Annotated in this window: 148 protein-coding genes, 3 pseudogenes and 2 riboswitches; of the genes and pseudogenes, 70 read left to right on the forward strand and 81 right to left on the reverse strand. The window is 67.4% G+C overall.

The genetic code is table 11. The features are described from left to right. Window positions 1–2,477: Ig-like domain-containing protein (locus N536_RS43385; protein WP_029116616.1), on the forward strand; the 2,477-nt coding region annotated here is incomplete at its 5' end. A 520-nt stretch (window positions 2,478–2,997) separates the two neighbouring features. Continuing rightward, on the forward strand, window positions 2,998–4,857 hold the full coding sequence (locus tag N536_RS0127910; RefSeq protein ID WP_155948770.1) for a glycoside hydrolase family 2 protein: 1,860 nt from the start codon (window positions 2,998–3,000) through the stop codon (window positions 4,855–4,857). Here the strand turns inward: N536_RS0127910 and N536_RS39725 are convergent. Genes N536_RS39725 through N536_RS0127925 form a run of 3 tightly spaced genes read right to left on the reverse strand, consistent with a single transcriptional unit; the run spans window position 4,820 to window position 8,960 of the window. Further along, window positions 4,820–5,746: a pseudouridine synthase gene (locus N536_RS39725; RefSeq protein ID WP_051574826.1), complete on the reverse strand. Its 927-nt coding sequence runs from the start codon at window positions 5,744–5,746 to the stop codon at window positions 4,820–4,822. The genes N536_RS0127910 and N536_RS39725 overlap by 38 nt on opposite strands. Further along, window positions 5,743–7,488 carry a glycerol-3-phosphate dehydrogenase/oxidase gene (locus N536_RS0127920; protein ID WP_029116618.1) on the reverse strand — a complete coding sequence of 582 codons (1,746 nt, stop codon included), beginning with the start codon at window positions 7,486–7,488 and terminating at the stop codon, window positions 5,743–5,745. The genes N536_RS39725 and N536_RS0127920 overlap by 4 nt, the downstream gene beginning before the upstream one ends. Before the next feature lie 56 nt (window positions 7,489–7,544). Beyond that, complete coding sequence (locus N536_RS0127925) at window positions 7,545–8,960, reverse strand: NAD(P)H-quinone dehydrogenase (RefSeq protein WP_029116619.1); 1,416 nt, start codon at window positions 8,958–8,960, stop codon at window positions 7,545–7,547. Between the two features lie 106 nt (window positions 8,961–9,066). On the opposite strand from N536_RS0127925, the gene N536_RS0127930 reads away from it, so the two are divergent. Then, the gene (locus tag N536_RS0127930) at window positions 9,067–9,540 is read left to right on the forward strand and encodes a gamma-glutamylcyclotransferase (RefSeq protein ID WP_029116620.1); all 474 of its coding nucleotides are present in this window, start codon (window positions 9,067–9,069) and stop codon (window positions 9,538–9,540) included. A gap of 74 nt (window positions 9,541–9,614) precedes the next feature. Here N536_RS0127930 and N536_RS0127935 read toward each other — a convergent pair whose 3' ends face one another. After that, window positions 9,615–10,784, reverse strand: coding sequence for an amidohydrolase (locus tag N536_RS0127935; protein ID WP_029116621.1), 1,170 nt, complete (start codon window positions 10,782–10,784; stop codon window positions 9,615–9,617). Beyond that, window positions 10,781–11,956 carry a M20 family metallopeptidase gene (locus N536_RS0127940; protein ID WP_029116622.1) on the reverse strand — a complete coding sequence of 392 codons (1,176 nt, stop codon included), beginning with the start codon at window positions 11,954–11,956 and terminating at the stop codon, window positions 10,781–10,783. Before N536_RS0127940 ends, N536_RS0127935 begins: the two co-directional genes overlap by 4 nt. A 56-nt stretch (window positions 11,957–12,012) precedes the next feature. Here N536_RS0127940 and N536_RS0127945 point away from each other — a divergent pair, with 56 nt between their 5' ends. Beyond that, window positions 12,013–12,807 carry a purine-nucleoside phosphorylase gene (locus tag N536_RS0127945; protein ID WP_029116623.1) on the forward strand — a complete coding sequence of 265 codons (795 nt, stop codon included), beginning with the start codon at window positions 12,013–12,015 and terminating at the stop codon, window positions 12,805–12,807. Here N536_RS0127945 and N536_RS0127950 read toward each other — a convergent pair. After that, entirely contained in the window at window positions 12,753–13,853 is a 1,101-nt protein-coding gene (locus N536_RS0127950; protein WP_029116624.1) for an AbrB family transcriptional regulator, read from the reverse strand. The genes N536_RS0127945 and N536_RS0127950 overlap by 55 nt on opposite strands. 76 nt (window positions 13,854–13,929) lie before the next feature. On the opposite strand from N536_RS0127950, the gene N536_RS0127955 reads away from it, so the two are divergent. After that, on the forward strand, window positions 13,930–14,382 hold the full coding sequence (locus N536_RS0127955) for a MarR family winged helix-turn-helix transcriptional regulator (protein ID WP_029116625.1): 453 nt from the start codon (window positions 13,930–13,932) through the stop codon (window positions 14,380–14,382). After that, window positions 14,379–15,893, forward strand: a complete 1,515-nt coding sequence (locus tag N536_RS0127960; RefSeq protein ID WP_036437897.1) for a phospho-sugar mutase — start codon at window positions 14,379–14,381, stop codon at window positions 15,891–15,893. The genes N536_RS0127955 and N536_RS0127960 overlap by 4 nt, the downstream gene beginning before the upstream one ends. Here the strand turns inward: N536_RS0127960 and upp are convergent. Further along, complete coding sequence (upp, locus tag N536_RS0127965; RefSeq protein WP_029116627.1) at window positions 15,875–16,498, reverse strand: uracil phosphoribosyltransferase; 624 nt, start codon at window positions 16,496–16,498, stop codon at window positions 15,875–15,877. The two genes, N536_RS0127960 and upp, sit on opposite strands and share 19 nt — an antisense overlap. Before the next feature lie 50 nt (window positions 16,499–16,548). Here upp and N536_RS0127970 point away from each other — a divergent pair, with 50 nt between their 5' ends. Continuing rightward, entirely contained in the window at window positions 16,549–16,851 is a 303-nt protein-coding gene (locus N536_RS0127970) for a type VII secretion target (protein WP_029116628.1), read from the forward strand. A gap of 2 nt (window positions 16,852–16,853) precedes the next feature. After that, window positions 16,854–17,972 (forward strand): C40 family peptidase, encoded by a 1,119-nt coding sequence (locus tag N536_RS0127975; protein ID WP_029116629.1) that lies wholly within the window; start codon window positions 16,854–16,856, stop codon window positions 17,970–17,972. A gap of 7 nt (window positions 17,973–17,979) precedes the next feature. On the opposite strand, the gene N536_RS0127980 is transcribed toward N536_RS0127975, so the two are convergent. From N536_RS0127980 to N536_RS0128005, 6 genes and pseudogenes are all read right to left on the reverse strand, one after another. Continuing rightward, window positions 17,980–18,285 (reverse strand): FHA domain-containing protein, encoded by a 306-nt coding sequence (locus tag N536_RS0127980; RefSeq protein WP_029116630.1) that lies wholly within the window; start codon window positions 18,283–18,285, stop codon window positions 17,980–17,982. Window positions 18,286–18,338: 53 nt separating this feature from the next. Next, window positions 18,339–18,751, reverse strand: a pseudogene (locus tag N536_RS41825) (protein kinase); the annotation flags it as partial. Window positions 18,752–18,787: 36 nt separating this feature from the next. After that, complete coding sequence (gene tnpB / locus N536_RS0127990; protein WP_029116632.1) at window positions 18,788–20,440, reverse strand: IS607 family element RNA-guided endonuclease TnpB; 1,653 nt, start codon at window positions 20,438–20,440, stop codon at window positions 18,788–18,790. Then, window positions 20,440–21,026, reverse strand: a pseudogene (locus tag N536_RS39730) (IS607 family transposase). Before N536_RS39730 ends, tnpB begins: the two are co-directional and overlap by 1 nt. Beyond that, window positions 21,023–21,553, reverse strand: coding sequence for a hypothetical protein (locus N536_RS0128000; protein WP_029116633.1), 531 nt, complete (start codon window positions 21,551–21,553; stop codon window positions 21,023–21,025). The pseudogene N536_RS39730 and the gene N536_RS0128000 overlap by 4 nt, the downstream one beginning before the upstream one ends. 64 nt (window positions 21,554–21,617) lie before the next feature. Continuing rightward, window positions 21,618–22,661 carry an alcohol dehydrogenase catalytic domain-containing protein gene (locus tag N536_RS0128005; RefSeq protein ID WP_029116634.1) on the reverse strand — a complete coding sequence of 348 codons (1,044 nt, stop codon included), beginning with the start codon at window positions 22,659–22,661 and terminating at the stop codon, window positions 21,618–21,620. Between the two features lie 105 nt (window positions 22,662–22,766). On the opposite strand from N536_RS0128005, the gene N536_RS0128010 reads away from it, so the two are divergent. Next, window positions 22,767–24,035, forward strand: coding sequence for a hypothetical protein (locus tag N536_RS0128010; RefSeq protein ID WP_029116635.1), 1,269 nt, complete (start codon window positions 22,767–22,769; stop codon window positions 24,033–24,035). Between the two features lie 157 nt (window positions 24,036–24,192). After that, a pseudogene (locus tag N536_RS43640) lies at window positions 24,193–24,474 on the forward strand (alpha/beta fold hydrolase); the annotation flags it as partial. Here N536_RS43640 and N536_RS43645 read toward each other — a convergent pair. The 4 genes from N536_RS43645 to N536_RS0128030 form a co-directional block, all read right to left on the reverse strand. Continuing rightward, window positions 24,426–24,791 (reverse strand): hypothetical protein, encoded by a 366-nt coding sequence (locus N536_RS43645; protein WP_369798482.1) that lies wholly within the window; start codon window positions 24,789–24,791, stop codon window positions 24,426–24,428. The pseudogene N536_RS43640 and the gene N536_RS43645 overlap by 49 nt on opposite strands. 112 nt (window positions 24,792–24,903) lie before the next feature. Beyond that, window positions 24,904–26,004 carry an adenosine deaminase gene (locus tag N536_RS0128020; RefSeq protein WP_029116637.1) on the reverse strand — a complete coding sequence of 367 codons (1,101 nt, stop codon included), beginning with the start codon at window positions 26,002–26,004 and terminating at the stop codon, window positions 24,904–24,906. After that, entirely contained in the window at window positions 26,005–27,303 is a 1,299-nt protein-coding gene (locus N536_RS0128025; protein ID WP_029116638.1) for a thymidine phosphorylase, read from the reverse strand. Next, window positions 27,300–27,716, reverse strand: a complete 417-nt coding sequence (locus N536_RS0128030; protein WP_029116639.1) for a cytidine deaminase — start codon at window positions 27,714–27,716, stop codon at window positions 27,300–27,302. Before N536_RS0128030 ends, N536_RS0128025 begins: the two co-directional genes overlap by 4 nt. A gap of 235 nt (window positions 27,717–27,951) precedes the next feature. On the opposite strand from N536_RS0128030, the gene sdhC reads away from it, so the two are divergent. From sdhC to N536_RS0128050, 4 genes are read left to right on the forward strand one after another with little or no spacing between them, the layout of a single operon-like run. Continuing rightward, window positions 27,952–28,380: a succinate dehydrogenase, cytochrome b556 subunit gene (gene sdhC / locus N536_RS0128035; RefSeq protein ID WP_081809426.1), complete on the forward strand. Its 429-nt coding sequence runs from the start codon at window positions 27,952–27,954 to the stop codon at window positions 28,378–28,380. A 47-nt stretch (window positions 28,381–28,427) separates the two neighbouring features. Then, window positions 28,428–28,859 carry a succinate dehydrogenase hydrophobic membrane anchor subunit gene (locus N536_RS0128040; protein ID WP_029116641.1) on the forward strand — a complete coding sequence of 144 codons (432 nt, stop codon included), beginning with the start codon at window positions 28,428–28,430 and terminating at the stop codon, window positions 28,857–28,859. 10 nt (window positions 28,860–28,869) lie between these two features. Continuing rightward, window positions 28,870–30,663, forward strand: a complete 1,794-nt coding sequence (gene sdhA, locus N536_RS0128045) for a succinate dehydrogenase flavoprotein subunit (protein ID WP_029116642.1) — start codon at window positions 28,870–28,872, stop codon at window positions 30,661–30,663. A gap of 1 nt (window position 30,664) precedes the next feature. Then, window positions 30,665–31,435, forward strand: a complete 771-nt coding sequence (locus N536_RS0128050; protein WP_029116643.1) for a succinate dehydrogenase iron-sulfur subunit — start codon at window positions 30,665–30,667, stop codon at window positions 31,433–31,435. Between the two features lie 76 nt (window positions 31,436–31,511). On the opposite strand, the gene N536_RS0128055 is transcribed toward N536_RS0128050, so the two are convergent. Together N536_RS0128055 and N536_RS0128060 are read right to left on the reverse strand one after the other, a co-directional pair. Then, on the reverse strand, window positions 31,512–32,369 hold the full coding sequence (locus tag N536_RS0128055) for a hypothetical protein (protein ID WP_029116644.1): 858 nt from the start codon (window positions 32,367–32,369) through the stop codon (window positions 31,512–31,514). A 110-nt stretch (window positions 32,370–32,479) separates the two neighbouring features. Continuing rightward, window positions 32,480–33,814: an NAD-dependent succinate-semialdehyde dehydrogenase gene (locus N536_RS0128060; RefSeq protein ID WP_029116645.1), complete on the reverse strand. Its 1,335-nt coding sequence runs from the start codon at window positions 33,812–33,814 to the stop codon at window positions 32,480–32,482. Window positions 33,815–33,884: 70 nt separating this feature from the next. On the opposite strand from N536_RS0128060, the gene N536_RS0128065 reads away from it, so the two are divergent. Beyond that, window positions 33,885–34,493 carry a carboxymuconolactone decarboxylase family protein gene (locus N536_RS0128065; RefSeq protein WP_036437904.1) on the forward strand — a complete coding sequence of 203 codons (609 nt, stop codon included), beginning with the start codon at window positions 33,885–33,887 and terminating at the stop codon, window positions 34,491–34,493. On the opposite strand, the gene N536_RS0128070 is transcribed toward N536_RS0128065, so the two are convergent. Further along, window positions 34,453–35,376: a sigma-70 family RNA polymerase sigma factor gene (locus tag N536_RS0128070; RefSeq protein ID WP_029116647.1), complete on the reverse strand. Its 924-nt coding sequence runs from the start codon at window positions 35,374–35,376 to the stop codon at window positions 34,453–34,455. The genes N536_RS0128065 and N536_RS0128070 overlap by 41 nt on opposite strands. A 140-nt stretch (window positions 35,377–35,516) precedes the next feature. Between N536_RS0128070 and N536_RS0128075 the strand changes: the two genes are divergently transcribed. Then, entirely contained in the window at window positions 35,517–37,238 is a 1,722-nt protein-coding gene (locus N536_RS0128075; RefSeq protein WP_029116648.1) for an APC family permease, read from the forward strand. A 3-nt stretch (window positions 37,239–37,241) separates the two neighbouring features. On the opposite strand, the gene N536_RS0128080 is transcribed toward N536_RS0128075, so the two are convergent. From N536_RS0128080 to N536_RS0128150, 15 genes are all read right to left on the reverse strand, one after another. After that, window positions 37,242–38,645, reverse strand: coding sequence for an L-serine ammonia-lyase (locus N536_RS0128080; RefSeq protein ID WP_051574827.1), 1,404 nt, complete (start codon window positions 38,643–38,645; stop codon window positions 37,242–37,244). Between the two features lie 51 nt (window positions 38,646–38,696). After that, window positions 38,697–38,807: riboswitch (glycine riboswitch) on the reverse strand. Between the two features lie 194 nt (window positions 38,808–39,001). After that, window positions 39,002–39,778: an IclR family transcriptional regulator gene (locus tag N536_RS0128085; RefSeq protein WP_029116650.1), complete on the reverse strand. Its 777-nt coding sequence runs from the start codon at window positions 39,776–39,778 to the stop codon at window positions 39,002–39,004. After that, a complete protein-coding gene (locus tag N536_RS0128090; RefSeq protein WP_029116651.1) occupies window positions 39,775–41,622 on the reverse strand; it encodes a putative nucleotidyltransferase substrate binding domain-containing protein in 1,848 nt (615 codons plus the stop codon). The genes N536_RS0128085 and N536_RS0128090 overlap by 4 nt, the downstream gene beginning before the upstream one ends. A 7-nt stretch (window positions 41,623–41,629) precedes the next feature. Then, window positions 41,630–43,195, reverse strand: coding sequence for a GMC family oxidoreductase (locus N536_RS0128095; protein ID WP_036437906.1), 1,566 nt, complete (start codon window positions 43,193–43,195; stop codon window positions 41,630–41,632). Further along, window positions 43,192–44,718, reverse strand: a complete 1,527-nt coding sequence (locus N536_RS0128100) for an APC family permease (RefSeq protein WP_029116653.1) — start codon at window positions 44,716–44,718, stop codon at window positions 43,192–43,194. Before N536_RS0128100 ends, N536_RS0128095 begins: the two co-directional genes overlap by 4 nt. Window positions 44,719–44,773: 55 nt before the next feature. Beyond that, on the reverse strand, window positions 44,774–46,252 hold the full coding sequence (locus N536_RS0128105; RefSeq protein ID WP_029116654.1) for an aldehyde dehydrogenase family protein: 1,479 nt from the start codon (window positions 46,250–46,252) through the stop codon (window positions 44,774–44,776). After that, on the reverse strand, window positions 46,242–47,438 hold the full coding sequence (locus tag N536_RS0128110; protein WP_029116655.1) for an aromatic ring-hydroxylating dioxygenase subunit alpha: 1,197 nt from the start codon (window positions 47,436–47,438) through the stop codon (window positions 46,242–46,244). The genes N536_RS0128105 and N536_RS0128110 overlap by 11 nt, the downstream gene beginning before the upstream one ends. Window positions 47,439–47,461: 23 nt before the next feature. Continuing rightward, a complete protein-coding gene (gene solA / locus N536_RS0128115) occupies window positions 47,462–48,601 on the reverse strand; it encodes an N-methyl-L-tryptophan oxidase (RefSeq protein ID WP_029116656.1) in 1,140 nt (379 codons plus the stop codon). Window positions 48,602–48,608: 7 nt separating this feature from the next. Beyond that, a complete protein-coding gene (locus tag N536_RS0128120; RefSeq protein WP_051574828.1) occupies window positions 48,609–51,083 on the reverse strand; it encodes an FAD-dependent oxidoreductase in 2,475 nt (824 codons plus the stop codon). 147 nt (window positions 51,084–51,230) lie between these two features. Continuing rightward, entirely contained in the window at window positions 51,231–52,838 is a 1,608-nt protein-coding gene (locus N536_RS0128125) for a gamma-glutamyltransferase family protein (protein WP_231514663.1), read from the reverse strand. A gap of 17 nt (window positions 52,839–52,855) precedes the next feature. After that, window positions 52,856–53,638 (reverse strand): amino acid ABC transporter ATP-binding protein, encoded by a 783-nt coding sequence (locus N536_RS0128130; RefSeq protein WP_029116659.1) that lies wholly within the window; start codon window positions 53,636–53,638, stop codon window positions 52,856–52,858. A 17-nt stretch (window positions 53,639–53,655) separates the two neighbouring features. Then, entirely contained in the window at window positions 53,656–54,477 is an 822-nt protein-coding gene (locus tag N536_RS0128135) for an amino acid ABC transporter permease (RefSeq protein ID WP_029116660.1), read from the reverse strand. Window positions 54,478–54,486: 9 nt separating this feature from the next. After that, the gene (locus tag N536_RS0128140) at window positions 54,487–55,338 is read right to left on the reverse strand and encodes an ABC transporter substrate-binding protein (protein ID WP_036437908.1); all 852 of its coding nucleotides are present in this window, start codon (window positions 55,336–55,338) and stop codon (window positions 54,487–54,489) included. Between the two features lie 171 nt (window positions 55,339–55,509). Further along, entirely contained in the window at window positions 55,510–56,187 is a 678-nt protein-coding gene (locus tag N536_RS0128145) for a TetR/AcrR family transcriptional regulator (protein WP_029116662.1), read from the reverse strand. A gap of 44 nt (window positions 56,188–56,231) precedes the next feature. Then, the gene (locus tag N536_RS0128150) at window positions 56,232–57,743 is read right to left on the reverse strand and encodes a gamma-aminobutyraldehyde dehydrogenase (protein ID WP_029116663.1); all 1,512 of its coding nucleotides are present in this window, start codon (window positions 57,741–57,743) and stop codon (window positions 56,232–56,234) included. A 122-nt stretch (window positions 57,744–57,865) separates the two neighbouring features. Between N536_RS0128150 and N536_RS0128155 the strand changes: the two genes are divergently transcribed. The 4 genes from N536_RS0128155 to N536_RS0128170 all read left to right on the forward strand — a co-directional run bounded on the left by N536_RS0128155 (window position 57,866) and on the right by N536_RS0128170 (window position 62,170). Next, the gene (locus tag N536_RS0128155; RefSeq protein ID WP_029116664.1) at window positions 57,866–58,387 is read left to right on the forward strand and encodes an Lrp/AsnC family transcriptional regulator; all 522 of its coding nucleotides are present in this window, start codon (window positions 57,866–57,868) and stop codon (window positions 58,385–58,387) included. Continuing rightward, window positions 58,384–59,769: an aspartate aminotransferase family protein gene (locus N536_RS0128160; protein ID WP_029116665.1), complete on the forward strand. Its 1,386-nt coding sequence runs from the start codon at window positions 58,384–58,386 to the stop codon at window positions 59,767–59,769. Before N536_RS0128155 ends, N536_RS0128160 begins: the two co-directional genes overlap by 4 nt. Window positions 59,770–59,790: 21 nt before the next feature. Then, entirely contained in the window at window positions 59,791–60,807 is a 1,017-nt protein-coding gene (locus N536_RS0128165; protein ID WP_036437916.1) for an SMP-30/gluconolactonase/LRE family protein, read from the forward strand. A gap of 94 nt (window positions 60,808–60,901) precedes the next feature. Further along, window positions 60,902–62,170 carry a D-alanyl-D-alanine carboxypeptidase family protein gene (locus N536_RS0128170; protein ID WP_369798480.1) on the forward strand — a complete coding sequence of 423 codons (1,269 nt, stop codon included), beginning with the start codon at window positions 60,902–60,904 and terminating at the stop codon, window positions 62,168–62,170. 9 nt (window positions 62,171–62,179) lie between these two features. Here N536_RS0128170 and N536_RS0128175 read toward each other — a convergent pair whose 3' ends face one another. Further along, window positions 62,180–63,775, reverse strand: a complete 1,596-nt coding sequence (locus N536_RS0128175; RefSeq protein ID WP_029116668.1) for an NAD(P)/FAD-dependent oxidoreductase — start codon at window positions 63,773–63,775, stop codon at window positions 62,180–62,182. Between the two features lie 87 nt (window positions 63,776–63,862). Between N536_RS0128175 and N536_RS0128180 the strand changes: the two genes are divergently transcribed. Beyond that, window positions 63,863–64,381 (forward strand): helix-turn-helix domain-containing protein, encoded by a 519-nt coding sequence (locus tag N536_RS0128180; RefSeq protein WP_029116669.1) that lies wholly within the window; start codon window positions 63,863–63,865, stop codon window positions 64,379–64,381. Here N536_RS0128180 and yhjD read toward each other — a convergent pair. From yhjD to N536_RS0128200, 4 genes are read right to left on the reverse strand one after another with little or no spacing between them, the layout of a single operon-like run. Continuing rightward, window positions 64,378–65,418: an inner membrane protein YhjD gene (gene yhjD / locus N536_RS0128185; RefSeq protein WP_029116670.1), complete on the reverse strand. Its 1,041-nt coding sequence runs from the start codon at window positions 65,416–65,418 to the stop codon at window positions 64,378–64,380. The genes N536_RS0128180 and yhjD overlap by 4 nt on opposite strands. Before the next feature lie 17 nt (window positions 65,419–65,435). Then, window positions 65,436–66,452 (reverse strand): tryptophan--tRNA ligase, encoded by a 1,017-nt coding sequence (gene trpS / locus N536_RS0128190; RefSeq protein WP_029116671.1) that lies wholly within the window; start codon window positions 66,450–66,452, stop codon window positions 65,436–65,438. 15 nt (window positions 66,453–66,467) lie between these two features. Next, on the reverse strand, window positions 66,468–67,280 hold the full coding sequence (locus N536_RS0128195; RefSeq protein ID WP_029116672.1) for an exodeoxyribonuclease III: 813 nt from the start codon (window positions 67,278–67,280) through the stop codon (window positions 66,468–66,470). 11 nt (window positions 67,281–67,291) lie between these two features. Then, a complete protein-coding gene (locus N536_RS0128200; protein ID WP_029116673.1) occupies window positions 67,292–68,419 on the reverse strand; it encodes a Rieske 2Fe-2S domain-containing protein in 1,128 nt (375 codons plus the stop codon). Between the two features lie 82 nt (window positions 68,420–68,501). Here N536_RS0128200 and N536_RS39735 point away from each other — a divergent pair, with 82 nt between their 5' ends. Continuing rightward, complete coding sequence (locus N536_RS39735) at window positions 68,502–69,092, forward strand: TetR/AcrR family transcriptional regulator (RefSeq protein ID WP_231514664.1); 591 nt, start codon at window positions 68,502–68,504, stop codon at window positions 69,090–69,092. A 76-nt stretch (window positions 69,093–69,168) separates the two neighbouring features. Next, window positions 69,169–69,618 (forward strand): hypothetical protein, encoded by a 450-nt coding sequence (locus N536_RS0128210; RefSeq protein ID WP_029116674.1) that lies wholly within the window; start codon window positions 69,169–69,171, stop codon window positions 69,616–69,618. A 12-nt stretch (window positions 69,619–69,630) separates the two neighbouring features. Here the strand turns inward: N536_RS0128210 and N536_RS0128215 are convergent, their stop codons facing one another. Together N536_RS0128215 and N536_RS0128220 are read right to left on the reverse strand one after the other, a co-directional pair. Beyond that, complete coding sequence (locus tag N536_RS0128215) at window positions 69,631–70,662, reverse strand: alcohol dehydrogenase catalytic domain-containing protein (RefSeq protein ID WP_029116675.1); 1,032 nt, start codon at window positions 70,660–70,662, stop codon at window positions 69,631–69,633. Between the two features lie 92 nt (window positions 70,663–70,754). After that, window positions 70,755–72,755 carry a PD40 domain-containing protein gene (locus tag N536_RS0128220; protein WP_029116676.1) on the reverse strand — a complete coding sequence of 667 codons (2,001 nt, stop codon included), beginning with the start codon at window positions 72,753–72,755 and terminating at the stop codon, window positions 70,755–70,757. Between N536_RS0128220 and N536_RS43160 the strand changes: the two genes are divergently transcribed. The 3 genes from N536_RS43160 to N536_RS0128235 all read left to right on the forward strand — a co-directional run bounded on the left by N536_RS43160 (window position 72,724) and on the right by N536_RS0128235 (window position 75,731). Next, entirely contained in the window at window positions 72,724–73,464 is a 741-nt protein-coding gene (locus N536_RS43160) for a hypothetical protein (protein WP_231514665.1), read from the forward strand. The genes N536_RS0128220 and N536_RS43160 overlap by 32 nt on opposite strands. A gap of 187 nt (window positions 73,465–73,651) precedes the next feature. Next, window positions 73,652–74,815 carry an ROK family transcriptional regulator gene (locus tag N536_RS0128230; protein WP_029116678.1) on the forward strand — a complete coding sequence of 388 codons (1,164 nt, stop codon included), beginning with the start codon at window positions 73,652–73,654 and terminating at the stop codon, window positions 74,813–74,815. Window positions 74,816–74,879: 64 nt separating this feature from the next. Then, entirely contained in the window at window positions 74,880–75,731 is an 852-nt protein-coding gene (locus N536_RS0128235; RefSeq protein ID WP_036437922.1) for an alpha/beta fold hydrolase, read from the forward strand. A 3-nt stretch (window positions 75,732–75,734) separates the two neighbouring features. Here the strand turns inward: N536_RS0128235 and N536_RS0128240 are convergent, their stop codons facing one another. Then, window positions 75,735–77,972: an NADP-dependent isocitrate dehydrogenase gene (locus tag N536_RS0128240; RefSeq protein ID WP_029116680.1), complete on the reverse strand. Its 2,238-nt coding sequence runs from the start codon at window positions 77,970–77,972 to the stop codon at window positions 75,735–75,737. A gap of 213 nt (window positions 77,973–78,185) precedes the next feature. Next, window positions 78,186–78,307: riboswitch (SAM riboswitch) on the forward strand. A 150-nt stretch (window positions 78,308–78,457) separates the two neighbouring features. On the opposite strand from N536_RS0128240, the gene N536_RS39740 reads away from it, so the two are divergent. Genes N536_RS39740 through N536_RS0128255 form a run of 3 tightly spaced genes read left to right on the forward strand, consistent with a single transcriptional unit; the run spans window position 78,458 to window position 81,676 of the window. Beyond that, on the forward strand, window positions 78,458–79,801 hold the full coding sequence (locus tag N536_RS39740; protein WP_051574829.1) for a bifunctional o-acetylhomoserine/o-acetylserine sulfhydrylase: 1,344 nt from the start codon (window positions 78,458–78,460) through the stop codon (window positions 79,799–79,801). Between the two features lie 10 nt (window positions 79,802–79,811). Then, complete coding sequence (locus tag N536_RS0128250) at window positions 79,812–80,942, forward strand: homoserine O-acetyltransferase (RefSeq protein WP_029116681.1); 1,131 nt, start codon at window positions 79,812–79,814, stop codon at window positions 80,940–80,942. Window positions 80,943–80,950: 8 nt separating this feature from the next. Next, window positions 80,951–81,676, forward strand: a complete 726-nt coding sequence (locus tag N536_RS0128255) for a class I SAM-dependent methyltransferase (RefSeq protein WP_029116682.1) — start codon at window positions 80,951–80,953, stop codon at window positions 81,674–81,676. Here the strand turns inward: N536_RS0128255 and N536_RS0128260 are convergent. From N536_RS0128260 to N536_RS0128275, 4 genes are all read right to left on the reverse strand, one after another. Further along, window positions 81,673–83,196: an FAD-dependent monooxygenase gene (locus N536_RS0128260; protein WP_029116683.1), complete on the reverse strand. Its 1,524-nt coding sequence runs from the start codon at window positions 83,194–83,196 to the stop codon at window positions 81,673–81,675. The two genes, N536_RS0128255 and N536_RS0128260, sit on opposite strands and share 4 nt — an antisense overlap. Window positions 83,197–83,201: 5 nt before the next feature. Further along, window positions 83,202–83,810 (reverse strand): TetR family transcriptional regulator, encoded by a 609-nt coding sequence (locus N536_RS0128265; RefSeq protein WP_029116684.1) that lies wholly within the window; start codon window positions 83,808–83,810, stop codon window positions 83,202–83,204. Window positions 83,811–83,951: 141 nt separating this feature from the next. Next, a complete protein-coding gene (locus N536_RS0128270; protein ID WP_029116685.1) occupies window positions 83,952–84,245 on the reverse strand; it encodes a DUF3017 domain-containing protein in 294 nt (97 codons plus the stop codon). Further along, entirely contained in the window at window positions 84,242–85,096 is an 855-nt protein-coding gene (locus N536_RS0128275) for a bifunctional methylenetetrahydrofolate dehydrogenase/methenyltetrahydrofolate cyclohydrolase (protein WP_197040255.1), read from the reverse strand. Before N536_RS0128275 ends, N536_RS0128270 begins: the two co-directional genes overlap by 4 nt. A gap of 27 nt (window positions 85,097–85,123) precedes the next feature. Between N536_RS0128275 and N536_RS0128280 the strand changes: the two genes are divergently transcribed. Then, a complete protein-coding gene (locus N536_RS0128280) occupies window positions 85,124–86,320 on the forward strand; it encodes an NADH:flavin oxidoreductase (RefSeq protein WP_029116687.1) in 1,197 nt (398 codons plus the stop codon). On the opposite strand, the gene N536_RS39745 is transcribed toward N536_RS0128280, so the two are convergent. Then, a complete protein-coding gene (locus N536_RS39745) occupies window positions 86,317–86,820 on the reverse strand; it encodes a hypothetical protein (RefSeq protein ID WP_051574830.1) in 504 nt (167 codons plus the stop codon). The genes N536_RS0128280 and N536_RS39745 overlap by 4 nt on opposite strands. A gap of 291 nt (window positions 86,821–87,111) precedes the next feature. On the opposite strand from N536_RS39745, the gene N536_RS0128290 reads away from it, so the two are divergent. The 11 genes from N536_RS0128290 to N536_RS0128340 all read left to right on the forward strand — a co-directional run bounded on the left by N536_RS0128290 (window position 87,112) and on the right by N536_RS0128340 (window position 102,075). Further along, the gene (locus N536_RS0128290; protein ID WP_029116688.1) at window positions 87,112–89,727 is read left to right on the forward strand and encodes an FHA domain-containing protein; all 2,616 of its coding nucleotides are present in this window, start codon (window positions 87,112–87,114) and stop codon (window positions 89,725–89,727) included. 112 nt (window positions 89,728–89,839) lie between these two features. Further along, window positions 89,840–90,655 carry a PaaX family transcriptional regulator C-terminal domain-containing protein gene (locus N536_RS0128295; protein WP_029116689.1) on the forward strand — a complete coding sequence of 272 codons (816 nt, stop codon included), beginning with the start codon at window positions 89,840–89,842 and terminating at the stop codon, window positions 90,653–90,655. An 88-nt stretch (window positions 90,656–90,743) separates the two neighbouring features. Next, window positions 90,744–92,396, forward strand: coding sequence for an FAD-dependent monooxygenase (locus N536_RS39750; RefSeq protein WP_231514666.1), 1,653 nt, complete (start codon window positions 90,744–90,746; stop codon window positions 92,394–92,396). Further along, the gene (locus N536_RS0128305; protein WP_029116690.1) at window positions 92,393–94,432 is read left to right on the forward strand and encodes an acetate--CoA ligase family protein; all 2,040 of its coding nucleotides are present in this window, start codon (window positions 92,393–92,395) and stop codon (window positions 94,430–94,432) included. Before N536_RS39750 ends, N536_RS0128305 begins: the two co-directional genes overlap by 4 nt. Next, window positions 94,429–96,096, forward strand: a complete 1,668-nt coding sequence (locus tag N536_RS0128310) for a (2,3-dihydroxybenzoyl)adenylate synthase (RefSeq protein WP_029116691.1) — start codon at window positions 94,429–94,431, stop codon at window positions 96,094–96,096. The genes N536_RS0128305 and N536_RS0128310 overlap by 4 nt, the downstream gene beginning before the upstream one ends. Then, window positions 96,093–97,160, forward strand: coding sequence for a cupin domain-containing protein (locus tag N536_RS0128315; protein WP_029116692.1), 1,068 nt, complete (start codon window positions 96,093–96,095; stop codon window positions 97,158–97,160). The genes N536_RS0128310 and N536_RS0128315 overlap by 4 nt, the downstream gene beginning before the upstream one ends. Then, on the forward strand, window positions 97,160–97,978 hold the full coding sequence (locus tag N536_RS0128320) for a fumarylacetoacetate hydrolase family protein (RefSeq protein WP_029116693.1): 819 nt from the start codon (window positions 97,160–97,162) through the stop codon (window positions 97,976–97,978). Before N536_RS0128315 ends, N536_RS0128320 begins: the two co-directional genes overlap by 1 nt. A gap of 10 nt (window positions 97,979–97,988) precedes the next feature. Further along, window positions 97,989–98,705 (forward strand): maleylpyruvate isomerase family mycothiol-dependent enzyme, encoded by a 717-nt coding sequence (locus N536_RS0128325; RefSeq protein WP_029116694.1) that lies wholly within the window; start codon window positions 97,989–97,991, stop codon window positions 98,703–98,705. A 25-nt stretch (window positions 98,706–98,730) separates the two neighbouring features. Next, entirely contained in the window at window positions 98,731–99,546 is an 816-nt protein-coding gene (locus N536_RS0128330) for an alpha/beta fold hydrolase (protein ID WP_029116695.1), read from the forward strand. Window positions 99,547–99,666: 120 nt separating this feature from the next. Continuing rightward, window positions 99,667–101,250 carry a metal transporter gene (locus N536_RS39755; RefSeq protein ID WP_155948769.1) on the forward strand — a complete coding sequence of 528 codons (1,584 nt, stop codon included), beginning with the start codon at window positions 99,667–99,669 and terminating at the stop codon, window positions 101,248–101,250. A gap of 18 nt (window positions 101,251–101,268) precedes the next feature. After that, on the forward strand, window positions 101,269–102,075 hold the full coding sequence (locus N536_RS0128340) for an SDR family NAD(P)-dependent oxidoreductase (RefSeq protein ID WP_029116696.1): 807 nt from the start codon (window positions 101,269–101,271) through the stop codon (window positions 102,073–102,075). A gap of 88 nt (window positions 102,076–102,163) precedes the next feature. Here the strand turns inward: N536_RS0128340 and N536_RS0128345 are convergent, their stop codons facing one another. After that, window positions 102,164–102,550: a nitroreductase family deazaflavin-dependent oxidoreductase gene (locus tag N536_RS0128345; protein WP_029116697.1), complete on the reverse strand. Its 387-nt coding sequence runs from the start codon at window positions 102,548–102,550 to the stop codon at window positions 102,164–102,166. An 85-nt stretch (window positions 102,551–102,635) separates the two neighbouring features. On the opposite strand from N536_RS0128345, the gene N536_RS0128350 reads away from it, so the two are divergent. After that, window positions 102,636–103,214, forward strand: a complete 579-nt coding sequence (locus N536_RS0128350; RefSeq protein ID WP_029116698.1) for a TetR family transcriptional regulator — start codon at window positions 102,636–102,638, stop codon at window positions 103,212–103,214. A gap of 8 nt (window positions 103,215–103,222) precedes the next feature. Here the strand turns inward: N536_RS0128350 and N536_RS0128355 are convergent, their stop codons facing one another. Genes N536_RS0128355 through N536_RS0128375 form a run of 5 tightly spaced genes read right to left on the reverse strand, consistent with a single transcriptional unit; the run spans window position 103,223 to window position 108,022 of the window. Beyond that, window positions 103,223–103,786: a pentapeptide repeat-containing protein gene (locus N536_RS0128355; RefSeq protein ID WP_029116699.1), complete on the reverse strand. Its 564-nt coding sequence runs from the start codon at window positions 103,784–103,786 to the stop codon at window positions 103,223–103,225. A gap of 3 nt (window positions 103,787–103,789) precedes the next feature. Continuing rightward, the gene (locus N536_RS0128360) at window positions 103,790–104,401 is read right to left on the reverse strand and encodes an ATP/GTP-binding protein (protein WP_029116700.1); all 612 of its coding nucleotides are present in this window, start codon (window positions 104,399–104,401) and stop codon (window positions 103,790–103,792) included. Then, on the reverse strand, window positions 104,382–104,780 hold the full coding sequence (locus tag N536_RS0128365; protein WP_029116701.1) for a DUF742 domain-containing protein: 399 nt from the start codon (window positions 104,778–104,780) through the stop codon (window positions 104,382–104,384). The genes N536_RS0128360 and N536_RS0128365 overlap by 20 nt, the downstream gene beginning before the upstream one ends. Before the next feature lie 18 nt (window positions 104,781–104,798). Further along, complete coding sequence (locus N536_RS0128370; RefSeq protein ID WP_029116702.1) at window positions 104,799–105,206, reverse strand: roadblock/LC7 domain-containing protein; 408 nt, start codon at window positions 105,204–105,206, stop codon at window positions 104,799–104,801. Continuing rightward, window positions 105,203–108,022: an ATP-binding protein gene (locus N536_RS0128375; RefSeq protein ID WP_029116703.1), complete on the reverse strand. Its 2,820-nt coding sequence runs from the start codon at window positions 108,020–108,022 to the stop codon at window positions 105,203–105,205. Before N536_RS0128375 ends, N536_RS0128370 begins: the two co-directional genes overlap by 4 nt. 305 nt (window positions 108,023–108,327) lie before the next feature. On the opposite strand from N536_RS0128375, the gene N536_RS42685 reads away from it, so the two are divergent. Together N536_RS42685 and N536_RS0128385 are read left to right on the forward strand one after the other, a co-directional pair. Beyond that, the gene (locus N536_RS42685) at window positions 108,328–108,486 is read left to right on the forward strand and encodes a hypothetical protein (protein WP_197040257.1); all 159 of its coding nucleotides are present in this window, start codon (window positions 108,328–108,330) and stop codon (window positions 108,484–108,486) included. 54 nt (window positions 108,487–108,540) lie between these two features. After that, window positions 108,541–109,005 carry a tRNA (cytidine(34)-2'-O)-methyltransferase gene (locus tag N536_RS0128385; RefSeq protein WP_029116704.1) on the forward strand — a complete coding sequence of 155 codons (465 nt, stop codon included), beginning with the start codon at window positions 108,541–108,543 and terminating at the stop codon, window positions 109,003–109,005. A gap of 1 nt (window position 109,006) precedes the next feature. Here the strand turns inward: N536_RS0128385 and N536_RS0128390 are convergent, their stop codons facing one another. Then, the gene (locus N536_RS0128390) at window positions 109,007–109,648 is read right to left on the reverse strand and encodes a nitroreductase family protein (RefSeq protein WP_029116705.1); all 642 of its coding nucleotides are present in this window, start codon (window positions 109,646–109,648) and stop codon (window positions 109,007–109,009) included. Window positions 109,649–109,671: 23 nt separating this feature from the next. Here N536_RS0128390 and N536_RS0128395 point away from each other — a divergent pair, with 23 nt between their 5' ends. After that, window positions 109,672–110,085: a TIGR03667 family PPOX class F420-dependent oxidoreductase gene (locus tag N536_RS0128395; protein WP_029116706.1), complete on the forward strand. Its 414-nt coding sequence runs from the start codon at window positions 109,672–109,674 to the stop codon at window positions 110,083–110,085. Window positions 110,086–110,088: 3 nt separating this feature from the next. Here N536_RS0128395 and N536_RS0128400 read toward each other — a convergent pair whose 3' ends face one another. Then, complete coding sequence (locus N536_RS0128400; RefSeq protein WP_029116707.1) at window positions 110,089–110,817, reverse strand: SDR family NAD(P)-dependent oxidoreductase; 729 nt, start codon at window positions 110,815–110,817, stop codon at window positions 110,089–110,091. Window positions 110,818–110,917: 100 nt separating this feature from the next. Here N536_RS0128400 and N536_RS0128405 point away from each other — a divergent pair, with 100 nt between their 5' ends. Further along, window positions 110,918–111,289 (forward strand): helix-turn-helix domain-containing protein, encoded by a 372-nt coding sequence (locus tag N536_RS0128405; protein ID WP_197040258.1) that lies wholly within the window; start codon window positions 110,918–110,920, stop codon window positions 111,287–111,289. A gap of 77 nt (window positions 111,290–111,366) precedes the next feature. Here the strand turns inward: N536_RS0128405 and N536_RS0128410 are convergent, their stop codons facing one another. The 7 genes from N536_RS0128410 to N536_RS0128440 all read right to left on the reverse strand — a co-directional run bounded on the left by N536_RS0128410 (window position 111,367) and on the right by N536_RS0128440 (window position 118,212). Next, entirely contained in the window at window positions 111,367–111,609 is a 243-nt protein-coding gene (locus tag N536_RS0128410; RefSeq protein WP_029116709.1) for a hypothetical protein, read from the reverse strand. Between the two features lie 6 nt (window positions 111,610–111,615). Then, the gene (locus N536_RS0128415; RefSeq protein WP_051574833.1) at window positions 111,616–112,434 is read right to left on the reverse strand and encodes an SDR family NAD(P)-dependent oxidoreductase; all 819 of its coding nucleotides are present in this window, start codon (window positions 112,432–112,434) and stop codon (window positions 111,616–111,618) included. Between the two features lie 257 nt (window positions 112,435–112,691). Continuing rightward, a complete protein-coding gene (locus N536_RS0128420) occupies window positions 112,692–113,492 on the reverse strand; it encodes a TIM barrel protein (protein WP_029116711.1) in 801 nt (266 codons plus the stop codon). A 25-nt stretch (window positions 113,493–113,517) separates the two neighbouring features. After that, window positions 113,518–114,291, reverse strand: a complete 774-nt coding sequence (locus tag N536_RS0128425) for an N-acyl homoserine lactonase family protein (RefSeq protein WP_029116712.1) — start codon at window positions 114,289–114,291, stop codon at window positions 113,518–113,520. Then, complete coding sequence (locus tag N536_RS0128430; RefSeq protein WP_029116713.1) at window positions 114,288–115,619, reverse strand: bile acid:sodium symporter family protein; 1,332 nt, start codon at window positions 115,617–115,619, stop codon at window positions 114,288–114,290. Before N536_RS0128430 ends, N536_RS0128425 begins: the two co-directional genes overlap by 4 nt. Before the next feature lie 29 nt (window positions 115,620–115,648). Further along, window positions 115,649–117,112, reverse strand: a complete 1,464-nt coding sequence (locus N536_RS0128435; protein ID WP_051574835.1) for a gluconate:H+ symporter — start codon at window positions 117,110–117,112, stop codon at window positions 115,649–115,651. Continuing rightward, window positions 117,109–118,212: an isocitrate/isopropylmalate dehydrogenase family protein gene (locus N536_RS0128440; protein ID WP_029116715.1), complete on the reverse strand. Its 1,104-nt coding sequence runs from the start codon at window positions 118,210–118,212 to the stop codon at window positions 117,109–117,111. Before N536_RS0128440 ends, N536_RS0128435 begins: the two co-directional genes overlap by 4 nt. 265 nt (window positions 118,213–118,477) lie before the next feature. On the opposite strand from N536_RS0128440, the gene N536_RS0128445 reads away from it, so the two are divergent. From N536_RS0128445 to dmpG, 5 genes are read left to right on the forward strand one after another with little or no spacing between them, the layout of a single operon-like run. Then, a complete protein-coding gene (locus N536_RS0128445; protein ID WP_029116716.1) occupies window positions 118,478–119,287 on the forward strand; it encodes an IclR family transcriptional regulator in 810 nt (269 codons plus the stop codon). Continuing rightward, window positions 119,284–120,996 carry an IlvD/Edd family dehydratase gene (locus N536_RS0128450; RefSeq protein WP_029116717.1) on the forward strand — a complete coding sequence of 571 codons (1,713 nt, stop codon included), beginning with the start codon at window positions 119,284–119,286 and terminating at the stop codon, window positions 120,994–120,996. Before N536_RS0128445 ends, N536_RS0128450 begins: the two co-directional genes overlap by 4 nt. Further along, complete coding sequence (locus N536_RS0128455) at window positions 120,983–121,726, forward strand: SDR family oxidoreductase (protein ID WP_029116718.1); 744 nt, start codon at window positions 120,983–120,985, stop codon at window positions 121,724–121,726. Before N536_RS0128450 ends, N536_RS0128455 begins: the two co-directional genes overlap by 14 nt. Window positions 121,727–121,756: 30 nt before the next feature. After that, window positions 121,757–122,698: an acetaldehyde dehydrogenase (acetylating) gene (locus N536_RS0128460; protein ID WP_029116719.1), complete on the forward strand. Its 942-nt coding sequence runs from the start codon at window positions 121,757–121,759 to the stop codon at window positions 122,696–122,698. Next, window positions 122,698–123,705, forward strand: coding sequence for a 4-hydroxy-2-oxovalerate aldolase (dmpG, locus tag N536_RS0128465; RefSeq protein WP_029116720.1), 1,008 nt, complete (start codon window positions 122,698–122,700; stop codon window positions 123,703–123,705). The genes N536_RS0128460 and dmpG overlap by 1 nt, the downstream gene beginning before the upstream one ends. A gap of 26 nt (window positions 123,706–123,731) precedes the next feature. On the opposite strand, the gene N536_RS0128470 is transcribed toward dmpG, so the two are convergent. After that, the gene (locus N536_RS0128470) at window positions 123,732–127,055 is read right to left on the reverse strand and encodes an error-prone DNA polymerase (protein ID WP_029116721.1); all 3,324 of its coding nucleotides are present in this window, start codon (window positions 127,053–127,055) and stop codon (window positions 123,732–123,734) included. Window positions 127,056–127,160: 105 nt separating this feature from the next. Here N536_RS0128470 and N536_RS0128475 point away from each other — a divergent pair, with 105 nt between their 5' ends. The 3 genes from N536_RS0128475 to N536_RS0128485 are packed head-to-tail and all read left to right on the forward strand — an operon-like array spanning window position 127,161 to window position 130,390. After that, window positions 127,161–127,874 (forward strand): DUF899 family protein, encoded by a 714-nt coding sequence (locus N536_RS0128475; RefSeq protein WP_029116722.1) that lies wholly within the window; start codon window positions 127,161–127,163, stop codon window positions 127,872–127,874. Then, window positions 127,871–128,344, forward strand: a complete 474-nt coding sequence (locus N536_RS0128480) for an SRPBCC family protein (RefSeq protein WP_029116723.1) — start codon at window positions 127,871–127,873, stop codon at window positions 128,342–128,344. Before N536_RS0128475 ends, N536_RS0128480 begins: the two co-directional genes overlap by 4 nt. 57 nt (window positions 128,345–128,401) lie before the next feature. Further along, window positions 128,402–130,390, forward strand: coding sequence for an erythromycin esterase family protein (locus N536_RS0128485; RefSeq protein WP_029116724.1), 1,989 nt, complete (start codon window positions 128,402–128,404; stop codon window positions 130,388–130,390). Between the two features lie 13 nt (window positions 130,391–130,403). Here N536_RS0128485 and N536_RS0128490 read toward each other — a convergent pair whose 3' ends face one another. Then, the gene (locus tag N536_RS0128490; protein WP_029116725.1) at window positions 130,404–131,273 is read right to left on the reverse strand and encodes a MaoC family dehydratase; all 870 of its coding nucleotides are present in this window, start codon (window positions 131,271–131,273) and stop codon (window positions 130,404–130,406) included. Window positions 131,274–131,404: 131 nt separating this feature from the next. Between N536_RS0128490 and N536_RS0128495 the strand changes: the two genes are divergently transcribed. Both N536_RS0128495 and N536_RS0128500 read left to right on the forward strand, forming a co-directional pair. Then, complete coding sequence (locus N536_RS0128495) at window positions 131,405–133,435, forward strand: SDR family oxidoreductase (protein ID WP_029116726.1); 2,031 nt, start codon at window positions 131,405–131,407, stop codon at window positions 133,433–133,435. Between the two features lie 66 nt (window positions 133,436–133,501). Further along, a complete protein-coding gene (locus tag N536_RS0128500; RefSeq protein ID WP_029116727.1) occupies window positions 133,502–134,533 on the forward strand; it encodes a nucleoside hydrolase in 1,032 nt (343 codons plus the stop codon). A gap of 89 nt (window positions 134,534–134,622) precedes the next feature. Here the strand turns inward: N536_RS0128500 and N536_RS0128505 are convergent, their stop codons facing one another. The 4 genes from N536_RS0128505 to N536_RS0128520 are packed head-to-tail and all read right to left on the reverse strand — an operon-like array spanning window position 134,623 to window position 137,870. After that, complete coding sequence (locus tag N536_RS0128505) at window positions 134,623–135,045, reverse strand: organic hydroperoxide resistance protein (RefSeq protein ID WP_029116728.1); 423 nt, start codon at window positions 135,043–135,045, stop codon at window positions 134,623–134,625. After that, window positions 135,042–135,488, reverse strand: coding sequence for a MarR family winged helix-turn-helix transcriptional regulator (locus N536_RS0128510; RefSeq protein ID WP_029116729.1), 447 nt, complete (start codon window positions 135,486–135,488; stop codon window positions 135,042–135,044). The genes N536_RS0128505 and N536_RS0128510 overlap by 4 nt, the downstream gene beginning before the upstream one ends. A 47-nt stretch (window positions 135,489–135,535) precedes the next feature. Beyond that, window positions 135,536–137,161: a DNA polymerase Y family protein gene (locus N536_RS0128515; protein ID WP_029116730.1), complete on the reverse strand. Its 1,626-nt coding sequence runs from the start codon at window positions 137,159–137,161 to the stop codon at window positions 135,536–135,538. Between the two features lies 1 nt (window position 137,162). Next, window positions 137,163–137,870, reverse strand: coding sequence for a hypothetical protein (locus N536_RS0128520; protein WP_029116731.1), 708 nt, complete (start codon window positions 137,868–137,870; stop codon window positions 137,163–137,165). A gap of 323 nt (window positions 137,871–138,193) precedes the next feature. Between N536_RS0128520 and N536_RS0128525 the strand changes: the two genes are divergently transcribed. From N536_RS0128525 to N536_RS0128565, 9 genes are all read left to right on the forward strand, one after another. After that, on the forward strand, window positions 138,194–138,460 hold the full coding sequence (locus tag N536_RS0128525; protein ID WP_029116732.1) for a hypothetical protein: 267 nt from the start codon (window positions 138,194–138,196) through the stop codon (window positions 138,458–138,460). 91 nt (window positions 138,461–138,551) lie between these two features. After that, a complete protein-coding gene (locus N536_RS0128530; protein WP_081809430.1) occupies window positions 138,552–140,189 on the forward strand; it encodes a protease pro-enzyme activation domain-containing protein in 1,638 nt (545 codons plus the stop codon). Next, window positions 140,186–141,403 carry a hypothetical protein gene (locus tag N536_RS0128535; protein WP_029116734.1) on the forward strand — a complete coding sequence of 406 codons (1,218 nt, stop codon included), beginning with the start codon at window positions 140,186–140,188 and terminating at the stop codon, window positions 141,401–141,403. Before N536_RS0128530 ends, N536_RS0128535 begins: the two co-directional genes overlap by 4 nt. Next, window positions 141,400–142,119: a hypothetical protein gene (locus N536_RS0128540; RefSeq protein ID WP_029116735.1), complete on the forward strand. Its 720-nt coding sequence runs from the start codon at window positions 141,400–141,402 to the stop codon at window positions 142,117–142,119. Before N536_RS0128535 ends, N536_RS0128540 begins: the two co-directional genes overlap by 4 nt. Window positions 142,120–142,230: 111 nt before the next feature. Next, window positions 142,231–143,265, forward strand: coding sequence for an alpha/beta hydrolase (locus N536_RS0128545; RefSeq protein ID WP_036437934.1), 1,035 nt, complete (start codon window positions 142,231–142,233; stop codon window positions 143,263–143,265). Next, on the forward strand, window positions 143,262–144,104 hold the full coding sequence (locus N536_RS0128550) for an SDR family NAD(P)-dependent oxidoreductase (protein ID WP_029116737.1): 843 nt from the start codon (window positions 143,262–143,264) through the stop codon (window positions 144,102–144,104). The genes N536_RS0128545 and N536_RS0128550 overlap by 4 nt, the downstream gene beginning before the upstream one ends. A gap of 8 nt (window positions 144,105–144,112) precedes the next feature. After that, window positions 144,113–145,033, forward strand: coding sequence for a hypothetical protein (locus tag N536_RS0128555; protein ID WP_029116738.1), 921 nt, complete (start codon window positions 144,113–144,115; stop codon window positions 145,031–145,033). Window position 145,034: 1 nt separating this feature from the next. Continuing rightward, a complete protein-coding gene (locus N536_RS0128560) occupies window positions 145,035–146,543 on the forward strand; it encodes an NAD(P)/FAD-dependent oxidoreductase (protein ID WP_036437937.1) in 1,509 nt (502 codons plus the stop codon). Between the two features lies 1 nt (window position 146,544). After that, entirely contained in the window at window positions 146,545–147,453 is a 909-nt protein-coding gene (locus N536_RS0128565) for a MerR family transcriptional regulator (RefSeq protein ID WP_029116740.1), read from the forward strand. A gap of 12 nt (window positions 147,454–147,465) precedes the next feature. Here the strand turns inward: N536_RS0128565 and guaA are convergent, their stop codons facing one another. From guaA to guaB, 4 genes are all read right to left on the reverse strand, one after another. Continuing rightward, window positions 147,466–149,037 carry a glutamine-hydrolyzing GMP synthase gene (gene guaA / locus N536_RS0128570; RefSeq protein WP_029116741.1) on the reverse strand — a complete coding sequence of 524 codons (1,572 nt, stop codon included), beginning with the start codon at window positions 149,035–149,037 and terminating at the stop codon, window positions 147,466–147,468. 46 nt (window positions 149,038–149,083) lie between these two features. After that, complete coding sequence (locus N536_RS0128575) at window positions 149,084–150,820, reverse strand: GMC oxidoreductase (protein ID WP_029116742.1); 1,737 nt, start codon at window positions 150,818–150,820, stop codon at window positions 149,084–149,086. 70 nt (window positions 150,821–150,890) lie between these two features. Beyond that, entirely contained in the window at window positions 150,891–152,018 is a 1,128-nt protein-coding gene (locus tag N536_RS0128580; RefSeq protein ID WP_029116743.1) for a GuaB3 family IMP dehydrogenase-related protein, read from the reverse strand. Between the two features lie 27 nt (window positions 152,019–152,045). Beyond that, window positions 152,046–153,587 carry an IMP dehydrogenase gene (guaB, locus tag N536_RS0128585; RefSeq protein ID WP_029116744.1) on the reverse strand — a complete coding sequence of 514 codons (1,542 nt, stop codon included), beginning with the start codon at window positions 153,585–153,587 and terminating at the stop codon, window positions 152,046–152,048. Between the two features lie 142 nt (window positions 153,588–153,729). Between guaB and N536_RS0128590 the strand changes: the two genes are divergently transcribed. After that, window positions 153,730–154,134 carry a DUF5319 domain-containing protein gene (locus N536_RS0128590; RefSeq protein WP_029116745.1) on the forward strand — a complete coding sequence of 135 codons (405 nt, stop codon included), beginning with the start codon at window positions 153,730–153,732 and terminating at the stop codon, window positions 154,132–154,134. Window positions 154,135–154,148: 14 nt separating this feature from the next. Here N536_RS0128590 and N536_RS0128595 read toward each other — a convergent pair whose 3' ends face one another. The 3 genes from N536_RS0128595 to N536_RS0128605 all read right to left on the reverse strand — a co-directional run bounded on the left by N536_RS0128595 (window position 154,149) and on the right by N536_RS0128605 (window position 156,841). Continuing rightward, window positions 154,149–155,402, reverse strand: a complete 1,254-nt coding sequence (locus N536_RS0128595; RefSeq protein WP_029116746.1) for an anti-sigma-D factor RsdA — start codon at window positions 155,400–155,402, stop codon at window positions 154,149–154,151. Beyond that, complete coding sequence (locus N536_RS0128600; RefSeq protein ID WP_029116747.1) at window positions 155,395–155,973, reverse strand: sigma-70 family RNA polymerase sigma factor; 579 nt, start codon at window positions 155,971–155,973, stop codon at window positions 155,395–155,397. The genes N536_RS0128595 and N536_RS0128600 overlap by 8 nt, the downstream gene beginning before the upstream one ends. A gap of 88 nt (window positions 155,974–156,061) precedes the next feature. Beyond that, entirely contained in the window at window positions 156,062–156,841 is a 780-nt protein-coding gene (locus N536_RS0128605) for a tetratricopeptide repeat protein (protein ID WP_029116748.1), read from the reverse strand. A 443-nt stretch (window positions 156,842–157,284) separates the two neighbouring features. Here N536_RS0128605 and N536_RS0128610 point away from each other — a divergent pair, with 443 nt between their 5' ends. Continuing rightward, a complete protein-coding gene (locus tag N536_RS0128610) occupies window positions 157,285–157,575 on the forward strand; it encodes a WhiB family transcriptional regulator (protein WP_029116749.1) in 291 nt (96 codons plus the stop codon). 21 nt (window positions 157,576–157,596) lie between these two features. Here the strand turns inward: N536_RS0128610 and N536_RS39765 are convergent, their stop codons facing one another. Together N536_RS39765 and N536_RS0128620 are read right to left on the reverse strand one after the other, a co-directional pair. Beyond that, on the reverse strand, window positions 157,597–158,373 hold the full coding sequence (locus N536_RS39765; RefSeq protein ID WP_051574836.1) for a DUF4349 domain-containing protein: 777 nt from the start codon (window positions 158,371–158,373) through the stop codon (window positions 157,597–157,599). Window positions 158,374–158,526: 153 nt separating this feature from the next. Further along, the gene (locus N536_RS0128620) at window positions 158,527–159,471 is read right to left on the reverse strand and encodes an LLM class F420-dependent oxidoreductase (protein ID WP_029116750.1); all 945 of its coding nucleotides are present in this window, start codon (window positions 159,469–159,471) and stop codon (window positions 158,527–158,529) included. 75 nt (window positions 159,472–159,546) lie between these two features. Between N536_RS0128620 and N536_RS0128625 the strand changes: the two genes are divergently transcribed. Further along, window positions 159,547–159,981: an OsmC family protein gene (locus N536_RS0128625; RefSeq protein ID WP_029116751.1), complete on the forward strand. Its 435-nt coding sequence runs from the start codon at window positions 159,547–159,549 to the stop codon at window positions 159,979–159,981. A 27-nt stretch (window positions 159,982–160,008) separates the two neighbouring features. On the opposite strand, the gene N536_RS39770 is transcribed toward N536_RS0128625, so the two are convergent. Then, window positions 160,009–161,448, reverse strand: coding sequence for a threonine/serine exporter ThrE family protein (locus tag N536_RS39770; RefSeq protein ID WP_081809428.1), 1,440 nt, complete (start codon window positions 161,446–161,448; stop codon window positions 160,009–160,011). A 354-nt stretch (window positions 161,449–161,802) separates the two neighbouring features. Here N536_RS39770 and N536_RS0128635 point away from each other — a divergent pair, with 354 nt between their 5' ends. After that, on the forward strand, window positions 161,803–163,425 hold the full coding sequence (locus N536_RS0128635; RefSeq protein WP_029116752.1) for a hypothetical protein: 1,623 nt from the start codon (window positions 161,803–161,805) through the stop codon (window positions 163,423–163,425). A 62-nt stretch (window positions 163,426–163,487) separates the two neighbouring features. On the opposite strand, the gene groL is transcribed toward N536_RS0128635, so the two are convergent. Continuing rightward, a complete protein-coding gene (gene groL, locus N536_RS0128640) occupies window positions 163,488–165,107 on the reverse strand; it encodes a chaperonin GroEL (protein ID WP_029116753.1) in 1,620 nt (539 codons plus the stop codon). Window positions 165,108–165,187: 80 nt separating this feature from the next. Further along, window positions 165,188–165,490, reverse strand: a complete 303-nt coding sequence (gene groES / locus N536_RS0128645) for a co-chaperone GroES (RefSeq protein ID WP_029116754.1) — start codon at window positions 165,488–165,490, stop codon at window positions 165,188–165,190. Window positions 165,491–166,106: 616 nt separating this feature from the next. Here groES and N536_RS43165 point away from each other — a divergent pair. Beyond that, window positions 166,107–166,299, forward strand: a 193-nt coding sequence (locus N536_RS43165) for a helix-turn-helix domain-containing protein (protein ID WP_369798481.1), incomplete at its 3' end; no start/stop codon positions are given.

Genomic DNA, 166,299 nt, shown 5'->3' on the forward strand with positions numbered 1-166,299 from the left:
TCGAAGGATCCACCCTCACTGCAAGTCTGGTCACCGGACCGAGCCACGGCGCACTGGTCCTCAACGCCAACGGCTCCTTCACCTACACCCCGACCGCCAACTACAACGGCCCCGACAGCTTCACCTACACCGCCACCGACGGCACCGCCACCAGCCCAGCCGCCACGGTGACGATCACCATCACCGCGGTCAATGACGCCCCCGTGGCGGTCGATGACACCGGCTACACCGTCGCCGAAGACGGCACCCTCTCAGTCAGCGCAGGCGCCGGAGTCCTCGCCAACGACACCGACATTGAGAACAACGCGCTGACAGCCGCGCTCGTCACCGGACCCGCCCACGGCGCACTGGTTCTCAACACCGACGGATCCTTCACCTACACCCCAGTCGCCGACTACAACGGGTCAGACTCGTTCACCTACACCGCATCGGACGGCACGGCCACCAGCGCGGCCGCCACCGTCACCATCACCATCACCGCGGTCAACGACACCCCCGTCGCGATCGACGACACCTTCACCACCAACGAAGACACCCAACTGGCCGGCAACGTCCTCACCAACGACACCGACATCGAAGGATCCACCCTCACTGCAAGTCTCGTCACCGGACCGAGCCACGGCGCACTGGTTCTCAACCCCAACGGCTCCTTCACCTACACACCCACCGCCAACTACAACGGCCCCGACTCCTTCACCTACACCGCCACCGACGGCACCGCCACCAGCCCAGCCGCCACGGTGACGATCACCATCACCGCGGTCAACGACACCCCCACCGCCGTCGACGACTCCTTCACCACCAACGAGGACACCGTCCTCACCGGCAACGTCCTCACCAACGACACCGACATCGACGGCACGAGCCTGACCGCGAGCGTGGTCACCGGCCCGAGCCACGGCGCACTGACGCTCAACCCCAACGGATCCTTCACCTACACCCCGACCACCAACTACAACGGGTCAGACTCCTTCACCTACACCGCATCGGACGGCAGCCTCACCAGTGCGGCGGCCACCGTTACCATCACCATCACCGCGGTCAACGACACCCCCACCGCCGTCGACGATGGCTTCACCACCAACGAAGACACCCCACTCACCGGCAACGTCCTCACAAACGACACCGACATCGAAAACACCTCGCTGACAGTCACACTCGCGACCGGCCCCTCCCACGGCGCACTGGTTCTCAACACCGACGGCTCGTTCACCTACACCCCCGTCGCCAACTACAACGGCCCCGACTCCTTCACCTACACCGCCACCGACGGCACCGCCACCAGCCCAGCCGCCACGGTGTCGATCACCATCACCGCCGTCAACGACACCCCCACCGCAGTCAACGACTCCTTCACCACCAATGAGGACACCCAACTCACCGGCAACGTCATCACCAACGACACCGACGTCGAAAACACCTCACTTACAGCGACACTCGCAACCGGGCCGAGCCACGGGACACTCACCCTCAACCCCAACGGATCCTTCACCTACACCCCCGCCGCCAACTACAACGGCGCCGACTCGTTCACCTACACCGCCTCCGACGGCAGCTCCACCAGCAATGTCGCCACGGTGTCGATCAACATCGCCGCCGTCAATGACACCCCCGTCGCCACGAGCGACTCCTTCACCACCAACGAAGACACCCAACTCACCGGCAACGTCCTCACAAACGACACCGACGTCGAGGGCACGAGCCTGACCGCAAGCGTGGTCACCGGCCCCACGCACGGCGCCCTGACCCTGAACCCCAACGGCTCGTTCACATACACCCCCACCGCCAATTACAACGGCACCGATACCTTCACCTACACCGCCACCGACGGGTCACTCACCAGCACTGCGGCCACCGTCACGATCACCGTCACATCGGTCAACGACGTACCGGCCGCCACGAACGACGCCTACACCACCAACGAAGACACCGTCCTCAACGGCAACGTCCTGACCAACGACACCGACGTCGACGCGACCCCGCTCGCCGCGACGCTAGTCACGGGCCCCGCTCACGGCGCCCTGACGCTCAACGCCGACGGGACTTTCACCTACACTCCCACCGCCAACTACAACGGCGCCGACACCTTCACCTACACCGCGACCGACGGCACCGCCACGAGCAACGTCGCCACGGTGTCGATCACCATCGCCGCCGTCAATGACGCCCCCGTGGGCACCGCGGACACCTTCACTGCAAGTGTCCCCGCCAGTCTTGGACTCCGGCGTGCCGTGCCGACGGGATCGAACGTGCTGACCAACGACACGGACGTGGAGGGCAACACGTTGACGGCGGTTCTGGTGTCGGGCCCAACCAAGGCCAGTTCCTTCTCGCTGAATGCGGATGGGACCTTCAGCTACACCTCAATACTGCTGGCCAACATCCTGGTAGGTACCGACAGTTTCACCTACTACGTGACGGACGGCACGAACCGAAGCGCCGACACCACAGTCGCGATCATTATTCCTCTCCTCTAACGCGTCGAATCGAATCGCACGATTTGCTCCGCGGGGGAGCATCACACGGCTGAGCACCAGGAACCTCGCGGATACGGCTGGATCGCATAGCCGATCCCCGGTTGGGTTGGCATTGCTCCCGGCATCCCCATCTGCCAATCGTTGTTATGAACGACACAGCGAAAACTACTGGCCGAAAATGGTTTCGGGAATGAGTGGCGATCTTGATTGACGCTAGGCTACATTTGCCGTCGGCAACCGCATCTTCCCGATTCGTTTGGCGTGCTTTCCTCCAGAACTCCGGGAATTCTCCGTCGCGAACCAGTTCGCGGCGTTTGCTGCGCGAAAATGACGTGCAGGGTCAGGTCTGTGCGCGCGTTGCATGTCGATCTTGTTCGTGTTTCACACCTTGGGGGTAAAAGTCGTGCCCACTGGCCGCCAGCCATCGTTTCGCCGCGAAGTCCGGCCGACACGATCGGGATTGAGTTCGGCGGGCATCCGCCGTCTGGCGGCCGTCATCCTCGCGTTGTTGGGTGTCATCATGACCGGAAACGCGCCAGCCAACGCGGTCGTGATGTGGCATCGCAAGGCGCCACCCTTGTCCACGCCATGGACCAACTTGGTGGGCCCAGACAATGCGCTGCCCGACTACCCGCGCCCGCAGATGGCACGGAACAGTTGGCTGAACCTCAACGGCGTATGGAGTTACACGGGGAGATCCGCGCAGGCCGCCTTGGTGACGCCTCCCCCCGCAGCCGCGTACCGCGAGCAGATTCTGGTCCCCTACCCCACGGAGTCGGCACTGTCCGGCATCCAGCGCCACGACGACCAAATGTGGTACCGCAAGGTCTTCAAGCTGCCGACCAACTGGCGTGGGCAGCACGTGCTGCTGCACTTCGGCGCTGTCGACCAGATTGCCACCGTCTGGGTGAACAACAAGCAGGTGGCGTACCACGAAGGCGGGTTCACGGAGTTCAGCGCGGACGTCACCAGCGCGCTGCGGCCCGGATCGCTGCAGGAGCTGACCGTCCGGGTGGAGGACCGCAACGAGGCCAACCCGTTCCCCGTCGGCAAGCAGCGCAACGGGCCGAAGGGACTGTTCTACACCGGATCGTCGGGTATCTGGCAGACGGTGTGGATGGAACCGGTGCGCGCCGCCCACATCGAGAAGCTCGACATCACCCCCGACCTGACCGGTTTCACCGTCACGCCGAGAGTGTCGGGAACGACCCGGCAGCGCGCCGAGGTCGTCGTCTCCACGCCGGGCGGTGAGGAGGTGGCGCGCACCATCGGCCCGGCGGGTAAGACGCTGCGTGTCCGCGTGCCGAATCCGCACCTGTGGACTCCGGACGACCCGTATCTCTACGACCTCAAGGTTCGGTTGCTCAGCCCAGTCTCGAAGGTCGTCGACGAGGTTTCCAGCTATGCCGGGTTGCGCACCATCGGCGTCGTCAACGACGAAAAGGGTAGGGCGCGCATCGCGTTGAACGGCCGCATCACCTTCCTGCACGGCCCCCTGGACCAAGGCTTCTGGCCGGACGGCATCTTCACCGCTCCCACCGACGAGGCGTTGAAGTTCGACCTCGAGCGGACCAAGGCGTTGGGAATGAACTTCGTCCGCAAGCACGCCAAGGTGGAACCCGCGCGGTGGTATTACTGGGCGGACAAGCTCGGGCTGATGGTGTGGCAGGACATGCCCTCGCTCGACGTATCGCTCGACATCCCCGTCGGCCCCGCCCCGGATCCCGTTCCCGCAGCGAAGAAGAACTTCGAGCGAGAGTTGTCCGCGATGGTGGACCAGCTGCGCAGCGTCACCTCGATCGTCGGGTGGGTGGTGTTCAACGAGGGCTGGGGCGAGTTCGATACGGCCAGGGTCACCAATGCCGTGAAGGCGCAAGACCCTACGCGGATGGTCAACGCGAACAGCGGAGTGAACTGCTGCAAATCGCGCCCCGACAGCATGGCCGGCGACATCTACGACGACCACACCTACGTCGGCCCCGGCCGACCCGTGCCGCTAGATGATCCCGACGACAGGAAGAAGGCGCCCGACCAGCATGCCGTCGTGGTCGACCGTCGGGTGCGGGTGGACGGCGAGTACGGCGGCCTCGGGCTGGTGCTCGACAAGAACCGATGGCCAGGACCACCGCAGGCCTATGAAATGACCGACGCCCAGGGACGGCTGACGGAGCGCTACGCAGAGGTCAGCCGCGACTTGGAGAAAGCCGTCCGGGAAGGCGGTTTGTCCGCCGCGATCTACACCCAGACAACCGATGTCGAGAACGAGGTCAACGGATTCCTGAGCTACGACCGCTGGGTGGTCAAGATGTCGCTACCGGTCGTGGCCGAACGAAATCGCGCGGTCATCGCCGCCGGAACGGACCCGACCGACCGTCGGTGACGGCGGCTCGTCGGCCCTCCGGCAGCAACGCCCGCTGGCTGACGAATTCGCGACGCCGACCGGTGACCGGATCCTCGAAGTCGAGGCTGTAGGCCAGCAGTTGCAGGGGCGTCGAGAAGTCGTCGGCTGCCACGTCGAGTACAACCGGATACAGACTGTCGCCGACGATGGGAACCCCCAACGAGTTCATGTGCACGCGCAGTTGATGCGTCCGGCCCGTCCTCGGCGTCAGGCGATACAGCCCGTCACCGAGGTGCTCGACGAGTGTCTCCGCGTTCGGTTCGCCGGGTTCCTCGAACGCCTGTAGTCGACTGCGCTCCTTGATGATCCGACTGCGCAGCACCGACGGCAACGCACGGTTCGGCTCGCCAGCCGCCCGTGCCAGATACGTCTTGCGCACCAGCCCGCGCGCGAACAGCGTTTGATATGGGCCCCGCATTTCGCGCCGGGTGGTGAACACCAGCACGCCCGCCGTCAGCCGGTCCAACCGGTGGGCGGGCGAAAGCTCCGGCAACTCCAATGAGCGCCGAAGCTTCACCAAAGCGGTCTGCGCGACGTGACCACCCCTCGGCATCGTGGCCAGGAAGTGCGGCTTGTCCACCACGACCAGGTCGTCGTCGCGGTACAGAATCGGGATGTCGAACGGGACGACGACCTCGTCGGGCAGGTCGCGGTAGAGGTACACGCTCGCGCCGGCGGGCAAGACGGTCCTATCGGTGACTATCGTGCCGTCGGCGCAGACCACCTCCCCGGCAAGGACTTTCACCGCAGCTTGCTCACCGAAGCGGGCGCTCAGCTCCTCGAGCACCGACCCACCACGCAGCCGCACCCGCGCCGGTCCCAGCCCGTCGCGGGGCGGCAACGGCGCGGGACGCGCGGCACGCCTCAATTCAACGGCACCGGCTCGAGGATCTCGGCCCGCGCCTCGGGGGCCGCCGCACGCAACGCATCGGCCGACTCGTCGTCGGGCTGCGTCTGCGACAACACTTCAGCCTCCACGCGGGCGGCATACGTCGCGACCTCGCGGTCGACGTCCTCGGCGCTCCAACCCAGCACCGGCGCAACGACTTCTGCGACCTCACGCGCGCAATCCACGCCACGGTGCGGATACTCGATCCCAATCCGCATCCGCCTGGTCAGGATGTCCTCGAGATGCAGCGCGCCCTCGGCGACCACGGCGTACCACGCCTCGACCTTGAGGTAGACGGGCGCTTCGGTGATGGGCATCAACAGGTCAGGACGACCCTCGGCCATCGCGAGCACCTCACCGATCAGCGAGCCGTACCGATCCAGCAGGTGACGCACCCGATAGGGATGCAGCTGGTAGTGCGCGCCAACGTGTTCGGTCTGGTTGATCAGCGCGAAGTAACCGTCGGCTCCCATCAGCGGCACCTTCTCGGTGATCGTCGGCGCCACCCTGGCCGGGACGTACTCGGCGGCCGCGTCGATGGCGTCGGCGGCCATCACGCGGTAGGTGGTGTACTTGCCGCCCGCGATCGCGACCAGCCCGGGCGACGGAACCGCGACGGCGTGCTCGCGGGAGAGCTTCGACGTCTCGTCGCTCTCCCCGGCCAGCAGCGGACGCAGCCCGGCGTACACGCCATCGATGTCGTCGTGACTCAGCGGAGTGGCCAGCACGGTGTTGACGGTCTCGAGGATGTAGTCGATGTCGGCCTTGGTGGCCGCCGGATGGGCGAGGTCCAGGTTCCAGTCGGTGTCGGTGGTGCCGATGATCCAGTGCGTCCCCCACGGGATGACGAAGAGCACCGACTTCTCGGTGCGCAGGATGATCGCCACTTCACTGACGATGCGGTCGCGAGGCACGACGATGTGCACGCCCTTGGAGGCGCGGACACGGAACCGGCCCCGCTGCTTCGACAGCGCCTGGATCTCGTCGGTCCACACCCCGGTCGCGTTGACGACGACGTGCCCGCGCACGTCGGTGACTTCGCCGTTCTCGGAGTCGCGCGCGCGCACCCCGACCACCCGGTCACCTTCGCGCAGCAGCGACACCACCTGCGTCGACGACCGCACCACGGCTCCGTAGTGCGCCGCGGTGCGGGCGACGGTCATGGTGTGGCGGGCGTCGTCGACCACGGTGTCGTAATAGCGGATGCCGCCTATCAGCGAGCTGCGCTTGAGCCCGGGCGCCAGCCGCAGCGCACCCGCCTTGAACAGGTGCTTCTGCGCCGGGACTGATTTGGCGCCGCCAAGCTGGTCGTAGAGGAAGATGCCTGCCGCCACGTACGGCCGCTCCCACCAGCGCTTCGTCAGCGGGAAGAGGAATGGCAACGGCTTGACCAGGTGCGGCGCCAGCGTCGTCAGGGAGAGCTCGCGCTCGTGCAGGGCCTCACGCACTAGACCGAACTCCAGCTGCTCGAGGTAGCGCAGGCCGCCGTGAAACATCTTCGAACTGCGGCTCGACGTGCCGGAGGCGAAGTCGCGGGCCTCGACGAGTGCCACCTTCAGGCCGCGCGTCGCGGCGTCAAGCGCGGCACCTGCGCCGACCACCCCGCCGCCGATGACGACGACGTCGAACTGCTCGCCGCCGAGGCGGTCCCAAGCAGCCGCACGTTGCTGCGGGCCCAGGAAGGTCTGCCCGTTACCCGGAGCGGGGATCGGGTCACTCACGCCGGGCTCCTCGTGTTACTCGTCGGTAGGCATTGCCACTTGAGAGCCTACGTGGGTCAGTCCAGATCGTCGTGCGCCATCAACCGGCGGGCCGCCTCCACGATCGAACCCGACAGCGACGGATACACCGACAGGGTCTGGGCCAGGTCGGTCACCGAGATCCGATTCTGGACGGCCAGCGCGATCGGCAGGATCAGCTCCGACGCGATCGGGGCGACCACCACGCCGCCGATCACGACGCCGGTCGCGGGTCGGCAGAAGATCTTGACGAAGCCGCGGCGCAGCAGCGACATCTTTGCGCGCGCGTTGGTGGTCAGTGGCAGCATGATCGTCCTGGCGGGCACCGTGCCGTCGTCGATCGCGGTCTGCGGCACCCCGACGGCGGCGATCTCGGGTCGGGTGAACACCGCGGCGGCGACGGTGCGCAGCCGGATCGGCGCAACACCTTCTCCCAGAGCGTGATACATCGCGATGCGGCCCTGCATGGCGGCCACCGACGCCAGCGGCAGCAGGCCGGTGCAGTCCCCCGCCGCGTAGATGCCGGACGCCGAGGTGCGCGACACCCTGTCCACGGTCAGGTAGTTGCCTGCTCCGAGTTCGATGCCGACCCGCTCGAGTCCGAGTCCGCCCGTGTTGGGTACGGAGCCGACCGTCATCAGCGCATGGCTGCCCTCGACGGTGCGACCGTCGGCGATCGACACCTTGACCCCGTCCGCGGTGCGGGTCACCGAATCGGCGCGGGCGTTCTTGACGAGCCTCACACCGCGTTCGGCGAACGTTTCCTCGAGCACGGCGGCGGCGTCGCTGTCCTCGTGGGGCAGGATCTGGTCGCGGCTGGCCACCACCGTGACCTGCACGCCGAGCTCGGTGTAGGCGTTGCAGAACTCCGCGCCCGTCACACCCGATCCCACGATGACGAGGTGTTCGGGCAGTTCGGTGAGGTCGTAGAGCTGGCGCCAGTTCAGGATGCGCTCGCCATCGGGCTTGGCGTTGGGCAGTACGCGCGGGCTGGCGCCGGTGGCGATCAGCACGACGTCGGCCTTGAGCACGCCGACCTTGCCATCGACCGTGGTGACCTTGACCCGGTGATGCGCCATGCCCGGCGTGTCGTCGACCAGCTCACCGCGGCCGTGCACCACGCTGACGCCCTGGTTGAGCAGTTGCGCCCCGATGTCGGCCGACTGAGAGCGGGCCAGCGTCTTCACCCGGTTGTGGATCTGAGGCAGCGAGATCTTCGCGTCCTCGACGGCGATGTCGAAACCCAGCCCATCGGCGCGGCGCAGCTCGGTGCGTACGCCCGTCGACGCGATGAACGTCTTGGACGGCACACAGTCCCACAGCACGCACGCGCCACCGATGCCGTCTGAGTCGATGACGGTGATCTGCGCGACGTCCGGGCCGCGGCCGGCAGCCACCAATGCGGCTTCATATCCGGCAGGCCCGCCTCCGATGATCGCGATACGGGTAACCACGGGTCCCATCCAACCCCATGCCGCTGCGCTCCCGCCCGCCGAGCCAACCCGTGTCGCCGCGCTCCCGGTATCCGGTTCCGGCCGGCTAAGCCTTAGGCTTGCCCCCGTGCCGCTCTACGCCGCTTACGGATCGAACATGCATCCGGAGCAGATGCTGCAGCGTGCACCCCATTCCCCGATGGCAGGAACGGGCTGGTTGCACGGCTGGCGGCTGACCTTCGGCGGCGAAGACCTCAGCTGGGAAGGCGCGCTGGCCACCCTCGTCGAAGATCCACTCTCCAAGGTGTTCGTCGTGCTCTACGACATGACCAAGGAGGACGAGGCGAACCTCGACCGCTGGGAGGGTTCAGAGCTCGGCTTCCACAAGAAGATCCGCTGCCGGGTGTACCCGGTGTCGTCGGACACCAGTCGGGAGCCCGTGCTGGCGTGGCTCTACGTCCTCGACGCGTGGGAGGGCGGCATACCCTCTGCGCGCTACCTCGGCGTCATGGCCGAGGCCGCCGAGATTGCCGGCGCCCCAGCGGAGTACGTGCTCGACCTGCGCAACCGCCCTGCCGGCAACGTCGGCCCAGGCACCTAGCTCCCTCCCTCGCGTCGACACTGCGCACAGGGCGGAAAAGTGCGAGTGCCCGTAGCCCTCACCGCAGTGTCGAGCTAGAGAAGCGCCGACTGCTCCACGATGTTGGTCATCACGCGGACACCCACCGCGAGCGCCCGCTCGTCGAGGTCGAACGTGGGCTGATGCAGATCCAACTGCGGGCCGCGGCCCGACCAGACGCCGAGGCGGGCCATCGCACCGGGCACCTCCTCCAGATACCAGGAGAAGTCCTCGCCGCCGCCCGACTGCCGGGTGTCGGTCAGCGCATCGGGGCCGACGGCCTCGATGGCGTGGGTGAGGATGCGCGTCGAGATCTGCTCGTTGACCACCGGCGGCACGCCGCGGCGGTACTGCACGCTGTACTCGACGTTCAGCGGTGCCAACAACGACGAAACGATCTCGCGGACAAGCAGTTCCATCGCAACCCAGGCCTCGCGGCTGGCCGTGCGGATGGTGCCGGCCAGCGTGCCGGACTGCGGAATGGCGTTCGCGGCCACGCCGGCGTTCACCGCGCCCCACACCATCACTGTGCTGTCGCGCGGGTCGACGCGCCGCGACAGCACGCCGGGCACCGACGTGATGAGCGTGCCGAGCGCGTAGACGAGGTCACCGGTGAGGTGCGGTCGCGACGTGTGCCCGCCCGGGGAGTGCAACGTGATCTCGACCTGATCGGCCGCCGAGGTGATCGGGCCCGCCGTCACCGCGACCCTGCCGACCTCCAGCCGCGGATCGCAGTGCAGCGCGAAGATGCGCGACACGCCGTTGAGCGCGCCCGCCGCGATGGCGTCGATGGCGCCACCCGGCATCAATTCCTCGGCAGGCTGGAAGACCAGTCGCACGCCCACCGGCAATTCGGGCACGGAGGCCAGCGCGAGCGCCGCCCCCAACAACACCGCGGTGTGCCCGTCGTGGCCGCAGGCGTGCGCGACGCCCGGCACCAAAGACGTGTACGGCGCCCCGGTCCGCTCCGCCATCGGCAGCGCATCCATGTCCGCGCGCAGCGCCACCCGAGGCCCCGCCTCCGGGCCGAAATCACAGGTCAGTCCGGTACCGCCAGGCAACACCTTCGGGTTCAGGCCCGCGTCGGCCAGGTGCGAGGCGACGAACTGCGTCGTCGCGAACTCCTGGCGGCCGAGCTCGGGGTTGGCGTGGATGTGTCGCCGCCACCCCACCAGGTCGTCGTGGTGGGCGGCCAGCCACGCGTCGGTGTACTGAGACAAGTTCATCGCGCCGCCTGACGTCGCAGCACCCGGTCACGCTCGGTGGGCGTCTCGGCAAGGGCGACGACCGTGCGGGCCAACATCACGGCCCCCTCGACCACGGCCTGATCGGCACTCGGCCCGGCAGCGGCCGCCGCGAACGCCGGCTGGTGGATCGAGGCGCCTCCGGCGTCGATGCCGACGATCGGATGGATGCCCGGCATCGCTTGTGTGACATTGCCCATGTCGGTGCTGCCCAACGGCAGGACGGCCTCCACCTCGACGGCGACCGGCGTGCGGCCCAGGCGGACCATCTCCGCCCGGAAGACGTCGGCCAACCATTGGTCAGGAGCCAACTCGAGATACGAGGGCTCGGTTTCGGATACCTGATACTCGCAGCCGGTGGCCACCGCGCCGGCCAGGAAGCAGTCCCCCATCCTGCCCTCCAGCTCCTGCAACGAGCCGCCGTCGTTGGCACGCATCGTGTAGTGCATCTCGGCGTGTCCGGGGATGACGTTGGTGGCCTGTCCCCCGTCGGTGACGATGCCGTGCACCATCTGGCCCGGCGCCAACTGCTGGCGCAACAATCCGATCGACACCTGGGCGACGGTGATCGCATCGGCGGCGTTCAGACCCAGGTACGGAGCGACGGCCGCGTGCGCTTCCCGGCCCACGTAACCGACTGCAACCTGCGACAGCGCCAACGACCGTGCACGGGCGATGTCGAGCGGCCCTGGGTGCAGCATGACCGTCGCTGCGATGTCGTCGAACGTGCCCGCCTGCAGCATCAGCACCTTGCCGCCGCCTGCCTCCTCGGCGGGCGTGCCGAGCAGTACAACCGTCAGGTCGAGCTCGTCGGCCACCTCGGCCAACGCCAACGCCGTCCCGACCGCGGATGCCGCGATGATGTTGTGGCCGCAGGCGTGGCCGATTTCGGGCAGCGCGTCGTACTCGGCGCAGATCCCGACCACCAGCGAGCCGCTGCCGAAGTCGGCGCGGAACGCCGTGTCCAGTCCCCCGGGCGCGGCGGTGATCTCGAACCCGCGCTCCGCGACCAGGGCCTGCACCTTGGCGCAGCTGCGATGTTCGGCGAAAGCCAGTTCGGGCTCGGCGTGAATCGAGTGCGACAGCTCGACCAGATCACCACGGCGTCGCTGAACTGCGTCCTCGACGGTCGTCGACGCGATGGCGGTGGGCATCGGAGAAGTATCTCACCGCGCGGCGAAGCGCATCGCGACAGATAAGCTCGCGCACTGTGACGAGCCCAGCTGCGGTGGCACGAGAGGCGGCCGCGGCCATCCGCGACCGCACCGGGATCGACGAGCACGACGTCGCCGTGGTCCTCGGATCGGGGTGGGCCCCTGCCGTCGACCGGCTCGGCGAACCCCTGGCCGTGGTGCCCATGGCCGACATCCCCGGGTTCACCCCACCGACCGCTGCTGGCCATGGTGGCCAGTTGTTGTCGCTGCGGGTCGGCGACGCGCGGGTGCTGGTTCTGTTGGGCCGCATCCACGCCTACGAGGGCCACGACCTGCGTCACGTCGTCCATCCCGTGCGTGCCGCCTGCGCCGCGGGTGCCCGCACCGTCGTGTTGACCAACGCCGCGGGCGGTCTGCGGGACGAGTACGCGGTGGGTCAGCCGGTGCTGATCAGCGACCACCTCAACCTGACCGCGCGCTCACCGCTCGTCGGTGCCGAATTCGTCGATCTCGTCGACGCCTACTCCCCGCGCTTGCGCGCCCTGGCGCGTGAAGTCGATCCGACCCTGGCCGAGGGCGTCTACGCCGGACTGCCCGGGCCACACTACGAAACGCCCGCCGAGATCCGGATGCTGCGCACGCTTGGCGCCGACCTGGTGGGCATGTCCACGGTGCACGAGACGATCGCGGCGCGGGCGGCGGGAGCCGACGTGCTGGGCGTCTCGCTGGTCACGAATCTGGCTGCGGGCATGACTGGACAGCCGCTCAGCCATGCCGAGGTGCTCGAGGCGGGACGTCAGTCGGCGACGCGGATGGGTTCCCTGCTGGCCGAGGTGCTGGCCCGCTTGTAGCCGAACCGGTTGGTGAGTGCGACGAGGCCGCGGGCCATCAACGGGGCAGCGAACAGCATCAGCAGTACCCGCATGACCTGCGCGGCAATGATGAACGCGACGTTGGAACCGGTCTCGACGGCCGTGGCCAGCACCGCGTAGACGCCGCCGGGACTGGTGGACAGATAGCCCTCGAGTGGGCTGATCCCGGCCACGTGGGCCAGCACGACGCCGAGACCCGCGCAGGCGACGTTGAGGAACACGATCAGTGCCAGTGCGGCGGGCAGCGCGCGTCCGACGGCGCGGATGGATTGCCGGGTGAACGCGACCCCGGCCTGCCAACCGATCACGGCGTAACCGACCTGCACCAGCACCTGCGGCACGGACAGCCCGAACGACATCCCGGTGAGCTGGAGCGCGATGGTCAGCGCCATCGGACCCAACAGACCGGCACCCGGCAGCCGGACGAGCCGGCCCGCCGTCACGCCGACCAGCACGATGCCGATGAGCATTCCGACGCTGAGATACCAAGGCGCCGCGTCGGATTCGACGGGCGGTGCCGAGAGGCCAACCATCTCGGGGCGGTAGACGAGGGCGACGACGACGGGCATCGAGGCGGTGATCAGCCCGACACGGAGATATTGCACGACGGCGACCACGCGGTCGTCGCCGCCGAGCTCGCGCGCGATCGCGACCAGACCCGAGGCACCGCCCGCGACCAGCGCGAGCGACCCCGTCAGCGGGGTGACGTCGCGGTGCAAGCCGAGCAGCGCACCGGCGATGATGCTCAACACCAGCGTGGCGACCGCGACCCCGACCACGATGAGCCAGTCCGAACCAAGCGCCGACAGCGCGTCGCGGTGCACCATCGTGCCGATGTAGACGCCGAGTACGCCCTGCGCGGCGATGCCGGCCTTGCGCGGGATCTTGGCCGGGGCGTACGAGAGCAGGGCGAGGGCGATCCCGACGATCAGTGCCGCGAACAGGGCCGCCGACGGCACACCGACGATGGTCAGCGGCACGGTGACGGCGACCGTGATCCCCACCAGCAGTGCCCATCGCAGCATGAAGACAAGTATGCCCTTGCCAATTCAAGATCTCAAACTGATGTCCATCACAGGAATACCAAGGTATAACTTGGTAATGCGTGTGAACATCGACAGCGCCCGCGCCACTGAACTGCGCGAATCCATGATGGCCCTCACCCGTCAGATGCGCCGCCACCGGCCGGATACCGGATTGACGCTGAGCCAATTGGAGGTGCTCGGCGAAGTCAGTCGCAGCCGTGTCACCACGCCGGCGGAATTGGCAGGCAGGCTGCACGTCCGCGTGCAGTCGCTCACCGACAGCATCAACGAGCTGGAGGCCCGTGACTTGGTGTCCCGACGGCCCGACCCCGGCGACCGGCGCAGGCAATTGATCGAGGTCACGGCCGACGGTTCCGCGCTGCTGGAGTCCGACCGCGCCGTCCGGGACGCGTGGCTGGACGCGGCGATGCGCCAGACCCTGACCGAGCTGGAGTTCGACCTGCTGATGTTGGTCGCGCCCGTGCTCCGAAAGGTCGCCGACGCCGACACCCGCACAATGAACCCATGACGGAAGCGCCCCTGACGTTCGGCACTGCGGGGCTGCGGGGCCCGATGCGCGACGGTCCGGGCGGCATGAACGTCGAGACGGTGTCGAGGGCGTCGTGGGCGCTGGCCAAGGTCCTCAAGGACCGTTGCATGGCCGGCTCGACCGTGGTGGTCGGCCGCGACGCCCGGCACCAGTCCGACGAGTTCGCGCTGGCCGCCGCCGAAGTGCTTGCGGCCGAAGGCTTCTCGGTCGTCCTGCTGCCCGACCCGGCACCGACACCCGTCGTGGCGTTCACCGCGCGACGGATGCGCGCCGCCGCGGGCGTACAGATCACGGCGTCGCACAACCCGCCGACGGACAACGGCTACAAGGTCTACCTGGACGGCGGGATGCAGATCGTGTCGCCGACCGACCGCGACATCGAATCGGCCATGGCGAGCGCCCCCACCGACATCGCCCGTACGGAGGTGACGCCGACGGACACCGACGTCATCCACGACTACATGCGGCGTGCCGCGACGGTGCGGCGGACGACGGGCGACGTTCGGGTGGCGCTCACGCCGATGCACGGCGTCGGCGGCGAGGTCGCGGTGCGCGTCCTGCGCGATGCCGGCATCACCGACGTGCACCCGGTCGAGGAACAATTCGCACCGGACCCCGACTTCCCCACCGTCGCGTTTCCCAACCCGGAGGAGCCCGGAGCGGCCGATCTGTTGCTCGCCCTGGCCGCCGAGGTCGACGCGGACGTCGCGATCGCCCTCGACCCCGACGCCGACCGGTGCGCGGTGGGGGTGCCTACGGCGACCGGCTGGCGAATGCTTTCGGGTGATGAAACCGGTTGGCTGCTAGGCGATTACCTGCTGTCCCAGACCGATCGTGGTGAGGTCATGGCGGCCAGCGTGGTGGCCAGCACCGTGGTGTCGTCGCGGATGTTGGCGGCGATAGCGGCGAGCCACGGCGCCCAGCACGTCGAGACGCTCACCGGGTTCAAGTGGCTCGCCCGCGCGGACGTCGGCTTGCCCGGCACCACGCTGATCTACGCCTACGAGGAGGCCATCGGACACTGCGTCGATCCCGCCGCCGTGCGCGACAAGGACGGCATCACCGCGGCACTGCTGGCGTGCGACCTCGTCGCGGCCCTGCGCCGCGAGGGCCGCACGCTGCTCGACGCACTCGACGACCTGGCGCGCCTACACGGCGTGCACGCGACGGCCGCCGTGTCTGTGCCCGCCGACGCCACGGTGATGGGCTCGCTGAGGGCCGCGCCGCCGGCCCAGTTGGGTGGCGAACGCGTCGAGGTCACCGACCTGTTGGACCACAGGGACCAACAGCGCACCGACGCGCTGATCTACACCGGCGAGACGGTGCGGGTCGCGATCCGGCCGTCGGGAACCGAGCCGAAAGTGAAGGCCTACTTCGAGATTCGGCTGCCACCCGACGACGGCGTCGAAGCCGGACGCGCCGCAGCGCGCCGTCAGCTCGACGAGGTACGCGCCGACGTGGTCGGGCTGCTTCAGCGCGGCCCGAACTGACGGTCGCCGGCGTCGCCAAGGCCCGGCACGATGTAGGCGATGTCGTTGAGCCCGTCGTCGATCGCCGCGGTGTAGAGCCGTAGATCGGGCGCCGTCTCCTCCAGCGCGGCAATGCCTTCCGGAGCGCACACCACGCAGACGGCGGTGATGTCGACGGCGCCGCGGGTCTGCAGCAGACCGATGGTGTGCGCCATCGAGCCGCCGGTGGCCAGCATCGGATCGAGCACCATCACCGGCTGCGTGCTCAGGTCGTCCGGCAGGGACTCCAAATACGGTGTGGGCTGGTGCGTTTCCTCGTCGCGGGCTACGCCGACGAAGCCGACCTTGGCTTCGGGGATCAGCACGTGCGCCCGGTCGACCATCCCGAGGCCGGCGCGCAGCACCGGAACCAACAGCGGCGGATTGGCCAGCCGCGATCCGACGGTGTCGGCCATCGGTGTGCGAATCGGCACTTCAGCGGTGGGGGCGTCGCGGGTGGCCTCGTAGACCAGCATCAGCGTCAGATCGCACAGCGCGGCCCGGAACGCCGCGTTGTCGGTGCGCTCGTCGCGCAGGGTGGTCAGCCGCGCGGCGGCCAGGGGGTGATCGACAACGCGGACGTCCATGGGGTCGAACCCTAATGGAACCGGGACGCCTTCACCGGCGTCATAAGGTCGTGCTCGCCGACATCGCCGCGATCCGCGCCCTCGCCGCCGCCCACTCCGGTCACGCCGCCGACCTCGACGCCGTCGCCGCCACGCTGCGGTCGGCCGTGGGCCCGTCATGCGCGGCGGCGTTCGGTCCCATCGGCGCGCGATTCGTCGCGGCGCTGGCGGAAGCGGTCGCCCGCGACGCGGCCGCCGCCGCACGACTCGGCGAGCGTATGACCGTCGCTGACCACACCGCCGCGGCCGCGGCCGTCGCATACGACAACGCCGACGGCCGCGCAGGCCGGTCGATCACGACCGTCGGGGTGTGACGGTGCCCAGTTCGCTCGTCTCGGTGCTGGCAGCGCCCATCCGCGAACTGCAGGCCCTGGTCGGACCGGGCTGGGCCGGGTCCACGGATGGCGACCCCGCCGTCGTCTTCGCCGGAGTCCGCGACGCGCTGGCCGACGTATCCGCCAACGGCCGACGGGCCTGGGATCAGGCAGGCGCCGAATGGACGGGCGCGGGCGCCGACGCTGCGGCCGAGTTCTCGCACGCGACGGTCGCCGCCGTCGACGCCTTGGCACTGCGCGCCGACCACATGGGCGCAGCGACGGCACGGGCGGCCGATGCGGTGGCACGGGCCCGGCAGCAGCTCCACGCCATCGTCGAGGAGTTCGAGGCCCGCGCCGAGGCGTTGGAGGGCGACCTCGAGTCGCCCGGCATGGCGGCCCGACTCATCGAGGAAGCCCGCCGGGCGTTGGACGAGGCGATCGCCGTCGTCGACGAGCTGCGTGCGGAGTTGGACGCTCAAGCGGTCGAGGTGACCGCGGGTCCGCCGTCGGCGCCATCAGCGTCGCCCGCGCCGACCATCCCCGCCGCTGCTGTGCCGAGTTGGTCGGGCGGGTCGGGTTCGGGGGCATCGAGCCAGGGCCCGGGTCTCGGCAACTCCGTTCTCGGGTCGTCCGGCCTGGGTTCGTCGGGGCTGGGGTCGACCGACTTCGACCGGGGCGACGGTGGCGCTGCCAGGCCGTCGGCCGACCCCGGCGTGTTCGGCAGCGGTGAGGAGGTGACACTGCCCGACGGCAGCACCGCGACGGCGCCGAATGCCGTTGCCGCCAGCGCTGTTCGGCATGCCTTGACCCAGCTCGGCGTGCCGTACGTATGGGGTGGCACCACCCCAGGTGTCGGCCTGGATTGCAGCGGCCTCACCCAGTGGGCGTACGGCGAAGCGGGCCTTGACCTTCCGCGGTTGGCTCAGGAGCAGGACGTCGGCGCCGCAGTCGGCCGCGGGTCAGTGCGTCCTGGCGACCTGGCCGTGTGGGACGGCCACGTCGCGATGGTCGTCGGCGACGGGTTGATGATCGAGGCGGGCGACCCGGTGAAGCTCTCCCCCATCCGCACCACCAACGCCGGGGAGGGATTCCAGGGGTTCTGGCGCCCGACGGCGTGAGGCGCCATCAGTCCGATGCCTCGATCTCGAAGACGAACTCGAGATGACCGATGCGCATCCGGTCACCGTCGCCGAGCACGACGCTGCCCCGGATGCGATGCCCTTGCACGTAAACGCCGTTGGCAGAGCGCAAATCGGTGATGACGAAACTGGCGCCCGTGTCGCTGACGACGGCGTGGTGGCGGCTGACCTCGGCGTCGTCAAGCACGACGTCGTTGTCCGGCAGCCGGCCGATTCGAGTGGCCGCCCCGACCAACGGGTGAACGTCTCCCGACGGTGCACGAAGGCGCGCCATGGCCGGCCGGCCGGTCATCGTCGTCCGCCGATCGAGGGTGTTGGCGGCGACGGAGGCCGTGGTGAGTGCGGCTCCGGCTTGACATCACGATGCGTCAGGCCGGCGGCATGGGCCACATCGAGTGCAGCGGCGACCTGACCGATGATGTTCACCGCCCGGGACGGTTCGAGCGGGCCCTTGGCGATCAGCTCGTAGAGCGTGTGCCCGTGCACCAAGCGGATGTCGATATCGAGCCCGCCGTCGGTCTCACCCGAATCGTGAATGGGTATGACGTGTGGTTCTTGCAGAGCGGCCGCCGCTTGGGACTCACGCTGGAACCGCTGCCGAAACGTGGCATCGTTGGAGATCGCGTCGCGAGGATCTTCAGCGCGACGGTTCGGTTCTTGTCGGTGTCGTAGGCCTCGTACACCTCACCCATCCCGCCCTTGCCGAGCAGGCTGACCAAGTTGTACTTGCCGAACGCCATGCCGACGCGCGACTCCACGGCCAACCGTTGCCGTTGAGTGTGTTTGAGTTGCACTCATGCGGCGTCCCCTTGCGGGGTTGGGGTTGTGGCCTCTCCGCGTCCGGCCCCGGATGAGAGGGGTCTTACGGATGCTCCGCCGGCGCCGGATGACCCGGCGTCCGCGCCATGGCCTGTACCAACCGTGGTGGTTGGCCCGGGTACCGATGGGGCCGTGGTCCCGACTGGACCACGACTGGCAGTATCCGGCCAGTCACGGAGATTCAATGCAGCGTTACGGTCGCGGTCGACGACCTCGCCCGTTACCGGGCAGAGCAGGTGTTTGTCGATGCGGCCTGTGCCTTTCAGGCGGCATTCGGTGCCGTCTGTGTGGCGGCAACCGTGGTGGATTTGGCTGGATGGGAACCAGCGATCCGCCACGGTCAGGGTGCTGCCATACCGCAGGGTCTTGTAGGCCAGTTGCGGCCTGATCAAGCCCATCGCGGCATCGGACACGGCGCGCCGGAAAGCTCGACGCCCCATGCCCTGTTTCATCGCAGCCACGTCGAGATCTTCGATCACGACATGGCCATACGTACCCGCCAACTCGGTGCTGAGCTGATGGGCGGCTTCCCGCCGCAGATGTACGCACCGGCGGTCGAGCCGGGTCAGCTTGGCTTTCGCTGCCCGGTGACCGCGCGATCCGGGGATACGGCGGGAAAGTTCACGACCAGCCCGCCGCCGGGCGGCAAGTGTCGCCTTAAGCGGGACCGGATTCTCATACTCGACAACCGTTTCGGCGCCCGTGACACTGTCGCGGGTCGCCACGGTCGCTAGCGTGCGCACGCCGAGATCCACCCCGGCGCGCACCGTCGGCTGGGCGACGACCCGCTCGGTGGTGGGGCTGCGCAGCGCGTAACCGACGGACACGTAGAGCCGTCCCCACTGCTGCGAGAGTGTCACGTTCAGGATGTGGGCACGCCCCGACGCGACATGGCGTTGCAGCCGGCGCGTGTTCTCCTTGGCCCGTAATGCTCCAATCACCGGCACGGTGATCGTGCGACGGTCATCCTCCACGCGCATCGTGCCGGTGGTGAACCGCACCCGGCCGGGATCGCGGCGCGCCGAGGTGAACCGCGGGAAACCCACCCGGCGTCCCTGCCGTTTCCCGTTCCTGCTGGCACTCCAGTTGCTCAACGCCGCGGCCAGATCGGCCAAACCCGCGGAGTAGCACTCCTTGGAATTGGTGGCCCACCAGGGCGCCACCTCTTCCTTGGCCCGATTCCACGCCTTGCGCAGCGAGCCCAGATCCCAGCCCACCGACTCGTGCTCGGGGTCCACCGATCGTGCGTCGAGGTCGGCTTTCACCTGGGCCAGTCCCCAGTTGAACGCCTTGCGTCGAGCACCGAAATGCGACCGCACCAACGCTGCTCGATCCTCATCACAGGGCCATTGCACCTCGAACTTCGCCGCGGTCACCCCCCACCCGGTGGGCAGCTTCACACCGGGCAATCCGGTGGCGGCGTAACTGCCGGCGTCCCCGTCGTACAGCTCGAACAGCACCGACACCGACTCCACCCCCGCCCGATGGTGCTCGAAATCCGCCCCCACATCCACATACCGCGACACCGTGTGGCTGCCATCGCGTTTCGGCTTCCCCGGCAACTGCACCCCACCAGTGAGCGCAACCACCTTCTCCGCTTGGCTGCGGGTACGCATTCCGACAATCATCAGACCACCGCCCCCGGTTCGACCTTGGTGACGGTGACCGTACGCATGGCCCGGTTGCGGGCACCACGACGTCCACACAACCGACCGCACATCGACGTCAACACCTCGACCATGTCGCTCACCACATCATCAGTCGCCTCACCCGCGTCGGCGACCACGATCCGGCGGCCCTGCGCTGACAACGCCGCCCCCAGGTACTCCACCCCCAAGCGCGCCAACCGGTCGCGATCCTCGACAACGACCACCATCGCATCACGGTCCGACAAGAATGCGCGCCAGCATGGGCCGCTAGCCGTTCAGACCGGAACCAACCTCGCGTACCGCCTGGTTCACCCGAAGATCACGCTCAGTAGCCCATGCGGTCAGCCCGACGACCTGCCGATCCAGATCCGAGTGCTGACCATGACCCGACAACGCGCGCATAAACCACCCCTCCGACCGCTGCAGCCGATGGCGAGCCGGTCGTCTCAACCAGGATCAACCGGGCCCACCCGCTCCGCGGGAACCGGCAACGTCCCTCACGAAACCAGCGATACGCGGTATGCCGATTCACCCCAACCGACGCGGCACAATCCGCCTGATTCACGCCACCAACCAAAACACACTCAACACGCAACAGCTCAGATCCCCAGCAGCATCATGGGCCGACGATGCCTGGCCGACACCGGCGACGGCATCGCGGATCATCGACACGACGAGGACCAGGTACCAGAGCGTGCCTGCCACCGCGGTGCCGACGTGCAGCCCACCGAAGTGGTAGTACTTGCCGAGCGCCCACCGCACCCGCAGCGGCCAGGCCGTCGGCGCGCGGGTCACCAACCACGCCAGGGCATTGAGGACGTAGGGCTGCCGAAACATCACGGCGGCAGCGAGATTCGCCTGCGCGGTCAACGCGATGACGTCGAGGTCGGCACCGTCCACCGTCCACCAGCGCGCACTGGTGACGCCGTACACCGCCCATCCGAGGTTGACCGTCATCGCCAGCACGACGAGCCGGTTGTAATGCATCAGGCGCGGGTGCTTGAGGATGCGGCGTGGGAACGGCAGGTGCGGCGCGGTACCCCGGTCCACGACGGTCCCGACGTCCGGCATGGCGAGTTCCGCGGTGGTCACCCGATGAGACTCCGGGAACCGGCTTGGAGGATTTTCAAATAAATCTTGGAACCGCCGCCGACGGTTAGGGCAGCCGCGGGTCGATCAGGGTGACGCCCACGGGAGAGGCGGTGTCGACCGCCGGGAGGAGGCGTGCCCCTTCGGCCAGTCCGACGACGCGCTCCACCAGCGCCTGCGGGCGCAACGTGCCGGCTTCGACCAGTGCCAGCATGTCGGGATAGTCCACGCTGGCCATGCCATGACTGCCGAGAACGTCCAGTTCCCAGGCGATCACGCGGTCCATCGGCACCGCGGGGTGGCCGTCGGCGCTGGGCAGCAGCCCCACCTGCACGTGGCGTCCGCGCCGCCGCAGACTGTGGATGGCCTCCGCACAGGTGGCCGGCGTACCGACCGCGTCGACCGCGACGTGGCTACCTCCATCGGTGAGCTCGTGCACCTGGGCAGGGACGTCACGCCCATCAGCGAGCAGCGTCTGTTCCGCACCCAGATCGCGCGCCAGGGCCAGCGCCGCAGGCGTGCGGTCGACGGCGACCACCCTGGCCCCTGCGGCCACGGCGACCTGTACCGCGCTGAGCCCCACACCGCCAACCCCGAAGACCGTCACCCACTCAGCGGGCCTGACACCGGCCCGCGCGTGCAGCGCACGGTAAGCGGTGGCGAACCGACAGCCCAGCCCCGCCGCCGCCGCATCGGAGACGACGTCGGCCACCGCGACCAGGTTGGTGTCGGCGGCGTGCAGCGCCACGTACTCGGCGAAGGAACCCCAGTGGGTGAAACCGGGCTGGGTCTGGTCGGGGCAGACCTGTGCCTGACCGTCCCGACACCACTGGCACCGACCGCAGCCGCACACGAAGGGGGTGGTCACCCGATCGCCGACCTTCCAGCGTCGGACGTCGGTGCCCACCGCGGCGATGACGCCGACGAGTTCGTGGCCGGGGACGTGCGGCAGTGCTACCCCGTCGTCGTGGCCCGCCCACGCATGCCAGTCACTGCGACAGAGACCGGTGGCGTGCACTTCGACGACCACGCCGCCCGACGATGGCACCGGATCGGCGACCGTGCCGACGTCCACCGGACCGCCGAACTCCTCGAACACCGCGGCGCGCATGGAGCCATCGTCGCGCACGTCACCGCCGCGTCATGCTCCGCAGTCGGCGTCGGCCATCGCCAACCACCCTCGGACTCGCCAGACTGCGTCGTTAGGCTGTGCCGCATGGCAGCTGAAATCGTGCCCGTCCGGCTTGGTCTGACCAAGGGCGACCTGTACACCCTGTGGGCACCGTCGTGGCGTGACGAGGAGGACGAGTGGCAGGCGTTCCTCGGCAAGGACGAGGACCTCTACGCCTTCGAATCGGTGGCCGACCTGGTGGCGTTCATCCGCACGAACAAGGACAACGACCTCGCCGACCACCCCGGCTGGGCCGCGCTGACCGCAGGGTCCGCGCACCTCTGCGATCCGGCCGAGGACCAGCGCCACGACCTGATCGGGGTGCCCGACGTCGTCGCCGAGAAGCCCACCGAGGAGTCGGTGCGGTCGCTGCTTGGCAGCTTGACCATCGTCCAGGCGATCGGTTCGGTGTGCGACCTGATGGCGGTGTCCAAGTTCTTCAACGGCCACCCCATCCTTGGGTCGGTGGGCGGCGGCATCGAGGCCTTCGAGGGGCGTGCCGGCCGTAAGCGCTGGAGCGAGATCGAGGCCGTCATCGGACGCAGCTGGGACGGTGTCATCGACGCCATCGACGCCATCATCGCCACCCCCGACGTCGACGCAGGCGCGTCACAGAAGGCCGCCGACGAACTCGCCGACCCCGCGCCCGAGCCGGAAGTCGAGGACGCAGCCCCCGAGGACGAGGTCGTCATCGAGGACGAGGTGGACACCGACGAGGAGGTCGCCGCGCTCGCCGCCGTGGCCAAGAGTCAGGTGCTCGGCAGCCACGAAGACTTCTGGGGTCAGGTCGGTATCGACCCGGTCCGCATCATGACCAGCGGCGGCACCTATTACACGCTGCGGTGCTACTTGGACGATCAGCCGATCTTCCTGGGCCGCAACGGCCGCATCAGCGTGTTCGGCTCCGAGCGGGCGCTCGCGCGCTACCTGGCGGACGAGCACGAGAGCGACCTGTCGGACCTGTCGACCTTCGACGACATCCGCACGGCCGCCACTGACGGCTCGCTGCGCATCAAGGTCACCGACGACAACGTCTACGTGTTGAGCGAGCTGTCCGACGACATCGCCGACGGACCCGACGCCGTCGACAGCGAGCAGCTCGAATTGGCGGTCGAACTGCTGCGCGACGTCAGCGACTACGCCGAGGACACCACGGTCGACGAGGCGCTAGACGCCGACCAGCCGCTCGGCAGGTTCGTCGCGCACGTGCTCGATCCGGGCACGGTCGCCAAGCCGCCCGCGCCGTACGCCAAGGCCGCCGCGCAGTTCGATGCGCTGGCCAACTTCGTGGAGTCGCGGCTCCGTACCGAGTAGGGCCTGCAATCCGCGATTACTTCTCGCCGCGGCGGTGGTCTGACTCCACATGACCATGCAAACGCCTCTGCAGACCCACACCGTCGACGTCCCGGGCGCACGCCTCTACTACGAGGTCCGCGGCGCCGGCCCCGTGGTGTTCCTCGTCGGCTCACCGATGGCGTCGGCGGACTTCGCGCCGCTGGCCCACGCACTGGCCGGTGATCACACCGTCGTCACCTTCGATCCGCGCGGACTTGCCGCCAGCACGATCGACGACCCGACCCAGGACTCCACGCCGGAGCTGCGCGCCGACGACGTCGCCGCGATCCTCGATGCCGTCAGCGCCGAGTCGGCCGACGTGTTCGGCTCGAGCGGCGGTGCGGTCACCGGCCTGGCGCTGGTGAGCCGTCACCCGGGCCGGGTGCGCACGCTCGTCGCGCACGAGCCGCCGCTGCTGGACCTCCTGCCCGACGCCGAGCGGCACCGCGCCGCCACCGAGGACATCATCGAGACGTTCCATCGCGACGGGCCGGGTGCCGCGTGGGGGAAGTTCATGTCCCACGCGGGATTCGACATGACCGACCCCGCGATGGCGCCGCCGCCCGGTCCCGAGCCCAGCCCGGAGGAGCAGGCCAAGCAGCTCGCCGACATGACGCGCTTCTTCGACCACGAGCTGCGCCCGACTACCCGGTACCGGCCCGACGTCGCGGCGCTGGTGCAGAGCCGCACCCGGGTCGTCATCGGCATCGGCGCGGAGTCAGGTCGCCTGGTCACCCACGGCACGTCCACCACGCTGTGCGAGCTGCTCGGGATCTCCCCCGTCGAGTTCCCCGGCGATCACGCGGGGCTCCCGGCGCCTTCGCCGACCGGCTACGCGAGGTGCTGGCTAGCCGATGAGTACCGCGTAGCGCGGCTTGATCACTTCGTCGATGATCGCCAGGCGTTCGTCGAACGGGATGAACGCCGACTTCATCGCGTTGATGGTGAAGCGTTCGAGGTCACTCCAGCCGTAGCCGAATGCCTCGACCAGCCGCAGCATCTCCTGGCTCATCGTGGTGTCGCTCATCAGCCGGTTGTCGGTGTTGACGGTGACGCGGAAGCGCAGCCGGGCCAGCCGGTCGAACGGATGCTCGGCGATGCTGGCCGCCGCGCCGGTTTGCACGTTGCTGCTGGGGCACAGCTCGAGCGGAATCCGCTTGTCCCGCAACAGTGATGCCAACCGGCCCAGTTTCACGGTGCCGTCGGGTCCTTCGGTGATGTCGTCGACGATCCGCACGCCGTGGCCGAGCCGGTCGGCTCCGCAGAACGCGATGGCCTCGTGGATCGACGGAAGACCGAACGCCTCGCCGGCGTGAATCGTGAAGCGCGCGTTGTTGCCTCGCATGTACTCGAAGGCGTCGAGGTGGCGAGTGGGCGGATAACCGGCCTCGGCGCCCGCGATGTCGAAGCCCACCACGCCCTTGTCACGGAACCGGACGGCGAGCTCGGCGATCTCCCTTGACCGGGCGGCGTGCCGCATCGCGGTCACCAGACACCGGACCACGATGGGGCGGCCCGCACTGCCCGCCGCCTTCTCCCCGTCGGCGAACCCGGCCAGCACCGCGTCGACCACCGCGTCGAGCGACAGCCCCCGGTCGATGTGCAGCTCGGGGGCGAACCGGACCTCCGCGTACACCACTGAATCGGCCGCCAGATCCTCCGCGCATTCGAAGGCCACGCGGTGCAACGCCTCTGGCGTCTGCATGACGCCGACCGTGTGCGCGAACGGCTCCAGGTAGCGCACCAGCGACCCGCTGTGCGCCGCGGTTCGGAAGAACGTCGCCAGCTCCTCGACGTCGGTGGCGGGCAGACCGTCGTATCCGGTCTCGTCGGCCAACTCGATGACGGTGCCGGGACGCAGCCCGCCGTCGAGGTGGTCGTGCAACAGCGCCTTGGGCGCGCGTTGGATCGATTTCAGGGTCAGCGGTGTCGGTCCAGCAGCGGTCATTTAGGTGATCCGATCGATGATCAGGGGACGCTCCCGGGGAGCAGTGTCGCCGACGCTCCAGCCTCCGTCGAGTTCGGCGATGGCGCCGCCGAGCCGTTCGGGGGTGTCGGTGTACAGCGTGAAGAGCGGCTGGCCCGCGACGACGGGCTCGCCCGGCCTGCGGTGGACGAGCACGCCCGCACCGAACTGCACCTGCCCGCCCGGCGTCGAGCGGCCCGCTCCGAGTCGCCACACCGCCAGACCCACCGCCATCGCGTCGATGTCGCCCATCGTGCCACCACGCGGTGCGGTGATGGTCTCGGAATGTGCACCGATTGGCAACGGAGCGGACAGATCGCCACCCTGAGCGGTCACCAGGTCGCGGAACCGGTCCATCGCCGTACCGTCGGCCAGGGTGTCGGCAGGGTCGACCGCGTCGATGCCCGCCGCGTCGAGCATTTCGCGGGCCAGCGCGAGCGTCAGCGCCACCACGTCGGCGGGACCGCCACCGGCCAGCACCTCCAGCGACTCGGCGACCTCGACGGCGTTGCCGACGGCGCACCCCAGTGGCCGATCCATGTCGGTGAGCAGCGCGCGGGTGGCGACGCCGTGCGCCGTACCCAACTCGACCATCGTGCGGGCCAACTCCCGCGACTCCGCTTCCGTCTTGAGGAAGGCACCGCGGCCCACCTTGGTATCCAGGACGAGCGCGTCGGCGCCCTCGGCGAGCTTCTTGCTCATCACCGAACTGGCGATCAGCGGCAGCGACTCGGTGGTGGCCGTGACGTCGCGCAGCGCATAGATCTTGCGATCGGCCGGCGCGAGGTCGCCCGCGGCGAAGATGGCCGCGCCGACGTCTCGAAGCTGTTCGCGGATGCGGTGTTTGGACAGCTCGGCGGTGAACCCGGCGATCGCCTCCAGCTTGTCCAGCGTGCCGCCGGTGTGGCCGAGCCCGCGGCCGGCGGCCTGCGGCACCGCGGCGCCGCACGCCATCACGACGGGCACCAGCGGGATGGTGATCTTGTCGCCCACTCCACCGGTGGAATGCTTGTCCACCAACGCGAGTGGCTTCCCGTCGCGCCGGATGTCGCTGAAGTCGAACCGCTCACCGGAGCCGACCATGGCCGCCGTCCAGCGCGCGATCTCACCGGGTGTCATGCCGCGCAGGAAGATTGCCATCAACAGCGCAGACATCTGCTCGTCATGCACCCGGCCGTGGGTATAGCCGTCGATCACCCAGTCGATCGCGGCGTCCGAAAGCACGCCGCCGTCGCGCTTGGTCCTGATGACGGTCGGCGCGTCGAATGTGAACTGGGTCACGGTGTTTCCTCGCGCTCGAGCCGGGCCAGGTCGTCGGGCCCGAAGGCGTCGGGCAAGAGCTCGGACAGCGCACGCGGGCCGGCCGGGTGGTCAATCAACATGTCCGGCCCACCGTGCTCGAGCAGCACCTGGCGGCACCGGCCGCACGGCATGAGGAGCGCGCCGGCGGCGTCAACGCACGACAGCGCGACGAGCCGTCCCCCTCCGCCGGAGTGCAGGGCGCACACCACAGCACATTCGGCACAGAGACCTAGGCCATATGAGACATTCTCCACATTGCAGCCGACCACGATTCGATGATCGTCGGTCAGCGCGGCCGCTCCGACCGAGAATCGCGAGTACGGCGCGTACGCCCGGGACATAACCTCGATTGCGTTGTCCCGCAATGACTTCCAATCAACTTCAATGCTCATGTCAGCTTCGCGCCTGGCATTCTGAATGCATTCCGAAGCCTCCGTTTCGCGCCGCGAATTCCTAGGTAGGCAACCCTAACTTCTGCGCTGGGAGGGTGGCCGACGCAACCACGCTAGTTCTTTCCGCAGGACAATTGGGTTTAGAGTCGCCCCGAGGTTTGGGCAAGGTTGGGCAACGCAAATGCGGTCCCCGCCCGCTGCCCCAAGCATCCACCGATGGCGTTGGAGGTCGGAGATGAGTACAGCAACAGCCGCGGATTCCGCCATACCGGCGCCGCGATCGTCACGGCCGCGGCGCCGCACCCTGTATCGCGGCGACCCGGGCATGTGGTCGTGGGTCCTGCACCGGATCACCGGCGCCACGATCTTCTTCTTCCTGTTCGTGCACGTGCTCGACACCGCGCTGGTGCGGGTGAGCCCCGAGGCCTACAACGAGGTCATCGACACCTACAAGACGCCGATTGTCGGCCTCATGGAGGCGGGCCTGGTGGTGGCGGTGCTCTATCACGCCCTCAACGGCATCCGGATCATCCTGATCGACTTCTGGGAGCACGGGCCGAAGTATCAGCGCCTGATGCTGTGGGTGGTCCTGGCGGTTTGGATCGCGGTGTTCATCGTCGCGCTCGGCGTCATCGGCATGCACATGGCGGAGCAGTTCCTGTGAGCCCCGCGGCGGAAAACCCATACGACCACGTCAGCGAGCGGGGCGGCATCGCGCCCGTCCTGCAGCGCAGCCACGACCGGCCCGCAGGCCTGGACAACCCGCGCTCGCCACGGCGTCGCAGCGGCATGCCGAACTTCGAGAAGTACACCTGGCTGTTCATGCGGTTCTCCGGCATCGTGCTGGTCTTCCTCGCACTCGGCCATCTCTTCATCATGCTGATGTGGGACAACGGGGTGTACCGGATCGACTTCAACTACGTCGCGCAGCGCTGGTCGTCGCCGTTCTGGCAGACCTGGGACCTGCTGCTGTTGTGGCTGGCCCAGCTGCACGGCGGCAACGGCATGCGCACGATCATCGGCGACTACGCCCGCAAGGACTCCACCAAGTTTTGGCTGAACACGCTGCTCGCGTTGTCGATGGTGTTCACTCTGGTGCTTGGCACCTACGTACTGCTGACGTTCGACGCGAACATCTCTTGAGGGGCCTCAAATGATTACCGAACACCGCTACGACGTCGTCATCGTCGGCGCAGGCGGCGCAGGAATGCGCGCCGCCGTCGAGGCCGGACCCCGCGCGCGTACCGCAGTGCTGACCAAGTTGTACCCGACGCGCAGCCACACCGGCGCCGCGCAGGGCGGCATGTGCGCCGCGCTGGCCAACGTCGAAGAGGACAACTGGGAGTGGCACACCTTCGACACCGTCAAGGGCGGCGACTACCTCGCCGACCAGGACGCCGTCGAGATCATGTGCCGGGAGGCCATCGACGCGGTCTACGACCTGGAGAAGATGGGGATGCCGTTCAACCGCACCCCCGAAGGTCGGATCGACCAGCGCCGCTTCGGCGGACACACCCGCGACCACGGCAAGGCCCCGGTGCGCCGGGCCTGCTACGCCGCCGACCGCACCGGTCACATGATCCTGCAGACGCTGTACCAAAACTGCGTCAAGCACGACGTCGAGTTCTTCAACGAGTTCTACGCCCTCGACCTGGTGCTGTCCGACACCCCGGGCGGGCCCGTCGCCACCGGCATCGTCGCCTACGAGCTGGCCACCGGCGACATCCACGTCTTCCACGCCAAGGCCATCGTGTTCGCCACGGGCGGCTCGGGCCGGATGTACAAGACGACCTCCAACGCGCACACCCTGACCGGCGACGGCCTCGGCATCGTGTTCCGCAAGGGACTTCCGTTGGAGGACATGGAATTCCACCAGTTCCACCCGACGGGCCTTGCCGGACTCGGCATCCTGATCTCGGAGGCGGTGCGCGGTGAGGGCGGCCGGCTGCTGAACGCCGACGGTGAGCGGTTCATGGAGCGCTACGCGCCGACGATCGTCGACCTGGCGCCCCGCGACATCGTCGCGCGGTCGATGGTGCTCGAGGTGCTCGAGGGCCGCGGCGCCGGACCGAACAAGGACTACGTCTACATCGACGTCCGACACCTCGGCGCCGACGTGCTCGAGGCCAAGCTGCCCGACATCACCGAGTTCGCCCGCACCTACCTTGGCGTCGACCCCGTCACCGAACTGGTCCCGGTGTATCCGACGTGTCACTACGTGATGGGCGGGATCCCCACGACGGTGAACGGGCAGGTGTTGCGCGACAACAACTCCATCGTCCCCGGGCTGTATGCGGCGGGCGAATGCGCATGCGTGTCGGTGCACGGCTCCAACCGGTTGGGCACCAACTCGCTGCTGGACATCAACGTGTTCGGCCGTCGCGCAGGCATCGCCGCGGCGAATTACGCACTGGGGCATGACTTCGTCGACATGCCGGAGCGCCCCGCGTCGATGGTGACCAACTGGGTCGGCGACATCCTCTCCGAGCACGGCAACGAGCGCGTCGCCGACATCCGCGGCGCGCTGCAGCAGTCGATGGACAACAACGCCGCCGTGTTCCGCACCGAGGAGACGCTCAAGCAGGCGTTGACCGACATCCACGCCCTCAAGGAGCGCTACGCCCGGATCACCGTGCACGACAAGGGAAAGCGCTACAACAGCGACCTGCTGGAGGCCATCGAGCTGGGCTTCCTGCTCGAGCTGGCGGAGGTCACCGTCGTCGGCGCGCTGAACCGCAAGGAGTCCCGTGGCGGCCACGCCCGCGAGGACTACCCCAACCGCGACGACACCAACTACATGCGCCACACCATGGCCTACAAGGTCCTGGAGGGCGAGGGCGCAGCGACTGGCGAGTCGGCCGGGGCGACGAATCTGCTCTCCGACATCCGGCTGGACTACAAGCCCGTGGTCCAGACCCGTTACGAGCCGATGGAACGGAAGTACTGATATGAGTGCACCTGTCATCGACAAGCAAGACACGCCACCGGTGCCCGACGGCGCGGTGATGGTCACGCTGAAGATCGCCCGGTTCAACCCCGAGGACCCGGATTCGGCTGGCTTCCAGAGCTTTCGGGTGCCGTGCCTGCCCACCGACCGGCTGCTCAATCTGCTGCACTACGTGAAGTGGTACCTCGACGGCACGCTGACCTTCCGGCGGTCCTGCGCGCACGGGGTGTGCGGTTCGGATGCCATGCGCATCAACGGCGTGAACCGGCTGGCGTGCAAGGTGCTGATGCGCGACATGCTGCCGAAGAAGCCCGGCAAGCCGCTGACCATGACCATCGAGCCGATCCGCGGCCTGCCCGTCGAGAAGGACCTCCTCGTCGACATGGAGCCGTTCTTCGACGCGTACCGGGCGGTCAAGCCGTTCCTCGTCACCAGTGGCAATGAGCCTACGCGCGAACGCATTCAGAGCCAGACCGACCGCGCCCGCTACGACGACACCACCAAGTGCATCCTGTGCGCGTGCTGCACGACGAGCTGCCCCGTGTTCTGGAACGAGGGCAGCTACTTCGGGCCGGCCGCGATCGTCAACGCCCACCGGTTCATCTTCGACAGCCGCGACGAGGCCGCCGCCGAGCGGCTGGACATCCTCAACGAGGTCGACGGAGTGTGGCGCTGCCGCACCACCTTCAACTGCACGGAGTCCTGCCCGCGCGGCATCCAGGTGACCAAGGCGATCCAGGAGGTCAAGCGGGCACTGATGTTCGCCCGCTAGTCCCCCGGTTCGCGCCGAACGTGCGCGAAAGTGCGAGTTTTCGGCCGAAACTCGCACACCCGCGCACGTTCGTTCGTCAGTACGGCGCGCCCGCGTCTTGCAGAGTCGTCCTGGTGCGGCGGATGACGGTGGCTTGCCGATGGTTCAGGAGATCGGCACCCACCCGAACGATGCGCCATCCGAGCTCCTGATAGGCCACGCCCTGTTCGATGTCGCGCCTGCGCTGTTCCGGATCGGTCCAGTGCTGGATCCCGTCGTACTGAACGCCGACCTTCCAGTCCTCCCAACCCATGTCGATGCGACCCACGAAGCATCCGTACTCGTCGAACACCTCGATCTGCGTTTGGTCGGGGCGCATCCCGGCCGATGTCAGCAGCAGACGCAGTCGAGTCTCTTGCGGTGACTCCGCACCGGTGTCGGCAAGTTCGAGCACCTGGCGTAGCTGCGCGACGCCGCGTGCACCCCGGTGGCGGTCGATGAGTGCTTGTACGTCAACGAGTTTCACATCCGTCGCCTGCAGCAGCGCATCCGTTCGAATGACGGCGGAGGTCAGGCCACGACGCCGGCCCAGGTCGAACACCGTCCGCGCGGGCGTCGTCGCTCGGATGTCGCCTACCTGACAGATTTCGTCATCGGCGAGTACATCGCTGTGCACGACGATGCCGGGGGCGCCGCGGCGGCTTGGCTGATTGAGTTCGGCAGGCAGGTGGGGGTCAATCCATCGCGATCCGTGCAATGCTGCCGCTGACAATCCGGCCACCGTGGCCCGACGACCCGACGACAGCCAGGCCGCCACTGCCTTGTCGACGGGCGTGAGCTTCGTTCCGACTGGGACGTAGACGTTGCGGTGTAGCGCGGTATAGCGAGTCCGCAGCCGGTATCGGTTGACGCTGCCTGCCGCCAACGCTTCGGTGCCCAAGAATGGTTGCGCCACGGTGGTATCGACGCAGCGGGCGCTCCGCCGGTTCCACGGCGATCGAACGTGCGCGAAAGTGCGAGTTTTCGGCAAAAAGTCGCACACCCGCGCACGTTCGGCGGCAAGGGTCAGCCCTTGCGGATCAGTTTCTTGTTGACGAACTCGTCGATGCCGAAACGCCCGAGTTCACGCCCGAACCCGGACCGCTTGACCCCGCCGAACGGCAACTCGACCCCGTCGGCGCCGACGAGGTTGACGAACACCATCCCGGCCTCGAGCTGGTCGGCCACCCGGCTGGCCTGCTCGTCGTCGGTGGTGAACACGTATGAACCCAAGCCGAACGGGGTGTCGTTGGCCAGCTCTACGGCCTCCTGCTCGGAGTCGACCTTGTAGACGGTGGCGACCGGACCGAACAGTTCCTCGCGGTAGTCAGATGCCACGCCGGTCAGCACGCCGGGCGGGAAGTACGCGCCGTTGCGCTCCCCCTCCGACGTCAGCGTCGCCCCACCGGCCACGGCCCGGTCAACCTGCTCGGCGAGCCGTTGCGCCGCGGCCGCCGATGACAGCGGCGTCAGGCCATCCGCCTGCTGCAGCACCTTGGTGGTGAACTTGTCGAGGAACTCGTCGTACACCTCGGAGGCGACGATGAAGCGCTTGGCGGCATTGCACGCCTGGCCGGTGTTCTCGAACCGGCCTGCGACGGCCGCGTCCACCGTCGCGTCCAGATCGTCGGTCGACAGCACGATGAAGGGGTCGGAGCCGCCCAGCTCGAGCACGACCTTCTTCAGGTTGCGCCCGGCGATCTCGGCGACGGCCGCACCCGCGCGCTCCGAGCCCGTCAGCGACACTCCCTGCACCCGCGGATCGGCGATGATGTCGGCGACCTGTTCGTTGGTGGCGTACACGTTCACGTAGGCGCCCGCCGGGTAGCCTGCGTCGTCGAAGATCTGCTGAATCGCCTCGGCGGATTCGGGGCATTGCGGGGCGTGCTTGAGCACGATGGTGTTGCCCAGCGTCAGGTTTGGTCCGGCGAACCGCGCCACCTGGTAGTACGGGTAGTTCCACGGCATGATGCCCAGCAGCACGCCGACCGGCCCTCGCCGGATCAGCGCCGAGCCCTCCCCGTCCAGCAGCGTGATCGGCTCGTCGGCCAGGAACGCCTCGGCGTTGTCGGCGTAGAACTCGTAGATCGCGGCACTGAATTCGACCTCGCCGGTGGCCTGGTCCAGAGGCTTGCCCATCTCGCGCACGATGATCTCGGCGAGCTTGTCGCGACGTTCGACGTGCAGGGCGGCGACCTTGCGGATCAACTCCACGCGCTGCGCCAGCGGAGACTGCTTCGACCAGTCCCGGTACGCGGCGGCCGCCGCGGCCACGGCCTGCTCGATGTCGGCGTCAGTCGCTGTCGGATACTCGCGGACCACGTCGCCGGTAGCGGGGTCGACCACTGCGTACAGAGTCATGAATCGTCCTTCTCTCGAGCCGTCGGTTGAGATGCTGTCACACATTCGGGGGCTGTCTCGTCCAATGGATATGACCACTACACGAATCCCCGTCCTGTCCCCCGAGAAGGCACCGCTGCTGACGCGGCTGATGTACCGGTACGCCAAGCGCCGGTTCGGCGAGGTGCCCGTGCCGTTCGCGGTGTACGCCCAGAACCGAGGCCTGCTGGTGGCCAACGCCGTGCACGAGACGATGCTGCAGCGCGGTTCGACGAAGCTGCCCGCCAACGTCCGTGAGCTCGCGGTGTACTGGACCGCGCGCACCGTCGGCTGTTCCTGGTGCGTCGACTTCGGGGCCATGCTGCAGCGCCTCGAAGGTCTGGACATCGAGCGTCTCAAGGACATCGACGCGTACGCCACGTCGCCGGCGTACACCGACGACGAGCGCGCCGCGATCGCCTACGCAGACGCCATGACCACCGACCCGCACAACGTCACCGACGAGCAGGTCGCCGATCTGCGCCGGCGTTTCGGCGACGCGGGCGTGATGGAGCTGACCTATCAGGTCGGGGTCGAGAACATGCGGGCCCGGATGAACACCGCCCTTGGCATCACCGAGCAGGGCTTCAGCTCCGGCGACGCGTGCCAGATTCCGTGGGCTACTCAGGATTCGGGTCCTGCCGAATCGGCGAACCGCTGAACTTGTCCGGGTTCGCGACATCCCAGATGGCACAGACCCTTCCATCGCGGACGGTCAGCGCCTGGATGTGCGGCTGCATCGCGGGCCACTCGTCGGTGGCGTCCAGTCCCGTGGTGAACAGGCCGAGTTCACCGTTGACGAGGGCGAACTCGCCGGCTTCGAAGAACCGCGGCCCGTAACGCTTCGCCAACCCGAAGATGAACCGGGCGACCTTGTCGGATCCGTGGATGACGCGGGCTGCGGTGGGCGCCTTGCGGTTCGAGTCACCGGTGAACGTCACGTCGGGATGCAGGAGGGCGACGACGGCGGCCATGTCGCCGGCCGCCATCGCCGCCATCAGTCTGCCGACCACCTCGTCGTGCGACGCGTCGCGGCCGGGCGGCTCCGCATCAGCGACCGTGCGTCGCGCCCGCGACGCGAGCTGGCGGGCCGCCGCCGGGGTGACGCCGAGGACGTCGGCGATCTCGGCGAACGGCACCGCGAAGCCGTCGTGCAGCACGAAGGCCACTCGCTGGTCGGGGTTGAGCCGCTCGAGCACCACCATCGCGGCGAACCGGGCATCCTCTCCTGCGACCACGGCGGCGAGTGGGTCTGAGCCGTCGAGCGGCGTCACGACGGGCTCGGGCAGCCACTCGCCGTAGTACGCCTCGCGGCGGTGCGCCGCCGAGCGCAGCCGGTCCAGTCCGATGCGGCTCACCACCGTCGTCAGCCATGCCCGCGGATCGGCGATGTCGTCACGATCGTGTCCCAGCCCGTGCCAGCGCAGCCAGGCGTCCTGCACCGCATCCTCGGCATCGGCGAACGTGCCGGTCAGCCGGTACGCCACCGCGAGGAGATGCGAACGATGCCGTTCGAATTCATCGGTCCGCTGCGCGGTGGTCACTCGACCAGCCTAGTGGGGCGCACATTTGCATCGAACAGCACCGTCAACTCGGCCATTCAGGACGGATTTCGTCGTTGTCGCGCGCTTTGGCCACTGAAACCGTATTCTCCAACGGTTCAGCACGGCGATCAGGGAGATACATGAGCATGAATGAGGCCGCAGCCGGCCCCGATGGCACCGGCACCGTCGAGAGCAAGGGACTCAAGGGCGGCGCCCTCGGACTGGTGTCGAGCATCGTCGTCGGCATGGCGTCCACCGCGCCGGCCTACAGCCTCGCCGCGACACTCGGCTTGATCATCGCCAGCGGCGGCGCGCTGCTCTCCGGCGTGAAAGCACCTGCCATCGTGTTGATCTCGTTCATTCCGATGTATCTGATCGCGGTCGCCTACCAGGAACTGAACAAGGCCGAACCCGACTGCGGCACCACCTTCACGTGGGCGTCGCGCGCATTCGGACCGGTCATCGGTTGGCTTGGCGGCTGGGGCATCATCGCCGCCGACGTCATCGTGATGGCCAACCTGGCACAGATCGCCGGCGCGTACTCGTTCACGTTCGTCGGCGACCTCGGCTGGCATTCGGCGGCCGAGCTGGCCAACAGCACGCTCTGGTCGACGGTCGCAGGCGTCATCTGGATCGCGGTGATGACCTACATCTGTTATCGCGGCATCGAGGTGTCAGCGCGACTGCAGTACGGGCTACTGTCCATCGAAGTCGTGGTGCTGATCGTGCTGTCGATCGTCGCGCTGTTCAAGGTCTACACCCACAGCGCGGAGGACTATTCGCTGCTGCCGTCGCTGTCGTGGTTCTGGCCCGGCGGCCTGGACTTCGGCACCGTCATCGCGCCCGCGGTGCTCACGACGATCTTCATCTACTGGGGTTGGGACACCGCGGTCGCGTGCAACGAGGAGTCGGACGATCCTGGCCGCACCCCCGGCCGGGCGGCGGTCATCTCGACCTTCCTGCTGCTCGCCACCTACGCCTTGGTCAGCGTCGCCGCCGTCGCGTTCGCCGGCGTGGGAACCGAAGGGATCGGGCTCGGCAATCCGGAGAACTCGGCCGACGTGTTCGCCGCCATCGGACCGGACTTGTTCGGCGACAGCATCATTGGACACATCGGCATGCTGCTGCTCTCGGCGTCCATATTGACCTCGGCATCGGCGTCGACCCAGACCACGATTCTGCCGACCGCGCGGACCACGCTGTCGATGGGCGTCTACAAGGCGCTGCCGGAGTCGTTCGCCAAGATCCACCGGCGGTATCTGACGCCGACCACCTCGACGATCGCGATGGGCGTGGTGTCCGCGGCGTTCTACGTGCTGTTCACCGTCATCAGCACGAACCTGCTGACCGCGCTGATCGGCTCGGTCGGGTTGATGATCGCGTTCTACTATGGGCTGACCGGCTTCGCGTGCGTCTGGTACTACCGAAAGACGCTGACCGCCAACACCCGTGACTTCGTGATGCGTGGCGCGGTTCCCCTGTTGGGCGGCATCATCCTGCTCGTCGTGTTCGTCTACGGCCTGCTGCAATATGCCAAGCCGGACTGGCTGACCGACGACGACGGCAACAACGTCACGATTCTCGGCATCGGCGCCGTCGCGGTCGTCGGCATCGGCGCGCTCATCCTCGGACTCATCCTGATGGTGGTCTGGCGGATGACGGCGCCGGGCTTCTTCAAGGGCGTCACGCTGCCACGGCGTGCGGATCTGCTTCTCGAGCCGGCGATGGCGTCGACTGCCCACTTCGGTCTGCCGGACTCCGGCGACATGCCGACGGTGATCTCGCAGGACCTGTCGAACCTGCCGACGGGCGAGACGGCGATCGATCCGGCGACGGGCGAGGAGTTCAGCAAGGAGCGCTGACGGTCAGCACTCCACGACGTTGACGGCGAGCCCGCCGCGCGAGGTCTCCTTGTACTTGTCCATCATGTCGGCACCGGTGTCGCGCATGGTCCTGATCGCGGTGTCCAGGCTGACGTGGTGTTGACCGTCGCCGCGAATCGCCATGCGCGCCGCCGTGATTGCCTTGACGGCGCCTACCGCGTTGCGTTCGATGCACGGGATCTGCACCAACCCACCGACCGGATCACAGGTGAGCCCGAGGTTGTGTTCGATGCCGATCTCGGCGGCGTTCTCCACCTGCTCGGGAGTTCCGCCGAGGACCTCGGCCAGTCCGGCGGCGGCCATCGCGCAGGCCGAACCGACCTCGCCCTGACAGCCGACCTCTGCACCGGAGATCGAGGCGTTGGCCTTGAAGAGGAGGCCGACGGCTCCGGCGGCTAGCAGGAACGTGACGACGTCGTCGTCGGACGAGGGTTCGACGAAACGTCGGTAGTAGTGCAGCACGGCCGGGATGATGCCTGCGGCGCCGTTCGTGGGCGCGGTGACGACGCGCCCGCCCGAGGCGTTCTGCTCGTTGACGGCTAGCGCGTACATGCTGACCCACTCCATCGCGCGCAGCGGGTCGTGGTCGTCGGCATCGGCTTCCAGGCGCGCGCGCAGCGCTGCGGCCCTGCGCCGCACCTTGAGCGCGCCGGGCAAGACGCCGACTTGCCGAGTCCCCTGCTCGACGCAGTCCTGCATCACCGCCCAGACCCGCAGCAGTCCGGCACGGATCTGCGCTTCGGTGCGCCACGTCATTTCGTTCGCGAGCATCAGATCGCTGATGCGCAAACCGGTTTCGGTCGTCTGGGCCAGCAGTTGGTCCATCGTGAGATACGGATGCGGAACCTCCGATCGCGGTCCGGCCGCCGCGGGCACACGCGCCTCGTCCTCGTCGACGACGGCACCGCCGCCGACGGAATAGTATTCCCGCCGCAAAACCGGTGTGGCGTCGTCGCGCAACGCTGTGAACACCATGCCGTTGCTGTGGAACGGAAGCCGCTTCATCCGGTGCAGCACGACGTGTTCGGCGACGGAGAACGAGATCGACCGCACGCCGCCCAGACACAGGCGGCCCTCTTGCGCGATGGCAGCCGTCCGTCGCAGGAGGGACTCGGGCTCGACGGTTTCGGGATCGGCACCCTCGAGGCCGAGAACCAGCGCGGGAACGGTTCCGTGTCCTTCACCGGTCGCGCCCAAGGAGCCGAACAGCTCGACGCGCACCCCGCTGGTCTGCTCGAGCAGTCCGTCTTGGACCAGCCGAGCCACGAACGCGTTCGCCGCGCGCATCGGACCAACGGTGTGCGAGCTGGACGGCCCGATGCCGATCTTGAAGAGGTCGAAGACGCTACCGGGACTGCGAACGGGGTGGATGGTGGATCGGGTCATGGCCGGAGCCTTCCGTCGGCTGCGTGGGCGCAGCACGATATCGCGTGTGGCTCCTCCCACTCTGTTTGTCGGCCTGAGAGATTCGCGTGACCAGTTGGACCGGCCACCCTTGCCCCGTCGGCGAGCGCACGTTCGGCTGCGCTTCTTTCCAGAGTTGCCTGAACGTAGCGGTACTGGGCCTGAGAGATTCCCGGGAGGACATTGCTCCTTCGGCTCTCCGTCCACCACGATGAGCGATGGTCGGAGATCTCCCGCTACGCGTAACGGCCGATCTGCAGTTGTGCAATGCGCAACGAGCGCGCATTACGCAACCATTGTCCTCGCAGGCTGGAGCACTGTCAACCGCTGAACCGCAATCAGCCCAAAAAGCCTAGGCGCGTGCTGATCTCACGCGCGGCCACGATGGTCAGCCGGGCCACGTCACCGAACGCGGAGGGTTCCATCCGATACGACGGCCCCGAAACGCTGAGTGCCGAAACGATTCCGCCCGTGTTGTCGCGGACGGGCGCCGACACCGCGTTGAGGCCGATCTCCAGCTCTTCGTTGACCGCGGCCCAGCCGATCTGCCGCACAGTCGTGAGCTCGGCTTCCAACGCGGTCAAGTCGACGAGGGTGTTGGGCGTGAACGACTCGAGGCGATCACCAAACCGTGAGTGCACTTCGGCCGCAGGGAGTTCCGACAGCAACACCTTGCCGCTCGAGGTGGCGTGCGCCGGGCAGCTCTGACCCACCCAGGTGCGCAGGGCGACCCCCGCCGTGCCGATCGCCTCGACGACGTTGATGATCCGATCACCGTCGAGGATCGCCAGATTGGTCGTCTCGCCCGTCTCCCGGGCGAGCGCGTCGCAGGTGCTCTGGCCCTGGCGCGTCAAATCCATGGGCGCACTTGTCGATCCGGCCAGCCGCACGATCGAGAACCCCAACCGGTACTTGCCGCGTTCGGAGAGTTGTTCGACGTAGCCGCGGGACTCCAGCACGGCGATCAGCCGCGACACGGTGGACTTGTGCACGCCCAGTTCCGCGGCGATCTCAGTGACTCCGGCCGCCCCGAGCTTCGCCAGGATCTCCATCACCAGCAATGCGCGGTCGACTGACTGGACCGCGGCGACGCCGCGCCCGTTCTCCTCGCTCACGACACTGCACCGGCCTTCATCGCGGCCATCTGCCGCACTCGGCGCTGCACGGCGGCGATTTCCCGCACACCGTCGTTGAGCAGGCTGCGGTTCAGTGGCGACAGTTCCGACATCGTGACGATGTCCCCTGGACTGCACCCCGCGGCGATCTGATCGATTTGATGGGCCATGCGCAGGCCCTGCAACAACCCGAACACCTCGCTCAGGGTCTTCGAGTCCGATTGGGACAGAATGCCGTTGCCCGCGGCCGCCTCGAGCCTCGCGGGCGTCGACGCCGAGACCACGCCTACGGTGAGCCCGCCCCAGCGCGCGAGGTTGACGATGGGCGTCAGCGCGTGACTCTTCAGGTCGAACGTGCCCCCGCGCCTGGCCACCACGTCGCGCAACGACCGCGTCCGCACCTTGCCCGCCAAGGCGTCGAGAAGCTGCAGCCGTAACGCATTCGGATGATCGACCGGCATGCAACGGTAGGCGGACGGAACCGTGTGCAGCGATGGCTCACCCCACACCACCCGGCCGTCGAGGAGTAACGACGACATGATGAGGCCACGCGCCTTCATCGGGTCGTCGAGCCAGCCGGCGGCGGCGCGCGCCCAATCGGTACTGGACCGGGCGAACAATGGCTTGGACGCCAACGCGCCGTTGGTGTCGGACGGCAGGCCACAGGCGTCGAGAGTGGCGTGTACCCGCGCGGCGATCTGAAGGAAGCGCCCCTTCTCGGGCGACATCTCATCGGCCCACGACAACGCGCTGTCCACATCCGAGGACGGCATCGCTTCGCGGCGCGCGACGCTACCCAGCGTCAGCCATGCGAACTGCGGGCGCGACGTACTCTCCCGATCGGTCAGTTCGAGCTCCAAGGCACGCCGCACGACGCTGTCGATGACGACGGACAGAATGCCGCTGCAGCCAGACGCGTCGGTGCCGCTGCGGTACAGGTCGACGGTCAGGTCGGCGATGCCCGCCGCTGCCGACTGCAGCTCAGCGGCGTTGGCCGCCAGTGCAATCGAGCGTCGAAGGAGGAAGCTCTGCCGCGTCGAGGTGGCCACCAGGTCGGCCTCCTCGAGCACGCCGATGACCTCACCACGTTGGGTGCGCACCGGCATGTGCCGCAGGCCCTTCTCCAACATGTCGATCAACACGGTCGCTGCGATGCGGTCGGCGGTGACCCAGCGCGCGGGCACACTCATCACCTGACCGATGGGCGCGTCGACGCCGACGCCGGCCGCGACCACCCGGGTGCGCAGGTCACGGTCGGTGAAGATCCCCAGTTCGCCGTCGGGCATCGGAATCAGCACGTAGGAACTGCGGTGCTCGGTCATGTGCCGCACCGCGTCGCGGATCGTGGTGTCGGCCGTGGTGAAGACCGGCTCGGCATGCACAAGATCCCCGACAGGGCGCAACGACGGTCGCTGTGCGGCAACGCGATTGCCGGAGATCGTCTTCCACGCCGACGACGCCAGGAACGAAAGGCCCGCCGGCTTGGCGAATTCGGCGCGCACCAGATCGCCCGGCAACCGCACGACGGTGCTCGGTTCCGTGGCCCGAGCGACGAACTGTACGGTGCCGCCCGTCAGCAACGGGAAGAACCCGAAGAGCCCACCGGGCGGCACGGTATCGAACGGTTCGTCGCCGTCCGACCCCGCGACCAGCAGCACGACCTGTCCGCTGCACAGCAGCCAGATCTCGCCCGGTTCCTGCGCGGAGTAGTCCACGATCACCGCGCCGGCTTCATACCGATGAATCGACGACGCAGTTGCCAGACCGGCGAGGGCGTCGGGGGCCATCGAGTTGAAGGGAGCGTGATCCCCGAGGAAGGACGCGAGGTCCTCCTGGGTCAGCATCGGAACGTCATGCGCCCCGGATGAGGTCCGCACACTTCTCCGCCATCGCCATCACCGTGATGTTCGGGTTGACCGCAGGCAGCTTGGGCATTGCCGACGCATCGACGACGCGCAACCTGCCGACACCCTTGACCCGCAGTTCGGGGTCGAGCACGGCCATCGGATCGTCCACCGCGCCCATCCTAGCGGTACCCGCAGGGTGGTAAACGGTGTTGTGACACCGATGGAAGTAGTCGATGAGATCTGCGTCGCTGGTCGCCTCGGGACCCGGTGCGAGCTCACGGGCGATCCAGCCGCGCAGCGGGTCTTGTTCGGCGATCTTGCGCGCCAGCTTGATTCCCGCCAGCATCACCCGCTCGTCGTGCCCGTCCGGATCGGTGAAGTACCGCGGATCGACCCGCGCGCGGTCCCGGAAGTCGCGTGACCGCAGCCGGACGGTGCCCCGCGAGCGTCCCTGCGTGACGTTGGGCGTCAGGCAGAAGCCGTTGTCGGTCGTGGGATACCCCCACCGCAGCGTGTTCATGTCGAACGGCACGCTGCCGTAGTGCATCATCAGGTCGGGCTGGTCCAGACCGTCCTCCGTCATGGTGAACAGGCCGATCTCCCACCACTGGCTCGACGTGCTGACCATCGGTTGCGCGGCCTCCCAGAACACCAGCCCCTCGACATGGTCGTCGAGGTTCGATCCGACCCCTGGCGAGTCGACGCGAACCGGTATCCCGAACTCCTGCAAGTGATCTGCGGGACCGATCCCGGATAGCATCAACAGCTTCGGAGTGTCGATCGCGCCAGCGGTAACCACCACCTCCCGGCGCGCGGACACCGTGTCGTACCCGGTCAGGTCGGGTCGTTGGTACCGCACGCCGGTCGCATTGCCCGCGTCGTCGATCAGAATCTCGCTGACCCAGCAGTCGGTCCGCACCTCGAGGTTGGCGCGCTGCCCCAGGATCGGATGCAGATAGGCGTGCGAGGTCGACATGCGGGTGCCGTCCTCGCCGGCGTTGATCTGGAACCAGCCGGCGCCGTTGCGCACGGTTTCCCCGCGGTTGAACGCCACGGTGGGCAGCCCCGCCTTCGCCGCGGCCTCCAGCACCGCGCGTCCGCACGGATCGTTCGGCGGCACGTCCCGCAGCCGGACGGGTCCGTCGTGGCCGTGCTCCTCTCCCGGGGCGTCGTTGCGCTCCAGACGAGTGACGTAGGGCAGCACGCCCTTTGCGCCCCACCCGGTGGCTCCCATGGCCTCCCACTCGTCCAGACCCTCGGCAGGCGGCCAGAACGCGATGCACGAGTTGTGCGAGGAGCACCCGCCGAGGACCTTGGCGCGTGCATGGCGCAGGAAGCTGTTGCCCTTCTCCTGCGGCTCCACCGGGTAGTCCCAGTCGTAGCCGGAGTCGAGGAGGTGCATCCACTGCGCCAGCTCCAGGATGTTGCGGTCACCCACGTCCGACGGCCCGGCCTCCACCAGACACACCGAGACGGACGGGTCCTCGCTGAGCCGGGCGGCGAGCACGCATCCCGCCGTGCCGCCACCCGCGATGACGTAGTCGAATGCGTTGTCCGACACGGGATTCATTCCGCTTTGGTCGCGGCGTGCGATGCCAGCGTGCCGATGTGGTGGCGGCCCTTCACGCCGTACCAGATCAGACCGAACCCGAGGATCACGCCGATATAGATGAACGCGCCCCAGGCGTTGTACCAGCCCTCGCCGTACACGGCCTCCCGCGGCCAGGCGAGGTTCAGCGCCATGCCGACACCCCAGACCACCGCGACGATGTTGACCAGCATCCCCCACCTGCCCATGGTGAAGTAGCCGCCCTCCTTGAGATCCTTTGGCGGCCACTCGCCTTGGAAGCGCTTCTTCAGCATCGGGCCAGTCACCATGAGGTAGGCGAGGTAGATCATGATGATCGCGATTGAGGTCAGCACGGTGAAGATCTTCGGCTGGCCCACGTTGATCACCAGGATCAGGAGAGCTATTCCACCGATGACGATCGCCGGAATGATCGGAGTCTGGGTCTTGGGATTCACCTTGGCGAGCTTCTCGCCGAACGGCAGCGCGTTGTCACGTGCCATGGCGAACATCAGCCGGATCGCCGCAGTGTGCACCGCGAGCGAGCACACCGTGACCGCGATGACGATGCAGACGATGAACACCTTGCCCAGGGGGCCCCACATGACCTGCTCGACGATGTACTGCAGACCGCCGCTGCTCTCGCCGATCGCGGGGTCCTCCAGGTTGGGTGCCGACAGCACGGCGAAGACCAGGATGGCGCCACCGATGACGAAGGAGGCCAGAATGGCCCGCAGGATGGCCTTCGGTGCGGTGCGTCTCGGCTCGACGGTCTCCTCGCCGAGTGAGCTGGCGGTGTCGAAGCCATACATCACGTAACCCGACGCCAATGAGGCGATCAAGAACGCTCCCAGGTAGCCGCCGCTCTCCCCCGCGCCGTAGCCGTTGGTGGAGAAGAACACCGAGGGCCCGCGAGTCGTGCTGGCGGCCAAGATGATTGCGATCAGGACTGCCGCGATGAGCTCGATGAACACGCCCGCACTGTTGATCATCGCCATCAGGCGCACGCCGAGCGCGTTGACCACGGTCGTGAACACGATCATGATCGCCCCGAGGACGACGGCGTTCAGCGCGAAGCTCTGGGGGGTGCTGCCGTCGCCGACCATTTGGAAGCCGCTCCATAGGCGGGGCAGGTTCAGCTGCAGTGCCAGCACCACCGCGGACAGCGTGACGATCGACGCGGTCAGCATGAGCCAGCCCGACGACCACCCGACGATCCTGCTGCCCAGCTTCTTGGACCAGTTGTAGACCGCGCCGGCGACCGGATACTTCGCCGCCAGCTCCATGAAGCACAGCGCTACGGCCATCTGGCCCACGAAGACCAGCGGCCAGGACCACAGGTACCCCGGTCCGGCGGTACCGAACCCGAAGTAGAACAGCTGAAAGGTTCCGGTCAGGATCGAGATGTAGCTGACGCCCGCCGCGAAGCTCGCGAACTTGCCGATGCTGCGGTCGAGTGATTCCTTGTAACCGAAATCGTCCATGCCGCTGTCGGCACTCTGTTTCCCTGCTTCTTCAACGACCATTACGTCGTCCTCTTTTCGATTGTGGGGTGCCGCGGCAGGCTATTCGCCAGCCAGATCAACCTTTGAACCAGCCGGCGGGTTTCGGTGCGGTGTTATGCCAGATATGTTTGATCTCTTGGTATTCCGCGAGCCCCGTGGGGCCGAGCTCCCGGCCGTTACCAGACTTCCCGAATCCGCCCCACTCCGCGGCTGCGGTGTAGTAGCCAAAGTCGTTCAGCCACACCGTGCCGTGCCGCAACGCGCGCACCACACGTTCGCCCCGCGCCGAGTCGGACGTACGAACGCCCGCCGCGAGACCATATTCCGTGTCATTGCCGAGGCTGATGGCCTCGGCTTCGTCAGTGAATCTCTCCACCGTGAGAATCGGTCCGAAGGTTTCCTCTTGGACGATCCGCATCGACCGGTCGCACCGGTCGAAGATTGTCGGCAGGTAGTAGCTGCCGTTCTGCAACGCCGGGTCGGTGGGCCGCGATCCGCCGGTGAGCAACTTCGCGCCCTCCGAAATGGCATCGGCGACATGCGCTTCCACCTTGGCGCGATGCTGCTCGGAGACCAGCGGGCCGGTCTCGGTGCTGGGATCCATGCCGTCGCCGACGCGGATCCGCTCCGCCCGGTTCACCAGCTCCGCGACGAACTCGTCGGCGATGGACTCCTCGACGATCAGCCGCGTACCCGCCGAACACACCTGGCCGGAGTGCAGGAACACCCCGGTCAGCACCTGGTCGACCGAGCTGTCCCACTCGGCGTCGGCGAACACGATGTGCGGGTTCTTCCCACCGAGCTCCACCGCGACCTTCGTCACGTGCTCGGCACCGACCTTGGCGATGGTCCGCCCGGTGGCCAGCCCGCCGGTGAAGGAGATGAAGTCGACGTCCGGGTTGTCGGTCAAGGCGGCGCCGAGAACCGCGCCGCTGCCCTGGACCAGATTCACCACTCCGGCAGGGACGCCCGCCTCCTCGAGCAGGTGGACGAAGGCAATGGTCGAGAGCGGCGTGACCTCGCTGGGTTTGGCCACCATCGTGCAGCCGGCGCCCAATGCGGGCGCGATCTTCCACGACATCTGCAGCAGTGGGTAGTTCCACGGTGCGATCAGCACGCAAACGCCGATCGGTTCGCGCACCACCCGACTGATCACCGCGGGGTCGCCGACGTCGACCAGTCGGTCTGCCTCGGTCCCCACCAGTCGCGCGTAGTAGCGGAACACCGACGTCACGTCGTCGATGTCGATTCGGCTCTCCACGAGGGTCTTGCCGGTGTCCCGTGTCTCCAGCAGTGCCAGAGTCTCCTTGTCGCGCACCAGGAGATCCGCGATGCGATCGAGCAGCGCGGCGCGCTCACTCACCGCAGTCGCGGGCCAGGCGCCGTCGTCGAAGGCATCCCGCGCGGCGGTGACCGCCGCGGCGGCGTCCTCGGGGGTGGCTTCGTCGACGACCGCGGCGACGCTGCCGTCGGCGGGGTTGATGATCTGCCTCGTCCCGCCGTCGGACGCATAGCGCCAGCCGCCCCCGATGAAGAGGTCTGGTTCACCGTTCATGCGATGTCACCTCGGTTCCGCCGACACGGGACACTACCCACTGATGGAACTCCGCAATGTGGTGTTCGGCAGGAACGAGCACACCGCCCTTGCGATAGGCCCGTGACGACATCGCCGGCTGCGTTCGCTCGCAGGCCTCGAAGTCCTGCTGATTCACCCGGTGAAACAGCTCCACCGAATGCTCGACGTCGCGCCCCTCGGCCACCACGTCGGGTGCGTAGAGCCAGTCGCATTCGACGATCGTGCGGTCGGGCGCCATCGGGTACATCCGGTGGAAGATGATGTGGTCGGGCACCAGGTTGATGAAGACGGTCGGCCGCACGGTGATGGCGTAGTACTTCTCGTCCTGCTCGGGCGCCAACCCCGGCAGCGTGTCGAACCCCGCTGAGCCGTCGACCGTGAACCCGTCGACGCTCTCTCCGAATGCGGCGCCGTGACCGACGAAGTACTGCACCGCGAGCCCACTGGCGAACTCCGGCAGCACCCGGGTGAGTTCGGGGTGAATCGTCGCGCAGTGATAGCACTCCATGAAGTTCTCGACGATCAGCTTCCAGTTCGCCGCGACGTCGTAGACCACCCGCCTGCCGACCTCGAGTTCGTCGATGCGGTAGCGGTCGATGGCCGTCGGGTCGCCGAGTCGGGCGGTGACCGCCCCGATCACGTCCTCCTCGAACGATGGCGGCGTGTCGGCCACGCACACCCATGCGTAGCCGAGCCATTCGCGCAGCGCGACGGGAACCAGCCCGTATTCGGTGCGGTCGATGCCGTTTCCTGCGCTGTCCTTCAAGCTGCCGAGGTTTGGTGCGGCGACGAGTCTGCCGTCCAGGCCGTAGGTCCAGGCGTGATAGGGGCAGCGCAGATTCCGGCGCACTTCGCCGGCCGGCTCGGTGCACAGCTGGGCACCGCGGTGCCTGCAGATGTTGAGGAAGGCGCGCAGCACGTTGTCGCGCCCGCGAATCACCAGCACGCTCTCGCGCCCCACCTGGATGCGCTTGAACGAGCCCGGGTTCGGGACGTCACCGCTGCGGACCGCGCAGAACCACATGTTCTCCAGGATGTGTTCCTGCTCCTCGGTGAAGACGTCGGTGCTGCAATAGTATTCGCCGCCGAGGGTGGGCATCAGCGAGCTGGCGACGCTCACGGCGGGGGCCGGGGCCGGAAGGTCTGTGGGCACGGGAAGGTCCATCGGTGCCGGAAAGTCGGTCGCGGTCATGAAGTCACCAACCTCTGCGGGTCGAATAGGCCGATGGGGTGTGCGGTGGTCCCCGAGGTCGCGAGGTCGGCGAGGATCTCGCCGACCACAGGCACGAATTTGAAGCCGTGGCCCGAAAAGCCGCATGCCACGGTCACGTTGGCGTATCCCGGGTGTCGCGTGATGACGAAGTGCTCGTCGGCGGTGTTCGAGTACATGCACGTGGCCGAGTGCACGCACTCTCCGGAGAGTGCGGGAAGCAGCTCCGTCACCCGGTCCCGCATGGCATCGATCTCATCCGCGTGCACGACCCGGTCGATCGTGTCCGGCGTGCACACCTGGCCCTTGCGGAAGAACGCGACCTTGACGCCGCCGGCGGGTCCGTCGATCGCCGGGAACCCGTAGATCTGCATGCCGCGGTCGTTCTCGTTGATGAAGATCGGCTGCCCCTCGAACGGCTTGGTCCCGCCGACGGGGTCGAGCCAGTACAGCACCTGCCGCTCCACCGTGATCGGAATGCCCAAGGCGGCCAACAACTCCGGCGCCCAGGCGCCCGGGCAGATCACCACCTGCCCGGCGGTGTAGGTGCCGGCTCCCGTCGTGACCGACACACCGGTCGCGGACTCCGACCAGTCCAACACCTCCTCACCGAAGCGCAGGGTCGCTCCGGCACGGGCGGCGAGGTCGAGGTGCGCGGCCACCGTCATCTCGGGGCGGGCGAACCCGGCCTTGGGCTCGTACAGCCCGATGTCGTCGGGTTGAGGGGTGAAGTTTGGGAACCGGGTGCGGATCTCGCCGGAGTCGAGCACCTCGTGCGGAAGCGACCATTCCCTGCTCGCCCGCAGGCTGCCCGCGACGGTGAGGCAGTCGGGCGGACCGAGGAACAGGCCACCGGTGATCCGGTACACCTCCTGCCCCGAATCGCGGGCCAGTTCCTCCCAGAGTTCGTACGCGCGCAACAACAGCGGCACGTAGGCCGGGTCCTCGAAGTAGGACTGTCGGATGATTCGGGATCCGCCGTGGCTGGACCCCTTGTCGTGTGCCGGGGTGAACTTCTCCAGCCCGAGCACGCGTTGCCCCCTGCTGGCGAGGTGGTAGGCCGCGGCGCTGCCCATGCCGCCAAGGCCGATGACGATGACGTCGTAACTCTCAGCCATGCCGCCGCTACCTTCTGATCCGTGACATCTCGGGGTCCACGACGGGCTCGGTGTGCACGGTGGCGGCAAAGGTGGTCGTCAAGTAGTCGACCGCGACCTGGGCACCTGGCTCGAGATCGGCAGGCAGCCAGGCGTAGGCGATGCTGCGACCGATGGTCGCAGAGTAGCCCGCGCTGGTGACGTACCCGACGGTCGCGCCGCCCACGCTCACCGGTTCCTTGCCGAGCACGACGGCGTCCGGATCGTCGAACACGATGCTGCGCAGCGTCTTCGTCGGCGGTTGCGCCTCGGCCAACGCACGCTTACCGACGAAGTCGTCCTTCGCCGGCCGTACCGCGAAGTCGACCCCAGCGGCGGCGGGGGTGTGCTCGGTGGTCATGTCGGAACCCCACGCGCGGTAGCCCTTCTCCAGCCGCAGGCTGTTGAAGGCGATCTGTCCTGCGGCGATCGCCTGGTGAGGGCGTCCCGCCTCCCACAGCAGATCCCACAGTGCCGCACCGCATTCGGCCGTGGTGTAGATCTCCCAGCCCAGCTCACCGACGTACGAGACGCGCATCATGGTGACCGGGATCGACCCGAGGTGCGTCTGCAGCGCGCGGAAGTACTTGAACGACTCGTTGGACAGGTCGTCACGGCACAGCGGCTGCACCAGCGATCGTGCCTCCGGTCCCCACACGCCGACGCAGCACGTGCCGCCGGTGATGTCGCGCACCGTGACGCTGCCGTCGGCGGGCAGCTGCCTGCTCAGCCAGTCGAAGTCCATGGGTCCGTTCGCGCCGACCTGGAAGAGCTCGGGTGTCAGCCGCGCGACCGTGAGATCGCTTCGGATGCCGCCGGTTTCGTCGAGCAGCAGGGTGTAGGTCACCGAGCCGACGCTCTTGGCGACGTTGTTGGTGGTCAGGCGTTGGAGGAAGTCCAGCGCGCCAGGGCCTGCAACCTCGTAGCGCGTCAGCGGCGTCATGTCGTAGAGCGCCACGTGCTCACGGGTCCAGCGCGCCTCGGCGACCGAGATCGGCGAGTAGAACCGTGCGGACCACTCGTCGCGTTGCGGCACCTGCAGCCCCTGGTCACGCAACGTCTCCAACAGCCCGGCGTTGGCCTCGTACCATGCCGGGCGTTCCCAGCACCGGACCTCGAAGAAGAACGCGCCGAGCTCGCGCTCGCGCTGATGAAACGGGCTGACCCGCAGATTGCGCGGCGCATCCCGGTACTGGTGTGGGTGGACGATGTCGTACACCTCCACGAACGCCTGCGCACTGGTGCGGCTGACGAAATCCGGGCTGAGCGCGGCCTTTTCGAACCGGTACAGATCGCATTCGTGCACGTCGGTTCGCGGCGCACCGTCGACGATCCACTCGGCCATCGCCTTGGCGACGCCTGCCGAGTGGGTGACCCATACCGCCTCGGCTACCCAGAAGCCGCTCAGCTCGCGATGCTCCCCCATGATGGAGAAGCCATCGGGCGTGAACGAGAAGATCCCGTTGAAGCCCTCCTCGACCTTGGCGTCGCCGAGCACCGGCAACAGAGCGGCGCTCGCCGCCCACGCGGGTGCGAAGTCGTCGTCGGTGAAGGGCAGCATCGACGGCATGGCCTCGTCGGCCGAATCCTCCAGCAGGGTGGCCATTTCGACCGGCATGGGGCGATGCCCGTAGTAGCCGATGCCCAACCGGTCGCCGTGTTGCCGGTAGTACAGATCCTCGTCCTGGTGGCGCAGGATGGGCAGCCGCGCCCCGTCACTGCCGTCGTCGATCGGCGGTAACCCGGGCACCTGCCCCGTCTTGGCGTACTGATGTGCCATCGGTACCAAGGGAACCGTCAGACCGACTCGCGCGCCCAGCTCGGCACCCCAGAAGCCCGCAGCGGACACCACGACGTCGGCGTCGAACACGTCACCTGCGACAGTGCGCACCCCGGTGACCCTGCCGCCCTGCTGCAGCACCTCGGCGACGTCCTGATGGCCGAGGAACCGCGCTCCGGCCGCCGTCGCGCGCTGGGCCTGCGCTTCGACCGCGCGGACGGCCAATGCCAAACCATCTGCGGGAGTGTGGAATCCACCGAGAACGCGGTCGCGATCAAGCAGCGGGTGCAGCGCCAGGCACTCCTCGGAGTCGAGCAGCTGCCCCTCGATACCCCACGACCGTGCCCATCCGGCCTTGCGATGCAGGTCCGTCCAGCGCTGCGGGGTGGTCGCGACCTCGAGTCCGCCGACCGCATTGAAGGCGTCCAGCGCAGAGAACTTCTCGACGGTGTAGCGGGCGAACTCGGTCATGGTCTTCGACGGGTTCGTCTGGAACACCAGCCCCGGTGCGTGTGACGTCGAGCCGCCGGTCGAGAAGAGCGGGCCGCGGTCCAGGACGGTCACGTCGCTGCACCCGCGCTGGGTGAGTTCGTCGGCAAGGGACGCGCCCACCACACCGGCACCGATGATGACGACCTTCGGCTGACGCACGTGGGCCTCCCCTTGGTGCGCATGGCGCAACATGTACCGTAATAAGCAACTTAATCGTGAGGCGCGCGCCCTGGTCTGTCAACCCAGGCGGCGAAGTTATTTCTGCACGAAAGCGCCCGCCGAACACCAGCCCGTGTGCGAAGGCCCTCGAAGGTCTCGCACCCGAGCTCGTGCTCGGCGTTAGGAGCCCGTCAGTCGCGGGTAGTGCGCGACGATCGCCGCGCCGTCTGACCGTGGGTCCGAGGCAGCCGTCATCGACCCGTCGGCACCCACGAACACCACGTTGGCCTGCCCGAGTGTCTCGGTGTGCGCCGCGACGCTGGTCACCATCAAGCCGGCGCGGCCGATCGAGTCCACGGCCGCCGGCTGTACATCGGCCTCGACGGTCACCGAATCGGTTGTGTTGCCGTCCGCCTGGAGGCCGACGATCGCGCGCGGAGCGCTGACCGCAGCCTGTGCCGTCGCCCCTTCGACAGCGCGCAGTAACACCTGCGCCAGGATCTGCGGTTGGCCCTGCCCGCCCATCGTCGCCAACACGTGGCGTGGGGCGCCTTGATACATCGTCATGGCAGGCATCAGGGTGTGGGCGGGCCGCTTGCGCGGCGCAATGACGTTCGGCGAGGCCGCGTCCAGACTGAAACTGGTCCCGCGATTGTGGAACAGGATCCCGGTCTGCGGGTCGATCAGTCCCGAGCCGAAGGCGTGGTACACGCTCTGAATGAGCGACACCGCATACCCTTCGCCGTCATGGGCGGCGACGCCGACCGTGTCACCGTGCGGCACCAGCGACAGGCCTGCGGCCGCCCCACCCACGTCGCCAACCTCGTCGAGATCGTCATTCACCAGGGCGGCCACGTCGACCGCAGTATGCCGCGGGTCGGCCAGGAACTCCGCGCGTAACGCATTGCCGCGGTGGAAGACTCGTAGCAGCGCACCAAGCCCGAGCCCCGTCGGGTCGTCGATGCCGAGTTCCTCGACGGCGCGTAGCGCCCGCAGTAGCAGGAAGCCGTGCGTGTTCGGCGGGCTGGTCAGTACGGTGAGGTCACGGAACGTCACCGAGATCGGCTCGACCACCTCGGGCTGGAATGCCGCGAAGTCCTCAGCCGTCAACGATGATCCACGCGAGCGGAGGAAGTCGACGGAACGTTCGGCGAGTTCACCGGCGTAGAAGTCATCCGGCCCGGCCTGCCGGAGCTTCGCGAACGTATCCGCCAGCGCGGGCTGGGCGAAAGGGTCCCCCTCGCGAAGGGGCACACCCCCCGGGCGGAACACCCGGTCGAAGTCTTCGGTGCCGACGAGGTCGGAGTTTTCCGTGTCCGCGATGTGGGTGGCCAGGGACCTCGCCACCGGCGCGCCTTCTCTGGCAGTGCACTCCGCGGCATGCAGGGTGTAGTCCCAGGAAAGGCGGGCGCCCATGCGGCGCAAGCCTTCCCAGCCGCGAACGCCGCCGGGCACCGTCACCGCATCCGCACCGCGAGCCGGTAACCGGCCACCGTGCCGTGCTCGCAGGGCATGCGGGTCGACGGCAGCGCCGGCCCACCCGGATGCGTTGAGACACCGTACGGTTCCGTCCGGTGTGGTGACGAGCGCGATGAGATCACCGCCGAGGGCGACGTTGTGCGGATAGACGACGGTCAGTACCGCGGCGGCGGCGATGGCGGCATCGATGGCATTGCCGCCGTCGCGGTAGGCACGCATCCCTGCCTCGGTTGCCAGCGCGTGCGGGGTGGCCAGCGCCCCGGTGGACGACGTCGGCTCTGAGTGGTTGAACGCTGAGTGGTTGAACAAGATACGAAGGCTCCCGATCAGCTGATGGTGGACAGAAACGCCCTGGTGCGGTCGTGTTGCGGGGCGCTGAACAACTTGTCGGGCGCAGCGTCCTCGATGATCCGGCCCGCGTCCATGACGACGATGCGATCGGCGACGTCACGGGCGAACCGCATCTCGTGGGTGACGACGATCATCGTCATGTGATCGGACGCTAGCTCCCGCATCACCGCGAGAACCTCACCGACCATCTCAACATCCAGGGCGCTGGTCGGCTCGTCGAACAGCATCACCTTGGGGCGCATGGCCAACGCCCGCGCGATCGCGACTCGTTGTTGTTGCCCACCCGACAGCTGACTCGGCCGGGAGTCGGCCTTGTCCGCCAGACCCACGCGCTCCAACAGGACCAGAGCATCCTGGCGTGCCTTGTCCTTCTGCGTCCCCAGCACCCGCACTGGTCCGTTCCACACGTTCTCGGCTGCCGTCATGTGCGGGAACAAGTTGAAATGCTGGAAGACGAAGCCGATTTCGCGCCGCCGCCGCGCAAGCTCCGTGGTGCCAACCCGTTTCGTACCGGTGAGGTCGCGATGCCCGATAGGCACGCCGTCGACAAGGATCGAACCACCGTCGACCTGCTCGAGGTGGTTCAACGACCGCAGCAGGGTGGTCTTGCCTGCCCCGGACGGGCCGATCAGCACGACGACCTGTCCCCGCATGACGTCGAGGCTGACGTCGTCGAGGACCTTGCGACCGCCGAGCGTGCAGGACACCCCGCGAACCGAAACGATGGGCGCCGAGGACGAATCCGCGGTGACACTCATGGCCGACTCCTTCACGTTCACGATGCTGTCACCCCTGGCGCCGGGGCGAGCGAAGCGACGGGAGATGTTTGAAGGGCCGGCGTAGCGCGGCGGGCGCCGAGGAGCCGCTGGGTGATCGGGATCCGTTGCTCGATGCCGAGCTGGCGCGTCAACCGGCTCTCGATGTAGGCCTGGATGAACGTCCAGATCGTGGTCAGCGCGAGGTAGTAGATCGCGGCGACGATGAAGATCTCGAAGGTGTGGAAGGTGTACGAGCTGATCGACTGGGTGACCAGGAACATCTCGCTGACCCCGATGACGGACAGCACCGATGTCGTCTTCATCATGCCGTTGAAGGAGTTGCCGAGCGGGGGAACCATGACGCGCAATGCCTGCGGCATGATGATCCACCGCATCACCTTGCCCGGCTTCATGCCGATCGCCGCCGCCGCTTCGAACTGGCCCTTCGGTACGGAATCCAGTCCGGCACGTATGATTTCGGCGATGTAGGCGCTCTCGTTGATCATCAGCCCGAGGATCGCGGCTTGCACCGCGGCCTTCATCGACATGCCGAGCAGTGAGAGGTCGTGGAACTGGTAGAGGCCAACGGCGGCGAGGCCGGTGTAGATGATCACCAGTTGCACCAACAGCGGTGTCCCGCGGATCACCCAGATGTACACGCCGGCAGCCCAACGCAGCGGACCGAACCGGGAGCGCCGCATGAGCGCGACCACCAGACCCGCGACGATGGCCAGCACCATCGCCACCACCGAGATCACGATGGTCAGCACGAGTCCGTCCAGGAACGGCTCACTCGGCGTGAAGAGGGCCTTCCAGAAGAACTGCCAATCGAAGTCCATGACGGTCGATCACTTCTGGATGCTGAGGTCGGTCTGACCCCACTCGGCGATGATCTTCGCGTAGGTACCGTTGCCCTCTACCTCGGCCAGCGCCTGCGCAATTGCGTTGTGCAGCTCCGTGTTTCCCTTCAGCGTGGCCGCGCCGATCTTGATGGTGCCGAACGGCTGCCCGGCCATCTGGATCTTGGCGCCCGTCTTGGTGGCGTAGTAACCCAGCGTCTCAGCGGTGTCGAGGTAGGCATCGACCTGACCGTTCTGGACCTGCTGAATCGACACGTCGGCATGGCTGTTTCGAGTGATGTCGACAGCCTGTTTGCCTGCCGCCGTGCACTTGTCGGACTGCTCCTGCGACAGCGACTCGGCCGTCGTAGCGACCGCGACGATCACCTTCTTGCCGCACAGGGTGTCGTCCATCCCGGTGATGTCGGCCGGCTTCTCCTTCGACACCGCGATGCCGGTGCCCGAGTACACGTAGGGCACGAAGTCGACGACCTTTTCGCGCTCGGGCTTGATGTACAGCTGGGCCATGATGACGTCGCACTGCTTGGCCTGCAGTGTCGGGATGACCGCAGAGAAGGCGGACTCGACGAAGTCGGGTTTGAGCCCGAGTTGCCCGGCGATGGCCTTGCCGAGGTCGACCTCGCTGCCCACCAGGGCACCGGTCTCGTCGTGGTAGACGTTTGGTGGTGTCCCGTCGTTGGGCGCACAGATCTTGAGCGTTCCCGCTTGCAGGATCGCCGGTGGGGCGACCTTCGCAGGTCCGGTGGAGGCGGGCGTCGCGTCATCGGGTGACGACGAGCAGCCGGACAGGGCGAGGGCGATGACGCTCGCGACGACGCCTGCGATGGCGGTCTTGTTCACGGTTCCTCCATGAGTCAGTTGACTGTCGATCCGGGCGCATCGTCGGCGCGCGCCACTTGCCTATCGGACGATAGGCGTCTATCGGTCGATAGGCATCTTTTCGGCGAAAGTCGTCGGCCTTCGCGCTGGTGCCACGCGCACAGAAAGGCTTGCGATAAGCGAAACCGCAGGTCAGAGGACCGCGGCGGTCGTGATCTCCTCGAGGCGGTTCGACGTGACCGCACGTACCCGATCCAGGGTCGCTGGTTCGACGAGCAGCGCCCGCAAGACGAAGTCGGCGGCCTGCAACGGCCGGTCCTCCCGGATTCGGCCGCTCGGTCCGCCCTGCTCGCGGAGCGTCTCGAACAGCACGCCGTTCACCGCGCGCTGGATGAAACTCGGTTCGAAGTCCACGAACTCGCTCGCCTCCCGACCGCCGGAGACCAGGCGCTCGATCAACTCGTGGAACAGCGCGATGCCCTCGCGCTCGGCGGCGAACTCATCCAAGCCGAGCACCGCGTCCTGGTAGAGGCCGCGCGCGTCGAAGGGCTGGACCAGGTACTCACGCACGTCGCACGCGATGGTCAGATGCAGCTTCTCGGCCCACGTCGAGTCCTCGTCGAGGCGACGGAAGATGCGGTCGATGGACGGGCCGAGATCGAGTTCGATCAACGTCCGAAAGATGACGTGCTTGGCATCGAAGTGATGAAACAGCGACGGCTGCCTGATCTGCACGGCCTCGGCGATGTCACGGGTGGAGGTGCCGAAATACCCACGCTGGGCGAACAACTCCGACGCCGCCAGCAGAATCCGGCCGCGCGTCGAGGTCCAGTCGACGACCGCCGGTTCCCAGCCATGCCCGTACTTCACCGCTCGATTGTGTCACCGAGCCCACGGGCCACCCCGGATGCCGCCTACCGCTTGGTGAAAATCGTACGGTGCCAGGCCTTGTCGGCCACGCCAGTGATGTCGCTCATCACGTGCTTGATGGTGAGGTACTCCTCGAACGAGTAGTCACTCATGTCCTTGCCGAACCCCGAGGCGCCGACGCCGCCGTGCGGCATCTCGCTGATGATCGGGATGTGGTCGTTGATCCACACGCAGCCGGCCTTGATCTCGCGGGACGCCCGCTGGGCCCGGTACACGTCCCGCGTCCAGGCCGACGCCGCCAGCCCGTACTCCGTGTCGTTGGCCTGCCGGATCGCGTCGTCGTCATCGGTGAATGGCCGGGCCACGAGCACCGGCCCGAAGACCTCGTCGCGGTAGATCTCGGAGGTCTCGCCCACGTCGGCGATCAGCGTCGGGCGGTAGAACGAGCCCGGCAGGTCCGGGATCGTCCCGCCGGTCGCGATGCGTCCGCCCTGATCGGGGGCGCGGCTGACCATGGCGGCCACCTTGTCGCGGTGTGCCATCGTGATCAGCGGCCCCAGGTCGGTGTCCGGGTCGTGCGGATCACCGACGACGATGCCGCTCATCACCTCGGCCACTCCCGCGACGAAGTCGTCGTACAGGTCGCGCGCGACGATTGCCCTGGTCGCGGCCGTGCAGTCCTGCCCGGTGTTGATCAGCGACGCGGCGACCGCGCCCTGGATCGCGGCGTCCAGATCCGCGTCGTCGAACACCACGAACGGTGCCTTGCCACCGAGTTCCAGCTGGGTGCGGTGGCCGTGCACGGCAGCCGCCGCCATCACCCGGCGACCCACCGCCGTCGATCCGGTGAAGGTGACGACGTCGACGTCGCGGTGGCCCGCGAGTGCGGTCCCGACGTCGGCGCCCGCCCCCGTCACGACATTGAGCACACCGTCGGGCAGCCCCGCCGCACTCGCCAGCCGGGCCAGCGCGAGGGTGGTGAGCGGCGTGATCTCGGCGGGCTTGATGACGACGGCACAGCCGGCGGCCAACGCAGGAAGCACCTTCCAGACCGCCATCTGCAGCGGGTAGTTCCACGGGGTGATGGTGGCGACGACGCCGACGGCTTCGCGTCGGATGCTCGAGGTGTGATCGCCGGAATACTCGGCGCTGGCCTTACCTTCGAGATGTCGTGCCGCACCGGCGAAGAAGTCGATGTTGTCGATGCTGCCCGGCACGTCGAATTCCCGTGCCAGTCGCACCGGCTTGCCGGTCTGGCTGACCTCCTCGGCCACCAGGTCCTCGGCATGCTCGCGGGCCAGCTCGGCGAGTTTGGCCAGCACCGCCGACCGCTCGCCGGGCGTTGCGGAGGCCCAAGCCGGCAACGCCGCGCGTGCCGAGGCCACGGCGGCGTCGACGTCGGAGACGGTGGCCAGCGCGTACTGCGCGACCACGCCCGCGTTCGCCGGATTGACGATCTGGAACCCGTGTCCGTCGCCCGCCACCGCGCTGCCGTCGATCCAATTGGCTGCCACACTTGCGGGAGCGGCGACGCCCCGAGAATCGGCCAAAGTCATGGCTCAACGCTAGCCGACCCGGTCACGACGGGCTACGCATTACCCCGGTGGAAGCGGTCCTCGACGCGTGATTTCATCGGGATGGTTGCCTGATTCGACGGATTCCGTGCACAATCATGTCCATGGTCAAGCCGGAAGGGTCGCCCGGCATCCAAGCCGTCTCGTTGCGAATCAACCAGTCCCGGCCCGGTGCCGCCTATCAACTCGATGAACTCTCCAAGGCGATCATCGACAAGTTGCAGCAGGACGGCCGGCGATCGTATGCGGGCATCGGGAAGGCGGTCGGCCTGTCCGAGGCCGCCGTACGCCAGCGCGTCCAGCGCATGGTCGACGCAGGCGTCATGCAAATCGTGGCCGTCACCGATCCCATGCAACTGGGCTTCGCGCGTCAAGCCATGATCGGCATCCGCTGCACCGGCGACACCACCAAGGTCGCCGACAAGTTGGCCGCCATCGAATCCGTCGACTACGTCGTACTCACCGCAGGGTCGTTCGACGCCATCGTCGAGGTGGTCTGCGAGGACGACGGGGACCTCCTCGACCTGCTCAACACGAAGATTCGCGCCGTACCGGGAGTGATATCCACCGAAACCTTGGTTTACCTGAAACTTGTCAAACAGCAATACAATTGGGGCACTAGATGACAACAACTGATATGCGTCAAGAAGTTTCGACCGATCTGGGCGCGAAGGCCAGCCGCCACCTGTGGGGGCACTTCGCCCGTCACGGCGAGGGCATCACCCCGCCGATCATCACCCGCGGCGAAGGTGTGATGATCTGGGATGACAAGGGCCGCAGCTACATCGACGGGCTGTCGGGCCTGTTCGTGGTCCAGGTCGGGCACGGCCGCAAGGAACTCGCCGAAGCCGCTGCCAAGCAGGCCGAAACGCTGTCGTTCTTCCCGCTGTGGTCCTACGCCACGCCGCCGGCGATCGAGCTCGCCGAACGCATCGCCGGTTACGCGCCGGGCGACCTCAACCGGGTCTTCTTCACCACGGGCGGCGGCGAGGCCGTCGAGAGCGCATGGAAGCTGGCCAAGAACTTCTTCAAGCTGACCGGCAAACCCGGTAAGCACAAGGTGATTTCGCGTGCCATCGCCTACCACGGCACCCCGCAGGGCGCCCTGGCCATCACCGGCCTGCCCGCATTCAAGGAGCAGTTCGAGCCGCTCACCCCGGGCGGCTTCCGCGCCCCCAACACGAACTTCTACCGCGCACCCGAGCTCTACTCGCACGACCCCAAGGCGTTCGGCCGCTACTGCGCCGACCGCATCGCCGAGGCCATCGAGTTCGAAGGCCCCGACACCGTGTGCGCGGTGTTCCTGGAGCCGGTGCAAAACGCAGGCGGTTGCTTCCCGCCGCCGCCCGGGTACTTCGAGCGGGTCCGCGAGATCTGCGACGAGTACGACGTGCTGCTGGTCTCCGACGAGGTGATCTGCGCCTACGGTCGCATCGGCTCGATGTTCGCCTGCGATGACTTCGGCTACGTGCCCGACATCATCACCTGCGCCAAGGGCCTGACCTCGGGCTACTCCCCGATCGGCGCGATGATCGCCAGCGACCGCCTGTTCGAGCCGTTCAACGACGGCAAGACCACCTTCGCCCACGGCTACACGTTCGGCGGGCACCCGGTGTCGTCGGCGGTGGCGTTGGCCAACCTCGACATCTTCGAACGCGAAGGTCTCAACGACCACGTCAAGGAGCTGGCGCCGGCGTTCCGGGCGACCCTGGAGAAGCTGTACGACCTGCCGATCGTCGGCGACGTGCGCGGTGAGGGCTTCTTCTACGGCATCGAATTGGTCAAGGACAAGGTCACCAAGGAGACGTTCAACGACGAGGAATCCGAGCGGCTGCTGCGCGGTTTCCTTACGCCCGCGATCTACGAGGCCGGGTTGTACTGCCGCGCCGACGATCGTGGCGACCCAGTCGTGCAGCTCGCGCCGCCGCTGATCAGTGGCCAGAAGGAGTTCGACGCGATCTACGAGATCCTGCACGGCGTGTTGAGCGAAGCAGGCCGACGCCTCTGACTCCCGCGCTAACGTCGACCGGTGGCGCCGACGACGAATCGTAAGCCCCCGATCGATCCGGTGCGGTGGCAACCGCCGCAGGTCGACCCGTTGCCGGACTTCCCGGCCGCCGAGATCACGGTCGTGCCCTTACCCGGCGACGGTCCCGAAGACGTCGTCGTCGACGGCGACGGTCAGATCTGGGCGGGCCTGACCGACGGCCGGATCGTGCGGATCTCACCCAACGGCGGGGAACCGGCGGTGGTCGCCAAGACGGACGGCCGCCCGCTCGGGCTGACGGTGGCTCGCGACGGGCGGCTGTTGATCTGCACCAGCCCTGGCGGCTTGCTGGCGCTGGACGCGTCGAGCGGCAGGCTCGAAACGCTCGTCGAGGACGTGGACGGCCGACGGCTGCAGTTCTGCTCGAACGTCGTCGAAATGCCGGACGGCACGATCTTCTTCACCGAGTCGACGAGTGCCTTCACCTACGCGCACTTCAAGGGAGCGGTGCTGGAGGCGCGTCCCCGCGGCACCCTGTTCCGTCGCGATCCCGACGGCACGGTGTTGACCGTCGTGCCGGGGTTGTACTTCGCCAACGGAGTCACACCGACGGCGGACGGGTCGGCGCTGGTATTCGCAGAAACGATGGGCCGACGGCTGTCGAAGTACTGGCTCACCGGCGACCAAGCGGGCGCGGTGACGCCGTTGGTGAGCAATCTGCCCGGGCATCCCGACAACATGTCGACGGGCGCCGACGGCCGTATCTGGGTGGCGATGGTCTCTCCAGTCAACGCCGCCGCCGAATGGCTGGCGCCGCGCTGGCCCGCCTTGCGCAAGCTCCTGTGGAAGATGCCGGAACGACTGCTTCCCCAGATCAAGCCCGAGGTCTGGGCGGTGGCGTTCGATCCCGACGACGGAACACCCGTCGCAGGGTTGCGCACCACTCACCCGGCGTTCGGTTCGGTGACCGGCCTCGTCGAGGCCGACGGCAAACTGTGGCTGGGCACCATCGCGTTTCCGGCCGTCGGGTGTGCGGAGCTGTCAGCGCTCGGTCTGTAGCCCAGCCCGGCAAGTCACGTAGATAACTCCAACCACACCAGTCACAGCGTGGCTCCCCCGAATCAGGCTGCCGATCCCCTAATCTGCGCACACGATGGCGAACTCACGGATGTTCCGCACGCGCGCGTTGTGCCAGGTGGCGGCGCTCGCGATGCTCGCTGGGCCACTGCTCGTCGGCATGCCGACGGCAAGTGCCGAACCCGACGCCGCCCCGGACGCGAACGCCTGCCCGTACCGCGTCGCGACGCCGCCTGCGGTCGACTCGTCCGAGGTTCCGACAGCCGGCGATCCGCCCGCCCCGCTACCGGTCCCGGCTACCCCGCTCGGCGGCGACGCCCTGTCCGGCTGCGGCGCCATCACCGCGCCAGGCACACCACCACTGCCCGACGACGTGTCGGCGGAGGCGTGGTTGGTCGCCGACCTCGACACCGGTGAGGTCATCGCCGCGAAGGACCCACACGGCAGGCACCGCCCCGCCAGCATCATCAAGGTCCTGGTCGCCATGCAGTCGATCAACGAACTGCCGATCAACAAGCGCGTCGTCGGTACGAACGAGGACGCGGGTGCGGAAGGCACCAGGGTGGGCGTCGACCCCGGCGGCCTCTACACGGTCAACGACTTGCTCCACGGCCTGCTCATGCATTCGGGCAACGACGCCGCGCACGCCCTGGCCGTTCAGCTCGGCGGCATGGACGTCGCGCTCGGCAAGATCAACGACCTCGCGGTCAAGCTCGGCGGCCGCGACACCCGCGCGGCCACGCCGTCGGGCCTGGACGGTCCCGGCATGAGCACCTCCGCCTACGACATCGGGCTGTTCTACCGCTACGCCTGGCAGAACGCCATCTTCACCGACATCGTGGCGACGCAAAAGTACGACTTCCCCGGCGCCCCAGCCCGTCCCGACGTGCCGGGCGACGAGGAACACCCGGGCTACGAACTGGAGAACGACAACCAACTGCTCTACAACTACCCCGGCGCGATGGGCGGAAAGACCGGCTACACCGACGACGCAGGCCAGACCTTCGTCGGTGCGGCCAACCGCGACGGACGCCGCCTGGTGGCGGTGCTGCTGCGCGGCACCCGCCAGCCGATCGCCCCGTGGGAGCAGGCGGCGCATCTGCTCGACTACGGGTTCGCGACCGCGCCGGGTACCAAGGTCGGCACGTTGGTCGAGCCCGATCCTGCGCTCCGTCCGAACCAAACCGATCCGGCCGCCAACCCCGCGGCCGCCCAGGCCGTCGCGGCCTCGCTTCCGCCTGCCGACGCGACGCCGGTCAGGGTGGGCGTGGGCGTCGTCGGCGCCGTGGTGGTGTTCGGCTTGATCATGGGCGCGCGCTCGCTGAACCGTCGCCCCGAGGCGTAATCGCCGACGTCAGTTGTCGGTTGACAGGTCCCCGAAGACGTCTCGGCCCAGCACGGCCGAGGCTGCGACGGCGCCGCCCATGATGGCGCCGCTGACGCCGGCGGCGGCGACGTCCTGGCCGGACAGATACAGGCTCGGAACGTGGGTGTGAGAACTCAACCCCTGCAGCGCGAATCGACTCGGGCTGTGCGCCAGTGACATGAAGTCGCCGTACTGCCTGCCGAGGAAGTGGTTGAAGCTCAACGGCGTCGCGAGCTCGACGTGGTCGATCCGGCCGTCCAGCTGCGGGCAGAAGCGCAGGACCTGTCCCAGCAGTTCGTCGGTCAGCCGGCGTTTGAGTTCCTCGTACTCGGCGCCGCGGCGCATCCACGCGCTGTCTGCGTACGGCGCGAAGAGCTCCCAGCTCGTCAGGCCGCCGATGTCGATGGTGGCCCGCCCGGGATGGCGGTCCGCCCACGACGGATCCTTGGCCGACGGGAACGACAGGAAGTACAGCGGCATCGGGGTGTGCTGCGGATCGGCCTCGAACGCGGCGATCTCGGCGTCGATGTCCGGCCCGCTGTGCGCCCAGACGTTGGTTCCGTCCAGCCCCAATTCGGCGTCGGTGGCGCGGATTCCGATGTTGAGAATGACCCACGGCAGCGAGGATCCGACCGATCGGACCGCATCGACCAGTCCCGCGTCCACGGCCTGCGCGGGCACCAACTTCGTCAACGTGTTGACAGCGCCGGCGTCGCTGATCACCACCGGAGCGCGGAACTCGCGACCGTCGCGCATCGTCACGCCGCACGCCTTGCCGTCGTCGTCCAGCAGGACCGACGCCACTTCGGCGGCGACCAGCACCGCACCCGCAGCGCCAACGATCACGTCCGCGGTCGTCTCGGCGAGGCGGCCCGATCCGCCGACGGGGAAGCTGGCGCCGTCGACGTAGTGCCGAATGAGCATGGCGTGCATGGCGAATGATGCCTTGCCCGGCGACAGGCAGTAGTCGCCGAAGTGACCGCACAGTACGGCCTTCAGCTCCGTGTTGGCGGTGAGGTCGTCGAGCACCTCGGAGACCGTGCGATCCGAAACGGTGCGAAAGGGCTCACACATGTCGCGGTAGAGCGAGTCCGCCAGATCGTGCGGAACGGCCCGGTGGGCGAAGAAGCTGCGAGCCGTGCGGTTGCCCGCGAAGACGAGCTCGACGTAGCGGTCGATCGCGGCGGCCTCTCCGGGAAAGTACTCCTTCATCCGGGTCTTGAATGCGTCTGCGCCGGAGGGATATTCGTAGGAGCGGTCAGCGATGACGATGCGGTTGTAGACGTCGGGCATGCGCTCCCACTCGAGCTTGCCGCCGCTGATGTAGTCGAAGATGCGGCGCAGCGTGCTGGTGGGCCGGTGTACCTCGCCCATGTAGTGCAGCCCGGCGTCCCATTCGTATCCGGCCCTGCGGAACGTCTGCGTCGCTCCCCCGGCCGTCGTGTGCCGCTCCAGGACGAGGACCCGCTGCCCGGCCCGCGCGAGAAAGGCCGCCGCGGTCATGCCGCCGATCCCGGACCCGACGACGATCGCATCCCACGAATCGGCGACGCTGCTGCGGTGATAGCTCTCTCCGGTGGTCACTGGCTCGCCTCCACGGCTGACTTCGGTTATCAGAAGTCAGCCTAATGCGCGGATAGAGTTGGCACAAACAACGAGGTTGGAGACGACGTGAGCCATTCCGCCGAAGCCGCCCAGACCGGCAAGGGCGCCCGCTGGGACCGCGACGCGTGGGATCTGGAACCCGACTCGATCGTTCTCGCGCTCGAAGCGCTGCAACCCCGCACCAGTGGCGCGATCATCCGCGAGGCCTTCTACGGCACCCGCCGATTCGACGACTTCCTGCGGCACTGCGGCGTCAGCCCGAGCGTGCTCTCGACGCGCCTGCGCGCGATGGTGTCCGACGGCCTTCTGGAGAAGGTGCCCTACCAGGCGCCCGGTGCCCGCGCTCGTGACGAATACCGGCTGACCGACAAGGGCCGCAGTCTCGCACCGATACTCATCGCGCTCAATGACTTTGCCGACCGCTGGCTGCTGGATGCCGGCGAGTCAACCGTCTCCTTGCGCCACCGCCAGTGTGGTGAGCCGGTCCACGCGACCGTGACGTGTGAAGCCGGCCATCAGATCTCGACCGCCGCCGACGTCGTCGCCTCGCCCGGCCCCGCGGCCCGGCCGGCCGACCCGCGCTAGCGTTTCCGCAGTCGCGAAAGCCCGAGTGCGCCAACGGCACCCACCGCGGCGGCAGCGAGCGCGCCACCGGCGCCCAGCCCTTCGCGGACCTGGACCCGGGTGGTGATTTGTGCGGGATCGGGCGGGCTCACCGGTGCGTCCACGAGATTGTCCGGCGCCGTCGCGGCCCACGCCGTCGAGAACAGGATCAACCGCGCGGTGATGTAGGCGAACACCATCAGACCCAGTACCGGGCCGAACGTCGCCCCCGCCGGTCCGTGCAACACCGACTTCAGATAGATCGACGCCACCTGTTTGAAGATCTCGAACGCCACGGCGGCCAACAGGCCCGCGCGCATCGAGCTGCGTAGCGTGACCGACTCACGGGGCAGCCGAGCGATGATCCAGGTGAACAGCAGCCACGAGATCAGCACCGACACCAACAGCGACGCCACTCGCAGTGCCACACCGACGCCCGGAACGTCCTGCAGCCCAACCGATTGCAGCACATGCCGCATCAGATCCGAACTACCAAGAGCCGTCAGGGCGATGGTGACGACGATCGCGGCGAACAGTCCGACGATGGCAAGCAGATCGGACAACTTCGTGCGAAGAAAGCCCGGTGGATCGTGGCGCAGCAGGCCCCACATCTGCGTCAGCGCCTCACGCAGGTTGGCCATCCAGCCCAACCCGGCCCACGCAGCGGTGGCCAAACCGATGATGCCGACCGAGGTCCGTGACTCGATCGCCGAGTCCATCAAGTCGACGAGTTGGTTACCCAAGTCGCCCGACACCGCTCCCTTGATCCGCCCCTGCAGCTCGGCCAGCAACTCCGGCTGGCTCGCCAGGATGAAGCCGCCGACCGCGAAGGCGACCATGATCAGCGGGAACAACGCGAAGATCGTGAAGTACGTGATGCCCGCGGCGTAGAAGTCGCCCTTGCTGTCCTTGTACCGCTCCTGGGCCGCCATGACGTGGTCGAACCACCCGAACCGGGCCCGCAGCCGGTCCATGACACCCGGCTTGCTTGGGCTTTCCGGCTCCGCCGGAGATGTCATGTCCGGCCTCCCAACCGTTACCCGCGTGGCGCCAAGAACCCTAGCCGGTCATATACCCGCTGCAAGGTCTGCGCAGACACCTCGTTGGCCCGCCGCGCACCCGCTGCGAGTACTGACTCCAGTTCGGCGGGGTCGGCCAGCATCTCGTCCACCCGGGCCTTGATCGGCGTGACGAACTCCACGACGGCCTCGGCGGTCTCGGTCTTCAAGTCGCCGTAGCCGCGCCCGGCGTAACCCTCGACCAACTTGTCGACGTCGGTCCCGGTGACGGCGGCCTGAATGGTCAACAGGTTGGACACGCCGGGCTTGGCCTCGGGGTCGAAGCGGATCTCGCGCTCGCTGTCGGTGACGGCGGAGCGGATCTTCTTGGCCGTCACCTTGGGGTCGTCGAGCAGGCTGATCAGGCCGGCATCGGTGGCGGCGGACTTGCTCATCTTCGCCGACGGGTCCTGCAGGTCGTAGATCTTCGCGGTCGCCTTGGGGATCATCGGTTCGGGTACGACGAAGGTGTCGGCGAAGCGGGAGTTGAATCGCTGCGCGACGTCGCGGGCCAGTTCGAGGTGCTGGCGCTGATCCTCGCCGACGGGGACGAGGTCGGTGTCGTAGAGCAGCACGTCGGCCGCCATCAAGACGGGATAGGTGAACAGGCCCACCGTCGTCGCGTCGGCGCCCTGCTTCTGCGACTTGTCCTTGAACTGCGTCATCCGCGAAGCCTGCCCGAACCCGGTGAAACAGCCGAGCACCCAAGCCAATTCGGAATGCGACGGGACGTGGCTCTGCACGAAGACGGTGCTGCGGGCCGGGTCGATGCCCAGCGCAAGGTACTGCGCGGCGGTCACCAGCGTGCGACGCCTCAGCGTCTGCGGTTCCTGCTGGACGGTGATCGCGTGCAGGTCGACGACGCAGAAGTAGGCGTCGTAGTCGTCCTGCATCCCCACCCAGTGCTTGACGGCACCCAACGCGTTGCCGAGGTGCAGGGAGTCAGACGTGGGCTGCACGCCGGAGAAGACGACGCGCTTATCTGTGGTGCTCATGATGGCTCAATACTTTCACGCCGGGCCAAGGCCATATTCGACGGTCACCGGCGCGTGGTCGGACCAGCGCAGTGCGTAAGCGTCGGCCCGTTCCACCCGCGCATTGACCGCGCACGGCGCAAGCGCGGCGCTGGCGAGCTGGTAGTCGATCCGCCAGCCGGCGTCGTTGTCGAACGCCTTGCCGCGCCACGACCACCAGCTGTAGGGGCCGGCGACGCCGGGATGCAGGACGCGCACGACGTCGACCCAGCCCGTCGCCAGCAGGTCGGTCAGCCACTGGCGTTCACTCGGCAGGAAGCCCGACTTCTTCCGGTTGGCCTTCCATGCCTTGATGTCGGCCTCGGTGTGCGCGATGTTCCAGTCGCCACACACCACCGCACCGCGCGACGACGCGTTCAGCACCGCCATCCGGGCCGCGACGGCGGCCATGAACCTCTCCTTCTCCAGTTGCCGGTCGGTGTCGGCCTCGCCGGTCGGGAAGTACACGCTGGCCACCGTCAGGTCACCGGTGTCGACTTCGAGATAGCGTCCGTGCGAGGCGAACTCGTCGGCGTCGGGCCCGATCCGGACGCGGGTGATCGGGTGCCGGCTCAGCACGGCGACCCCGTTGCGGCCCTTCAGGTGCGGGTCGGCCGACGCCAGGTGCCAACCGTCGGCCAGCGCCGGCGTCAGCGCGTCGGCCAGCTGTTCGTCGTCGGCCCGCGTCTCCTGTAGGCAGACGACGTCCGCCGTCGTCTCCTTCAGCCAGGCCAGCAGCCCGAGATTCTCGGTCGACCTCTGCTTGACCGCTGCGCGGATTCCGTTGACGTTGATGGTGCTGACGATCACGGAGCAAGACCCTAGTGGCGGGCGAGGTTCTCCTCGACTTCGCGCTGCCACACCACGTTCGCGTGGGTGGTGTCCACCTCGAGTTCGAACCGGTTCACCATGTCGTCGGTGACGTCGGCGACGTCGACGTAGAACTGCTCGTACCACCGGCGGTGCTGGTAGACGGCGCCGTCCTCCTCGGTGAGCAGGGGGTTGTCGATGCGTGTCTTGTGTTTCCAGACCTCGACGTCGTCGAGGAAGCCCTCGCCGAAGTTCTTGCTCAGCGTCGCGGCCAGCTTGGCGGACTTGTCCGAGGGAAGGCCAGGGATGTTCTGGACCGCGACACCCCACTGCAGGACGAAGGAGTCGTGGCTGACCGGGTAGTGGCAGTTGATCAGCACGACCTCCAACGTCATGTCGGGCGCGACGTCGTTGTGCAGCCAGTTGATCATGTAGGCGGGCCCGAAGTATGTGGCCTCCGACCGCAGATTGGTTCCCTCCCACAGCTGTTCGTAGTTGGCGGTGGTGTCGGGGCGCGCCTTGGACTGCATGAACTGACTGGCCGTATGGCCCTCGATGACGTTCTTGAAGTACGTCGGGTACGCGTGGTGGATGTAGAAGAAGTGCGCCATGTCGACGTTGTTGTCGACGATCTCGCGGCAGTGGCTGCCCTCGATCAGCACCGATTCCCAGGTCCATGGCGACCAGGCGCCTGCGTCCATGCCCTCGATCCGGGGCGGAGTCAGTTCCGGCGGCGGCGTGCTGCCCTCCGGGTCGTGCCACACCAGCAGTTGGCCGTTGAGTTCCTGGCACGGCCAGCGCCGGGTGCGCGCGAGACGCGGCGTCCGTCGGGCATAGGGAACCTCGACGCAGCGGCCCGTCGAGCCCTGCCAGCGCCAGTCGTGGAACGGGCACGCCACGGTGTCGCCCTTGATCGTCCCCATCGACAGGTCACCGCCCATGTGGCGGCAGTACCCGTCGAGGACGTTGATCTGGCCGTCCGGACCGGCGAACACCACCAGTTTGGTGCCGAACGCGGTAATCCCGTGCGGCGCCCCGTCGCGGAAGGGCTCGGCCAGTCCGAGGCAGTGCCAGCCCCTCGCGAAGCGCGTCATGGGGATACCCGCATCGATTTCGCGGACCTGTTCAGCAGCAGTCATCGGGACGTCCTTCTCGAAGCGGGCGATACCCGAGTTAAGCACATTCGCTTAATCAGCGGAACCGAACTCTATGCTGCTCTTCGTGGACCGTGGTTCCCGATCGAAGGACGCGCTGCTCGACGCCGCCGAGCGGCTGATCGCCGAGCGCGGGTTCGACGTGCCGCTGCGCGACATCGCGCACGCCGCGGGCCAGCGCAACAACTCCGCGGTGAACTACCACTTCCGCACAAGGCAGGACCTGCTCGACGCCGTCGTGGCGCGCAGGCTTCTGCCGATGGAACGCGAGCGGGAGCGGATGCTGACCGACCTCGACCACCACCGCGCCACGGACGTCCACGCGCTCATGCGCATCCTGGTTCTGCCGCTGGTAAACCTCGAGAGCACGCACTACGCCCGTTTCCTACAGGTGGTCGCGCCCCGACTGCGGACGGAGCCGATGGATTCGGCCGAGACGGCGTGGCCCCGCGTACTGGACGCGTTGTCGCACGCGGTGCCCTTCGCCGATCGCCGAGCCCGGCACCGTCGGGTCTCCGCGGTCGCCACCGCGATGTTCGCCCTGGTGGCCGAACACGAGCGGGCCGCAGAGGCGGGCGGCGCCGGAGATGACGATGCCGAGGAGATCGTGCACATGCTGGCCGCCATGCTGACCGCACCGAGCCCGCGCCTCGTCTGACGAACCGCTCGCACAGCGGTGACGGCCATGCATGGCCTAGGTTGTGCACAGCGACGTCGGCAGCGGAGGTACATCGATGACCCACCCATTCGTTCCGCCCGATTTCGTGGTTCCCCGCGAATTGCGCAGCGCCGACTTCGTTCTCGAACCGTTGGGCCCGCAACACAACTCATCCGACCATGCGGCGTGGATGTCGAGCATTCCGCATCTGCAGGCCACGCCTGGGTTCACGGACTATGACTGGCCGCCGGACGAGGGTCTGCCGTCGGAGGAGAATCTGGCCGACATGGTCCGGCACGCCGATGAATTCGAGCAACGGGTCGCGTTCGCCTATACCGTGCTGCAACCCGGTACCGACGAGGTGATCGGTTGCGTCTACCTCAACCCAGGCGAGGCTCCTGGCAGCGTCGACGTCCGTTCCTGGGTGCGAGCCGACGTCGCCGATCTCGACGGCACGCTGCGGCAGTCCGTCCGCGCCTGGCTGGCCGAAGCGTGGCCGTTCGATGCGGTCGCGTACGCGGGCTGAACTGGCCTTCCCTTACCCAGCCGGATCGAGGATCACCTTCACGCATTCCGGGCTGCGCGCGGCGACCGCGGCGTAGGCCTCGGCGGCAGCCGACAACGGGAACCGGTGGGTGAAGATGCCGTCGGTGCGCAGCGTCCCTTCGGCCACCAACGGCACCAGGTCCGTCCAGGTCTGCTGAATGGGTGCGATCGTCATCCGCAGCGTCAGGCTGCGCATCAGTGCCATCAAGATCGGCAGCGGATACGGGTTGAGGTCGTGCACCCCGAGGACGGATACGGTGCCGTCCGCGCGCACGCTGCCGAGTGCGTCGTCGAGGGTGGCGTTCAGGGCCACCGCGTCGATCACGCTGTCGGCCCCGCGGCCGTCGGTGTGTTCGAGCACCGCGGCTACCGTCGGCCCCTCCAGTGCGACGGCCCCGGATTCGACGGCAAGGGCGCGGCGACCCGCGACCGGATCGGCGGCGAGCACGGTGCCTGCGCCAAGGGCGAACGCTGCCCGCACCGCGCACAGCCCGACCGCGCCGAGGCCGATGACCACGACGGTGCCTCCGGGCGGGATGTCGGCCTTCTTCGCGCCGATCCACCCCGTGGACAGGTTGTCGGTGAGCAGCAGCGCCGCCTCGTCGTCCACGCCGTCCGGGATGCGCAGCAGTTGGAAGTCGGCGGCGGGCACCGCGACCGCCGTGGCCTGACCGGCGCCAAGCACGCCCGAACCGAATACCTGCATGCCGTTCACGCACCGCGCCGGGTTGCCCGTCGCGCAGCCGTCGCACCGCCCGCATCCGGTGACCGACGCCGCGAGCACCCGGTCGCCGACCCGGACACTGGACACCTCGGGGCCGAGTTCGACTACCGTGCCAATGAATTCGTGACCGACGGCGACACCGTCCCCGACCGGCAGGTCGCCGTCGTAGAAGTGCAGATCCGATCCGCAGATCGCGGCGGACTCGACCGCGACGACCGCCCCGTCGAGGCCCGGCGGCACCGGGTCGGGCGCCTCACGAACCTCGACGGAGCCTGGACCGGTGATGACGACGTTGTGCATCTGGTTCCTCGCATGCCGGGTCGTCGCTCGTCGACGACGCCGTCAGGGTACGGCGCGCCGCTCGCGTCCCAACGCGCCTCCCCTGCTACCGACTAAGCGTCGGCCCGAGTTTCGGCGAGCCTGTTCGGATCCAGGAGCACCAGCAAGTCTCCGTCGAGGCTTGACCTGATCATCGAACCGGGGTTTTCCGGGGTGTTCGTCCCCGCGGTCGTCGGGGTGATCTTTCGCGTGAGCTTGTTGATGGTGACGTCGCCCCTCAGGTAACCGGTTTGGGCTCCCGAGACGGTGATGTCGGCGTAATAGCGGATGGTGTTCTGGCTCGCGGTGGTGCTCGTCGATTCCGTGCCGTTCAGGATCAATCCGTCCACGTTGACGTAATCGACGTAGGTGACGGTGCGCAGCGTTGCCGCCGCATTCGTCGGATCGGGCACCTCGGTGATCGTCGCGGTGCCGCCTCCGGCGCCGGCATGGGTTCCGACCGGAGGCAGCGCGAGCGTGGTGGGAACGGACTCGCTCAGCGTCGGGGCCCACGTCGGATCTGGAGTCACCAGATCACCCTGGACGGTCCCGACGCTGGTCGTGTACTGCAGGTTGGCGACGACCAGCCGCGACACCCCCGGATCCGGGGAACCGAGCGGCGCGGCCTGCGCCTCCCAGAACGCGACCGAGGTGCCGTCGGTATTCCAACTGGCCATGCTTCGGGCGTTGTAGTTGTCGCCTTCGTCCTCGGGCGTGCTGGGGTCGTCGGCGACGAACAGCGGAATTCCGTTCTCGCCCTTGAGCTCGTCCTCTACCGCGATCAACCATTCCTGGTTCGAGACGTTCGTGGCATTCGTTCCCGCAAAGGCCTCGTAGACGGCGCCCTGGATCTGTGCCGGCAGGAACGGCGGCCGCACGATCCTCGTCATCGGCGTCAGCGCGTCGAACGTGCGGGTACTTCCGACCGCGATCCACCCGAGGTTGGGTGACATGTCGACGTCCTCCTCGTAGTCGAGGTTGGTGGTCAGCCGGGTCACCTTCCCGGTGGCCAGGTCGACCACGACGTCATCGACGTTGCCCATCTCGTATTGCCCGCCGGTGATGATCACGCCCTTGCCGTCGGGGGTCCATTGCTTGGCCTCACCGACGGGGAAGACCACCCGCGCGTCGTCGATGTGATATTCGGCTGCACCAGTGACCGCATTGGTGGCTCGGACGAGCTTGCCCACGACCGGCACCGCCGTGAAGTTGCCGGTCTGGCCCAGCTGAATCTGGCTGAACACCACGTACTTCCCGTCGGGCGAGATCCTCATCTCGCGTTGCGGGTCCAAGGCGCGGGCAGCCGACGGCGGCGTGATGACCGGGACCAACTGATTTGTGGTGGGTTCGTAGACGACGTACGAGTTCGGGGCGGTCGCAACCTGGATCATGAGCCGGCCGTCGGGACCGGGCGCCACCCTGGTCAGGTTGGCGGTGATGTTCGGCGAGAGGCCGCAGGTGACGCATCGGAGGTCGGTGCCGTCGACGTTGACCTGATGGATCTCGGTCCGGGTGCCGCCGGGGGGTGTGACGGCGAAGTAGAGGGACTTTCCATCAGCGCTGAAGCGCGGAGTGTTCGGGTTGACGTAGCCGGAGGGCAGGTCCACGATCATCCGCTGGACGGTGGGGTTGAGCACCGTGAGCCCGAAGCTGGCCTGTTCGCCGCGCGGGCTGAACAGACTCAGTACGTTGAACTTGCCGTCGGTGACGGACACCGTGAACGAATCGAGCTGCGCCGCAGTGTAGTTGATGTCATTCGGCGTGTAGGTGAAGTTGCCGGTCGCCTGGTCGATCGTCAACGTGCCGTGCTGCGGTCCTTGCGTGACGGTGTAGGTCAGCTGGTCGCCCTCGGAGTCGCTCGCACCCAGATTGCCGGTGACGGTCTGCCCGGTCTGCACCGTGGTGGTCGGGTTGTAGTTGATCGTCGGGGCTTGGTTGAACACGTTGCGCCGCACCCACGCCAGCACCGCCCACACCACCGGGGTCAACGGCTCCGGCGTGTTGGGTGCCGGCGCGAGGAACGGATTGAGCAGATTGGTGACGATGCCGTTGAGGAAGCCGAGTGGGCCGGACAAGGCGACCTGGGGCGTCGGCGGCGCGGCCTCCGTGACCGCCGGGGTGGTGAGTGCACTGCTTGCGGCGTTGGCGCTCAACGTATTCGCCGCTGGCACTGCGTTCGACTCGGTGGGCGTCGCGGATGGTTTCACGACGGCCTCCACGACTGCCACCGAGGCGGCGGGCGTCGACGAGGTGCTGCCCGGCGTCGTCGCCGCCGCGTTCACGACGGCGGAGTGTTCGGAGTTCGATTCGGTCCTTGCGGGGGTCGACGTTGTCAGCTCGGCCTCCGGCGGAGTGGTCGGCGCAGTGGGCTCGGTCGTCTCGACCGGGACGGACGGTTCGCTCGGCGATGCCGGAACCTCGACGCCGCCAGTGGTTTCGGGCTCGGTGGTGCTGCTGTGCGCTCCGCCGCTGCTGCTCACGGTGACACCGGTGCCCACCTGGGTGGTCGATGACGTCGCGCCGGTGGTCCCGGTGGCGCCGGTGGTCGTGGTGGAAGTGCCGCCGCTCGGCGTTGACCCTGCGGCGGTCGACGTCGACTCGGTCTTGGTGGGCTCGCTGGACGACGTGGCGGTTCCCGTGGCCGACGTGGTGGACGTGGCCGTCGCCGCGGAATCGGTCGAGGACTCAGCGGACGGGGCACCGGTTTCAGCTGAGGCGACTCCCAGTCCGTATCCGGTTGATACGGCCGCCACCAGCCAGATCGCCACCGCGAGCCCTCCGTAACCGCCGAGCTGGGCTGCGCTCTTCATCGCTCGTGGGGCTGACTCCGGGCGGTTGCTCAACATGGCGGGTCCATTTCGTTAGCGAAGCTGTGATTTAGTTCACGTCTCGAATTTAATAACAGACTATTCTCTACCTCGTCAAGGAGGTCGCACTGATCGAGTCGAAGCCGGCGACGCAGGGAACGCAGATGCTTCGCCTGCTGCATCGCCAGCGCGTGGTCCACCTGTTGCGCACCGCTGGCCCGATGTCGAGGGCGGACGTGGCCGACGAGCTTGGGCTGGCCCGTTCGTCGGTGACCGCCATCGTCAAGGACCTACTCAGCAATGGCACGCTGATCGAACTGCCGACGCCTCCCAATGGTTCAGCCGGTCGCGGACGGCCCCGAATCTTGCTGGACTGCAACCCCGACGCCCAACGCGTGCTGGGGATTCAGATCGGCGCCAAGCGAGCCCGTGTAGCCGTCGCCGGCGCTACCGGCGACCTCCTTCAGCAGGGCGAAACTTCCACTCTCGGAAGAACTCCCGCGTCCGTCATCCGCTCGATCGCGCGGGTCGCCAAGCAACTGATCGAAAGCTCTGGCGGTGCCGTCGCCGCAGCAGGCGTATGCATCCCCGGCTACGTTGACCCATCGACTGGAACGGTCATGCGATCTGAGTTACCGGGATGGTCGAATGTTCCTCTCGGGGAATCCCTTTCGGACATGCTCGGCATCCCGGTAGCGGTGCGTGACCTGACCCAAGCCACCACGCTGGCCGAGGCCATCGCCGGCGACGGCCGCGGGACGCGCTCCGCGGTCGTCCTCGACTACGGCGGAAGCGTCGGCATCGGGCTGATCATCGACGGGCGTCCGCACTACGGCGCCAACGGATTTGCCGGGGCCATCGGCCACGTCCCCGTGCAGAACGGCTCCAACCTCTGCCTGTGCGGCCGCACCGGCTGCCTGGAAGCACACATGTCGATCAACGCCATGCAGCAGGTCGCCCCCGAGACCACCGGCATACCGCTCGACGACATCGACCTCGACGCCGTCGCCCGAAAGGTCCGGCAGAACCCAAAATCGCAAGAGCTCATCCGCGCGGTGATCGATCAGATCGCCCACGTCGCCATCCTCATCGAAGGATTCGTCGACCCGGAAGTTCTCATCATCGCGGGCCTCGTCGTCGAGTTCGGCGAAATGGTCGACGCTCTCGAAGCCCGCATCGAGGAACTCAGACCGCCGGAGAGACGGGGGCGGACCAGGACGGTGCGGTCACGACTGACCCGCGACTACTACTACGGCGCATCCGTACTGGTCGCGCTCCAACACCTCGACCCCGACATCGCAGGCATGACGATCAAGCCGGTTCGCTGAATCCGTCGTCCAGCGACGGCTCAAGCTTGCGGTACCGGCGGTATCACCTTTAGTGTCGGTCCCCGTGACACCCCAACAACGTGCACCGATCCACGTCGGCGCCCCCGGTGGCGAGCCCATCGTGCTGCTGCACCCGTTCCTGTGCTCGCAGAACGTGTGGCGGACGGTAGCCGACCAGCTGGCCGATACCGGTCGCTACGAGGTGTTCGCCCCGACCATGGCCGGTCACAACGGCGGACCCCGGACCAACACGTGGTTGCTGGACATCGGCACACTGGTCGATCACGTCGAACGTCAAATGGACGAACTCGGCTGGCAGACCGCCCACGTGGTGGGCAACTCGCTCGGCGGCTGGGCGGCCTTCGAGCTGGAGCGCCGCGGCCGCGCCCGCAGCCTGACCGCGATCGCCCCCGCCGGCGGCTGGACCCGGTATTCGCCGACGAAGTTCGAGACCATCGCCAAGTTCCTGCTCGGCGCACCGGCGCTGTTGGCCGCGCGTCTGGTCGGCCCCGGAATCGTCGATCTGCCCTTCGCACGACGGCTGGCAACTCTGCCCGTCAGCGGACCCGCCGACGGACCCAGCCATCCCGACCTGCTCGCCCTCGTCGACGACGCGACGCACTGCCCGGCGTACTTCCAGCTGCTGATCAGGACGCTGCTGCTGCCCGGGCTCGTGGAAATGGCCAACGGCTCGGCGCCCACTCAGCTGGTGCTGTGCGAGAAGGACCGGGTGTTCCCCACTCCTCGGGGCAACCGGTACTTCACCACGAACCTGCCGCAAGGCTCGGAGGTGATCCGACTCGACGGCGTCGGCCACATCCCGATGCTGGAGGCGCCGGGCCGCGTCACCGAACTGATCGCCGACTTCGTCGACCAGCACACCGAACCGCAGCGGATCGCGCCGTCCGCAGGCTGAGTGTCAGCCGCGTGCGGCCTCCAGCGCAGCGTTGAACGTCTTGCTTGGCCGCATCACCGCCGTGGTCTTCTCGGGATCCGGGTAGTAGTAACCGCCGATGTCCACCGGATTGCCTTGTGCCTCATTGAGTTCGGCGACGATGGCGTCTTCGTTCTCGGTCAGCTCCTTGGCCAGCGCGGCGAAGTGTTCGGCGAGCTCCTTGTCCTCGGTCTGCTCGGCGAGTTCCTGCGCCCAGTACATGGCGAGGTAGAACTGGCTGCCACGGTTGTCGAGTTCACCGGTCTTGCGCGACGGGTTCTTGTTGTTGTCCAACAGCTTTCCGGTCGCAGCGTCGAGCGTCTTGGCGAGGATCTTGGCCCGCTCGTTGCCTTCCTTGGTACCCAGGTCCTCCAGGCTGACCGCCAAGGCCAGGAATTCGCCGAGCGAATCCCAGCGCAGGTGATTCTCCTCGACCAGTTGGCTGACGTGCTTGGGCGCCGAACCGCCTGCGCCGGTCTCGTACAACCCACCTCCGGCCATCAACGGCACGATGGAGAGCATCTTCGCGCTGGTGCCCAGCTCGAGGATCGGGAACAGGTCGGTGAGGTAGTCGCGCAGGATGTTTCCGGTCGCGGCGATGGTGTCCTCACCACGGATCACGCGCTCGATCGTGTACCGCATGGCCCACACCTGCGGCATGATCTGGATCGTCAGCCCCTCGGTGTCGAGTTCGGCGAGGTAGGCCTTGACCTTCTTGCGCAACTCCGCCTCGTGCGGTCGCTCGGTATCGAGCCAGAACACCACCGGCATACCGGATTCGCGGGACCGGGTGACGGCGAGCTTCACCCAATCGCGGATCGGCGCATCCTTGACGACGGGCATCCGCCAGATGTCGCCGGCCTCGACGTTCTGCGTCAGCAGGACCTCACCGGAGTCGATGTCCACGATGTTGGCGACGCCGTCCTCGGGGATCTCGAAGGTCTTGTCGTGGGAGCCGTACTCTTCGGCCTGCTGCGCCATGAGACCGACGTTGGGGACGGTGCCCATGGTGGTCGGGTCGAACTGGCCGTGGGTCTTGCAGAAGTTGATGATCTCCTGATAGATGCGGGAGAACGTCGACTCGGGATTGACCGCCTTGGTGTCCTTGGTCCGGCCGTCTGCGCCGTACATCTTGCCGCCCAGCCGGATCATCGCGGGCATCGAGGCGTCCACGATCACGTCACTCGGCGAGTGGAAGTTCGAGATGCCCTTCGCCGAATCCACCATCGCCAGCTCCGGACGGTGCTCGTGGCAGGCGTGCAGGTCGCGGATGATCTCCTCGTGCTGCGACGCAGGCAATGACTCGATCTTGGCGTAGAGATCGGACAGCCCGTTGTTGACGTTCACGCCCAGCTCGTCGAACAGCTTCTGGTGCTTGGCGAACGCGTCCTTGTAGAAGACCTTCACCGCGTGGCCGAAGACGATGGGGTGGCTGACCTTCATCATCGTCGCCTTGACGTGCAGGGAGAACATCACGCCGGTTTCGTACGCGTCCTGCATCTCTTCTTCGTAGAAGTCGCACAGGGCCTTCTTGCTCATGAACATGCTGTCGATGACGTCGCCGTCGTCCAGCGACACCTCGGGCTTGAGCACGAGCGTCTCGCCACTCTTGGTCTCCAGCACCATCTTGACCTTGCGGGCCCGGTCCAGCGTCAGCGACTTCTCGCCGTGATAGAAGTCGCCCTTCTTCATGGTGGCCACGTGGGTGCGGGAGGCCTGCGACCACGGGCTCATGCTGTGCGGGTGCTTGCGCGCGTACTCCTTGACTGCCTTGGGTGCGCGACGGTCCGAGTTTCCTTCCCGCAGTACCGGGTTCACCGCGCTGCCGAGGCACTTGCCGTAGCGCGCCTTGATTTCCTTCTCCTCGTCGGTCTTCGGCTCACCGGGGTAGTCCGGCAGGTCGTAGCCCTTGGCCTTCAGTTCCTTGATGGCCGCCAGGAGCTGCGGCACCGAGGCGCTGATGTTCGGCAGCTTGATGATGTTGGTTTCGGGCTTCTGGGTCAGAGCGCCCAGCTCGGCCAGGTTGTCCGGCACCCGCTGCTCTTCGGTGAGGTAGTCGTCGAATTCGGCGAGGATGCGTGCCGCGACGGAGATGTCGGTGGTCTTGACGTCGATGCCTGCGGCATCGGCGAAGGTGCGTAGCACCGGCAGAAAGCCGTACGTCGCAAGCAGCGGCGCCTCGTCGGTCAGCGTGTAGATGATGGTTGGCTGCTGGGCACCCATGGTCACTCTCCCGGCGTCAGGGTCGGTCAGAAATCAAAGAAGGTCAGCGACGAAGCCTTGGCGGCCATCGGTATCGCGTCGGATACGACGCTACCCGTGAGGGCCGGAGCCCGAAACGCTCCCCTCGGTCGGCACTTCTGGTCACGCGCGGTGGCCGGTGGCCGGCGGAAAGCGGCTGGCAACCAGTCGGCGGGGTGAGATACGATTCGTTTCGGTCATGAGTGCCAGCGTCAAGCCCCGGCTCGCTGGCCGGCAACCCTCCAACCGCGGTGGGGTGCCCCGGGTGATTGACCAGGTTGAGCAGCAGTAAGTCGGCTGCGCGGCAAGCGCGGGTCCGTTGGACGGGCCCCCCGAGAGACAGGGAAACCTGATGCGGAGGCCCACCATGTGTCGTTTTCCGTGACTCTTAGCGTCCGCCCGTCGTGCCTCCACGACGCCCGGGCGCGCTTTCCGGTACCCGAACGATCCATCAGGAGACACACCCCATGAGCACCCCCGACACCGAGAGCGACCCGTCAGCCAACTGGGCCTTCGAGACCAAGCAGGTCCACGCCGGCCAGACGCCGGACATCGCGACCAACGCCCGCGCGCTGCCGATCTATCAGACTACGTCGTACACCTTCAACAGCACCGACCATGCTGCCGCGCTGTTCGGCCTCGCGGAGCCCGGCAACATCTACACCCGGATCATGAACCCGACGCAGGACGTCGTCGAGCAGCGGATCGCCGCACTGGAGGGCGGCGTCGCGGCGCTGTTCCTGGCGTCCGGCCAGGCCGCCGAGACCTTCTCGATCCTCAACCTGGCCGCGGTGGGTGACCACATCGTGTCCAGCCCGCGCCTGTACGGCGGCACGTACAACCTGTTCCACTACTCGCTGCCCAAGCTCGGCATCGAGGTCAGCTTCGTCGAGGATCCCGACGACCTGGACTCGTGGCGGGCGGCGGTGCGGCCGAACACCAAGGCGTTCTTCGCCGAGACCATCTCCAATCCACAGATCGACGTCCTCGACATCCCCGGCGTCTCGGCCGTGGCACACGACAACGGTGTGCCGCTGATCGTGGACAACACCATCGCCACGCCCTACCTGATCCAGCCGATCGCGCACGGCGCCGACATCGTCGTGCACTCGGCCACCAAGTACCTCGGCGGGCACGGCTCGGCGATCGCGGGCGTGATCGTCGATGCGGGCACGTTCGACTGGACCAACGGCAAGTTCCCCGGCTTCACCACTCCCGACCCGAGCTATCACGGCGTGGTGTTCGCCGAGCTCGGCCCGCCCGCCTTCGCGCTCAAGGCGCGGGTGCAACTGCTGCGCGACCTCGGCTCGGCCGCCGCGCCGTTCAACGCGTTCCTCATCGCCCAGGGCCTCGAGACGCTGAGCCTGCGCGTCGAGCGGCACGTCGCAAACGCGCAGCGGGTCGCCGAGTTCCTGTCCGGTCACGAGGACGTGGTGTCGGTCAACTACGCAGGCCTGCCGACGTCGCCGTGGTACGAGCTGGGCCGCAAGCTGGCCCCCAAGGGCACCGGCGCGGTGTTGGCGTTCGAGCTGGCGGGTGGCATCGAGGCGGGCAAGGCATTCGTCAACGCGCTCACCCTGCACAGCCACGTCGCCAACATCGGCGACGTGCGCTCCCTGGTGATCCACCCGGCGTCGACCACGCATGCGCAGCTGTCCCCCGCCGAGCAGCTGGCGACGGGCGTCACCCCCGGCCTGGTCCGGCTGGCGGTCGGCATCGAGGGCATCGACGACATCCTCGCCGACCTCGAGCGGGGCTTCGCCGCGGCCAAGCCGTTCTCGGGAGTGCCGCAGACCGCGGCCACGGTGTGAGGGTCCCGACATGACGATTTCAGAAGTGCCCGCCGTGCGGGATGCGGTGCTGCCCGCCGAGGGTGAGGTCGGCATCGTCGACATCGGCCGGCTGACGCTCGAGAACGGCACCGTCCTCGAGGACGTGTCGATCGCGGTTCAGCGGTGGGGTGAGCTGTCGCCGAACCGCGACAACGTCGTGATGGTGCTGCACGCGCTGACCGGCGACTCGCACATCACCGGACCGGCTGGGCCGGGTCACCCGACGCCGGGATGGTGGGACGGCGTCGCCGGGCCCGGCGCGCCGATCGACACCGACCGGTGGTGCGCCATCGCCACCAACGTCTTGGGCGGATGCCGCGGCTCGACCGGTCCGAGTTCGCCCGCGCCTGACGGAAAGGCTTGGGGCTCAAGGTTCCCGGCGATCACCGTGCGAGATCAGGTCGAGGCCGACATCGCGGCGCTGGCGGCGCTGGGCGTCACGCAGGTCGCCGCCGTCGTGGGCGGATCGATGGGTGGCGCACGCGCGCTGGAGTGGATGGTCGGTCACCCCGAAACCGTGCGGGCGGCCCTGGTGCTCGCGGTTGGTGCCCGTGCGACCGCCGACCAGATCGGTACGCAGAGTTCGCAGGTGTCGGCCATCAAGGCCGACCCGGACTGGCAGGGCGGTGACTACTACGGCTCCGAGCGCGAGCCCTACGTCGGCATGGAGATCGCCCGCCGGTTCGCGCACCTGACCTACCGCGGCGAGAAGGAGCTGGACGACCGGTTCGGCAACGACGCGCAAGAGGGCGAAAACCCCACGGACGGTGGCCGTTACGCCGTGCAGAGCTACCTCGAACATCAAGGCGGGAAGCTGGCGGCACGGTTCGACCCGGGCACCTACGTCGCGTTGACCGATGCACTCAGCAGCCACGACGTCGGCCGCGGGCGCGGCGGGATACGGGCAGCCCTTGCCGGTTGCACCGTGCCCACGGTGGTCGGGGGCATCACCTCCGACCGGCTCTACCCGCTGCGGCTGCAGGCCGAACTGGCCGAATTGCTACCCGGCTGTACCGGGCTCAACGTCGTCGACTCGGACTTCGGCCACGACGGATTCCTGGTCGAAACCGAGGCGGTCGGCGTCCTCATCCGGAAGACCCTGGAGTTGGCGTCACGGTGACATCGGATCTGTCGAGACAGCGGCGCTCGCTGTCGTTCGGTGAGGAAGCCGCGGCGTACGAACGTGGCAGGCCGTCGTACCCGCCAGAGGCCATCGACTGGCTGCTGTCCTGCGGTGCGCGCGACGTGCTCGACCTCGGCGCGGGTACCGGCAAGCTGACCATCCGCCTCGTCGAGCGCGGGCTCGACGTCGTGGCGGTGGATCCGATTCCCGAGATGCTCGAACTGCTCAGCGCCTCGTTGCCCGACGTACCCGCGCTCCTCGGAACCGCCGAGGAAATCCCGTTGCCGGACAACAGCGTTGACTCCGTGCTGGTGGCACAGGCCTGGCACTGGTTCGATCCCGTGCGCGCCGTCAAGGAGGTGGCTCGGGTACTTCGGCCGGGCGGTCGGCTCGGGCTGGTGTGGAATACCCGCGACGAGCGGATGGGCTGGGTCAAGGATCTCGGCCGCATCGTCGGGCACGAGAACGATCCGTTCAACCAGGAGGTGACGCTGCCCGAGCCGTTCTCGGCCGTCGAACGTCATCAGGTGGAGTGGACGAGTTACCTGACCCCGCAGGCACTCATCGACCTGGTCGCCTCGCGCAGCTACTGCATCACCTCACCGACCGAGGTGCGCACCCGCACGCTGGATCAGGTGCGCGAGCTGCTGGCCACCCACCCGGCGCTGGTGAACACCACCGGCCTGGCGCTGCCGTACGTGACGGTGGCCATCCGGGCGACGCTCGCCTAGGCGGGTGACCCGAACCACCGCTGCAGCGCCGCGCGCAGCCGTTGCACATCGGCGGCTTCGCACGTGTCCGCGGCCCAGGCGACATAGCCGTCGGGGCGAATGAGCATCCCGGCGAACGGCTGGTCCGCGATGGTTCCGTTGACCACTTCGATGCGGTCGGCCCAGTCCGCGCCCGTCGGTGCGAGCGCTCCCCCGGCCAGGTCGAGCAGCACGGGTCTCGCTTCGTGCAAGAGTTCGGCGACGCGACGGCCGTCGTCCAATGTCAGATCGGGAACCATCAGTCCGGAGAGCCGGTGTCCGTCACCCATCTCGTAGCGGACGTCGGAGCCTGCCAGCAGGTGCGCCATGTGCTCGGCGACGGCCGGTACCTGCAGTAGCTCGGTGAAAAGTTCTCGCAGCGCGGCGATCTCGGGTCCGGGACCGAACAGGGCGGTCTGCGACATCGAGTGCATCATCACGCGCTGGCCGACCAGATAACGCTCGCTCTGATAGGTGTCCAGCAGATCATCGGGTGCCCAACCGTTGACGGTGGCGGCCAGTTTCCAGCCGAGGTTCATCGCATCCTGCAGGCCCAGGTTCAGGCCCGGCCCGCCCATCGCGCAGTGCACGTGCGCGGAATCGCCCGCCAGGAAGATGTTCCCAGCGCGATAGCGGTCGGCTTGCCTGCTGTTCTGCCCGGCGATGCGGCGCAAGGCGTGCGGCCCGTCGCCGACGGGCGGCTCGATGGGCAGGTCGACGCCGAGTACCCGGCGGGCACTGACGCGCAACTCGTCGAGGCTCATCGGCTCGGACTCGTCCGCGGTCTGGTCGAACTCGATGGTGCCAACCATCTGGCGATCGCGCTCGAACGGGGCATAGATGAGCCCACCTCGGTCGAGTCGGTTGTGGCCGAACGGCAGTGGACCCACACCCGGCACGTCGAGAGCGCCATCGGCGGTGAGCATTTCGTCGGGCACGCGGACGTGGGCGATGCGGGCCACGGTGTTCGACGTGTGGCCGGGAAATCCGATGCCCGCAAGCTTCCGCACGATGCTGCGTCCGCCGTCGGCGCCGACGAGGAACTTGGATTCGAGCGAGTACGTCTCGTCCGGGGTCGAGATGCTCACTTTCACACCGTCAGAATGGGATTCGACGCCGATCAGCTCGTGGCCCCACCGGACGTCGACGCCGAGTTCGCGCGCCCGCTCGTCGAGGTGCCTGACGAGCTGAGGCTGACCCAGCATCAGCGCATACATCGGATTGTCCGGCATACCGGACAACGGAACCGACATGCCGCTGAACATCCACTGGTACACGGGCTGCGGCGGAACCTCTGAGCCGGTGAACCGCCGATACAGGCCGCGCATGTCCAGCAGCCGAACCACCTGCCCGACGAGGCCGTTGGCCTTGGGCTCGTCGCTCGGCGCCGGCAGTCGCTCCAGCACCACGGGACGCACCCCGGCCAGTGCGAGTTCGCACGCCACCATCAGGCCGTTGGGACCGGCACCTGAGATGACAACGGATACCTGGTTTTCCGACATCGACATCACCTTTCGGGTAATCCGGCCGCCACAGCGGCATAGCCGCGACGGAGGAGTTCGGTATACGCAACGGGTGGATCGGCATGGGCATACGTCTCCATCACCGTCTCACCGACCGCCCGGACGACCGCGGTCACCAAGCGCGGGTACATGTCCCGAACGGGGTCCATTCCCGTGCGCTGCGCGATCGCCTCGACCCAGTCGGAGAAGAGGTCCTTCGTCAGCGTGGCACGCAGATCCTTGGCGGACAGCAGATCGCGGATGACAACCAGCTCGTCGTGGGTGGGCCGAATGTCCATGGCGCCCTCGGCTTCCAGCGGCGCGAGCATTGCCTCCGTGATCGCCGTCCAGAGCGGTTCGTCTGCGGGCCGCTCACGGAAGGCCGCCAGGCTCTGGCGGGTTCGATCGATCTGCCGAAAGGCGACCGCCTCGTACTTGCCGGTGAAGTAGTTGTTGAACGTCCGCAGTGATACGCCGGCCCTGTTGGCGATGTCTTCGCGAGTGACGTTCTCCAAGCCCCGCTCCAAGGCGAGCGCCAAGGCTGCGTCGCTGAGCGCCCATCGGGTACCGAGTTTCTTGCGCTCGCGCAGTCCGAGTTGCATGTCTCCGGTCATGTCGGCCAGCGTAGAGAATTATTGCCCGATGGGCAAGTTTGCCTTCTAGGCAAGTTTGTCGAGAGTGCAGCTGTTCGCGAAAAATCGCCGAAATTTCGCACATATCTTCACATTCGAGGCGCGCGCCTCGACGGGAGCGCGCTAGCTGGTGCCCAAGGGGTCGATGGTCCACGCGATGAAGAACATCGCCGCGCTGACGGTTGCGGTGGTGATGAAGTCGACGGCCCTGCTACGCACGACGAGCAGCCCGGCCCGATCCTCGGACAGGGTCAGCCGCATCGCCGCCGCGACACCGACGCCGATCGCCAGCACCAGTGCACCGCGGCGCCAGTAGCCCGCCACCACCAGCCCGAATGCCGCAAGCAGGAACAGGCCCACCGTCAGGATCGGCCACTGCCCCGCGAACACCTTTCGCGCGAATTCCCTTGGCGTCAAACTAACTTCGCCTCATCGAGCTCGACGACGTTGGTCAGCAGGAACGCCCGCGTCAACGGCCCGACACCGCCCGGGTTCGGCGACACGTGACCCGCGACGTCCCAGACCCCGGGATGCACGTCGCCGACCAGCTTGCCCGCATCGTCGCGGCTCACCCCGACGTCCACCACCGCGGCGCCCGGCTTGACCATCTCCGCCGTCACCATGTGCGGCATGCCCGCCGCGGCAATGATGATGTCGGCCTCGCGGGCCAGCTCCGGGAGATGCCGGGTTGCGGTGTGGCACAACGTGACCGTCGCGTTCTCGGAGCGCCGGGTGAGCAGCAGCCCCAGCGGCCGGCCGACCGTCACGCCGCGGCCGATCACCACGACGTGCGCGCCGGCGATCTCGACCTCGAACCGCCGCAGCAGGTGCACGATGCCGCGCGGGGTACACGGCAGTGGCGCCGGCTCGTTGAGCACCAACCGGCCGAGGTTGGTCGGGTGCAGGCCGTCGGCGTCCTTGGCCGGGTCGATGCGTTCCAGCGAGGCGTTCTCGTCGAGGTGCTTCGGCAGCGGCAACTGGACGATGTAGCCGGTGCACTCCGGGTTGGCGTTCAGTTCGTCGATGGTCTCGTCGAGCGTCGCCTGGCTGATGTCGGCCGGCAGATCGCGGCGCAGCGACGTGATGCCCACCTTCGCGCAGTCGGCGTGCTTGCCCCGTACGTAGGCCTGCGATCCGGGGTCGTCACCGACCAGGATCGTGCCGAGCCCCGGCGTGCGGCCCGCGGCCGTCAGAGCCGCAACCCGTTCCTTGAGGTCGACGAAGATCTCGTCGCGCGTGGCCTTGCCGTCCAAAGTGATCGCTCCCACGCCAGACATTGTGGCAGGCTCTGATGAATGAACACTCAGCCCAATGTGTTCACCGATGTCTTCAGCCCAGCCAAGCTCGGCCCGGTGACCCTGCGCAACCGCATCATCAAGGCCGCGACGTTCGAGGCGTCCACCCCGGATGCCCTGGTCACCGACGACCTGATCACCTACCACCGGCTGCCCGCCACGGGTGGCATCGGCATGACGACGGTGGCCTACTGCGCGGTGTCACCCGGCGGACGCACAGACGGCTGGCAGCTCTGGATGCGGCCCGAGGCGGTTCCCGGGCTGCGGCGCCTGACCGATGCCATCCACGCCGAGGGCGCCGCGATCAGCGCCCAGATCGGCCACGCGGGACCCGTCGCCAATTCCCGGACGAACAAGGCCAAGGCGTACGCGCCGGTGCGCTTCTTCAATCCGCTGTCCATGCGGTTCGCCAAGAAGGCGTCCGCCGGCGACATCGACGACATCACTGCGGCACACGCCAACGCCGCCCGACTGGCGATCGAATCCGGCTTCGACGCCGTGGAAATCCATCTCGGCCACAACTATCTGGCCAGCTCGTTCCTCAGCCCACTGATCAACCGCCGGACCGACGAATTCGGTGGCTCGCTCGCCAATCGTGCCAAGGTGGCGCGCGGTCTGGTGCGGGCAGTCCGTGACGCCGTCGGTGATCGGATCGCGGTGACCGCGAAGCTCAACATGTCCGACGGCGTCCGCGGCGGCATCTCACTCGACGAGTCGCTGCAGACCGCCAGGTGGCTGGAGGAGGACGGCGGCCTCGACGCCCTCGAGCTCACGGCGGGCAGTTCGCTGCTCAACCCGCTGTATCTGTTTCGCGGTGATGCGCCGATCAAGGAGTTCGCCGGCGCCTTCAAACCTCCACTGCGCTGGGGTATCCGGATGACCGGCAAGAAGTTCCTGCGCGAGTACCCCTACCGCGAGGCGTATCTGATGGACCAGGCCAAGCAGTTCCGGGCCGAACTCAAGATGCCGCTGATTCTGTTGGGCGGCATCACCAATCGCGAGACCATGGACCTCGCGATGGCCGAGGGGTTCGACTTCGTGGCGATGGGCCGCGCCTTGCTTGCCGAGCCGGACCTGATCAACCGCATCAAGGACGACGGCGCCGTGCGCTCGGCGTGCACGCACTGCAACAAGTGCATGGCCACCATCTACAGCCACACCCACTGCGTCGTCACGGGCTCGCCGAGCTGGTCCTAACGGAAGTGCTCGACGGGCATCCGCTGTGACACCGGAGCCACGGCGGGCAGGCGGTAGTCCTTGAACTCCAGCATCGCCTCGTCGCGCAGGATCCGAATCCCCGACGTCAGCAGGAGCTTGCGCTCCGACACCGTGTAGAAGACCTCCTCGGTGCGCGCGCCGAAGCAGCCGTTGGCCAGTGCGGTCGCGGGCAACCGTTGCAGCGCCTGGTCGGCCAGCCGAACGCCGCGGTATTCGTAGCGTCCGCGGCCGTCGGCGCAGATGGCGATCAACGACTTCGTGGTGCGGCCGACGACGACGGCCGTCTGCTGGGGATCGCACCGGGCCGCCGAGTTCACGAAGCCACGGGTGTCGACACCGGCGGGAGGCTGGGCGGCCGCGGAGGGCAAAGCAGTGCCCGTAGCCACGGCGGCACACGCGGCGCTGCCGGTGAGCAGCGCCGCAACCATTGCGCGCAGCGCCGCGCGGAGTCGATCCGCCCGCGGGTTCATCGTCGCCATGCCGTTTACGAGACCATGTCTTGCCTGAATATCGATGGATCTCAGCCGTACCAAGACCGAATCGTTAGGCGCCCGATATCAACGCCCGCGCGCAATCTTCCACGATCCATTCGGCGAATTCCGGAATTCTTTGCCCCGCAACGAGGTGCCGACGGACGACGGCATAGGACCAGCCCTAGGTCGTGGCAGGTGCAGCAGATCACCGACACGGCACGCTGGGGTGTCTCGTCCGCTGATTGACGGCGTGGACTGCCGTCAATCGCGGCGTCGGTACCGATAGAGTTGCAACCGATGACTCGACCAGCCCCACCCGCGCTGACCGTTCGGTACGACGGGTCGTCACGGACCTTCGCAGCAGGCAACGACGTAGTGATAGGTCGTGATCTGCGCGCCGATCTCCGCGTGGCCCATCCCCTGATCTCCCGCGCGCACGTGATCCTGCGCTTCGACCAGGGCCGCTGGACGGCCATCGACAACGGCAGCCTCAACGGCATGTTCGTCAACGGCCACCGGGTCCCGCTGGTGGACATCACGGACGGACTGAACGTCAACATCGGCAATCCCGACGGTCCGCGGCTGGCCTTCGACGTCGGCCACCACCAGGGCTCGGTGGGGACGCCACCACAGACCACCTCGGTCCCCGTGGCCGCCAACCGCCCGAGCAACTCCTGGCCCACCCAGCCGCCGCCCGCACGGCCGGCCATGCCGCCGCCCGGCGCGTCGCGCTCGCAACCGACGTATCCGCAGGCCCAACAGCCGCGTTACCCGAGCGGTCCGCAGTCGGCGTACCCGAGTGCGCCACCGTCGTACCCGAGCGGGCCGTCCTCGTACCCCAGTGCGCCACAGAGCTACCCGCCCGCTGCGCCGCCGGAGAGCTACACGCCTCCGACCGCGATGGGGCCGACCGCACAGCCCCGCCAGGCGGAGGGCAACCTCGCCACCAGCATGCTCAAGATCTTGCGACCGGGCAGGGCGCCGGACGTCCCGGCGGGCGGGATCAAGATCGGCCGCGCGACCGACAACGACATCGTCATCCCGGACGTGCTGGCCTCCCGCCACCACGCCACCTTGGTGCCGACGCCCGCCGGTACCGAGATCCAGGACCACCGCAGCATCAACGGCACGTTCGTCAACGGTGCGCGGGTCGATTCCGCGATGCTGCGCGACGGCGACGTGGTGACCATCGGCAACGTCGACCTCGTGTTCGCGGGCGGAACGCTTTCCCGCCGCACCGAAACCGAAGCCGCCACTCGCACCGGCGGTCTCGACGTCCACGGCGTCACGTGGACCATCGAGGGCAACAAGACGCTGCTCGACAACATCTCGCTCACTGCGCGGCCCGGCACCCTGACGGCCGTCATCGGCCCCTCGGGCGCGGGCAAGTCGACGTTCGCCCGGCTGGTCGCGGGCTACACCCACCCGACCACCGGCACGGTGACCTTCGAGGGCCACAACATCCACGCCGAGTACGCCTCCCTGCGATCCCGCATCGGCATGGTCCCGCAGGACGACGTGGTGCACGGGCAGCTGACCGTGAACCAGGCGCTGATGTACGCCGCCGAACTGCGCCTGCCGCCCGACACCACGAAGGCCGACCGCGCCCAGGTGGTGGCTCAGGTGCTCGAAGAGCTCGAGATGACCAAGCACGCGGAGACCCGCGTCGACAAGCTGTCCGGCGGGCAGCGCAAGCGCGCGTCGGTCGCCCTCGAGTTGCTGACCGGCCCGTCACTGCTGATCCTCGACGAACCGACCTCCGGCCTGGACCCCGCACTGGACCGCCAGGTCATGACGATGCTGCGCCAGCTCGCCGACGCGGGCCGCGTGGTCCTGGTGGTGACCCACTCGCTGACCTACCTCGACGTCTGCGATCAGGTGCTGCTGCTCGCCCCCGGCGGCAAGACGGCTTTCGCCGGACCGCCCAGCCAGATCGGTCCCCAACTGGGCACCACCAACTGGGCCGACATCTTCAGCGCGGTCGCCGGGGATCCCGAGGCCGCCGCCAGGAAGTTCCTCGAGCGCCACGGTCCGCCGCCGCCGCAGCCGCCCGCCGATCAACCCGCCGATCTGGGCAGTCCGACGCGGACCAGCATCGTGCGGCAGTTCTCGACGATCGCGCGACGCCAGATCCGGCTCGTCGTGTCGGACCGCGCGTACTTCATCTTCCTGGCGTTGCTGCCGTTCATCATGGGCACGCTGTCGCTGTCCGTGCCGGGCAAGGTCGGGTTCGGCGTGCCCGATCCGTTCGGCGACGCCCCCAATGAGCCGGGCCAGATCCTGGTGCTGCTGAACGTCGGTGCGATCTTCATGGGCACCGCGCTGACCATCCGCGACCTCATCAGTGAGCGGGCCATCTTCAAGCGCGAGCAGGCGGTCGGGTTGTCGACGACCGCCTACCTGCTGGCGAAGGTGTGCGTGTACTCGGTGTTCGCGATCGTGCAGGCCGGAATCGTCACGGCCATCACGATCATGGGCAAGGGCGCCCCGACGCAGGGCGCGAACGTCCTCGGCAACCCGTCACTGGAACTCTTCGCGAGCATGGCCGCCACGACGGTCTGCGCGGCGATGGTCGGGCTCGCGCTCTCGGCACTGGCGAAGTCCAACGAGCAGATCATGCCGCTGCTGGTGATCGCGATCATGTCGCAGTTGGTGTTCCAGGGCGGCATGATCCCGGTGACCGGCCGGATCGGGCTCGACCAGATGGCGTGGTTCACCCCGGCTCGGTGGGGCTTCGCCGCTTCGGCGTCGACGGTGGACCTGACCAAGATCGTGCCCGGCCCTCTGACGCCGAAGGACTCGCACTGGAAGCACACGTCGGGCACCTGGCTGTTCGACATGGGGATGCTCGTCGTCCTGTCACTCGGCTATCTGACGTTCGTGCGGTTCAAGATTCGACTCAAGGGCGGCTGAGCGCTCGGTGCCGTTGCAGCCGTAGCCGGCCCGGTAATCGACCGTCCTGTGACATAGTCGACTCGGAAGCGACGGCTTCTGATACACGAGCTGCATTGAGAGGACGGGCGTCATGCGGCCACGCTCGATCGTCTTCGACCTGTACGGCGAGTACTTCCGGTACCGCGGAGGGGCGGCCAAACTCGGCGTCCTGACCGAACTGCTCGGCGTCTTCGGCGTGGAACCCGCCACGGTCCGCGTCGTGATGACGCGGCTGCGCCGGGAGGGCTGGTTCGACTCGGAACGGTCGGGCCGCGAGGTCACCTACGTACTGAACGACAAGAGCTGGCGCCTCCTCGACGACGGTCGGGCGCGCATCTTCGAACGCCATCAGGACACGTGGGATCGCACCTGGACCCAAGCACTCGTGGAGGAACAGACCAGCAGTCGCGAACAGCGTCAGCGCATCGAAAAGGCCTTGACCTGGTGGGGATTCGGCCACGGCGGTGGCAACAGCTGGTTCTCCCCGCACGACCATCGCAAGAACGTGTCGGAGTCCCTGGAAGGTGACGACGAGCTGCAGGTGATCTTCCTGCGCAGTACGTCGGCGGCCATCACCACCGACCGCATGCTCGCCCGACGCTGCTGGGATCTGCGCGGCCTCGGCGAGGACTACCAGGCGTTCATCGAGGAGTACCAGCCCAGGCTGGCCGGCTTCCGACGCGGGCTGTCCGGGCCGGAGGCGCTCGTCGAGCGGACGGCGCTCATTCAGAAGTACCGGCACTACCCGTTCCGCGATCCCGACCTTCCCGAGGAGTTGCTCCCCGCCGGCTGGCGGGGTCAGGTAGCGCACCAGACGTTCCTCGAATGTCACGAGACCTTGCGGGCAGCCGCCGAGGAATTGATCGAAGCGGTCACCACCGGATCGAGTGCCCGCAACGTCGTGTGACATTTTGATTGACTTTTCGGCTACTGCTGTTACATGATGAGGTCACCAGCCGCCGAGGATTCGGTGGCACAGCCATTGGGGGCCGACCTTGACGCCAACTCTGCGGATCGCCTGCATCGGTGGCGGCCCCGGCGGACTCTTCACCGCGATCGCGCTGTCCCGGACCTTGCCCGGATGCAGGGTCGACGTCTTCGAACGCAACTCGGAGTCCGACGTGTTCGGCTTCGGCGTGGTCTTCTCCGACACCACCTTGGACAACGTCGACGCCATTGATCCGGTGTTGCGCGAAACCCTGACGGACCACGGCCGGCGGTGGGACACCATCGCGGTCCACAGCAATGGCGTGACCGTCGCGGCAGGCGGCAACGGGATGTCCGCCGTGCACCGACGCGTCCTGCTCCAGTCGCTGCGTCGCCGGGCGACGGAACTCGGCGCCCACCTGGTCTACGACTCCCCCGTGACGGTCGACGAGTTGGACGGCATCGGCTATGACCTCATCGTGGCCGCCGACGGTACCAATTCGACTGTGCGCCAACAGTTCATCGGCGACCTCGGCCACACGGCGGACGAAGCCAGGGTGAAGTTCATCTGGTTCGGCACCACGCATCAGTTCGACGGGCTGACGTTCCTGCACGAGCGCAACGAGCACGGGAACTTCGCCGTGCACGGCTACCCGATCGGGTCGGGATTGAGCACCTTCATCGTCGAGACCGACGAACCCACCTGGCGTCGCGCGGGGCTCGACCGGTTCGACGTCACACAGCCGGCAGGCCCGTCGGACCTCGCCACGCAGCGCTACCTCGAGGACCTCTTCGGTCATCCGTTGGTTGCCAACAACTCTCGATGGGCGAACTTCCGGACCCGGCGCACCCGTCACTGGCACACCGTATCGGCGCAGGGCACCCCGGTTGCGCTGTTGGGCGACGCCGTCCATACCGCGCATTTCTCGGTCGGCTCCGGAACCAAGATGGCGATGGAAGATGCCGCCGCACTGGCGCAGTCGATGGCCGAGCGGCCTGCCGACATTCCCGCCGCGCTGGACCGGTTCGAACAGATTCGGCGCCCGCAGGTCGCCAAGGTGCAGAACTCGGCGATGCCCAGCCTGTCGTGGTGGGACCACTTCGGCGAGTATCAACGCTCGCTTGCGCCATGGCAGTTCGGGTTTCACTTCTTCAGCCGCGCCATCTCTGCCGAGAAGATCCGTCAGCGCGATCCCGGCTTCGTCGCCGACAGCGAACGCGCCTGGCGGGATCTGCACGGCGCCGGACCGCTGGAGACGCCACTGACCGTCGGCGGGCGCATCCTCGACCGGCGCTTGCTCGCGGTCGAGACTTCGACGCCGGAGGCGGTGAGCCTCGGCGACGGTTGCACGTCGCTGCGCGCGACGGCCGACGACACGGGCGACGCCGTGTTGGTCACCGCCCCCGACACCGTGGGAACCGCCCTCGACGAGGCGACGACGACCGCACTCGACGACATATGCGCACGCCGGCCGGCAGCGGTCGTGATCCGCGGCGGCAGCGAGTTGACGCGAGTGCTGTGCTCCGAACACGTCCGCTTGGCCTCGGGAATCCCGACGATCGTCGTCGACCAACACGCCTCGGTACGCGCCCGACGGGCGGTCGACGAAATCGACAACGCCGCAACGCTGATCCTGTCGGGCCGCGCCGACGCCGTCACCTACGAGCCCGAACCGGCCGTCGTGGAACGCGAACTCAGCCACGTCGAGGCGACCCGATGACGCTCGGCAGGCTCTTCGACCCGACCTCGATCGCCGTCGTGGGCGCATCGACCACACCCGGCAAGCTGGGTGCGGTGATGTTCGACGCCGTCCGGCGCGGCAGCGACAGCGGGTTGACGGTGGTCGGGATCAATCCGAAGCCCGCCGCTCACAGCGCATTTCACGAATCGCTCACCGCGGCCACCCATGCCCGCGGCGGAGCCTTCGACTTGGCCGTGTTGTGCGTGCCCGCCGCCACGACGCCAGCGGCGCTCCAGGAGGCGGCACTCTGTGGTGTCGGCGCCGCCGTCATCTGCTCGGGCGGATTCGCGGAAGCCGGCGTCGACGGCACCGCGCTGCAACGGCAACTCAGCGACATCGTCACGACGACGGGCATCCGCCTGCTCGGGCCGAACACGTCCGGGTTCTTCCGGCCCGCCGGCGCCACCGTCTCCTTCGTCCCCACCGTCGACCAGATCGTCGCCGGGCCGGTGGCCGTCGTCGCGGCCAGCGGCGGAATGAATCACGCCCTGTCGTTCCTGTTGTCCGAAGCCGGCGTCGGCGTCGGGCTCGGCGTTGGTCTCGGCAACTGCGTGGACGTCCGCACACCCGACGTGCTCGATTACCTGCACGACGACCCCGAAATCACTGCCATCGCACTGCACGTCGAATCGGTCGACGACGGCGCGGCCCTGTTGGCATCCGTCCGCCGGGTCAGCGCCGACAAGCCGATCGTCGCCATCGTGGTGGGACGCAGTGACGTGTCGGCATTCTCGGCGTCGCACACCGGCGCCCTCGCCACGTCCTGGCGCACCACCCGCGCGCTGCTGAAGGAGGCCGGCGCGGTCGTCGTCGACTCGGAGCAGCAACTCGTCGACGCGCTCGCGGTGCTGAGCCGCACCCGCCTGCCTGCCTGCGCCCACCCGGGCATCGGCGTCGTCACCGCCCAGGCCGGACCGGGCCTCATGGTGCTCGACCAACTGCAGGCAGGGCCAGTGCGGGTGCCGGCTCTCACCGCGCAGACGCAGATCGCCCTCTCGGAGTTGTTGCCGCCGATGACGTTTCAGGCCAACCCGGTCGACACCGGCCGTCCGGCGGACAGTTTCGCCGACGTGCTCGTGACCACGGCCGACGACCCGGAGATCGACGCATTGGCGGTGTACGCGCTCGCCGAGCCCGACGTCGTCGACCTGGCCGACACCATCGCCCGGTCCGGGCTGCACCATCGGATGCCCATCGTCGTCGGCACCGGCGGACCCGCCGGCGTGGTCGCCAAGACACGCAACCTCGCCGCCGACATCGGGGTGCCGGTGCTGGACTCCCCCACCGCCCTGGCCAACGGGATCCGGGCACTGGCGGAGGACGCCAGGGCTCGACACCTCAACGCGGCAGCCACCAAACGTCGCGTCGGAACCGGCCACGCCGTCGAATTGCCCGCCGACGAAGCGCGCGCCAAGGACATCCTCGATGCCCTTGGCGTCGCGACGCCTCCGCGGCGGGCGTGCGGTGATCGGAAGGCTGCCCACCGAGCCCTCGACGAGCTGCGCCTGCCCGTGGCGGTCAAGATCCTCGACGCCGGCGTGCTGCACAAGACGGAGATCGGCGGGGTACACCTGGGCGTCGGCTCCCACGAGCAGCTCGACCGCGCCCTCGACGCACTCGACGCCATCCCCGCGCCGGCATACCTGCTCGAGAGCATGGCCGACGTCGGTGTCGACATGTTCCTCGGCGCCCGCCGCGACCCGGTGTTCGGTCCGATCGTCCTCGCCGGCCTTGGCGGCACCGCCGCGGAGGCCATCGGCGACGTCACGATCCGCAGCACCCGTGTCACCGAGGAAGCCGCCGCCGCGATGCTGGACGACCTGCAGTGCGCGGCCATGCTCGACGGCTGGCGCGGCGGCCCGCGGATATACCGCGCGGAATTCGCCCGCATCGTCATCGCGCTCGCGACGTTCATCGACGAGCACGCCGAAGTCAGTGACATCGAGATCAACCCGTTGCGCCTCACCGCCGCCGGGTTGATCGCGCTCGACGCCGTAATCGTGGAGGGGCCATGACGACTCGCACGCCCATCGCCATCGACGGCGTGGTGCCCTGGCCCGACGACGTCGCCGCGCACTATCGCAAGGCCGGGTATTGGCACGGCAGATCCCTCGCATCCTTCCTCGCCGAGCAGGTCGAGCGCAGGCCGCTCGACGAGGCTGTCGTCGACGGCGCAACCCGTCTGACGTACCGCGACTTGTGGGACCGTTCGGCCTCGTGCGGCCAGGCGCTGCTCGACTTCGGCATCCGACCCGGCGACCGGATCGTGGTGCAGCTGCCGAACTGCTGGGAATTCGTCGCACTTTCGTTGGGCTGCTTCCGCACCGGGATCATTCCGGTCATGGCACTGCCTGCTCATGGACGGCACGAGATCACCCATCTCGCGGCACAGTCGGAGGCGACGGCCCTGGTAGTCCAAGAGGATCAGCGCGAATGCGCTCAGCAGGTCGCCGCTGAAGTACCCACCGTGCGAGCCGTTTTGGTGCACGGCGCACTGTCAGAGGGCAGCACCGAAAATGCGCCGGAGTACCGGCTCGGCGCGGCCGTCGCCGTGACACCGCGATTCCTTCCCGCGCAGTTCGAGCCGGCAGGTACCGACGTGGTGTGCATGCTGCTGTCCGGCGGCACCACCGGCGTTCCCAAGTTGATCGTGCGCACCAACGACGACTACGTCTGCAACATCCTGATGTGCAACGAGATTGCGGAATTCGGCTGCGACACCGTCTATTTGGCCGTCCTCCCGGTCAGCCACAACTTCGCACTGGCGTGTCCGGGCATCCTTGGAGCGTTGTTCGCAGGCGGTCGGGTGGTCATACTGCCGTCGCCGGCCCCGGAACGGGCGCTGAACACGATCGACGCCGAACGGGTCACCGTGACCGCCGTGGTTCCCGCAGTGGCGCAACGCTGGATCGAACACCAGCGGGACCATGGGACGCTGAAGAAGAACGGCCTGCGCGTGCTGCAGGTCGGCGGCGCCCGCATGCCCGACGAACTCGCCGCCCGAGTCGAGCCGGTGTTGGGCGCACGTCTGCAGCAGGTCTTCGGCATGGCCGAGGGACTCATCAACATGACCCGCCTGGACGACGACCTCGAAGTCGTGCTGACCACCCAGGGCCGACCGGTCTGTGACGCCGACGAGATCGACATCGTCGACGAAGACGGCCAAGCCTTGCCCGACGGCACGGCGGGCGCCCTCCTCACCCGCGGCCCGTACACACCACGCGGCTACTTCCGCGCGCCCGACCACAACGCCCGCGCGTTCACCGCAGACGGGTGGTACGCCAGCGGCGACGTCGTGCTGCGCCGCCCCGACGGCAATCTCGTGGTGGAGGGTCGCGACAAGGACATGATCAACCGTGGCGGCGAGAAGATCTCGGCCGAAGAAGTGGAGAACTTCGCCTACCAGCTCGACGCGGTCGACCTTGCCGCCGCGGTGGCCATGCCGGATCCGGTGCTTGGCGAGCGCGTATGTCTCTACGTCACCCTCGCCCACGGCGAGCCGATCACGCTCACCGATGTCACCGACCTGATGAACGCCGCAGGCGTCGCGCGGTTCAAGCTTCCCGAGCGGTTGGTCGTCGTCGAGCAGATTCCCACCACCAAGGTCGGCAAGCTCGACAAGAAGGCGCTCCGCGAGGACATCCGCAAGCGCCTCGCCGAGGAGGGCCTCCCATCATGACCGCGCGCGTGGACGATGACCAATTGGACCGGCTCTACACCGATTTCGACCGCGAACACCTGCTGCCGTTGTGGACTCAGCGCGCCGATCTGATGCCGACCGCTCCGGTGTCGAAGGCCGTGCCGTTCGTGTGGAAATGGGCGACGCTGTATCCGCTTGCGCAACGCGCCGGTGACCTCGTCCCGGTCGGCCGGGGCGGCGAGCGGCGCGCGATCGCACTGGCCAACCCTGGTCTCGGCGGCCTTCCATACGCGACGCCCACGTTGTGGGCGGCCATCCAGTACCTCGGGCCGAAGGAGACGGCGCCCGAACACCGGCACTCCCAGAACGCCTTCCGGTTCGTCGTCGAAGGCGACGGGGTCTGGACCGTCGTGAACGGTGACCCGGTGGCCATGCGTCGCGGCGACTTCCTGCTCACCCCCGGCTGGCACTTTCACGGCCACCACAACGAGACACAACAGCCCATGGCCTGGATCGACGGGCTGGACATCCCGTTCGCGCACTACACCGACACGGGGTTCTTCGAGTTCGGCTCCGACGGCGTCACCGACGAGTCGACGCCCGACGTGTCCCGGTCCGAACGGCTCTGGGCTCACCCGGGTCTGCGCCCGTTGGTCGGGTTGGACGCCAAGGTGAGCTCGCCGATCGCCGCGTACCGGTGGGAACACACCGATGCCGCGCTGCGCGCGCAACTGGAGTTGGAGGACGAGGGATATCCGGCGACCACCGAACCCGGGCATGCGGCCGTCCGATACACCAACCCCACCACCGGTGGCGACGTCATGCCGACCATCCGTGCGGAGTTTCACCGGCTGCGCGCCGGAGCGCACACGCGCACCCGTCGCGACGTCGGTTCGGCGGTCTACCAAGTGTTCCAGGGCACCGGCAGATTCCACCTCGGCGGGAACAGCACCGACGTCGGCACCGGCGACCTCGTGGTCGTCCCCTCCTGGACCGAGTGGTCCATCGAGGCCGACACCGAACTCGACCTCTTCACGTTCTCCGACGCTCCGATCGTGGAGCGCCTGCACTTCGACCGCACCTACATCCCCGAAGGACCCTGATGAGACTGGCCACCCTACGCATCGACGGCACCACGGCGGCGGCTCGCGTCGACGACGACACCGCCACCCTCATCGGCGATTACACCGACTTGTCGGCCCTGCTCGTCGAACCGGACTGGCGGCTGATCGCCGAACACGCATCGGGCCGGGTGGTTCCGCTGGCCGGCGCCGACTACGCCCCCGTCGTCCCGCGCCCCGGCAAGATCGTCTGCGTCGGCCTCAACTACGCCTCCCACATCACCGAGATGGGCCGCGACCTGCCGCAGTATCCGACGCTGTTCGGCAAGTGGGCCGACGCCCTCACCGGGCCCTACGACGACGTCGTCGTGCCGGAATACGCTGCATCCGAACTGGATTGGGAGGCCGAACTGGCCGTCGTCCTCGGCAGGGCGGCGTATCAGGTGCCCGAGGCGGCAGCCGACGACTACATCGCCGGCTACTCGGTGATCAACGACTACACGATGCGCGACTACCAGTACCGCACGCTGCAGTGGGACCAGGGCAAGACCTTCGAGAAGACCAGCGGTTTCGGGCCCTACCTCGTCACCGACTACGTACTCGGTACCCGTATCGAGACCCGCCTGGACGGTGAGGTGATGCAGAGCGCCACCACCGACGACCTGGTGTTCACCCCCGCCAAGCTCGTCGAGTACATCTCGCACATCGTCACTCTGCAGCCCGGCGACGTCATCATCACCGGAACCACCGGTGGCGTCGGTCATGCCCGCAAACCACCGCGCTACATCCAGCACGGCGAGGTGGTGGAAGTCAGCATCGAAGGGCTGGGGACCGTCCGCAACAAGACCATCGTCAAGTAGCCGGAACACACTGGTGTTCAACGACCTCGACGTCGCCGACCGGCTGCTGACCGCCAGACGCGGCACAGCGTACTTCGCGCAACGCCTCGCCGAGCTCGGCGACCGGGAGTTGGACGCCGACTCGCTGCTGCCCGGCTGGTCGCGCCGCCACCTGTTGGCCCACGTCGGGTACAACGCGGCGGCGCTGTGCCGGCTGCTGGACTGGGCGACCACCGGTACCGAGACTCCGATGTATGCCTCGGCCGAGCAGCGGGCCCGCGAGATCGACGAGGGCTCCACGCTGAACGCCGGTGCGCTGCGAAACCTCTTCGCCCACACCGCCGCCCGCCTCGACACCAAGTGGCGGCACCTGCCGCCCGCGGCGTGGTCGGCGCAGGTCCGCACCGCGCAGGGTCGCCTGGTGCCCGCCTCCGAAACGGTGTGGATGCGAACCCGAGAAGTGTGGATCCATGCCGTCGACCTCGGCAACGGCGGCCGGTTCGGCGACTTCCCGGCCGCGGTGTCGAAGTCGTTGCTGGCCGACATCGTGGCTGCGTGGCGCCGCACCGACCGCGGTGCCGGGCTGGTTCTTGCCGTCGAGGGCTGCCAACCGATTTCGATCACCTCGGCAGCCCCGACGACGACCGTCACGGGTCCGCTTCCAGCCGTGGTGCGGTGGGCCGCTGGGCGGGGCACCGTGGGCCTCGACATCGACGGCGACACCAATGGACCGCCACGGTGGCTCTGAGCCGCCCGACAGTGAAGGAACTACCTTGACCGACACTGCTTCTCGGCAACACCACGTCACGTCCGCCGACGGCACCACGATCGCCGTCGCCGTCACAGGGCACGGTCCACCCCTGGTGGTGTCACCAGGTTCGCTGTCAACCGCGCAGGACTGGCAATCGTTGGCCGATGCGCTCGCCCCACACGTCACCACGTATGCCGTGGACCGCCGCGGGCACGGCGCCAGCGGCGACAACCCGGACTTCCACATCGACCGGGAGCGTGAGGACATCGCCGCCGTCCTCGAACTGGCCGGCCCCGACGCCATCCTGCTCGGCCACTCGTACGGCGGCATCGTCGCGTTGGGCCTCGCCCTCACCCGTCCGCCCGCCGCCTTCATCCTCTACGAGCCGCCGGTGCCGGTGGCCGGCCCGGTGGCCGGCGGGGCGCTGGCGCCCTTCGAACGCGCGGTCGGAGACGATGACCTCGACCTCGCGTTGACGCTGGGACTGCGCCACTTCGTCAAGATCCCCGACGAGGTGATCGAGATGCTCCGCAGCACACCGTTGTGGGCGCCGCGCGCCGCGCTGACGCCGGGCTGGGTTCGCGAACTGCGCGCCATCGACGCCTTCGGCGCCGACCTGGACCGGTTCGCCGCGCTCACCATGCCCACGCTCCTGATCACGGGCGAGCTGAGCCCACCGTGGCTGATCGACGCCTCGCTGGACCTTCATCGGGCTATACCGGGCGCTGAGCACGTCGTCATCCCCGGTCAGGCCCATGACGCCCACCTCCTTGACCCGGCAGCGATGGCAGCCTTGGTCCTGAGCTTCGTCGGCGCGCTGGCCATTCGATCCGATTAGGGTAAACCTTTTGGGCCGGAGACTGTTTCGCGTTTACCGGCATGCAGGCGCGGGTAGAGCCGCGACGTGGACGCGATCGGTTTCGTGCGCGATTGCGCGACTCTCCCGCTGAGGACGGCCATGTTCGGGGTCAAGGCCGCAGCGACCGTCGCGACGACGTCCGTCAACCTGGCGACCGCGCCGATCCGCCAAACCACCATCGTGCCGTCCGCGGTGCAGACCGCCGTGCGCGTCGCGTTCGAGAACGTGGGCGGTTCGCAGGTCAGGCGTTGTTACTCAAGCCATGACCGGGCGTGGATCGAGGTGTGCGGGCTGCGCGATACCCCGGGAAGCGAACTGGGCGACGCCGTGCTCGCTGCGGTCAGCCGCCACCCCGGTGTCACGTCGGCGCACCTGAACTACCCGCTGTCACGCGTGCTCGTGCGGTTCGGCGACGAGGGTCCGACCTGTGCGCAACTGTGTGAGTCCGTCGACGCCGCGGAGGCCTCCGCCCGCGCTCGCGGCGGCGGGGCGTCGAGCAGCCGGTCGCCGAATCTGCCGGGTGACGACGGCGTGCTGGCTGCCCGGCTGGTGTCGGCCGGCATCACCGCGGCGGGGCTGTGGGGCGCGGCCGTGGGGCGGACGCTGGGCTTGCCGAGGCTGCCGCTGGTGGTCGGGGCGTCGGTCAGCGTCGCCAAGTATCAGCCCCGGCTGCGCGGGATGCTCGAGGATCAGTTCGGCAAGGCCGGCGCCAGCCGGACACTGGACGCGGCCACCTTCGTCAGCCGAACGGTGGGCCAAGTCCCCGGCGCGTTGGCGGTGGGGCTGGCGTCGCGCCTCGCCCGTGCGGCCGAGACCCGGGCCACCCAGTGCGCTTGGGAGCACTACGAGCCGCTGCTCGCCGACTTCGCGGAGTGCTCGGACGTGTGCCCGCTGCCGGAGCAGCTGAATGCCCGCGGTCCGGTGGAGCGTCAGGTCGACCGCAGCGCGCTTGCCCAGGCGATCGGTGCCGCCGCGGCGGGCATGCTGTCCGGCAACCCCGATGTCGCGGCACGTGCGGCGTTGGTCGCGATTCCCAAGGCCGCCTACTCCACTCGGGAATTCTTCGCGACCACGCTCGGACGCGGCCTGGCGGACGACCGTGCGGCGCTGACGCTACGGCCCGACATCTGGCGAAAGCTGGACCGGATCGACGCCGTGGTGATCGACCCGCGCGTGTCGAGCCAAGGCATCGTCGTCGAGGCGGCACGCTCTGGTGCGGCGGTGGTACCGGTCGACGGCGACGGGCTCGACGATGCGTCGCTTGACGAAACACTCGCGGATACGGTTGCCTCGCTGCATGATTCGGGGCGGTCCGCTGCCGTCGTGACGACCGCTGCGGCGCAGGCGTGCGCGGCCGCGGACGTCGCGGTCGGGCTCATCGGTACGGACTGTCCGGTGCCGTGGTACGCCGACGTGCTGGTCGACGATCCCGCCGCGGTGTGGCGCATACTGCACGCGCTTCGACTCGCCCGCGCCGCGAGCCAGTACGGCGTGGCGATCTCAACCGTCGCCTCCGCGCTCGGCGCACTCGCAACGATGATCCCGGCCGTGCCCGGGCAAGGGCACGGGCCGGGGCCGGTCACCGTGGGCGCAGCGCTCGGGCAGTGGACGGGGTATCGGTTGGCACGCGAAGCACTCCACGCGACACCCCCGTTCGACGATTCGGCCCAAATCTCTTCATAGAGACGCAAGTATCTGCCCATGGCATCTCTTCAGCGATATACGGACCGTCGTGTGCTCGTCACCGGTGGTGGTTCCGGCATCGGGCAGGCGACCGTCCTGCGCGTCTTGGCCGAAGGCGGTCGGGTGGTCGCCGCCGACATCAGCGAACCAGGATTGAAGGACACCGTCGCCAAGGCGCAGGCGCACGGCGATCGGCTCGCCACCGTCGAACTCGACGTCGCCAGCGAGCACTCCGTGCAGGACGGCGTGGCCCGGGCACTCGACACGCTCGGTGGGCTGGACACCCTCGTCAACGTGGCCGGGATCCTGCGGTCGGCGCATTTCCTCGAGACCTCGCTCGCCGACTTCGAGCAGGTCCTGCGCATCAACCTGGTCGGCACATTTCTGGTAACCCGCGAGGCGATACCGGCGCTGCGCAACGGCACCGGCCCCGCCGTCGTCAACTTCAGCTCGACCTCGGCAGCCTTCGCTCATCCCTACATGTCCGCCTACGCCGCATCGAAGGGTGGCGTTCAGGCGATGACCCATGCGCTTGCCTTGGAGTTCGCCAAGGAAGGCATCCGGTTCAATTCGGTTCAGCCCGGGTCGATCTCGTCCGGAATGACCGACGGCACGGGCGAGTCCAAACAGAGCGTCGGCCCCGGGTTGCCCGCCGACGCGGACTATTCGCTGTTCGGGAAGGTGACGCCGATGCTGCCACTGGATGGTGGGGCGATGTTCGCCAAGCCGGACGCGGTCGCCGCCGTGGTCGCGATGCTCGGATCGCCCGACGCCTACTTCGTCACCGGCACGGAAGTCCGCGTCGACGGCGGCACGCACATGTGACGGCACCCCCTGCCCCCCACCACGCGCCGAAACTGCTGGGAGATCGAAATTTCAGCGCTTGAGACGATCTGACAGCAGGGTCGGCGGACTAGCCGCTTTGCACGTCGAGACTCAGGAATTCCGGCGCCTTGATGACCCGCCGAAGCATGAATCGAATGAAAGCCGGCATGTCCGAGGCGGTTTCGTCGCGATAGAGCCGCGGGGCACCAAGCACGTAGTGCCGCCGCCTGCTTTCCAGTTCGCAGCCGCCGGCGGCCAGAACATTGCGCACCCAGTCCGCGTCGGAACCGTACGTCAGCGCGATCACGTATCCACCTTGGCGCCGGAACGCCCACAACGGGGTCCGGAACGTCCGGCCCGACTTACGCCCGCGGTGTATGACGATCGCCCATCCCGGCGCCCACGGAGCGATGAATCGAGTGAGACGGTTGAGCCCAATCTTGTTGGCGCGGGCTACCCAACGCGGTGCTGGCATCTCAAAACTCCTCACGTGTGGAATTTCTATCGTTACGGTATCTCCGCCAATTTCGAAAGTCAACGACTGTAGAATTTCTCGCACCATGGCACGGACCGGACGACCCCGCGGCAAGACCGACACCCGCAACGTGATCCTTGCGGCCGCGCGACACACGTTCGCCGAAGCGGGATACGACAAGACCTCGGTGCGCGAGGTCGCCGCGGCGGCCGGCGTCGACCCGGCGATGATTCGGCACTACTTCGGTAGCAAGGCCGAACTCTTCCGCGCGACGATGGGATGGCCGTTCGAACCGGACCAGATTGCCGACCGAATCCTCGGAGGCGAGCGCGACGAGATCGGCGAACGGCTCACCCGCGTGTTCTTCGAAGCGTGGGAGCATCCGGACTCCCGCGCTCCCCTACTGGCGATCCTGCGCGGAGCGGCCACCCATGACGAGTCAGCGACCCTGGTACGTCAGTTCATTCAGGGCCAGGTGTACTCCCACGTCGCGGCAGGCGTCGGCGGGCCCGATGCGGAACTGCGGATCGATCTCGCGATAGCACAGCTGCTCGGCATCGCCTATCTGCGCCACGTCCTTCGGGTGGAACCGATCGCGTCGACGCCGGTGGACGAGCTCATCCGTAGCGTCGCTCCCGCGATCAGCAAGCACCTGACCCCGTAGGTGGGCGGTCACTCGCCGTGGACGTCGAGGCCGTGCGCGGCGGCGTACGCCAACCCCTGGTTGATGTCGATCTTCGCCCCGCGCAATTTCGCCGTCGTCCAGAGTGTCGGGTCGACGCGCGCGCCCCGCAGATCGGCGTCGTCGAAGCGGGCGTCCTGGGTGCGGGCGCCGCTGAGGTCCGCGCGCCGCAGCACCGCCTTGCGCAGGTCTGCGCCGACCAGGCTGGCCTCGCGCAACCGGCAGTCGGACAGGTCGATCGTGCGGAGGTCACATCCACCCAATACGGCCAGCGTCAGATCGACCTCGACCCACGTCGCCGGACGGATCCGGCTTTCGGTGAACACCGAACCGAGCAGCGTGCAGTGCCGAAACGTGCTGTGCATCAACGACGCCCGGCGAAAGTCACAGTTGCGGAAGGCCGAACCCGAGTGCTCGGACTCCGACAGGTTGACCCCGGCGAAGTTGCACTCGGTGAACACCACGCGTTCGGTCTGCAGCCGGCTCAGATCTTCGTCGCGAAAGTCGTGCCCCTCGAACTCGCGATCCACCCACTTCTCGTCGACGTCGGCCACGCGTCAGCCGGGCAACGAGCTGAGGTTCATCAACGCGTACTCGGTGACGGCGATCAACGCCGCCCGCGCCGAATGTCGATCACGAGCGTCGACGGATACCACCGGGATGTGGTCGGCCAGCGCCAGGGCCTTGCGCACTTCGTGCGGAGGATATTTGCGGGCGTCGTCGAACTGGTTGACCGCGATCAGGAACGGCAGATGTCGCGCTTCGAAGAAGTCGACAGCGGCGAAGCTGTCCTGCAGCCGACGCACGTCGACCAGGATGACCGCCCCGATGGCTCCGCGGACCAGGTCGTCCCACATGAACCAGAACCGGCGCTGACCGGGCGTGCCGAACAGATAGAGCACCAGGTCCTCGGCCAGGGTGATGCGGCCGAAGTCCATCGCCACCGTCGTGGTGTTCTTCATGGGCGTGGCGCTCAGGGCGTCGAAACCCTGTGAGGCGTTCGTCACCAAGGCTTCGGTGCGCAGCGGCATGATCTCCGACACCGCGCCGACGAACGTGGTCTTGCCGACCCCGAACCCGCCGGAGATGACGATCTTGGTGGACGCACTGTCGCGTCGGACGACGCCATGGCCGGAACCCGGGGGGTTCTCAGAGTGCCCGTAGGCCACGCAGCGTCCTTCCTATGAGCTCACGTCGTTCATCGGTGCTCGCCGACTCACCGAGGGTGGTGTGTACGCGAAGGTACCCCTGCATCACCAAGTCGCCGATCAGCACGCGCGCCACGCCGAGCGGCAGGGACAGGCGAGCAGCGATCTCGGCCACGGAAGGGCTGTCGACACCCAACCCTAGGATCTTGGCACGCACGTCATTGCCCGGCCAGCGCGGCGCGGGCCCGAATTCCAGTGTCCTGATTGGCGCTTCGAGGGGCAAGTCGACACGCGTGTTGGTGCGACCCGCCGTCAACGTATACGGCCGCACCAGGTTCGCCTCAGTCCCCGATTCGTCCGACTCCCATGCGTCTCGCACCTCGTCCATCGGGGAGTCCATCGGGAAGTCCATCGCGAGTCACGAGTGTTGCGCGGTACGGCGGGACGATTGAACGACGGTGCCGACGCGCTCAACCAGGACGGCCATCTCGTAGCCGATCTGGCCGATGTCGCAGGATCGGGTGGCCAGCGTCGCCAGGTTGGAACCGTCACCGACGCGCATGAGCAGCAGGTAGCCGTTCTCCATCTCGACGACGGACTGCATCACGTACCCGCCGTCGAAGAGTTGCGCGGCGCCGGTCGACAGGCTGGCCAGTCCGGACGCCACCGCGGCGAGCTGATCGGCTCGCTCGGTCGGCATGTGCTCGCTGGCGGCCATCAGCAGTCCGTCAGCCGACACCAGGATCGCGTGCGACACCCCGGCCACTTCGTTGGCGAACTTCGTCACCAACCAGTCGAGTGAGTCACGCTGGGTCGAACGGGTCATTCGTCTTCTGTTCCTCTGGTTTCTCGGGCGTGGGCGCGGCCTGCGTGTACGCCGCCGAAGTGGTTGCCGATGCTGGCGCGCACGGCTTCCGGATCTCGCGCGGGAAGGGCCGGTCGGCCGTCCGAACTCGGTTCCTCGATGCCATTCGAAGTCCCGTTCGTGCCGTTCGTATCTCCGTTGCGATGCCGACCATTGTGGTCATCGTCCTGGTCGGCGGCGCCGGGCACCAGCCGTGCACCGGGTTCGCGCATCGGCAGACCCTGCTCGGTATGCCGGGCGACGGGAGCTTCCTCGGCCGCGGCGGCCGCCTCCCAGCCCTTGTCCCACACCGTCTGCCAGTCCAGGTCGGTGCTTTGGGCGAGTTCGGTGGGATCGTCGATGAGCCATTCGGACAGCATCTTCTGGAAGATGGCGTCGTCGCTTCCTGCCGTCGATGTCGACGCCGCGGCCAGTTCTTCCGGGACCGGTTCCTGCACCGGGTGGACGCCGTTGGTCGGCGCGCTGGTGGCCTCAGCCCGCGCGGCGAAGAACGCCGCGGTGTTGGTGATCGGCTGACTGGGCCGCTCGACGGGCACCGCGGCCGGAGGCGGGCCCGCGTGCGTCGGCGCCACCGGCGTCTGCGCAGGCATGGAGTCCTCCGGCCACTCGTCCTCCTGCCACTCCGAAACCGGCTCGGGCTCGGATTCGGGCAGGATCGGCGCAGCCGGGATGTCGGCGATGCCGCTCGCACCCGGATTGCGCTGCGGCAGAAGCGAAACCGGGATGTCGGCGTGGCCGTTGCGGTATTCCTCCGGGGCCGGAGGTTGGTAGCCGTTGTCGTCGACGTGCTCCTCGTCGAGGAACAGCGCGGTGGTGATGCCCGCGTGCGCATCGGCGGGCACGCCGTAATCCGGCGTCTCGACCGGCAGTGGCGCCGAACCTCGAATCAGCAGCTGGGCCGGAATGTAGACACCCGCGGTGGTGCCTGAATTCGGCTCCCCCGCGATGGTGCTGCGCAACCGGACGACCAGCCCGTGCTGCGCGGCCAGCCGGCCGACCACGAACAGGCCCATGTGACGAGCGGTGTACGGGTTGACCTCGCCACCGGACTGCAGCCGGGTGTTGGCCACGCGCAGATCGACTTCGGTCATGCCGAGGCCGATGTCGCTGACCTCGATGACCAGCCCGCCGTTGCCTGTGTGCACGGCCGACACCCGCACCTGCGAGATCGGCGGTGAGTAACGCAACGCGTTGTCCAGCAGTTCGGCCAGCATGTGGACGAGGTCACCGGCAACCACGCCGAGGATCTCGCTGTCCGGGGCGACCGCGGTGATCACCCGGGCGTAGTCCTCGACCTCGGAGGCCGCCGCGTTGATCACCGCGCCGACCGGAACGGGGGCGGCCTGTTCGCGCGGCACCCGCGACCCGGCCAGCACCAGCAGGTTCGCGCCGTTGCGGCGCATCCGGGCGGCGAGGTGGTCGAGGCGGAACAGGCTCTCCAGCCGTTCCGGATCGGCTTCGTCGCGTTCCAGCCGGTCGATGAGGGTCAGCTGCTGATCGACAAGCGACCGGCTGCGTCGCGACAGCGTCTCGAACATGTCGCCCACCTGCAGCTGCAGGGTCGCCTGCTCGCCGGCGAGTAGCACGGCCTGCTCGTGGAGTTCGTCGACGGCGTGGGCGACCTGCCCGACCTCCTCGGTGGTGTGCACGGGCAGCGGCTGTACGGGGTCGGGTGCGCCGCCCGAGCGCACCCTCTCCAGCTCCCGCGCCAGATCCTCGTGCGCGACCTTCAGGGCGCTATCCCGCAGCTTGCGCAGCGGGCGGACCAACGTGCGCGCGACCAGCATGACGATGAGCAGCGCGATGAGGATGGCCACGCCGACGATCACGGAGTCGCGGATGGCCTCGGTGCGCTTGGCGGCGGCCTGGTCCTCGACGGCGGTCGAGACCTGCCGGGTGGTCGAACCGATCACCTGACCGGCGACTTGGTTGGTCGCCTGCAGGGATTGGGTCAACTCCGGATTGTTGACCAACGGCACCGCAGGGTCGGACATCATGGCCATCCGCTTGACCATCTCGGCCTGCAGCTTCTGGGCGTCGGGTGAACCGACTCCCAGTACCTGACTCATCCCGAACAGCGTGGACGGCTCGGTGCCGGCCAGCGTGATCATCGAGGTGCGCAGCTCGGGTTCGGCGAGCTCCGCGCCAAGGTTCACCAGCAGCTGCTGCATCATCATCTGGCCGCGGGCGCCGATGGCACGGGACAGGCCGAGCGTCTCGGCCCGGATCTGCTCGTCGTCGACGCGCACCGACCCGTTGATCGCGTCCTCGGCGGTGAGCAGGATCGGTGCGTAGCTGGTGATCCTGTCGCGCAGGCTGATGCCGTTGGCGGTGACCTTGTCCAACAACGCCTGCCCGCCCTGCAGCAGCACGGAGACGCCCTTGCCCACGTCCGGTACGACGTCGGTGTCGGCCAGCCGACTCTGCAGATTGCGCTTGTTGTCGTCGAACGTGGTGAGCGCGGTCTGGACGTCACCCCCCGTGGAGTTCGCCAGCAGCGCGCCCTCCAGCGCCGCCATGTAGTCCACGATCGCGGGGACCATCTCGGCGCGGTCGGCGGCCAGGCGGAGGTCTCTTGCGTCAGTCCAGCCGGAGTACACGCGCAAGCCACCGAAGGTGCCTGCCAAAAGCAGCGGCACTAATACGATCGCAAACACTTTCCATCGAACCGGCCAATTGCTCACCGACCATCTCGATGGCCGCTTGGCGGGTGGTGGCACATTACTCCCGAATTCGGTCGCCGTAGCGACTCGTGGTTGCTGCGCAAACGCGGTCATTGCGGCCCGGCCGTGCTACCCGCGCTTGGTCGGCATTTCATTGATCGCGCTTCATTCATAAGGCTTCCTACTGCTCTTTGCCCACACGTGGGCAGGCGTGGTCCGCCCGGCAATTGGTCGAGTATGACAGCGATCAGCAACCGTTTCCACAATTCTTACTGAACAGACAGAGTTCGTGACCGAGGTGTTGCGAAGTCGTGTGCTATACGAGCAAATGCGGTTGCGGCCATGCGTCGGGAATCAGCCAAACCGAGCGTATGGTCGCTGTGTTCGAATCAGTCATCGCCGCGGTGGGAGGGGACAGCATGCCCGAGAACGAGAAGTTTCAGGTAGATCCGTCGGATGACCCAGCCCCCCGCGTAGGCGGCCACAGGCTGCCGGACGACGCCGACGGGCCCCACCCGCTCGCCGATCCCGCCAACGATCCCACTCCCGGTGTGCCCGGCCACGCGAAGGACGATTGAGGTCCTGCGCTCGACCCATTTAGTGCGACGCTGAGCAGCGGGGGAAACCGCGTCGTGTTCAAAGTGCTGTTCTTCTCGCCTCGGATCGCGCCCAACACCGGTAATGCGATCCGGATGGTGGCCGCCACCGGATGCGAGTTGCATCTCGTCGAACCGCTGGGCTTCGACCTGTCCGAGCCGAAGCTCCGTCGCGCCGGTCTGGACTACCACGACCTCGCGTCGGTGACCGTGCACGCCGACCTGCCGAGCGCGTGGGCCGCGCTGGCGCCGGCGCGGGTGTTCGCGTTCACCGCGCACGCCGGATCGTGGTTCGCCGACGTGGACTACCGACCGGGTGACGTGTTGATGTTCGGTCCCGAGCCGACCGGTCTGGACGCCGAAACGTTGGCCGACCCACACGTCACCGCGCAGGTGCGCATCCCGATGCTGGACGGTAGGCGGTCGTTGAATCTGTCCAACGCCGCCGCCGTCGCGGTGTACGAGGCGTGGCGCCAGCAGGGTTTCACCGGCGCGATCTAACTCACCACGTGTTCCAGTGGGTGAGCTGCTCGGCGGGCAGGCGCTTGGCCGGCCGGAAGTCGGTGCCCTTGGTGTAGGCGATGGGAAAGAGGCCGCCTTGGGAGTACTTGTCGAACGGGATGCCCAGGATCTCGGCGGCCTGCTTCTCGCCGTCGCCCAACAGGTGCAGTGTCGTCCAGGCCGATCCGAGCCCACGCGACCGCAGCGCCAGCATGAAGCTCCACACCGCGGGCAGCAGTGACCCCCAGAACGATGCGCTCAACGCCGCCGGGGCGCCGTCGGGGCGACCCTCCAGGCACGGGATCATCATCACCGGAACCTCGTGCAGGTGGTCGTTGAGGTACTTCGCGGAGTCGACGACCAGCGGCATCCGTTCGTCACGGCTGTCGCCGTACTCGGGCTTGGGTAGGTCCAGATACGACGACGCCGCCGTGCGGTAGATGTCGGCGAGCGCCTTCTTCTCGTCGGCGTCGTCGACGAAGACGAACTGCCACCCCTGCGCGTTCGAGCCCGTCGGCGCCTGCAGTGCCAGATCGAGACACTCCAGCAAAACCTCGCGGGGCACCGGCTTTTCGAAGTCGAGGCGCTTGCGCACCGAGCGGGTAGTGGTCAGGAGTTCGTCGACAGAAAGGTTCAAGGTCACTTTTCGAGGCTACATTCGCAGGCATGAGTGCTGAGCTGACACCAGAAGTCATCGATCGACTGACCGCCGACCACTACGGCTGGCTCACCACCGTCGCGAAGTCCGGTCAGCCCGTCCCGCGGTTGATCTGGTTCTACTTCGACGGCTCCACGCTGAGCGTGTACACGACGCCCGGCGCCGCGAAGGTCGCGCACGTGCAGCGCCACCCCCGGGTGAGCCTCAACTTGGACTCCGACGGCAACGGCAGCGGCATCATCGTGGTCGGCGGCGAGGCGACCATCGACGCCACCGACGTGGACTGCCGCACCGACGAGCCGTACTGGGCGAAGTACAAGGAGTCGGCCGACAAGTTCGGCTTGACCGACGCGATGGGGAACTACAGCACCCGCCTGCGGATCGCCATCGACAAGGTGTGGACGACGCCCACGGAGGGCTAGAGCTCAGACCTGTGCCAGTCCGCCGTCGACGCAGAGTTCCGCGCCGGCCACGAAACTGCTTTCCTCACTTGCCAAGAACAGCGCCGCGGCGGCGACCTCGTCTGCGCGTCCCAGCCGACCCAGCGGAATCGCCGCGGTCAACGCATCACGGACCTCGTCGGAGGCAGCGCTGAACATCGCGGTATCGGTTGGACCTGGACTGACCACGTTCACCCTGATGCCTCGCGACGCCAATTCGGTTGTCCACGTGCGGGCCAGCGCCCGCACCGCAGCCTTGCTGGCTCCGTACACGCCGTAGCCGGCGGTGCCGAGGTCGCCGGCAATGGAGCCGACGAGGACGATGGTGCCTCCGCTGTTCATGAGCGGCAGCGCGGTCTGCACTGCGAAGAGCAGTGACCGGACGTTGAGCCCGATGTGGCGGTCGAAGTGCTCCTCGCTGATCTCGTCGATGCTGCTTGGCTCGGAGATGCCCGCGTTGACGACGAGGACGTCGATGCGTCCGGCCTGTGTGCGGACCGCATCGACGGCGGTGCGAAGGTCGGACAGTTGGCTGGCGTCGGCGACGATCGCGTGCGCCTCGCCGATGTCTTCGAGTGCCTGGTCCAAGTCGTGTTGGCGTCGGCCGGTGAGGTAGACGTCGGCGCCTTCGGCGGCGAAACGTTCGGAGATGGCCAGGCCAATGCCACGTGCGCCGCCGATCACTAGCGCCACTTTGTCGGTGAGTCGGGTCATGTTTTCCGTCCTTCGAGAGTTCCCAAAGCAACGGTATACGTCGTATACCTAGTTTCAAGTACGCACTAGATATAGCGTAGATATGTGCGACTATATCGGCATGACCGATATCAGTGATCCAGCACTGTGTGATGCCCAACGGGCCCGTTTTGCGCTCGACGAGGTCGCCACCAAATGGTCAGTCATGATCCTGACGGTCCTGTGCCCGCAGCCGGCACGGTTCAACGAGATCATGCGGCGCCTGGATGGAATCACCCACAAGGCACTCTCCGATGCGCTCAAGCGGTTGCAGCGCAACGGCCTCGTGCACCGCACGGTGCTCCCCACCACGCCCGTCGGCGTCGAATACCGGATCACCCCACTCGGACTGTCGCTACAAGAGCCCTTCGACGCCCTTTATGCCTGGGCAACTCAACACGCATCGGAAATCGAACGCGCCCAAGCTGATTTCGACAGCGCACGCGACGGCTGAGTCCTTCAATTACCTGAAGTCCCTCGACTTGGACATCACCCGCATGTCGAGCCTGCTCAACCGGTCGGCGACGACGGCTACGCCATGACCTTCTCGCCATGGTCGAAACCATCGCGTTCGTCGCACCGGGTCCGTCCGGAGGTAAGGAATCCGAAATGATTGCCGTACAACCGATTTAACACTTTCTCAGCCGCAGACCGCCCAGCCAGGGCTGGATCGGTGAGTGTCGAGTCGAATGGCCACCAGGACTCCTCCTGACCGCAGCCGTCAGCGGCCGCCGCCTTCGCGTGGTCAAAGGTGAGTTCGTCGGCATACAGCATCGCTCCTCAACCAGCTCGTTGGGTGAAGCCGCCATCCACCATCAATTCCACTCCGGTGATGTATGCGGCCGCATCGGAAGCGAGAAATGCCGCGGCATTGGCGACGTCGAAGGGGTTGCCGTAACGGCCGAGTGGGATCGTCGCTTCGCGCTTGGCTCGCAGGCTCGCTGCGTCGACGTTTCCGAATACCGCCCCGTACCCGTCGTCTGTGGTCGCGCTCTGCATGGGGGTGTCGATGACACCGGGATGGATGGAGTTGGCGCGAATTCCCGCGGCTGCGTACTGCATGGCGATCGTCCGAGTGAATGCTGGGATGGCTCCCTTGGTTGTCGCGTAGGCGATCATCGGGAGCCCGGTGTAGCGGTACCCGGACATGGAACCGATATTGGTGATCACCCCGTAGCGTTGTGCCTCCATGATGGGCAGCACGTACTTGGCGGTCAAGAACAGCGCCTTGAGATTGACCGTGACCACTAGGTCCCATGTCTCCTCAGACAGTTCGACTGGTCCACCGGTCCGCACTATCCCGATGTTGTTGTGCAGCACGCTAATTGCGCCGCCGAAGGAATCCCTGCAGCGATCGACCATGGACGCCACTTCGCCGGCCTTGGTCAGGTCCCCAACGAAGATCTCGGCGACCCCTCCCTCACCGCGTATTTGGTTCTGCGTTTCTGCCGCGGACTCCTCGTTCACGTCCGCCACCAGAACCCGGGCACCTTCGCGCGCATAGGTGAGCGCGGCTGCCCGCCCGTTGCTCATGCCATCTCCGAGCGAACCGCCGCCGGCGACGATGACCACCCTGTCGACTAGGCGTTGGGTCACCATCTCAACGCCCCTGAGACCGCGGACGTGACCGCGGGGCCACGGGGCTGGTGGGTGCGGCCATACCACCATTCTCTTGGCAGTTCTATCAATGTGGCCACAGTCGATTCTCCTTCGCCATCGGCCCACTGGGGCGGTGCCATCTCAGTTGTTCGGCGTGCTGCGAGTGGTATTCGCCGATGGCGTAGCAGCCGACAGGAGATTCCTCGATCTCTCTGACGAGCCAGGCGGCCAGTTTCCGGCAGCGAGGGCCGACGGCGCTAAAGAACATGCCGAGAGGCAGGACTGGGCCCTGACGGGATGTATTCCATCGCGACTTCACCTCGATACCCCCAGACGTCCAACAACTTCAAGTAACAATCGATGTCCAGCGTCCCAGTGCCTGGCTCATGTCGACCAGGGAAGTCGGCGACCTGGACGTGAACGATGCGGTTCACATGTCGACGAAGCACTGCTGCGACGTCCTCACCGTTGGCGGCGAAGTGATACAGATCGGCCAACAGACCCACGGCCCCGTCACGGCCCGCGGCCGCCTCGACGTGCTCGATCACGTCGACCGCCTGTGCCGCGGTGACGATCGGGTAGTCCGTCGCGCCGCTGATCGGCTCCAGCATCGGGACGGCCCCAACCTCGAGGAGGCGATCACTGGCGAGGACGAGGTTCACCACGGCGGTGCGCAGGTGTTCGTCGTCGGTGCAACCGGCCTGGCGCACGCCGAAGGGAACGTTGCACCGCCGAATACCCAGTTGCTCGACGACGCCCGCCAAAACCTCGGTGTGCTCGGCGAACTCGGCGGAACGCGCCGGGTGCGACGCCATACCGCGCCCACCGTCATCGCCGCCACCGAGGGTGAAGTTCATAGCGATTACCTGCCCGCCAGAGCTTTTTACCGAGTCGACGAAACGGTCGACCTCACGATCCCCGGGCACCGTCGAGTCGAATGGCCACCAGAACTCCAGCTTGCGGTAGCCGTCGGCGACCGCCGCCTTCGCGCGGTCGAGCGGAGGTTCGTGGGCGTACAGCATCGTGCAGTTGGCGACGAAGTCGCTGCTGGACGGCATGGGCACATTCCTCTCTGGCGGACGGTCACGCGATCCGCGCAACGATTCCGTTCTCGACCGGAAATCGATGCATCACCGCCGGATCATGGCCGGGGACGATCTCGGCGTCGTCGCTGCGCATCTTGAGCCACTTCAGCCCGGCATACATGTCGGGCAGGCTGGACGCGATGTGGAAGGGCCGCTCCTTCTCGAACTCCTCGTACGTGTGGGAGGCGTCCGAGGCGAGCACGACGGGTCGGCCTGCCGTCTGAACCTCGACGACGATCTGGCCCGGCGTGTGCCCGTTGACTGCGCGGAATGAAACCCCGGGGATATGAGGGTCATCGTCGGGCACCAGGGTGAGTCGGGCTTCGGCCTGCGCCTTGCGCACGACGTCCACCTCGTCGGCTTCGACCGCCGTGCAGAAGATCGGCTGTTCGGCGATCTCGCCCGTCCAGAAGTCGAACTCCGTACTGCCGGCGATGACCTGACTCTCCGGAAACAGGTCCAGATTTCCGATGTGGTCGTAGTGGAAGTGCGTCAGCACCACGTGCGACACCTGCGCGGGCTCCACGCCTGCCGACCGCAGCGCCTGGGGAACCGGTGTCACCAGTTCGCGCCCCCGACGTCGAGCCACCTCCGGGCGGAAACCCGTGTCCACGACGATGGTTCGCGCGTCGTTGCGAACCACCCAGAAGTAGTAGTCGATCTGCACCGGCTCGTCGGCTTCCCGATAGACGTCGAACGAGTGGTAGATCGTCCGCTTCGTCGTGTGCCAGACGCCGTAGCGGACGGCAAGCACTTCGTATCGGTCGCTCATGCCGTCTTCTCCTTGAGGGCGGGCTCGTCGACCCTTTCGGCCTCGTCGGCGTCTTCGTCCGCGGGCGGACGCCGTGACCAGTAGTTGGCCAGCAGTGAGCCGGTGATGTTGCCGAGCGGGCTGAAGACCGCCGCGGCGAGTCCCGCGGTGCCGATCATGTTCATCGAGGCCGCCAATCCCGTTGCCATGCCCCCGTTCTGCATGCCGACCTCGAACGTCACCGATCGGGCGTCGCGTTGATTGAGCCCACACAGCCGACTGCCCCAGTAGCCGAACAGGTAACCGGTCAGGTTGTGGACGATGCCCACTGCGAGGAGGATCAGCCCGACGTCGAGCAGGGCATCACGGCCCGCCGCGGTCGTGATGGTGTTGTAGTACATGATCCCGAACATCGATGCATACGGCATCGCGGTTTCGATCGCGGACAGCGAACCGGTGACGGCCAGGTGGTAGAGCCGCGCGATGACGATTGCTGCGGCGACGTAGCACAGTGATTGGAACACGCCGAGCTGCGTCGCGCTCAGATGCGCAGCGGCCCAGGACCACACCCCGAAGAGCAACGCGACGAGCCACAGACCGGCGATCACGGCAGCCACGTCGACCTTGCGAATCGTGGCCGGGGTCGCGTGGCGCAGGTAGTCCACCAGTAATGCCGCGGCGACGGGGACCAGGGTGATCCGGATGACGTCGAACATCATCGCGACGAAGCTGACGTTGACGATCGTGCCGCCGAACACCTTCATCAGCAGTGGCGTCATCAGGGGCGAAAGGATGGTCGAGAAGGCGGTAATCGTCACGGCCAGAGCGATGTTGGCCTTGGCGAGCAGGCTCATCACATTGGAGGCCAACCCGCTCGAGACGCAGCCGTACAGGATGACGCCCAAGCCGATCTCCGGAGGCAGGTCGGTGAAGTGCACCAGCACCACCGCCGCGACCGGCATCACCGAATAGTGACCGACCAGTCCGACCAGGACACCGCGGGGGTGGCGTGCGACGCCGCGGAAATCGGACAGGTGCATTTGCGTGGCCATCCCGAACATCACCAGCTGGATGATTGTCGTCATCAGGAACTTGCCGCTCAAGTTGACTCCGCCCCAGCTGTGGAACGCCTGCGGGAACAGCAGCGCCGCCACGACGCAGGCCACGATCCAGCCGGTGTACTGGTAGCTCTTGAGAGATTCGAGGGCGCCGATGCCGATCGCGGCACCGAAGACCGCGACCAGGACGGCGGGTTGCCAGATGCCCGCCGAGCCGATCACCAGTCCGAAGATCACCGCCACGACCGCCAGACCCGAAAGGCCAAGACACACTTTCCGTACCATCAACATGTCGTCTCCGTTTCTTGATTCTGGGTGACTCAGAGGAAAGCGCCGAGTAGCAGTACGCCGATACCTGCGACCACTGACACCGTGCAGTCCATGACCGTCCAGGTGCGGAAGGTGTCCTTCACGCTCAGGTTCAGGAATTCCTTGACCATCCAGAACCCGGCGTCGTTGACGTGGGACATGAAGCGCGACCCTGCGCCGATGGCCAAAGCCATCAGAGCTGCCTGGTTGGGACTCATGCCGGCCGCCAGCGGGGCGAGCAGGCCCGCCGTAGTGACGATGGCGACCGTCCCAGAGCCGACGGCGATGCGGATCAGGGCGGCTAGCAGCCAGCCCAGCATCAGGGTGGGCATGCCGAGACCGTGGGCAAGGTCGGCAATAACGTCGCCCACTCCCGTGGCGACGAGCGTGGACTTGAAGCCGCCGCCCGCGCCGACGACGAGAATGATGCCTGCGACCAGCGGAAGCCCGGAGCCCATTACGGAACCGACTCTGGACTTGCCCATGCCAACGCCGAGCCCGAAGGTGAACATCGCCAGGACGCATCCTGCGAACAGCGCCACCGTCGGCTCGCCGATCAGTTCGGCGGCGTGACGAATCAAATCACCCTCCGGCAGAGCCATTTCCGCGATTGCGCGGATCAGCATCAGCACCACCGGAAGGAGCATCGTGACCGCGGTCGCCGTAATGCTCGGCGTCTTAAGGGTGGGCTTCGGAGCCACTATGGTCGGGGCGCCCCCAGCCCGGGGAGTTTTGGCGTCCCGCGTCTCGTCTTTGGATCGCGAATCCTCGCCGAAAAGCAAGGTTTTGACGTCCGGCGATGGCACCCAGCGGGTGAGTAGATTACCCAGCAGAGGACCACCGAGGATCACCGTGGGGATGGCGACGACGATGCCGAACAGCAGGGTTCGGCCCAGGTCGGCGTTGAACGCGGATACCGCCAGCAGCGGACCGGGGTGTGGTGGCAGGAATCCGTTCAGAAGTGACAGTGACGCGAGAGCGGGCATCGCGACCTTGAGAAGCGGTAATCCGGTGCGCCGCACCACCAGGACGATGATCGGAAAGATCAGTACCAGAGCCACTTCGAAGAACAGCGGCAAGCCGATGAGGAAGGCGATACCCCCCATCGCCCACGGGATGGCCCGGTCCGGTACGGCATGCACGAATCGGTCGACGAGGTTGGTCGCCGCACCGGAGACGTTGAGCAACTGGCCGAACATCGCGCCGAGGGCGATCAGCAGTCCGGCGTCGCCGATGGTGCCGCCGAGTCCGTCGGTGAAGCTCTCGATCGTCGCACCGGCACCGAGTCCGGAGGCGATGCCGAGGAAGGCGGCACCGGCGATCAGTGCGATCAGTGGATGCAGCTTGGCCCACGCAATGAGCACGATGATGAGCACGACGCTGCCGATGGTGAGGCCGAGCAGAAGGTCGTCGCCGACCGTGGCCGTCGGATTCCCATCGGCCGCCAACAGTACGGCCATGCTCAGCTCGGTCATACCACGACGTCCGTGGCGACGTTGGCGACTTCGGCTGCCACGGCATCACCGAATTGCGAACAGCTCAGCGTGCCACCGAGATCGGCGGTGAGTCCACCGCCAGCCATGGTGGCCACGACCGCCCGTTCGATGACGTCCGCGGCTGTGCGCAGCGCGTCGTCATCACGGCGCTCGGCCAGCCAATCGAGCATCATGCGGGCCGACACGATGGTGGCAACCGGATTGGCGACGTCCTGGCCGGCGATGTCGGGAGCGGACCCGTGCGCGGGCTGGAACATGGCGTGGTCGTCTCCGATGTCACCCGATGGTGCAAGGCCGAGACCGCCGACCAGCGCGGCGGCAAGGTCGGAGAGGATGTCGCCGAACATGTTCTCGGCGAGCAGCACGTCGTAGCGCTCCGGGTGCAGCACCAGGTTCATCGAGAACGAGTCGACGAGAGCGTGTTCCGTTGTCAGGTCAGGGAATTCGGCCGCCGTCTCGTCGAACACCTTGCGGAAGAAGTGCAGCGACCGGAAGATATTGGCCTTGTCGACACAGGTCACTAGCCGCTTGCCGTCGCTGGGGCGGCCATCGCGTGTCCGGGCCAGCCCCAGCGCGTACCGGCTGATCCGCTCAGTGCCCTTGCGGGTAATGATCATCGTGTCCGCGTAGACGTCGTCACCGACCTGTGCGCCGCCGCCGAAGGAGGCGAACAAACCCTCGGTACTCTCTCTGACCATGACGAGGTCCACGTCGGCCCCGGGCTGGAGTCCGCGCGACCCCGGATAGGTCTTGATCGGGCGGATGCCCGCGTAGAGGTCAAACGCCTTGCGCGCGTTCACGATGAAGTGGCCCTGTACCTCGGTGCCGTCGGGCATCCGGATGTCGGGATGGCCCATCGATCCCATCAAGATGGCGTCGGCACGACGCATGGTGTCCCAGGTGCTCGCGGGCGCGACCTCCAGGGTGCGCACGTAGTAGTCGGCGCCGCCGTCGAGGTAGTCGAGATCGAAGTCAACGCCGGGCACGGCCCGTGCCGCCGCCTCGAGGACCTTGGTCGCCTGGTTGACGATCTCGGGTCCGATGCCGTCTCCGCGAAGAACTGCAATGTGATAAATCACCGATGTTTCCCGTTCTGGGCAGTGCCGCCCGTCTAATCCATGAACTGGGTTCCCCACGGAGCTCATGATTCGGATAGCAATGTGTTGTGTCGTATACCGAAGTATTTGTTCGACTCCGCATACGATAAAGTGATCCACATCTCACAGTCAAGTCCACATGAAATCGCCTTACTACCTCCGCGCTGGTAGTTGACAGCTCCGAGCACATTGGCTTACGTTCATCAGCGAAGCAATAATTCGCAGTACGAATTTTGGGAGCCCGCTGATGACGAATACAGACAGTGGCGCGGTCGACGATGGCGGCTCGGCGCGACGCGACCGGGAGGTCGCCTCGGTGTCCAACGCAATGCGCCTGATCGAGGTGCTGGGCCGCGTGGACGCCTCCGGTGTCAGTGAACTGGCGCGCGAGTTGGAGCTCTCGAAGCCTGCCGTCGACCGGTTACTCAGCACGCTGATGAGCGGCGGCTACGTCGAGCACGTCGCAGAGGGGCGCAAATACCGACTCACCATGAAGCTGGTTGCGGTGGCCAACTCGATCAAGGACCGCACGGGACTCATCGATCTGGCCAGGCCAAAGCTTCTCGAGCTTGCCGAGATGTTCCACGAGACCGTCAACCTCGGGACCCTGCACCGCGGCTCGATCGTCTACGCCGACAGCATCGCCTCCCGCCAAATGTTCCGCATCGAACCGATGCCCGGCTCCGAACATCCCGCCTATTGCACGGCTATGGGCAAGGTCGTGCTGGCGTTCTCGCCACCGGACCAGCTGGACAACTACCTGCGCGACTTTCGGCCGGTGCCCTACACGCGGTTCACCGCGACCACCACTGGCGAGTTGCGCGAGCGCATCGAGAAGGCACGCATCGACGGATACGCCTTCGACGACGGTGAACTCGTCGAAGAGGTGTGCTGTGTCGCGGCGCCCGTACTCGATCCGCATGGCCGGGCCGTGGCGGCCATCTCCATCACCACGATCCGCAGCACGTTCACGAAATCCCGGGACCAGATCACCAAAGCCGTGGTGGAGGCGGCCCGTCAGGTCAGTGATTCCTTGGCGTTGGCGGAGTCGCGGTGAGCCGATCACAGACCTGGTTCGGCGGCCTCGACAAGATCGGGTTCTTTCATCGCTCCGGCATCAAGGCAATGGGCGTGCCCAATCGGATGTTCGATGGGAGGCCGGTGATCGGGATCTGCAATACGTGGTCGCAGCTGACGCCGTGCAACGCACATTTCCGTGAGCTCGCCGAACACGTCGCGCGCGGGGTGTACGAAGCCGGGGGCTTTCCGCTGGAGTTCCCCGTCACGTCGATGGGCGAGACGCTGATGCGTCCCTCCACCATGCTGTACCGCAACCTTGTCAGCATGGACGTCGAAGAGACGTTGCGCGCCAACCCACTTGACGGTGTCGTACTGCTGTGTGGTTGCGACAAGACGACGCCCGCGTTGCTGATGGGTGCCGCCAGCGTCGACCTTCCGACGATCGTGCTGTCCGGCGGTCCGACCCTGCCGGGACGCCGTCGGGGAATGCCGTTGCCGTCGGGTACGGGCACCTACGCCATGTACGACCAGGTGCGCGCAGGCACCATGTCCACTGACGAGTTCGTCGCGGCAGAAGCCTGCATGTGGCGCTCCAACGGGCACTGCAACACCATGGGAACGGCATCGACGATGGCTTCTCTGGTTGAGGCCATGGGCTTGAGCCTGACCGACAACGCCGCCATACCCGCGGTCGATGCGAGGCGCAAGGTGCTGGCCCAGGACACCGGTGTGCGTGCCGTCCAGCTCGTGCGCGAGAACGTGACGATGTCACATATCCTTACTCGGGAGGCGTTCGAGAACGCGATCCGAGTCAATGCCGCGATCGGCGGTTCGACCAACGCCGTCGTGCACCTACTCGCCCTGGCCGGGCGCATCGAAGTGCCGTTGAGTCTGGATGACTTCGACAGCGTGGCCGCAGGCACGCCGCTGATCGTGGACCTGGTGCCGTCTGGCAAGTACCTGATGGACGAGTTCTTCGATGCCGGAGGACTGTCGGTGGTGATCGAAGAGCTGGGTGACCTGCTGCACCGCGACGCGCTCACCGTCACGGGAAAGACGTTGGAGGACAACGTCGAGGGTGTCACATCCTGGGGTTCGCCGGCGATCCGGACACGGGAGAATCCGCTGCAGCACGACGCCGGCATCGCCGTCTTGCACGGCAACCTGGCCCCTGACGGCGCCATCATCAAGCCGTCGGCCGCCACAGCCGAGTTGCTTGTTCACCGCGGGACGGCGGTGGTCTTCGAGGACATCGACGATCTGAAGGCCCGGATCGACGACCCCGAGTTGCCCGTCGACAAGGACTCCGTCCTCGTGCTCAAGGGGGCGGGCCCACGCGGATATCCCGGTATGCCGGAGATGGGCAACCTGCCGATACCCGCAAAGCTGTTGCGGCAAGGGGTGACTGACATGGTGCGCATTTCCGATGCCCGGATGAGCGGTACCGCGTTCGGTGCAGTGGTCCTGCACGTCGCTCCAGAGGCTGCGGCGGGTGGACCGCTGGCATACGTGCAGGACGGCGACGTGATCGAACTGGACGTGCCTGCGCGTCGACTGCATCTGGACATCGCCGAGGAGGAACTGGCCAGCCGTCGCGAGACCGCGCAGCTGTCCGGTGAGCGCAAGCGGATCGAAGGGGGCTACGTGCAGCTGTATCTCGAGCACGTCACCCAAGCCGACACCGGTGCTGACTTCGACTTCCTGCGCGGCAGGCGTGGCGCAGGGGTACCCCGTGCCAGCCACTGACCGACCCGTGTCGGTGATCACCGGGGGAGGCAGCGGTATCGGCCGCGCAGCCGGAATCGCCATGGCGAAGGCGGGACATCACGTGGTGTTCAGCGGAAGGAATACCGAAAGATTGAATGAGAGCGTCGATCTGGCGGGTTCCGGCGAGGCAGTGGTGCTCGACGTCACCGACGAACAGGCGGTCGAGGCAGCCTTCGCCGACATCGCGCGGCGAATCGGACGCCTCGACGTGTTGATCAACTCGGCCGGTGCGTTCGGCACGCAGAAACCAGTGACCGAGACCTCGCTGCAGGACTGGACGCACACCATGGACGTGAACGTCACGGGATCCTTCCTGTGCGCCAAGGCCGCGATGCGGATCATGGCGGCACAGGATCCGCGGGGCGGCCGCATCATCAACATTGGCTCGGTTTCGGCTCAGGTACCGAGGCCCCATGCCGTGCCCTATACGGCAAGCAAGTTCGCGATCACCGGCCTGACCCGGGCGTTGGTGCTGGAGGGACGCGACTGTGACGTCGCGGTCGGCCAGATCGACGTCGGCAATGCCGCCACCGCGATGACGGCGAGTTTCGGTTCCCTGCGGGCCGACGGCACCATCGAGTCGGAGCCGAAAATCGATGTTCGACATGTCGCTTCGACGATCGCGCACGTGGCAGCGCTGCCCACGGACGTCAGTGTCCCATTTCTCACCATCATGGCGACCCGCATGCCGTTGTTGGGCCGTGGCTGAGATATCCGACCACAGTTGGGAGTTCAGGCAATGACTACGAAGATGGCGATCATCGGCTCGGGCAACATCGGCACGGACCTGTTGATCAAGTGTCTGAGGGGATACCAGAACCTGGAGCCGGTGGCGATGGTCGGCATCGACCCGGACTCCGATGGTCTGGCTCGCGCCCGCAGATTGGGTGTCGCCACCACCGACAAGGGCGTCGCCGGGCTGATCGCGATGCCGGAGTTCGGTGACGTCGACATCGTCCTGGACGCGACGTCGGCGAAGGCGCACGTTGCCAACGCCGAGGCGCTGGCGCCCTACGGCAAGCAATTGCTCGATCTAACGCCTGCGGCCATCGGCCCGTACGTCGTCCCGGTGGTGAACCTCGAAGCGCATCTCGAGGAGAAGAACCTCAACATGGTGACGTGCGGTGGCCAGGCGACGATCCCGATCGTCCACGCCATTTCACGGATCTCCCCTGTGCCATATGCGGAGATCGTCGCCTCGATCGCATCGCGATCCGCCGGTCCCGGCACACGCGCCAACGTCGACGAGTTCACCGAGACGACGTCGAAGGCGATCGAGCAAGTGGGTGGGGCGCGGCGCGGCAAAGCCGTGATCATCCTCAACCCCGCCGAACCGCCGATGCTGATGCGGGACACCGTGACCGCCATCATCGAGGAGTACAGACCGGAGCAGATCACTGCCTCGGTTCTCGAGATGGTGGAGCGGGTCGCCCAGTATGTGCCCGGCTACCGGCTGAAGCAGAACGTTCAGATCACGCCGATACCCGATGACGAACCGCTTCGGACCCTCTTCGATGCGCAGCCCTGCGACCGGTGGAAGGTGTCGGTGTTCCTCGAGGTGGAAGGTGCCGCGCACTATCTGCCCGCGTACGCCGGAAACCTCGACATCATGACCTCAGCGGCTCTCGAGGTCGCCAACCGTCTCTCGCAAGAGACCGACAAGCTGAGCGGAGTCGCGTAATGACAACCAAGGTCTTCGTTCAGGACGTGACGCTGCGAGACGGCATGCACGCCATCCGGCACCGGATCGGTATCGCGCCGCTGGTGAAGATCGCGGCAGCCCTCGATGCAGCAGGCGTGGACGGTATCGAGGTGTCGCACGGGGACGGATTGGCGGCGTCCACGCTGACCTACGGGCCGGCGAGCCACACCGATGACGAGTGGATCGCCGAAGTCGCCGCCGTGGTCACCAACGCACGCCTGACCACGTTGCTGATCCCCGGCATCGGCACCATCAGGGATCTCGAGCGCGCCTACGATCTCGGCGCGCGGTCGGTGCGCGTGGCGACGCACTGCACGGAGGCCGACGTCGCTCCTCAGCACATCGAACGCGCGCGTGAGCTCGGGATGGATGTGTCCGGCTTCCTGATGATGTCGCATTACCTGCCGCCGGATGAGCTGGCCAAGAACGCCAAAGTGATGGAAGACGCTGGTGCGCATTGCGTGTACGTCACCGACTCGGCGGGCCGGCTCACAATGGACGGGGTGCGGGACCGCGTTCGCGCCTATCGCGCGGTGCTCGAACCGGAGACCGAGATCGGTATCCACGCCCATGAGAACCTCTCGTTGTCGGTCGCCAATTCGGTGGTGGCCGTTGAAGAAGGGGTGTACCGGGTCGACGCATCGCTGGCCGGACACGGTGCCGGCGCGGGCAACTGTCCCATCGAGCCGTTCATCGCAGTGGCGAACCTGCTGGGTTGGCAACATAACTGCGACTTGTTCGCACTCGAGGATGCCGCCGATGATCTCGTCCGTCCTCTTCAGGACCGGCCCATCCGAGTCGACCGTGACACGCTCACCCTCGGCTATGCGGGCGTGTACTCGAGTTTCCTCAGGCACGCCGAGAAGGCGTCGCGCGACTACGAGGTCGACATGCGTGATCTGCTGGTCGAGGTCGGCAAACGAGGCCTGATCGGCGGCCAGGAAGACATGATCGTCGACGTGGCGTTAACGATGGCCTCGCGCTAGGCATGATGGGGACACGGCGCCGAGCACTACCGGAAGTCCCTCGACTTGGACATCACCCGCATGTCGAGCTTGCTCAACCGGTCGGCGACGACAGTGACCGCGCCGCTGGCGTTCTGCACGATGCCGCGCACCACCAAGCCAGACGCCGTTTGCGCCAGCTTGCGATGCTTGCCCCAAACACCCGGTGAACACAGCACATTGACCATTCCGGTCTCGTCCTCCAGGTTCAGGAACGTCACGCCCTGGGCCGTCGCGGGCCGCTGCCGGTGCGTCACCGCACCGGCGATCAGAATCCGGGTGCCGTCCGGTACCGACAGCATCCGGTCCGCGGGCACGACGCCGAGCTCGTCCAGACGCTCCCGCAGGAACTGGATGGGGTGGCTGTCCGGTGAGACGCCGGTGGCCCACACGTCGGCTGCCGCCAACTCCAGATGCGTCATGCCGGGCAATGCGGGGATGTGTGAGGACGACCCCACGCCCGGCAGCCGATCCGGCCGGGCGGTGGCGGCGGCACCGGCAGCCCACAGCGCCTCACGCCTGTCGATGCCGAAGCAGCCGAGCGCCCCCGCGGTGGCCAGCGCCTCGGTCTGCGGCACCGAGAGCTGAACCCGGCCGGTCAGGTCGAGCAGAGATGCGTACGGCCCGTTGGCCTTTCGCTCGTCGACGAGACGCTCGGCCAGTTCGGTGCCGATGTGCCGGACGGCGCCGAGGCCTAGCCGCACCTCCAACCCGGCGTTCTCCAGCGTGGCGTGCGCCAGGCTGGCGTTCACGTCCGGCCCGTGCACCACCACGCCGTGCCTGCGGGCATCGGCCACCAGGGACTGCGGCGAGTAGAAACCCATCGGCTGTGCGCGCAACAACGCCGCGCAGAACACCGCGGGATGGTGCAGCTTGAACCACGACGAGTAGAACACCAGGGAGGCGAAGGACAACGAATGGCTTTCCGGGAAGCCGAAGTTGGCGAAGGCCTCCAGCTTGTCGTAGATCCGGTCGGCCACCTCTCCCGTGATGCCGTGCCGGTTGCGCATGCCGTCGTAGAACCGGTCCCGCAGCCGTCGCATCTTCTCGGTGGACCGCTTGGAGCCCATGGCGCGACGCAACTGGTCGGCCTCGGCGGCGGTGAAGCCCGCGCAATCCACCGCCAACTGCATCAACTGCTCCTGAAACAGCGGTACCCCCAACGTCTTCCGCAACGCCTGCTCCATCGACGGGTGGTCGTACGTCACCGGCTCGATGCCGTTGCGCCGGTTGATGTAGGGGTGCACCGAGTTTCCCTGGATCGGCCCAGGCCGGATCAACGCGACCTCGACCACCAGGTCGTAGAACACCCGCGGCTTGAGCCGGGGCAGCGTCGCCATCTGCGCGCGCGACTCCACCTGGAACACCCCGACCGAGTCGGCACGCTGCAGCATCTCGTACACGGCCGCCTCGGAGAGATCCAGCTTAGCCAGATCGACCTCGATGCCCTTGTGTTCGGCGATCAGGTCGATGGCATAGTGCAGCGCCGAGAGCATGCCAAGCCCGAGCATGTCGAACTTCACCAATCCGATTGCAGCGCAATCATCCTTGTCCCACTGCAACACGCTGCGGTTCTCCATGCGCGCCCACTCGACGGGGCACACGTCGGCGATGGGCCGATCGCAGATCACCATGCCGCCGGAGTGGATGCCCATGTGTCGCGGCAGGTTGTGAATCTGCATGGCGAGGTCGATCACCGGCTCCGGAATGTCCTCGACGTCGGGCGATTCCGCCAGCCCGTTCCACCGGCTGATCTGCTTGCTCCAAGCGTCCTGCTGACCCTGCGAGAAACCGAGCGCGCGGGCCATGTCGCGTACCGCGCTGCGGCCCCGGTAGGTGATGACGTTGGCCACCTGCGCGGCGTAGTCACGCCCGTACCGGTCGTAGACGTACTGAATTGCCTTCTCGCGCAAGTCCGATTCGATGTCGATGTCGATGTCGGGTGGCCCGTCACGCGCCGGCGACAGGAACCGTTCGAACAGCAATTCGTTGGCGACCGGGTCGACGTGGGTGACACCCAACGCGTAGCAGACAGCCGAGTTGGCCGCCGATCCCCTGCCCTGGGCCAGGATGCCGTTCTCCCGACAGAACCGGGTGATGTCGTGGACCACCAGGAAGTAGCCGGGAAAGTTCAACTGGGAGATGACCTTCAGCTCGTGCTCGATCTGTTGGTAGGCGCGCGGCGCCCGCTCCGGAGGCCCGTACCGGTGCAGCGCTCCCGTCATCACCAGGTGTCGAAGCCAGCTGCCCTCGGTGTGCCCCTCGGGAACGTCGAACGGCGGCAACTGCGGCGCGATGAGCGCCAGCCCGAAGGCGCACTGCTCGCCGAGGTCGGCCGCGGCGGTCACCACCTCCGGGCGGTGCGCGAACAGCTGCGCCATCTCCTCTCCCGACCGCAGGTGCGAGCCGCCCAGCGGGGCCAGCCAGCCTGCCGCGTCGTCCATCGAGTTGCGCGCCCGGATGGCGCCCATCGCCATCGCCAGCCGACCGCGGCTCGGTTCCGCGAAGTGCGCTGCGGTGCTGGCCACGACGCCCACGCCGAAGCGCGGCGCCAGCGCCGCCAGCGCATCGTTGCGTTCGTCGTCGAGCGGATGACCGTGCCGGGTCAGCTCGATGCTGACCCGGTCGGCGCCGAACCGGTCCACCAGATCGGCAAGTGCGGCCTCCGCCGCATCGGGACCGCCGGTCGAGAAGGCTTGGCGCACATGGCCCTTGCGGCAACCGGTGAGGATGTGCCAGTGCCCACCCGCGGCCTCGGTCAGTTCGTCGAAGTCGTAGCGGGGCTTGCCCTTCTCCCCGCCGGCCAGATGCGCACGGGCCAGCTGCCGCGACAACCGTCGATACCCCTCCGGTCCGCGCGCCAGCACCAACAGGTGCGGGCCCGGTGGATCGGGTTCCTCGGTGCGGGCGACGTTTCCCAGCGACAGCTCCGCGCCGAACACAGTGGCGACGTCCAGCTCCTTGGCGGCCTCGGCGAACCGCACCACTCCGTACAGACCGTCGTGGTCGGTCAGCGCGATGGCACGCAGGTCCAGCCGGGCGGCCTCCTCCACCAACTCCTCCGGCGTGCTGGCCCCGTCGAGGAAGCTGTACGCCGAATGGGCGTGCAGTTCGGCGTACGGGACCGACGAACCGCGCCCTGCGGACCGGTCCGGTGGCTCGTAGCTCCCCCGCTTGCGCGACCAGGCCGGGCTGTCGCCACCATCACCGGTCGGCTCGGCCAGCGACGACCCGGCGCGGCGCGGCTTGCCACCCTCGGCGGGCCGAGGCAACCGGCCTGAGAGGACACGCTCCATCTCGGTCCAACTCGGCGGTCCGTTGTGCCAGCCCACCCCCACAGTCTATCGAACAAATGTTCGATGAGCCATTTCCGATGACTTCGGCTCTCAGGTCTAGTCCAATCAGAAAGAGCGAAAGACACCCGGAGGAAGGCAACCATGACCCGACCCGATACGACGACCGCCACCGCCAAGCCGGCGGTGGTCGATCAGGACACCTGGCGCGCTGCGCTCGACGACCTTCGCCGCCGCGAGAAGGCCGCCACCCGTGAGCTCGACGCCATCGCCGCCCAGCGCCGCCGGCTCCCGATGGTCGAGATGCCGGACTACACGTTGATCGGCGAGGACGGGCCCATCCGCCTGGCCGACGTGTTCGACGGCCGCTCCCAGCTCATCGTCTACAACCACATGTGGGATCCCGGAGCGGAATGGCAGTGCGGGGGCTGCACCAGCTTCACCTCACAGTTCACCCGGCTCGGCTTCCTGGAGCCCTACGACGCCCGGTTCGTCATCGTCACGAACGGGCCGATCGACGAGGCCCTGGCCTACAAGGCCAAGGTCGGCAACAAGATGGACTGGTACTCGTCGTCGGAGAGCAGCTTCGGCGCCGACGTCGACGCGCCACCCAACGGTGGTTTCGGCATCAACGTGTTCCTGCGGGATGGCAACACCGTGTACCGCACCTGGCACACCAACGGCCGCGGCGTCGAGCAGCTCACGCTCACCTTCTCGCTGATCGACGCGCTCCCGTGGGGACGCCAGGAGGAATGGCAGGACTCCCCCGAGGGCTGGCCGAAGTCTCCGGCGTATTCGGGCTGGCTCGACTCCCCCGACATCGCGCGGCTCTACGGCCCGAACGGGGGCACGCGATGACCACGACCACCGCCGAGCGTTACGTCGTCACCCGCAGCATCGCCGCCGCCCCGGCGAAGATCTTCGCCATCCTCACCAACCCGACTCGTCACCAGGACACCGAACCGGGTGACTGGGTACGCGACGCCATAACCGGCACGCCAATTACGGGGACGGGCCAGATGTTCGCGGTCAACATGTATCTCGAAGCCGCAGGCGGCCACTACGTCATGCACAACGTGGTGACCGACTTCGATCAAGACCGGAGCATCGAGTGGCTGCCTGGGCAGCTGGACGAGTCGGGCCAACACAGCCCCGGCGGGTGGCGGTGGCGCTATGACCTGGCGCCCAACGGTGACGGCACCGACGTCACGCTCACCTACGACTGGAGCGGGTCGTCGCAGGCGTTCCGCGACCAGGTCGGCGTGCCGGTGTTCGGACCCGACTACATCGAGGAGTCACTGGCAGCCTTGGCACGCGCCGTGCGCTAGCCCGAAATTCCGGGGCGGGCATCGACTGACTCCGCAGCCGTCGGGTACCCGCTGTACATGAGGAAGGCCAAGCCATCCACGGCGAGGCGGATGTTCCGCGATCGGCGCGAGGCAGGCCGCGTGCTTGCGGGTCTTCTCGATGCCTACCGGGCCGACCCCAACGTGGTGGTGCTGGGCCTGCCCCGGGGCGGCATACCCGTGGCCTGGGAGGTCGCCGCCGCGCTCGGCGCACCGCTTGACGCATTCGTCGTCCGCAAGCTCGGGGTGCCGGGACACGAGGAGTACGCCGCGGGAGCGTTGGCCTCCGGCGGCCACATGGTCGTCAACGAGAACGTGCTGCGCAGCCTGCGGATCACCCGGGAGCAGCTGCAGGGCGTCGCCGAGCGCGAGGGCCGGGAACTGGCGCGCCGAGAATCCGCGTATCGCGACGGTCGACCACCCGTCGACGTGACGGGTAAGACGGTGCTCGTCGTCGACGACGGCCTCGCGACCGGTGCGAGCATGCGGGCGGCGGTGCAGGCGCTGCGCGACCGCGACCCCGGGGCGATCGTGATCGCGGTACCTGCGGCACCAACCTCGAGCTACCGCGAATTCGCCGAGCTGGCAGACGATCTCATCTGTGCGAGCACACCCGAGCCCTTCTTCGCCGTCGGCGAGTCCTACCAGGACTTCGGTCAAACCACCGACGACGAAGTCCGCGAGTTACTCGCCACACCCACCGCGGCGGCGGACGGCGATCCCGCGGACCGGGTGCGCCAGGTGGCCGTCGACGCCCCCGCCGGTGTGCCCGGCGTCGACGTGCTGGAGCGACTGCTCGGCGACGCCCGCGTGGTGCTGATCGGTGAGAGCTCGCACGGCACCGACGAGTTCTACCGGGCGCGCGCCGAGATCACGAAGTGGCTCATCGACGCGAAGGGCTTCCTCGGCGTGGCCGTCGAGGCGGACTGGCCCGACGCCTACCAGGTGAACCGGTTCGTCCGTGGCGCAGGAACCGACGACACCGCCGAGCAGGCGCTCGCCTGCTTCGAACGCTTCCCCACCTGGATGTGGCGCAACGCCGCGGTCCGCGACTTCGTCGACTGGCTGCGGCAGCGCAACGCCACCATGACCGACGAGCAGCGCGTCGGGTTCTACGGGCTCGACATGTACAGCCTGCACCGCTCGATGAAGGCAGTGATCGGCTACCTCGAGACGGTGGATCCGGAGGCAGCGGCCCGCGCCCGCACCCGGTACGCGTGCTTCGACCACGCCGCTGCCGACGACGACGGGCAGGACTACGGGCGCGCGGCGGCGTTCGGCGCAGGCCGTTCCTGCGAGGAGAACGCCGTCGAGCAGTTGGTCGAGATGCAGCGCACCGCCGCCCGAGACGGCCTGCTCGCCGAGGACGAGGCCTTCTACGCCGAGCAGAACGCACTCGTGGTGCGCAACGCCGAGGTCTACTACCGCGCAATGTTCTCGCGGCGGATCAACACGTGGAATCTGCGCGACCACCACATGGCCGACACCCTCGGCGCGCTACGCAACCATCTGGGCGGAGCGCGAATCGTCGTGTGGGCACACAACTCTCACGTCGGTGACGCCCGTGCCACCGAGATGGCCGACGACGGTCAACTCACGCTGGGACAGTTGGCCAGGGAACGCTTCGGCGGCGAGACCCGGCTCATCGGATTCAGCACCTACACCGGCACCGTGACCGCGGCCAGCCGCTGGGGCGGGGCCGCCGAGCGCAAACGGGTCCGACCCGGCCTGCCGGGTAGCGTCGAAGAACTCTTCCACGACGTGGGCCGCCCCGAGTTCGCCGTGGTCATGCGCGACGACGGCCGAGTCGTGGCCGACCCCTTGGCCGACGTCCGGCTGAATCGCGCCATCGGGGTGATCTACTCGCCGGCCACGGAGCGCCAGAGCCACTACTTCGACGTCCGGCCCGCCGACCAGTTCGACGCGATGATCCACATCGACGAGACCACCGCGCTGGAGCCGCTGGACGTGCCGGCTGGCTGGCTGTCCGATGACGACGCGCCGGAGACCTTTCCCAGCGGGCTGTGACGCGTTCGCAGCGTCAGGCGTCGTACTCCGCGGTGCCGTCGTCGAGCACCAGCCGGGCATCCGACCCGTCGGGTGCTGCTGCCTCGGTGCGGAACACCGCGCGGCCCGGTTCGGTCTTCCAGACCGACGTCGTCAGCGTCTCGCCGGGAAACACCGGCGAGGTGAATCGTGCTCCGACGGCCCTGATCTTCGTCGCATCGCCGCCGCCGAGTTCGGCCACCAGCACGCGACCGGCGACACCATAGGTGCACAACCCGTGCAGGATCGGCTTGGGGAAGCCGGCGAGGTTCTGCGCGAACCACGGGTCGCTGTGCAGTGGATTGCGATCACCGGAAAGCCGGTAGATCAGCGGCTGATCCTCTGTGGTGGGCAGCGCCATCTTCGCGTCGGGCTCGCGGTCGGGGAACTCCGGCGCGGCAGGCCGCTCACCCGGCTGCCCACCGAAGCCACCCTCTCCGCGGATGACCGCGGTGGACACCGTCTCGGCGACCACCTCGCCGGTATCCGGGTCGGTGCCGACGCCCTTGAACACCAGGATGGCGTTCTTGCCCTCGCCCTTGTCCTGGATGTCGACGACCTCGGAGTGCACGTTGAGCTTGCCCGCCGGCGCCAGCGGCCGGTGCAGGCGGATCTGCTGGCTGCCGTGCAGCAGCATGCCGAAATTGAAGGTGCCGACCTCGCCGACCGCACCCCACGCCGGGCAGGCGATGACCGCGTAGGTAGGCAGCACCTGCTGCTCGATGTCGTGGCTGTTCTCGGTGGTGAACGCCAGATCCGCGGTTCCCGCACCGACACCCAGCGCATACAACAGGGTTTCGCGGTCGGTCCACTCGAAGGGCTGTGGTGCGGTCTTGGCACCGATGGCGTTGGGATTGATCGGCATTGGTCTCTCCGTCGGATGTGCAGCTGACTGTCACGGACGATAGCCGCCGTCGGCGGTGGGCACGGGACCCGTCCCCTCGATCCGGTCACAGCGTGTTGACCTTTGCCTGGCCAGGGGTGACCATGGCTCGCATGCGTTATGTCGTTACCGGCGGTACCGGGTTCATTGGGCGGCGCGTCGTATCCCGGATCCTGTCCCGGGAGGGCGCTCACGACGAGCCGGCGCAGGTGTGGGTGCTGGTGCGCCGCGAGTCCCTGGCGCGCTTCGAACGCCTCGCCGGCGAGTGGGGTGAGCGGGTGAAACCGCTCGTCGGCGACCTGACGGCGGAGGGCCTCGGGCTCACCGACGAGGCATGCGCCGAGCTCGGCGACGTCGACCACGTCGTGCACTGCGCGGCGATCTACGACGTCACGGTCGACGAGGACACCCAGCGCGCCGCGAACGTCGAGGGCACCCGAGCGGTGATCGACCTTGCGGTTCGGCTCGATGCGACACTGCACCACGTGTCGTCGATCGCGGTGGCCGGCAACTTCCCCGGCGAATACACCGAGGAGGACTTCGACGTCGCCCAGGATCTTCCGACCCCGTATCACCAGACCAAGTTCGAGGCCGAGCTGCTGGTGCGGTCCGCCCCCGGCCTGCGCTACCGCGTCTACCGGCCGGCCGTGGTCGTCGGCGACTCGCGCACCGGCGCGATGGACAAGATCGACGGTCCCTACTACTTCTTCGGCCTGCTGGCGAAACTGTCGCGACTGCCGAAGTTCACCCCGATCGTGTTGCCCGACACCGGCCGCACCAACATCGTGCCGGTCGACTTCGTGGTCGACGCCCTCGTCGAGCTCGTGCACGTCGACGGATGGGACGGCAAGACGTTCCACCTGACCGCGCCGAAGACCACGGGCCTGCGCGGCATCTACCGCGGTGTAGCCGCCGAAGCCGGCCTGCCGCCGCTGCGCGGCTCGCTGCCGGGTTCCGTCGCGACCCCGTTCCTGAAGGTGTCGGGGCGGGCGAAGATCGTGCGCAACATGGCGGCGATCCAGCTCGGCATTCCTGCCGAAATCCTCGACGTCGTCGACCTCGCCCCGACGTTCACTTCCGACAACACCGCGGAGGCATTGCGCGGCAAGGGAATCGAGGTTCCCCCGTTCCGCGACTACGCCCCAAGGCTATGGCGGTACTGGGCAGAACACCTCGACCCGGACCGCGCGCGGCGCGACGACCCGACTGGTCCGCTGGTCGGCAAGCACGTCGTCATCACCGGGGCGTCCAGTGGCATCGGGCGCGCATCGGCGGTTGCGGTCGCCGAGCGCGGGGCAACGGTGTTCGCGCTGGCCCGAAGTGCCGATGCGCTCGACGACCTGGTGGCCGAGATCCGCGGATTCGGCGGCGAGGCATACGCATTCACGTGTGACGTCACCGATTCGGACTCGGTGGAGCACACCGTCAAGGACATCCTCGGCGGGTTCGGGCACGTCGACTACCTGGTGAACAACGCGGGCCGGTCCATCCGCCGGTCGGTCTCGGCGTCCACCGACCGATTGCACGACTACGAACGCGTGATGGCGGTCAACTACTTCGGTTCGGTGCGGATGGTGCTCGCGTTGTTGCCGCATTGGCGGGAGCGTCGGTTCGGGCACGTGGTGAACGTCTCCAGCGCGGGCGTTCAGGCCAGCAGCCCGAAGTACAGCGCCTACATCCCGAGCAAGGCAGCCCTGGACGCGTTCGCCGAAGTGGTTGGCACCGAGACCCTTTCGGATCACATCACGTTCACCAGCATCCACATGCCGTTGGTCAAGACCCCGATGATCGCACCGTCGCGCCGGCTCAACCCCATGCCGCCCATCACGCCCGAGCACGCGGCGGCCATGGTGGTGCGCGGCCTGGTGGACAAGCCCGCACGCATCGACACCCCGGTCGGCACGCTGGCCGACCTGGGCACCTACTTCACGCCGAAGTTGTCCCGTCGCGTGCTGCACCAGGTGTACCTCGGATATCCGGACTCGGCGGCGGCCAGAGGCGTCGCACCGGCCGGCCAGCAGACCACCACGTCGGAACGCCCGGCCCGCAGGCCAAGGCGACCCGCGCACCATGCCGTCGCCAAGATGCGGGTGCCGCGCCCCGTCAAACAAGCGGTGCGCATGGTGCCCGGGGTGCACTGGTAGGTGGCCGGCCCTATCGTTGGCGAGGTGACAGGGGTCGTCTTGCCGAGTGATGGCCGGTCGACACGGCTGCCGGTCTTCGCCGACGTCGACACGGGCGTGGACGACGCCATGGCGCTGGCCTACCTGCTGGCCAGCGACGACGCCCAATTGGTCGGCATCGGCTCCACTGCGGGCAACGTGCCCGTCGATCAGGTCTGCACCAACAATTTGGGGTTGCTCGAGCTGTGCCATGCCACCGGTATCCCGGTGTCCAAGGGCGCCGACCAGCCCCTGATCACGCCGCTACGCACCGCCGAGGACACCCACGGCCCAGAAGGGCTCGGCTATGCCCAGCTGCCGGTGGGCGAGGGGCAGCTCACCGAATACGACACCGCGCAGGCCTGGGTGCACGCGGCCCACGACCATCCCGGCGAGCTGATCGGCTTGGTCACGGGGCCATTGACCAACCTCGCGCTGGCGATGCGGCTGGAGCCCGCTTTGCCGAGGTTGTTGCGGCGACTGGTCATCATGGGCGGGGCGTTCGACTACCGCGGCAACACGACGCCGGTGGCCGAGTGGAACATCAGCGTCGACCCGGAGTCGGCGTCCGAGGTGTTCACGGTGTGGAGTGCGGCGTGGGGGCTCGACATGCCGACGCATCTGCCGATCGTGTTGGGGCTCAACGTCACCGAGAACATCGCGATGACACCGTCGATCCTCGGCCGGCTCGCGGCCGCGGCGGACTCGGCCACCACCCCGATGAGCGTGCTCGACGATCGCGGCACCCGCTCGGCGGCGTCCAACCCGCTGATCCGGGTCCTCGAAGACGCGATGAGGTTCTACTTCGAGTTCCACTTCGACCAGGGCGAGGGATACCTGGCGCACCTACACGATCCGCTCGCCGCTGCCGTGGCGCTGGATCCCGATCTGGTGCGCTACCGGCAGGCGACCGTCGACGTCGAGTTGGCAGGCACCCTGACCCGCGGCATGACCGTGGCCGACTGGAACGGACATTGGGGTAGATATCCCAACGCGCACATCGGCGTCGAGGTCGACCCCGACGCATTCTTCGACCGGTTCATCGCGCGCGTCGGCCCGTTCGCGGCCGGGCTGGCCTGATACCCGCGCCGAGACTGCTGGGAGATCGCGGATTTCGCCGAAATCGCGATCTCCCAGCAGTTTCGAGGAGTATCAGTCGTCTGTGAGTATCAGTCGTCGGTGACGACGAGGTTGACCTCGATGTTCCCGCGCGTGGCGTTGGAGTAGGGGCACACCTGGTGCGCCTTCTCGGTGAGCGCCACCGCGGTCTCGTGGTCGAGGTTCGGCAGCGTGATTTCGAGTTCGACGGCCAACCCGAAGCCGCCGCCGTCGGTCTGCCCGAGCGAAACCCGTGCTCCCACCGCGGAATCCGAAATGTCGGCCTTCTCCTGGCGGCCGACGAGCCGCAACGCCGAATGGAAGCACGCCGCGTAGCCGATGGCGAACAGTTGCTCGGGGTTGGTGCCGTCGCCGCTGCCACCCATCTCCTTCGGAATGGCCAGCTCGAGGTCCAGCCTGCCGTCCGCGCTGCGGGCGTGCCCGTCGCGTCCGTCGCCGGTGGTCAGGGCCTCGGCGGTGTAGAGCGTCTTCATGCGATTTCCCTTCGGTTGGATGCGTTGAGTGCATCGGTCAGGTGATGGACGGCGTCCCGCAGGTCCGAGATCTCGCGCTCGGTCATGCCGGTCGACGTGGACAGCTTTTCGGGGATGCACTCGGCGCGACGTTCGAGGCGGCGGCCGGCAGGCGTCAAGGCCACTTCGACGACGCGTTCGTCGGTCGCCGAACGTTCGCGCCGTACGAATCCGTTGGCCTCCAACCGCTTCAGGAGCGGCGAGAGGGTGCCCGAGTCGAGTTGCAGGCGTTCGCAGAGTCGCCCGACGGTTACCCGCCCTTCTTCCCAGAGCGCCAAGAGCACCAGGTACTGGGGGTAGGTGAGGTTCAGCTCCGTCAGGATCGGTCGGTATGCGGCAGTCATCGCCCGCGACGCGGAATACAGCGCGAAGCAGAGCTGCCGATCGATGCCCTGAGTGGCCATGACGAAACTGTAGCCCACAATTCAGTTGTGCACAACCAAGTGAGGAACTACTCGTACATTCCCTCCAGGTACCACCTCCTCTGCCGGTAACACAGCAGCATCGCGCGTCCGACGTCGTCACCGTCGCCGTCGAGCAGCACCTGTACCCGGGCCGTGCGACCGGACCTGGCCTGTCCGGAGTCCCACCATCTTTCGTCGACCGGCCACGGCCCGGCCCACCAACTCAACCTGCCCACCCGTGCCCCGGCGGGCAGGAGCGCAGCGATTCGGGAATCGGTACCGGTCGGGGCCACCAGCCGCGCCGGGGCGGCGGAGAAGAGCCCACGCCCCGTCACCCGGACGGGGTTGCCGTCCGTGTCGAACAACTCGACGGGATCGTCGAGCAGCACCGTCGGCGACGGTTCGGGCAGTTGTCCCGGCCAGGGTTGTCCCGGATCGGCCCGTGGCACCGTTTCGTCACCCAAGGGAGTGAAGGTGATCCGTTCGGCCGGACCGCGACCGCCGCTGAGCACCGGCACCTGCACCGCCTCCTGCCCCAGCAGCCCCTGCACGCGCACCAGCGCCCGCCGGGCACGCAGCCGGTCGTCGTCGCCGGAGGAACCCCACAGCGGCAGCTGCAGCGCGGCGGCCGAGACCACCTCCACCGGATCCAGCCTCAGCACCGTGATCGGCGCGGTGGGCCGGTCATCCCTGTTACGACGGTTCAGCCAGCCGTCGAGTTGCCAGCGCACCCGATCTGCCGTCGCGTCCTCGCTGAGCGGCTCGGCGCACCGCCAGACGCGTTGCAATTCTTCACCATTGGCGGTGACGGCGTGAATGGCCAGCCGGGTGCACCCAACCCCGGCCCCTTCCAGCCTGCGATGCAGTTCGCCGGCCAGCGACCGGCCTGCGAAGGCGGCGGCGTCCACCCGGTCCACCGGCGGGTCGCAGTTCACCACGACACCGAGATCCGCAGGCGGTTCCCTGCCCGACGGACCGCGGGTGGGCTCACCGCGGGCGAACCGGTGGGCGGTGACCGCGCCTGCGCCGAACCGGGACGCCACGTCGGTGCGCAACAACGCAGCGAACTGGCCGACGCTGCGAATGCCCATCCGCCACAACAGATCTGCTAGCTCTTCGCGCCCCGGCTCGGACAGGCTCGGCTCGGTGGCCAGCTGCCGGATCGACAGTGCCGACAAGAATTGCGCGTCCTTGCCCGGTTCGACGATGCGTCCGGCGCGGGCGGCGAAGACCGCGGTGGACAACTGATCGGCGATGCCGACCTGACACTCGGCTCCGGCCGCGGCCACCGCGTCGATGAGTCGCTCTGCGGCGGCCTGTTCGGATCCGAAGTAGCGGGCCGCTCCTCGCACGGACAACACCAACAGGCCCGGCCTGAGCACCTCTGCCCTTGGCACGACCTGGTCCACCGCGGCCGTCACGGCTTCGAAGTGACGCGCGTCGCGGGCTGCATCGGCGGTCACGACATGCAGGTGCGGACAACGGGCCTGGGCTTCTCGGCGGCGCAGGCCTCGCCCCACACCCGCCGCGCGAGCCGACGCCGAACAGGCCACCACGCGGTTGGCCAGAGTCACCGCCACCGGCGCGGTCGCAGGCAGCTCGGCGGCTGCCGCAGCAGCCACCGCTGGCCAGTCCATGCACCAGATGGCCAGCACCCTGGCGGCGGCTGACACGTCACCCGCCCACGGCGCGAACGGGTCCGACGAAGCGCCCCCCTGCCTTGGTGGCCAGCCGCACCCGGCTGATCCGCCCACACCCCGGGATGGGCCTGCCACTGCCAGCGCCCGTCACCTCGTATCCGGAGACCGTGGCCTCCAGCCGGGCCGACGCTCCTGGCCAGTCACCACCGGTGACCAGCAGCGTGCATCCCTTTTGCCGGGCTCTTGCCGTCACCGCTCGCGCCCTCGTCGGCGGCACCGACCGCCCGCCAAGGCCGAGCACCACCAGATCCAGACCGTCCATCAGCACCGCGGCCACCTCGACCGGGTCACCACCGGGGTCGGGGATGACCGCGAGCCTGCTCAGATCGGCGCCCATCTCCACGGCGGCCAGCAGGCCCACGTCGGGTTGGCCCACGATCGCCGCATGACCGCCCGCCGCGGTGACAGCCGCCACCATGCTCAGTGACAGTGACCGGGCACCCGAAAGCACCGCCACCGTGCCCTTGGGCAACGACGCCGGTAGCAGATCCGTCAGCGATTCCGGCATCGGCAGCAAAGATTCCGCGGCGGGTAGCGGGGTGTTCGACGGCATGGCTGCGCGCCGGGAGGACACCGCCGATCCGGCGCCCTTCTCGGACATCATCGCCATCTTGCGGCGCAGGTGTTCTACCTGCTCAGCGCGGTTCGAAGCGGGTTGGTCAAGGCTCATAGCCGCTGTCACAGCTGCACCTCCAACACCATCCGACTCATCAGTAATTTCGAACATTTGTTCGATACGACGAGTAAACACTCGCCCACTGACACCGTCAAGCGGATCTCGCGTCGACACTGGGAGGTCGAGAGCGCCTGGGAGACCGCTGGACAATGATTGTGCGTCCGTTTGACCAGTGCGTTAAGGTTTTGATCATCGGAACCCACTTCGGAATGGGGCCGGTGTACGCCCGTGGGAAGAGCATCTCGATGCCGATCACGGACCGTGCGGGATCGCTCGCGATTCGCCGAAGGCCAATGTGTTCGCTACTCGGGGATAGTAAAGGACTCACCATGAGGTCAAATCGTCTGGCTCGTCGCATTGCGGCGGCCGTGGGCGGTACTGCAATCGTCGCGATGGTCGGACTGACCGCCGCGTGCGGTGGCGGCGCGGAAAAAGCTCCCGAATCGACGACCACCACCACCACCACGACCACCACACCGTCGTCGACCGCACCGCTGTCGCCGACCGAGAAGTCGATCAACCCCACCGGCGGCAACCTGTTCACGCCTCCGGTCAAGGCGCCGCCGGCTCCTACGGCCATTCCCGGCGACAACTGACATCGCACGGTCTCGGGAGTCAAAGCTTCCCGTCCCCAAGGGATAGCCAAGGGCGGCAATGACTCCCGAGGCCCTGCGACACGGTTCGAAGATGCCGTCACCCAACGTGGCAGCACTACCCGGTCGGCACACGAAACCCGGGCACTGGTTACTGATCTTGGTAGCAGTGGCCGTGTTGGCGCTTGCCTCGGATCTGCGACTTCACCCGGGACCAGGTGGGGCAGCCGAGATCGGCGGGCCCTTCGCCTTGCTGCTCGCCGCTTCGACCGATCTCGGTCCTGCGCGCGGTGAGCACGTCCAACTCACCGCTGCCCTGCACCACGACGACCGCCCCGACGCATTGACCGAATGGGCTGCCGAACACGGACTGTCCGTGCGCTGGCAGCCAGGAGACGATTGGGCGGTCATCGAGGGCAAGCCCGAAAGTGTTTCGCGCGCACTGGAAGTCGAAGTTCACGACTACCGCGGTCAGCGCGGCCAGGAGTTCTACGCCTCGCCCCAGCAACCCGAGGTGCCGGAACCGCTGCACGACGAGGTAGCCGGGTTCGGTCGAATCCTCAGCTACACACCAGATCACATGTCGCGACCGGTCATCCTGAAGGAGGACGTCCCCGACCGCGGCCTGACGCCCGATGCGTTGCTCACGACCTACAACGCGGCGGGACTGGCGAAGGCCGGCTTCACCGGCAAGGGCTCCACGATCGTCATCTTCGCGTTCGACGGCTACGACCAGAACGACCTCGACCTGTTCGCGACGACGTTCGGGTTGCCGAAGTTCACCCCGACCCTCGTCGGTGGCCAGCCCGGCCCGTCGCGGGGTGAGACCGTCATGGATCTTGAAGTGGCACACGCGATTGCACCCGATGCACAGAAGGTCGTCGTCAACGCCCGGCCAACGGTGGAGGGCGACGGCGGCTACGTGAAGATCGCCGAGATGCTCGAGGACACCGATCGGCAGTTCCCCGGCGCGGTGTGGAGTCTCTCGATCGGTTGGGGCTGCGACAAGCTGATCACCGCGGCGGACCTGGCACCCGTGCGCTCCGCTCTGTCCGACGCGCACTCGCACGGTACGACGGCATTCAACGCCAGCGGTGATCTCGCCGGCCTGGAGTGCAAGGGCGGCGACGACTGGGACTCCCCACCCGGGCAGACGGACATCGGCTTGGATTCGGTTGCCTCACTGCCCGAGATGACGAGCGTGGGCGGTACCACGCTGTCCACCGACACCAACGGGGTATGGCTTGCCGAGCAGGCCTGGTTCGACGTACCGCTGTCCCAGGGCACCGGCGGCGGGGTGTCGGCATTGTTCGACATGCCGCCGTGGCAACGCGGTGCGTCGGATCGCATTGCCCCAGAACGCAGTAGCGGCAGGCGAATGACACCGGACATCTCCGCCGTCGCCGACCCGTTCACCGGGGTGAAGATCGTGCTCAACGGCGACACCGTGGTCGGCGGCGGAACGTCGCAGTCGGCGCCGATCCTGGCCGGACTGGCAGCAGTGATGAATCAGTTCCTGATCGCCAACGGCGGCCGCGCCATCGGCGACATCAATCCCCAGCTGTATCGCATCGCCCAGGGTGCGCCGCTGCCTGCCTTCCGCGACGTGACCCTTGGCGGAAACGCCGTCGACACCGCAGGCCCCGGCTTCGACCTCGTCAGTGGGCTCGGCACCCCAGACGTCGACAACCTGGCCCGCAACCTCCTCGCCCTCCAGAAGGCCACCCAATGAGCACTGAGCCGGATTCCACCGACGGCACACCAGGCACCATGGAGTGCGCGGTGTGCCAAACCGACGTCCCGGCAGGCCAATTCTGCGGTCTGTGCGGTGGCCACCTGACCGAGGAAAAGGCCAAGGGCCCGCAGTGGCTGCGCATCCGTGCATTCAGCGCATCCCCCGGCGAACACCTGTTGACACCCAACATCGTCAGCTCACTGTTCCCCCACCTGCCACCCCGCTCCCGGATGGCCTTCCTGCTGGGCCTTGGGCTGTTGCTCGCCGCCTTGATCGCGGCCACCCTGTTCCGGCTGCCCGCCGCGCTCATCACCGTCTCCGCACTTGGGCTGCCGCTGCTGTTCCTGATCTACCTGCAGGAATCCGACATTCACCGCGACATCCCCTCTGCCACACTGGTTCTGACCGCCGCATTGGGCATCGGCCTCGGGGTTGGCTGGGTGCTGTTGACCGGTGCGGCCGTGGCCAGCTCGTACGGTGTTCCGCTGGGCGCAGGCATCGCGGCGTCGCGCGTCATGCGCGACGGGCTGGGGGTGCCGATCGGCGGCATGATCATCATGCTCATCCCCGCGGCGCTGGTTCGGCTGATCCACCCCGGTACCCGAGAGTCGTTGGACGGCTTCGCCCTTGGCGCACTCGGTGCCCTGATGTTCTCGGCTGCCGCGACGTTGACCCGGTTGTCACCGCAGTTCGCCACCGGCATGGTCGCTCGGGCCAGGCCGATGGACGGTTTGATGGTCGAGGCAGGCATTCGCGGTGTGGCGGTGCCCCTTACCGCCGCCGCGGTCGGCGGCCTGATGGGTACCGCGCTCTGGTTCACCCGGCCGGCGAACAAGAAACATCAGCATCGCAACTACGTCCGCCTCGCCCTGACCCTCATCGCACTGGCGGTGATCGCGCTGTACGCGGTGCTCGGGCTCGTCGACGTCGCCCGCATCCCGCAGAACCTGCAGCTGCTCACGCATCTCGCCGTGGCGGCCATCGCGCTGCTTGCCCTGCGCGTCGGTCTGCAACTGGCCCTCCTGCACGAGGCCCACGACGAAATCCTTTCCGACGAACCGTTGTTGTGCCCGCACTGCGGTCACGTCGTACCCGACATGGCCTTCTGCCCGGCCTGTGGCGCGGCCACCCGAGCGGCGTCGCGGTCGTCACGGCAGGCCCGGCGCGAAAGCAGGCCCGTGCGCACCGATCAAGGGGGTGACGAGCAGTGACCACCGTGGTTCCCGGCTACTCGACGCACTCCGGTACGTACACCGTGCCCACCCCCCGCAAGACCTCGCACCGACGACTCGTCGTCGTCTGGGTGGTCGCCATCGCCGCGGTCGCCGCCGGCCTGGTCGCGATGTCGGGCGCCATGGAGAAACCCAAGCCGCGGTACGTGTGCCCGCCCGACTGCGGACGACCGCCGATCGGCGAGCCGGTCACCGTCAATCCGCGGTTCACCTCCCCCGACGGAGCGTTCTCGGTCGCCTACCCCGCCGAGGGTTCGGCGTACAAGATCACCACTGCACCCGACGGCGTCACCGCCGATTTGCAGGCAGGCGACGGCGGCACCATGCGGTTGTTCAGTCAGCCGGCCGCCGGCCGCACACCGCGGGACATCGCCGTCGCGCTCGTCAACAAGACCTTCCCCGACACCAAGACCGCCTACGAGATCCCGAACGCCATGGTCGGCTACCAACCCGGCTTCGGCATGGTCGCAGACTGCTGGCCACAGGGTGCCACCGCGAGCTACTCGCGGATGCGGGTGATCGTGATGGTCGCGGTGAAGAACGATCTGGCCCTGGTCGCAGGAGCCGTTGGGCCGTACCACGCATTCGGGCCGGAATTCGGCTCGGGCAAGCCGTCCGCGGCCAGCCTGCAACTCGCTCTGGACATGGGCAAATACGTCAACAGCTTCAGCTGGCGCGGCGACCCGCTGCGGTAAGGCCGGGCCCGCGGGCTCTGCCAGCGGGACCTTTCAGTCGTAAATGGTGACATTGACAAATGTCACCAATCGCTGTTGTACTCGTCGGACGCTTCGACGAGGAGGTCTCCGATGCCCGCCCGAACGGCCGTCACCGGCTCAGAAGTCCCAACCCGCGGCTCGATCCGGTCCCGCGGCGCGGCAGGCGTGAGCGCCATGACCCTGCGTCAGATCAGCGCCGTCCTGCCACCCGAACGGGCGTGGGGACTGTGGACGTCGCGCCAGATCGTCGCCCGCGTGATGAACACCTTCGGCCCGTCGCTGGCAGGCACCCACGTTGAACCCGTGGACGTCCGGTTGGCCGACGGCCGCCGGGTGGTCGGTGAATGGGTCCGCGGCGCTGGGGTTGGCGGAGGGCAGGAGCGCAGCGACCCGGGAAATGACTCAGTCGGTGACAGCGCGATCTACTTCCTGCACGGCAGCGGCTACGCCCTGTGCTCACCGCGCACCCACCGCCGGTTGGTGGCGTGGCTGTCCCGGTTGACGGGGATGCCCGTCTTCACCATCGACTACCGCCTCGCTCCCAAGCACCGCTTCCCCACAGCCGCGAACGACGTGCGCTCGGGTTGGGACTGGCTGTGCACCGAACAGCGGTTGGCACCGGAGCGAATCGTCGTCGCCGGTGACTCCGCGGGTGGGCACCTCGCCGTCGACCTGCTGTTGCAGCCCGACGTCGCACATCCGGCGGGTCTGGCATTGCTTTCGCCGTTGGTGGACTTGACGTTCGGCTTGGCCCGGACCCGCGAGGAACTGCGTCGCAATCCGGCGATGCGCGCGGCCGATGCGGCTCGGCTGATCGAGTTGTACTGCAGGGGAACCGATGTCACGCATCCGCGGCTCACCCTCGATGTTGCGGGCGGGCGCAGGATGCCGCCGACGTTGATCCAGGCGGGCGGAGCCGAGATGCTCGTCGCAGACGCCCGCAGGCTCGCGAAGGACATCACCGCGGCGGGCGGCGACTGTGAGCTTCAGGTCTGGCCCGACCAGGTGCACGTATTCCAGGCGTTGCCCCGGCTCACCCCGGAAGCAGTGCCCGCCATGCGACGGGTCGCGGCGTTCGTCGGAGAGTCGTTGCGAATGGCCGGCATTGAGCAGGCTGCCGGATGATCGGATTCGGATCGTCGCCCAAGCGCAGCCAGCGGGCCGACGCCGTCATCACCGGTGCAGGCAGCGGAATCGGCGCGGCGTTCGCCCTGGAACTGTCCCGGCGCGGCGGCCGGATCGTGTGCAGCGACGTCGACGAGGACGCTGCCCGCGCCACCGCGGCAGCCATCACCGACGGCGGAGGCGAGGCGACGGCGCTGCGCTGCGATGTGTCCGCGATCGACGACGTAACGCTCTTGGCGGAGCACGCGCAGTCGTGGTTCGCCGGCGCGCCCAGTCTGGTGATCAACAACGCCGGGGTCGGTGCGGGTGGCACGCCGATCGGTGAGGCCGAGCTCGACGACTGGAATTGGGTGCTGGGCATCAACTTGTGGGGCCCGATCCACGGCTGTCACGTCTTCGCGCCGATTCTGCGCGAGGCCGGCTGTGCGGAGCGCTCGCGCGGCATCATCAACGTGGCGTCGGCCGCCGCCTTCGGCGCGGCGCCGAACATGGCCGCCTACAACGTCAGCAAGGCGGGAGTGCTGTCGCTCTCGGAGACTCTGGCAGCCGAATTGTCCGGCACCGGAATCGGTGTCACCGTCCTGTGCCCGACGTTCGTCAAGACCAACATCGTGGAGTCGGGCCGCATCACAAAGCAGTCCACGCAGCTCGCCGACCGGCTGATGCGCTGGACCGGCTTCTCGGCCCAGCGCGTCGCCAAGACGTGCCTGGACACCCACGACCGTGGCGGCCTGTACTGCATGCCGCAGCCGGATGCCCGGATCGGCTGGGGCATCAAACGTCTCACCCCGACGGTGTACACCCGTGCCGTCGGGCTCACCACTCGCGTCACGAACTAGGAGAAACCATGGCATTGGACATGGACGCCATGCTGGCGAAGATCAAGGACCGGCAGTGGGCACTGGCCGACTTCGACTGGGATGCACCAGGTGCCGAGACCATCAGCGACGAGTTCCGGCCCAAGCTCAAGGCCTTCATGGCCGACCTGTGCTGGATCGAGAACGTCGGGGCGCGCGGGTTCGCGGCGCTGGCCAAGAAGGCGCCAACGACGACGCTCGCCGAGATCTACCGCTATTTCCACGCGGAGGAGCAGCGCCACGCGAATGCCGAACTGGCGCTGATGAAGCGCTGGGGCATGCTCGACGACGGTGAGATGCCCGAACCCAACGTCAACATCCGGTTGGCCATCGAGTGGCTGGACCGCTACGCCGACGACATGTCGTTGTCGGTGCTGGGCACCGTCATTCCGATGCTCGAGGTCGCGCTGGACGGTGCGCTGCTGAAGTTCCTGCTCGACGAGGTCGACGACCCGCTGTGCCACCAGGTCTTCGAGAAGATCAACAACGACGAGTCCCGGCACATCGCCGTCGACTTCGACGTCCTCGACATGATCGGCCATGCGAAGGCCCGCAAGCTGGCGATCGACTTCGTCGCGAGCTTCGCCACGCCGGGACTGATCATCGGCATGATCATGTACGTTCCGCTGCTCAACCGGATGCGCAACAACATCGTCGACATGGGGCTGGAACCCGAGCGGCTCTACAAGGCGATGATGCGCTTCAAGGAACTCGGCGGTCGCGCCGAGAACACCTGGCGGGTACCGACTTACCAGATTTTGAAACTGCACGCCCGGATGGTGGTCAACTCTCGCAATCCGTACCACTGGGTGGCCAACCCCGCCGTGTGGGCCTCTGACCGCTACCCCAAGGCATTGCTCAAGCCGATCCCCTCCTGGTTCAAGGAACTGACGCACGAGCCGGCGGCCTGAGATGGCAAGGCGAGCGGCAGAGCACGTGTACGACACCCTGATCGTCGGTACCGGATTCACCGGCATCGGCGCGGCGATCAAGCTGACCCAGGCCGGGGTCGACGACTTCGTGCTGCTCGAACGCGAGGACCGGGTCGGCGGCACCTGGCGCGACACCACGTATCCCGGTGCGGCATGCGATGTTCCGTCGCTGCTGTACTCGTTCTCGTTCGTGACGAACCCGACCTGGTCGCGCGCCTACTCTCCCGCCGACGAGATTCGCCGCCACATCGAGGACATGGTGGAACGCTTCGACCTGCGCAGGCGGATTCGGTTCGGCGTCGAGGTGAACGGCCTGGAGTTCGACGAGACCGAGGGCACCTGGACGGTGTCGACCACGGGCCGGACCCGGTTGCGCGCCCGCACCGTGGTGCTGGCCTCGGGTCCGCTGCCCGACCACGCGTGGCCGGACATCCGCGGGCTGAACACCTACGAGGGGCACAAGATCCACAGCGCCCGGTGGGATCACGACTACGACTTCACCGGCAAGCGGGTCGCCGTGGTCGGCACCGGTGCCAGCGCCGTGCAGATCGTGCCCGAACTGGTCGAGAAGGCGGCGTTCGTCAAGGTGTTCCAACGCACGCCAGGATGGGTGCTGCCCCGAATGGACGTCGCGACCCCCGCTGCTGCGCAGACATTGTTCGCGAATGTCCCTGCCACGCAACGCCTTGCCCGCCAGGCGCTGTACTGGGGACACGAGGCCACCGCGGCGGCGCTGGTCTGGAACACACCGATGAGCGGCCTCGTCGCCCGGCTGGGCAAGGCGCACCTGCGCCGCCAGGTCAAGGATCCCTGGTTGCGCCGCCAACTGACGCCCGACTTCACCCCCGGCTGCAAGCGCATGCTGGTGTCCAGCGACTACTACCCCGCGTTGCAACGCGACAACTGCAAGCTCATCGACTGGCCCATCGCCACGATGAGTCCGGTGGGGATCCGCACCAGCGACGGCATCGAACACCACCTGGACGCCGTCGTGTTCGCCACCGGCTACGACGTGCACCTGACGGGTCCGCCCTATCCCGTGCGCGGTCTCGGCGGCCGGTCGCTCGCCGACGAATGGACGGGCGGCGCGCAGGCGTACAAGAGCATCAACGCGCACGGCTACCCGAACCTGTTCATCATGACCGGCCCCAACTCGGGTCCCGGCCACAACTCGCTGCTGGTGTACGTCGAGGGTCAGATCGAGTACGCCGTCGCGGGCATCACGACGATTCTGCGCGACAACCTGCGCTACCTCGACGTCCGTGCCGACGTTCAACGCAGGCACAACGAGCGGATCCAGAAGCGGCTGACGAAGACCACCTGGATGAGCGGCTGCACCAGCTGGTACCTGACGGCCGACGGATTCAACGCGTCGATGTACCCCGGGTTCGCCACCCAGTATCTTCGACAGATGCGTGACTTCCGATTCAGCGATTACGACGCGGTGGCGCGCGACGTGCGCGCGCCTGCCGTCGCCTCTTCGGGCTGACGTGTCCGCACGACAGCCGAGGCAACCGGCGGGCGCCATCTCGACGATTCTGAATGGCCTCCGGCGGGCACCACGGCGCGTCCGGCGCGGCTCACAGGACGTCATCGAGAACGCGGTGTCACAGCTGTTCGACGCCGCCGTGCGACCGCACGGCGCAGAGGCGTCCGGCGAGTACCGCATCGAGGAGCTGGCCCGGCTGGCGGGCACCACGACCCGCAACATCCGGGTGTACCGCGACCGCGGCCTGCTGCATCCGCCCATGCGGGTGGGGCGCATCGCACTGTTCAACGACACGCACCTGACCCGGCTGCGGCTCATCACATCGATGCTGGACCGCGGGTACAACATCGCCCACGTGCACGAGATGCTCAGCGCCTGGGAGCAGGGCAAGAACCTCGGCGACATGCTGGGCCTGGAGTCGGCCATCGCGGGTAGCTGGGCGACGGAGAAGCCCGAGCGCATGTCGGTGGCCGACGCCAAGCGTCTGGTCGACGACGATGCCGGCTTCGAGCGGATGGTCGGCCTCGACGTGATCAAGCTCGAAGACGGCGAAGCAATCGTGGTGCGCCCCAAGCTGATCGAGGCGTTCAACGAGATACGTCAGTACGGCGTGGCCTCCGACAAGTTGATCGACATCCACGAGCAGGTCACCCCGTTGCTCGATCAGATCAGTGGCATCCTGGTGCGCGCAGGCGTCGAGGAAGTGGTGCACCGGATCAATCCCGGTGCCGCGCTGCCGCCGGATACCGAAGTGGCCGAACTGATCACGATGCTGGTGCGGTTCCGCACTCAGGCGGTAGCCGCCGTCTCCGCGACGCTGGCCTTCTCGATCGAATCGACCATCGAGTCGGTGGTGGGCGAGATCCTGACCGACTTCATCGACAAGGAAGCCGAGAAGGATCCGGACTGACCGGGTTTCGGGTCACTCCCACTCGATGGTGCCGGGCGGCTTGCTCGTCACGTCGAGCACGACCCGGTTGACCTCGGCAACCTCGTTGGTGATCCGGGTCGAGATGCGTTCGAGCACTTCGTAGGGCACCCGGGTCCAGTCCGCGGTCATCGCGTCCTCACTGGACACCGGCCGCAGCACGATCGGATGCCCGTACGTGCGGCCGTCGCCCTGCACGCCGACCGAGCGGATGTCGGCAAGCAACACCACCGGGCACTGCCAGATCTGGTTGTCCAGTCCGGCGGCGGTCAGTTCCTCGCGGGCGATCGAGTCGGCGCGGCGCAACGTGTCCAGCCGCGCGGCGGTGACTTCTCCGACGATCCGGATCCCCAGCCCCGGGCCCGGAAACGGTTGGCGCGCAACAATTTCCTCCGGCAGCCCGAGCTCGCGCCCGACGGCGCGGACCTCGTCCTTGAAGAGCAGCCGAAGCGGTTCGACGAGCTTGAACTTGAGGTCGTCGGGCAAGCCACCGACGTTGTGGTGACTCTTGATGTTCGCCGCCCCGGTACCGCCGCCGGACTCGACCACGTCGGGATACAGGGTGCCCTGCACCAGGAAGTCGACTTCGAAGTCCGCTGCGCCCACCACGTCTCGCACCGCGCCCTCGAACGCCCTGATGAACTCGCGGCCGATGATCTTGCGCTTGCCCTCGGGATTGGTGACGCCCGCGAGCGCCTGCAGGAACCGCTCCTCGGCATCGACGGTGACCAGCCTGGCGCCCGTCGCCGCGACGAAGTCGCGCTGTACCTGACCCCGCTCGCCTGCCCGAAGCAGGCCGTGATCGACAAACACACACGTCAACCGGTCACCGATCGCGCGCTGCACCAGCGCGGCGGCGACCGCCGAATCCACCCCGCCCGACAGGCCACAGATCGCGCGGCCGTCACCGATTTGATTGCGCACCTGCTCGACCAGCGCGTCGGCGATGTTGGCGGCCGTCCACGTCGCGCCGATACCGGCGAAGTCGTGCAGGAACCGGCTCAGCACCTGCTGGCCGTGCGGCGAGTGCAGCACCTCGGGGTGGTACTGGACGCCGGCAAGTCGACGCGCGCGGTCCTCGAACGCCGCGACCGGAGCCCCGAAACTGGTGGCGACGACGTCGAAGCCGTCGGGCGCCTCGGTGACGGCGTCACCGTGGCTCATCCAGACGGGCTGGGTGACGGGCAGATCCGAATGCAGTTCTCCCCCAGTGACGTTCAGCTCGGTGCGGCCGTACTCGCTGGTGCCGGTGCGCGCCACGGTACCGCCGAGCGCCTGCGCCATCGCCTGAAAGCCGTAGCAGATGCCGAACACCGGCACGTCGAGGTCGAACAGCGCGGGATCGAGTTGCGGTGCGCCATCGGCGTACACACTGGCCGGCCCTCCGGACAGGACGATCGCGCTGGGGTCCTTGGCCTTGATGTCGTCGACGGTGGCCGTATGCGGGATGACCTCCGAGTACACCCGCGCCTCTCGGACGCGCCGCGCGATCAGCTGTGCGTACTGCGCGCCGAAGTCGATGACCAAGACGGGTCGCGGGGATGAGTCACGGGCTGCCGATTCCACCGGCCCAGTCTAGTGGCGGCCGGCCGCCCCTCCCTCCGCGGCAGGTTCAGCCGGTCGAACCGACCGGTTCGATGGGCAGCCTGCGCAACGCGGCCGGCGCGTGCTCGGGCACCACTGGCCGCTTCGGCGGGATCGGCGCGAGCCGCAGGTAGGGCTGACCCTGCTCGGGCCGCAGGTCGTTCTCACCCTTGTTCGGCCACAACGCCGCAGCGCGTTCTGCCTGCGCGGTGATCGACAGGGAGGGGTTCACGCCGAGGTTCGCCGAGATCGCCGCACCGTCCATGATCGACAGCGTCGGATAGCCGTACACCCGCTGATAGGGGTCGATGACGCCGTGCTCGGGACTGTCACCGATGGCGGCACCCCCGAGGAAGTGGGCGGTCAGCGGAATGTTGAACAGCTCCCCCCAGGTGCCGCCCGCCACGCCGTCGATCTTCTCGGCGATGCGGCGGGTGACCTCGTTGCCTGCGGGGATCCACGTCGGGTTCGGCTCGCCATGCCCCTGCTTGCTGGTCATTCGACGCAGCCCCAGCTTGCCGCGGCGCGTGTAGGTGGTGATCGAGTTGTCCAGGTGCTGCATGACCAACGCGATCACGGTGCGCTCGCTCCAGTGGCTCGGGTTGAGCAGCCGCAGAATGCCGCGTGGATCTTCCCTGGCGCTGTCGACGAGCTGCTTCCACCGTGGGACGTCGGTGCCCTGCGGGCCTGCGCCGTCGGTCATGAGGGTCTGCAAGAGGCCCATCGCGTTGGAGCCCTTGCCGTAGCGGACCGGCTCGACGTGGGTGTCGTGGGTGGGGTGGATCGACGACGTGATGGCCACCCCGTGCGTCAGGTCGAGATCGGCCGGAACCGTGATCGTGGCGGCGCCGACGATGGATTCCGAGTTGGTTCTGGTCAACAGGCCCAGCTTGTCGGACAGCTTGGGCAGCCTGCCGGTGTCGCGCATCTTGAACAACAGCTTCTGCGTCCCGAAGGTGCCTGCGGCGAGGATCACGTGCGTCGCGGTGAACGTGCGCTTGCGACGGCGCAGCCACCGGCCGGTGCCCGCGGTGCGGACCTCCCACACGCCGTCGCGGCGCTGCTCGAAACTGGTGACCGTCGTCATCGGATGTACTTGCGCGCCATTGGATTCCGCGAGGCCGAGGTAGTTCTTGACCAAGGTGTTCTTGGCGCCGTAGCGGCAGCCCGTCATGCACGCGCCGCACTCGATGCAGCTGGTGCGGGCGGGTCCGGCACCACCGAAGTACGGGTCGGCCACCGTCTTGCCCGGCGTCTTCTCACCGTCGGGACCGAAGAACACGCCGACGGGCGTCGGGACGAACGTGTCGCCGACGCCCATGTCCTCGGCGACCTCCTTCATGATTCGGTCGGCGTCGGTGAACGTCGGGTTCATCACCACGCCGAGCATGCGCTGCGCCTGGTCGTAGTGCGGCATGAGCTCGGAGCGCCAGTCGGTGATGTGCGCCCACTGCGGGTCGGCGAAGAACGGCTCCGGTGGCACGTAGAGCGTGTTGGCGTAGTTGAGCGAGCCGCCACCCACGCCAGCCCCGGCCAGGATCATCACGTTGCGCAGCAGATGGATGCGCTGAATGCCGTACATGCCGAGCTTGGGCATCCAGAGGAACTTGCGCAGGTTCCACGAGGTCTTCGCGAAGTCAGCGTCGGCAAAGCGTCTACCCGCTTCGACGACGCCGACGCGATAGCCCTTCTCGGTGAGCCGCAGTGCGCTGACACTGCCCCCAAAACCCGAGCCGATGATCAGGACGTCGTAGTCAGGCTGCATCCCATGATTATGAACTTACCGGCCGGTAACTACTAGACAGGGGACCCTAACTTGTAAAGGAGACCGGCTTTCAGGACCCGACGGCCAGGCCGACCTTCTGGAATTCCTTGAGGTCGCAGTACCCGGCCTTCGCCATCGCCCGTCGCAGGCCACCGACCAGATTCAGCCCGCCGAACGGGTCGTCGGACGGCCCGGTGAGGACCTGCTCGAGTGAGGGCCGCTCGCCGAGCGCTATCTGCAGCAGCGCGCCGCGCGGCAACGACGGGTGTGCGGCCGCCGACGGCCAGAACCAGCCACCCCCGAGAGCCTCCGCGGAGGCGGCCAGCGGGGTGCCGAGCACCACGGCGTCGGCACCGCAGGCAATGGCCTTGGCCAACTCGCCCGAGGTGTGGATGTCGCCGTCGGCGAGCACGTGCACGTAGCGACCACCGGTCTCGTCGAGGTACTCCCGCCGGGCCGCGGCGGCGTCGGCGATCGCCGTGGCCATCGGCACGCTGATGCCGAGCACCTCGTCGCTGGTCGTGACGCCCGAGGTCGAGCCGTAGCCCACGATGACGCCCGCCGCGCCGGTGCGCATCAGGTGCAGCGCGGTGCGGTGGTCGAGCACACCACCCGCGACGACGGGGATGTCGAGTTCGGAGATGAACGTCTTGAGGTTGAGCGGCTCACCGTCCTGGGCGACGCGCTCGGCGGAGATGATGGTGCCCTGGATGATCAGCAGGTCGATGCCCGCCGCGACCAGTGCCGGCGTGAGTGCCTGCGCGTTCTGTGGGCTGACCCGCACGGCGGTGGTGACGCCGGCGTCGCGGATGCGCGCCACCGCGGCACCGAGGAGTTCCGGGTCGAGCGGTGCGGCATGGAGTTGTTGCAGCAGCCGGATGGCCGCCGACGGTTCGGGCTCCTTGGCGGCGGCCTCCAGGACCTGGGCGATCTTGGCTTCGACGTCGGCGTGCCTGCCGATCAACCCTTCGCCGTTGAGGACGCCGAGCCCGCCGAGGCGGCCCAGTTCGATGGCGAACTCCGGCGACACGAGTGCGTCGGTCGGGTGTGCGAGGACGGGGATCTCGAACCGGTACGCGTCGAGCTGCCAGGCCGTCGACACGTCCTGCGAGGAACGGGTGCGTCGCGACGGCACGATGTTGATGTCGCTGAGCTCGTAGGTGCGGCGAGCGGTTCGGCCCATGCCGATTTCGACCAGGTCACGCATGCGTAATTCCCCCGAGCTCTAGCGAGCGTAGTAGTTGGGCGCCTCGACGGTCATGGCGATGTCGTGCGGATGGCTTTCCTTCAGGCCGGCCGCCGTGATCTGGACGAACTGCGCCTGCTGCAGCGCTTCGATGGTGGGCGCACCCGTGTAGCCCATGGCGGCGCGCAACCCACCGGTCAACTGGTGGATGACCGTGGAGAGCGGACCACGGAACGGCACCCGACCCTCGATGCCCTCGGGCACCAGCTTGTCCTCGCTCAGCACGTCGTCCTGGAAGTAGCGGTCCTTGGAGAAGCTCTTCTGGGAGCCGCGGCCCTGCATGGCGCCGAGGGAACCCATGCCGCGGTAGCTCTTGAACTGCTTGCCGTTGACGAAGATGAGCTCGCCGGGCGCCTCCGCCGTGCCTGCCAGCAGTGAACCGAGCATCGCCGTCGACGCTCCGGCCGCCAGCGCCTTGGCGATGTCGCCCGAGTACTGCAGTCCGCCGTCGGCGATCACCGGCACGCCGTACGGCTTGCAGGCGGCCACGGCCTCGAGGATGGCGGTGATCTGCGGTGCGCCGACACCGGCGACGACGCGCGTCGTGCAGATCGAGCCGGGACCGACACCGACCTTGACCGCATCGGCACCCGCCTCGGCCAGCGCGGCCGCCGCGGTGCGGGTGGCGACGTTGCCGCCCACCACGTCCACGCGGTCGCCGACCACGGTCTTGACCCAATGCACCATGTCCAGCACGCCGCGGTTGTGCGCGTGTGCGGTGTCCACGATCAGCACGTCGACACCCGCGTCGACGAGTGTCATCACCCGCTCCCTGGCGTCGCCACCGACACCGACCGCCGCGCCGACGAGCAGCCTGCCGTCACTGTCCTTGGTGGCGAACGGGAACTGCTCGGTCTTGACGAAGTCCTTGACGGTGATCAGCCCCGTCAACTTGCCGTGGCCGTCGACGATCGGCAGCTTCTCGATCTTGTGGCGGCGCAACAGTCCCAGCGCGGCTTCGGCGGAGACGCCGGCCTGCGCGGTGATCAGCGGCGCCTTCGTCATCACCTCGGCGACGGGCTTGCTCTGGTCGACCTCGAATCGCATGTCCCGGTTGGTGATGATGCCGACGAGCGCGCCGTCGGCGTCGACGACGGGCAGGCCTGAGATCCGGAATCGTGCGCACATCGCGTCGACCTCGGCCAGCGTGTTCTCCGGGGAGCACGTGACGGGGTCGGTGACCATGCCTGCCTCGGACCGCTTCACGGTCTCGACCTGGCCGGCCTGCTCGGCGACGGACAGATTGCGATGCAGGACGCCCATGCCGCCGGCACGCGCCATGGCGATGGCCATCCGGGACTCGGTGACGGTGTCCATCGCGGAACTGACCAGTGGCACGCGGAGCCGGATGCGCTTGGTCAGCTGGCTCGACGTGTCGGCGTTCGCGGGCACCACGTCGGAGGCAGCAGGCAGCAGCAGGACGTCGTCGAAGGTGAGCCCGAGCATGGCGATCTTGGTGGGATCGTCACCCCCGGTCGGCACCGGAACGGCGAAGGGAAGGCTGCTTTCAGCGATCGACATGGGTGAGGCCTCCAGACGGCGCAGATCTAAATGTCCATCTTATCGGGACGCCGGACGGTCGCTGGCCCCACACGACGTGGGAGCAGCGTGTTACGGCATGGACGGCTGGCGCGATGACGGCCGTGCTGCGTAATGTGGAAGCGTGCGCGACCACCTGCCGCCGGGTTTGCCGCCCGACCCGTTCGCCGACGACCCCTGCGATCCCTCCGCTGCCCTCGACGAACTCGAGCCTGGCCAGCCGCTGGATCCGCAGGAACGCATCGCGGTCGAGGCCGATCTCGCCGACCTCGCGGTGTACGAAGCGTTGTTGGCGCACAAGGGGATTCGCGGCCTGGTGGTGTGCTGCGACGAGTGCCAGCAGGACCACTATCACGACTGGGACATGTTGCGCGCCAACCTGCTGCAACTGCTGGTCGACGGCACGGTTCGGCCCCACGAGCCTGCCTACGACCCGGAGCCCGACGCCTACGTGACGTGGGATTACTGCCGCGGATACGCCGATGCCTCGCTGAACGAGGCGACGTCGGAATCCGACGGATATCGCTGAACGCTTAACTTCGCTTAGTTCTTGGGTCCCCCGCCGCGCCCCGGCGGGGCGACGGTCGTGGTCACCGGGTCTTGCTCTTCCAGCTTGGGTGCCGGCGCCTCGCTGGTCTTCCCGGTGTCTGCCGGCGGCTCGGCCTGCTTGGGCGGGTTCGGCGCCTCGGATGCGGGCGCCTGAGTGGGCACGACGCGTGGCTGCGCGGGCGGTTCCGCCGGCGTCACCGCCGGTGCTTCCACGCTCACCGGCGGCGGTACGGACACCGATGACGGCACGGACACCGTCGACGGCGGCAACGACACGGTCGAGGGCGGCAAGGCCGCTGGTTGACGAGTGGTGGTCGTGGTCGTGGTGGTCGTCGTCGCGGGTGGCGGTGCCGGTGCGGTCGACGTGGACGGCTCCGTCGACGGCTGTGTCGTGGTCGTAGGTTCGGTCGACGTCGACGGTTCGGTCGTCGTGGTCGACGTTCCGGGTGAAGTGGACGTGGTGTCCGACGGCGACGTGGTGTCCGACGGCGAAGTCGCTGAACCCGATGTCGATGTGTCCGACGTGGAGGTATCCGAGGCCGACGAGTCCGACGTCGAGGTCGTGGTTTCGTCGATCACCGGGACCGGCAGCAGCGTCAGCGGCGAGGACGGCATCGGCGGCAGCGGCTCACCCGGCGGTGGCAGCGTGGCCGCGGGATCCTGCTCGACGACCTTGTAGGTCAAGGCGTTCCACTGCTCGATGAGGTCCTGCTTCTGGTCGACCTGGTCGATGCTCTGCACGGTCGTGGACAGCGTCACCAACTTGTCCTGCGCCTGCTGCCAGTCACCCTGCTCGATCAGCTGCTGCACCTGCGCGAGTTGCTGCGAGGCCAGCTCCACCTGATCATCACGTGCAGGCTGGTCGCCGAAGAGCATGGTCCGCATGCCATAGAAGGCGTCACCGGGCTCCGCCCCGTAGACGGCCGCACTGAAGCCGCCGAGGCACAGCAGCGCTGCGGCGGCCGAGCCGACGAGGGCAAGCGAGGTCCGAGTGCGCTTGCGCGAGACATCGCCGAGGCCGCCGTGCAACGCGATGATCGCGTCGCGTGGCGTCACGACCGCCGTGACCGGGGTGTCGCGAATCTCGTCGCGCCAGTCCGAGAGCAGGAAGGCCAGTTCCGCCTCACCGGGATCCGTGGAGTACACCGGTTGGTTCGAGGAAAGAGATTCGAAGAACCGGTCGGCGCGGTTGATGTCGTTGAGCGACGGGTCTCCCCCGTTGCCCGTCCAGCGACCAAAGTCAGGCATGGTCGTGCCTCGTTCCAGCGATTTCCGTCTTTAGCCGGGCCAGCGCGCGGTGCTGCGCGACCCGGACCGCACCAGCCGTGCTGCCCACCGCCTCGGCCGTCTCCTCGGCACTCATGCCGACCACGACGCGCAGGATGACGATCTCGCGCTGTTTCTCGGGCAGTACCGCCAGCAGCTTGTCCATCCGGGCGGACGCTTCGGCGTCGATCGCCATCTGCTCGGGGCCGATGTCCGACGACGGTCGGTCGGGCAGCGTGTCGGTGGCGTCCGCACGATTCCGCCCGTTCGCGCGGTGCGCGTCGGCAACCTTGTGAGCGGCGATGCCATAAACGAAGGCCAGGAACGGTCGTCCCTGATCCTTGTAGCGCGGCAGCGCCGTGATGGCGGCCAAGCAAACCTCCTGAGCCACGTCGTCTGCTGAAAGTCCACTTCGGTCCGCTGTCCCGATCCTCGCCCGGCAATACCGGACGATGATCGGACGGATGGTCTCCAGCACTGTCCGGAGCGCATCTCGATCGCCTGCCACCGCCTCAGCAACGACAGCATCGAGACCATCTCCCGAAATTGTCATCGTGAGTTTTATCTCCAGCGTTACGGATGAGGCGGACCCCGACGGTTGTGTCAGGTAAAGACTAATGATCAGACGGTGAAGAGCCGCGTCAGCGCGCTGCCCACACGCCGCCCCTACGTCGTACCGTATCGGCGGATTCATCGCGGATGGCGGCGATCCGGTCCGGCGCGTGGACGGCACTGCCGATGTCGACCAACAGACACCCCAACGCCCAGCTCAACGGTATTAATCCAAGCCGTTGCGTGGCCGCCAGCGTGGCGTCGGCGACACGACGCGACGCCGCCAGGTCACCGGCGCTGCAGAGCGCGGCGGCCAGCACGACGTCCGACTTGACGGCGTGTCGCGCCGAACCCGTCGACTCCGCGAGCTGCACCGCCCGCTCGGCATGGCGGACCGCTGCGACACCGTCGCCCGTGAACATGGCCAACTCCGCCGTCACCCAGCCCAACCGGACGGGCAATCGCTCCGATGAACCGTCACCGACGAGCTCGCGCGCCCGACTCAACAGCCGTGCGGACGCGCTGAAGCGGCCGACGCCGAGAGCGTCGGCCGCCAGCCCGATCAATGCGTCGGCACCCGCTTCGGGATCGGGACCGGACAGTGCGAAGGCGCGGCCATCCCACGACCGCGCGTCGACGTGCCTCCCGAGCTGACGGAGGAACGACGCCCACGTGCTTAGCCCCAGCGACGCGAGCGGCCCCGAGTCGGAGAACCGACAGAGGGACTCCAGGTCGGTGAACCCGGCGGCGTATCGACCTTGCCCACCGGCGGCCACCGCCCGCTGCCAAGTCTCACCGGGCGTCTCCGCGACCGGCAGCGGCCAGCGACCGGGGTCGTCGCCGAACGCGGCGCGGACGAAGACGTTCATCGAATCCGGACGCTATCAACACCGCGACGACCGCAACCGTGGGAACCCGGTACCGCGGGGCACGGGTAGCGCCGTGTTGCCGATCCAACATTGGTTAACAGTTGATGGTGGCCGTGTTAAATCGGTATCAACTGCCTACTGAACGCTAGGAACAAGGCGCGCAACGCCGTTCGCTGCGAGCAGCGGAAACCGGTATCGAGATCACTTGGTGGCCGTTTCGCCATCACCCTTCTCGTTGCGGACGCGTCGCAAGGATGAACGTGATGTAAATTCTGCAGCTGCTGTTATGCCCTTGAGCACATGTGCAACCTATTGACTGAATTTCGCGAGCCCTTCTACGTTGTGTGCACGAGTAGTCACTGGCGACACGTGCTCGGATCGATTCCACGATTCAACGCCCTCCCGCGTAATGCGAAAGGGGTGCGCAGAGAGGGGTTTTCCCAATGCCACAGCCGCAGCAGCTACCCGGACCGAACGCAGACATCTGGGATTGGCAAATGTCGGGCCTTTGCCGGGGTGTCGACTCATCGATGTTCTTCCATCCCGACGGAGAGCGTGGCCGGGCCCGCGCCCAGCGCGAGATGCGCGCCAAGGAGATGTGCCGACGTTGCCCGGTCATCGCACAGTGCCGCAGTCATGCGCTGGCGGTCGGTGAGCCGTATGGCATCTGGGGTGGCCTGAGCGAGTCGGAGCGCGAGATTCTCCTCAAGCGCGGCATCCGCCGTACGGCCTGACCGGAAACGGCGCGTGAGCCGCTACGAGCGGCGCGCCTGCACCACCCGGATGACGCCGTAGAGGATTGCGCACGCAACGGCGAGCGCACCCAGCCACGGCAGCATCAGACCGAAGAGCAACACCAGGTTGCTCAGCACCGAAGTCAAACCATTCCAACCCCGCTCGATCTGACCGGTGAACCCTTCGTACTTCTGCGGCGACGGTCCGCCGATCTGCTCGGCGACGAAGGTGACGTTGACCGTGCTGTAGTCGATCCGATCGCCGAGCTGGTCGCGTTGGGCACGAAGGCTGTCCAGGTCCGCCTGGCGCTGCGACAGCGCGTTCTCCGCGGCAATGAGCGCCTCGGGGTCCTTGGCGTCGCTCATGATCCCCAGAAGTCGATCCACCGAGGTCTGCAGAGCCTTGATCCGCGCGTCGAGGTCGACGCGCTGCGCGGTGACGTCCTCCGACGTCGTCTCCGCGTTCTGCACGGTCCCCAGCGACTTGAGGTCGCGCACCACGCCGTCGAGCTTCGCGACGGGGACGCGCAGCACGACCGAGGTGCGTGCCCGCCCCTGACCCGACCCGGCATCCTCGGTACGACTGTCGACGCGTCCGTCGGCGTTCTCCGCGAGGACGGCAGCCTTGTCCGCGGCCTCCGACGTATTGGACGCCGTGATCGTCATCGACGCCGTCTTGACGACGTCGCGCTTGGTCTCCAGCGGCGGGGCCGGCCCGAACTCCGGCGCCTCGGCCGTGACGCCGTCCTTCATGCCTGCCGCCGGGGCGCTCGGCGCGCTACCGCTCTGTGGCGCCATGTTGCCCGGCGATCCCGAACATGCGGTCAGCACGCCGATCGCCGCGATCCCCGCGATTCCCAAGGTCAACAACCTGCTCGAAACGCGGTTCATGATCACCAACCTTGCCATCGCCTGTGAAGTCCAACAACGGCCCTGGTCAGACCACGTCCGCTAGCTGATCAGCGGGCGCAGCGCCTCGCCCACCTCGGTAATGACGCCCGGCGTGTAGCCGTGGGTCGGCAGGTTGACGATCACGCCGTCGACGCCGACGTCGAGCACGTTGGCCTTGATCTGTTCGGCCACCTGCTCGGCGGTGCCACGCACCGCGCGACCGGTGTTCGCCTCGGGAACATCGCGTCGGGTGCCGTGGCCGTCGAGCACCGCGGTTAGCAGCGTCGAGGTCTCCAAGGTCGAGGGATCACGCCCGGCTTCCTCGCAGCGCTGTCCGAGCACGGTCAGCTTGTGCGGCAATTCCGAGATTGGCGTGATCAGATTGAGGTGATCGGCGTAGCGCGCAGCCATCCTGAAGGTCTTCTTCTCGCCGCTGCCGCCGAGCATGACCGGGATGTGGTCGCGGTAGCGGGGTTCGTTGATCGCGCTCTCGGTGCGATACCACTTGCCCGCGAACGTCGGCCGTTCGCCGTGGGTCATCGGCACGATGATCTGCAGGGCCTCCTCGAGCTTCTCGAATCGCTCCGTGAAGGTGTCGAAATCGAAGCCGAGCTGCTGGTGCTCGAGCTCGAACCAGCCGGCACCGAGGCCGAGCACCGCCCGTCCCCCACTGATCACGTCGAGGGTCGTGATGATCTTGGCGAGCAGCGTCGGGTTGCGGTAGGTGTTGCCGGTGACGAGCGTCGACAGCTGGATCTTCTCGGTCGCGCTCGCCAACGCGCCGAGCGCGGTGTACGCCTCGAGCATCGGCTCGTCGGGTTCGCCGAGATTGGGCAATTGGTAGAAGTGGTCCATGAGCAGGACCGTGTCGAAGCCTGCAGCCTCGGCCTCCTGCGCCTGCGCCTTCACGGCCGGGAAGAGGTCTGCGACTGGTGTGTCGTAGGAGAAGTTCGGGATCTGTAGTCCGAGCTTTATCCCGTCGCTTCGCTCGCCTAGGTGTCGAATCGTCACGGATCGGGTCAACAACCGGGTGGGGCGATTCGATTCCTCGCGCGACGGCCGTCCCGCACACTCATCTGCATGACGACGGACGAGGGCACGGTGACCGTGACGGAGGCGGGTTCCGGGACCTACACCCAGGAGATCACCGCCGGTCACCACCGGCTCGTCGCCGACGAGCCACGACCTATCGGCGACGACGAAGGCCCGACACCCTATGACCTGCTGTTGGCGGCGCTCGGGTCATGCACCTCCATGACGGTGCGGATGTACGCCGCACGCAAGGGCTGGCCGCTCGAACGGGTACGGGTCACGTTGCGGCACTCGCGAATTCACGCCGAAGACTGCGCCACGTGCGAGACCACCAAGGGCTTCATCAGTCACATCGATCGCGACATCGAGTTGGTTGGCGAGCTCGATGACATCCAACGCCAACGCTTGATGAACATCGCCGACCGGTGCCCGGTGCATCAGACCCTGACGTCGGAGATCGACATCACCACGACGGCGGTGTGACAGGTCCCGTGCGCTGGCCGGACGATCTCAGTCTGGGGCGGGTCGTGGCGGGCGAGCCCTGCGGCGCAGCAGAAGCCGGTGCCGCCGCACCTTCCGCGAGCTCCATTCACCGAGGGTGACGCCCGCCGCGAGCGCCGTCCCGACCGCAAGTGCAGCAAGGACCGACGCGAACCCGACGGCGTGCTGGTCGTTGAGGATCGCGTAGATGCCGTGCAGCAGCGCAAGGCCCGGCAACAGCGGGACGATGCCCGCGATCGACACGACCATGGGCGGTGCGAGTTTGCGGCTTTCCATCAGCCTGCCGACCAAGCCGATCGGCACCGCGGCGACGAACGATGCGACGACGGCGCCCAAGCCCGCGCCCTGGGCGAGGAGGAACGCGATGGTGCCCGCGGCACCGCCGAATGCCGCGGCTATCGCTGCGGAGCGTTCGGCATAGCAGGCCAGGGCGTAGGCGGCCGCGCTCGCCGCGCCGAATGCGACGCGGGCAGGCAGCTCTGCCAGCGCAGGTGGTGCGCCGGGACCGAGGGCGACGAAGGGCGCGCCGAAGCGGCTGGCGAGGTGCAGGACCACCGCCACGCCGGCGATGGTCGCGGCCGTCATCATGAGCAATTCGAAGAAGCGGCCCGCGGCGGTGACGGGGGCTCCGGTGATGACGTCGCCGACCGAGCTCACCAGCGAGAGCCCGGCGAGGAGCACGACCAAGCCGGCGGCGATGGCCACCGTCGGTTCGAAGTGCAACCCCAACTTGGGGCTCAGCCAGTAGAGCGCCAGCGGGGGCGCGGTCGCGATGGCTCCGCCGATCGCATATTGGAAGAACAGCGGCAATCCGTGCCGGTTGAGTCGCCGGTTGACGACGTAGATCGTCATGGTGCTCAGTGCACTGACCAAGCAGGCCAGCAGGCTCGCGCCGAGCGTTCCCGCCGTCGCGAATGCCAGTGCACCCCAGGCCAGGGTGGCGATCCAGCGCTTGTACGGGTGCGGCGCGATGATGATCGCGTCCAGTTCCTCGCGGGCCTGCGACGGGGATACCTCGTGCGCGGTGATCCGACGGATCAGGCGGTCGACGGCGGCCAGGCGGCTGAAGTCGATCGAGCGGGCCTGCACGGTGTGCAGGGTGGTGGCTGCCGGCGAGGTGGGTCCGCGGTAGGCGGCCACGTGGATCGTCGTGCTGATGACGTCGACCTGGCACCGCTCGATGCCGTACGCCGTGATGATGGCCGTGACCTGGTCCATCGTGCCCGTCGTCGGCATTCCGGACGCCATCAGGATGGCGCCGATGTTGCCGGCCACGTCCAGTACTTCGCCGACCCGTTCGAGGTACTCGGCATCGAGGTCGGCGCTCGTCGACGCGGTGATCCGCGGCAACGTGCCCGTAGGTGCCTCGGTTTCCCGGACGATCCGGCTCAATACCTCTCGGCGACGTTCACGCCACGGGTGGCCCGCGCGATCACGCGTCGACTGCACGGCACTTCCCTCCCTGGCAACACCTTCAGATCCCGTGAAGCGCAACGAACACGGGTCGACGGACGTTCCCTCTGGGGCACCTGAGCAATCGGTGTTTTCGCTCACATCCTCAGAGTAGGACTGCGACAGAGGCCGGCGCCGCTCCACTACGCAACTGCCTGGGCGGCAAGTCGTTTCACCCACCGATCGCCCCGCGCCGCCACGGTGAACCGCGGCACCGCAAATTTGCACGCGCGTCAAGCAGCGAGTTGGATTCCGCCAGCCGAACTGTCGAAACGTGCTATACAAGGCTGTCTTTGCGTCCGCCGAGACCCTGCTGTCAGCTTCCTTAGCTGTAACAACAAAGGACCGCGAATGGGAGCTCATTCGGCCGCGCATCGTCCCCACGGCAAGAAGGCCAAACATCGTGCCCGGTCGGAGCCAAGGATCGAGCGGTACGCCTGGCTGGGCGCGGGCGCGGTCACGCTCGGCATAGGCGCGGCCATGGCGAACGGAGTTGGCGTCGCCAATGCAGAAACCGCGGCGGACGACGGATCGACGACGAGCGCAACGCACTCCACACCCGCAGCGAAAACGTCGAAAGATGCTGGCTCGCAGCCGAAGAGCGATCCCGACACCAAGCCGGACAGCCCGGTTGGATCGGACCGCGAGGACGCCGAGGGTGATGACGCGGACCAGCCGAGCTCAGGCGAGTCGACCGGCGGAGCGTCACCGGCTGCTACGAGCCCCGTGACGTCGCTTGCTGCCAGCGGCGGCAACGTGAAGACCGAAGCCAAGGACGGCGACAAGACGACCCACCTCGTTCACACGAAGAAACCCGACAAGGTCGAACCCATCGATGACCCGACGGTGGATGACACCACAGTCGACGTGGCGGCCGATGACGTCGAGGCTCAGCCGACCGCGCCGTCGTCCAAGCCGCTCGCGACCGTCGTCGAGACGAAGCAGGCCGTCGACGTCGTGGCAGAGCCCGCACCCGAGGCTGCCGCTGGACCGGTGCCGTGGAGCCCAAACCCGTTCCGGCCCATGCCACCCGAGCCAGTGCCCAACGACATGCCGGCTGTGATCTGGAACGTCGAGCAGGCCATCGTCAAGGCCTTCCAGTCCGTGCCGGTGCTACAACCGTTCGTCCGCGAGGGTTTCGAAGCCGGGTTCCGGGTCAGCCAGATGATCCCGTTCGTCAACGCGGTGATCCCGATCGTCAACGTCGTCGATCAGCTGCCGAACCTGGCCAGCGGTGACCCTACGGTGGTCCGGGCCGCAACTCAGAGCATCATCAACAACCTCATCGTGACGCTGCAGCCGGTGTCGGTGCTGTATTACGGCTACGACGAAATCGCGGACCTCGTCAACCTCGAGTACCAGGCGCAGGCGCTCAAGGAGTGGTTCTACACGACGACCTGGGACGTGCTCGACCCCTTCACGCTCCTACACAACCGAGGCCAGTCGGGTCTGCCCTTGTCGCCGTCCACCCCGACTGATCAGGTAGTCAAGCTCGCAAGCTCGACCACTGCCATCGCTGCAACTACCGACGCCCCGGGGTCGAGCCCATTCCGCCCGGACGACCCCGATCCCATCGGAATTCCGGAGTCACTGCTTCAGCTCCGCAACCTCGTCATGTTCGCCCTCCCCGATCCCCTGGAACCGATCTTTCGCGAGGCCTTCGAGTTCGTTTACCGGGGAAGCCAGATGGTGCCGTTCGTGAACGCCGTCGTCCCGATCGTCGAAATCCTCCCTGCGGTCATCCAGGCGCTGGGCGGCGACAAGGCAGGCGCCCAATTCACCATCAACCAACTGCTGCTCACGACGGGGCCGATATCGGTTCTGTACTACGGCTACGACGAGATCGCCGACCTGCTCAACGTCGAGCAAGCCGCCTTCGCCGCCAAGCAACAGCTGTACGCCGGCCTGTGGGACGCCCTCGATCCGGCCGGTCTGCTGCACAACGTGGGTGATGGCGGCCTGCTGCGTCGTTGAACTCGCACTCAGACGGAAGCGCCCCCGGTCCTGAGGACCGGGGGCGCTCTCGTCAATGCGACCTAGTGAGCGTGGCCGTGGCCACCGTGGCCGTGGTCTTCTTCCTCGGCCGGCTTGTCCACCACCGCGGTCTCGGTGGTGAGGATCATCCGCGCCACCGATGCTGCGTTCAGCACCGCCGAGCGGGTCACCTTGACCGGGTCGACGACACCGTCGGCGAGCAGGTCGCCGTACGTCAGCGTGGCGGCGTTGAAGCCCTGCCCGTTGGGCAGCTCGGACACCTTGTTCACCACCACGGAGCCGTCCAGGCCCGCGTTGGTGGCGATCCAGTACAGCGGCGCCGACAGGGCCGTCGAGAAGACGTCGACACCGATGGCCTCTTCACCCTTGAGCGACTTGCGCAGGTCGGCGAGTACGGACCGGGCCTGCACCAGGGCCGAACCGCCGCCCGGGATGATGCCTTCCTCGACCGCGGCCTTGGCTGCGGACACGGCGTCCTCGACGGCTTCCTTGCGCTTCTTGAGGTCGGTCTCGGTGGCCGCGCCGACCTTGATCACGGCGACGCCGCCGGACAGCTTGGCCAGCCGCTCCTCGAGCTTCTCGCGATCCCAGTCGGAGTCGGTTGCCTCGATCTCGGCACGCAGCTGCGCCTTGCGACCCTCGATGGCGTCCTGAGTGCCACCGCCGTCCACGAGCACGGTGCTGTCCTTGCTGACCACCACGCGCCGCGCGGTGCCGAGCACGTCGAGGCCGACCTCACGAAGCACCAAACCGACGTCGGGGTTGACCACCTGGCCGCCGGTTACGACGGCGAGGTCATCGAGGAACGCCTTGCGACGGTCACCGAAGAACGGCGCCTTCACGGCGACGGCCTTGAGCGTCTTGCGAATAGCGTTGACCACCAAGGTCGAAAGGGCTTCGCCCTCGACGTCCTCGGCGATGATCAGCAGCGGCTTGCCGGACTCGGCGACCTTCTCCAGCAGTGGGAGCACGTCGGGCAGTGAGCTGATCTTCTCGCGGTGCAGCAACACCAGCGCGTCCTCGAGCACCGCTTCCTGGGCGTCGAAGTCGGTGATGAAGTACTGCGAGATGAAGCCCTTGTCGAAGCCGACGCCCTCGGTGACCTCGAGCTCGGTGTTCAGCGTGGAGGACTCCTCCACGGTGACGACGCCGTCGTGGCCGACCTTCGTCATGGCCTCGCCGACCAGTTCGCCGACCTCCTCGTCGCGCGACGACACGGTCGCGACCTGAGCGATCGACTTCTTGTCGCTCACCGGCGTCGCGGCGGCAAGCAAGGCCTCCGACACGGCGTCGGCGGCCTTGCTGATACCGATGCCAAGGGACATCGGGTTCGCACCTGCAGCGACGTTGCGCAGTCCGGCCTTGACCAGGGCCTGCGCGAGCACCGTCGCGGTGGTGGTGCCGTCGCCTGCGACGTCGTTGGTCTTGGTGGCCACTGACTTGACCAGCTGCGCACCCAGGTTCTCGAAGGGATCTTCCAGGTCGATCTCGCGCGCGACCGTGACACCGTCGTTCGTCACGACGGGGCCGCCGAACGCCTTGGCCAGGACCACGTGGCGGCCACGCGGGCCCAGCGTCACCCGCACGGCGTCGGCGAGCTTGTCGACGCCGACTTCCAGTGCCCGGCGCGCAGTCTCGTTGAACTCAATCTGCTTGCTCATGAATGTCTTTCTGGCTCATAACGCATGCCGCCCCGGAAATCGCCCGCGGATGCGGGGATCTCCGGGGCGGACACGGTTGCTTACTTGGAGACGACAGCCAGCACGTCGCGTGCCGACAGGATCAGGTACTCCTCGTTGTTGTACTTGATCTCGGTGCCGCCGTACTTGCTGTAGATGACGGTGTCGCCCTCGGCGACGTCCAGGGGGATGCGCTTTTCGCCATCCTCGTCCCAGCGGCCGGGGCCAACTGCGACGACGGTGCCTTCCTGCGGCTTCTCCTTGGCGGTGTCGGGGATGACCAGACCAGATGCGGTCGTGGTCTCGGCCTCATTGGCCTGAACGAGGATCTTGTCCTCGAGTGGCTTGATGTTCACGCTCGCCACGATGGGCCCTCCACTAATTGATAGGGGTGCGGTCCGGGGTAGATCCCGGACCTTCACTGATTTCCAGCATTTACCAGGTGTTCGGCATGCGCCCGTTGCCCTCGCGCCGTCGTCGCGGGTGCCGGACCAGGGTTTGGCCGCCTGCCATCTAGCACTCTATACACGCGAGTGCTAGCACTCAAGGGCGGGCCCGTGCCGATTGGTCGGCGCGTCACCACAGGGCCTGAATTGGGCGGTATCGATGTCTCACTCGGGATCGGCCGCTCCAGCGCCCTACCGACATGCAGCTGGCGGATCACTTGCTGGACGACGCTCGACTCCGCTGACATTACTCGGCCTCACTTAGCATGGGCCACTGACACTTTCGGCGTTGAAAGCGTTAGTTATGCACAGTCCGGATTTCATCCACAGGCATGGATTCGGTGGGTGGTTCCGGTCGGGGTCGGCAGGTAAATTCGAAAGCATGTTCGACCTTGTTGACGCGGCCGCCGGCACCTCGGGTGTTATCTCCCAAGACATCGGTGACAGTTCTGCATCAGGACATCGGTGACACTTCGGGTGGTCTTGGTGGTGACACTTCTGCCCCAAGGTTCGGGTGGTGGCCGTCAATGAACCCATCGATCCTGTCGTTCGCCTTGCGATCTCGCAGTGGCCCGATGACGCCCCTCGCGGTGCGGTGTCAACCTTCTGCGCCGAGCACGGCATCTCCCGTAAATCGTTCTACGCGTTGCGTAAGCGTGTGAAGACCGACGGGCCGGCAGCGGTGCTCGAACCCAGGACACGACGGCCGAAGTCGAGCCCGTCGAAGC

This window comes from Mycobacterium sp. URHB0044 (genome assembly GCF_000620625.1).
GTDB lineage: Bacteria > Actinomycetota > Actinomycetes > Mycobacteriales > Mycobacteriaceae > Mycobacterium.

Excerpts from the sequence above, each read along its gene's own strand:
- N536_RS0128545 (WP_036437934.1), top strand. The coding sequence starts at position 142,231 with ATGCCCGCCCGAACGGCCGTCACCGGCTCAGAAGTCCCAACCCGCGGC.
- solA (WP_029116656.1), bottom strand. The coding sequence starts at position 48,601 with ATGGCTGAGAGTTACGACGTCATCGTCATCGGCCTTGGCGGCATGGGC.
- N536_RS0128605 (WP_029116748.1), bottom strand. The coding sequence starts at position 156,841 with ATGAACGTCTTCGTCCGCGCCGCGTTCGGCGACGACCCCGGTCGCTGG.
- N536_RS0128435 (WP_051574835.1), bottom strand. The coding sequence starts at position 117,112 with ATGACCGAGCTGAGCATGGCCGTACTGTTGGCGGCCGATGGGAATCCG.
- N536_RS0128210 (WP_029116674.1), top strand. The coding sequence starts at position 69,169 with ATGACCCACCCATTCGTTCCGCCCGATTTCGTGGTTCCCCGCGAATTG.
- N536_RS0127910 (WP_155948770.1), top strand. The coding sequence starts at position 2,998 with ATGACCGGAAACGCGCCAGCCAACGCGGTCGTGATGTGGCATCGCAAG.
- N536_RS0128370 (WP_029116702.1), bottom strand. The coding sequence starts at position 105,206 with ATGACCCGTTCGACCCAGCGTGACTCACTCGACTGGTTGGTGACGAAG.
- N536_RS0128345 (WP_029116697.1), bottom strand. The coding sequence starts at position 102,550 with ATGCCAGCACCGCGTTGGGTAGCCCGCGCCAACAAGATTGGGCTCAAC.
- N536_RS0128020 (WP_029116637.1), bottom strand. The coding sequence starts at position 26,004 with ATGACCGCTGCTGGACCGACACCGCTGACCCTGAAATCGATCCAACGC.
- sdhA (WP_029116642.1), top strand. The coding sequence starts at position 28,870 with ATGATTACCGAACACCGCTACGACGTCGTCATCGTCGGCGCAGGCGGC.
- N536_RS0128350 (WP_029116698.1), top strand. The coding sequence starts at position 102,636 with ATGGCACGGACCGGACGACCCCGCGGCAAGACCGACACCCGCAACGTG.
- N536_RS0128600 (WP_029116747.1), bottom strand. The coding sequence starts at position 155,973 with ATGACAATTTCGGGAGATGGTCTCGATGCTGTCGTTGCTGAGGCGGTG.
- N536_RS0128160 (WP_029116665.1), top strand. The coding sequence starts at position 58,384 with ATGACAACAACTGATATGCGTCAAGAAGTTTCGACCGATCTGGGCGCG.
- N536_RS0128295 (WP_029116689.1), top strand. The coding sequence starts at position 89,840 with ATGCGGCCACGCTCGATCGTCTTCGACCTGTACGGCGAGTACTTCCGG.
- N536_RS0128150 (WP_029116663.1), bottom strand. The coding sequence starts at position 57,743 with ATGACTTTGGCCGATTCTCGGGGCGTCGCCGCTCCCGCAAGTGTGGCA.
- N536_RS0127935 (WP_029116621.1), bottom strand. The coding sequence starts at position 10,784 with ATGAACTTGTCTCAGTACACCGACGCGTGGCTGGCCGCCCACCACGAC.
- N536_RS0128610 (WP_029116749.1), top strand. The coding sequence starts at position 157,285 with ATGCCACAGCCGCAGCAGCTACCCGGACCGAACGCAGACATCTGGGAT.
- N536_RS0128155 (WP_029116664.1), top strand. The coding sequence starts at position 57,866 with ATGGTCAAGCCGGAAGGGTCGCCCGGCATCCAAGCCGTCTCGTTGCGA.
- N536_RS0128530 (WP_081809430.1), top strand. The coding sequence starts at position 138,552 with ATGCCGTCACCCAACGTGGCAGCACTACCCGGTCGGCACACGAAACCC.
- N536_RS0128410 (WP_029116709.1), bottom strand. The coding sequence starts at position 111,609 with ATGCTGTATGCCGACGAACTCACCTTTGACCACGCGAAGGCGGCGGCC.
- N536_RS0128230 (WP_029116678.1), top strand. The coding sequence starts at position 73,652 with ATGCTTCGCCTGCTGCATCGCCAGCGCGTGGTCCACCTGTTGCGCACC.
- N536_RS39765 (WP_051574836.1), bottom strand. The coding sequence starts at position 158,373 with ATGGCGCCACAGAGCGGTAGCGCGCCGAGCGCCCCGGCGGCAGGCATG.
- N536_RS0128495 (WP_029116726.1), top strand. The coding sequence starts at position 131,405 with ATGCGTTATGTCGTTACCGGCGGTACCGGGTTCATTGGGCGGCGCGTC.
- N536_RS0128510 (WP_029116729.1), bottom strand. The coding sequence starts at position 135,488 with ATGGCCACTCAGGGCATCGATCGGCAGCTCTGCTTCGCGCTGTATTCC.
- N536_RS0128560 (WP_036437937.1), top strand. The coding sequence starts at position 145,035 with ATGGCAAGGCGAGCGGCAGAGCACGTGTACGACACCCTGATCGTCGGT.
- N536_RS0128130 (WP_029116659.1), bottom strand. The coding sequence starts at position 53,638 with ATGAGTGTCACCGCGGATTCGTCCTCGGCGCCCATCGTTTCGGTTCGC.
- N536_RS0128550 (WP_029116737.1), top strand. The coding sequence starts at position 143,262 with ATGATCGGATTCGGATCGTCGCCCAAGCGCAGCCAGCGGGCCGACGCC.
- N536_RS0128005 (WP_029116634.1), bottom strand. The coding sequence starts at position 22,661 with ATGCGCGCCGCGGTGTTCGAGGAGTTCGGCGGTCCGGTGGACGTCGGC.
- yhjD (WP_029116670.1), bottom strand. The coding sequence starts at position 65,418 with ATGACATCTCCGGCGGAGCCGGAAAGCCCAAGCAAGCCGGGTGTCATG.
- N536_RS0128375 (WP_029116703.1), bottom strand. The coding sequence starts at position 108,022 with ATGACCGCGTTTGCGCAGCAACCACGAGTCGCTACGGCGACCGAATTC.
- N536_RS0128395 (WP_029116706.1), top strand. The coding sequence starts at position 109,672 with ATGAGTGCTGAGCTGACACCAGAAGTCATCGATCGACTGACCGCCGAC.
- N536_RS39740 (WP_051574829.1), top strand. The coding sequence starts at position 78,458 with ATGAGCACCCCCGACACCGAGAGCGACCCGTCAGCCAACTGGGCCTTC.
- N536_RS0128555 (WP_029116738.1), top strand. The coding sequence starts at position 144,113 with ATGGCATTGGACATGGACGCCATGCTGGCGAAGATCAAGGACCGGCAG.
- N536_RS0127955 (WP_029116625.1), top strand. The coding sequence starts at position 13,930 with ATGCGTGTGAACATCGACAGCGCCCGCGCCACTGAACTGCGCGAATCC.
- N536_RS0128060 (WP_029116645.1), bottom strand. The coding sequence starts at position 33,814 with ATGACTCTGTACGCAGTGGTCGACCCCGCTACCGGCGACGTGGTCCGC.
- N536_RS0127950 (WP_029116624.1), bottom strand. The coding sequence starts at position 13,853 with ATGCTGCGATGGGCACTGCTGGTGGGGATCACGGTCGCCGTCACCGTG.
- N536_RS0128365 (WP_029116701.1), bottom strand. The coding sequence starts at position 104,780 with ATGGACTCCCCGATGGACGAGGTGCGAGACGCATGGGAGTCGGACGAA.
- N536_RS0128265 (WP_029116684.1), bottom strand. The coding sequence starts at position 83,810 with ATGACCGGAGACATGCAACTCGGACTGCGCGAGCGCAAGAAACTCGGT.
- N536_RS0128250 (WP_029116681.1), top strand. The coding sequence starts at position 79,812 with ATGACGATTTCAGAAGTGCCCGCCGTGCGGGATGCGGTGCTGCCCGCC.
- N536_RS0127980 (WP_029116630.1), bottom strand. The coding sequence starts at position 18,285 with ATGACCGGCCGGCCGGCCATGGCGCGCCTTCGTGCACCGTCGGGAGAC.
- N536_RS0128490 (WP_029116725.1), bottom strand. The coding sequence starts at position 131,273 with ATGCCGATCAATCCCAACGCCATCGGTGCCAAGACCGCACCACAGCCC.
- N536_RS0128100 (WP_029116653.1), bottom strand. The coding sequence starts at position 44,718 with ATGGTCGTTGAAGAAGCAGGGAAACAGAGTGCCGACAGCGGCATGGAC.
- N536_RS0128095 (WP_036437906.1), bottom strand. The coding sequence starts at position 43,195 with ATGAATCCCGTGTCGGACAACGCATTCGACTACGTCATCGCGGGTGGC.
- N536_RS0128320 (WP_029116693.1), top strand. The coding sequence starts at position 97,160 with ATGAGACTGGCCACCCTACGCATCGACGGCACCACGGCGGCGGCTCGC.
- N536_RS0128400 (WP_029116707.1), bottom strand. The coding sequence starts at position 110,817 with ATGACCCGACTCACCGACAAAGTGGCGCTAGTGATCGGCGGCGCACGT.
- N536_RS0128625 (WP_029116751.1), top strand. The coding sequence starts at position 159,547 with ATGACGACGGACGAGGGCACGGTGACCGTGACGGAGGCGGGTTCCGGG.
- N536_RS0128280 (WP_029116687.1), top strand. The coding sequence starts at position 85,124 with ATGAACACTCAGCCCAATGTGTTCACCGATGTCTTCAGCCCAGCCAAG.
- upp (WP_029116627.1), bottom strand. The coding sequence starts at position 16,498 with ATGGACGTCCGCGTTGTCGATCACCCCCTGGCCGCCGCGCGGCTGACC.
- N536_RS0128525 (WP_029116732.1), top strand. The coding sequence starts at position 138,194 with ATGAGGTCAAATCGTCTGGCTCGTCGCATTGCGGCGGCCGTGGGCGGT.
- N536_RS0127940 (WP_029116622.1), bottom strand. The coding sequence starts at position 11,956 with ATGCCCACCGCCATCGCGTCGACGACCGTCGAGGACGCAGTTCAGCGA.
- N536_RS0128110 (WP_029116655.1), bottom strand. The coding sequence starts at position 47,438 with ATGGACCTTCCCGTGCCCACAGACCTTCCGGCCCCGGCCCCCGCCGTG.
- N536_RS0128485 (WP_029116724.1), top strand. The coding sequence starts at position 128,402 with ATGAGGAAGGCCAAGCCATCCACGGCGAGGCGGATGTTCCGCGATCGG.
- dmpG (WP_029116720.1), top strand. The coding sequence starts at position 122,698 with ATGACAACCAAGGTCTTCGTTCAGGACGTGACGCTGCGAGACGGCATG.
- N536_RS0128260 (WP_029116683.1), bottom strand. The coding sequence starts at position 83,196 with ATGTCGGAAAACCAGGTATCCGTTGTCATCTCAGGTGCCGGTCCCAAC.
- groL (WP_029116753.1), bottom strand. The coding sequence starts at position 165,107 with ATGAGCAAGCAGATTGAGTTCAACGAGACTGCGCGCCGGGCACTGGAA.
- N536_RS0128460 (WP_029116719.1), top strand. The coding sequence starts at position 121,757 with ATGACTACGAAGATGGCGATCATCGGCTCGGGCAACATCGGCACGGAC.
- N536_RS0128305 (WP_029116690.1), top strand. The coding sequence starts at position 92,393 with ATGACGCTCGGCAGGCTCTTCGACCCGACCTCGATCGCCGTCGTGGGC.
- N536_RS39755 (WP_155948769.1), top strand. The coding sequence starts at position 99,667 with ATGTTCGGGGTCAAGGCCGCAGCGACCGTCGCGACGACGTCCGTCAAC.
- N536_RS0128430 (WP_029116713.1), bottom strand. The coding sequence starts at position 115,619 with ATGTTGATGGTACGGAAAGTGTGTCTTGGCCTTTCGGGTCTGGCGGTC.
- N536_RS0128315 (WP_029116692.1), top strand. The coding sequence starts at position 96,093 with ATGACCGCGCGCGTGGACGATGACCAATTGGACCGGCTCTACACCGAT.
- guaB (WP_029116744.1), bottom strand. The coding sequence starts at position 153,587 with ATGTCGATCGCTGAAAGCAGCCTTCCCTTCGCCGTTCCGGTGCCGACC.
- N536_RS0128010 (WP_029116635.1), top strand. The coding sequence starts at position 22,767 with ATGGCAGCTGAAATCGTGCCCGTCCGGCTTGGTCTGACCAAGGGCGAC.
- N536_RS0128415 (WP_051574833.1), bottom strand. The coding sequence starts at position 112,434 with ATGGTGACCCAACGCCTAGTCGACAGGGTGGTCATCGTCGCCGGCGGC.
- N536_RS0128200 (WP_029116673.1), bottom strand. The coding sequence starts at position 68,419 with ATGACTGCTGCTGAACAGGTCCGCGAAATCGATGCGGGTATCCCCATG.
- N536_RS0128080 (WP_051574827.1), bottom strand. The coding sequence starts at position 38,645 with ATGACCCGATCCACCATCCACCCCGTTCGCAGTCCCGGTAGCGTCTTC.
- N536_RS0127960 (WP_036437897.1), top strand. The coding sequence starts at position 14,379 with ATGACGGAAGCGCCCCTGACGTTCGGCACTGCGGGGCTGCGGGGCCCG.
- N536_RS0128505 (WP_029116728.1), bottom strand. The coding sequence starts at position 135,045 with ATGAAGACGCTCTACACCGCCGAGGCCCTGACCACCGGCGACGGACGC.
- N536_RS0128120 (WP_051574828.1), bottom strand. The coding sequence starts at position 51,083 with ATGTTGCGCCATGCGCACCAAGGGGAGGCCCACGTGCGTCAGCCGAAG.
- N536_RS0128170 (WP_369798480.1), top strand. The coding sequence starts at position 60,902 with ATGGCGAACTCACGGATGTTCCGCACGCGCGCGTTGTGCCAGGTGGCG.
- N536_RS0128405 (WP_197040258.1), top strand. The coding sequence starts at position 110,918 with ATGACCGATATCAGTGATCCAGCACTGTGTGATGCCCAACGGGCCCGT.
- N536_RS0128635 (WP_029116752.1), top strand. The coding sequence starts at position 161,803 with ATGGGAGCTCATTCGGCCGCGCATCGTCCCCACGGCAAGAAGGCCAAA.
- N536_RS0128425 (WP_029116712.1), bottom strand. The coding sequence starts at position 114,291 with ATGAGCGACCGATACGAAGTGCTTGCCGTCCGCTACGGCGTCTGGCAC.
- N536_RS0128445 (WP_029116716.1), top strand. The coding sequence starts at position 118,478 with ATGACGAATACAGACAGTGGCGCGGTCGACGATGGCGGCTCGGCGCGA.
- N536_RS0128340 (WP_029116696.1), top strand. The coding sequence starts at position 101,269 with ATGGCATCTCTTCAGCGATATACGGACCGTCGTGTGCTCGTCACCGGT.
- N536_RS0128475 (WP_029116722.1), top strand. The coding sequence starts at position 127,161 with ATGACCCGACCCGATACGACGACCGCCACCGCCAAGCCGGCGGTGGTC.
- N536_RS0128215 (WP_029116675.1), bottom strand. The coding sequence starts at position 70,662 with ATGCACAACGTCGTCATCACCGGTCCAGGCTCCGTCGAGGTTCGTGAG.
- N536_RS0128050 (WP_029116643.1), top strand. The coding sequence starts at position 30,665 with ATGAGTGCACCTGTCATCGACAAGCAAGACACGCCACCGGTGCCCGAC.
- N536_RS0128075 (WP_029116648.1), top strand. The coding sequence starts at position 35,517 with ATGAGCATGAATGAGGCCGCAGCCGGCCCCGATGGCACCGGCACCGTC.
- N536_RS0128065 (WP_036437904.1), top strand. The coding sequence starts at position 33,885 with ATGACCACTACACGAATCCCCGTCCTGTCCCCCGAGAAGGCACCGCTG.
- N536_RS0128030 (WP_029116639.1), bottom strand. The coding sequence starts at position 27,716 with ATGAGCATTGAAGTTGATTGGAAGTCATTGCGGGACAACGCAATCGAG.
- N536_RS0128420 (WP_029116711.1), bottom strand. The coding sequence starts at position 113,492 with ATGCCGTCCAGCAGCGACTTCGTCGCCAACTGCACGATGCTGTACGCC.
- N536_RS0128090 (WP_029116651.1), bottom strand. The coding sequence starts at position 41,622 with ATGCTGACCCAGGAGGACCTCGCGTCCTTCCTCGGGGATCACGCTCCC.
- N536_RS39745 (WP_051574830.1), bottom strand. The coding sequence starts at position 86,820 with ATGGCGACGATGAACCCGCGGGCGGATCGACTCCGCGCGGCGCTGCGC.
- sdhC (WP_081809426.1), top strand. The coding sequence starts at position 27,952 with ATGAGTACAGCAACAGCCGCGGATTCCGCCATACCGGCGCCGCGATCG.
- N536_RS0128480 (WP_029116723.1), top strand. The coding sequence starts at position 127,871 with ATGACCACGACCACCGCCGAGCGTTACGTCGTCACCCGCAGCATCGCC.
- N536_RS0128240 (WP_029116680.1), bottom strand. The coding sequence starts at position 77,972 with ATGGGTGCCCAGCAGCCAACCATCATCTACACGCTGACCGACGAGGCG.
- trpS (WP_029116671.1), bottom strand. The coding sequence starts at position 66,452 with ATGAGCACCACAGATAAGCGCGTCGTCTTCTCCGGCGTGCAGCCCACG.
- N536_RS0128310 (WP_029116691.1), top strand. The coding sequence starts at position 94,429 with ATGACGACTCGCACGCCCATCGCCATCGACGGCGTGGTGCCCTGGCCC.
- N536_RS0128575 (WP_029116742.1), bottom strand. The coding sequence starts at position 150,820 with ATGCAGCCTGACTACGACGTCCTGATCATCGGCTCGGGTTTTGGGGGC.
- N536_RS0128135 (WP_029116660.1), bottom strand. The coding sequence starts at position 54,477 with ATGGACTTCGATTGGCAGTTCTTCTGGAAGGCCCTCTTCACGCCGAGT.
- N536_RS42685 (WP_197040257.1), top strand. The coding sequence starts at position 108,328 with ATGCCCGAGAACGAGAAGTTTCAGGTAGATCCGTCGGATGACCCAGCC.
- N536_RS0128105 (WP_029116654.1), bottom strand. The coding sequence starts at position 46,252 with ATGAACGGTGAACCAGACCTCTTCATCGGGGGCGGCTGGCGCTATGCG.
- tnpB (WP_029116632.1), bottom strand. The coding sequence starts at position 20,440 with ATGATTGTCGGAATGCGTACCCGCAGCCAAGCGGAGAAGGTGGTTGCG.
- N536_RS0128535 (WP_029116734.1), top strand. The coding sequence starts at position 140,186 with ATGAGCACTGAGCCGGATTCCACCGACGGCACACCAGGCACCATGGAG.
- N536_RS0128290 (WP_029116688.1), top strand. The coding sequence starts at position 87,112 with ATGACTCGACCAGCCCCACCCGCGCTGACCGTTCGGTACGACGGGTCG.
- N536_RS43160 (WP_231514665.1), top strand. The coding sequence starts at position 72,724 with ATGCCGTTGAGGAAGCCGAGTGGGCCGGACAAGGCGACCTGGGGCGTC.
- N536_RS0128595 (WP_029116746.1), bottom strand. The coding sequence starts at position 155,402 with ATGCCTGACTTTGGTCGCTGGACGGGCAACGGGGGAGACCCGTCGCTC.